202 protein-coding genes, 3 tRNA genes and 6 pseudogenes (1 of these 211 cut by a window edge) are annotated in these 228439 nt (G+C 71.1%); 88 read left to right on the top strand and 123 right to left on the bottom strand.

Annotation, left to right across the window (positions count from 1 at the left end; genetic code table 11):
* The 4 genes in view from nadC to ACFYW3_RS26470 are tightly spaced (at most 44 nt apart) and all read right to left on the bottom strand, a layout consistent with a single transcriptional unit that may run on beyond the window.
* Positions 1-580: the 5' portion of a carboxylating nicotinate-nucleotide diphosphorylase gene (gene nadC, locus ACFYW3_RS26485; protein WP_351749664.1), read on the bottom strand. Its footprint begins 374 nt before the window's first position; the window shows 580 of its 954 coding nt (coding positions 1-580); it begins with the start codon at positions 578-580; its stop codon lies off the left edge, out of view.
* Between the two features lie 44 nt (positions 581-624).
* Complete coding sequence (locus tag ACFYW3_RS26480) at positions 625-2355, bottom strand: L-aspartate oxidase (RefSeq protein ID WP_389387526.1); 1731 nt, start codon at positions 2353-2355, stop codon at positions 625-627.
* Positions 2352-3347 carry a pantoate--beta-alanine ligase gene (gene panC, locus ACFYW3_RS26475; protein ID WP_351749360.1) on the bottom strand — a complete coding sequence of 332 codons (996 nt, stop codon included), beginning with the start codon at positions 3345-3347 and terminating at the stop codon, positions 2352-2354. Before panC ends, ACFYW3_RS26480 begins: the two co-directional genes overlap by 4 nt.
* Positions 3344-4288 carry a DUF2520 domain-containing protein gene (locus ACFYW3_RS26470; RefSeq protein WP_351749362.1) on the bottom strand — a complete coding sequence of 315 codons (945 nt, stop codon included), beginning with the start codon at positions 4286-4288 and terminating at the stop codon, positions 3344-3346. The genes panC and ACFYW3_RS26470 overlap by 4 nt, the downstream gene beginning before the upstream one ends.
* A 97-nt stretch (positions 4289-4385) precedes the next feature.
* Here ACFYW3_RS26470 and ACFYW3_RS26465 point away from each other — a divergent pair, with 97 nt between their 5' ends.
* Entirely contained in the window at positions 4386-5510 is a 1125-nt protein-coding gene (locus ACFYW3_RS26465; RefSeq protein ID WP_389387525.1) for a threonine aldolase family protein, read from the top strand.
* Between the two features lie 189 nt (positions 5511-5699).
* Here ACFYW3_RS26465 and ACFYW3_RS26460 read toward each other — a convergent pair whose 3' ends face one another.
* Positions 5700-5909 (bottom strand): hypothetical protein, encoded by a 210-nt coding sequence (locus ACFYW3_RS26460; RefSeq protein WP_351371825.1) that lies wholly within the window; start codon positions 5907-5909, stop codon positions 5700-5702.
* Positions 5910-6074: 165 nt separating this feature from the next.
* On the opposite strand from ACFYW3_RS26460, the gene ACFYW3_RS26455 reads away from it, so the two are divergent.
* Both ACFYW3_RS26455 and ACFYW3_RS26450 read left to right on the top strand, forming a co-directional pair.
* Positions 6075-7199, top strand: a complete 1125-nt coding sequence (locus ACFYW3_RS26455; protein WP_351749366.1) for a DUF5937 family protein — start codon at positions 6075-6077, stop codon at positions 7197-7199.
* A gap of 186 nt (positions 7200-7385) precedes the next feature.
* On the top strand, positions 7386-8936 hold the full coding sequence (locus tag ACFYW3_RS26450) for a M28 family metallopeptidase (RefSeq protein ID WP_351749368.1): 1551 nt from the start codon (positions 7386-7388) through the stop codon (positions 8934-8936).
* 41 nt (positions 8937-8977) lie between these two features.
* On the opposite strand, the gene ACFYW3_RS26445 is transcribed toward ACFYW3_RS26450, so the two are convergent.
* On the bottom strand, positions 8978-10081 hold the full coding sequence (locus ACFYW3_RS26445; protein ID WP_389387524.1) for an SAM-dependent methyltransferase: 1104 nt from the start codon (positions 10079-10081) through the stop codon (positions 8978-8980).
* A 107-nt stretch (positions 10082-10188) separates the two neighbouring features.
* On the opposite strand from ACFYW3_RS26445, the gene ACFYW3_RS26440 reads away from it, so the two are divergent.
* Complete coding sequence (locus tag ACFYW3_RS26440; protein WP_351749370.1) at positions 10189-11391, top strand: sensor histidine kinase; 1203 nt, start codon at positions 10189-10191, stop codon at positions 11389-11391.
* 17 nt (positions 11392-11408) lie between these two features.
* Positions 11409-12077 carry a response regulator transcription factor gene (locus ACFYW3_RS26435; RefSeq protein WP_351749371.1) on the top strand — a complete coding sequence of 223 codons (669 nt, stop codon included), beginning with the start codon at positions 11409-11411 and terminating at the stop codon, positions 12075-12077.
* Positions 12078-12101: 24 nt separating this feature from the next.
* Here the strand turns inward: ACFYW3_RS26435 and ACFYW3_RS26430 are convergent, their stop codons facing one another.
* Both ACFYW3_RS26430 and ACFYW3_RS26425 read right to left on the bottom strand, forming a co-directional pair.
* Positions 12102-13406 carry a PH domain-containing protein gene (locus tag ACFYW3_RS26430; protein ID WP_351749373.1) on the bottom strand — a complete coding sequence of 435 codons (1305 nt, stop codon included), beginning with the start codon at positions 13404-13406 and terminating at the stop codon, positions 12102-12104.
* Positions 13403-13894: a PH domain-containing protein gene (locus ACFYW3_RS26425; protein WP_351749374.1), complete on the bottom strand. Its 492-nt coding sequence runs from the start codon at positions 13892-13894 to the stop codon at positions 13403-13405. The genes ACFYW3_RS26430 and ACFYW3_RS26425 overlap by 4 nt, the downstream gene beginning before the upstream one ends.
* A 31-nt stretch (positions 13895-13925) precedes the next feature.
* On the opposite strand from ACFYW3_RS26425, the gene ACFYW3_RS26420 reads away from it, so the two are divergent.
* The 4 genes from ACFYW3_RS26420 (at position 13926) to ACFYW3_RS26405 (ending at position 17591) form a co-directional block, all read left to right on the top strand.
* Positions 13926-15068, top strand: coding sequence for an NADH-quinone oxidoreductase subunit D (locus ACFYW3_RS26420; protein WP_351749376.1), 1143 nt, complete (start codon positions 13926-13928; stop codon positions 15066-15068).
* A gap of 46 nt (positions 15069-15114) precedes the next feature.
* Complete coding sequence (locus ACFYW3_RS26415) at positions 15115-15999, top strand: arylamine N-acetyltransferase (protein WP_389387523.1); 885 nt, start codon at positions 15115-15117, stop codon at positions 15997-15999.
* Between the two features lie 42 nt (positions 16000-16041).
* Positions 16042-16257, top strand: a complete 216-nt coding sequence (locus ACFYW3_RS26410; protein ID WP_389387522.1) for a hypothetical protein — start codon at positions 16042-16044, stop codon at positions 16255-16257.
* A gap of 86 nt (positions 16258-16343) precedes the next feature.
* Positions 16344-17591: an alpha/beta hydrolase family protein gene (locus ACFYW3_RS26405; protein ID WP_389387521.1), complete on the top strand. Its 1248-nt coding sequence runs from the start codon at positions 16344-16346 to the stop codon at positions 17589-17591.
* A 19-nt stretch (positions 17592-17610) separates the two neighbouring features.
* Here the strand turns inward: ACFYW3_RS26405 and ACFYW3_RS26400 are convergent, their stop codons facing one another.
* The 4 genes from ACFYW3_RS26400 to ACFYW3_RS26385 form a co-directional block, all read right to left on the bottom strand.
* Positions 17611-18747: a hypothetical protein gene (locus ACFYW3_RS26400; RefSeq protein WP_389387520.1), complete on the bottom strand. Its 1137-nt coding sequence runs from the start codon at positions 18745-18747 to the stop codon at positions 17611-17613.
* Between the two features lie 112 nt (positions 18748-18859).
* Complete coding sequence (locus tag ACFYW3_RS26395; protein WP_389387519.1) at positions 18860-19846, bottom strand: glycine betaine ABC transporter substrate-binding protein; 987 nt, start codon at positions 19844-19846, stop codon at positions 18860-18862.
* A gap of 64 nt (positions 19847-19910) precedes the next feature.
* Positions 19911-20582, bottom strand: a complete 672-nt coding sequence (locus ACFYW3_RS26390) for an ABC transporter permease (protein WP_351749387.1) — start codon at positions 20580-20582, stop codon at positions 19911-19913.
* A gap of 3 nt (positions 20583-20585) precedes the next feature.
* On the bottom strand, positions 20586-21314 hold the full coding sequence (locus ACFYW3_RS26385) for an ABC transporter permease (protein ID WP_351749389.1): 729 nt from the start codon (positions 21312-21314) through the stop codon (positions 20586-20588).
* A gap of 167 nt (positions 21315-21481) precedes the next feature.
* Here ACFYW3_RS26385 and ACFYW3_RS26380 point away from each other — a divergent pair, with 167 nt between their 5' ends.
* Entirely contained in the window at positions 21482-22453 is a 972-nt protein-coding gene (locus ACFYW3_RS26380) for an ABC transporter ATP-binding protein (protein ID WP_389387518.1), read from the top strand.
* 68 nt (positions 22454-22521) lie between these two features.
* Here ACFYW3_RS26380 and ACFYW3_RS26375 read toward each other — a convergent pair whose 3' ends face one another.
* Positions 22522-23631 (bottom strand): alpha/beta hydrolase-fold protein, encoded by a 1110-nt coding sequence (locus tag ACFYW3_RS26375; RefSeq protein WP_351749392.1) that lies wholly within the window; start codon positions 23629-23631, stop codon positions 22522-22524.
* Between the two features lie 152 nt (positions 23632-23783).
* Between ACFYW3_RS26375 and ACFYW3_RS26370 the strand changes: the two genes are divergently transcribed.
* From ACFYW3_RS26370 to ACFYW3_RS26345, 6 genes are all read left to right on the top strand, one after another.
* Positions 23784-25634 carry a phosphatidylglycerol lysyltransferase domain-containing protein gene (locus ACFYW3_RS26370; RefSeq protein WP_351749394.1) on the top strand — a complete coding sequence of 617 codons (1851 nt, stop codon included), beginning with the start codon at positions 23784-23786 and terminating at the stop codon, positions 25632-25634.
* A 223-nt stretch (positions 25635-25857) separates the two neighbouring features.
* Positions 25858-26730 (top strand): dihydropteroate synthase, encoded by an 873-nt coding sequence (gene folP, locus ACFYW3_RS26365; protein ID WP_351371866.1) that lies wholly within the window; start codon positions 25858-25860, stop codon positions 26728-26730.
* Between the two features lie 85 nt (positions 26731-26815).
* Positions 26816-27202 (top strand): nuclear transport factor 2 family protein, encoded by a 387-nt coding sequence (locus tag ACFYW3_RS26360; RefSeq protein ID WP_389387541.1) that lies wholly within the window; start codon positions 26816-26818, stop codon positions 27200-27202.
* A gap of 130 nt (positions 27203-27332) precedes the next feature.
* Complete coding sequence (gene folB, locus ACFYW3_RS26355) at positions 27333-27692, top strand: dihydroneopterin aldolase (protein ID WP_053678462.1); 360 nt, start codon at positions 27333-27335, stop codon at positions 27690-27692.
* Positions 27689-28297, top strand: a complete 609-nt coding sequence (folK, locus tag ACFYW3_RS26350) for a 2-amino-4-hydroxy-6-hydroxymethyldihydropteridine diphosphokinase (RefSeq protein ID WP_351749398.1) — start codon at positions 27689-27691, stop codon at positions 28295-28297. The genes folB and folK overlap by 4 nt, the downstream gene beginning before the upstream one ends.
* A 54-nt stretch (positions 28298-28351) precedes the next feature.
* The gene (locus tag ACFYW3_RS26345; RefSeq protein WP_329444366.1) at positions 28352-28840 is read left to right on the top strand and encodes a DUF3180 domain-containing protein; all 489 of its coding nucleotides are present in this window, start codon (positions 28352-28354) and stop codon (positions 28838-28840) included.
* Between the two features lie 115 nt (positions 28841-28955).
* Here ACFYW3_RS26345 and folE read toward each other — a convergent pair whose 3' ends face one another.
* The 6 genes from folE to dacB form a co-directional block, all read right to left on the bottom strand.
* Positions 28956-29564, bottom strand: coding sequence for a GTP cyclohydrolase I FolE (gene folE / locus ACFYW3_RS26340; RefSeq protein ID WP_053678468.1), 609 nt, complete (start codon positions 29562-29564; stop codon positions 28956-28958).
* A 94-nt stretch (positions 29565-29658) separates the two neighbouring features.
* Positions 29659-31689 carry an ATP-dependent zinc metalloprotease FtsH gene (gene ftsH / locus ACFYW3_RS26335; protein WP_351749399.1) on the bottom strand — a complete coding sequence of 677 codons (2031 nt, stop codon included), beginning with the start codon at positions 31687-31689 and terminating at the stop codon, positions 29659-29661.
* Between the two features lie 248 nt (positions 31690-31937).
* On the bottom strand, positions 31938-32498 hold the full coding sequence (gene hpt / locus ACFYW3_RS26330) for a hypoxanthine phosphoribosyltransferase (protein WP_053678471.1): 561 nt from the start codon (positions 32496-32498) through the stop codon (positions 31938-31940).
* A 68-nt stretch (positions 32499-32566) separates the two neighbouring features.
* The gene (gene tilS / locus ACFYW3_RS26325; RefSeq protein WP_351749401.1) at positions 32567-33625 is read right to left on the bottom strand and encodes a tRNA lysidine(34) synthetase TilS; all 1059 of its coding nucleotides are present in this window, start codon (positions 33623-33625) and stop codon (positions 32567-32569) included.
* A gap of 350 nt (positions 33626-33975) precedes the next feature.
* Positions 33976-35121 carry a zinc-dependent metalloprotease gene (locus tag ACFYW3_RS26320; protein WP_351749403.1) on the bottom strand — a complete coding sequence of 382 codons (1146 nt, stop codon included), beginning with the start codon at positions 35119-35121 and terminating at the stop codon, positions 33976-33978.
* A 52-nt stretch (positions 35122-35173) separates the two neighbouring features.
* Positions 35174-36598 carry a D-alanyl-D-alanine carboxypeptidase/D-alanyl-D-alanine-endopeptidase gene (gene dacB, locus ACFYW3_RS26315; protein ID WP_351749405.1) on the bottom strand — a complete coding sequence of 475 codons (1425 nt, stop codon included), beginning with the start codon at positions 36596-36598 and terminating at the stop codon, positions 35174-35176.
* Positions 36599-36760: 162 nt separating this feature from the next.
* Between dacB and ACFYW3_RS26310 the strand changes: the two genes are divergently transcribed.
* Together ACFYW3_RS26310 and ACFYW3_RS26305 are read left to right on the top strand one after the other, a co-directional pair.
* The gene (locus ACFYW3_RS26310; RefSeq protein WP_008742522.1) at positions 36761-37255 is read left to right on the top strand and encodes an inorganic diphosphatase; all 495 of its coding nucleotides are present in this window, start codon (positions 36761-36763) and stop codon (positions 37253-37255) included.
* Positions 37256-37555: 300 nt separating this feature from the next.
* Positions 37556-39202, top strand: a complete 1647-nt coding sequence (locus tag ACFYW3_RS26305; RefSeq protein WP_351749407.1) for a threonine/serine exporter family protein — start codon at positions 37556-37558, stop codon at positions 39200-39202.
* A gap of 179 nt (positions 39203-39381) precedes the next feature.
* Here ACFYW3_RS26305 and ACFYW3_RS26300 read toward each other — a convergent pair whose 3' ends face one another.
* The 6 genes and pseudogenes from ACFYW3_RS26300 to ACFYW3_RS26275 all read right to left on the bottom strand — a co-directional run bounded on the left by ACFYW3_RS26300 (position 39382) and on the right by ACFYW3_RS26275 (position 46353).
* Positions 39382-40086, bottom strand: coding sequence for a DedA family protein (locus ACFYW3_RS26300; RefSeq protein WP_389387517.1), 705 nt, complete (start codon positions 40084-40086; stop codon positions 39382-39384).
* A gap of 141 nt (positions 40087-40227) precedes the next feature.
* Positions 40228-40986, bottom strand: a complete 759-nt coding sequence (locus ACFYW3_RS26295; protein ID WP_351749409.1) for a MerR family transcriptional regulator — start codon at positions 40984-40986, stop codon at positions 40228-40230.
* Between the two features lie 77 nt (positions 40987-41063).
* Entirely contained in the window at positions 41064-41618 is a 555-nt protein-coding gene (locus ACFYW3_RS26290; RefSeq protein ID WP_351749411.1) for a DinB family protein, read from the bottom strand.
* A gap of 176 nt (positions 41619-41794) precedes the next feature.
* Positions 41795-43861: pseudogene (gene mrdA / locus ACFYW3_RS26285) on the bottom strand (penicillin-binding protein 2); the annotation flags it as partial.
* A 63-nt stretch (positions 43862-43924) separates the two neighbouring features.
* Positions 43925-45382, bottom strand: coding sequence for an aldehyde dehydrogenase family protein (locus ACFYW3_RS26280; protein ID WP_389387516.1), 1458 nt, complete (start codon positions 45380-45382; stop codon positions 43925-43927).
* A gap of 92 nt (positions 45383-45474) precedes the next feature.
* Positions 45475-46353, bottom strand: a complete 879-nt coding sequence (locus ACFYW3_RS26275) for a helix-turn-helix transcriptional regulator (protein WP_351371891.1) — start codon at positions 46351-46353, stop codon at positions 45475-45477.
* A gap of 351 nt (positions 46354-46704) precedes the next feature.
* Here ACFYW3_RS26275 and ACFYW3_RS26270 point away from each other — a divergent pair, with 351 nt between their 5' ends.
* Positions 46705-47223, top strand: a complete 519-nt coding sequence (locus tag ACFYW3_RS26270) for an ATP-binding protein (protein WP_389387515.1) — start codon at positions 46705-46707, stop codon at positions 47221-47223.
* Between the two features lie 123 nt (positions 47224-47346).
* Here ACFYW3_RS26270 and ACFYW3_RS26265 read toward each other — a convergent pair whose 3' ends face one another.
* Together ACFYW3_RS26265 and ACFYW3_RS26260 are read right to left on the bottom strand one after the other, a co-directional pair.
* The gene (locus tag ACFYW3_RS26265) at positions 47347-47592 is read right to left on the bottom strand and encodes a DUF397 domain-containing protein (RefSeq protein ID WP_053678492.1); all 246 of its coding nucleotides are present in this window, start codon (positions 47590-47592) and stop codon (positions 47347-47349) included.
* Positions 47593-47986: 394 nt separating this feature from the next.
* On the bottom strand, positions 47987-50047 hold the full coding sequence (locus tag ACFYW3_RS26260; RefSeq protein WP_389387514.1) for an FUSC family protein: 2061 nt from the start codon (positions 50045-50047) through the stop codon (positions 47987-47989).
* A gap of 212 nt (positions 50048-50259) precedes the next feature.
* On the opposite strand from ACFYW3_RS26260, the gene tatA reads away from it, so the two are divergent.
* Positions 50260-50454, top strand: a complete 195-nt coding sequence (gene tatA / locus ACFYW3_RS26255) for a Sec-independent protein translocase subunit TatA (protein ID WP_389387513.1) — start codon at positions 50260-50262, stop codon at positions 50452-50454.
* A gap of 51 nt (positions 50455-50505) precedes the next feature.
* Here tatA and ACFYW3_RS26250 read toward each other — a convergent pair whose 3' ends face one another.
* Positions 50506-51675, bottom strand: coding sequence for a DUF2786 domain-containing protein (locus tag ACFYW3_RS26250; RefSeq protein WP_389387512.1), 1170 nt, complete (start codon positions 51673-51675; stop codon positions 50506-50508).
* A 94-nt stretch (positions 51676-51769) separates the two neighbouring features.
* On the opposite strand from ACFYW3_RS26250, the gene ACFYW3_RS26245 reads away from it, so the two are divergent.
* The gene (locus tag ACFYW3_RS26245) at positions 51770-53545 is read left to right on the top strand and encodes a bifunctional 3'-5' exonuclease/DNA polymerase (protein ID WP_389387511.1); all 1776 of its coding nucleotides are present in this window, start codon (positions 51770-51772) and stop codon (positions 53543-53545) included.
* Between the two features lie 158 nt (positions 53546-53703).
* Here the strand turns inward: ACFYW3_RS26245 and ACFYW3_RS26240 are convergent, their stop codons facing one another.
* From ACFYW3_RS26240 to bldG, 12 genes are all read right to left on the bottom strand, one after another.
* The gene (locus ACFYW3_RS26240) at positions 53704-54204 is read right to left on the bottom strand and encodes a GNAT family N-acetyltransferase (RefSeq protein ID WP_389387510.1); all 501 of its coding nucleotides are present in this window, start codon (positions 54202-54204) and stop codon (positions 53704-53706) included.
* 627 nt (positions 54205-54831) lie between these two features.
* Positions 54832-54905, bottom strand: a tRNA-Thr gene (locus tag ACFYW3_RS26235).
* A gap of 170 nt (positions 54906-55075) precedes the next feature.
* On the bottom strand, positions 55076-56662 hold the full coding sequence (locus ACFYW3_RS26230) for an alpha/beta hydrolase (RefSeq protein ID WP_351749438.1): 1587 nt from the start codon (positions 56660-56662) through the stop codon (positions 55076-55078).
* A gap of 209 nt (positions 56663-56871) precedes the next feature.
* On the bottom strand, positions 56872-58083 hold the full coding sequence (locus tag ACFYW3_RS26225) for a DNA polymerase III subunit delta' (RefSeq protein ID WP_351749440.1): 1212 nt from the start codon (positions 58081-58083) through the stop codon (positions 56872-56874).
* Positions 58084-58230: 147 nt separating this feature from the next.
* On the bottom strand, positions 58231-61458 hold the full coding sequence (gene tmk / locus ACFYW3_RS26220; protein WP_389387509.1) for a dTMP kinase: 3228 nt from the start codon (positions 61456-61458) through the stop codon (positions 58231-58233).
* A gap of 246 nt (positions 61459-61704) precedes the next feature.
* Positions 61705-64530 (bottom strand): type I DNA topoisomerase, encoded by a 2826-nt coding sequence (gene topA / locus ACFYW3_RS26215; protein WP_351749443.1) that lies wholly within the window; start codon positions 64528-64530, stop codon positions 61705-61707.
* Between the two features lie 278 nt (positions 64531-64808).
* A complete protein-coding gene (locus ACFYW3_RS26210) occupies positions 64809-65006 on the bottom strand; it encodes a hypothetical protein (RefSeq protein WP_267799876.1) in 198 nt (65 codons plus the stop codon).
* A gap of 168 nt (positions 65007-65174) precedes the next feature.
* Positions 65175-66689: a methyltransferase gene (locus ACFYW3_RS26205; protein ID WP_351749445.1), complete on the bottom strand. Its 1515-nt coding sequence runs from the start codon at positions 66687-66689 to the stop codon at positions 65175-65177.
* A gap of 114 nt (positions 66690-66803) precedes the next feature.
* Positions 66804-67367 carry a small secreted protein gene (locus ACFYW3_RS26200; RefSeq protein WP_351749447.1) on the bottom strand — a complete coding sequence of 188 codons (564 nt, stop codon included), beginning with the start codon at positions 67365-67367 and terminating at the stop codon, positions 66804-66806.
* A gap of 197 nt (positions 67368-67564) precedes the next feature.
* A complete protein-coding gene (locus tag ACFYW3_RS26195) occupies positions 67565-69967 on the bottom strand; it encodes a sodium-translocating pyrophosphatase (protein ID WP_389387508.1) in 2403 nt (800 codons plus the stop codon).
* 586 nt (positions 69968-70553) lie between these two features.
* Positions 70554-70994, bottom strand: coding sequence for an ATP-binding protein (locus tag ACFYW3_RS26190; protein WP_389387507.1), 441 nt, complete (start codon positions 70992-70994; stop codon positions 70554-70556).
* A gap of 125 nt (positions 70995-71119) precedes the next feature.
* Positions 71120-71461, bottom strand: a complete 342-nt coding sequence (gene bldG / locus ACFYW3_RS26185; RefSeq protein WP_008743037.1) for an anti-sigma factor antagonist BldG — start codon at positions 71459-71461, stop codon at positions 71120-71122.
* A gap of 81 nt (positions 71462-71542) precedes the next feature.
* On the opposite strand from bldG, the gene ACFYW3_RS26180 reads away from it, so the two are divergent.
* A complete protein-coding gene (locus ACFYW3_RS26180) occupies positions 71543-73996 on the top strand; it encodes a DEAD/DEAH box helicase (protein ID WP_389387506.1) in 2454 nt (817 codons plus the stop codon).
* Between the two features lie 159 nt (positions 73997-74155).
* On the opposite strand, the gene ACFYW3_RS26175 is transcribed toward ACFYW3_RS26180, so the two are convergent.
* The 8 genes from ACFYW3_RS26175 to ssd form a co-directional block, all read right to left on the bottom strand.
* Positions 74156-74377, bottom strand: coding sequence for a hypothetical protein (locus tag ACFYW3_RS26175; protein WP_389387505.1), 222 nt, complete (start codon positions 74375-74377; stop codon positions 74156-74158).
* A gap of 241 nt (positions 74378-74618) precedes the next feature.
* Complete coding sequence (locus tag ACFYW3_RS26170; protein ID WP_389387504.1) at positions 74619-75041, bottom strand: Rv3654c family TadE-like protein; 423 nt, start codon at positions 75039-75041, stop codon at positions 74619-74621.
* Positions 75038-75415 (bottom strand): TadE family type IV pilus minor pilin, encoded by a 378-nt coding sequence (locus tag ACFYW3_RS26165; protein WP_389387503.1) that lies wholly within the window; start codon positions 75413-75415, stop codon positions 75038-75040. Before ACFYW3_RS26165 ends, ACFYW3_RS26170 begins: the two co-directional genes overlap by 4 nt.
* Complete coding sequence (locus ACFYW3_RS26160; protein WP_053676892.1) at positions 75402-75599, bottom strand: DUF4244 domain-containing protein; 198 nt, start codon at positions 75597-75599, stop codon at positions 75402-75404. Before ACFYW3_RS26160 ends, ACFYW3_RS26165 begins: the two co-directional genes overlap by 14 nt.
* 49 nt (positions 75600-75648) lie before the next feature.
* Positions 75649-76425, bottom strand: a complete 777-nt coding sequence (locus ACFYW3_RS26155) for a type II secretion system F family protein (RefSeq protein WP_389387502.1) — start codon at positions 76423-76425, stop codon at positions 75649-75651.
* Positions 76425-77318 carry a type II secretion system F family protein gene (locus tag ACFYW3_RS26150; RefSeq protein WP_389387501.1) on the bottom strand — a complete coding sequence of 298 codons (894 nt, stop codon included), beginning with the start codon at positions 77316-77318 and terminating at the stop codon, positions 76425-76427. The genes ACFYW3_RS26155 and ACFYW3_RS26150 overlap by 1 nt, the downstream gene beginning before the upstream one ends.
* A complete protein-coding gene (locus tag ACFYW3_RS26145) occupies positions 77315-78463 on the bottom strand; it encodes a TadA family conjugal transfer-associated ATPase (protein WP_351749460.1) in 1149 nt (382 codons plus the stop codon). Before ACFYW3_RS26145 ends, ACFYW3_RS26150 begins: the two co-directional genes overlap by 4 nt.
* Positions 78460-79638 (bottom strand): septum site-determining protein Ssd, encoded by a 1179-nt coding sequence (gene ssd, locus ACFYW3_RS26140; RefSeq protein WP_389387540.1) that lies wholly within the window; start codon positions 79636-79638, stop codon positions 78460-78462. The genes ACFYW3_RS26145 and ssd overlap by 4 nt, the downstream gene beginning before the upstream one ends.
* 491 nt (positions 79639-80129) lie before the next feature.
* Here ssd and ACFYW3_RS26135 point away from each other — a divergent pair, with 491 nt between their 5' ends.
* Positions 80130-80990, top strand: a complete 861-nt coding sequence (locus ACFYW3_RS26135) for an HAD-IB family hydrolase (RefSeq protein WP_351749462.1) — start codon at positions 80130-80132, stop codon at positions 80988-80990.
* A gap of 397 nt (positions 80991-81387) precedes the next feature.
* On the opposite strand, the gene ACFYW3_RS26130 is transcribed toward ACFYW3_RS26135, so the two are convergent.
* Positions 81388-82242, bottom strand: coding sequence for an oxidoreductase (locus ACFYW3_RS26130; RefSeq protein WP_389387500.1), 855 nt, complete (start codon positions 82240-82242; stop codon positions 81388-81390).
* A 109-nt stretch (positions 82243-82351) separates the two neighbouring features.
* On the opposite strand from ACFYW3_RS26130, the gene ACFYW3_RS26125 reads away from it, so the two are divergent.
* The gene (locus ACFYW3_RS26125) at positions 82352-83377 is read left to right on the top strand and encodes an ATP-binding protein (RefSeq protein ID WP_351749465.1); all 1026 of its coding nucleotides are present in this window, start codon (positions 82352-82354) and stop codon (positions 83375-83377) included.
* Here ACFYW3_RS26125 and ACFYW3_RS26120 read toward each other — a convergent pair.
* Positions 83331-84644, bottom strand: coding sequence for a hypothetical protein (locus tag ACFYW3_RS26120; RefSeq protein ID WP_351749467.1), 1314 nt, complete (start codon positions 84642-84644; stop codon positions 83331-83333). The two genes, ACFYW3_RS26125 and ACFYW3_RS26120, sit on opposite strands and share 47 nt — an antisense overlap.
* 234 nt (positions 84645-84878) lie before the next feature.
* Between ACFYW3_RS26120 and ACFYW3_RS26115 the strand changes: the two genes are divergently transcribed.
* The 5 genes from ACFYW3_RS26115 to ACFYW3_RS26095 all read left to right on the top strand — a co-directional run bounded on the left by ACFYW3_RS26115 (position 84879) and on the right by ACFYW3_RS26095 (position 92630).
* The gene (locus tag ACFYW3_RS26115) at positions 84879-87299 is read left to right on the top strand and encodes a SulP family inorganic anion transporter (protein WP_389387499.1); all 2421 of its coding nucleotides are present in this window, start codon (positions 84879-84881) and stop codon (positions 87297-87299) included.
* 189 nt (positions 87300-87488) lie between these two features.
* Entirely contained in the window at positions 87489-89486 is a 1998-nt protein-coding gene (gene acs, locus ACFYW3_RS26110) for an acetate--CoA ligase (RefSeq protein ID WP_389387498.1), read from the top strand.
* Between the two features lie 220 nt (positions 89487-89706).
* Positions 89707-91164, top strand: a complete 1458-nt coding sequence (nhaA, locus tag ACFYW3_RS26105) for a Na+/H+ antiporter NhaA (RefSeq protein WP_389387497.1) — start codon at positions 89707-89709, stop codon at positions 91162-91164.
* 51 nt (positions 91165-91215) lie between these two features.
* A complete protein-coding gene (locus tag ACFYW3_RS26100; RefSeq protein ID WP_053676901.1) occupies positions 91216-91674 on the top strand; it encodes a phage holin family protein in 459 nt (152 codons plus the stop codon).
* A complete protein-coding gene (locus tag ACFYW3_RS26095) occupies positions 91671-92630 on the top strand; it encodes an alpha/beta hydrolase (protein WP_351749473.1) in 960 nt (319 codons plus the stop codon). The genes ACFYW3_RS26100 and ACFYW3_RS26095 overlap by 4 nt, the downstream gene beginning before the upstream one ends.
* Positions 92631-93040: 410 nt before the next feature.
* Here the strand turns inward: ACFYW3_RS26095 and ACFYW3_RS26090 are convergent, their stop codons facing one another.
* From ACFYW3_RS26090 to nth, 3 genes are all read right to left on the bottom strand, one after another.
* A complete protein-coding gene (locus ACFYW3_RS26090; RefSeq protein WP_389387496.1) occupies positions 93041-94246 on the bottom strand; it encodes a MarP family serine protease in 1206 nt (401 codons plus the stop codon).
* 13 nt (positions 94247-94259) lie between these two features.
* Positions 94260-95006: a CoA pyrophosphatase gene (locus ACFYW3_RS26085; RefSeq protein WP_078998660.1), complete on the bottom strand. Its 747-nt coding sequence runs from the start codon at positions 95004-95006 to the stop codon at positions 94260-94262.
* 125 nt (positions 95007-95131) lie between these two features.
* On the bottom strand, positions 95132-95995 hold the full coding sequence (nth, locus tag ACFYW3_RS26080) for an endonuclease III (protein WP_389387495.1): 864 nt from the start codon (positions 95993-95995) through the stop codon (positions 95132-95134).
* A 279-nt stretch (positions 95996-96274) separates the two neighbouring features.
* On the opposite strand from nth, the gene ACFYW3_RS26075 reads away from it, so the two are divergent.
* Both ACFYW3_RS26075 and ACFYW3_RS26070 read left to right on the top strand, forming a co-directional pair.
* On the top strand, positions 96275-96949 hold the full coding sequence (locus ACFYW3_RS26075; RefSeq protein WP_003981529.1) for a Crp/Fnr family transcriptional regulator: 675 nt from the start codon (positions 96275-96277) through the stop codon (positions 96947-96949).
* Positions 96950-97086: 137 nt separating this feature from the next.
* Positions 97087-97911 carry a nucleotidyltransferase domain-containing protein gene (locus tag ACFYW3_RS26070; RefSeq protein WP_351749476.1) on the top strand — a complete coding sequence of 275 codons (825 nt, stop codon included), beginning with the start codon at positions 97087-97089 and terminating at the stop codon, positions 97909-97911.
* Positions 97912-97992: 81 nt separating this feature from the next.
* Here the strand turns inward: ACFYW3_RS26070 and ACFYW3_RS26065 are convergent, their stop codons facing one another.
* The 6 genes and pseudogenes from ACFYW3_RS26065 to ACFYW3_RS26040 form a co-directional block, all read right to left on the bottom strand.
* On the bottom strand, positions 97993-98289 hold the full coding sequence (locus ACFYW3_RS26065; protein WP_389387494.1) for a hypothetical protein: 297 nt from the start codon (positions 98287-98289) through the stop codon (positions 97993-97995).
* Positions 98286-99131, bottom strand: coding sequence for an MBL fold metallo-hydrolase (locus ACFYW3_RS26060; RefSeq protein WP_351749480.1), 846 nt, complete (start codon positions 99129-99131; stop codon positions 98286-98288). Before ACFYW3_RS26060 ends, ACFYW3_RS26065 begins: the two co-directional genes overlap by 4 nt.
* Positions 99128-100054, bottom strand: a complete 927-nt coding sequence (locus ACFYW3_RS26055; RefSeq protein WP_389387493.1) for an NUDIX hydrolase — start codon at positions 100052-100054, stop codon at positions 99128-99130. The genes ACFYW3_RS26060 and ACFYW3_RS26055 overlap by 4 nt, the downstream gene beginning before the upstream one ends.
* 114 nt (positions 100055-100168) lie before the next feature.
* The gene (locus ACFYW3_RS26050) at positions 100169-100642 is read right to left on the bottom strand and encodes a RidA family protein (protein ID WP_053676908.1); all 474 of its coding nucleotides are present in this window, start codon (positions 100640-100642) and stop codon (positions 100169-100171) included.
* Positions 100639-100803, bottom strand: a complete 165-nt coding sequence (locus tag ACFYW3_RS26045) for a DUF4177 domain-containing protein (protein ID WP_107089134.1) — start codon at positions 100801-100803, stop codon at positions 100639-100641. Before ACFYW3_RS26045 ends, ACFYW3_RS26050 begins: the two co-directional genes overlap by 4 nt.
* Before the next feature lie 166 nt (positions 100804-100969).
* Positions 100970-101791: pseudogene (locus tag ACFYW3_RS26040) on the bottom strand (IS110 family transposase); the annotation flags it as partial.
* 489 nt (positions 101792-102280) lie between these two features.
* Between ACFYW3_RS26040 and ACFYW3_RS26035 the strand changes: the two are divergent.
* Both ACFYW3_RS26035 and ACFYW3_RS26030 read left to right on the top strand, forming a co-directional pair.
* A complete protein-coding gene (locus ACFYW3_RS26035; protein WP_351749483.1) occupies positions 102281-103267 on the top strand; it encodes an ArsA-related P-loop ATPase in 987 nt (328 codons plus the stop codon).
* An 8-nt stretch (positions 103268-103275) separates the two neighbouring features.
* Complete coding sequence (locus ACFYW3_RS26030; protein ID WP_389387492.1) at positions 103276-104790, top strand: ArsA family ATPase; 1515 nt, start codon at positions 103276-103278, stop codon at positions 104788-104790.
* A gap of 55 nt (positions 104791-104845) precedes the next feature.
* On the opposite strand, the gene ACFYW3_RS26025 is transcribed toward ACFYW3_RS26030, so the two are convergent.
* Entirely contained in the window at positions 104846-105196 is a 351-nt protein-coding gene (locus ACFYW3_RS26025) for a WhiB family transcriptional regulator (RefSeq protein WP_351749486.1), read from the bottom strand.
* Positions 105197-105582: 386 nt separating this feature from the next.
* Here ACFYW3_RS26025 and ACFYW3_RS26020 point away from each other — a divergent pair, with 386 nt between their 5' ends.
* Positions 105583-107889, top strand: coding sequence for a transglycosylase domain-containing protein (locus ACFYW3_RS26020; RefSeq protein WP_389387491.1), 2307 nt, complete (start codon positions 105583-105585; stop codon positions 107887-107889).
* 172 nt (positions 107890-108061) lie between these two features.
* Here the strand turns inward: ACFYW3_RS26020 and ACFYW3_RS26015 are convergent, their stop codons facing one another.
* Positions 108062-108523: a GatB/YqeY domain-containing protein gene (locus ACFYW3_RS26015; protein WP_053676913.1), complete on the bottom strand. Its 462-nt coding sequence runs from the start codon at positions 108521-108523 to the stop codon at positions 108062-108064.
* 80 nt (positions 108524-108603) lie between these two features.
* Here ACFYW3_RS26015 and ACFYW3_RS26010 point away from each other — a divergent pair, with 80 nt between their 5' ends.
* From ACFYW3_RS26010 to ACFYW3_RS26000, 3 genes are all read left to right on the top strand, one after another.
* A complete protein-coding gene (locus ACFYW3_RS26010; RefSeq protein WP_351749490.1) occupies positions 108604-109542 on the top strand; it encodes a metallophosphoesterase in 939 nt (312 codons plus the stop codon).
* 198 nt (positions 109543-109740) lie between these two features.
* Positions 109741-109814: transfer RNA gene (locus ACFYW3_RS26005), tRNA-Pro, on the top strand.
* Positions 109815-110011: 197 nt separating this feature from the next.
* Complete coding sequence (locus tag ACFYW3_RS26000) at positions 110012-111652, top strand: PE-PGRS family protein (RefSeq protein WP_389387490.1); 1641 nt, start codon at positions 110012-110014, stop codon at positions 111650-111652.
* Here ACFYW3_RS26000 and ACFYW3_RS25995 read toward each other — a convergent pair.
* The gene (locus ACFYW3_RS25995; protein WP_389387489.1) at positions 111582-112421 is read right to left on the bottom strand and encodes a PE-PGRS family protein; all 840 of its coding nucleotides are present in this window, start codon (positions 112419-112421) and stop codon (positions 111582-111584) included. The genes ACFYW3_RS26000 and ACFYW3_RS25995 overlap by 71 nt on opposite strands.
* A gap of 62 nt (positions 112422-112483) precedes the next feature.
* Complete coding sequence (locus ACFYW3_RS25990; RefSeq protein ID WP_389387488.1) at positions 112484-113188, bottom strand: restriction endonuclease; 705 nt, start codon at positions 113186-113188, stop codon at positions 112484-112486.
* Positions 113189-113348: 160 nt separating this feature from the next.
* Here ACFYW3_RS25990 and ACFYW3_RS25985 point away from each other — a divergent pair, with 160 nt between their 5' ends.
* Together ACFYW3_RS25985 and ACFYW3_RS25980 are read left to right on the top strand one after the other, a co-directional pair.
* A complete protein-coding gene (locus ACFYW3_RS25985; protein WP_389387487.1) occupies positions 113349-114263 on the top strand; it encodes a hypothetical protein in 915 nt (304 codons plus the stop codon).
* 270 nt (positions 114264-114533) lie between these two features.
* Positions 114534-115277 carry a hypothetical protein gene (locus ACFYW3_RS25980; protein WP_389387486.1) on the top strand — a complete coding sequence of 248 codons (744 nt, stop codon included), beginning with the start codon at positions 114534-114536 and terminating at the stop codon, positions 115275-115277.
* Between the two features lie 280 nt (positions 115278-115557).
* Here ACFYW3_RS25980 and ACFYW3_RS25975 read toward each other — a convergent pair.
* The 3 genes and pseudogenes from ACFYW3_RS25975 to ACFYW3_RS25965 form a co-directional block, all read right to left on the bottom strand.
* Positions 115558-116793, bottom strand: a pseudogene (locus tag ACFYW3_RS25975) (LacI family DNA-binding transcriptional regulator).
* A gap of 15 nt (positions 116794-116808) precedes the next feature.
* Complete coding sequence (locus ACFYW3_RS25970; protein ID WP_389387485.1) at positions 116809-117033, bottom strand: hypothetical protein; 225 nt, start codon at positions 117031-117033, stop codon at positions 116809-116811.
* A gap of 677 nt (positions 117034-117710) precedes the next feature.
* On the bottom strand, positions 117711-118436 hold the full coding sequence (locus ACFYW3_RS25965) for a hypothetical protein (RefSeq protein ID WP_389387484.1): 726 nt from the start codon (positions 118434-118436) through the stop codon (positions 117711-117713).
* A 140-nt stretch (positions 118437-118576) separates the two neighbouring features.
* Between ACFYW3_RS25965 and ACFYW3_RS25960 the strand changes: the two genes are divergently transcribed.
* Positions 118577-118699 (top strand): hypothetical protein, encoded by a 123-nt coding sequence (locus ACFYW3_RS25960; protein ID WP_389387483.1) that lies wholly within the window; start codon positions 118577-118579, stop codon positions 118697-118699.
* A 634-nt stretch (positions 118700-119333) separates the two neighbouring features.
* On the opposite strand, the gene ACFYW3_RS25955 is transcribed toward ACFYW3_RS25960, so the two are convergent.
* Positions 119334-121199, bottom strand: coding sequence for an ATP-dependent endonuclease (locus ACFYW3_RS25955; RefSeq protein ID WP_389387482.1), 1866 nt, complete (start codon positions 121197-121199; stop codon positions 119334-119336).
* Positions 121200-121781: 582 nt separating this feature from the next.
* Here ACFYW3_RS25955 and ACFYW3_RS25950 point away from each other — a divergent pair.
* The gene (locus tag ACFYW3_RS25950; protein WP_389387481.1) at positions 121782-124859 is read left to right on the top strand and encodes an N-6 DNA methylase; all 3078 of its coding nucleotides are present in this window, start codon (positions 121782-121784) and stop codon (positions 124857-124859) included.
* Positions 124860-125629: 770 nt separating this feature from the next.
* Here the strand turns inward: ACFYW3_RS25950 and ACFYW3_RS25945 are convergent.
* From ACFYW3_RS25945 to ACFYW3_RS25915, 7 genes are all read right to left on the bottom strand, one after another.
* Positions 125630-127381 carry an ABC transporter ATP-binding protein gene (locus tag ACFYW3_RS25945; protein ID WP_389387480.1) on the bottom strand — a complete coding sequence of 584 codons (1752 nt, stop codon included), beginning with the start codon at positions 127379-127381 and terminating at the stop codon, positions 125630-125632.
* Position 127382: 1 nt separating this feature from the next.
* Positions 127383-127691 carry a hypothetical protein gene (locus ACFYW3_RS25940; protein ID WP_351749493.1) on the bottom strand — a complete coding sequence of 103 codons (309 nt, stop codon included), beginning with the start codon at positions 127689-127691 and terminating at the stop codon, positions 127383-127385.
* A 74-nt stretch (positions 127692-127765) separates the two neighbouring features.
* Entirely contained in the window at positions 127766-128749 is a 984-nt protein-coding gene (locus ACFYW3_RS25935) for a hypothetical protein (RefSeq protein ID WP_389387479.1), read from the bottom strand.
* Entirely contained in the window at positions 128746-129405 is a 660-nt protein-coding gene (locus ACFYW3_RS25930; RefSeq protein WP_351749496.1) for a flavoprotein, read from the bottom strand. The genes ACFYW3_RS25935 and ACFYW3_RS25930 overlap by 4 nt, the downstream gene beginning before the upstream one ends.
* On the bottom strand, positions 129398-130381 hold the full coding sequence (locus ACFYW3_RS25925; protein ID WP_389387478.1) for an LLM class flavin-dependent oxidoreductase: 984 nt from the start codon (positions 130379-130381) through the stop codon (positions 129398-129400). The genes ACFYW3_RS25930 and ACFYW3_RS25925 overlap by 8 nt, the downstream gene beginning before the upstream one ends.
* Positions 130378-131697 carry a M16 family metallopeptidase gene (locus tag ACFYW3_RS25920; protein WP_389387477.1) on the bottom strand — a complete coding sequence of 440 codons (1320 nt, stop codon included), beginning with the start codon at positions 131695-131697 and terminating at the stop codon, positions 130378-130380. The genes ACFYW3_RS25925 and ACFYW3_RS25920 overlap by 4 nt, the downstream gene beginning before the upstream one ends.
* Positions 131694-132980 carry a M16 family metallopeptidase gene (locus tag ACFYW3_RS25915; protein ID WP_389387476.1) on the bottom strand — a complete coding sequence of 429 codons (1287 nt, stop codon included), beginning with the start codon at positions 132978-132980 and terminating at the stop codon, positions 131694-131696. Before ACFYW3_RS25915 ends, ACFYW3_RS25920 begins: the two co-directional genes overlap by 4 nt.
* A gap of 192 nt (positions 132981-133172) precedes the next feature.
* Here ACFYW3_RS25915 and lxmK point away from each other — a divergent pair, with 192 nt between their 5' ends.
* The 5 genes from lxmK to ACFYW3_RS25890 all read left to right on the top strand — a co-directional run bounded on the left by lxmK (position 133173) and on the right by ACFYW3_RS25890 (position 136294).
* Positions 133173-134324, top strand: coding sequence for a class V lanthionine synthetase subunit LxmK (gene lxmK / locus ACFYW3_RS25910; RefSeq protein ID WP_351749504.1), 1152 nt, complete (start codon positions 133173-133175; stop codon positions 134322-134324).
* Positions 134325-134329: 5 nt separating this feature from the next.
* Positions 134330-135304 carry a T3SS effector HopA1 family protein gene (locus ACFYW3_RS25905; RefSeq protein ID WP_351749505.1) on the top strand — a complete coding sequence of 325 codons (975 nt, stop codon included), beginning with the start codon at positions 134330-134332 and terminating at the stop codon, positions 135302-135304.
* Positions 135305-135453: 149 nt separating this feature from the next.
* Positions 135454-135612, top strand: a complete 159-nt coding sequence (locus tag ACFYW3_RS25900; RefSeq protein WP_351749507.1) for a hypothetical protein — start codon at positions 135454-135456, stop codon at positions 135610-135612.
* Between the two features lie 248 nt (positions 135613-135860).
* A complete protein-coding gene (locus ACFYW3_RS25895; RefSeq protein ID WP_351749509.1) occupies positions 135861-136058 on the top strand; it encodes an LxmA leader domain family RiPP in 198 nt (65 codons plus the stop codon).
* Between the two features lie 35 nt (positions 136059-136093).
* The gene (locus tag ACFYW3_RS25890) at positions 136094-136294 is read left to right on the top strand and encodes an LxmA leader domain family RiPP (RefSeq protein WP_329202929.1); all 201 of its coding nucleotides are present in this window, start codon (positions 136094-136096) and stop codon (positions 136292-136294) included.
* A 166-nt stretch (positions 136295-136460) separates the two neighbouring features.
* Here the strand turns inward: ACFYW3_RS25890 and ACFYW3_RS25885 are convergent, their stop codons facing one another.
* Positions 136461-136787, bottom strand: coding sequence for a winged helix-turn-helix domain-containing protein (locus ACFYW3_RS25885; protein ID WP_389387475.1), 327 nt, complete (start codon positions 136785-136787; stop codon positions 136461-136463).
* A complete protein-coding gene (locus ACFYW3_RS25880) occupies positions 136784-137140 on the bottom strand; it encodes a hypothetical protein (RefSeq protein ID WP_389387474.1) in 357 nt (118 codons plus the stop codon). The genes ACFYW3_RS25885 and ACFYW3_RS25880 overlap by 4 nt, the downstream gene beginning before the upstream one ends.
* Positions 137141-137628: 488 nt before the next feature.
* Between ACFYW3_RS25880 and ACFYW3_RS25875 the strand changes: the two genes are divergently transcribed.
* The 4 genes from ACFYW3_RS25875 to ACFYW3_RS25860 all read left to right on the top strand — a co-directional run bounded on the left by ACFYW3_RS25875 (position 137629) and on the right by ACFYW3_RS25860 (position 141824).
* Positions 137629-138213 (top strand): transposase, encoded by a 585-nt coding sequence (locus tag ACFYW3_RS25875; RefSeq protein WP_389387539.1) that lies wholly within the window; start codon positions 137629-137631, stop codon positions 138211-138213.
* Between the two features lie 151 nt (positions 138214-138364).
* Complete coding sequence (locus tag ACFYW3_RS25870; protein WP_351749517.1) at positions 138365-139219, top strand: ATP-binding cassette domain-containing protein; 855 nt, start codon at positions 138365-138367, stop codon at positions 139217-139219.
* Positions 139216-140424, top strand: coding sequence for an ABC transporter permease (locus ACFYW3_RS25865; protein ID WP_389387473.1), 1209 nt, complete (start codon positions 139216-139218; stop codon positions 140422-140424). The genes ACFYW3_RS25870 and ACFYW3_RS25865 overlap by 4 nt, the downstream gene beginning before the upstream one ends.
* 290 nt (positions 140425-140714) lie before the next feature.
* Positions 140715-141824 carry a sulfite oxidase gene (locus ACFYW3_RS25860; RefSeq protein WP_389387472.1) on the top strand — a complete coding sequence of 370 codons (1110 nt, stop codon included), beginning with the start codon at positions 140715-140717 and terminating at the stop codon, positions 141822-141824.
* 31 nt (positions 141825-141855) lie between these two features.
* Here ACFYW3_RS25860 and ACFYW3_RS25855 read toward each other — a convergent pair whose 3' ends face one another.
* Positions 141856-142410 carry a DUF5956 family protein gene (locus tag ACFYW3_RS25855; RefSeq protein WP_389387471.1) on the bottom strand — a complete coding sequence of 185 codons (555 nt, stop codon included), beginning with the start codon at positions 142408-142410 and terminating at the stop codon, positions 141856-141858.
* Positions 142411-142525: 115 nt separating this feature from the next.
* On the opposite strand from ACFYW3_RS25855, the gene ACFYW3_RS25850 reads away from it, so the two are divergent.
* Entirely contained in the window at positions 142526-143173 is a 648-nt protein-coding gene (locus ACFYW3_RS25850; protein ID WP_351749524.1) for a TetR/AcrR family transcriptional regulator, read from the top strand.
* A gap of 132 nt (positions 143174-143305) precedes the next feature.
* On the opposite strand, the gene codA is transcribed toward ACFYW3_RS25850, so the two are convergent.
* The 3 genes from codA to ACFYW3_RS25835 form a co-directional block, all read right to left on the bottom strand.
* Positions 143306-144661 carry a cytosine deaminase gene (gene codA / locus ACFYW3_RS25845; RefSeq protein ID WP_351749526.1) on the bottom strand — a complete coding sequence of 452 codons (1356 nt, stop codon included), beginning with the start codon at positions 144659-144661 and terminating at the stop codon, positions 143306-143308.
* 228 nt (positions 144662-144889) lie between these two features.
* Entirely contained in the window at positions 144890-145057 is a 168-nt protein-coding gene (locus tag ACFYW3_RS25840; protein WP_267802646.1) for a hypothetical protein, read from the bottom strand.
* Between the two features lie 98 nt (positions 145058-145155).
* Positions 145156-145356 (bottom strand): hypothetical protein, encoded by a 201-nt coding sequence (locus ACFYW3_RS25835; RefSeq protein WP_053676933.1) that lies wholly within the window; start codon positions 145354-145356, stop codon positions 145156-145158.
* Between the two features lie 92 nt (positions 145357-145448).
* On the opposite strand from ACFYW3_RS25835, the gene ACFYW3_RS25830 reads away from it, so the two are divergent.
* Together ACFYW3_RS25830 and ACFYW3_RS25825 are read left to right on the top strand one after the other, a co-directional pair.
* On the top strand, positions 145449-147269 hold the full coding sequence (locus ACFYW3_RS25830) for a prolyl oligopeptidase family serine peptidase (RefSeq protein ID WP_351749528.1): 1821 nt from the start codon (positions 145449-145451) through the stop codon (positions 147267-147269).
* A 42-nt stretch (positions 147270-147311) separates the two neighbouring features.
* A complete protein-coding gene (locus ACFYW3_RS25825) occupies positions 147312-148124 on the top strand; it encodes an SURF1 family protein (protein ID WP_389387470.1) in 813 nt (270 codons plus the stop codon).
* Here ACFYW3_RS25825 and ACFYW3_RS25820 read toward each other — a convergent pair.
* The 7 genes from ACFYW3_RS25820 to ACFYW3_RS25790 form a co-directional block, all read right to left on the bottom strand.
* The gene (locus ACFYW3_RS25820; protein ID WP_389387469.1) at positions 148096-149193 is read right to left on the bottom strand and encodes a hypothetical protein; all 1098 of its coding nucleotides are present in this window, start codon (positions 149191-149193) and stop codon (positions 148096-148098) included. The two genes, ACFYW3_RS25825 and ACFYW3_RS25820, sit on opposite strands and share 29 nt — an antisense overlap.
* Positions 149190-149978, bottom strand: coding sequence for a SigE family RNA polymerase sigma factor (locus ACFYW3_RS25815; protein ID WP_389387538.1), 789 nt, complete (start codon positions 149976-149978; stop codon positions 149190-149192). The genes ACFYW3_RS25820 and ACFYW3_RS25815 overlap by 4 nt, the downstream gene beginning before the upstream one ends.
* A gap of 217 nt (positions 149979-150195) precedes the next feature.
* Positions 150196-151272: an aspartate-semialdehyde dehydrogenase gene (locus ACFYW3_RS25810; protein WP_389387468.1), complete on the bottom strand. Its 1077-nt coding sequence runs from the start codon at positions 151270-151272 to the stop codon at positions 150196-150198.
* Positions 151269-152543, bottom strand: coding sequence for an aspartate kinase (locus tag ACFYW3_RS25805; RefSeq protein WP_351749537.1), 1275 nt, complete (start codon positions 152541-152543; stop codon positions 151269-151271). Before ACFYW3_RS25805 ends, ACFYW3_RS25810 begins: the two co-directional genes overlap by 4 nt.
* Before the next feature lie 92 nt (positions 152544-152635).
* Positions 152636-153322, bottom strand: coding sequence for a DUF5063 domain-containing protein (locus tag ACFYW3_RS25800; RefSeq protein WP_351372006.1), 687 nt, complete (start codon positions 153320-153322; stop codon positions 152636-152638).
* Complete coding sequence (gene recR, locus ACFYW3_RS25795) at positions 153315-153914, bottom strand: recombination mediator RecR (protein ID WP_031138625.1); 600 nt, start codon at positions 153912-153914, stop codon at positions 153315-153317. Before recR ends, ACFYW3_RS25800 begins: the two co-directional genes overlap by 8 nt.
* A gap of 58 nt (positions 153915-153972) precedes the next feature.
* Positions 153973-154317, bottom strand: a complete 345-nt coding sequence (locus tag ACFYW3_RS25790) for a YbaB/EbfC family nucleoid-associated protein (protein WP_078998671.1) — start codon at positions 154315-154317, stop codon at positions 153973-153975.
* Positions 154318-154572: 255 nt separating this feature from the next.
* Here ACFYW3_RS25790 and ACFYW3_RS25785 point away from each other — a divergent pair, with 255 nt between their 5' ends.
* On the top strand, positions 154573-155298 hold the full coding sequence (locus ACFYW3_RS25785) for an SLATT domain-containing protein (RefSeq protein WP_351372009.1): 726 nt from the start codon (positions 154573-154575) through the stop codon (positions 155296-155298).
* A 110-nt stretch (positions 155299-155408) separates the two neighbouring features.
* Here the strand turns inward: ACFYW3_RS25785 and ACFYW3_RS25780 are convergent, their stop codons facing one another.
* From ACFYW3_RS25780 to ACFYW3_RS25770, 3 genes are all read right to left on the bottom strand, one after another.
* Positions 155409-156059: a hypothetical protein gene (locus ACFYW3_RS25780; RefSeq protein ID WP_053676943.1), complete on the bottom strand. Its 651-nt coding sequence runs from the start codon at positions 156057-156059 to the stop codon at positions 155409-155411.
* Between the two features lie 156 nt (positions 156060-156215).
* The gene (locus tag ACFYW3_RS25775; protein WP_351749539.1) at positions 156216-156881 is read right to left on the bottom strand and encodes a GntR family transcriptional regulator; all 666 of its coding nucleotides are present in this window, start codon (positions 156879-156881) and stop codon (positions 156216-156218) included.
* A gap of 123 nt (positions 156882-157004) precedes the next feature.
* On the bottom strand, positions 157005-158357 hold the full coding sequence (locus ACFYW3_RS25770; protein ID WP_389387467.1) for an aspartate aminotransferase family protein: 1353 nt from the start codon (positions 158355-158357) through the stop codon (positions 157005-157007).
* Positions 158358-158687: 330 nt separating this feature from the next.
* Between ACFYW3_RS25770 and ACFYW3_RS25765 the strand changes: the two genes are divergently transcribed.
* The 4 genes and pseudogenes from ACFYW3_RS25765 to ACFYW3_RS25750 all read left to right on the top strand — a co-directional run bounded on the left by ACFYW3_RS25765 (position 158688) and on the right by ACFYW3_RS25750 (position 162575).
* A complete protein-coding gene (locus ACFYW3_RS25765; RefSeq protein WP_351749543.1) occupies positions 158688-159317 on the top strand; it encodes a DJ-1/PfpI family protein in 630 nt (209 codons plus the stop codon).
* Positions 159310-159894: pseudogene (locus ACFYW3_RS25760) on the top strand (MarR family winged helix-turn-helix transcriptional regulator); the annotation flags it as partial. The gene ACFYW3_RS25765 and the pseudogene ACFYW3_RS25760, both read left to right, overlap by 8 nt.
* Positions 159895-160151: 257 nt before the next feature.
* On the top strand, positions 160152-162104 hold the full coding sequence (locus ACFYW3_RS25755) for a serine/threonine protein kinase (protein WP_389387466.1): 1953 nt from the start codon (positions 160152-160154) through the stop codon (positions 162102-162104).
* 81 nt (positions 162105-162185) lie between these two features.
* On the top strand, positions 162186-162575 hold the full coding sequence (locus ACFYW3_RS25750) for a nuclear transport factor 2 family protein (RefSeq protein WP_351749547.1): 390 nt from the start codon (positions 162186-162188) through the stop codon (positions 162573-162575).
* A gap of 185 nt (positions 162576-162760) precedes the next feature.
* Here the strand turns inward: ACFYW3_RS25750 and ACFYW3_RS25745 are convergent, their stop codons facing one another.
* Positions 162761-163273, bottom strand: a complete 513-nt coding sequence (locus tag ACFYW3_RS25745) for an HIT family protein (protein ID WP_389387465.1) — start codon at positions 163271-163273, stop codon at positions 162761-162763.
* Positions 163274-163502: 229 nt separating this feature from the next.
* Between ACFYW3_RS25745 and ACFYW3_RS25740 the strand changes: the two genes are divergently transcribed.
* The 9 genes and pseudogenes from ACFYW3_RS25740 to ACFYW3_RS25700 all read left to right on the top strand — a co-directional run bounded on the left by ACFYW3_RS25740 (position 163503) and on the right by ACFYW3_RS25700 (position 172774).
* Positions 163503-164504, top strand: a complete 1002-nt coding sequence (locus tag ACFYW3_RS25740; RefSeq protein ID WP_351749551.1) for an alpha/beta hydrolase — start codon at positions 163503-163505, stop codon at positions 164502-164504.
* Entirely contained in the window at positions 164497-165699 is a 1203-nt protein-coding gene (locus ACFYW3_RS25735) for an acyltransferase (RefSeq protein WP_351749553.1), read from the top strand. The genes ACFYW3_RS25740 and ACFYW3_RS25735 overlap by 8 nt, the downstream gene beginning before the upstream one ends.
* Before the next feature lie 118 nt (positions 165700-165817).
* Entirely contained in the window at positions 165818-167032 is a 1215-nt protein-coding gene (locus ACFYW3_RS25730) for a sensor histidine kinase (protein ID WP_389387464.1), read from the top strand.
* Positions 167032-167727 carry a response regulator transcription factor gene (locus ACFYW3_RS25725; RefSeq protein WP_351749557.1) on the top strand — a complete coding sequence of 232 codons (696 nt, stop codon included), beginning with the start codon at positions 167032-167034 and terminating at the stop codon, positions 167725-167727. Before ACFYW3_RS25730 ends, ACFYW3_RS25725 begins: the two co-directional genes overlap by 1 nt.
* An 88-nt stretch (positions 167728-167815) precedes the next feature.
* Entirely contained in the window at positions 167816-169144 is a 1329-nt protein-coding gene (locus ACFYW3_RS25720) for a sensor histidine kinase (RefSeq protein ID WP_389387463.1), read from the top strand.
* Complete coding sequence (locus ACFYW3_RS25715) at positions 169141-169800, top strand: response regulator (RefSeq protein WP_389387462.1); 660 nt, start codon at positions 169141-169143, stop codon at positions 169798-169800. Before ACFYW3_RS25720 ends, ACFYW3_RS25715 begins: the two co-directional genes overlap by 4 nt.
* Positions 169801-170257: 457 nt before the next feature.
* The gene (locus tag ACFYW3_RS25710; protein WP_351749561.1) at positions 170258-171106 is read left to right on the top strand and encodes a putative RNA methyltransferase; all 849 of its coding nucleotides are present in this window, start codon (positions 170258-170260) and stop codon (positions 171104-171106) included.
* Positions 171103-171525: pseudogene (locus tag ACFYW3_RS25705) on the top strand (transposase); the annotation flags it as partial. The gene ACFYW3_RS25710 and the pseudogene ACFYW3_RS25705, both read left to right, overlap by 4 nt.
* 46 nt (positions 171526-171571) lie before the next feature.
* Complete coding sequence (locus ACFYW3_RS25700; RefSeq protein WP_351749563.1) at positions 171572-172774, top strand: cytochrome P450; 1203 nt, start codon at positions 171572-171574, stop codon at positions 172772-172774.
* A 45-nt stretch (positions 172775-172819) separates the two neighbouring features.
* Here ACFYW3_RS25700 and ACFYW3_RS25695 read toward each other — a convergent pair whose 3' ends face one another.
* Entirely contained in the window at positions 172820-174328 is a 1509-nt protein-coding gene (locus ACFYW3_RS25695) for an ABC transporter permease (protein ID WP_389387537.1), read from the bottom strand.
* A 278-nt stretch (positions 174329-174606) separates the two neighbouring features.
* Entirely contained in the window at positions 174607-175512 is a 906-nt protein-coding gene (locus tag ACFYW3_RS25690; protein WP_389387461.1) for an ATP-binding cassette domain-containing protein, read from the bottom strand.
* A gap of 72 nt (positions 175513-175584) precedes the next feature.
* Between ACFYW3_RS25690 and ACFYW3_RS25685 the strand changes: the two genes are divergently transcribed.
* Complete coding sequence (locus tag ACFYW3_RS25685) at positions 175585-176067, top strand: GbsR/MarR family transcriptional regulator (protein WP_389387460.1); 483 nt, start codon at positions 175585-175587, stop codon at positions 176065-176067.
* A gap of 321 nt (positions 176068-176388) precedes the next feature.
* Positions 176389-177081 (top strand): alpha/beta hydrolase, encoded by a 693-nt coding sequence (locus ACFYW3_RS25680; RefSeq protein WP_389387459.1) that lies wholly within the window; start codon positions 176389-176391, stop codon positions 177079-177081.
* 90 nt (positions 177082-177171) lie between these two features.
* On the opposite strand, the gene ACFYW3_RS25675 is transcribed toward ACFYW3_RS25680, so the two are convergent.
* The gene (locus ACFYW3_RS25675; RefSeq protein WP_351749674.1) at positions 177172-177975 is read right to left on the bottom strand and encodes a diacylglycerol kinase; all 804 of its coding nucleotides are present in this window, start codon (positions 177973-177975) and stop codon (positions 177172-177174) included.
* A 184-nt stretch (positions 177976-178159) separates the two neighbouring features.
* On the opposite strand from ACFYW3_RS25675, the gene ACFYW3_RS25670 reads away from it, so the two are divergent.
* Positions 178160-179443 carry an adenylosuccinate synthase gene (locus tag ACFYW3_RS25670; protein ID WP_053676960.1) on the top strand — a complete coding sequence of 428 codons (1284 nt, stop codon included), beginning with the start codon at positions 178160-178162 and terminating at the stop codon, positions 179441-179443.
* A gap of 413 nt (positions 179444-179856) precedes the next feature.
* Here the strand turns inward: ACFYW3_RS25670 and ACFYW3_RS25665 are convergent, their stop codons facing one another.
* From ACFYW3_RS25665 to ACFYW3_RS25645, 5 genes are all read right to left on the bottom strand, one after another.
* The gene (locus ACFYW3_RS25665) at positions 179857-180423 is read right to left on the bottom strand and encodes a DinB family protein (protein ID WP_389387458.1); all 567 of its coding nucleotides are present in this window, start codon (positions 180421-180423) and stop codon (positions 179857-179859) included.
* A 100-nt stretch (positions 180424-180523) separates the two neighbouring features.
* A complete protein-coding gene (locus ACFYW3_RS25660) occupies positions 180524-181405 on the bottom strand; it encodes an alpha/beta hydrolase (protein ID WP_389387457.1) in 882 nt (293 codons plus the stop codon).
* A 196-nt stretch (positions 181406-181601) separates the two neighbouring features.
* On the bottom strand, positions 181602-182906 hold the full coding sequence (gene kynU, locus ACFYW3_RS25655) for a kynureninase (protein ID WP_389387536.1): 1305 nt from the start codon (positions 182904-182906) through the stop codon (positions 181602-181604).
* Positions 182907-182910: 4 nt separating this feature from the next.
* Complete coding sequence (locus ACFYW3_RS25650; protein ID WP_351749578.1) at positions 182911-183756, bottom strand: tryptophan 2,3-dioxygenase family protein; 846 nt, start codon at positions 183754-183756, stop codon at positions 182911-182913.
* A 128-nt stretch (positions 183757-183884) separates the two neighbouring features.
* A complete protein-coding gene (locus ACFYW3_RS25645; protein WP_053676967.1) occupies positions 183885-184298 on the bottom strand; it encodes a DUF3151 domain-containing protein in 414 nt (137 codons plus the stop codon).
* Positions 184299-184443: 145 nt separating this feature from the next.
* Between ACFYW3_RS25645 and ACFYW3_RS25640 the strand changes: the two genes are divergently transcribed.
* Positions 184444-185622: a transposase gene (locus tag ACFYW3_RS25640; RefSeq protein ID WP_389387456.1), complete on the top strand. Its 1179-nt coding sequence runs from the start codon at positions 184444-184446 to the stop codon at positions 185620-185622.
* Between the two features lie 272 nt (positions 185623-185894).
* Here the strand turns inward: ACFYW3_RS25640 and ACFYW3_RS25635 are convergent, their stop codons facing one another.
* From ACFYW3_RS25635 to ACFYW3_RS25590, 10 genes are all read right to left on the bottom strand, one after another.
* Positions 185895-187817: a helix-turn-helix domain-containing protein gene (locus ACFYW3_RS25635; RefSeq protein WP_389387455.1), complete on the bottom strand. Its 1923-nt coding sequence runs from the start codon at positions 187815-187817 to the stop codon at positions 185895-185897.
* Positions 187818-187903: 86 nt separating this feature from the next.
* A complete protein-coding gene (locus tag ACFYW3_RS25630) occupies positions 187904-188593 on the bottom strand; it encodes a BTAD domain-containing putative transcriptional regulator (protein WP_389387454.1) in 690 nt (229 codons plus the stop codon).
* 275 nt (positions 188594-188868) lie between these two features.
* Complete coding sequence (locus tag ACFYW3_RS25625) at positions 188869-189618, bottom strand: ScbR family autoregulator-binding transcription factor (protein WP_389387453.1); 750 nt, start codon at positions 189616-189618, stop codon at positions 188869-188871.
* A 195-nt stretch (positions 189619-189813) separates the two neighbouring features.
* Positions 189814-190836 (bottom strand): class II fructose-bisphosphate aldolase, encoded by a 1023-nt coding sequence (fbaA, locus tag ACFYW3_RS25620; protein ID WP_351749587.1) that lies wholly within the window; start codon positions 190834-190836, stop codon positions 189814-189816.
* Positions 190837-191191: 355 nt separating this feature from the next.
* Positions 191192-191731, bottom strand: a complete 540-nt coding sequence (gene pyrE, locus ACFYW3_RS25615; RefSeq protein ID WP_267797289.1) for an orotate phosphoribosyltransferase — start codon at positions 191729-191731, stop codon at positions 191192-191194.
* A 21-nt stretch (positions 191732-191752) separates the two neighbouring features.
* On the bottom strand, positions 191753-192541 hold the full coding sequence (locus tag ACFYW3_RS25610; protein WP_389387452.1) for an aldose 1-epimerase: 789 nt from the start codon (positions 192539-192541) through the stop codon (positions 191753-191755).
* A 78-nt stretch (positions 192542-192619) separates the two neighbouring features.
* Positions 192620-193540 (bottom strand): SRPBCC family protein, encoded by a 921-nt coding sequence (locus tag ACFYW3_RS25605; RefSeq protein WP_389387451.1) that lies wholly within the window; start codon positions 193538-193540, stop codon positions 192620-192622.
* Between the two features lie 168 nt (positions 193541-193708).
* Entirely contained in the window at positions 193709-195349 is a 1641-nt protein-coding gene (locus ACFYW3_RS25600; protein WP_389387450.1) for a polyamine aminopropyltransferase, read from the bottom strand.
* Positions 195350-195599: 250 nt separating this feature from the next.
* The gene (locus tag ACFYW3_RS25595; protein ID WP_389387449.1) at positions 195600-196151 is read right to left on the bottom strand and encodes a DUF2617 family protein; all 552 of its coding nucleotides are present in this window, start codon (positions 196149-196151) and stop codon (positions 195600-195602) included.
* Positions 196152-196449: 298 nt separating this feature from the next.
* Positions 196450-196578 (bottom strand): hypothetical protein, encoded by a 129-nt coding sequence (locus tag ACFYW3_RS25590; RefSeq protein WP_351749597.1) that lies wholly within the window; start codon positions 196576-196578, stop codon positions 196450-196452.
* A gap of 269 nt (positions 196579-196847) precedes the next feature.
* Here ACFYW3_RS25590 and ACFYW3_RS25585 point away from each other — a divergent pair, with 269 nt between their 5' ends.
* Entirely contained in the window at positions 196848-198032 is a 1185-nt protein-coding gene (locus tag ACFYW3_RS25585) for a pyridoxal phosphate-dependent aminotransferase (RefSeq protein ID WP_351749599.1), read from the top strand.
* Positions 198033-198173: 141 nt separating this feature from the next.
* Here the strand turns inward: ACFYW3_RS25585 and ACFYW3_RS25580 are convergent, their stop codons facing one another.
* Both ACFYW3_RS25580 and clpB read right to left on the bottom strand, forming a co-directional pair.
* A complete protein-coding gene (locus ACFYW3_RS25580; RefSeq protein ID WP_351749600.1) occupies positions 198174-198716 on the bottom strand; it encodes a YbjN domain-containing protein in 543 nt (180 codons plus the stop codon).
* Positions 198717-198961: 245 nt separating this feature from the next.
* Complete coding sequence (clpB, locus tag ACFYW3_RS25575; protein ID WP_389387448.1) at positions 198962-201562, bottom strand: ATP-dependent chaperone ClpB; 2601 nt, start codon at positions 201560-201562, stop codon at positions 198962-198964.
* 113 nt (positions 201563-201675) lie between these two features.
* Here clpB and ACFYW3_RS25570 point away from each other — a divergent pair, with 113 nt between their 5' ends.
* The gene (locus ACFYW3_RS25570) at positions 201676-202095 is read left to right on the top strand and encodes a pyridoxamine 5'-phosphate oxidase family protein (RefSeq protein ID WP_053684352.1); all 420 of its coding nucleotides are present in this window, start codon (positions 201676-201678) and stop codon (positions 202093-202095) included.
* 252 nt (positions 202096-202347) lie between these two features.
* On the opposite strand, the gene ACFYW3_RS25565 is transcribed toward ACFYW3_RS25570, so the two are convergent.
* Complete coding sequence (locus ACFYW3_RS25565) at positions 202348-202662, bottom strand: (2Fe-2S)-binding protein (RefSeq protein ID WP_053684354.1); 315 nt, start codon at positions 202660-202662, stop codon at positions 202348-202350.
* The gene (locus tag ACFYW3_RS25560) at positions 202662-203012 is read right to left on the bottom strand and encodes a hypothetical protein (protein ID WP_351749604.1); all 351 of its coding nucleotides are present in this window, start codon (positions 203010-203012) and stop codon (positions 202662-202664) included. Before ACFYW3_RS25560 ends, ACFYW3_RS25565 begins: the two co-directional genes overlap by 1 nt.
* Before the next feature lie 237 nt (positions 203013-203249).
* On the opposite strand from ACFYW3_RS25560, the gene ACFYW3_RS25555 reads away from it, so the two are divergent.
* Complete coding sequence (locus ACFYW3_RS25555) at positions 203250-204311, top strand: helix-turn-helix transcriptional regulator (protein ID WP_389387447.1); 1062 nt, start codon at positions 203250-203252, stop codon at positions 204309-204311.
* Between the two features lie 82 nt (positions 204312-204393).
* On the opposite strand, the gene ACFYW3_RS25550 is transcribed toward ACFYW3_RS25555, so the two are convergent.
* Genes ACFYW3_RS25550 through dnaK form a run of 4 tightly spaced genes read right to left on the bottom strand, consistent with a single transcriptional unit; the run spans position 204394 to position 208608 of the window.
* On the bottom strand, positions 204394-204855 hold the full coding sequence (locus ACFYW3_RS25550; protein WP_053684360.1) for a heat shock protein transcriptional repressor HspR: 462 nt from the start codon (positions 204853-204855) through the stop codon (positions 204394-204396).
* 1 nt (position 204856) lies between these two features.
* On the bottom strand, positions 204857-206047 hold the full coding sequence (gene dnaJ, locus ACFYW3_RS25545; protein ID WP_053684362.1) for a molecular chaperone DnaJ: 1191 nt from the start codon (positions 206045-206047) through the stop codon (positions 204857-204859).
* Between the two features lie 39 nt (positions 206048-206086).
* Positions 206087-206770: a nucleotide exchange factor GrpE gene (gene grpE, locus ACFYW3_RS25540; protein ID WP_351372099.1), complete on the bottom strand. Its 684-nt coding sequence runs from the start codon at positions 206768-206770 to the stop codon at positions 206087-206089.
* Positions 206770-208608: a molecular chaperone DnaK gene (gene dnaK, locus ACFYW3_RS25535; protein WP_351749608.1), complete on the bottom strand. Its 1839-nt coding sequence runs from the start codon at positions 208606-208608 to the stop codon at positions 206770-206772. Before dnaK ends, grpE begins: the two co-directional genes overlap by 1 nt.
* A 235-nt stretch (positions 208609-208843) precedes the next feature.
* Between dnaK and ACFYW3_RS25530 the strand changes: the two genes are divergently transcribed.
* Positions 208844-209488 (top strand): sugar transferase, encoded by a 645-nt coding sequence (locus ACFYW3_RS25530; RefSeq protein WP_389387446.1) that lies wholly within the window; start codon positions 208844-208846, stop codon positions 209486-209488.
* Positions 209489-209598: 110 nt separating this feature from the next.
* Positions 209599-211821, top strand: a pseudogene (locus ACFYW3_RS25525) (heterodisulfide reductase-related iron-sulfur binding cluster); the annotation flags it as partial.
* Positions 211822-212449: 628 nt separating this feature from the next.
* Here the strand turns inward: ACFYW3_RS25525 and ACFYW3_RS25520 are convergent.
* A complete protein-coding gene (locus tag ACFYW3_RS25520; protein WP_389387445.1) occupies positions 212450-213202 on the bottom strand; it encodes a hypothetical protein in 753 nt (250 codons plus the stop codon).
* Between the two features lie 276 nt (positions 213203-213478).
* On the opposite strand from ACFYW3_RS25520, the gene ACFYW3_RS25515 reads away from it, so the two are divergent.
* A complete protein-coding gene (locus tag ACFYW3_RS25515; RefSeq protein ID WP_351749614.1) occupies positions 213479-214390 on the top strand; it encodes a Yip1 family protein in 912 nt (303 codons plus the stop codon).
* A 112-nt stretch (positions 214391-214502) separates the two neighbouring features.
* Here the strand turns inward: ACFYW3_RS25515 and ACFYW3_RS25510 are convergent, their stop codons facing one another.
* From ACFYW3_RS25510 to dcd, 3 genes are all read right to left on the bottom strand, one after another.
* Entirely contained in the window at positions 214503-215108 is a 606-nt protein-coding gene (locus ACFYW3_RS25510) for a hypothetical protein (RefSeq protein ID WP_389387444.1), read from the bottom strand.
* 117 nt (positions 215109-215225) lie between these two features.
* The gene (locus ACFYW3_RS25505; protein ID WP_267797316.1) at positions 215226-215723 is read right to left on the bottom strand and encodes a phosphoribosyltransferase; all 498 of its coding nucleotides are present in this window, start codon (positions 215721-215723) and stop codon (positions 215226-215228) included.
* Positions 215720-216307: a dCTP deaminase gene (gene dcd / locus ACFYW3_RS25500; protein WP_351372113.1), complete on the bottom strand. Its 588-nt coding sequence runs from the start codon at positions 216305-216307 to the stop codon at positions 215720-215722. The genes ACFYW3_RS25505 and dcd overlap by 4 nt, the downstream gene beginning before the upstream one ends.
* Positions 216308-216817: 510 nt before the next feature.
* On the opposite strand from dcd, the gene ACFYW3_RS25495 reads away from it, so the two are divergent.
* Positions 216818-216891: transfer RNA gene (locus ACFYW3_RS25495), tRNA-Gly, on the top strand.
* A gap of 60 nt (positions 216892-216951) precedes the next feature.
* On the opposite strand, the gene ACFYW3_RS25490 is transcribed toward ACFYW3_RS25495, so the two are convergent.
* Together ACFYW3_RS25490 and ACFYW3_RS25485 are read right to left on the bottom strand one after the other, a co-directional pair.
* Complete coding sequence (locus ACFYW3_RS25490) at positions 216952-217278, bottom strand: hypothetical protein (protein WP_389387443.1); 327 nt, start codon at positions 217276-217278, stop codon at positions 216952-216954.
* The gene (locus ACFYW3_RS25485; protein ID WP_389387442.1) at positions 217275-218492 is read right to left on the bottom strand and encodes a Shedu anti-phage system protein SduA domain-containing protein; all 1218 of its coding nucleotides are present in this window, start codon (positions 218490-218492) and stop codon (positions 217275-217277) included. The genes ACFYW3_RS25490 and ACFYW3_RS25485 overlap by 4 nt, the downstream gene beginning before the upstream one ends.
* A gap of 843 nt (positions 218493-219335) precedes the next feature.
* On the opposite strand from ACFYW3_RS25485, the gene ACFYW3_RS25480 reads away from it, so the two are divergent.
* From ACFYW3_RS25480 to ACFYW3_RS25435, 10 genes are all read left to right on the top strand, one after another.
* On the top strand, positions 219336-219521 hold the full coding sequence (locus ACFYW3_RS25480) for a hypothetical protein (protein WP_389387441.1): 186 nt from the start codon (positions 219336-219338) through the stop codon (positions 219519-219521).
* Between the two features lie 33 nt (positions 219522-219554).
* Entirely contained in the window at positions 219555-220259 is a 705-nt protein-coding gene (locus ACFYW3_RS25475) for an ABC transporter ATP-binding protein (protein WP_389387440.1), read from the top strand.
* On the top strand, positions 220256-221209 hold the full coding sequence (locus tag ACFYW3_RS25470; protein ID WP_389387439.1) for a hypothetical protein: 954 nt from the start codon (positions 220256-220258) through the stop codon (positions 221207-221209). Before ACFYW3_RS25475 ends, ACFYW3_RS25470 begins: the two co-directional genes overlap by 4 nt.
* A complete protein-coding gene (locus ACFYW3_RS25465) occupies positions 221209-222108 on the top strand; it encodes a hypothetical protein (RefSeq protein ID WP_389387438.1) in 900 nt (299 codons plus the stop codon). The genes ACFYW3_RS25470 and ACFYW3_RS25465 overlap by 1 nt, the downstream gene beginning before the upstream one ends.
* Positions 222109-222227: 119 nt before the next feature.
* Complete coding sequence (locus ACFYW3_RS25460; RefSeq protein ID WP_389387437.1) at positions 222228-222443, top strand: hypothetical protein; 216 nt, start codon at positions 222228-222230, stop codon at positions 222441-222443.
* 187 nt (positions 222444-222630) lie between these two features.
* Positions 222631-222774: a hypothetical protein gene (locus ACFYW3_RS25455; protein WP_389387436.1), complete on the top strand. Its 144-nt coding sequence runs from the start codon at positions 222631-222633 to the stop codon at positions 222772-222774.
* Between the two features lie 507 nt (positions 222775-223281).
* Positions 223282-224799 (top strand): FG-GAP-like repeat-containing protein, encoded by a 1518-nt coding sequence (locus ACFYW3_RS25450; RefSeq protein WP_389387435.1) that lies wholly within the window; start codon positions 223282-223284, stop codon positions 224797-224799.
* Between the two features lie 693 nt (positions 224800-225492).
* Positions 225493-225816, top strand: coding sequence for a type VII secretion target (locus ACFYW3_RS25445; RefSeq protein WP_351749658.1), 324 nt, complete (start codon positions 225493-225495; stop codon positions 225814-225816).
* A gap of 3 nt (positions 225817-225819) precedes the next feature.
* Entirely contained in the window at positions 225820-227115 is a 1296-nt protein-coding gene (locus ACFYW3_RS25440; RefSeq protein WP_389387434.1) for an amidase domain-containing protein, read from the top strand.
* The gene (locus ACFYW3_RS25435; RefSeq protein WP_351749662.1) at positions 227115-227552 is read left to right on the top strand and encodes a hypothetical protein; all 438 of its coding nucleotides are present in this window, start codon (positions 227115-227117) and stop codon (positions 227550-227552) included. Before ACFYW3_RS25440 ends, ACFYW3_RS25435 begins: the two co-directional genes overlap by 1 nt.
* The last annotated feature ends 887 nt before the right edge of the window (positions 227553-228439 follow it).

Here is a 228439-nt window from a genome sequence, read left to right as displayed (position 1 = left end):
TGCGGTGGTTGACGCCGCCGCCGCAGCGGACCGCGTACTTCTCCAGCGCGCGCAGGCCCGGAGTGGTCTTGCGGGTGTCGCGGACCTTCGCGGACGTGCCGTCCAGGACGTCGGCCCAGCGGCGGGTGGCGGTCGCGATGCCCGACAGCCGGCACAGGATGTTCAGGGCGCTGCGCTCGGCCGTGAGCAGGTCGCGGGTACGGGCGCGGACGGACAGCAGCACTTCGCCCGCCTTGACGGTGTCCCCGTCCTCGGCGTGCCGCTCGACCTCGAACGCCTCGGTGCAGACCACCGAGAACACGGCCTCGGCGATCCGCAGGCCGGCCACGACGCCGTCCTCGCGGGCGATGAAGTCCGCGACGGCCTCGGCCTCTTCGGGCACGGTGGCGACGGTGGTGACGTCGACCCCGCCGTCGAGGTCCTCGGACAGCGCCATGTGCGCGATGTCCTCGACCTCGATCGGGTCCAGGCCGGCGTCCGCGAGGAGCTCGGCGAGCGCCGGGTCCAGGCCGGACTCCTCGCCGTCACCGCAGGCGCAGTCGTCGCCGCAGCCGCCCTCGGCCTGCCCCAGGAGGGGCAGTTCGTCGTGCGCGGTGCGGTCGGTGTCTTCGTGCTGGTGCGTGCTCACGCTTGCTGCTCCTGGCTGAGGGGGTGGGAAACGGGCGGGAAGTCCGCCGAGTCGGTGGGGGTGACGACCAGCGCCCGCTTCTCGGTCGCGGACAGTCGCACGACCAGGTGGCGGCGCCAGTGGGCGTCGTCCCGGTCGGGGTGGTCCTCGCGCCAGTGGCAGCCGCGGGTCTCCTCGCGGCGCCGGCCGGCGGCGACCAGGACCCGGGCCACGCACAGGAGGTTCGTGGCCTCCCAGGTGTCCACGCCCGGTTCGGCTGTCTTGCCGTGCGCTTCGAGGTTGTTCAGGGCCGCCGCGTACAGGTCCTCGAGGGCGGCGGCGGCCGTGGCCAGGGACTCCGCGGAGCGCAGCACGCCCGCGCCGTCCGTCATGATGCGCTGGATCTCGTACCGGGCCTCGGCGGGCTGGAGCGGGCCGGTGGCAGGCACGGGGATGCCGGGGCCGTAGCCGGCGAGCGGCCGGCGGGCGATGTCGTCCGCGATCCGCTCGGCGAAGACCAGGCCCTCCAGAAGGGAGTTGGACGCCAGCCGGTTCGCGCCGTGCACGCCGGTACAGGCGACCTCGCCGCAGGCGTACAGGCCGGGCACCGTGGTGCGGCCGTGCAGGTCGGTGCGTACGCCGCCCGACGCGTAGTGGGCGGCGGGCGCGACCGGGATGGGCTCGGTGACCGGGTCGATGCCGTGGGAGCGGCAGGCGGCGAGGATGGTGGGGAAGCGCTGCTCCCACATCTCGGCGCCGAAGTGCCGGGCGTCCAGGTACATGTGCCGGGTGCCCTGTTCCTGCATGCGGCGCATGATGCCCTTGGCGACGATGTCGCGGGGGGCGAGCTCGGCCAGTTCGTGCTGTCCGACCATGAAGCGCACGCCGTCCGCGTCGACGAGGTGGGCGCCCTCGCCGCGGACGGCCTCGGAGACCAGCGGCTGCTGGCCCTCGGCGTCGGCGCCGAGGAACAGCACCGTCGGGTGGAACTGGACGAATTCGAGGTCGGAGACCTCGGCGCCGGCGCGCAGCGCGAGGGCCACCCCGTCGCCCGTGGAGACGGGCGGGTTGGTGGTGGCCGAGAAGACCTGCCCCATGCCGCCGGTCGCGAGGATCACGGCGGGGGCGTGGACGGCGCCCACGCCGTCGTGCTGGCCCTCGCCCATGACGTGCAGGGTGACGCCGGCGGTGCGGCCCTCGGCGTCCTGGAGCAGGTCCAGTACGAGCGCGTTCTCGACGGTCTCGATGCCCGCGTCCTGGACGGCCTCGACGAGGGCCCGGGAGATCTCGGCTCCGGTGGCGTCGCCGCCGGCGTGCGCGATCCGGCGGCGGTGGTGGCCGCCCTCCCGCGTCAGCTCTATCTCCCCGGTCTCGGCCGAGGTGTCGAAGACGGCGCCGGTCGAGATGAGGCGACGTACGGCGCCCGGCCCCTCGGTGACCAGCAGCCGGACGGCGGCCTCGTCACACAGGCCCGCGCCCGCCACCAGCGTGTCGTCCAGGTGCTGCTCGGGGGTGTCCCCGTCGCCGAGGGCGGCGGCGATGCCGCCCTGGGCCCAGCGGGTGGATCCGTCGTCGAGCCGGGCCTTGGTGACCACGACCGTGCGGCGGCCGGCGGCGGCGCAGCGCAGCGCCACCGTCAGGCCCGCCACGCCCGAGCCGACGACGACGACGTCCGCGTCGAGGGACCAGCCGGGGGCGGGGGCGTGCAGCCGTATGCCGGTGCCGGCGGCACTTCTGCCAGTGCTCACGAGTGTGCTCCGAACTCCAATGGGATGTTGTCGATCAGCCGGGTCGCGCCCACCTTCGCGGCGACGGCCAGCACGGCCCGTCCCGTGAACCCGGGGCCGATGTCGGTGAAGTCCTGGGGGTCGACCAGCGCCAGGTAGTCGAGGGCCAGCGGCGGATCGTGCCGGCCCGCGTCCTCCAGGACGTGCCGGGCGGCGGACCGTACGGCGTCGGGCAGGCCGCAGCCGGCCGCGGAGACGGCGTGCGCGTCGGCGGAGGCGCGGATCTCGCCGAGCCGGGCCAGGGCGGTGGCGCGTTCGTCGCTCGCCGGGGAGGCCTCGGCGCGGGCGCGCAGCGCGGCCTGGGCGGCGAGGCGGTCGCGGCCCGCGAACAGAGCGCGGGACAGGGCGAGGGCCGTGCGGCGCTCGGCCGGGGAGAGGTAGCGGTTGCGGGAGGACAGCGCGAGGCCGTCGTCCTCGCGGGCGGTGGGTACGCCGACCACCTCGACGGGGAAGTTCAGGTCGGTCACCATGCGCCGGATCAGGGCCAGTTGCTGGGCGTCCTTCTGGCCGAAGAGGGCCAGGTCGGGGCGGGTGAGGTGGAGCAGTTTCGCGACGACGGTCAGCATGCCGTCGAAGTGGCCGGGGCGGGTGGCGCCTTCGAGGCGGCCGCCCATGGGGCCGGCGGTGATCCGGACCTGGGGGTCGCCGCCCGGGTAGACCTCGTCCGCGGCCGGGGCGAACACCGCGTCGGCGCCGGCGTCGGCGGCGATGCGCAGGTCGGCGTCGAGGGTGCGGGGGTAGCGGTCGAGGTCCTCGTTCGCCCCGAACTGGAGCGGGTTCACGAAGACGGTGACGACGACCTGGCCGTCGGCGCCGGCGAGGTCGCGGGCCGTGCGGATCAGGGAGGCGTGGCCGTCGTGCAGGGCGCCCATGGTCATGACGACGGCGCGGCGGCCGGGGCGGGCGAGGCCGTGCAGTTCCCCGGCGGTGTTCAGGAGCAGGGGGCCGGTCATCGGCGTTCGCCCTCCGGGCCGAAGCCGGCGCCGCCGTCGGCGAGGACGCCCAGCAGGTCCTCGGCGAGTTCGGGCTTGAGCAGGCCGTGCGCGAGGGCCCGGTCGGCGGTGGTGCGGGCCATCGCCAGGTAGCCGGCGACGGCGGCGGGGGCGTGCCTGCGCAGTTCGAGGACGTGGGCGGCGACGGTGCCCGCGTCGCCGCGGGCCACGGGGCCCGTGAGGGCCGCGTCGCCGGAGCGCAGGGCGTTGTCGAGGGCGGCGCCGAGGAGCGGGCCGAGCATCCGGTCGGGGTGTTCGACGCCGGCCGTGCGCAGCAGTTCCATGGCCTGGGCGACCAGGGTGACCAGGTGGTTCGCGCCGAGGGCGAGGGCCGCGTGGTAGAGCGGACGGCTCTCCTCCGCGATCCACTCGGGTTCGCCGCCCATCTCGATGACCAGGGCCTCGGCGGCGAGCCGCAGCTCGTCGGGGGCGGTGACGCCGAAGGAGCAGCCGGCGAGGCGCTGCACGTCGACCTCGGTACCGGTGAACGTCATCACGGGGTGCAGGGCCAGCGGCAGGGCGCCGGCGCGGCGGGCGGGGTCCAGCACGGCGGTCCCGTACCGCCCGGAGGTGTGGACGAGGAGCCGGCCGGGGCGGATCGCACCGGTCTCGACGAGGCCCTCGACCAGGGAGGGCAGCGCGTCGTCGGGGACGGTGAGCAGGACCAGCTCGGCCCGCTCCAGCACCTCGGCGGGCGGTACGACGGGCACGTCGGGCAGCAGTCGGGCGGCCCGCCGGCGGGAGGCCTCGGACACGCCGGAGACGGCGACGGGGCGGTGTCCGGCCTGCTGGAGGGCGCGGGCCAGCGCGGGGCCGACCCGGCCGGCTCCGACGACGCCGACGGTGAGCCGTGCGGGACGGTCCGACGGATCCCTGGGCTCCGTCTGAAGGGGTGCGTTCACGCGGGGAAAGCCTTCCGTTCCAGTCCGCGGGGGGTACCGGACGATACGCCGCCATGCTAGCCCCTGGGCGTGTCGGCCGGTCGGCGATGATCGGGGCATGACTGCTGATGAAGACCGGACGAAGCGGCTGGTCGCGGCGTGGCGCGGAGCGGGGCGGACCCTATCGCGGAGCCTGCTGGAACCGACGGTGGGCGAGCTGCTCGCGGCCCTGCCGCAGGCGGCGGCCGCCGACCCGGACGAGCCCGCCGACGTGTACGGCGACGGGGTGGTGGCCAGGCTGGAGCAGCGGGTCGCCGACCTGCTGGGGACGGCGGACGCGGCGTTCTTCCCGTCGGGGACGATGGCGCAGCAGATCGCGCTGCGGTGCTGGGCGGGACGTACCGGCAACCCGGTGGTGGCGCTGCACCCGATGGGGCATCCGGAGCTGTGGGAGGGCGGGGCGCTGTCGGTGGTCTCGGGCTTGCGGACGGTGTACCCGACGCGGGACCCGAGGCAGCCGACGCCGCAGGAGGTCGCGGAGGTCGCCGAGCCCTTCGGCACGCTGATGCTGGAGTTGCCGCTGCGGGACGCGGGGTTCCTCCTGCCGACGTGGGAGGAGCTGACGGCGTTGGTGGACGCGGCCCGGGCGCGGGACGCGGTGGTGCACTTCGACGGGGCGCGGCTGTGGGAGTCCACGACGCACTTCGGGCGCCCGTTGTCGGAGATCGCGGGGCTCGCGGACTCCGTGTACGTGTCGTTCTACAAGTCGCTGGGCGGGCTGAGCGGCGCCGCGCTGGCGGGTTCCGCGGAGCTGGTCGCGGAGGCACGCGTGTGGCGGCACCGGTACGGGGGCCAGATCTTCCGGCAGTTCCCGCAGGCGCTGTCCGCGCTGGCGGGGCTGGAGCGGGAGCTGCCGCGGCTGCCGTCGTACGTGGAGCGGGCGCGGACGGTCGCCGGGGCCCTGCGGGAGGGCTTCACGGCGGCCGGGGTGCCGTGGTTCCGGGTGCATCCGGAGGAACCGCACACGCACCAGTTCCAGGTGTGGCTGCCGTACGAGGCGGAGCGGCTGACGGAGGCGGGCCTGCGGCAGGCGGAGGAGACGGGGACGGTGCTGTTCCGCCGCTGGTCGGCGGAGGGACCGCCGGGGTTGTCCATGACGGAACTGGAGGTCACGGAGCCGGGTCTGGAGTGGACCGGGGCCGATGTCAGGGCGGCGGTGGCGGACTTCGTGGCCCGTTTGTAGCGGGCGGGACGGGCGGGGCGGGCGGGGCGGCGGAACCGGGCGCGGGTCCGTGGGGGTCCGGGGGGGGGGCCGGGGGGTCCGTGGGGCAGCCCGCCCGTCGCCCCCGGGGCCGGGCCCTGCCCGGCCCCCGACCCCCTGCCCGGCCTGCGGCCCCGCCCCCGGCCTGCCCCGCCCCCGGCCCCGCCCCCGTCAGCAGGATCGGGGCCGGGAGAAGAGCCGGCGCACGGCCCAGGTCAGCCGGTGGTGGGCGGGGTGGCCGGCGAGGACCGCGCGGAAGCGGGCCCGGTCGCGGGCCTCCCGGACGACGGCCACGTCGTCGCGGCCGGGCGGCGGCGGCATCGGCGTCCCGTGCTGGGACGCCCGGTAGGTGTCGAGGAGGTACTGCTCGATCGCGCTCATGGGATCCACCCTCACCCCCTCGGCCGCACCCGTCCCGTCGATTGACGGTCCTCGTCAATCGAACCGCATTTCGCCTGGTGGGCGGCTTGCGGGACGGCTTCCCGGTCACCGGCTCGGCACCCCCCGGCGAACGCCCGCCCGACCCGCGCCGGACAGAATGGGGCGATGAGCGTCACCATCGACATCGCCGGGCTCCCCGCGGAGCGGATCGCGTTCGCGCCCTCCCCGCTCGCCGAGCTGTGCATGGCCCTGCACGCGCTCTCCCAGCCCGCCCACCACCCCGGGCTCCAGTCCTGGGCGAACGCCACGCGGGCCGGGCTCGACCCCTCCCTCGCCGATCGGCTGCTGGAGGCCGACTTCATGTGGCGGAGTTCGTTCTCGGACGTCTTCATGCCCTTCGCCGGGGTGCCCGGCGGCTCGGGCCTGCCCGCCGGGACGCTGGCCGAGGAACTCGACGTACTCGACCGGTTGGACGACGAGCGGTTCGTGATCGCCGCCCTGGAGCACTGCTGGCTGGCCCTCTACAACGAGGGCGGGGTGGCCTCCCCGCTCCACGACGCGGCCTCGCGCGCCAAGGCGTTGGACACGGCCGCCGCGCGCGGCCCCCGCCAGTTGCAGTTCTCGCTCCGCCTGTTGGACGACACCGCCGGCGTGCGGGTGTGGATGCGCCGGTTGTTGGAGGACTGCCACGAGGCCTTCTTCGGCGAGGTCTGGCGGCGGATCGGCCCGCAGCAGGCCGCCGACGCCCGGCACAAGGCGGAGGTGCTGCGCCACAAGGGGCTGCCGGCCGCACTGCGGGAGGTGTCGTCGGCGTTGAGCGTGGACCGGGCCGGGACCACCATCACCGCCGACAAGATGGTCAACGGTTCGGCGACCGCCACCGATCCCCGGGTGGGTCGGGGGCTGGTCTTCATACCGACCCACTTCGGCTGGCCGCACCTGCTGGTCCTGCACGCCCCGGGGTGGCGTCCGGTGGTCCACTATCCGCTCGGATCACCGGAGTTGGCCTCCGCGCCCGGTTCGGTGGAGCTGCTCCGACGGCGCATGGAGGCCCTGGCGCACCCGATGCGGATGATGCTGTGCCGAAGCCTGGCCCGCGGCCCGTACACGACCAGCGAGTTGGCCACGGTCTACGGCATATCCGCCCCCGAGGTGTCCCGCCACCTGTCGGTGCTCAAGAAGGCCGGGCTGCTGCACACGCAGCGTCAGGGTCGTTACGCGCAGCACCAGTTGGACGTGACGGCGGTGGCGCGCCTCGGGTCGGACTTCATGGAAGGCATCCTCCGGTAGGTCGAAACCGGCGGACAGTGGCCGATTAACACCGGCGCAGTTTCACCGATATACGGAATTCATAAACCGGAATCAGTGAAAACTCTGGCCAGAGTGGCCCGTTGCTGTTTAACGTGCGACCACCACTCCCCCTCGCGCACCGTGCGACACCACACGTATGCCTGCACCTGTCGTGAAAGGACCTTCATGCCCTCACGCCGTATAGCCGCAGCCACCGCCGCCCTGGCCGCCGTGGCTCTCGTCTCCCCACTGCTCCTCGCCGGTCCCGCCGGTGCCACCGGCCCCCAGAGCGACGCCGCCAAGGGCGACGCGTTGGCCAAGAAGCTGGTCAAGGAGGCGACCGGCAAGGGCGCCAACAACCACCTGAAGGTCTTCCAGTCGCTCGCCGACTACAACAAGGGCACCCGGGTGGCCGGTTCCAAGGGCCACGTGCAATCCGCCCAGTACGTCGAAGCCGTGCTGCGCGCGGCGGGATACAAGGTCACGAAGAACGAGTTCGACTTCGTGTATGTCGAGACCATCGCGGAAAAGCTCACCGTGAACGGCGACGCCGAACGCGAAGTCCCGATCAACCTGATGACGTACACCGCGAGCGGCCCCGAGGAGGGCATCACGGCGCAGCTCGCCGTCGCCCCCGTGGACGCCGACGGCACGAACGGCTGCGAGCCCACCGACTTCGCCTCCGGCACCTTCACCGGAAAGATCGCCCTGGTGAAGCGCGGCGGCTGCACCTTCGCGGTGAAGCAGGCCAACGCGGCGACGGCCGGCGCGATCGGCGCGGTCATCTACAACAACACCGAGGGCGCGTTGAACGGCACCCTGGGCGCCGCCGACGCGGGCAAGGTCCCGACGGGCGGCGTCACCCAGGCGGAGGGCGAGAAGCTCGCCGCCGAGGCGGCCGCCGGTCCGGTCTCGATCACCCTGGACATCCGCGAGTTGCGCGAGAACCGCAAGACCTACAACGTCATCGCCGAGACGCGGGGCGGCGACGAGAACAACACCGTCTTCCTGGGCGCGCACCTGGACTCGGTCTCGGAGGGGCCCGGCATCAACGACAACGGGTCCGGCTCGGCCGGCATCCTCCAGGTCGCGCAGCGCCTCGCGAGCAGCCAGACGAAGATCAAGAACAAGGTCAAGTTCGCCTGGTGGTCGGCGGAGGAGTTCGGCCTGCTCGGCTCCGAGGCGTACGTGGCCGGTCTGACGGACGCGCAGAAGAAGCAGATCAAGCTCTACCTGAACTTCGACATGATCGCCTCGCCGAACGCCGCCTACTTCGTCTACGACGGCGACGACTCGGACAAGGTCGGCTCGGGCCCCGGTCCCGAGGGCTCCGCGCAGTTGGAGAAGGGCATCACCGACTTCCTCGACGCGCAGCGCATCCCGCACGAGGGCTCGGACTTCACCGGCCGCTCGGACTACGGCCCGTTCATCGAGGCCGGCATCCCGTCCGGCGGTACGGACACGGGCGCCGAGGGCATCAAGACCGCCGAGCAGGCCGCGAAGTTCGGCGGCCAGGCCGGGGTCGCCTACGACGTGAACTACCACGGCAAGGGCGACGACATCAACAACATCGACCAGAAGGCGCTCGACATCAACGTCGACGTCATCGCGAACGCGGTCGGCCACTACGCCTACGACCTGGCGCCGCTGTCGCAGCCGGTCGTCGCGAAGCCGAGCACGGGTTCGGGCAACGGCGGGGGCCTGCGCCCCGGGCACGACCACCACACGGAGCGGTAACAAGCGGACGAAGTGAGGAAGTGAGAGGGGTCGGGATCCCGTCAGGGGGTCCCGACCCCTTCGTCGTGCCCCGCCGCTCCCCCGTGCCCGACGCCTTCGCCGTGCCCGGCGCCTTCGCCGTGCCCCGCCGCTCCCCCGTGCCCGGCGCCTTCCCCGTGCCCCGCCGTTTCGTGCCCCGCCGGCCAGGGGGCGATGCCGACCGGCTGGACCAGCCAGCCGAAGTCGCCCAGACCTCCGCGCGCGGTGAGTTCCGCCGCCTCGCCCGCCGCCGACAGGGCGCGGACGTACGCCACCGGGTCCGTCGAGGCCAGGGTCAGGGACGGCCGGCCGGCCGAGACCCCGAGGAGCGCCAGGGCCCGGCGCTGTGTGAGCAGGGTCGCGCCCGGTCCCGCGCAGGAGTCCAGTGCCACGTGGGCGGTGACGTCGCAGCCGCCGTCCGGGACCGGGGGGACCTCCCGGCCCGCGCGGAAGCCGGTGAGGGTGCCGAACGGGGGCCGGGCCTCCCGGGTGTGGGCGTAGTCCACCGCCACCGCCAGGCCCCGTTCCAGGGTCGCGGTGGCCTGCGCCCAGGCCTCGTCGCGGGAGCGGCCGATCTCGGCCCGGCCCGGGGTCGGCCACCACCGCTCCAGCCAGGCCCGGTCCGCCTCCTCCAGGGGCCCGCCGGGGCTTTCCGTGCCGTCGGGCGCGACCGTGACGTAGTGCCCGTCCTCGGCGATCTCCAGCGGCACGTTGTCCAGCCACTCGTTGGCGAACAGCAGCCCCGTCGTCCGTTCGGGCGGTACGGGAACCCAGTGGATCCGGGGGTCGAGCTCCTCGGGCCGGGCCGCGCGCTCGACGGCGTACGGACGCACCCGTGCGGCCGTCCGCGCGGGCAGGGCGGCCAGCACCCCGACGAGCAGTTCACCGCGCCCGGCCCCGACGTCGACCAGGTCCAGCCCCCGGGGGCGCCCGAGGGCCTCGTCCACCGTGAGGAGGAGTCGGGCGACGGCGCCCGCGTACAGCCGCGAGGCGTGCACGGAGGTCCGGAAGTGCCCTGCGGGACCCGGGCCGCCGGGGCGTGTGTAGAAGCCGTCGGGGCCGTACAGCGCGGCCTCCATCGCGGACCGCCAACGAACCGGAACCGCGCGTTCGCCCTGAGTGCTCATCGACCCAAGGCTAAGCTCAACCTCCACCTTCGGGAGTACTTCATCCCTCAACGGATCGCCCCTCTGGTTGACTCCAGCACCTGTCCGCTTTGCCTACTCTGGGTTACGTGCAGCGTCTCTACGACTTCCTCCGCAGACACCCGACGGGTGTCGACAGCTTCTGGGCTGCCCTGCTCTTCGGGGTCTCCCTGCTGGAAGTCACGAACAGCGGTCTGAGCAGCACCGCGACCCGTCTGATCGCCGTCCCCTCGGTGCTCGCGATGAGCGCGGTGGTGGCCATGCGCCGCAAGTGGACCGTGCCCATGTTCTGGCTGGCCGTCGGCACCGGCGTCTACCAGTTGCTGACCCGCACCGATCCGCACATCGGCGACTTCGGGATGCTGATCATCCTCTACACGGTCGCGGCCTCCGCGACCGTCTCGCGCCGACTGTCCCGGGCGGCGTTCGCCATCGGGCTGACCGCGTCCCCCCTGTACTTCCTGCGCTTCCACGTGGACCGGGGCGCGATCGGCGACAACGTCGTCGGCGCCCTCTTCGCCATCGTGCCCTTCGCCCTCGCCTGGGTCCTCGGCGACTCCGTGCGTACCCGCCGGGCCTACTACGCCCAGCTCGTCGAACGCAACCAGCGCCTGGAGAAGGAACGCGAGGCCCAGGCCAAGGCGGCCGTCACCACCGAACGCGCCCGGATCGCCCGCGAGCTGCACGACGTCGTCGCGCACAACGTGTCGGTGATGGTGGTGCAGGCCGACGGCGCCGCGTACGTCATGGACGTGGCACCGGAACAGGCCAAGGAGGCCCTCCAGACCATCTCCGGCACCGGCCGGCAGGCCCTGGCCGAGATGCGGCGGCTGTTGGGCGTGCTGCGCACCGGCGAACCGCAGGAGTCCGAGGACTACGTGCCGCAGCCGGACGTGGAACAGATCGAGGTCCTGGTCGAGCAGGTGCGGGCCGCGGGCCTCACGGTGGACTTCCAGGTCGAGGGCGCCCCCCGCCGGCTGCCGAGCGGGGTCGAACTGACCGCGTACCGGATCGTGCAGGAGGCGCTGACCAACACGCGCAAGCACGGGGGCCCCGAGGCGAGCGCCAGCGTCCGGCTGGTCTACTTCGACGACGGGCTGGGCCTGCTCGTGGAGGACGACGGCCGGGGCGCGGCCCACGAACTGTACGAGGACGGCGGCGCCGACGGCGCCGGACACGGGCTGATCGGCATGCGGGAACGCATCGGTATGGTCGGAGGCACCCTGGACGCGGGCCCGCGTCCCGGCGGCGGCTTCCGGATCAGCGCACTGCTCCCGCTCAAGAAGAGATGACGAGGACGAGGTAACCGATGTCCATCCGAGTGATGCTGGTCGACGATCAGGTGCTGCTGCGCACCGGCTTCCGAATGGTGCTTGCCGCCCAACCGGACATGGACGTGGTCGCCGAGGCCGGGGACGGCCTGGAGGCGCTGGAGGTGCTGCGGGCCACGAAGGTGGACGTGGTGCTGATGGACGTCCGCATGCCGCGGCTCGACGGGGTCGAGGCGACCCGGCGCATCTGCGAACCCGAGGAACACCCCAAGGTCATCATCCTGACCACCTTCGACCTGGACGAGTACGCGTTCTCCGGGCTGAAGGCCGGCGCGAGCGGCTTCATGCTCAAGGACGTCCCGCCGGCGGAACTCCTGGCCGCGATCCGCTCGGTGCACAGCGGCGACGCCGTCGTCGCCCCGTCCACGACCCGGCGCCTGCTGGACCGCTTCGCGCCGATGCTGCCGACCACGACGGCGGAACCGCGCAACAAGGACGTGGAGCGGCTGACCGAGCGCGAGCGGGAGGTCATGCTGCTGGTGGCGCAGGGCCTGTCGAACGGCGAGATCGCGGCGCGGCTGGTCCTCTCGGAGGCCACCGTCAAGACGCACGTGGGCCGCATCCTGACCAAGCTGAGCCTGCGCGACCGGGTACAGGTCGTGGTCCTGGCGTACGAGACGGGGCTGGTCCGCGCCGGCGGTCTCTAGTTCCGTGGCCGGTCGGGGCCCCGGTCAGGTCATCCAGCGGTCGGGGCGGGCCGCGGCGCGCGAGGTGCGGGAGCGGGCGGCCTGCGCGGGCAGCAGCGCGGCGGCCTCCGCCGACGGCCGCAGCCGCGCGGTGACGGTGGCGTTCGCGCCGGTGTCCACGTGCAGGTCGGCCACGCCGCGGGCGCGTTCCCAGGGCCCCTGGGTCAGGCGCACGCTCTGCACCTTGGCGTGCGGGACGATCTCCGTGCGGCGGCACAGGCGCCCCTTGCGCGCGGCGAACACGTCCTCGGTCACGGCCAGGCCGTAGCCCTTCCACCACACCGGGACCACCCACCGCGAGCCGGCCCTCGGGGCGGGGCTGAAGGACAGGGCCGCGAGGTCCACGCCGGGCAGGACCCGCGCGATGACCTCGTACGCGGCGGCCCGCGAGGCCACCGGGACCAGGACGTCGTTCTTCGAGCCGGCCACCGCCAGCTCCACCCGGACCCAGTCGCGCCGGCGCCACAGCAGCGGCTCGACGATCCGTACGGTCTGCACCCGCCCCGGCGGCACCGTCTCGTGAGCCCGGTCCAGCAGCCCGTGGTCGATCCGGAGCCCGTCGGGGGATTCGGCGACCGTCCAGTCGTACTCGGTGAGGAACCGTCCCGCCGTGCCGGCCCAGACCCCGCCGAGGAACGGCAGCAGAGTGGCCGCCGTGGCCCAGACGCTGCCGCTGAACCACCACACCACGACCGGCACGACCAGCCCGGCGAGCAGGGCGGCCCAGACGGCGAGGGTCAGCACCAACGAGACCACCAGGTCCCTCGGCCGGACCCGCAGCAGTTCGCGTTCCGGGGCCTCGCCGAGCGTCACGGCCTCCGCGGGGGCGAAGCCGGCCGCCCGGGCCAGGAGTTCGGCGCGCAGCGCGACGGCGTCCCCCTCCGCGAGGTAGGCCAACTCGTCCTTGTCCGCGGTGCCGATGACGTCGAGCCGCAGCTTCGCGACCCCGGCGACGCGGGCCAGCAGCGGCCGGGTGACGTCCACGGCCTGGAGCCGGTCGAGGCGGATGTGCGCGGTGCGCCGGAAGATCAGGCCGCTGCGGATGCGCAGTTCGGCGTCGGTGACGGCGTAGTGGGTGAACCACCAGCTCAGGAAGCCGTACGCGCCGAAGACGAGGACCAGCCCGGCCAGGACCAGGAGCCGCAGCAGCCCGGACAGGTCCGCGATCCACTCCCCGGCCCGCTCGCCCTGCTGGGCGATGACACCGATGGTGGCCGCGATCGGCACCCACGCCCGCAGCAGTGGGGTCAGGAAGTGCAGCCGGCGTTCCGGCGCGGCGGTGTCGCTCACAGCCCGGCCGACTTCGCCTCGCCGAGGGCGGACAGCCGGTCGCGGAGCCGTTCGGCCTCGGCCGGGACCAGTCCGGGGATCTTGGCGTCGGTGGCGGCGGCCGCCGTGTGCAGTTGTACGGAGGCCAGCCCGAAGCGGCGTTCCAGCGGACCCGAGGTCACCTCGACCAGTTGCATCCGCCCGTACGGCACCACGGTCTGCTCCCGCCACAGGACGCCCCTGCTGATCAGCAGGTCGTCGGCGCGCTCGGCGTACCGCCAGGACCGCCAGTTGCGGCCGAGCAGCACCCAGCCCCAGACCAGCACGCCGAGCCACACCGCCCCGAGGGCGGCCCACGCCGGTCCGGCGGTGAGGCCCAGTACGACCGCCGTGAGCGCCGTGAGCACCGTCATCCAGATCACCAGCAGCATGCGCCGGAGCGTGAGGAGCCCGCCCGGCAGCCCCACCCACTCGGGTCCGCTCGTCCCACCCGTTGTCCCGGTTCCCATGCGTACACCCTAGGGCTGAGACAATGCCGCCATGACGGAGACCACGGTCGGTATCGGCGGCGCGGCGGAGAGCACCGACATGGTGCTCAACATCGGGCCGCAGCACCCCTCCACGCACGGCGTGCTGCGCCTGCGCCTCGTCCTGGACGGGGAGCGCATCGTCAGCGCCGAGCCGGTGGTCGGCTACATGCACCGGGGCGCCGAGAAGCTCTTCGAGGCCCGTGACTACCGCCAGATCGTGATGCTCGCGAACCGCCACGACTGGTTGTCCGCGTTCTCCAACGAGCTGGGCGTGGTCATGGCCGTCGAGCGGATGCTGGGGATGGAGGTCCCCGAGCGGGCCGTGTGGATGCGGACGCTGCTGGCCGAGCTGAACCGGGTGCTGAACCACCTGATGTTCCTCGGCTCGTACCCGCTGGAGCTGGGCGGGATCACGCCGATCTTCCACGCGTTCCGTGAGCGCGAGGAACTCCAGGCCGTCATGGAGGAGATCTCCGGCGGCCGCATGCACTACATGTTCAACCGGGTCGGCGGTCTCAAGGAGGACCTCCCCGCCGGCTGGTCGGGCCGGGCCCGCGCCGCCGTCGCGGACGTCCGCACCCGCATGGACGTCTACGACAAACTGGTCCACGGCAACGAGATCTTCCGCGGCCGCACCCGCGGCGTGGGCGTGCTGTCGGCGGAAGCCGTGCACGCCTACGGGGTCTCCGGCCCGATCGCCCGCGCCTCCGGCGTCGATTTCGACCTGCGCCGCGACGAGCCCTACCTGGCGTACGGCGAGCTCCAGGACGTGCTGAAGGTGGTCACCCGGACCGAGGGCGACTGCCTGGCCCGCTTCGAGGTGCTGCTCGACCAGACGCACAACGCCCTCGACCTGGCCGTCGCCTGCCTGGACCGGATGGCGGAGCTGGCGCCGGGCCCGATCAACCAGCGGCTGCCCAAGGTGCTGAAGGCGCCCGAGGGGAGCACGTACGCCTGGACGGAGAACCCGCTGGGCGTCAACGGCTACTACCTGGTGTCCAAGGGCGAGAAGACCCCGTACCGGCTGAAGCTGCGCTCGGCGTCCTTCAACAACATCCAGGCGCTGGCCGTGTTGCTGCCCGGACAGTTGGTCGCGGACATGGTGGCGATCCTGGGTTCGCTGTTCTTCGTCGTCGGAGACATCGACAAGTAGTCCTGAAGGCGACGGTCCCCGGGCGGGTCGTGTCTAGGGTGACCACATGATCTCCGACATGTGCGTGGACTACCTGCGCCGGCTCGGCGTCGAGCCGGCGGCGCCCTCCGTCGAGGGGCTGTTCGCCCTCCAGCGGGCCCACCTGGAGCGCGTGCCGTACGAGAACATCGACATCCAGTTGGGCCGGCCGCCCGGGATCGACCCCGCGCTGTCGACGCGCCGGCTCGCGGCGGGTCTGGGCGGGTACTGCTTCCACCTCAACGGCGCCTTCTCCACGCTCCTCGAAGCACTGGGCTACGACGTGACCCGCCATGTCGGCGGGGTGTACAAGGAGCCCGACGCGCGGGGCGTCAACGGAGACCACCTGGCGCTGATCGTGCGGGTGGAAGGGGCCGCGTTCTTCGTGGACGCCGGGTTGGGCGACGGACCCCACGAGCCGCTGCCGCTGCGCGCGGGCACCTTCGAACGGGGCCACTTCCGGTACGCGTTGGAGCCGCTCGTCCCGCTCGACGGGGAGGCGCCGGGCTGGACGTACCGGAACCCGGGCGGCCCCTTCCCCGTGATGAACTTCCGCTCGGCCCCCGCCACGATGGCCGACTTCGAGGCCGAGCACCTGCGGCTGTCCACCGCGCGGGACTCCGGTTTCGTCCGCACCTTCGCGATGCTGCGGCGCGACGCGCAGGGCATCGACGCCCTGCGCGGGCGCGTCCTGAGCCGGATCGACCCCCTCAAGGGGACGACCGACCGGGAACTGCGCACGCCCGAGGAGTTCTTCGGCGTGCTGACCGGGGTCTTCGGTCGGTCGCTCGACGAGCTGAGCGCGGGGGACCGGGCGGCCCTGTGGGAGCGGGTGGACCGCGCGCACGAGACGTGGCGGGAGACGCGGGAGGAGCCGCCGGCGCGGGCCGGGGCGGCGTCGCGGGTGGGCTGACACCGGGCCCGCGCTGTCGGTGCGAGGGTGCAGACTTGGGGCATGTCCCACTCCCCCCGTCGGGCCTGCCCCACCTGCGGCCGCGACTGCGCCGTCACCGCCGGCCGGATCGCCCGCCACGACCCGCCCGCCGGCCGGGTCCGCGGCGATCTGGTGTCCTGCCCCGGCTCCCGCGCCCGCGTCATGCTCGGCGCGTCGGCGCCGACCCTGGACGGCTTCGCCCTGGGCCCGCACCCGGGGCAGCTCCCGCTGTTCTGAGACGCCCCTGTCGGGGGATATCCCCCCTCAACTGCCGGGGGAACACGGGATGTCGGGGTGCGTGACCGGGTCCTAGCGTTCAGGACATGACGACGACCTCGCACCTGAACGAGCGCCGGCTGCGGCGCGCAGCCGCGGCGGTGGCCCTCGCGGCCGTCCTCGGCGCGGCGGCCGCCCCGGCGGCCCTCGCCTCACCCACCGCCGCACCCGCCGCCGTCCGGGCACCGGCCGCCCGGGGCGCCCTGATCTCCGTCACCCAGGTCGACCGCCTCGACCGCGCAGGCGTCACCGCCGAGCTCGGCGGCCTCGGCGTCGACACCGCGGGCGTCCGGTACGGCGTCCTCGCGTACCGCGTCGCCTACGCCACCGTCGACCCCGAGGGCCGCCCCACCACGGCCACCGGGTTGTTGGTCCTGCCGCGCGGCGGCCCGGCCCGGCCCGACCTGGTGTCCGACACCCACGGCACCGTCGCCCACCGCGACAGCGCGCCGAGCGGGGGCAAGGGCTACAACCGGCTCACCCCGTACCTGCACGCCTCGGCCGGCCGCGCCGTCGCGGCGCCGGACTACCTCGGCCTCGGCGGCGGCACCGGCCCCCACCCCTACATGGACACCCGCTCCGCCGTCACCGCCACCGTCGACATGCTCAAGGCCTCCCGCACCGCCGCCGACCGGCTGGGCCGCCCCGTGACCCGGGACGTGTACGCCACCGGCTTCTCCCAGGGCGGCCAGGTGGCCATGGCGGTCGGCCGCGCGCTCTCCGCGGGCCGCGACGGACTGCGGTTGCGCGCCCTGGCCCCGATGGCCGGCCCCTACGACCTGTCGGGGTCCGAGATCCCCGGGATCGCCGACGGCCGGGTCGCGCCGCGCACCGCCGTCTTCTACCTCTCGTACTTCCTGACGGCCCAGAACAGGCTCCACCCGCTCTACAAGGACCCCGCCGAGGTGTTCCGCCCGCCCTACGCGCGGATGGTGGAGGGCCTGTTCGACGGGACGCACCCGGAGGAGGAGATCGTCGCCGCGCTGCCCGCGACCCCCGAGGAACTGCTCACCCCGGCCTGGGCCGAGAACGTCCGTGCCCCGCGCGGGGCCCTGCGCGCCGCCCTGCGGGCCAACGACGGCGCATGCGACTGGAAGCCGGACGTACCGGTACGGCTCTACGCGGGCGGCGCCGACACGGACGTGCCGATCGCCAACTCCCGTGCCTGCGCCGCCGACCTGGGCCGCCGCGGGGTCCGGGCGAAGGTCGTCGACCAGGGCCCGGACGCGGACCACTTCACGACGGCCCTCAGGTCGGCCCCCCAGGTGGTGCGCTGGTTCGACGCGCTGTCGTAGGCGCCCCGGGGGTCAGGGCCTACGAGATCGCGGTGCGGAGCCGGACCACGTCGATCGGCTCGGTCTCGTCGTGCTCCGTCAGGTCGATGACCTGGCCCACCGCGCGGTGCTCGGGGGTCACCGGCTTGAACTCCGGGTCGCCGGCCGCACGCACGGTCTCCGCCTTGTGCACGGCGAGGACCTCGGCGCCGACCACGTCGGCGAGGTCCTCGTTCTGCACGGCCTCGATCGCGGCCCGGGCCTGCGCGGCGTTCTTGGTGCCGAAGAAGTCGAAGCCGCCCTCGACCCGGGAGGCGGACCGCCTCGGGGCCGTGTACGGGGCCACGGTCGCCGCCGGCCGCCGCGCCGGAACGGCGGACGCCCGGTCACCGGCCGCCGTACGGCCGTGTGCCTCGGCGGTACGGGCCGCACCGGACGTCGTGGCCGGGGCGCCGGCGGCCGAGGCGCCCGTGGCCGGGGCGCCCGTGGGCGAGGAGACGGAGGTGGAGGTGCCGGGGGGGATCGGGGTTCCGGGGGTCGTGTCGGCGCCGGACGCCAGGGCCTTGGGTCGCCCCTCGGCCCGCTCCCGGCCCTTGCGCGCCAACGCCGCCATGGCCGCGTTGGCGCGGGCGTAGCCGATCGCGGTCGGCGCCCCGGCGACGGTGCGCTCCTGTGACGGGGCCGGGAGTTCCTTGGGCGTGCCCGGGCCCGAGGCGGCCTCGATGGCCAGCAGCCGGCGTCCTTCGAGGGCGGTGGCCCGCTCCGTCTCGGCGGTGGCGTACCGGCGCAGCAGCGCGGCGTGCTCGCCGCGCAGGCCCGCGAGTTCGACCCGCTTGGCGCGCAGCTTCGTGTCGAGCCTGGCGCGCAGCGTGCGGGCTTCTTCGAGGTCGGATTCGAGCTCGGCTATCCGCTCTTCCGTCTTCCACTCGTCCTTGACCCGTTCTCGGGTCAGTTCGGCCACCCGGCGGCCGGCCGAGCGGTCCCAGGAGCGCATGACGACGGCGCCGGCCACGCCCGAGGCGGCCGTGAGCGCCACGAGGAGGCGCCACACGGCGCCGCCTTCGGGTGCCGCGAGCAGCCAGGCCGCGCCGGCGCCGGCCACGGAGACACCGGCGACGAGCGTCGGCGTGAGCAGTCGGTGCAGAGGTTCTGGATTGCGGTGGCGTCCACGGGGCATGGCCTGAAATTTACAGGGAGTAGGTGGGGTGTGGGGAAGCCGCCCGACAATCTCTTGCCGGGCAGTTACCCGTCATTTCCGCATCAATCGCGTAACTGATCTTGCTGTGGGGCTACTTCTTCAGCAGACCCTTGGATTCCAGGTACGCCTTGGCCACATCGGCGGGCTTCGCGCGCTCCGCGTCCACCTTGCGGTTGAGGTCGACGAGGTCCGCCGTCGTCAGTGCCTTGGTGAGCTTGTCGAGCGCGGCGGCGACCTCCGGGGCGCCCGCGTCCTTGGCGTTGACCACCGGCAGGACGTTGTCGGCGTTCTGGAGCTTCTTGTCGTCCTCCAGCAGGACCAGGCCGAAGGAGTCGAGCGTGGCGTCGGTGGTCGTGGTCAGCACCAGCTGGTCCACACCGTCCTTGACGGCCTGCTTGGACTGGGGGGTGCCGACGCCCTTGGGGTCGATGCCGGCCACGGAGATGCCGTACGTCTTCTCCAGCCCGGGCGCGCAGAAGGGACGGACGGCGCATTCGTCGCCCGCCGCGATCTTCACCTTCAGACCCGACTTGCCCAGGTCCGAGAGGGTCTTGAGCTTGTTCTTCTCGGCGAACTCCTTGGTCACGGCGAAGGCGTTCTGGTCGACCGCCTCACCCGCCGGGAGCGCCTTGATGCCGAGCGGCGTCGCGAGCTTCTCCAGCGCCGCCACCGTCGCCGCCGCGTCGCTGGAGGCGACCGGCTTGTCCTTCGGCGCGTCCTTGCCGTTGACCTTGGCGTTGAGGAACTCGGCGAGGGTCGCCGCGTACTCCGGGACGACGTCGATCTCGCCCTTCTCCAGCGAGGGCTCGTACAGCTCACGGTTGTTGACCGTGGTGATCGAGGTGGAGTAGCCGGCGTCCTTCAGGACCTGTGCGTACAGCTCCGCCAGCACGTTGGACTCGGTGAAGCCGGCCGCGCCGACCACCAGCTTGCCCTTGGCGCCCCCGCCCGAGGAGGCCGGGGCGGACGAGCCGCCGTCCTTGGCCTTCTCCAGACTGTCGCCACCGCACGCGGCGAGCGAGACGGTCAGGGCCACCGCGCCCAGTGCCGCGCCGAGAACGCGCGTGGACTTGCTCATGGTTGCTCCTCCAGGGAGTGAGTACAGCGGGAAGGAAAAAGGGGGACGGGACCGGCGGCAGGACTCAGCGGGCCACCGACGGGCGCCGCAGCAGGAGCCGGTCGACGGCCACCAGCACGCCCTCCACCAGCAGGGCCAGCAGCGCCACCAGAAGGGCGCCGGCGACCACCTGGGCGGTGTCGAAGGTGTTGAAGCCGGCGGTGATGATCCGGCCCAGACCGCCCTGGCCGACCATGGCCGCGATGGTGGCGGTGGCGATGACCTGGACCGCGCCCGAGCGCAGCCCCGTCATGACCAGTCCGCGCGCGAGCGGCAGTTCCACGCGCAGGAACAGCTGGGTCCCGGACATGCCCATCCCCCTCGCCGCCTCGACCACCGAGCGGTCCACCTCGCGCATACCCACATACGCGTTGGTCAGCAGCGGTGGGATGGCGAACAGGACGAGCGCGACGATGGTGGGCAGGTACCCCGCGCCGCGCAGCGGCGACACCATGAACAGGGCCAGCACCGCGAAGACGGGGATCGCCCGGCCGACATTGGACACGTTCACGGCGAGGGCCCCGCCCTTGCCGAGGTGGCCGAGCCACAGGCCGATCGGCAGCGCCACCGCGCAGGCGACGGCCAGGGCGATCCCGCTGACGTAGACGTGCTCGCCGAGCCGGTGCCAGACACCGTTCTCGCCGGCCCAGTTGGCACCGTCGGCCAGCCAGTCCCAGGCCCCACCCAGTACGCCCATGGCTCAGACCTCCTTGGCGACGGGTGCCGGAGCCCGCTTGAAGATACGTTTCCTCGGAGCGGGCGCGGAGGCCCGGGTCCAGGGGGTGAGCAGTCTCTGGAGCCCGAGCAGCAGCAGATCCGCCACCAGCGCGAGCAGCACGCACAGCACCGAGGCGGTGAGCACCTGGGCCTTGAAGGAGCTGTTCACGGCCGGCGCGATCAGATTGCCGAGACCACCCTTGCCGACGATCGACCCCACGGTCGTCAACGCGACCGTCGACACGGTGGCGATCCGGACCCCCGCGAGCAGCGCGGGCAGCGCCAGCGGCAGTTCGACCTGCCACAGCAGCCGGCCCGAGCCGTACCCCATGCCGCGCGCGGCCTCCCGCACCTCGTCGGGGACGGCTTCCAGACCGGCCAGCACATTGCGTACGAGGATGGTCAGCGAGTACAGCACCAGCCCGGTCACCACCAGCGTGGCCGAGAGCCCGAAGACCGGCAGCAGCAGGGAGAACATGGCGAGCGAGGGAACCGTGTAGAGCAGGGTGGTCAGACCGAGCACGGGCGCCGCCCAGCCACGGCCGCGGCGGGCCAGCAGGGCGAGCGGAACGGACACGACGAGCCCGATGACCACCGACAGACCGGTGATCCATATGTGCTCGACGGTGGCGTCGGTGAGCTCCTGGGAGCGGGAGGTGACGTACTCCCAGCAGATCCAGTCGTTCGCCACCAGGCAGCTCTGCCCGGCCATGCCGCTCACCCCCGCCTCGCTCCGTCAGCCCGTCATCGCACACGTGTCCGACCCGAGGGCCTGGTCAGACCGACCTTAACCCCAGCCGCCGACAATGGCCGGATTCCTTCGCAGTCGGGCAACATGCCCTTCACACATGGCACCCGCGCGTGAGGAAGGATGGTCCGGTGATCCGATTCGAGCAAGTGACCAAGCGCTACCCCGACGGGACGACGGCCGTCCGGGATCTCTCCTTCAAGGTGGCGGAGGGCGAGCTGGTCACCCTGGTCGGCCCGTCCGGCTGCGGCAAGACGACCACGATGAAGATGGTCAACCGACTGATCGAGCCGACGTCGGGCCGGATCCTGGTGAACGGCGAGGACATCGCCGCCGCCGACCCCGTCGAGCTGCGCCGCCGCATCGGCTACGTCATCCAGCAGGTCGGCCTCTTCCCGCACAAGACGGTGCTGGAGAACACGGCGACCGTCCCGCACCTGCTCGGCACCCCGAAGTCCAAGGCCCGCGCCCGCGCGGCGGAACTGCTGGAACTGGTCGGCCTCGACCCGGCCGTGTACGGCGGCCGCTACCCGGAGCAGCTCTCCGGCGGGCAGCGCCAGCGGGTCGGCGTGGCCCGGGCCCTGGCCGCCGACCCGCCGGTCCTGCTGATGGACGAACCGTTCGGCGCGGTGGACCCGGTGGTCCGCGAACGGCTCCAGAACGAGTTCCTGGCCCTGCAGAGGACCGTCCGCAAGACGATCCTGCTGGTCACCCACGACCTGGAGGAGGCCATCCGGCTCGGGGACCGGATCGCCGTCTACGGGGCCGGCACCATCGAGCAGTTCGCGAAGCCCGCCACCGTGCTGGCCGCGCCCGCCACCGACTACGTCGCCTCCTTCGTCGGCTCGGACCGGGGGCTCAAGCGCCTCGCGGTCACCCCGGTCGAGACCACCGACCTCGCGGAACAGGACCCGGAACACGGAAAAGCCCCCGCGGCCACGGTGGCGTTGGGGGCGAGTCTGCGCGAGGCCCTCGCGGCGCTCCTCCAGGAGGACGAGGGCCGCGTCGGGGTCACGGACCCGGACTCCGGCGCGCTCGTCGGCGTACTCACCCCGGAGGGCGTGCACCGGGCGCTGCGCCGGTCCCGACTTCAGGAGGCCTGACCCGAAAGCCCCCGCACGGACCGGAAGCGGTCGGGCGGGGGCGGTGGGACCGAAAGGCGGTGGGGCGGTCAGGCCTGGATACGGCCGCTCATCCACGTCAGCATCGGCGGGATCTCGCGCCGCCAGGTGTTGAAGTTGTGGCCGCCGCTGTCGAGGATGATCGAGGAGACCCGGTCCGGCCCCTTGACCAGCTTGATGAACTTGCGGGTGTCGCCGAGGTTCGGCTCGCCCTTCTCACTGCTGGTGACCAGGAAGGACGTACCGGCCGGCTTCTTGTTCCGCATGCTCTGCAGCACGTCCGCACGCTTCTTCAGCTTGTCGTCGCCGTGGAACAGGTCACCGGTCGTCGGGTCGTCGGGAGCCTCGTAGTACGCGGAGAGGCCGGCGGCGGCGCCGAAGGTCTGCGGGTAGTGCGCGGCGATCTTCAGGGCGCAGTAGCCGCCCGTCGAGTTCCCGATGAAGCCCATGTTCTGCGGCTTCTTGCCGACCCGGAAGGTGCTCTGGATGGCCTGCGGCAGGTCCTGGCCGAAGAAGGTCTCGGTCTGCGGGCCACCGGGTATGTCGACGCACTCGGTGTCACGCGGCGGCGCGATCGTCGGGCGCAGCATGACCAGGATCATCGGCTTCATCTTGCCCGCCTTGGACAGGCTGAAGGCCTTCATGGGGTAGTCGAGGCCTTTGATCAGGTTCTCGGCGGTGCCCGGGTAGCCTGTCAGCACGATCGACGCGGGGAAGTTCTGGTCCTTGTAGCGCGGCTGGAAGTACTCCGGCGGCAGCCACACGTACCCGGGGCTCGTTATCTTCGACTTCTGACCCGTTATGGCGACCTTCAGGATCTGACCACCGACCTGGGGCTTCCCGCCGCCCGGGACGTCCAGCTTCTGCTTGTCGACGACCTTGATGTCCTTGGTGCTCATCGAGTGGTCGACGACCTTGCCGATCGACGTCTCCTGACCGAAGAGGTCGGCCCAGGAACCGTAGAAGAGGAACGACTTGTTGGCTCCGAGCCCCACCGCCGCGAACAGCGCCAACTGCGTGGCGAGCAGGAGACCGACCCGGCCCACGTAAGCGCGCCAGGTGCGGCCCGAGAGCCGAGGCCAGAACCAGAGCGTGAGCGCGAAGAGCACCACGCCGGCGATGATGGCCAGGACCAGAACCGTATTACTGGTGAGACCCATGAGCAGTCAGTCGTCTTTCTGATGGCAGGACGGGAAATTTCCGACGGAAGAGTGAACCTGCTCCCCGTCGATGTCGTCCTAATGGACGCACCACACCCCGAAGGCTGTTGCGGCCTTCGGCCACATGATCTCTCGCGGAGCAACGGGAAGCGATGTCTAGCAGGATAGATGGCGATAAGTCGGGACAGGTTCCGAGCGGGGTGCGCCGAATCCTCCGTGGCCCACGGCCGGAGTCGGTACCCGGCCTGGTAGGTACGGCCGTCATGATCGTCGGCCTTCTGGACATCGCGGCCGGAGTCTTCCCGCGATTCCGACACAGCAGGATCCACGCGGTCACCGAGGTGCTCCCCGGATCCCTCGGCCCGTTCGCCGCCGCCCTCTCCATCAGCGCCGGCGTCCTGCTCCTGCTGCTGGCCCACGGCCTCAAGCGGCACAAGCGGCGCGCCTGGCGCGCCTCCGTCGTCCTGCTCCCCGCCGGTGCGGTGGCGCAGTTCACCTACAGGCACTCCGTCATCGGCGTGATCATCGCGGCGGTGCTTCTCGCCCTGCTCCTGCGCCACCAGAACGAGTTCAAGGCACTCCCCGACCCGCGCAGCCGCTGGAAGGCGCTGGCCAACTTCGTGCTGATGAGCGCCGGCTCCATCGGCCTCGGCCTGGTCATCGTCAACGTCCACCCGGGCAAGGTCGTCGGCCACCCCAGCCTCTCCGAGCAGATCAGCCACGTCGTGTACGGCCTCTTCGGCATCGAGGGCCCCGTCCAGTACGCGGGCCGGGTCTCCTGGACCGTCGGATACTCCCTCGGCGCCCTCGGCATGCTCACCGCGGTCACCACGATCTACCTGGCCTTCCGCCCCGAACACCCGGCCGCGCGACTCACCGCCGACGACGAGACCAAGCTGCGCGAACTGCTCTCCAAGCACGGCGGCCGCGACTCCCTCGGCCACTTCGCGCTCCGCCGCGACAAGGCCGTCGTCTTCTCCCCCAGCGGCAAGGCCGCCGTCACCTACCGCGTCGTCTCCGGCGTGATGCTCGCCTCCGGCGACCCGGTCGGCGACGTCGAGGCCTGGCCCGGCGCGATCGAACGGTTCATGGAGGAGGCCAAGGCCCACTCCTGGACCCCGGCCGTCATGGGCTGCAGCGAGACCGGGGGCGAGGTCTGGACCCGGGAAACCGGTCTGGACGCCCTTGAGCTGGGTGACGAGGCGATTGTCGATGTCAAAGACTTCTCCCTCTCGGGCCGCGCCATGCGCAATGTCCGCCAGATGGTGAAGCGCATCGAGCGCAACGGCTACACCACCAAGGTGCGCCGTGTGAGCGACCTCACCGAACGCGAACTCGAACAGGTCCGCGGCGCCGCCGACGCGTGGCGCGGCACCGACACCGAGCGCGGCTTCTCCATGGCGCTCGGCCGGGTCGGCGACCCGGGCGACGGCGACTGCTTCATCGCCACCGCGCACCGCGAGGAAGAGGGCGACACCAGCCCCTTCGGCGACCTGAAGGCCGTCCTGCACTTCGTCCCCTGGGGCAAGGACGGCATGTCGCTGGAGCTGATGCGCCGCGACCGGGCCGCCGACCCCGGCATGAACGAACTCCTGATCGTGGCTTCCCTGGAGGCCGCCCCCGCGCTGAAGATCGAGAAGGTCTCCCTGAACTTCGCGATGTTCCGCTCGGCCCTCGCCCGCGGCGAGAAGATCGGCGCCGGCCCGGTGCTGCGCGTGTGGCGCGGCCTGCTGGTCTTCCTGTCCCGCTGGTTCCAGATCGAGTCCCTGTACAAGTTCAACGCGAAGTTCCGCCCCCGCTGGGAACCCCGCTTCGTCGTCTTCCGGCACACCCGCGACCTGCCCCGCATCGGCTTCGCCGCGATGCAGGCCGAGGGGTTCGTCACGCTGGCACTGCCCCGGCTGTTCGCCGGCCGCCGCCGGCCCAAGCCGGTCCGCACCTGCGCCCACCACCAGATGGCGAAGGTGCCGCCCCAGGCCGAGCGCGAGGTCCAGGCGGCCTGAGCCCGCCCGGCCCGGACCATGCCCGGCCCCGTCCCGTACGGCCCCGCCCCCACCCGGGCGGGGCCGTCCGCGTTCCACGGGCCCCCGACGCCCCGCAGGCCCCTCGACGTCCCCCAGGCCCCTCGACGCCCCGCAGGCCCCTCGACGTCCCCCAGGCCCCTCGACACAGGGCCGAAACGTCTCGGAGCCCTGTCATATCCAGGTCAGCTCTACTCTTGGACCCATGAACACGAACCACGGGGTCACCGCCAGGGGCCGGGTGACAGGCCTGCCGGAGTGGGATCGCTGCGGGGTCATGGGCGTCGTCAACGTCACCCCCGACTCGTTCTCCGACGGGGGCCGCTGGTTCGACACCACCGCCGCGGTCAAGCGCGGCCTCGACCTCGTCGCGCAGGGCGCCGACCTCGTGGACGTCGGCGGCGAGTCCACCCGCCCCGGCGCCTCCCGCGTCGACGCCGCCGAGGAACTGCGCCGCGTCGTCCCCGTGGTCCGCGGCCTGGCATCCGAGGGAATCGCCGTCTCCGTGGACACCATGCGCGCCGAGGTCGCCGCCCGGGCCGTCGCGGCCGGCGCCGTCCTCGTCAACGACGTCAGCGGCGGACTCGCCGACCCCGGCATGATCCCGGCCGTCGCCGCCGCCGAGGTGCCGTTCGTCGTCATGCACTGGCGCGGGTTCAGCGCCGGCATGAACAACCTGGCCGTGTACGAGGACGTCGTCGCCGAGGTCACCGCCGAACTGCGCGAGCGGATCGACGCGGTCGTCACCGGCGGCATCGCCCCCGAACGGCTCCTCGTCGACCCGGGCCTGGGCTTCGCGAAGAACGCCGAGCACGACCTGGCCCTGGTCGCCCACCTGCGCGAGCTGCGGGCACTGGGCTTCCCGCTCCTGGTCGCCGCCTCGCGGAAGCGTTTCCTCGGCCGGGTCCTGGCGGGCGCGGACGGTGCCGCCCCGCCGCCCGCCCGCGAACGCGACGCCGCCACCGCCGCCGTGTCCGCCATCGCCGCCCACCAGGGCGCCTGGGCGGTACGGGTACACGAGGTACGGGCCACCGCGGACGCGGTTCGGGTGGCCCGTGCGGTGGAAGGGGCACTGTGATCCGTCGTACCGACAAGGAAGGAGCACGGTGAGCCGTACCGACATCGAAGCCGTCGAAGAGGTCAACACGGCCTTCTACGAGGCCATGGAGCAGGGGGACTTCGACGCACTGTCGGCGCTCTGGCTGGAGGACGAGATCTCCTGCGTCCACCCGGGCTGGCCCGTGCTGTCGGGACGGGGCGAGGTGCTGCGCTCCTACGCCCTGATCATGTCCCACACCGAGTACATCCAGTTCTTCCTCACCGACACCAAGGTCACCGTCATAGGCGACACCGCACTCGTCACCTGCACCGAGAACATCCTCAGCGGCGGCCCCGCAGAGGACGGCGGCGAACTGGGTCCCCTGGTCGGTCAGCTGGTCGTCGCCACGAATGTGTTCCGACGCACACCGGAGGGCTGGCGGCTCTGGTCCCACCACGGTTCACCGGTCCTCACGGACTCCGAAGATGAGGACGAAGAGGACTCCGACTGACCCCAAGGGCGGGGGGCGACGTACATCGCAGGTAAATTCGAAGGCGGACGACGCCGACCGCACTCGGCGTAGGCCCATGGCCCCGGGGAGTCCCGGGGCGAATGCACCTACGAAAGTTGGAGTGATTCGCGTGGATCGTGTCGCGCTGCGCGGCCTCAAGGCTCGCGGGCACCACGGCGTCTTCCCCCGGGAACGCGAGGAAGGCCAGACCTTCATCGTGGACCTGGTGCTCCACCTCGACACCCGACCCGCGGCGGCCGGAGACGATCTGGCTAAGACCGTGCACTACGGGGTAGTCGCGGAAGAAGTCGTCGATGTGGTCCAGGGAGAGCCCGTCGACCTGATCGAGACGCTCGCCGAGCGAATCGCCCAGCAGTGCCTGAAGCACGAAGCGGTGGCGCAGGTGGAGGTCATCGTCCACAAGCCGGACGCGCCGATCACCGTCCCCTTCGACGACGTGACCATCACGATCACCCGGAGCCGCGCATGAACAACGGACTGAACGCCCAGAGCGACCCCACCGTCCAGCCGGTGCCCGCCTCCGTAGTCGAGGCGGTCGACGCGGCGGACGTCACCCTGTCCAACCCGAAATGGGCCGTGGTCGCGCTGGGCGCGAACCTCGGCAACCGGCTGGAGACCCTCCAGGGCGCCATCGACGCCCTGGAGGACACCCCGGGCCTGCGGGTCAAGGCCGTCTCCCCCGTCTACGAGACCGAGCCGTGGGGCGTCGAGCCCGGCTCGCAGCCCGCGTACTTCAACGCGGTCATCGCGGTGAAGACCACCCTGCCGCCGTCCTCGCTCCTGGAGCGCGGGCACGCCATCGAAGAGGCCTTCGACCGCGTCCGCGAGGAACGCTGGGGGCCCCGCACCATCGACGTCGACATCGTCGCGTACGCGGACGTGATCTCCGAGGACCCCGTCCTCACCCTCCCGCACCCGCGGGCGCACCAGCGCGCCTTCGTGCTGGCCCCCTGGCACGACATCGACCCGGAGGCCCAGCTCCCGGGCCGCGGCGCGGTCGCCACCCTGCTGGCCGGAATCGGCCTCACCGGGGTCACGCCGCGACCCGACCTGGAACTCCACCTCCCCGACTAGTCGTTAGCCTGTTCACTGCCTGACGAATCGGTGCGGAAAGCGGGGAACGGGTACGTGAAGCAACTGAGGCCGGCGGTCCTGGCGGGCATCTTCCTGATCGCCGGGGTGCTGTCCTGGGCGGGCGCCCGGCTGTGGAACTCCTACGGCACGCTGCCGGGCGTCCCCCTGGCCGCCCCGATCGTGCTCGCGGTCATCGCCGTGGTGCTCTTCGCGACGGCCCTGTCGATGCGCGCCCGGCTCAAGGCCCAGCGCGAACGCCGCCCCGGAGCCAAGGGCGTGGAGCCCCTGATGGCTGCCCGCGCGGTGGTCTTCGGACAGGCCAGCGCCCTGGTCGCGGCGCTCGTGGCGGGCATGTACGGCGGCGTCGGCGTCTTCCTGCTGACGGACGCACTCGACGTGCCCGCCCGCCGCGACCAGGCCTGGTACGCGGGCGGCTCGGTGCTGGCGGGCGCGGCGGTCATCGCCGCCGCCCTGTTCCTGGAACACGTCCTGAAGCTCCCGGAGGACGACGACACCGCCCCCGAGGCCCCGGCCCCGGCCTGAGAGGCCCGGGGCGAGGCCCCGGCTTCTCACGGGTCCCGGCAGACCCATAGACGGCGGTACACGCCTCCCGGACCGCCGGCCCGGTGCCCGAACCTCCCCGGTGCCGTGAGCGGGCTCAGGGAGCCATGATCAGGCTCATCGCCTCGTTGCGCGTCGCCGGGTCACGGAGCTGACCGCGAACGGCGGAGGTGATGGTCTTCGCGCCCGGCTTGCGGACCCCGCGCATGGTCATGCACATGTGCTCGCACTGGATGACCACGATGACCCCCCGCGGATCCAGGATCTCCATGACCGACTCGGCGATCTGGGTGGTCAACCGTTCCTGCACCTGCGGGCGGCGGGCGAACACGTCCACCAGGCGGGCGAGCTTCGACAGTCCGGTGATCTTGCCGTCGGTGGACGGGATGTAGCCGACGTGCGCCACGCCGTGGAAGGGGACCAGATGATGTTCACAGGTACTCATGACCTCGATGTCCTTCACCAGGACCATCTCGTCGTGACCGAGGTCGAAGGTCGTCGTCAGGACGTCCTCCGGGCGCTGCCGCAGACCGGCGAATATCTCCTTGTACGCCCGCGCCACCCTTCCCGGGGTCGCCAGCAGGCCCTCGCGGTCCGGGTCCTCGCCGACCGCGATCAGGAGTTCCCGGACGGCCGCCTCGGCGCGCTTCTCGTCGAACTCGCCGATCGTGCCCTCGCCACCGGTCAGGGTCACTGGGTCGGTCATCTCTTCCTCGTTCCTGTCTACGCACACGCGCACGTGAAAGTGCCGCGCCCCCCAGGCTAGAACCTGGGGGGCGCGGCATCCATTCCGGGACTGATCAGGCCTCGGGACGCTCCTCCGGGGAGGGCTCCGGGTCCTTGTCCACCGACACGGCCGGCGTCGCAGCCGAGGTGCCGTTCGCCGAGTTCGTCAGCTGGAGCTCCTTGGGAGAGAGCACCGGCGGACGGGTGGAGGGGGTGCGGCGGGAGGAACCGGTCCACGCGGGGCGGGCCGGACGCTTCACGATGGTGGAGAAGACCTCGGCGATCTGCTCCTTGTTCAGCGTTTCCTTCTCCAGCAGCGCGAGGACGAGGTTGTCGAGGACGTCGCGGTTCTCGACCAGGATCTCCCAGGCCTCGTTGTGCGCGGTCTCGATGAGCTTCTTGACCTCTTCGTCGACCAGCGCCGCGACCTCTTCCGAGTAGTCCCGCGGGTGCGACATCTCGCGCCCGAGGAACGGCTCGGTGTTGTCGCCGCCGAACTTGATCGCACCGAGACGCTCGGTCATGCCGTACTGCGTGACCATCGCGCGGGCCGTGGCGGTGGCCTTCTCGATGTCGTTCGCCGCACCGGTGGTCGGGTCGTGGAAGACCAGTTCCTCGGCCGCGCGCCCGCCCAGCATGTACGCCAGCTGGTCGAGCATCTCGTTGCGCGTGGTCGAGTACTTGTCCTCGTCGGGCAGGACCATGGTGTAACCCAGGGCCCGACCGCGGGACAAGATCGTGATCTTGTGGACCGGGTCGGAGTTCGGGGAGGCCGCCGCGACCAGGGCGTGTCCGCCCTCGTGGTACGCGGTGATCTTCTTTTCCCGGTCCGACATGATCCGGGTCCGCTTCTGCGGGCCCGCCACGACACGGTCGATCGCCTCGTCCAGGGCGTGGTTGTCGACCAGCTTCTTGTCCGAGCGGGCCGTGAGCAGCGCGGCCTCGTTCAGGACGTTGGAGAGGTCGGCACCCGTGAAGCCGGGCGTGCGACGGGCGACCGCGCCCAGGTCGACGTCCGGGGCGACCGGCTTGCCCTTCTGGTGGACCTTGAGGATCTCCAGACGGCCCTGCATGTCGGGACGGTCGACCGCGATCTGCCGGTCGAAGCGGCCCGGACGCAGCAGCGCGGGGTCGAGGATGTCGGGCCGGTTCGTGGCGGCGATCAGGATGACGCCGCCCTTCACGTCGAAGCCGTCCATCTCGACGAGCAGCTGGTTGAGGGTCTGCTCACGCTCGTCGTGACCGCCGCCGAGACCCGCACCGCGGTGCCGGCCGACTGCGTCGATCTCGTCGACGAACACGATCGCCGGAGCGTTGGCCTTGGCCTGTTCGAACAGGTCGCGGACACGCGAGGCACCGACACCGACGAACATCTCGACGAAGTCGGAACCGGAGATCGAGTAGAAGGGAACACCGGCCTCGCCCGCGACGGCACGCGCGAGCAGGGTCTTGCCGGTGCCGGGCGGGCCGTAGAGCAGCACGCCCTTGGGGATCTTGGCGCCGACCGCCTGGAACTTCGCCGGCTCCTGGAGGAACTCCTTGATCTCGTGGAGTTCCTCGACGGCCTCGTCCGCGCCCGCGACATCGGCGAACGTCGTCTTCGGGGTGTCCTTGGTGATCAGCTTGGCCTTGGACTTCCCGAAGTTCATCACCCGGGAGCCACCGCCCTGCATCTGATTCATCAGGAACAGGAAGACGACCACGATGAGGACGAAGGGCAGCAGCGAGAGCAGCACGCTGAGGAACGGGCTGGTCTTGTCCGGCGAGACGGTGTAACCGTCCGGGATCTGACCGGCTTCGTACTTGGTCTGGAGGTTCTGGGCGAGTTGGACGCCCTGGTCCCCGATGTAGTTGGCCTGGAACTTGGTGCCGTCGTTGTCGCCGAGCTTCTGGTTCTTCTTCAGCTCGATCTTGATCATCTGGCTGTCACCGGTGGTGAGCTTGGCGCTCTCCACCTGGCCACTGTTGATCGCCTTGATGACCTCGCTGGTCTCCACCGACTTGTAGCCGCCGCCGGAGCCGACGACGTTCATCAACACGACCACGGCGAGGACGGCCAGCACGATCCACATGACCGGCCCACGGAAGTATCGCTTCACGTCCATCCATACGGGGCGCTAGGCACCCCGTCCCTCCTGCCCGTAGGTAAATGCTGCTGTGAGTAAAGACTGTTCTTCGGAATGTACCCCTGAATTGTCACCCGCTGCCTCGTGGGACGGCTGACAGACCCACCTTCCCCTGCTCCAACGGCGGGAATCGCCTCCAGGTTCCCCAGGTTTCCCTGTCGGTTCCCCGGAGGCCACGGGGTGTGCCGCGCCCGGCGTCGGGACGCGGCCGCGTGCGGCCGTCGGAGTCAGCCGCCGTACACGTGCGGGGCGAGCGTGCCGACGAACGGCAGGTTGCGGTACTTCTCCGCGTAGTCCAGGCCGTATCCGACGACGAACTCGTTCGGGATGTCGAAGCCGACCCACTTCACGTCGATCGCGACCTTGGCGGCCTCGGGCTTGCGCAGCAGCGTGACGACCTGCAGCGACGCCGGCTCGCGCGAGCCCAGGTTCGACAGCAGCCAGGACAGCGTCAGGCCCGAGTCGATGATGTCCTCGACGATCAGGACGTGCTTGCCCTTGATGTCGGTGTCGAGGTCCTTGAGGATCCGGACCACGCCCGAGGACTGGGTCCCGGCGCCGTAGGAGGACACCGCCATCCAGTCCATGGTGAGGGGGGTGGACAAGGCGCGTGCCAGGTCCGCCATCACCATCACCGCGCCCTTGAGCACACCGACGATGAGCAGGTCCTTGCCCGCGTACTCCGCGTCGATCTTCGCTGCCAGCTCGGCGAGCTTCGCGTCGATCTCTTCCTTGGTGATGAGCACCGACTCGAGGTCGGAACCCATGTCCTTCTCGTCCACCCGCATCACTTTCGTTGTCGGCCGCGACTCCGGAGGTGGGTGCCTCCGGAGGCTCAGCCGCGTTTCAGCACCGATCAGCCCTGCCGAATGACAAGTCTGCCACCCTGCCGCTGGGCCTCGACCCGGCCGGGCAGGTTGATGGCGCCCTGACCGCGCCATCCGGTGATGAGCCGGTCCACTTCCTCGATGTGACGGGCGAAGAGCGAGCCTGCGGGGGAGCCGGCGGCGACCACGGCCCTGCGCAGTACGCGGCGACGGACGGCGGGGGGCAGCGCGTACAGCTTCGCGCACTCCAGGCGGCCGTCCGCGTCGCGGACGCCGGCGTCCGCGTCGGCGGCCCAGGCGTCGAGGGCGTCGGCGTCGTCCCGGGAGAGCTGGGCGGTGCGGGCGAGCGCCTCCACGACCCCCTTGCCCAGCGCCTTTTCCAGGGCGGGCAGTCCCTCGTGGCGCAGCCGGGAGCGCGTGTAGGCCGGGTCGATGTTGTGCGGGTCGTCCCAGACGGGGAGCGACTGGACCATGCAGGCCTTGCGGGCGGTCTGCCGGTCGATCCCCAGGAAGGGGCGGCGGTAGCGGTTGGTGCGGCCGGGTCCGCCGGACTTCTCCGCCATGCCGGAGAGGGAGCGGGTGCCGGAGCCGCGGGCGAGGCCCAGCAGGACGGTTTCGGCTTGATCGTCCCGGGTGTGGCCGAGCAGGACGGCGGCGGCTCCGAGCCGGTCGGCGGTCGCGTCCAGGGCTCCGTAGCGGGCGTCGCGGGCGGCGGCCTCGGGCCCGCCGTCACGGCCGACGCGCACGGCGACGGACTCCACCGGGTCGAGGCGGAGGGCGGTCATGCGGCTGACGACTTCGGCGGCGCGCAGGTCGGAGCCGGCCTGGAGGCCGTGGTCGACGGTGACGCCACCGGCGCGGATGCCGAGTTTGGGGGCCTCGAAGGCGAGGGCGGAGGCGAGGGCCATGGAGTCGGCGCCGCCGGAGCAGGCGACGAGGACGAGCGGCGGGGTGCCGGGCGCGGTGCGACGGTCGGCGGGACGGCCGGTCGGGTGTGGTTCGATCGGATCGGTGAGGTCGGTGAGGACGTCGTGGAGTACGCGGCGGACCGCCAGGCGTATCGCCGCGACCGCAGGATGGGGACCCATGTCCGGTGCCCTTCGTGGAGTTCGGATGCCTCGGAGGCGTTGGGGTGGTGCGCAGGGGTGTTCGGTGGTGCCGGTGATCGGCGGGGTTCTCCGCGAGGAGCCTCCGGCGAGTACCGGTTGTCACTCAGAGTGCGTCGATGGTGACAGAACCGAGCCGTTCCCCGAGCATCGCACGCCCTTCCACGGCCCACGGTCCCTCGGACGGGTGACGCTGTTTCCCCCAACGGGACAATTTCAAGCCTGCCGGGCGGGTGAGTCGGGGCACAGGAGCCCCCGGCGGGGCGCCGGGCCGCGCGCGCGGCGCGCCCGTCGGGCACCCCGCGTGCGCGGTATGCCCGGGGCGCGCGGGCTCACTCCGCTCCGCCGTCCTCGCTCCCCTTGCCGTGCACCCGGGCCACCCAGTCGGCGGGCCTGGCGATCTCCGCCTTGGTCGGCAGCGTGTTCGGGGAGGTCCAGACCCGGTTGAAGCCGTCCATGCCGACCTGGCCGACGACCGCGCGGACGAAGCGTTCGCCGTCGCGGTACTGGCGGAGCTTGGCGTCCAGGCCCAGCAGTTTGCGCAGGGTGGCGTCGAGCCGGCCGGCGCCGCTGGCCCGGCGCTGCTGGAACTTCTCCCGGATCTCGGCGACCGAGGGCACCACGTCGGGTCCGACGCCGTCCATGACGAAGTCGGCGTGGCCTTCGAGCAGGGACATGACGGCGGTGAGCCGGCCCAGCACCTCCCGCTGTTCGGGGGTCTGTACCAGCTCGACCAGCGAGCGGCCCTCGTCGCCGCCTTCGGCGTCGGGGCGGGCGCCCGCGAAGGACTGGGCGGCTTCGCGGAGCCGCTCCAGGACGGTCATGGGGTCCATCTCGGTGGCGCCGAGAAACGTCTGGATTTCGCCCTCGAGGTGGGCGCGGAGCCACGGGACGGCCGTGAACTGCGTACGGTGCGTCTCCTCGTGGAGGCAGACCCACAGGCGGAAGTCGTGCGGGTCGACGTCCAGCTCGCGTTCCACGTGCACGATGTTCGGCGCGACGAGCAGCAGTCGGCCGCCGCCGGCGGCGGAGCCCGGCAGGTCGAGGCCCGCCGGCGCGAAGGTCTCGTACTGGCCGAGCACCCGGGAGGCCAGGAAGCTGAGCAGCATGCCCAGCTCGACGCCGGTGACCTTGCCGCCGAACGCGCCGAGCACGGAGCCGCCGGGGGTTCCCGCGCGGCGCTCCTGCATCTTGCCGAGCAGGGGTCCCAGCAGTTCGCGGAAGCCGGCCACGTTGGCCTTGACCCAGCCGGCCCGGTCGACGACCAGGACGGGGGTGTCGTGCACCTCGGCGCCGTCGGGCAGCATCCGGGTGAAGTCGCGCACGTGCCGTTCCGAGGTCTTGGCGTGCCGGCGGAGTTCCGCCACCACCGCCCGGGCCTCGTCGCGGCTGACCTCCGGACCCGGCCGGACCAGCCGGGTCGCGGTCGCCACCGCGAGGTTCCAGTCGACCATCTCCACACCACCGATGCTCGTCATGCGTCAACCGTACGTGGACCGGCGCCGCGGCGGATCCCCCCGAAGGGCGCGGTCACGGCCCGGTTGTGCCCGCCACGGTGGCGGCCAGCTTGTCGAGGCCCTTCTCGGCAGCGGCGGGGTCGGGGCTGTTCGCCGTCAGGAACGCGAAGGCGAGCAACCGCCCGGACGGGTCCACGACGGTGCCGGCGAGGGCGTTGACCCCGCTCAGGGTGCCGGTCTTGGCGCGGACGAGACCGGCGGCCGGGGAGTTCCCGGCGTTGCGGGCGCGCAGGGTTCCGGAGAACCCGGCGACGGGCAGGCCGGTGAGGACCGGTCGCAGTTCGGGTCGCTCGGGGTCGGCGGACTTGGCGAGGAGGGAGGTGAGCAGGGCGGTGGTGACCCGGTCGGCGCGGGCGAGGCCGCTGCCGTCGGCGAACCGGGCGCCCGCGACGTCGACGCCGAGGGCGGCGAGTCGGGCGGCCACGGCCTTCTCCCCGCCCTCGAAGCTCGCGGGTTGTCCGGAGGCGATGGCGGTCTGGCGGGCCAGGGCCTCCGCGATGTCGTTGTCGCTGTTGGTGAGCATCCGCTCGACGAGGCCGCCCAGGGGGGTGGACAGGGTGGTGGCGAGCGGCTTGGCCCCGGTGGGGGCCTTGGCCTCGGTGGGGTCGCCGGTGACCTTGATGCCGCGTTCCGCGAGCAGGGCGGCGAAGGCGCGCGCGGTGTCGCCGGTGGGGTCCTCGGTGCGGTCGACGGGGCCGGAGACGGAGTCGTCGGGGCGGCCCTCGTCGGCCATGAGGGCGGTGACGGGGGCGATGTTGTCGTTGACGCCGATGGGGTGGCGGGTGGGGCCGCTGTAGAGCGAGTCGTCGTGGCCGAGGGCGATGGAGGTCGTCCCGGCGGCCTTGAGGGCGCGGGCCGTGTCGGCGGCGAGGGCGACGAGGCTGCCGCCGGAGCCGGCCGGTGCCTTCTTCTTGGCGGTGAGGGAGGGGTCGCCGCCGCCGACGAGCACGATCTGCCCGGGTCCGGTGCCGGGGACGACGGTGGTGCGGATCCGGTGTTCGGGGCCGAGGGCGGCCAGCGCGGCGGCGGCCGTGGCGATCTTGACCGTGGAGGCGGGGGTCATGGCCTCGCGCGCGCGGGATTCGAAGAGGACCTGGCCGGTGGCGGTGTCCACCACGGCGGCCGACCGGAGGTCGCCGAGCCCGCGGTCGGCCAGCAGCGGTTCCAGTGCCTCGGGCAGTCCGGGGCCGCCCGCGGTCACCTGTCGGGGCGTCCGGCCGATCCCGGCCAGTACCCCGGGTGCGCTCGGAGCCGCCTGCGGGAGGCCGCCGGCGGCGTGATCTGCGCCACCCGTACGGCTCCAGGAGGCGGCCCTGTCCCGCTCGGCCTTACGCTGGCCGGAGTCCCACGGACCGGCGGCGGCCACCGTCGCCAGCGAGAGGGCGAGGCCGGCCACGGCCGACCCCGCGATGAGCTGCCACGTCTTGTCCAATGGCACCTCGGACCAGCCCCTTTCGCGATCACACTTATGCGTGAGGGACACTTAACCACTGCGTCTTGCCGCGAGCATGGCACCCCACCCGGCAGGGCTGGATCGGACGCGCACGCAGGTGATCGACGCAGTCCCGAAGCAATGAAGCTGATCATGGAGGAGCAGGACGTGGAGTTCGACGTCACCATCGAGATCCCCAAGGGTTCGCGGAACAAGTACGAGGTGGACCACGAGACCGGCCGGATCCGTCTGGACCGTCGCCTCTTCACCTCGACCAGCTACCCGGCCGACTACGGCTTCGTCGAGAACACCCTGGGCGAGGACGGCGACCCGCTGGACGCGCTGGTCATCCTCGACGAGCCGACCTTCCCGGGCTGCCTGATCAAGTGCCGCGCGATCGGCATGTTCCGCATGACGGACGAGGCCGGCGGCGACGACAAGCTGCTGTGCGTCCCCGCCTCGGACCCGCGTGTCGAGCACCTGCGCGACATCCACCACGTGTCCGAGTTCGACCGCCTGGAGATCCAGCACTTCTTCGAGGTCTACAAGGACCTGGAGCCCGGCAAGTCCGTCGAGGGCGCCAACTGGGTCGGTCGCACCGAGGCCGAGGCCGAGATCGAGGCCTCGTACAAGCGCCTTGAGGCCCAGGGCGGCCACCACTGAGCTTCGGCTCGGTGACGGGTGGGCGGGACGGCCCGCCACCCCGATGACATCGCGGGCGGCATCCCCTTGCGAGAGGGGGTGCCGCCCGTTGTCGTTCCCGCGCGGCGCCCGCCACGCCCGCCCGCACCCGCCACGCCCGCCCGCACCCGCCCGCGCCCGCCACGCGTCCGCGCCGGGTGCGGGCGGGAAAGTCGGGCAGGCGGGAGTCGGGGCGCGGCTTCCGCTTTCGCCGTGGACGGGCGCGTTCCGCATACTGATGATCAGGCCGGCGGACGGACCGGCCGGTGAACTGGAGGACGGGTGGCGGAGGGCGAAGGCGTCGGTTCCGAGGACCGGAAGCCGAAATCCGACGAGGCGCGCAGTGCGTTCACGGCACCCGCCGGGATACACGCGGAGGCGCCGGAGGACGATCAACCGACCTCGGAGTTCGCCGTTCCGGACGGCTTGGCGTCGGTGGTCGCGGAGCCCGAGGGGTCGGCGTTCGCCACGCCGCACACCTACACGGCCGCGCAGTCCCCGCCGGCGTACACGCCCGGCCAGGGCTTCCCCGTGGTGCGGATGAAGGAGTCCCCCTGGCAGGACCGGATGCGCACGATGCTGCGCATGCCGGTGGACGTGCGGCCCGTGCCGGAGGCCGTGCAGCGGGTGAGCGAGTCCGGGCCCGCCGTGGGCCGCGTGCTCGACCTCACGCTGCGCATCGGCGAGCTGCTGCTGGCCGGTGGCGAGGGCGCGGAGGACGTGGAGGCGGCGATGTTCGCCGTGGCCCGCAGCTACGGCCTGGACCGCTGCGAGCCCACCGTCACCTTCACCATGTTGTCCGTCACGCACCAGCCCTCGCTGGTGGACGATCCGGTCTCGGCGAACCGGACGGTGCGCCGTCGCGGTACCGACTACAACCGGCTGGCGGCCGTCTTCCGGCTGGTGGACGACATCAGCGCCCACGAGATGGACGTCTCGTTGGAGGAGGCCTACCGTCGCCTCGCCGAGATCCGCCGCAACCGGCACCCCTACCCCGGGTGGATGCTCACCGCGTCCGCCGGGCTGCTCGCCGGGGCGGCCTCCACGCTGGTCGGCGGTGGGGTGCTGGTCTTCCTGGCCGCCGCGATCGGTGCGGTCCTGGGCGACCGGCTGGCGTGGTTGTGCGCGGGGCGCGGGCTGCCGGAGTTCTACCAGTTCGTGGTCGCCGCGATGCCGCCCGCCGCGATAGGGGTGGCGCTGAAGCTGGCCGACATCGACGTCAAGGCCTCGGCGGTGATCACCGGTGGGCTGTTCGCGCTGCTGCCGGGGCGGGCCCTGGTCGCGGCCGTGCAGGACGGCCTGACCGGCTACTACATCACCGCGTCGGCCCGACTGCTGGAGGTCATGTACCTCTTCATCGGCATCATCATGGGCGTGCTGGTCGTGCTGTACATCGGGCTCCAGCTCGACGCCCAGCCGAACCCCGACGAGGTCCTCCAGATCACCCAGCGGCCGCTGATCCAGATCGCCGCGTCGATGGTGCTGGTGTTCACCTTCGCGGTCCTGCTCCAGCAGGAACGTTCCACGGTGCTGATCGTGACGCTGAACGGTGCCGTCGCCTGGATCACCTACGGGGCCCTGCACTACGCGGGCGAGATCCCGCCCGTGCCGTCCACGGCCATCGCGGCCGGGCTGGTCGGCCTGTTCGGGCAGCTCTTCTCCCGCTACCGCTTCGCCTCCGCCCTGCCCTACACGACGGCGGCGATCGGCCCGCTGCTGCCGGGCTCGGCCACGTACTACGGACTGCTGCTGATCGCCGAGAACCGGTTCAACGAGGGACTCGGGTCGCTGGTGAACGCCGCGGCCATCGCCCTGGCCATCGCGATCGGCGTCAACCTCGGGTCGGAGGCCTCGCGGCTCTTCATGCGCATCCCGGGGGCCGCGAGCGCCGCCAACCGCCGGGCCGCGAAGCGCACCCGCGGGTTCTAGAGCCCTCCAGGCCCCCGTCTCGTACGACCGGGGCCTTGCAGGGCCCTCCGGTACGACGAACGCCCCGCGGACCGGAAGGTCGGGCGGGGCGTTCATCGTACGAGGGGCCGTGCGCGGCCCTGTGAGGCCGTGTGCGGGCCGGGGGGACGTGTGCGGGCCGGGGGGCCCACACGAGGGGGCTAGCGCTTCGCGTGCCGGCCGCGGCCACCGGGGGGCTGCGGGTCGTCCTGGGCACCGTCGCCGGGCCGGGCGGCGCCTTCGCCCGCCTTCGCCTTGTTCTTGCGCGCCTTGAGCACTTCGAAGATCACCGGGATGACGGAGATCAGCACGATCCCGATGAAGATCGTCTCGACGTTGTCCTTGATGACGTCGAACTGGCCGAGCTGGTAGCCGAGGCAGGTGACGCCCGCACCCCAGGCGATGCCGCCGATGACGTTGTAGGTCAGGAAGGTGCGGTACTTCATCTTGCCGGCGCCCGCGACCATCGGCGCGAAGGTGCGGATGATCGGCACGAAGCGGGCCAGCACGATCGCCTTGGGGCCGTGCTTCTCCATGAAGTCGTGCGCGGCGTCGAGATTCTCCCGCTTGAACACCTTGCTGTTCGGGCGGTTGAAGAGCTTCGGACCGAAGTACTTGCCGATCAGGTAGCCCACCTGGTCACCGATGATCGCGGCGGCCACGATCAGCGTGCACACGAGCCACAGCGGCTGGCTGATGTCGCCGCTCGCGACGAACAGGCCCGCGGTGAAGAGCAGGGAGTCGCCGGGCAGGAACGCGAAGAGGCCGGATTCCGCGAAGACGATGACCAGGATGCCGATCAGGCCGAAATGCCCGATCAGGTACTCCGGGGACAGCCACTCAGGGGCGAGCGCAAGCGTGTACACGAGTTCCGGGATCTCCTGGATCGGGGGGTGTGTGCGGGGACACGAGGCAGGACGGGTGGTTCCAATTATGAACGCACACGGTCCCCGCCAGGTTCCAGGTACCTGCGGGGACCGGGCGGGGAACTTCTGCCCGCGCCCCGGCTACACCTTCCGGATGGCGTTGGCGGTGATCGCGTCCCGCAGGTGCTCGGCGAGACCCGTCCGCATCGAGTCGTAGAACTCCTTGAACCGCTCGTCGGAGACGTACATCTCGCCGAGGCAGGTGTGCAGCTCGTACCCGCAGTCGTAGAACCACGTGCCGATGTGCTGCCGGTGCTCCTCGGCCATGTCCATGGCGCGCTCGCCGTCGGCCGGCTCCCCGGCGTCCATCAGGGCCGAGTAGCGCACGCCCCAGTCCGCCACCTGGTCCTGCATCAGCTTCCAGTCGTCCTTCGTGTACGTGGCGGCCCGGCGCTGCGATTCCGCGTAGGTCTCGGTGTCCCCCCAGCGCTCGCGCGCCTCCTGCTCGTACCGCTCGGGATCCTTGTCCCCGAACACCTCGAACCGTTCCTCGGGCGTGAGGTCGATGCCCATCTTCTTCGCCTCCATGGCGTGCTCGACGGCCTTGGCCATCTGCTGGAGCCGGGCGATCCGGTCGGTCAGGAGGGCGTGCTGCCGGCGCAGGTGCTCCCTCGGGTCCGATTCCGGATCGTCCAGCAATACGGCGACCTCGTCGAGCGGGAAGCCGAGCTCCCGGTAGAACAGGATGCGCTGCAACCGGTCGAGGTCGGCGTCGTCGTACCGCCGGTGCCCCGCGTGGTTGCGGCCGCTCGGGGAGAGCAGCCCGATCTCGTCGTAGTGGTGCAGGGTGCGCACCGTGACTCCGGCGAACCCGGCGACCTGGCCCACGGAATGGCCCATCGTTCCCGCTCCTCTGGTCGAGTACGCCCCTCACTGTGGTCCCTCACGCGGCGTGAGGTGCAAGCCCGCGCACCGCGTCAGTCGCGGTCGAGGGTCTGGCCGTTCTCCATGGCCACCAGCTCGAAGGCGGTCCTGCCGTCGAGGGACTCGCGGACGATGTCGGCGTGGCCCGCGTGCCGGGCGTGCTCCTCCACGAGGTGCATCAGCAACCAGCGCATCGAGACCCGGCCCTCCTTGGGGAACCAGGGTGCCTCGGGCAGCGGGAAGGTGTCGTCCAGGCTCGGCACCGCGCGGACGAACTCCTCCAGTTCGGCGGCGACACCCTCCCAGAAGGCCGACAGCGCGGGGACGGACTCGCCCTCGACGAGGCGGAAGCCGTCGCCCCAGGTCTGCTCGGTGCGCTGCTTCTCGTTCGGCTTCTGCTGGGCCATCCGCAGCCAGTTCAGTTCCGTTTCCGCGACGTGCTTGAGCAGCCCCGACAGGGACAGCTCGCTCGCGCTGGGACGGCTCGCGGCCTGTTCCTCGGTCAGTCCGAGGAGGGAGCGGCGCAGGGCGCCGCGCTGGGCCTCCACGAAGGAGAGGAGCGCGCCGCGCTCGTCGCCGTGGGCCTCTGCGGGGACGTGGGTGACCATGGGAACCGACCGCCTTCGTTCGTGCGCTCCTGCTGACGAGAGACACGTTACGAAGGCTTGCGGACAGGTTCTGTCCGCATTGGGCGAGCGTCGGGCACCGGTTCCTCCAGATGCCCGATGCCCGAACCCGTGCCGCCGTGCCCCCGTGCCGCCGTGCCCCGTGCCGCCTAGCGGGCTTCCGGCTTGATCGCCGGGAGTGCCGTGCGGGGCTTGGGCAGGAGGGCCTTGGAGAGGTCCTGCTTGCCGGCGTCGTCGAGGCCGTACATGGCCTCGTAGATGTTGCGGACCGCCGGGCCCGAGGCCCCGGAGCCGGTGCCGCCCTGCGAGATCGTCATCACGATCGAGTAGTCGGCGGTGTACGAGGCGAACCACGAGGTGGTCTGCTTGCCCTGGACCTCGGCGGTACCGGTCTTCGCGTGCATCGGGATCTGCTTCTGCGGCCAGCCGCCGAAGCGCCAGGCGGCGCTGCCGTCGGTGACCACGGAGGCCAGGGCCTGGTCGATGTTGTCCCGGAGCTTGCGGTCCATGGGGAGGCGGCCCAGTTCCTTGGGGGCGATCTCCCGGGCCGAGGTGCCGTCGGGGCTGATGACGGCCTTGCCGACGGCGGGCTGGTGCAGGGTCCCGCCGTTGGCGATGGCCGCGTAGACGGAGGCCATCTGGAGCGGGGTGACGAGGGTGTCGCCCTGGCCGATGGAGTAGTTGATCGCGTCGCCCTCGCGGAGCTGGTTGCCCTGGCGGCAGTTCTCGTAGGCGATCCGCTCGCCGTAGGTGCCGTCCTTCTTGCCGTCCCGGCACCAGGCGGCCTTGCTCGCCTCGAAGAAGTCCTTCTTCCACTGCCGGTCGGGGACCCGGCCGGGCACCTCGCTGGGCAGGTCGATGCCGGTGCGCTTGCCCAGGCCGAACTCGTGGGCCGTCTTGAAGAACCAGTCCTCGGGGTTCTTCTTGGGCTTGATGCCGCCGTCCTTCTTCCACTCGCGGTCCGCGATGCCGTAGTAGACGGTGTCGCAGGAGACTTCGAGGGCCTTGCCGATGGTGATGTCCCCGTAGCCCTGGGACTCGAAGTTGGTGAAGGTCTGGTTGCCCACCGAGTAGGAGCTGGGGCAGGGGTAGCGGCCGTTGAACGGGTAGCCGGCGTTCACGGCGGCCGTGGAGGTGACCACCTTGAAGATGGAGCCGGGGGCCGCCTGGCCCTGGATGGCCCGGTTCAGCAGCGGGTAGTTGGAGCCCTTCTCGGTGAGGGCCTTGTAGTCCTTGGCCGAGATCCCGCCGACCCAGGCGTTGGGGTCGTAGGTCGGGTTGGAGGCCATGGCGACGATCCGGCCGGTCTTGGACTCCATGACGACGACGGCGCCGGAGTCGGCCTCGTAGTTGCGGTGCGTGTTCTTGTCGTAGCCCTTGCGGGCCTCGATCATCGCGCCGTTCAGTTCCCGCTCGGCGACGGCCTGCACACGCGAGTCGATCGAGGTGACGACGTTCGATCCGGGCTGCGGCTTCACGCTCTCGGCCTGCCCGATGACCCGGCCGAGGTTGTCCACCTCGTAGTGGGTCACGCCGGCCTTGCCCCGGAGCTCCTTGTCGTACGTGCGCTCCAGGCCGGAGCGGCCCACCTGGTCGGAGCGCAGGTAGGGGGAGTCCGAGTTCTTGGCCTTGGTGATCTCCTCGTCGGTGACCGGCGAGAGGTAGCCCAGCACCTGTGAGGTGTTGGCCTGGTCCGGGGCGGCGTAGCGGCGCAGGGCGGTCGGTTCGGCGGTGATGCCGGGGAACTGCTCGGCGTGCTCGCGTATCTCCAGGACCTGCTCGGTGGTCGCCTCGTCGGTGATGGGGATCGGCTGGTACGGGGAACCGTTCCAGCAGGGCTTGGGGGTCTTGGCGTCACACAGCCGGACGCTGTCGGTGACCTCGGTGGCGTCGAGCCCGAGGACCCCGGCGAGCCGGGTCAGGACCTCCTTGCCGCGGTCCTTCATCTTCGACAGGTCGGTGCGGCTCGCGGAGACCACCATGCGGGTCTCGTTGTCGGCCAGCGGGACCCCTCGGGAGTCGAGGATGGAACCGCGCACGGCGGGCTGGACCACCTGCTGGGTGTGGTTGTTCTTCGCCTCGTCCGTGTATTCCTGGCCGTTGCGGATCTGGAGGTACCAGAGGCGCCCGCCGAGCGTGAGCAGCAGCGAGAAGACCACTATCTGGATGATCACGAGGCGGTTCTGGACCCGCTGGGTCCGCCCGGTCTCCGGAATGTTGGTCAACTCGGCTCTCCCCGGGACGTGCGCGCCTGCAGCTTGCCCGGCCGAGTCTAAGAGGAGCCCCGGCTAGAACGGGAACTGCGTCCGTCCGTGCTGCACCGAGATCCACTTCTGGGTGGTGAAGGCCTCCACCGTGGCATCGCCGTTCAGCCGACCCAGGCCCGAGGCCTTCTCGCCTCCGAAGGCCGCCAGCGGCTCGTCGCCGATGGTGGAGTCGTTGACGTGGATCATCCCGGTCTCGATCCGCTGCGCGAAGCGGACCCCGCGTTCCACGTCGCGCGTGTGCACCGCTCCGCTGAGTCCGTACGGGGTCGCGTTCGTGAGCCGGACCGCGTCGTCCTCTCCGTCGAAGACCATCAGCAGCGCGACGGGGCCGAAGATCTCCTGGGCCAGCAGCGGGGAGTCCTCGGGGAGGCCGGACAGCACGGTCGGTTCGACGAGGTTGCCGCGCGTAGACCCTCGTACGAGCGCCTGGGCGCCGGACTCGACGGCGCGGTCCACGAGGGCGGTGAGGGCGTCGGCCTGGAAGGAGTTGATCAGGGGGCCGATGTGGGTGTCGGCCTCGCGCGGGTCACCGGTCTTCAGGCCGCGCACCCGCGCGGTGAACTTCGCGGTGAACTCCTCGGCGACCGAGGCGTCGACGAGGATGCGGTTGGCGGCCATGCAGACCTGGCCCTGGTACACGAACCGGCTGAAGACGGCCGCGTCCACCGCGTAGTCGAGATCGGCGTCGTCGAGGACGACCAGCGCGCTGTTGCCGCTGAGTTCCAGGACGGTCCGCTTGAAGTGGCGGGCGGCGACCGCGCCGACGTGGCGTCCGACCCGGTCCGAACCGGCGAAGGAGATCACCTTCGGGACGGGGTGGGTGAGGATCGCGTCGCCTATCTCGGCGATGTCGGTGACCAGGACGTTGAGGAGGCCGGCCGGGAGGCCCGCGTCCTCGAAGATCTTGGCGATGACCCCGCCGCCGATCACGGGCGCGTTCTGGTTCGGCTTGATCAGGACGGCGTTGCCGAGGGCCAGGGCCGGGGCGACGGACTTGAGCGTGACCAGGAAGGGGAAGTTGAAGGGGCTGATGACCGCGACGACGCCGACGGGGAGCCGCTGGACGCGGTTCTCCTTGCCCGCGACCAGCGAGGGCAGGACGCGGCCCTCGGGGCGGACGGCGAGTTGGATCGCCTCGCGGATGAACTCCATCGCGAGGTCGACCTCGTACTCGGCCTTGGGGCGGGTCCCGCCGAGCTCGTCGATCATCGCCTCGACGATTTCCTTGCGGCGCTCCTCGGTGATCCGCAGGGCCCGCTCCAGGACGGCGCGTCTCGCGTAGGGGCTGGTGGTGGCCCATTCCCTCTGGGCGCGCTCGGCGGCGCGGTAGGCCTGGTCCACCTGCTCGACGGTGGCCACGGTGATGGCCGCGAGCTTCTCCCCGTTGTACGGGTTGACGTCGATGATGTCCCACGAACCGGTGCCGGCCAGCCATTCGCCGTCGATGTACTGGTGAGCCAGGTCGTCGAATATGGACATGCCATCCCTTACTGCGAGCGCGCACCCGTGCGCTGCACCGGAGACCGATCGGTCATCGCCATGCACTGATCAGACGTCATAGTACGTGCGGATCAAGACAGTTGGAGCAGTCCGCGCAGGAGATCGCGGGTCCGGTCCGCGTCGGGGCAGTCCTCCTGGAGCCGCTCCATGGCTCGCGTGTACTGACCCACTTCCTCTTCTTTGTCCAGGTAGAGGGCACTGGTGAGCTGTTCCAGATACACGATGTCCTGGAGATCGGACTCCGGGAACCGCAGCAGTGTGAAGGCTCCGCTCTCGCCCGCGTGCCCGCCGAAGGAGAAGGGCATGACCTGAAGTTGCACGTTGGGCCGCTGCGAGACCTCGATGAGGTGTTCCAACTGCCCGCGCATCACGTCGCGGTCGCCGTACGGGCGACGCAGCGCGGCCTCGTCGAGGACGGCGTGGAAGACCGGGGCGCTCTCCGACACGAGGACCTTCTGGCGCTCCAGGCGCAGGGCGACGCGGCGGTCGATCTCGCCGGGCGTGGCTCCGGGCATGCCGCGCTTGACGACGGCGTGCGCGTAGGCCTCGGTCTGCAGCAGTCCATGGACGAACTGGACCTCGTAGATGCGGATGAGCGAGGCGGCGCCCTCCAGTCCGACGTACGTCTGGAACCACCCGGGCAGCACGTCGCCGTAGCTGTGCCACCAGCCCGCGGCGTTGGCCTCGCGGACCAGTCCCAGGAGGGACTCCCGCTCCGCGCCGTCGGTCACTCCGTAGAGCGTCAGGAGGTCCTCGACGTCTCTTGCCTTGAAGCTCACCCTTCCCAACTCCAAGCGGCTGATCTTCGATTCGGATGCGCGGATCGAGTAGCCGGCCGCCTCACGGGTGATGCCGCGGGATTCTCGGAGTCGCCTGAGTTGTGAGCCCAGGAGGATGCGGCGCACCACGGAACCGCCGGCGTCTGCGGTCACTAGTCCTGCCCTCCCCATCGCAATGGTGTGCGCGTGGTCTGCGCGGTGTGTCGCGTCCCGGGGCCCCCGAACCCCAGGGCCCGCAGTCTGCCACCAAAACGCTATGACCCGTACTCGTTCTGTAACGGAATCCGGCGTCCCGGAAAAGAAGTCCGTAAGTATGCGTAGGAAGAAATGAGCAAGAACCGTCACGGGAGGGGACAGGTCCGGCGCGTGCACGTGCATCTGCCCTTGCATCCGGCTTCGGCATTCGGAACGATGGTCCCGCGCACCTGCGTTCTTCTTCGCGCAGGAGCCGGACCGACCCACCCCGCAGTTCTTTCTGGACGACAGCCGCCGCTCCGTCCGCGAATCCCGGGAGTGCCTCGCATGGGGACGAATGGATCGACCATGCTCGAGCCGTTACGGCAGGGGCTGCCCCCGGTCGACCCCACGGCTGTCTCCGGGTCCGCCTCCTGTGCCCTGCCCGCCCGCTTCGAGGCCGTGCGCGGGGCCCGTTCGTTCACCCGGTCGACGCTCTCGCAGTGGGGTCTCGACGACCGGTTCGACGATGTCTCCCTCGTCGTCTCCGAGCTCGTCACCAACGCGCTGCGCCATGCCCTGCCCGACGAGGACAGGGTGGGACGCCCGGGTTCGGACGTGCCGGAGCCGCCGGTTCGGCTGCACCTGATGCGGTGGAGCACCCGGTTGGTCTGCGCGGTGCGGGATCCCAGCGAGGACCGGCCGGGCGGGGCGTTCTCGCCGGAGCGGGCCGAGGAGAACTTCGACCTGGAGTCCGGGCGGGGGCTGTTCCTGGTGGACTCCTACAGCGACAGCTGGGGTTGGCACCCGCTCACCGGGCGGCTGACCGGCAAGGTCGTCTGGGCGCTCTTCATGCTCCAGGACTGACCTCCGGTCACCCGGGTTTCCACGCGGGACATTTCAGCGCATGAACGGCAACCGGCCGGGATTGATCCTTTCGATCAGTCCCGGCCAGTGCACGTGCATGGCTTGATCATTGCGCCGTTCCGGTCAGGCGATCAGATGGTCGAACTCGCCGTCCTTGACGCCCAGGAGCAGCGCCTCTATCTCCGCCGGCGTGTAGACCAGAGCCGGACCGTCCGGGAATCGAGAATTGCGCATGGCGACGTCGCCGCCCGGCAGTCTCGCGAACTCGACACAGGAACCTTGCGAGTTGCTGTGTCTGCTCTTCTGCCAGGTCAGCCCGTACAAGGAAGCGAGTTCTGCAGCTGCCATCCCGTTGTACGCGTGGTCCACAGGAAGCCCCCGATAGTGCAGATGTCAACTGCACCGGATCATAGCTGTGTTCATAAGCAGCTGCATGGGCAGATGCACGTGCACGGAGGGTGCTGTGGTCGTCACCGGACCCCCCGTCACATTCGTCACAGAGGCAACCCCCGCATTCGCCGCGGGAGCGACCCCCGCATTCTCCCGGGAGGGCCCGGCGCATTCGCGCGGGGGGCCTCCCTCACGGTCTCGGTGAACGGGCAGGTCGGTGAGCGGGAACGGGAAGGTGGCGCCGGTGACCCGCCTCGGTGAACGGGGAGGCGCCGCGGGTGGGCCGTGTCGGTGAGCGGGGAGGCGCCGCGGGTGGGCCGCCTCGGTGAACGGCAAGGCGGCGCCGGTGGCCCGTGCCCTCAGGTCCGCAGCCTCAGGTCCGCAGCGCCTCGGACACCTCGTCCAGCGCGTCCAGGAGCTGTACGCCTGCCGAGCGCAGGACACCCGGGTCCCGGGCGCCCCACACCGGCGCGCCCTCCTCCGTCACCAGCGCGCGCACGCGCTCCCAGCCCGGCACGCCCCGCTCCCGTACCTCCTTCGCCCCCGCCTCGGTGTCGGCGCGCACCGCCTCGGCCAGGGCCGCCGCACCGGGCACCGGTGCCTGGGAGCGGTCCGGCAGGTGGGCCTCCAACAGCATCGCGTTGCGCCCGAAGGCGGCCACCGCCTCGCCCGCGCCGTCGGCCGCCGCACGGGACAGCCCCCGGTGGCGCACCGGTTCCCCGGCCGCCCGGTCCACGGCGTCCTGCCAGTCGATCCGGGCGTCCCGGGCGGCCAACAGCGCGGTGCGCACGTCGGCCCGCCGGGCGTCGGCCGGGGCCGCGTAGTGCCCCAGCACGGCCGCCGCGTACCGTCCGTCGGCCGCGATCCAGTCGGCGAGGCGGGTCCGCAGCCTCGGGGTCTCCCAGGCCGGGTAGAGGGCGTAGGCGAGCATCGCGAGGAGTCCGCCGACCAGGGTGAGCGCGACCCGGTCGGGCACGGTCTGGTCCCAGCGGACACCGCCCATGCCGAGCAGGAACACCACGTACGCGGAGACGCAGACCTGCGAGACGGCGTAGCCGGTGCGCATCAGGACGTACATGAGGCCCGCGCTGACCACCGCGAGGAACCCGGACAGGTACATCCCCGGCTGCGCGAGCTGCACGATGCCGGTGGCGACGGCGACCCCGACGAGGGTTCCGGTGAAGCGGGCCACGGCCCGCGCGTACGTCTGGCTGAAGTCCGGCCGCATGATCATGACGGAGGCCATCGGGGCCCAGTAGCCGTGCCCGAACGGCAGGGCCTGCCCGATGAGGTAGCCGGCGCAGGCCACGGCGGTGACCCGCACGGCGTGCCGCAGGATCGGCGAGTCGGGGTGCAGTTCGGCCCGTACGGACCTCAGGACCGTCGGCACCAGCGCGGTGAGGGTGGGCCGCAGCATCGACTCGTCGGGGGCGACGAGCCGGCCGGAGCGGGGCTCGGCGGTCTCCAGCACGTCGTCCAGCAGCGCGGCGAGCCGACGCGCGGCCCGCTGCGGCGCGCCGGTGAGGAGGTCCGCCGTGTCGGGGGACTTCAGCACGGCCAGGGCCGGCGCGGGCAGGCGTACCGGGTCCCCGTGCCGGATCGCCCGCGCGGCGGCGTCCAGCACCGTGCCGGCGGCGTCCAGCAGTTCCCGTACCCGGTCCCGCGCCGGGCCCTCGGCCGGCGCCCCGACGGCCGGGTCGGCGAGGGAGGCCAGGACGGGCCGGACCCGTTCGGCGAGCCCCCGCGCCCCGTGCAGTTCGGCGGGCCGGCGACGGGCCTGACGCGCGGTCACGGTGGCGGCGTCCCGGGCCCGCATCAGGGGTTGCGGGTCGAAGGCGCAGACGGGGTCGTGGCGCAGCCGGCGGGCGTAGTCGGCCTCGGCGGCGAGGGCGTCGGCCAGGGCGTCGCGCTGGGCGCCCCAGCGGCGGATCGGGAACAGCACGATCAGCAGGGCCTGCACCACCCCGCCGGCGGCGATCATCGCGGCGTGCCCGGCGGCCTGCGCGACGGAGGTCGGCAGGGTCACGGTGACGAGCATGACCGCGACGTTGCCGGAGGCGATGATCCCGGCGGTGGGACCGGCCGCCCAGAGCAGGCCCGCCGCGAAGGTCCAGACGGCGAGCAGGGCGAGGAACAGTCCGGTGTGCGAGGAGCCGACGAGGTAACCGACGAAAGTGGAGACGGCCAGGGTCAGCCCGGAGGCGAGCGCGAGGACGGGACGCGGGCGCCAGCTCTTCTGGAAGGTGGCGATGGCGGCCATGAAGGCGCCGAACGCGGAGCTGGCGGCCGCTCCGGGGCCCAGGAAGGCGAGCCCGAAGCCGATCACGATCGCGAGGCCGACGGCGGCGCGGAGGGCGACGAGCGGTTCGAGGCGGGTGCGTTCGACCTTCATGCCGGTCCGGGCGGTGTGCTTCAGCGCCCGGAGCCAGCTCATGGGGTCGAGCCTAAAGCCCTTTCAGGACTTCTTCAGATTTGTACAGGTATGGCACATGGCTGTTCCATAAGGCGGATCATCACAACCGTCACGACCATCTCGACCGCCACGACCCTCACGACCCTCACGACCCTCACGACCGTCACGACCGGCACGACCGGCACGACCGTCACGACCCTCACATCCGCGATCGTCCGAAAGGTGGGTACTCCATGCTCCGCAACGCCCTTGAGCCCTGGCACCTGATCGTGCTGCTCGTCGTCTGCCTGCTGGTGTTCGGATCGAAGAAGCTGCCCGACATGGCCCGCTCGCTGGGCCGGTCCATGCGGATCCTGAAGTCGGAGACGCGGGCGTTGCGCGCGGAGGACTCCCCCGCGCCGGGCCCGACGCCCCCGACGGGGCTCTGAGGCGGGGCGGGGCTGCGGGGGGGCAGGGCAAATCGGGCAGGGCGGCGAGGCTCACCCCCGCAGGGAGCGGCGCTTGCCCCCGCCCACCCTCGCCCGGTCGGCGGCCGCCGTGCCGTCCTCCCATCCCGCCAGGTCGGTGGCGCCGCGCAGCCGGGTCGTGGTCGTACGGGGGAACATCTCCTCGGCCCGGGAGCTGACCGCCACGTCGCGGGCCACCAGGGCGGGCAGGTTGTCGGGGGCCTCGGAGGCGGTGTGCTCGGCCGTCTCGGCCAGCCGCTGACCCAGCCGGCTCGCGTAGGCCAACAGGAACGACTGCCGGAACGTCTTGGTTCGCTTGCGGCCGCCGGAGCGCTGCGCCGCCTCCGCCCGGGTCATCGCCGCCGTCCCCTGCACCAGCAGCGAGGTGTAGAGCAGTTCCACCGCCTCCAGGTCGCTCTCGAAGCCGACCACCGTGGAGAACTCGAAGCCGCTGTTCCACACCGCACGACAGCGGTTCGCGGTGGAGACCGCGTCCAGCAGCACCGCCTTGGCCTCTTCGTACGGGGGCTCCACCCCGATCCGGCAGGCGCCGGGCCGCCGGTCGGGCCCGGCGCCGCGCGCGGCCAGCAGGGCCTCGTCCACCGTGTGCCGGGCCATCAGCTCCTGGGCCTTCGCGCTGAGCGCCTCGGCTTCCTCGGGGAAGTTCGTCGCCTCGGCCTTCGCCAGCAGCGCGCGGATCCGCCCCAGCATGCGGGGTTCGATGTGGGTGTGCTCCAGGGCGTCCGTCGGGTCGCCGGGAAGCGGCCCGACGGGCTCGATGGAGGGCAGCCGGATCAGCAGCCGGAACACCTCCAGGACGGAGGTCGCCAGGGAGAACCGGTCCGTACGCTCCCGCGCCGCGAGGGCGTCGCCGTACCCGGTGTCGTCCCCCCACCACACCTCGGCGTCGGTCCACCGCTCGGGCAGGCGCGCGTACCGCCGCGCCTCGGCGGCGACCAGGTCCCCCGTGATCCGCACGTGCGCCTCGTCGAGGTCCCGGCGCACCAGTCGCACCACGTCGGCCGGCTGCCAGCCCCGCTCCCAGGCCTGCCGTACGTACCCCTCCCCGCGCGCCAGCAGTTCCCGCGCGGCCCCGCTCCAGCGGGCCGTGTCGGCGGCGAGCAGCGAGGCCCCGGTGTCCAGGCCACTGTCGCCGTCGGCGTACAGGGCGGCTTCACAGGCACGGTCGACGATGTCTCTCACCGCTCCAGCTTGGCACGACCCACCGGGGCCACCGCCGCGCAGGTCGGACAGGGGTGCGGGACCCCTGTCACACCCCGGTGGGACACTCGCGGACATGACCGACCGCACCCCCCGCTGGGCCCTCGCCGAGGACGGAGACGGCTGGTGGCACGCCACGCCCATCGAGCCCGGCGGGACGGGCGGGCGCGGCGGAGCCGGCGAGTCGGGTGGGCTCGATGGGGGTGGCGGGTCGGGTCGGCTCGATGGGGGCGCAACGGCGACGGCCGGGGTGCCGCCGGTGCGCACGCGGCAGGTCGCCGAGGCCGTACGGGCGGCGCCGGACGGCACCCGGTGGGTATGGCGGTCCACCGCCGCCGTGTATCCGCGCCTGCTCGCCGCCGGGGTACGCGTCGAGCGGTGCTACGACATCGAGAACGCCGAACTGCTGCTGCTCCGCCACGAGGGCCGCTTCGGCGAGCCCCGCTCGGCCGCCGCCGCCTGGGCCCGGCTGGAGGGCAGGCCCGCTCCGCCGGATCCCCCGCAGCGGGCCGCCGAACCCGGTGCCCAGGACTCCCTCTTCGACCCGCAGCCCGCCCCGGTCCCCCTGGACGCCCTGCTCGCCGTCCACGCCGACCAGGTGCGACGGCACGACGCCACCGCCCACCCCGACCGGATGCGGCTGCTCACCACGGCCGAGTCGGCCGCGTTCCTGGTGGCCGCGGAGATGCACCGCTCGGGACTTCCCTGGCGAGCCGACACGCACCGCGCCCTGCTCACCGAGTTGCTCGGCGAACGGTACGCGGGCAGCGGGCAGCCCCGCCGGCTCGCCGAGCTGGCCGACGAGGTGTCGGCCGCGTTCGGTCGCCGGGTGCGCCCCGATCTGCCCGCCGACGTCATCAAGGCCTTCGCCGAAACCGGGATCAAGCTCAAGTCCACCCGACGCTGGGAGATCCAGGAGCTGGACCACCCGGCCGTGAAGCCGCTGGTCGAGTTCAAGAAGCTGTACCGGATCCACACCGCCCACGGCTGGTCCTGGCTCGCGGACTGGGTCCACGACGGCCGCTTCCGCCCCGAGTTCATCCCCGGAGGCACCCTGACCGGCCGCTGGGTCACCAACGGCGGCGGGGCCCTGCAGATCCCCAAGGTGATCCGGCGGGCCGTCGTCGCGGACCCCGGCTGGCGGCTCGTCGTCGCGGACGCCGACCAGATGGAGCCCCGGGTGCTGGCCGCGATCTCCCGCGATCCGGCGTTCATGGAGGTCGCGGGTCGTCCCGAGGATTTGTACACGTCCATCTCCCGACAGGGCTTCTCCGGGGACCGGGACATGGCCAAGCTGGCCGTCCTCGGCGCGGTGTACGGGCAGACCTCGGGCGACGGCCTCAAGAACCTGGCCGCGCTCCGACGCCGCTTCCCCCGGGCCGTGGCGTACGTCGACGACGCCGCCCGGGCCGGCGAGGAGGGGCGACTCGTACGGACCTGGCTCGGCCGGACCTGCCCGCCTCCGGTCTCCTCCGCCGACACGGACCCGGACGGCGAGGCCGGCGTGCCGCAGGACCGGGACGACGGCTGGACCCCGAGCTACGCCTCGACCAACACCCGCGCGCGCGGCCGGTTCACCCGTAACTTCGTCGTCCAGGGCAGCGCGGCGGACTGGGCGCTGCTGCTGCTCGCGGCGCTGCGGCAGTCCATCGCCGCCGCTGGAATGTGGGCCGAGCTGGTGTTCTTCCAGCACGACGAGGTCATCGTGCACTGCCCGGCGGAGGAGGCCGAGGCCGTCGCGGAGGCCATCCGAGCGGCCGGCGACCGGGCCGGGCGGATCGCCTTCGGCGACACCCCGGTCCGGTTCCCGTTCACCACGGCGGTCGTGGAGTGCTACGCCGACGCGAAGTGACCGCCCCGGCGCGGCGACAGCGTGACGGGGGTGGCCACGGCCACACCAGAACGTTTCACGTGAAACACCGCCGGCACGAAGGGCGTTCGGGGCGCTGGACGTTCGGGCCTTGACGCTCGGGGAGCGGGGACGGGAGCGGTTGCGGGGGCGGGAGCGGGTCAGTCGAGGCTGTGGAAGTAGACGTGGAACGCGTCGCGTTCGAAGCCCTCGGACTCGTACAGCCCCTGGGCGATGTGGTTGTCGTAGGCGGTCTCAAGCTGCACACCTGCGACCCCGGCCTCGGCCGCGCGGCGCAGGACCTCGCGCAGCAGTGCCCGGCCCGCGCCGGTACGCCGGCCGGCCGGGGCGACGTAGAGGTCGTACAGGATCCAGATGGGCCGCATGGCGAGTGAGGAGAAGGTCCGGTAGACCTGGGCGAAGCCGACCGTCCCGATCTCCGGGACATCGGCGAGGAGGACGAGCGACTCGTCCTTGCGGATGCGTTCGGCAAGAAATGCGCGCGGCTGGTCGGGGTCCTCGACGGTCACCTCGTAGAAGTCCAGATAGCCGCGGAACAGCTCGGCGGCGATCGGGACGTCCGCCTCGCCCGCGACGCGCAGGACGACCCCGGCGCCTTCCTGCGGGGACCGGTTGGCGTGCTCCGCCGGCTGACCGTGCATGTCTGTTCTCCCTCGTCCGTTCCTCGCGGACGACCCTAATCCGCGGGCGCCACAGGCCGCATCGCCCTGCCCACCTGAAGTTTTCCAGGGAGGACCACGTGGGGAGCAGGGTGGGCGAGAGCGGCAGCACGATGGCCGCCCCCACGCCTTGGACGACCCGCGCGACGATCAGCGCGCCGCCCCCGGGTGCGACGGCCGTCGCGGCCGAGACCCCGATGGAGAACGGCAACCCGACGGCGAAGTCCCGGAGCCGGGCGGCACGTTCGCCGAGCGCCACGCCGACATCATCAGCACCGCGAAGCAAGGATGGAGGTGTTGATCGCCCAAAAAGCCGGCCAGGCCGGTGACCAGGAGGGCGGCCTCCGGAGGTGGCCGAAACGCTCCACGCGGCGCGGAGCACCGCGTGGGAGCTCGTCGAGCAACCAGGTTCGACGCCGAGAAGACCACCGAGACCGCACGGCGACAGCTACGGGGCCGGGGCGCCACCGATGTGGCCACAGCGACAGGGAAGCCGAACGGCGATGCGAAAGCCGCACAGGTCGCGAGTCCCACCGACCCATGCGCCGACCGGCCCCGGAAAAAGCAAAAGCCCCAGGTCACGGCGAGTGAGTCCTGAGGCTTCTACAGAGCCGCCTTCGGGATTCGAACCCGAGACCTACGCATTACGAGTGCGTTGCTCTGGCCAACTGAGCTAAGGCGGCACCGCTGGGAGACAAGAATTCCCCCGAAGGGACGCTCTCATCAGCAGCGGCGCCAAGTCTACAGGGTTAAACCGGGTGCCCTGAACCGGGTTGCCCGGGGTTCAAAAAATGGCCACAAAGCCGGACGGAATGGCCGCTCGCGCAGGGCCGATGTGCCGCGCGCGGGCCCGTCAGCACGTGGTGCCGTCCTTCGGCGCCTTGCCCTCCAGCAGGTACGTGTTGATCGCCGTGTCGATGCAGTCGCTGCCGCGTCCGTACGCCGTGTGCCCGTCGCCGTCGTACGTCAGGAGCGTGCCCGAGTCGAGCTGCCCCGCCAGGGACTGCGCCCACTTGTACGGGGTCGCCGGGTCCCGGGTGGTGCCCACCACCACGATCGGCGCGGCGCCCTTGGCCTCCAGCGCCCGCGCCGACCCGGTCGCCTTCACCGGCCAGTACGTGCAGTTCAGCGAGGCCCAGGCCAGCCCCGCGCCGAAGACCGGCGAGGCCTTCTCGAAGGAGGGCAGCGCCGCCTGGACCGCCTCCGGCCCGGAGAAGGCCGGCGGCTGGTCGAGGCAGTTCACGGCGGCGTTGGCGAACATCAGGTTCGCGTACGTGCCGTCCGCCTCGCGTTCGTAGTAGCTGTCGGCGAGCGCCAGCAGTCCGGCCCCGTCGCCGTTCATCGCGGAGGTGAGCGCCTCGCGCAGTTGCGGCCACGCGCTTTCGTCGTACAGCGCGGCGATCACCCCGGTCGTCGCCAACGACTCCCCGAGGGGGCGGGCCGGGTCGCCCGAGGGCACCGGCTGTGCGTCCACCTTGCGGAAGAACTCCTTCAGCCGCTGCGCCACCGCGTCCGGGTCGCCCGAGCCGAGCGGGCACTCCGGCTGCTTCGCGCAGTCCTTGGCGAAGGACCGGAAAGCCGTCTCGAATCCCGCCGTCTGGTCCCGGTTGAGTTCGAGGGCGGGCCTGGACGGGTCCATGGCCCCGTCCAGGACCAGCCGACCGACCCGGCCCGGGAAGAGGTCCGCGTACGTCGCGCCCAGGAACGTGCCGTACGAGGCCCCGACGTACGACAGCTTCTCGTCGCCCAGCGCCGCTCTGAGGATGTCCATGTCGCGTGCGGCGTCGACGGTGGAGACGTGCGGCAGGACCCGCTGCGAGCGCGTCTTGCAGCCCTCCGCGAACTTCTTGAACGCCGCCACCAACTGGGCCTGCTCGGCCTTGTCGTCCGGCGTCTGGTCCACCTGGGTGAACCGGTCCATCTCCGGTCCGGACAGGCACTCGACGGGGCTGCTGCGCTCCACCCCGCGCGGGTCGAAGGACACCATGTCGTACCGGGCGCGCACGGCTGCCGGGTAGCCGATGCCCGCGTACGCCTGGAGGTACCCGATGCCCGACCCGCCGGGGCCGCCCGGATTGACGACGAGCGAGCCGAGCCGCTTGCCCGGGCCGGTGGCCACGCGGCGGGCCACCGCGATGTCGATGGACTGCGCCGAACCGGGGGTGCCGGGGTTCGCGTAGTCCAGCGGTGCCTTCATGGTGGAGCACTGGAAACCGGGGACACCGCAGTCGCGCCAGCTCAGCTTCTGCTCGTAGTAGGGACGCAGCGCGGCCGGGACGACGGCCGGCGCGGCCGTACCGGTGGACTTCGGCGCGGAACTCCCGGACGAGGACGCGGCGGCGCGGGTCCCCCCGGATCCCTCCGAGGTGCACCCGGCAAGCAGCAGCCCGGCGGCTGCGATCACGGTTCCGGTGGTGCGCAGCAGGCGACTGGTGTCCATGCGGCGAGCCTAAGGCCTGCCGGAGCACCCGGCCGGGTGCCGTGGGACCGGGCCGGCCGACCGCAGCGCCGGGCACGGGCCGCCGCCCGGCGCGGGCCGGGAGTGTCCGGCCGCCGCGCCGGAACGCTCGTACGGGTGAACAGGTCAACGGACTCGGGGCGACGAACGGCGGTCGACGAACACCCGCCGGCGCCGTCCGGCCGCACGGTTCAGCCCGCGCGCAGCGCCATCGTCATGGCCTCGACGGCGAGCAGCGGGGCCACGTTCCGGTCGAGGGCCTCCCGGCAGCCGATGATCGCCTCGATGCGCCGCAGCGTGCGCTCCGGGCCCGAGTCCCGGGCGATCCGGTCCAGGTCGGCCCGCATCTCCTCATTGGCGATGGCGAGGCCCGAACCGAGCTGCAGGGCCAGCACGTCCCGGTAGAAGCCGGTGAGGTCGGTGAGCGCCAGGTCGAGGCTGTCGCGCTGGGTACGGGTGCGGCGGCGCTTCTGCCGGTCCTCCAGCTCCTTCATGACACCCGCGGTGCCCCTGGGCATCCTGCTGCCCGCGCCCGCTCCGGCCCCGAGCGCGGCCCGCAGTTCCTCGGTCTCCTTGGTGTCGACCTCTTCCGCGAGGTACTTGGCGTCCTCGGCGGCGGCGTCGACGAGCTCCTGGGCGGCCTTGAGGCAGTCGCCCACGTCGTTCACCCGGAGCGGCAGTCTGAGCACGGCGTTGCGCCGTGATCGGGCGGCTTCGTCGGTGGCCAGTCGGCGGGCCCGGCCGATGTGACCCTGCGTCGCGCGGGCGGCCGCGGCGGCGAGGGCGGGCTCGATGCCGTCACGGCGCATCAGCACTTCGGCGACGGCGGCCACGGGTGGAGTGCGCAGGGTCAGGTGCCGGCAGCGGGAGCGGATGGTGGGCAGCACGTCCTCCAGGGAGGGCGCGCACAGCAGCCACACCGTCCGCGGAGCCGGTTCCTCCACGGCTTTGAGCAGGACGTTGCCGGCGCCTTCGGTGAGTCGGTCGGCGTCCTCCAGGACGATGACCTGCCACCGCCCGACGGCCGGCGACAGCTGAGCCCGGCGGACCAGCGCCCGGGTCTCCTTCACACCGATGGACAGCAGATCGGTACGGACGATCTCCACATCGGCGTGCGTCCCGATCACGGTGGTGTGGCAGCCGTCGCAGAAGCCGCAGCCCGGCTCCCCGCCGAGGGCGCGGTCGGGGCTGGTGCACTGGAGGGCCGCCGCGAAGGCGCGCGCGGCGGTGGCCCGCCCCGATCCCGGCGGGCCGGTGAACAGCCAGGCGTGGGTCATCCGGGACCCGGGGGGCAGCGGCGTCCCGTCCGACGTGGCCGTGACCTGGGCGTCGGCGTCACGGGCGGCGGCAGCGAGCTGCGTCTGCACGCGCTCCTGACCCACCAGGTCGTCCCATACGGGCATCCCGCCCACCACCTTTCACTGTCCGTGCGTACCTGTGCACATTCTGACGGACGGCACTGACACCGACGGCGCCCGCACCACCCGCGTCTCGCGCCCCACCAGCACCCACTCAGGCCGGGGGCCGAGGGCCGAGGAGCCGAGACCCGCTCAGCGGCGGCGACCCCGGCGGTCCTCGTCGTCCTCGTCATCGTCCTTGCGCGTGCCCAGCAGTTCGTCAGCCAGGGTCGGAAGGTCGTCCATCGGGGTCGCCTCGGCCCAGTCCGACGGCGCCCGACGCGGCCGCCCCTCGTCGTCGACGACGGGAAGCTCGCGGGTCACGTCGTCCTCGCGGTCCGCGTTCGCACCCCGACCCCGCTGCCCCGGCTCCCGGAAGATGTCCGAGGGCACCCGGTCGGCGGGGTTCTCCTGGGGGCGGCGGGCCGTCGGCCGGGAGGCGGACGGGGCCTGACCGGAGGACGCCGACGCCGATCGAGCGGGACCCTCGGCCGGGCCCGCGTCACGAACCGGCGGCAGCACCGAGGTCTCCGCGGCCGGGTCGACCTTCGGCACGGGCACCGTCTGGGTGACGTCGTCGGGCTGCACGAACCGCTTGACCACCGGGGTCTCCACCGTGATGGCGTCGTCCGGGTGCGGGTTCTTGCGCATGCCGACCTTCGGCGCGGGAGCCTGCTCCGGGGCGTCGGCGGGCGCGGGTGCCGGGGCGGGCGGCGCAGCGGCGGCCTGGGCAGCCGCCCGAGCCGCCGAGGCGGCGGCCGAGGCCTCCGCCAACCGGCGTGCCTCTTCAGCCCTGAGCAGGGCCTCCTCGGCGCGACGCTGCTTCTCCAGCCTCCGGTCCTCGGCCTCGGCGCGCAGCCTGGCCTCTTCCTCCGCCTGGGCGCGCAGCCGCTCGGCCTCCGCCGCGCGGGCCTTCTCCTCGGCTTCCGCGCGCAGTCGCTCGATCTCGGCCCGTGCCCGGGCTTCCTCGGCGACGCGCCGCCGTTCCTCTTCCGCCTTGCGGGCGGCCTCGGCCTCGGCGAGCCGCCGTGCCTCCGCCGCCTCGGCCTCGGCCTTGACGCGGGCCTCCTCGGCCTCGCGGGCCTTGCGAGCCTCCGTCTCGACGCGCAAGCGCTCTTCCTCGGCCTTGCGCGCCGCCTCTTCCTCGGCCTTGCGCTTCGCCTCGGCCTCGGCGAGCCGCCGGGCTTCGAGCTGCGCGGCGATCTCCTGCTCGGAGAGCGGCAGCATCCGGTCCAGGCGGTGTCGGACGACGGTGGTCACCGAGCCCGGGTCCTGGCCCGCGTCCACCACCAGATAGCGCCCGGGGTCGGCCGCGGCCAGCGTCAGGAACCCGGAGCGCACGCGCCGGTGGAACTCCGCGGGCTCCGACTCCAGCCGGTCCGGTGCCTCGGTGAACCGTTCCCGAGCCGTCTCCGGCGACACGTCGAGCAGCACGGTCAGGTTCGGTACGAGCCCACCCGTGGCCCACCGGGAGATACGGGCGATCTCGGTCGGGGACAGGTCGCGGCCGGCGCCCTGGTAGGCCACCGAGGAGTCGATGTAGCGGTCGGAGATGACCACGGCGCCCCGCTCCAGGGCGGGCCGGACCACGGTGTCCACGTGCTCGGCACGGTCGGCGGCGTACAGCAGCGCCTCGGCGCGGTTCGACAGCCCGGCCGAGGACACGTCGAGCAGGATCGAGCGCAGCCGCTTGCCGACCGGGGTGGCTCCCGGCTCGCGCGTGACGACGACCTCGTGGCCCTTGCCCCGGATCCAGTCGGCAAGAGCCTCCACCTGGGTGGACTTGCCGGCGCCGTCACCGCCTTCCAGGGCGATGAAGAAGCCGGTGGTGAAGGGGGCCTGGAGCGGTTCCCCGCCGCGCAGCGCCTCGCGCAGGTCGCGGCGCAGCGGTACTCCGCTGCGGTCGTCGGCCTTGGTCAGCACGACCACGGCGACGGGCAGCAGCAGGGCGCCGACCAGCATCAGGGTGAAGGCGGCGCCGCCGTGGGAGAAGACGACCTCGCCGCCGGTCAGCCGGTGCGGGCCGATCGCGGCGGCCAGCAGCGGGGCGACCACCGCCCCGACGGCAACGGCCACCCGCACGACGGCCTGGAGGTGCTCGGTGAGCCGGGCCCGACGGAATTCCTCGGTCTCCTGGTCCAGCAGGGTGTGCGCGGTGTTGGCGGCGGTACCGGCGGCGGTGCCCGCGAGCAGGGCCAGGAACAGCCCGGTCGCCATGTCCGGGACCAGCCCGACCAGCAGCAGCGCGAGCCCGGTCACCGCTATGGCGAGGGCGAGCAGCCGGCGCCGTGACAGGGCGGGCAGGATCTTGCCGGCCTGGGTCGCGCGGATGCCGAGGCCGGTGCCGCCGACCAGCGCGAGGACCAGCAGGGCGTACGAGGCGGGTCCGCCGCCCAGGTCGAAGCCGTGCAGTACGGACACGGAAGCGGCGGAGGCCACCGCTCCGGCGACGGCGGCGCAGGCCAGGACGAGCAGTGGGACGGCGCCCGTACGGCCCTTGTCGGGACGGTCGCCGGCCTTGGGGGCGCGCAGTCCCTCCAGCGGGGAGCGCGGGCGCGGGGTCTTCGTACCGGGCAGCACCAGGGGAAGCAGCAGTGACACGGACGCGGCGAAGAGACCGGCCGCCACGTAGGAGCCCAGGGCGGCCTGGTTCGCGGCGAACCACTCGACGCCGAGGCCCAGCGCACGGCCGACCAGCGTCGAGGCGAGCAGTGCGGCGGCCGCGACGGGCAGCGCCGCGAAGGCGGTGCGCAGGGTCAGGCGCCGCAGCGTGTCGAGGTGGTCCGGGAGCGGCCGTACGGTCGCCCCCTCCGGCGGCGGCGGGGGCAGCAGGGCCGGAGCCGCGCTGTCCTTGGCCAGCGTCCACAGCCGTTCGGCGGCCCCCGACACGAAGACGGTGGCCAGCAGCGCGGTCATGGCGTGCGCCGGGATCCAGTCCAGCCAGAGCGGGGCGACGACGAACAGTGCGATCCGGACCCCGTCGGCGCCGACCATCGTCCAGCGGCGGTCGAGCTTGCCCCCGGGGGCGGTCAGCTTGGCGAGCGGCCCGAGGAGCACGGCCCCGAAGAGCACGGTGGCCACGACCCGGGCCCCGAACACGGCGGCGACGGCCAGGGCCGCTCCGCGGTACCCGTCCCCGAAGGTTCCCTGGGAGACCGCCGCCTGATAGGCCAGCAACACCAGGACCAACAGGGCGAGGGCATCGCCGATGCCGCTCACCAACTGGGCACTCCACAAACGCCGCAGTCTGGGGGTGCGCAGCAGGGCTCGCACCGCGCGCTCGCGGGAGTCCGCGGCCAGGGCTTCGTCGTAGGTGGCGTTCTCGTCGGCGGTCTCGGTGTCGGTGTCGGTCACGACCGTCGGCTGCTCGGCTCGCGTCATCCGCCCAGCCTATCCGCTGTGCTTCGTGGCTGCGGAGGCCTGTGGACAACCCCGGGTGTGACCCCGCACCCACCCCTCCGGCCGGCCCCGACACCGGCCCTTCCCGGGAAAACCGAAGGGCCCCCGCGCAGTATGCGCGGGGGCCCTTCACGGCTCGGCTCGGCTCGGCTCGGTTCACGTCGCTCGACCGCTCGACCGCTCGACCGCTCGACCGCTCGACCGCTCGACCGCTCGACCGACCGGAGGCTAGTCGTCCGACGCCGCCGGAGCGGTCGTCGCCTTCTTGGCGACCGTCTTCTTCGCGGCCGTCTTCTTGGTCGCCGTGGCCTTCTTCGCCGTCGTCGTCTTCTTGGCCGCCGTCTTCTTGGCGGTCGTCGTGGCCTTCTTGGCGGGCGCCTTCTTCGCCGGGGCCTTCTTGGCCGTCTTCTTCGCCGGCCCCTTCGCCCGCTTCTCCGCGAGCAGTTCGTAGCCGCGCTCCGGCGTGATCGTCTCGACGTCGTCGTCCCGCCGCAGCGTCGCGTTCGTCTCGCCGTCCGTCACGTACGGACCGAAGCGGCCGTCCTTGACCACCACCGGCTTCTCGCTCACCGGGTCGGTGCCCAGTTCCTTGAGCGGGGGCTTGGCCGCGGCCCGTCCGCGCTGCTTCGGCTGCGCGTAGATGGCGAGCGCCTCGTCCAGCGTGATCGAGAACAGCTGGTCCTCGGTCTCCAGGGACCGCGAGTCCGTGCCCTTCTTCAGGTACGGGCCGTAGCGGCCGTTCTGGGCCGTGATCTCCACGCCCTCCGCGTCGGCTCCGACGACCCTGGGCAGGGACATCAGCTTGAGCGCCTCGTCCAGGGTGACCGTGTCCAGGCTCATCGACTGGAACAGCGAGGCCGTCCGCGGCTTGACCGCGTTCTTGCCGGTCTTCGGCGTGCCCTCGGGCAGGATCTCCGTGACGTACGGCCCGTAGCGACCGTCCTTCGCGACGATCTGGTTCCCGCTGACGGGGTCGGTGCCCAGCTCGAACTCGCCGCTCGGCTTCGCGAAGAGTTCCTCGGCGTACTCGACCGTCAGCTCGTCGGGAGCCATGTCGTCCGGGACGTCGGCCCGCTGGTGGCCTTCCGCGTCCTTCTCGCCGCGCTCCACGTACGGCCCGTAGCGGCCGACGCGCAGCACGATTCCCTCGCCGACGGGGAAGGAGGAGATCTCCCGGGCGTCGATGGCGCCGAGGTCGGTGACGAGTTCCTTGAGTCCACCGAGGTGGTCCCCGTCGGCCGGTACGACCTCGGACGCGTCCTCGGCGCCGAAGTAGAACCGCTTCAGCCACGGCACGGACTGGGCCTCGCCCCGCGCGATGCGGTCGAGGTCGTCCTCCATCTTCGCCGTGAAGTCGTAGTCGACGAGCCGGCCGAAGTGCGTCTCCAGCAGGTTGACCACGGCGAACGACAGGAAGGACGGCACGAGGGCCGTGCCCTTCTTGAAGACGTAGCCGCGGTCGAGGATGGTGCCGATGATCGACGCGTAGGTCGAGGGGCGGCCGATCTCGCGCTCTTCCAGCTCCTTGACCAGCGAGGCCTCGGTGTACCGGGCCGGCGGCTTGGTCGAGTGGCCGTCCACCGTGATCTCCTCGGCCGACAGCGCGTCGCCCTCGGCGACCTGCGGCAGCCGCTTCTCACGGTCGTCGAGCTCGGCGTTCGGGTCGTCCGCGCCCTCGACGTAGGCCTTCATGAAGCCGTGGAAGGTGATCGTCTTGCCGGACGCGCTGAACTCGGCGTCACGGCCGTCGGCGGCACGCCCACCGATCTTCACGGTCACGGAGTTTCCGACCGCGTCCTTCATCTGGGAGGCGACGGTCCGCTTCCAGATGAGTTCGTACAGACGGAACTGGTCGCCGGTCAGGCCGGTCTCGGCCGGAGTGCGGAAACGGTCACCCGAGGGGCGGATCGCCTCGTGCGCCTCCTGCGCGTTCTTGACCTTGCCGGCGTACACGCGCGGCTTCTCCGGCAGGTAGTCGGCTCCGTAGAGCTGGGTGACCTGCGCTCGCGCCGCGTTCACCGCGGTGTCGGAGAGCGTCGTGGAGTCGGTACGCATATAGGTGATGAAGCCGTTCTCGTACAGCTTCTGCGCCACCTGCATCGTCGCCTTCGCACCGAAGCCGAGCTTGCGCGAGGCCTCCTGCTGGAGCGTCGTCGTGCGGAACGGGGCGTACGGGGAGCGGCGGTACGGCTTCGACTCGACCGAGCGGACGGCGAACGAGGCGCTCTCCAGCGCGGCGGCGAGCGCCCGCGCGCCGGCCTCGTCGAGGTGCAGGACCTCGCTCTTGAGCTTGCCGTTCGAACCGAAGTCGCGGCCCTGGGCGACGCGCTTGCCGTCCACCGTGTTCAGGCGGGCGACCAGCGTCGAGGGGTCGGAGGCGTCACCGGCGCGGCCGGTGCCGAAGGTGCCGGTCAGGTCCCAGTACTCGGCGGAACGGAAGGCGATGCGCTCGCGCTCCCGCTCGACGACGAGGCGGGTGGCCACCGACTGGACGCGGCCCGCCGACAGCTTCGGCATGACCTTCTTCCACAGGACCGGCGAGACCTCGTAGCCGTAGAGGCGGTCGAGGATGCGTCGGGTCTCCTGGGCGTCGACCATGCGCTGGTTGAGCTCGCGCGGGTTGGCGACGGCGTCGCGGATCGCGTCCTTGGTGATCTCGTGGAAGACCATCCGGTGGACGGGGACCTTGGGCTTGAGGACTTCCTGCAGGTGCCACGCGATGGCTTCGCCCTCGCGGTCCTCATCGGTGGCGAGGAAGAGTTCGTCGGACTCGGCCAGCAGCTCCTTGAGCTTCCTGACCTGGGCCTTCTTGTCCGCGTTGACGACGTAGATCGGCGCGAAGTCGTGTTCGACGTCCACGCCGAGGCGACGGACCTCGCCGGTGTACTTGTCGGGAACCTCGGCCGCGCCACTGGGGAGGTCGCGGATGTGCCCGACGCTCGCCTCGACGACGTATCCCGGGCCGAGGTAGCCCTTGATCGTCTTCGCCTTGGCAGGGGACTCGACGATGACGAGTCGGCGGCCGCCCTTTGCGGTCTCGCTAGTCGGGGACAACTTGGCTCTTCTCTCCGGTCGGCACTCGGTCGCGGTACGGCGACGCTGCGGAGTGTGACGGTACAACCCGCACCCGTGTCAAACGGCACAAGCCCGCAACGGCCACTCGAACGGTAACCCGACAAGTGCCGTTTCTGCCGCCCGGATGCCACGGCGGACCCCTCGCGGTCACCGGGCAGAGTGGCCCGGGGGCCGTCTGGCCCCCGCCCGCGCACCGCCTCCGGGCCCTTCCGACGTCGGGTTTCCCACTCGGAGGAACAGCATCGGGTACGGCCGCCTCAGAACCGCTGGAGGCACCAGACGCCGAGGGCCAGCGAGCCGGATCCGGACAGGAGCGCGAGGGGCACGGCGACGGCGGGGCGTACGCCCTCGGCCACCGGCGCACGGTGCAGGGCACGCGCCCCCGTCCAGCCGAGCAGAGCGGCTCCGAACAGCAGGAACACGAGCGCGGAGAAGATCGCCGGACCGCGTTCCATGCCGTTCCCCCCTTGCGTTCGGGCCGCTTCGGGATCCCCCCGGATCCCGCTTCCCGGGAGCCTGCCGGCCGAGGGGGTACGGCAGGCGAACCCCGGGTTACATCACGGCTTCGACATCGGCGCCCGCCGCCCGGCCCCGCCCGCCGTCCCGGTCGTGCCGTCCCGGACCTACGGCGCGGGATCGCGCACGGGATCCAGGAAGCCCTGCTCCACCAGCATCCGGATCGCCTCCGGGGTCCGGTCCCGGAGCACCACCGGGTCCTCCTGCATCAGCTGCGCGATGGCGTCCAGGATCCGGCCCGCGCTGAGTGAGCCGTCACACACTCCGGCGAACCCGGCCCCGACGGTGTCCACCTTCGTGGCCCGGCGCATTCCGCGGTTCTGCCGGAGCACGACGTGCTCGGGGTCCTCCGCCCCGGGCGCGCCGACCTGCTCCTGAACGATCTCCTCGGCCAGGACGAAGTACCCCGACAGCAGCGCCGCGTCGTCGTGTTCGCGCAGGTAGTCCTGGCGTGCGAAATGCGCCAGGACGGCCTCGCCCAGCGGCTGCTCCACCGAGTGCGGCCATTCCTCGACCACGATCGACGGCTCGGCCGCGTCCGTACGGCGCAGAGTGATCCAGCCGAAGCCGACCGCCTTGGTCTTGCGGGCCTCGAACTCGTCCAGCCAGTCCGCGTAGCGGCGCTCGTACTCGGCGGGATCGCCGCGGTGGTCGCCCGCGTCCCTCAGCCACAGTTCCGCGTACTGCGTCACGTCCTGCACATCGCGCTGCACGATCCACGCGTCGCAGCCGCGGGGCACCCAGGAGCGGAGCCGATCGTGCCAGTCCTCGCCCTCGACGTGCTGCCAGTTGCCGAGGAACTGCGCGTACCCGCCCGGGTTCAGGTGCTCAGCGGCCTGCTGGACCAGGGTCCGGCACAGGTCGTCGCCGCCCATGCCGCCGTCGCGGTAGGTGAGGCGGGCGCCGGGGGAGATCACGAAGGGCGGGTTCGACACGATCAGGTCGTAGGTGGTGTCGCCGACCGGCTCGAAGAGGGAACCGGCGAGCAGTTCGGCCTCGGCCTCCCCGGACAACGCCAATGTCAAACGGGTGAACTCCAGGGCCCTCGGGTTGACGTCGGTGGCCGTGACCCGTGTCGCGTGCCGGGCCGCGTGCAGGGCCTGGATGCCCGATCCGGTGCCGACGTCGAGCGCCGAGCCCACGGGGACGCGGACGGTGATTCCGGCCAATGTCGTGGAGGCGCCGCCGACTCCCAGGACCACGCCTTCTTCACGACGGCCGATGCCGCCGGCCCCGCCCACGGCGCAACCGAGGTCGGAGACGATGAACCAGTCCTCGCCGTCCGGGCCGCCGTACGGGCGCACGTCGACGGTGGCGTACACCTCGTCGCCCTCCCGCCGCAGCCAGCCGTCCTCCAGCGCCGCGTCGACGGGAAGCGCCGCGCGGGCGTGTCCGTACGACACGGGCTGCCGGAGCAGGAACAGCCGGACCAGGCTCGCGAGCGGGTCGTCCGCGCGGCCTCGGGTGGCACGCAGGGCGGGGACCGTCTCGCTGCGGGCCAACGCGGCGTAGGCGGGGGCGCCGAGCAGATCGAGCAGCCCGTCGGCGGTGAAGCCGGCGGCCAGCAGGGCGGAGCGGAGCGCGGCGGCACGGTCGGGCGAGGGAAGGCTGGTGGTACTCACGCGTCCATTGTGGCCGCTGCCTCCCGCAATCGGGGCGGCCCACCCCGGGCATTCGGTGCGTCCGTGCGCGCGACGGCGGCGGAGCCGGGGTCCACCGGCCCCGCCGCGACGGCGCTAACCGGCCGTCGTCGTCTGGACCTGGCAGCCCGGCTGACCGTTCATCGCCTTGTCCAAGCCTCCCGTCTTCAGCTTGTTCAAGGCTTCCTTGCCGCCCTGGGTCGCCGCCTCCAGTCCGCCGGCCACCTCCTTGAGGCCCTCGGCGAACTTCGTCTGGTCCTTGACGTCGAGGGCGTCCATCTTGACCTTGAGGTCGGCGTAGCCCTTGGAGGTCGCCGCGAAGCCCTGGACGGCGGCGCTCTGCGTCTGCTCGCCGCCCTTGACCGGCGGAACTCCCGCCCCGGTCAGGGCGGTGCCCATCGACTTGTAGGCGTCGGACATGACCTGGAACGCCGCCGAGTCGGTCTGCTGGACCTCCTCCGGCTTGCTGCTCTCCGTGGCCACGCGCTTGATGTCGACGTTGGAGCTTTCGATCTTCTTGAGTTGGGGTCCCCACGCGTCACAGACCTTCTTGGCCCACGCGTCGGTCTTCTTCTGCCCGTCGTCCTCGCCGCCGCATCCGGACAGCACGAGCATCAGCACCGCACCGCCGGACACTGCGGCCGCAAACTTCTTGTTCACCGGATTGGTCCCTTCGAAGACTCTCGGCCCGGAAGATACACGCCCACCCTGGGCGGACACGGAAAGGCGGACGGGCGACGCGTCAGTCCGCGCCGCCCGTCCGCCGTTCGGGCGTACCCTCGAACCCCGTGCGGCACAGGGCCGCAGGCCGTTCGGGGCACCGGCCGGGAGCCGTTCGGAGCCCGTCTCGGAGTGGGTCAGGAAACCACCGCGGGATCTGTGGGCTGCGCCACTCGCTCGGCCGTGCCGTCCTCGCCCTCGTCGCCCACCGCGATGCCGCGCCGCTTGGACACGTACACCGCGCCGATGATGACGGCGATGGCCAGGACCGCGACGACCGCCCGCACGGTCGGGCTGGTGTCGTCGCCGTAGCTGAACTGCACGATGGCCGGGGCGATCAGCAGGGCCACCAGGTTCATCACCTTGAGCAGCGGGTTGATGGCCGGGCCGGCGGTGTCCTTGAACGGGTCGCCGACGGTGTCGCCGATGACGACCGCGGCGTGGGCCTCGCTGCCCTTGCCTCCGTGGTGACCGTCCTCGACGAGCTTCTTCGCGTTGTCCCACGCGCCGCCGGAGTTGGCGAGGAAGACTGCCATCAGGGTGCCGGTGCCGATGGCGCCCGCGAGGAACGAGCCGAGCGCGCCGACACCGAGCGAGAAGCCCACCGCGATCGGGGTGAGCACGGCGAGCAGGCCGGGCGTGGCGAGCTCGCGCAGCGCGTCCTTGGTGCAGATGTCCACGACGCGCCCGTACTCGGGCTTCTCGGTGTAGTCCATGATCCCGGGGTGCTCGCGGAACTGCCGGCGCACCTCGTAGACGACGGCGCCCGCGGAGCGGGAGACGGCGTTGATGGCGAGTCCGGAGAACAGGAACACGACGGCCGCGCCCAGGATCAGCCCGACCAGGTTGTTGGGCTGCGCGATGTCGAGGCTGAGGTTCATCTCCCCGGCCTTGGCACCGACTTGCTTGACCGCGGTGGCGATGGCGTCGTTGTACGAGCCGAAGAGCGCGGCGGCGGCGAGCACGGCGGTGGCGATCGCGATGCCCTTGGTGATGGCCTTGGTGGTGTTGCCGACGGCGTCCAGGTCGGTCAGGACCTGTGCGCCGGCGCCTTCGACGTCGCCGGACATCTCGGCGATGCCCTGCGCGTTGTCCGACACCGGTCCGAAGGTGTCCATGGCGACGATGACGCCGACGGTGGTCAGCAGGCCGGTGCCGGCCAGGGCCACCGCGAAGAGCGCCAGCATGATCGAGGTGCCGCCGAGCAGGAAGGCCCCGTACACGCCGAGGCCGATCAGCAGCGCGGTGTAGACGGCGGACTCCAGGCCGACCGAGATGCCGGCGAGGACGACGGTGGCCGCGCCGGTCAGCGAGGACTTGCCGATGTCCCGTACGGGGCGCCGGCTGGTCTCGGTGAAGTAGCCGGTCAGTTGCTGGATCAGGGCGGCGAGCACGATGCCGATGGCGACGGCGACGACGGCAAGGATCCGCGGGTCTCCGGAGTGGTTGAGGATCGCCGGGTCCTCGACGCCGACGAGCTCCTTGTAGGTGGACGGCAGGTACGCGTAGACGGCGATCCCGACGAGCACCAGGGAGATCGCGGCGGAGATGAAGAAGCCGCGGTTGATGGCGGTCATCCCGCTGCGGTCGGACCGACGCGGGGACACCGCGAAGATGCCGATCATGGCGGTGACGACGCCGATGGCGGGGACGATCAGCGGGAACGCCAGGCCCAGGTCGCCGAAGGCGGCCTTGCCGAGGATCAGCGCGGCCACGAGGGTGACGGCGTAGGACTCGAAGAGGTCGGCCGCCATGCCGGCGCAGTCGCCGACGTTGTCGCCCACGTTGTCGGCGATGGTCGCGGCATTGCGGGGGTCGTCCTCCGGAATGCCCTGCTCGACCTTGCCGACCAGGTCGGCGCCGACGTCGGCGGCCTTGGTGAAGATGCCGCCTCCGACACGCATGAACATGGCGATCAGCGCGGCGCCGAGCCCGAAGCCCTCCAGGACCTTGGGGGCGTCTGCGGCGTAGACGAGCACGACGCAGGAGGCGCCGAGCAGGCCGAGGCCGACGGTGAACATGCCGACGACGCCACCGGTGCGGAAGGCGATCCTCATGGCCTTGTGGGCCACTTCGGTCAGGTCCTTGGCGGGTTCGCCCTCGGCGGGGGTCGCCTCCCGTGCGGCGGCGGCCACGCGGACGTTCGCGCGGACCGCGAGGCGCATGCCGATGTAGCCGGTGGCGGCCGAGAAGAGCGCGCCGACGAGGAAGAAGGCGGAGCGGCCCGCCCGCTGCGACCAGTCGTCGGCGGGGAGCAGGAAGAGCAGGAAGAACACCACGACGGCGAAGACGCCGAGGGTGCGCAATTGCCGTCCGAGGTAGGCGTTGGCGCCTTCCTGAACGGCGGCGGCGATCTCCTTCATGCCGGTGGTGCCCTCGTCGGCGGCGAGTACCTGGCGGACCAGGATCTGCGCGACGACGAGTGCGAGAAGTGCGACCGCTGCAATCACGATCACGATGAGCCGATTGTCATCGGTGAGTACTGCGGCGGCCAGATCGGAGTTGCCGATCGGCGCGTTGGGGGTGAAGAGCCCCGTCATTCGTCCTCCTTGACGTGATGAGCTCAAGATGTGGACGGATTGTAGGGAGCGCGACCTGATCAAAACAGTGGGCGGGAAACGTAATTGGCCTGCTCTTGCTCCTCAGCAATGGATCACGTCACTCCATTACCCTCGAAAGTAGTAATGGGGCAAAGGCATTGACGCGTGGTCATCGTTCCGGGAATTCATGCCCGGGCAGCGGAAAAGGCCCTGCGGAGCAGGGCCTTCGAAGATCGGACGATGTGAAAGTAGTCCCCGTCCGGAGAGGGTCCATCCGGCACGCGACGCGGTACGAACCCATTCGTCGGACGCGACACGACGGGAAGCGGAGAGCGGGGAGACGTGCGTGATCCGGCGCCCGGCAGGTCCGGCGCCCCCGGCAGGCCCGGCGTACGGGCGGATGTGACGTCAGACGGGCGGATGTGACGTCAGATGGGTGGGTGTGGCGTCAGACGGGCGGGTGTGACGCAGAGCGGATCGGGCACCAGGGCGGATCCGGCACCAGGACACCGGAAAGATCCGATGCGCCGGCCGAAAATCGACCCTCAAGGGGCCGTTCCAGTGACACAGGGCCCGACAAGGGCCCCTAAGGGAGTGCGGAGACCTTCGCCACGGGCCAGCTCATCCTGATGGTGCCGCCCCCTTCCCCGCTGGTCACCTCGACGTCGTCGACGAGCCCACTGATCACGGCGAGGCCCATCTCGTCCTCGCCCTCGTTGTCCGGGTCCAAGGCGGCGGCGATGCCCGACACGGCCTCCGCGGAACCGCCTGCCGGACCGGGCACGTCGTCGCCGACCTCGATGGAGAAAACCTTCTCCTCCTCGGTCAGGACGACCCGGACGGGCCCGGTCAGACCGTTGTTGCGGTGCAGCCCGACGGCGCGCGAGCAGGCCTCACCCACGGCGAGGCGAACCTCGTCGAGGACGGCTTCCTCCACCCCGGCCCGGCGCGCCACGGCGGCCGCGACCAGGCGGGCCGTCCGGACGTGTTCGGGCTGGGCGCTGAAGCGCAGTTCAACGGTGGCCATGCGCGTCCCCCTCGGACTCTGGGCGCGGACCAACGGGCGCGCCTTGACAGGGGCCCGGACCGACCGTGGTCCGGTACCCCCCGCTCGTCGTCGGCTTCTGACGGCGTTTCGGCCGCCGGAAACCGTCAGTCGGTGGCGTTGACGGCGTCTTCCACGGTCGTGTGGATCGGGAACACCTTGGTCAGACCGGTGATACGGAAGATTTTCAGGATGCGCTCCTGGTTGCAGACCAGACGCAGCGAGCCCTCGTGCGCACGAACACGCTTGAGGCCTCCCACGAGCACACCGAGGCCGGTGGAGTCGAGGAAGTCCACTCGCTCCATGTCGACAACCAAGTGGTAGCTGCCGTCGTTCACCAACTCCACCAACTGCTCGCGCAGCTTGGGCGCGGTATACACATCAATCTCGCCACCGACCTCTACGACCGTGCGGTCGCCGACAGTGCGAGTCGACAGGGACAGGTCCACGGATCCTCCAGCACCTTGCTATCGAGCGGCGCCCCCCAGGGGCCTCCCCATCCGAAGGTAGGAGAGGGATCGGCTGCCGCGATGGCATTCAATCACTTACCGGCAGGCGCGCACGACGCCTTGGGTCCATTGTCCCGCACGCCGGTGACACACTCGGTTCCAATGGCCAATACTCACCGTCCCGGTCGGCCCACGGCACCCGCGGACTCTCGACCCACCCCGAGCACGGTCCTGGACCGGCTGGCACGGGGGCCTTCTCGAGCTGCGCGCATCACCCATACGGAGCACTTGCCCCCTCGGGCGGGTCGTCATGCGGTCTGGCCCGACCGCATCCGAACTGATGTCGTGGCGGCCATTCAGGCCGCCGGAATCGAACATCCGTGGGAACACCAGGCCGCGGCGGCCGAGCACGCCCTGGACGGCACGTCCGTGGTCGTGGCGACGGGGACCGCCTCGGGCAAGTCGCTCGCCTACCTGGCCCCCGTCCTCTCCGCCCTCGCGGACGGCGCCGAGGCCCTCAACGGCCGGGGCGCGACCGCCCTGTACCTGGCCCCCACCAAGGCCCTGGCGGCCGATCAGCGGCGGGCCGTACGGGAACTGGCGAGCCCGCTGGGCAACGCGATCCGGCCCGCCGTCTACGACGGGGACACGCCCGTCGAGGAACGCGAGTGGGTGCGCCAGTACGCGAACTACGTGCTCACCAATCCCGACATGCTGCACCGCGGGATCCTTCCCGCCCATCCGCGCTGGTCCTCGTTCCTGAAGGCGCTGCGCTACGTGGTGATCGACGAGTGCCACAGCTACCGGGGGGTGTTCGGCTCCCACGTGGCCCAGGTCCTGCGCCGGCTGCGGCGACTGTGTGCCCGCTACGGCTCGGAACCCGTCTTCCTGCTGGCCTCCGCGACCTCCAGCGACCCGGCGACCTCCGCGTCCCGGCTGACCGGCCTGAAGGTCGTGGAGGTCGCCGACGACGCCTCCCCGCGCGGCGAGGTGGTCTTCGCCCTGTGGGAGCCGCCGCTGACCGACATGAAGGGCGAGAAGGGCGCTCCCGTGCGCCGTACGGCCACCGCCGAGACCGCCGACCTGCTGACCGACCTGGTGGTGCAGGGGGTGCGCACGGTGGCCTTCGTGCGATCACGGCGCGGCGCCGAGCTGATCGCCGTGATCGCCCAGGAGCGGCTCGCCGAGGTGGACCGGTCCTTGCCGCGGCGGGTGGCCGCGTACCGGGGCGGATACCTGCCCGAGGAGCGGCGCGCCCTGGAGCGGGCCCTGCACTCCGGGCAACTGCTGGGGCTGGCCGCCACCACCGCCCTGGAACTCGGCGTGGACGTCTCCGGCCTGGACGCGGTGCTGATCACCGGCTACCCGGGCACGCGGGCCTCGCTGTGGCAGCAGGCCGGGCGGGCCGGCCGCTCGGGGCAGGGCGCCCTGGCCGTCCTGGTGGCCCGTGACGACCCGCTGGACACCTACCTGGTCCACCACCCCGAGGCGCTGTTCCGGCAGCCCGTGGAGGCCACCGTGCTGGATCCGGACAACCCGTACGTGCTTGCCCCTCACCTGTGCGCGGCAGCCGCCGAGCTCCCGCTGACCGAGGCGGACCTGGAACTCTTCGGACCGGCGGCCGTCGGGCTCCTCCCGCAACTGGAGGCGGCGAAGCTGCTGCGCCGCCGGGCCACGGCCTGGCACTGGACCCGACGGGAACGCGCCTCGGACCTGACCGACATCCGGGGCGGCGGGGGCCGTCCCGTGCAGATCGTGGAGGCGGCCACCGGCCGGCTGCTCGGCACCGTCGACGAGTCGGCCTCCCACACCGCCGTCCACGACGGGGCCGTCCATCTCCACCAGGGCCGCACCTACCTGGTGAAACACCTCGATCTGGAGGACTCGGTCGCGCTGGTGGAGCAGGCCGATCCGCCGTTCTCCACCACCGCGCGCGACACCACGTCCATCGCGGTGCTGGAGACCGAGAGCGAGATCCCGTGGGGCCAGGGCAGGCTCTGCTTCGGCTCCGTCGAGGTCACCAACCAGGTCGTCTCCTACCTGCGGCGCAAGCTGATCTCCGGCGAGGTGCTCGGCGAGGCCAAGCTGGACCTGCCGCCGCGCACCCTGCGCACCCGGGCCGTCTGGTGGACGGTCACCGAGGACCAGCTCGACGAGGCCCGGATCAACCCGGAGATCCTCGGCGGCGCCCTGCACGCCGCCGAGCACGCCTCCATCGGCCTGCTCCCGCTGTTCGCCACCTGCGACCGCTGGGACATCGGCGGAGTGTCCGTCCCGCTGCATCCCGACACCCTGCTGCCCACGGTGTTCGTCTACGACGGCCACCCCGGCGGCGCCGGATTCGCCGAGCGCGCCTTCCACACGGCCCGCACGTGGCTGACGGCCACCCGCGACGCCATCGCGGCCTGCGAATGCGAGGCGGGCTGCCCCTCCTGCATCCAGTCGCCCAAGTGCGGCAACGGCAACGACCCCCTCCACAAACGCGGCGCCATCCGCCTGCTGACCCGGCTGCTCGCCGACGCCCCGGAGAGCTGAACCGGCACACGCGCCCCGACCCCACGGACCCGCCGGACAAGCCCACCGGAGCGAGACGCCGGCGGGGCGGCCCGGCGGGAGGGCCCGGGCGGGACGGCCCGGGCGGGCTCGCCGGGGTAGAAAGCGGCCTGCCCTGGCCACGGCGGCTCGGGCGGGGGCTCAGGCCACGGCGGGGCTGCTCGGGCGGGGAGCCGCCTGCCCGGGCCTCGGCGGCCCAGCGGACAGCGGGGCGGCCCGGCCGAGGCTGCCCGGGGTGGGCGGCCCGAGCAGGGCGGCCCGGAGCAGGGCGGCCCGGAGCAGGGCGGCCCGGAGCAGGGCGGCCCGAGCGAGAACGGAGGCGACGCGTCGGCCCCGTCCGGGCCGCTCCGCGCGCCCGGCCACGCCGCCCCGGAAATCCGACGGAAGCCGATGGGCCGAACGGGTCGCGCCCAGGTCTGAGCCGCCGCCACCCAGGGCCTACCCCGCCGCCCGCACAACGCCCCGCCGCGAAGGGCCAGGCCCCACGCCGACCCCGGCAGCCACCTGTGTGGTGACCGTGTGGTGACCCGGCCGGACCGCCACATCGCCCGGGGCTCCCGGGCCCGGCAGTCCCGCCCCGAGGCTCATGCGTCCCCGAGCGGGCTCACGGGTCGGCCGATCCCCCGGCCGGGGAAGGCGGGACGGCCGGTCTTGGCACCGGAGAGAGCGCATCGGCCCGTCCTGCGGCCGGGGAGGGCAGGAGCGGCGGACCCGCCCGGGACGCGAGGGCGGGGGCGAAGGGGCCGGTCGGGGCACGGGCCACGACCTCGGCGACCTCGCCCTGAACGTCGCAGGCGGTCAGACTCGCGCCCTGTGCCCGGGCCACCCGCACCGCCGCCGCGCAGGCGGCCTCGGGGCCGTGCGCCCAGGTCGCCGCCGCGGCGAGGGCCGCCAGGTCGGCGGCCGCCGCCGCCCTGTGCCGCGCCACCACGGCCTGACCGAGCAGCAGGACACCCCCGAACACCGCCCCCAGCACCGTCGTCACCAACGCCGCCCACACAGTGGCGGAGCCCCGGTCCCGGCTCACGGCGGCGGCCCCACGCTGTCCTCCGCCAAGGCCACCGCTTGGGCGCCGAGCCGTACCGGCAACCCGCCCGGCCCGGGCGCCGGCGCCGCCACCCGAACCCTCCACAGATCCCCCACCCGCTCCAACCGCACCTCCGCGCCCCGCGGGGCGGCGGCCCCGGCCGCCGCCACCACTGCCTCCGCCGGCTCCGAGCGGGCCGCGGCCCGAGCCCCCGCCCGGGCCGCGTCCACGCAACGGATCTGCGCGGCCGCCGCCATCAGCGCCCACACCAGCAGCGCCGCGAACAACACCAGCGCCGGGATCACCAGGGCCGCCTCCGCCGTCACATATCCTCGGTCGTCCTTTCCAGCCGGGCTTTCCTCAGAAGGGCACATCGAGCGCCTTCCCGATGGTCGACTGAAGGGCCGTCGACACCACATCGCTCGTGACCACCTTGTACAGAACGGCAGCGAACGCACACGCCGCGATCGTGCCCATGGCGTATTCCGAAGTGGACATCCCGGCATCGCGACCGCGGCCACTGAGCGCGGACCGCACTCGAAACCAGATGATCCTCATGACAACCTCCTGTTTGATTTCACTCTTGATGTGATTTCAGGTTTTGATTTCAAGTGCCCGAGAGGAGACCGGAAGCCATCCCAATCACCACTGGAGCCACTCCCACCACAAGAAATGCGGGGAGGAAACACAGCCCCACGGGTGCGGTGACGAGTACGGCGGCCCGCTGTGCCCGGGCCATGGCCTGTCGGGCCCGGTCCGCCCTGAGGGCCGACGCCAGGCGGGAGACCGGCTCGGCGGCCGGGGCCCCCGTACGAGCGGCCCGCTCCAGGCACTCCGCCAGTTCCCGGGCGCCCGGTATCTCCGCCAACCTCCCCCACCCCACACCCGGTTCGCCGCCGAGCCGCAGCTCCGCCCCGGCCAGCGCCAGCCGCTCCCCCACGGGGCCGCCCAGCGACTCCCCGACCACCTCGGCCGCCTCCACCGGACCGGCCCCGGCCGCCAGGCAGGCCGCCAACAGGTCTGCGGCGAAGGGCAACTGGCGCTCCACCTCACGGGGGTCCGCTCCGACCGGCGGCGCGGCCCTCGCTCGCAGGCGCCGCACCGCGTAGGCCGCCCCGCACCCGACCAGGACACCCGTGACGCCGCCGACCAGCACCCATCCCGCCACCAGAGCGCCGGCCGGCCACGCCCACGTGACGACCCGCTCCCGTGCCCGGGGCCCGACCAGCGGCCCGCGCCGAACCACTCGCACCCTCAGCAGTGCCCCGATCCGCCGCCGGGTCTTCCGCCGCCGTATCCCGGACGCGGCTGCCGATCCCATGCACAACACCGCCACCGCGAGGCACGACGCCATCCCCAGCCTGTGGACCCACACCTCACCCATCACCGCTCCCCCGCACGTACGATCCGCCGGCACCACAACATCCCGAGCGCCTCCAGCACCGCGCCCGCCGCCAGGCAGCCCCACCCCATCGGGGTGTGCAGCAGGACCGCGAGCGGGTCCGCCCCGAGGCCGGTACCGATCACCAGCCCCACCAGGGGCAACAACGCCAGCACCACCACCGTCGAGCGGGCTCCGGCCAACTGGGCCCGCAGTGACTCCTCCCGGTCCCGTTCCGCTCGCAGCGCCCCTTCCAGTCGGTCCAGGCCGGCTGCCAGGCCGGCGCCCCCGTCCACGGAGACCCGCCAGCAGGCCGCCATCCCGGCCAGCCCCTCCGCGCCCGGCTCCCGAGACGCCTCGCGCAGCGCCACGGCCACATCGCCCCCGAACGCCGCGGCGGCCAGCACCCCGGCCTCCACCGCTCCCAGACCACCGGCGCCCGACGCGGTACGTCTCAGGGCCGTGCCCAGGGCCTGGCCGGGCTGCGCACCCGCTCTCAGTTCCCCCACGGTGACCCCGCACAACGCCATCACGTCGGCGGCCCGCGCACCCCTGGCTCGCTCCCGGTCCCGGCCCCTCGACCACCTCCGCACCAGCGGCACCGAGACCGCCCCCAGCGCCAGCGGAAGCACGGAACCGCCGAGCAACGCCACCAACACCCCGACCCCGACGCCGGCCCACTCCCGCCATCGCGCGGCCCGCACCCGCACCGCGATCAGCAGCCGCTCCCGACGCGCCGGTCCGACCGGCACCACCGGGGCGCCACCGACCGGCAACAACCGGGCACGCCGGGAAACCTGATCTCCTCCGGCCGACATCCAGGCCGCGGCGCCGGCGCACAGCACCCCGGCGAGCACCGGCACCGAGCCCGCCGCCCCGACCGTTCCGGCGCTCATCGGGAAACCTCCAGCAGCGGACCGAGCCGGGCCCAGCCCCTTTCCCGTACGAACCCCCGCGCGGACCAGAGCAACGCGGGCACCGTCACCACCAGCCCGGCCGGGTCCCGTTCGAGGACGTGCACCTCGGCCACCCGGCGCCGCCCGGCCCGGTCCCGGACCAGGTGAACCACCAGAGTCAGCGCGGCCGCCAACTGGCTGTGCAGAGCGGCGCGATCGAGCCCCGCGGCCGTGCCGAGCGCCTCCAACCGCGCCGGGACATGGGCCGCCGCGTTGGCGTGCACGGTGCCGCAGCCCCCTTCGTGACCCGTATTGAGGGCGGCCAGCAGGTCCGCCACCTCCGGGCCCCGCACTTCCCCGACCACCAGCCGGTCGGGGCGCATCCTCAACGCCTGTCGGACCAGATCCGCCAGGGTGACGAGGCCTGCCCCCTCCTGATTGGCGGGCCGGGTCTCCAGCCGCACCACATGTGGATGGTCGGGGCGCAGCTCGGCCGAGTCCTCGGCCAGCACGATCCGCTCACCCGGCCCGACCAGGCCCAACAGGGCACTCAGCAGGGTGGTCTTGCCCGTCCCGGTACCTCCGGAGACGAGGAAGGAGAGCCGGGCCTCGACCATCGCCCGGAGCAGTTCGTGCCCGCCCGGTGGCAGGGTCCCCGCGGTCACCAACTCGTCCAACGTGAACGCCTTCGGCCGCACGACACGCAGCGACAGGCAGGCGGATCCGACGGCCACCGGTGGCAGTACGGCATGCAGTCGGGTGCCGTCCGGCATCCGGGCGTCCACCCAGGGCCGGGCGTCGTCGAGGCGCCGCCCCGCGACGGCGGCCAACCGTTGCGCGAGCCTGCGCACCGCAGCGGCGTCGGCGAAGGTCACCGCGGTGAGTTCCAGCCCGCCGCCGCGGTCCACCCACACCCGGTCGGGCGCGGCCACCAGCACGTCGGTGACCTCGGGGTCCGCGAGGAGCGCCTCCAGCGGGCCGGCGCCGACCAGTTCCGACCGTAACTCGGCTGCCGCACCGAGCACTTCCGCGTCACCGAGCAGCCGACCCTGGGCCCGCAGTGCCGCCGCGACCCTGGCCGGGGTCGGCTCCGCACCGCTCTCCGCGAGCCGTTGCCGCACCGCGTCCAGGAGCAGCGCGCTCATGCCGGGACCCCCTGTCCGGATCCGAGGACCCGCCGCCAGAAGCCGTCACAGAAGCGGGCCAGCGCGCCCCTCCCCCGGGACCCCGGCGGTTCCCCCTCGGCCACCCGTCCCGGCAGCCCCACCTCCACCGGCACCTCGCCGGCCAACGGGGCCCCCAACAGCCGGGCCACGGCTTCGGCGTCGAGCCCCTCGGGGCAGCGTCCCCGTACGACCACGCGGACGTCCCGGGCGACCATCCGCACCCCTGCCGCCACCCGCCCGGCTGCGGCCACGGCCCTCAACTCCCCGGGCACCACCATCAGTACGAGATCCAACTGAGCCAGCACCTCGGCCGCCGCCTCGTCCACCCGTCGGGGCAGATCGACGACGACCACGCCCCCGCGGCGGCGGGCTGCGGCGACTACCGAGCGCATCGCGGCGGGCGGCACCACGACCCGGTCCCCTCGGTCCCAGCTGAGCACCCGAAGCGCGTGCAGTTCCGGCAGGGACTCCTCCAACGCCCCGGCCCCGACCCGGCCCCGCGAGGCCGCGAAGTCCGGCCAGCGCAGCCCTTCGGCGCCCTCACCCCCGAGCAGGACGTCCATGCCCCCGCCGAGGGGGTCCCCGTCGATGAGGATGGTGCGTTCGCCGGCGCGCGCGGCCCGTACGGCGAGCGCGCAGGCCAGCGTCGACGCGCCGGCGCCGCCGCTGCCTCCGATCACGCCGACCGCGAGGGCGGGTCGCCCGGCCCCTTCCACCACGTCGGCGATGCGGTCGACGAGTCGGTTCTCCGCGTCGGGGAGCCTCAGCACCTCCTCGGCGCCGATCTCCAACGCCCGCTGCCACACCAGCGGGTCGTCCAGATCCCGGCCGACGAGAAGGACCGAGTCCCGGCGGGGCGCGCCGCGAACCCGACGAGCCGCGTCGTCCCCGACGAGCACGAGCGGGGCGGAGTCCCAACCGACGCCGCCGAGTGTCGATGCACGGAGATCGACGTTCTCTCCGTCGCCCCCTCCCGGGGCCCCGACTCCGCCCGGTTCGGGCACCGCGTGGTGCACGTGCGGTTCGGCGCCGGCGGCGGCGCACAGCCGCAGCAGGTCGTCGAGCAGCAGGGGGTCCTCGGTGATGATCAGCGGTCGGCCGCCACCGGGCACGACCTCTTCCGCCCGCTTCGACGGCCTTCCTCCACCGGACAGCTCGGACTCCGGTGCTTCACACGACTTCGATCCAGCCACGATCTCCGCCCCCTTCTCACTGCGAATCCACACGCCGCGGACTTCGCGGCTGGAATCACCGTGCAGGGATCCGAAAAATTAAGTGGATCTTGCTTGAAATCTGTGGACAAGAAGACCTCTGTGAATAACTCCGTCACTCCATCGCGTGAGTTCAGAGCGCGGCGGAACCACTACGGACAGTCACCAGTTCAGAGAAGTGAGGGCCTTCGCGACGCAAGGCCACCGAAGAGGAAGGGCCGGGGGAATGGTCACCACGGGCCGAAGGCAAGGGACGCAAACCGCGTCCGGACATGCGACGACCCCCGCCGGGGGGGAGAGCGGGGGTCGTCCCCACGGTCCGACTCGGGGGGGGAGGAGCCAGACCGGGTTAGCACGGTCGCGAACGATCCGTGACTTCCATGGTGTACCCGAGAGCCCTCTCAGGCAAACCCACGCGCCACACCTTACGCCGAATGGTGGGCGCATATGCTCGGGGCGTGGAAAATCAGCCCTTGCCGCACTCCTCGCCTCGGACCGCTGCCTTCTTCGACCTGGACAAGACGGTCATTGCGAAGTCGAGCACTCTGACGTTCAGCAAGTCCTTCTACCAGGGTGGCCTGATCAACCGGCGGGCCGTGCTGCGCACCGCGTACACCCAGTTCTTCTTCCTGGTCGGCGGCGCCGACCACGATCAGATGGAGCGGATGCGGGAGTACCTGTCCGCCCTCTGCAAGGGGTGGAACGTCCAGCAGGTGCGCGAGATCGTCGCCGAAGCGCTGCACGACCTCATCGACCCGATCATCTACGACGAGGCCGCGTCCCTCATCGAGGCCCACCACACGGCCGGCCGTGACGTGGTGATCGTGTCGACCTCCGGCGCCGAAGTGGTCGAGCCGATCGGCGAGATGCTCGGCGCGGACCGCGTCGTGGCCACCCGGATGGTGGTCGGCGACGACGGCTGTTTCACGGGCGAGATCGAGTACTACGCCTACGGGCCGACGAAGGCGGAGGCCGTGCGCGAGCTCGCCGAGTCGGAGGGGTACGACCTCGCGCGATGCTACGCGTACAGCGACTCGATCACCGACGTGCCGATGTTGGAGGCGGTGGGACATCCCCACGCCGTCAATCCCGACCGGGCGTTGCGCCGCGAGGCGGTCGCCCGGGAGTGGCCGGTGCTGGTGTTCAACAGGCCCGTGCGGCTGAAGCAGCGACTGCCGGGGTCCATGACCTCCCGGCCGGCCCTGGTGGCCGCCGCGGCGGTCGGCGCGGCGGCCGCCACGGCCGGGCTCGTCTGGTACGCGAGCCGACGTCGGGCGGGCGCCTCCGCCGGTTGATCCGTGCGCACGTGAGGTCGCCTGCGTGACGTCGGACGAGCTCGCCGAACTCCTGCCACCCGCGGATACCGAATGTCTGGATCGTCCAGGCTCGCCCGGGAAAGTAAAGAAGTGGAGCCAGGGGTTTCGCTTGTCTCCGAAGCGGAGTACAAAGGAGTCAACGGCCCGCGAGACCAAAGAACATCCGAGAGGATCATCTTTAAAACGCAGTAAGGCCCACGGACCGAAGCATGAACGCCGAGCACCCACGCGACGTCGACCCGTCGATTACGGGCCAGCCGCACCAGGTGACGGGCAAAGTTCCCGACCTGATGGGCATACATTCGAGGACGCTTGGTAACTGGGCGCGAGTGCCAGCGGCGACACCAAGGCAAGACGGTGTCGCCGCAACCCGTGTTCAGGCGGCGCCGCGCTGGAGCGCCTCGCAGACCGCCGTCGATTCGCGGGAACCCAGCTCGATCGCCCGACCGCAGTGCGCGATCCAGGCGGCCATTCCCTCCGCGGTTCCCGACACGTACCCCTCGAAGGCCGCGACGTAGGCCTGCGCACCCTGCTCCGCGTGGCCGACCTCGGCCGGGCAGATGGCCTTCGGGTCGAGCCCACTGTTGATCAGCACGATCCGTTCGGCCGCCCGTGCGACCAGACCGTTGTAGGTCCCGAAGGGCCGCAGGGCCAGCAGTTCGCCGTGCACCACCGATGCCGTGATCAGGGCCGGGGCGGAACCTCCCGCGATGATCAGCCGCGACAGCCCGTCCAGCCGGCCGGCGACCTCCTCGGCGCTCGGGAGCGGCAGGTCGATCAGCGGCTCGTCCACCGGCTCACCCGCCAGGCGCGGCCGTCCCACCGTGTCGCCCTCGATCACCGAGGGCGCGAAGGCGTCCGGAGCCGCGGGCGTGGAACCCGACGCGACCAGGTGCAGGCGTGCGAGGACACGCATCGGGGACTGCCGCCAGATGCTCAGGAGCTGCCCGGCCTCGGCCGTCAGGCGCAGGGCGGCACCCACCGCCCGCGCCTGCGCCTCCGAGCCGAAGTCGGTTCGGCGACGAACCTCCTCCAGGGCCCAGTCGGCGCCGGACAGCGCCGCGCTCCCGCGCGCACCGCGCAGCGCCGCCTCCGAGGCGATCTCCCCACTGCGGCGACGCATCACCCGGTGCCCGTAGACCCGGTCCACGGCCTTGCGTACGGAATCCACGGAATCGGAGACACCCGGCAGCCCGGCCAGTGGGGCCAGCGGGTCAGCAGCGCTACTCATAAGTAGGGAGCCTACGCACTGCGCACGCGTAGCACCGACCCCTCCTTGGAGTGGTCTTCTTCACTCAGGCAGACCACTTAGTGCGATCAACCCGCTACGCTTGGTGAACATGAAGATCGCTTTCGTGGGAAAGGGCGGCAGCGGCAAAACCACGCTGTCGTCCCTCTTCATCCGCCACCTTGCCGCAAATGAAGCCCCCGTCGTCGCGGTGGACGCCGACATCAACCAGCATCTCGGCGCGGCCCTCGGGCTCGGCGAGGACGAGGCCGCCGAGTTGCCCGCCCTGGGCGCGCACCTGCCCCTCATCAAGGACTACCTGCGCGGATCGAACCCGCGCATCGCCTCCGCCGACGCCATGATCAAGACGACCCCGCCCGGGACCGGCTCGCGCCTGTTGCGGGTCACCGAGGACAACCCGGTGTACGAGGCGTGCGCGCGCACGCTGATGCTCGACGGCGAGCCCGTCCGACTGATGGCCACCGGACCGTTCACCGAGGCGGACCTGGGCGTGGCCTGCTACCACTCCAAGGTCGGGGCGGTCGAACTCTGTCTCAACCATCTGGTCGACGGTCCGGACGAGTACGTGGTCGTCGACATGACCGCCGGTTCGGACTCCTTCGCGTCGGGCATGTTCACCCGCTTCGACATGACCTTCCTGGTGGCCGAACCGACTCGCAAGGGCGTCTCCGTCTACCGCCAGTACAAGGAGTACGCCCGGGACTTCGGGATCTCCCTCAAGGTGATCGGCAACAAGGTGCAGGGTCCGGAGGACATCGAGTTCCTCCAGGACGAGGTCGGCGACGACCTGCTGGTCACCGTCGGGCATTCGGACTGGGTGCGGTCGATGGAGAAGGGGCGCCCGACCCGGTTCGAGCTGCTGGAGGCGACCAACCGGCTCGCGCTGCAGGCGCTCCAGGACGCCGCCGAGGACTCGTACGCCGACCGCGACTGGGCCCGGTACACGCAGCAGATGGTCCACTTCCACCTGCGGAACGCCGAGAGCTGGGGGAACGCCAAGACCGGGGTCGACCTGGCGGAGCAGGTCGACCCCGATTTCGTCCTCCGCGAGACCCCGAGCGCGGAGGTGGTCAGCCCTCGCCCGACCCTGACTCGGCAGACTCCGCAGCCGGCTTGACCCCGGCCGGGGAACCGGGGGCGGCCGGCGCTGCCGGCGGCCCCGCGGTGAGGAACTTGTTCCAGCCGTCCTTCGGCGTCTCACCGACGTCGAGGCCGCGCATCCACGTCAGCGCCTTCGGGTCCTGGGCGTCCAGCCAGTCGGCCAACTCGCGGAACGGCACGCAGCGGACCTCCTTCTGGGTGCACATGGACTTGATGGAGTCCTCGACGGCCTTCATGTAGGTGCCGCCGTTCCAGGACTCGAAGTGGTTGCCGATGATCAGTGGCGCCCGGTTGCCCTGGTAGACCCGGTCGAAGGCCTTCTGCAGGCCGTCGCGCATCTGCTCCCCCCAGTACGCGTGCTGCGAGGGGTCTCCCTGGGTGGTCGTCCCGGACTGGTTGACCATGTAGTTGTAGTCCATGCTCAGGGTGTCGAAGGCGCGCCCCGGCATGGGCACCAGTTGCAGTGGGAGGTCCCAGAGCCCGTCGGTCTTCTTGGGCCAGATCTGCTTGCTGATGCCGCTGGAGTCGTAGCGGAAGCCCATGTCCTTGGCCGCCAGCATGAAGTTCTTCTGGCCTTCGAGGCAGGGGGTGCGGGCGCCGATCAACTCCTTGTCGTAGTCGAACGGGAGCGGCTCCAGACCCTTCAGCGCCGGGGTGTTCGTCTTCCAGTTCTTGACGAACGACTTGGCCTGGTTGATCTCGCTCTTCCACTCCTCGACGGACCACGTGCCGACACCACCCTCGGGGCCGCAGAAGTGGCCGTTGAAGTGGGTGCCGATCTCGTTGCCCTCCTGCCAGGCCGCGCGGACCTGGGTGGCGGTGTCCTTGATGCCCTGGAGGTCGCCGAAGCCGATGTCGGAACGTCCCGGGGAGTGCTGCGGCGCGGTGTAGAGCGAGGCCTTCTCCTCCGGCAGCATGTACACGCCGCTGAGGAAGTAGGTCATCCGGGCGTTGTACTCCTTGCCGACCTCACGGAAGTGCGAGAAGAGTTTTTGGCTGTCCTCACCGGCGCCGTCCCACGAGAAGACGACGAACTGCGGGGGCTTCTCACCGGGCTTCATCCGCTGTGGCTTCACGACGTTCGGCTGGAGGCCGGTGTACGCGGTCGAGCCGTCCCCGATGAGCCGCTTCACACTGCCCGGGGCCTCCGGAGCGGCGGCGCCCTTCCTGGCGTTCTGGCCGCCGGGCGCGGGCTTGGCGGGTTCCGAGGAGCACCCGGCAGCTCCCAGGACCAGGGCCGAGGCGACCAGGCCGCCGGCGATCTTCTTCGTGGCGGCGATCATCCGCACACCTCTCCCTCGCAGTTCCATCGCAGGACTTCCGCGCCGCAACGTCCCATGCGGTCAGGTTTTAGGAAGGTGTGACAAGCCGGACAAAATGTTTAATCACTCCTGGGAGCTAATTCCTAGGCCATTTACTCCCATTTCCCACCACCTCTCTTTACTCTCCATTACCGTTCATTTACCGAGTGTTGAGACTCCCGCCGCTTCATCCCTCCCCAGAGGAGACGGGAACCCATGACAGCCACCACCGAAGGCGCCGCCGAAGACTCCACGGGCACCGCCCTCTCACCCCCAGCGCCCACCCCACCTCCCGCACCTCCCGTTTCCATCAAGAGCTTCCCGGCGGACCTCTCCGCCTCCATCGCCGTCTTCCTGATCGCCCTCCCCCTCTCCCTGGGCATCGCCCTGGCCACGGGCGCCCCCCTACAGGCGGGGCTGGTGGCCGCGGCCGTCGGCGGGATCGTCGCCGCACGGCTCGGGGGCGCGCCGCTCCAGGTCAGCGGCCCCGCCGCCGGCCTCACGGTGGTCACCGCCGAACTGATCCAGCGCTACGGGTGGCGCACCACCTGTGCCATCACCGTGCTCGCCGGCTGTTGCCAACTCGGGCTCGCCTTCCTGCGTACGGCCCGGTCGGCGCTGATGGTGAGCCCGGCGATCGTGCACGGCATGCTCGCCGGCATCGGCGTGACCATCGCTCTGGCACAACTGCACATCGTCCTCGGCGGCACCCCGCAGAGCTCCGCCGTGGCCAACGTCCAGGGTTTGCCGAGCCAGTTGGCCGACCTCCATCCGGTCGCTCTGGGCATCAGCGCGCTCACCCTGGTCGTCCTGCTCGGTTGGCCGCGGCTGCCGGGCCGGATCGGCCGGAACCTGCGCAAGGTTCCCGCCGCGCTCGCGGCCGTCGCCACGGCCACCGCGTTCGCCGCCCTGGCCGGACTCAGCCTGCCCCGGGTGGACCTGCCGTCCTGGCGCAGCCACGCGCTGCCCGAACTGCCCGAGGGCCCGGTCCTCGGACTCATCGCCGCGGTACTGACCATCACGCTGGTCGGCAGCGTGGAGTCCCTGCTGTCCGCCGTCGCCACCGACAAGCTGATCGCCTCCGAGCGGGGCGCGGACAACCGTCCGCCGCGCGTCGACCTCAACCGTGAACTGCGCGGGCAGGGCGCGGCGAACATGGTCTCCGGAGCGCTGGGCGGGCTGCCCGTCACGGGCGTGGCCGTCCGTAGCGTCGCCAACGTCAAGTCCGGTGCCACCAGCCGCAATTCCTCGATGATGCACGGCCTCTGGGTGCTGATCGCGGCCGCGCTGCTCGTCCCGGTCCTCGATCTGATCCCGCTCGCCGCGCTGGCCGCCCTGGTGATGGCGGTGGGCGTGCAGATGGTCAGCATCACGCATCTGCGGACCGTCACCCGGCACCGTGAAGCGCTGGTCTACGCGACGACGATCGTGGCCGTGGTGCTCGGTGGGGTGCTGGAGGGGGTCGCCGTCGGCGTGGCGGTGGCCGTCGGCCTGGCCCTGCACCGTCTCGCGCGGACCCGGATCACGGTGGAGGTGATCGACGGCGTCCACCGCGTGTGGGCACGCGGCCAGTTGACCTTCCTCGCGGTGCCCCGGTTGAGTCGGGTGTTGAACCAGATCCCCCACGACCGGCGCGCGGTGATCGAGCTGGACGGCTCGTTCATGGATCACGCGGCCTACGAGACCCTGCACGACTGGCAGGACTCCCACCGGGCGCACGGTGGTTCGGTGGAGATCACCGGCCGCTCCGACAACCGGACCCCCGAGACCGACCGGAGCATGGCGGACCGGGGCAAGGGCCCCGGCTCGGGCCAGCGCGGGACCCATCAGTGCTGCCGCCCCTGGACCCCCTGGCAGAACCACTGCGACCACCGAGCCGACGTCGGCTCGGGCGACTCCGCCGGCGCGCAGGAGCGTACGAGTCCCGGCGCCGCCAAGTCCGGTTCAGCGGTTGAGCCCCGACGGCGTGGAGCGGGCCGGCTGGCCAACGGCATCAGCGCGTTCCAGCGGGACACCGCCCCCCACGTCCGTGATGAACTGGCCCGACTGGCGCGCGAGGGGCAGCGCCCCTCGCAGCTCTTCCTCACCTGCGCGGACTCCCGGCTGGTGACCAGCATGATCACGGCCAGCGGCCCCGGAGACCTGTTCACCGTGCGCAACGTCGGCAACCTGGTGCCGTTGCCGGGCGCCGAGTCCACGGACGATTCGGTCGCCGCGGCGATCGAGTACGCCGTGGACGTGCTCCAGGTGGACAGCATCACGGTGTGCGGCCACTCGGGCTGCGGGGCCATGCAAGCCCTGCTGAACTCCCACCCCGGGGCCCCCATGACCCCGCTGCGCCGCTGGTTGCGGCACGGCCTGCCCAGCCTGGAGCGGATGGCCAGCCGTCATCACGCGTGGGCCCGGATCGCGGGCCGACTCCCGGCCGACGCCGTGGAACAGCTGTGCCTGACCAATGTGGTGCAGCAGTTGGAGCACCTGCGGGCGCACGAATCGGTCGCCCGCCGGCTCGCCGAGGGCACGCTGGAGCTGCACGGGATGTACTTCCACGTGGGCGAGGCACAGGCGTACCTCCTCTCGGAGGGCGAGGACTTCTTCGACTGCCGCGTCTTCGACAGCGTCGGCCAGCACGCCTGAACCCCCCGCGCACCCCGCCCCGGATCATGTATCCGGCTGAACCGATACCCTCCGATATCCGTGCCACGGAGTGGCCCCTTCTCGCACCCTGAGGCGAGAAGGGGCCACTTGCACGTGGGTCCGGCCGTGATATAGGTCTAAACCAATTTCCGGCTACCCCTTGTCACCCGGGCCGCCGACTGATGAGCTATGCCCGGGGACACAACGGACACCCTGGGAAAGGGAGATGTCGTGAGCAATGAAAGCCTGGCCAATCTGCTCAAAGAGGAGCGGCGGTTCGCACCGCCCGCCGATCTGGCCGCCGCCGCCAATGTGACCGAGGCTGCGTATGCACAGGCCGATGCGGACCGGCTGGGCTTCTGGGCCGAGCAGGCCCGGCGGCTGACCTGGGACACCGAGCCGACCGAGACGCTCGACTGGAGCAACCCGCCCTTCGCCAAGTGGTTCGCGGACGGCAAGCTGAACGTCGCGTACAACTGCGTGGACCGACACGTCGAGGCCGGCAACGGCGACCGCGTCGCCCTCCACTTCGAGGGTGAGCCCGGCGACAGCCGGTCGATCACCTACGCGCAGCTCAAGGACGAGGTCTCCAAGGCCGCCAACGCCCTGACCGAGCTGGGTGTCGTCGCCGGCGACCGTGTCGCCGTCTACCTCCCGATGATCCCCGAGGCCGTCGTCGCGATGCTGGCGTGCGCCCGCGTCGGCGCGGCGCACTCGGTGGTCTTCGGCGGTTTCTCCGCCGACGCCGTCGCCTCCCGCATCCAGGACGCCGACGCCAAGTTGGTCATCACCGCCGACGGCGGCTACCGCCGTGGCAAGCCCAGCGCCCTCAAGCCCGCCATCGACGAGGCCGTCGGTAAGTGTCCGCAGGTCAAGCACGTTCTCGTGGTGCGGCGCACCGGCCAGGACACCGCCTTCACCGAGGGTCGCGACGTCTGGTGGCACGAGATCGTCGGGCGCCAGTCCGCCGAGCACACCCCGCAGGCCTTCGACGCCGAGCACCCGCTGTTCATCCTCTACACCTCGGGGACCACGGGTAAGCCGAAGGGCATCCTGCACACCTCGGGCGGCTACCTGACGCAGGCCGCGTACACCCACCACGCGGTGTTCGACCTGAAGCCGGAGAGCGACGTCTTCTGGTGCACCGCCGACATCGGCTGGGTCACCGGGCACTCGTACATCGTCTACGGGCCGCTCGCCAACGGTGCCACCCAGGTCATGTACGAGGGCACCCCGGACACCCCGCACCAGGGCCGCTTCTGGGAGGTCGTGCAGAAGTACGGCGTCACCATCCTCTACACGGCGCCCACGGCGATCCGCACGTTCATGAAGTGGGGCGACGACATCCCCGCGAAGTTCGACCTGTCGAGCCTGCGGGTACTGGGCTCGGTCGGCGAGCCGATCAACCCCGAGGCCTGGATCTGGTACCGCAAGCACATCGGCGGCGACCGCTGCCCGATCGTGGACACCTGGTGGCAGACCGAGACCGGCGCGATGATGATCTCGCCGCTGCCGGGCGTCACCTCGACCAAGCCCGGTTCGGCCCAGCGCGCGCTGCCCGGCATCTCCGCCACCGTCGTGGACGACGAGGCGAACGAGGTCCCGAACGGCGGGGGCGGCTACCTGGTGCTCACCGAGCCGTGGCCGTCGATGCTGCGCACCATCTGGGGTGACGACCAGCGCTTCATCGACACGTACTGGTCGCGCTTCGCGGGCAAGTACTTCGCGGGTGACGGAGCCAAGAAGGACGACGACGGCGACATCTGGCTGCTCGGCCGGGTGGACGACGTGATGCTGGTGTCCGGCCACAACATCTCGACGACCGAGGTCGAGTCCGCGCTGGTCTCGCACCCGTCCGTGGCCGAGGCGGCGGTCGTCGGCGCGAACGACGAGACCACCGGCCAGGCCATCGTGGCCTTCGTCATCCTGCGCGGGAGCGCCTCGGAGACGGAGACCCTGGTCGCCGAGCTGCGCAACCACGTGGGCGCCACGCTCGGCCCGATCGCCAAGCCGAAGCGGATCCTGCCGGTGCAGGAACTGCCGAAGACCCGCTCAGGCAAGATCATGCGACGGCTGCTGCGCGACGTGGCGGAGAACCGGGCGGTCGGTGACGTCACCACGCTCGCGGATTCCTCGGTCATGGACCTGATCCAGAACAAGCTGCCCGCCGCGGGCAGCGAGGACTGAGTCGGCCGCACGACACGGCGGGAAGGGGCATTCGGCGCGCCGCGCCGGATGCCCCTTTCGCACTTAAAGTGATGATCACCCGACGATCACCGGATATGACCTTGCGTACCGCCTGTAAAGTACGAGAAACGTAAACAAGTACTCCACAGGGTGCGCCGGGAAGTCTGGTCGGCAATGTGCTTCGCCATGCCGTCCAACCCACCCCGGAGGTGTCCTTCACGTGGCCGCGCCCCGCCCCACCGACGACAAGAGCCGCAAGCTGCTCGGCCGACTCTCACTGCCCGAGCGCCGCTTCGTCGCCGATGCCCTGCGCACGGAGACCGTCGGCGGTGTACTGCTCCTGCTGGCCGCGATCGTCGCGCTCGTGTGGGCGAACATCCCGGCCATCTCCAACAGCTACGACAGCGTCCGGTCCTTCCACCTCGGCCCCGCCTCCCTGGGACTGGACCTCTCGATCCAGCACTGGGCGGCCGACGGCTTGCTGGCCGTCTTCTTCTTCGTCGCGGGCATCGAGCTCAAACGCGAACTCGTCGCGGGCGACCTGCGCGACGCCAAGGCCGCCGCCCTCCCGGTGATCGCCGCCCTCTGCGGCATGGCCGTGCCCGCGCTGGTCTACGTACTCGTCAATGTCCTGGGCGACGGCTCGATCAGCGGCTGGGCCGTCCCGACCGCCACCGACATCGCCTTCGCCCTCGCCGTCCTCGCGGTCATCGGCACCTCGCTGCCGTCCGCCCTGCGCGCGTTCCTGCTGACCCTCGCGGTCGTGGACGACCTGTTCGCCATCCTGATCATCGCGGTGTTCTTCACCAGCGACATCGACTTCCTGGCGCTCGGCGGCGCCCTCGTGGGCCTGGTCCTCTTCTGGTTCCTGCTCCGCAAGCGCGTCCGCGGCTGGTACGTGTACGTCCCGCTCGCCCTGGTCATCTGGGGTCTGATGTACAACAGCGGGGTCCACTCCACCATCGCCGGCGTCGCCATGGGCCTGATGCTCCGCTGCCACCGCGAGGAAGGCGAGGAGCAGTCCCCCGGCGAACACATCGAGCACCTCGTCCGCCCGCTCTCCGCGGCGCTGGCCGTCCCCCTCTTCGCCTTGTTCTCCGCGGGCGTGTCCCTCTCCGACGAGGCCATCGCGCAGGTCTTCACCCGACCCGAGACCCTCGGTGTGGTCCTCGGCCTGGTCGTCGGCAAGACGGTGGGCATCTTCGGCGGCACCTGGCTGGCCGCGCGCTTCACCAAGGCGGAGCTCAACGAGGACCTGGCCTGGCCGGACGTGCTCGCCGTGGCCTCGCTCGCCGGCATCGGTTTCACGGTCTCCCTGCTGATCGGCGAACTCGCCTTCGCCGACGACGCCACCCTCATGGACGAGGTCAAGGCCGCCGTCCTGATCGGCTCGCTGATCGCCGCGATCATCGCGAGCGTGATGCTGAAGATGCGCGACCGCAGGTACCGGGCGCTCGCCGAGGCGGAGGATCGTGACGAGGACCTCGACGGAATCCCCGACATCTACGAGCAGGACGACCCCGGGTACCACCTGCGCATGGCTCGGATCCACGAGGAGAAGGCCGCGGAACACCGCCGCAGGGCCGAGGCCGCGGCTACCCCGGGAACGGCGTCCGCCACGACCGGCGCAACGGAAGCGGACACCGGGGGCCGCACCGACGGCGACCGTCCGGCATGATCTGAGTGACGGAGGACAGCCGTCGCCGAAGGACGACTTAGGGAGAGAGCGATGAGCGCAGTGGACCAAGGGCCGCAAGGAGCCGAGCGCACGCTGGGTCAGCTGGTCGCGTCGGCCACCGCCGAGATGTCCGCCCTGGTGCACGACGAGATCGCCCTCGCGAAGGCGGAGCTGCGCCAGGACGTCAAGCGCGCGGGTGTCGGCAGCGCCGCCATTTCGATCGCGGGAGTGTTCGCGCTCTTCTCGCTGCCGGTGCTGAGCTTCGCCGCCGCGTACGGGATCCACAACCTCGGGCTCGGTCTCGCATGGTCCTTCCTCATCGTCGGCGTCGCGTTCCTGCTGCTCGCGGGCCTGCTCGCGCTGCTGGCCGTGTCGAAGTTCAAGAAGGTCAAGCCGCCGGAGAAGTCGATCGCCTCCGTCAAGCAGACCGCGGCGGTCGTCGCGACCGTCAAGCCCCACCCGCGCGCGGTGAGTGACAACGCTGTGGGTGTGGCACGCTCGTCCTCATGACCGCCCCCTCGCCCGACTTCTCCGCCCCGCCCACCGCCGCCTCCGCGGCACGGATCGACATCCCGGGCGGGAGGACGGTCACGCACCGGGACGTCGCGGCCAATGGTGCGCGGTTCCACGTGGCCGAACTCGGTGACGGTCCCCTGGTGCTGCTCCTGCACGGCTTCCCGCAGTTCTGGTGGACGTGGCGACACCAGATGACCGCGCTCGCCGACGCCGGTTACCGCGCCGTCGCGATGGATTTGCGCGGGGTGGGCGGCAGCGACCGCACCCCGCGCGGTTACGACCCGGCGAACCTGGCGCTCGACGTCACCGGGGTCATCCGATCCCTGGGGGAGCCGGACGCCGCGCTCGTCGGGCACGACCTGGGCGGCTACCTCGCCTGGACGGCGGCCGTGATGCGGCCCAAGCTGGTGCGCCGACTGGTGGTCTCGTCGATGCCGCATCCGAGGCGCTGGCGCTCCGCGATGCTCGCCGACTTCGGGCAGACCCGCGCGAGCTCCCACATCTGGGGATTCCAGAGGCCGTTCATCCCCGAGCGGCAGCTCGTCGCGGACGACGGGGCGCTCGTGGGACAACTGATCCGGGACTGGTCGGGGCCCGTGCCGCCCGCGGAGGAGGAACTGGCCGTGTACCGGCGGGCGATGTGCATCCCGTCCACCGCGCACTGCTCGATCGAGCCGTACCGCTGGATGATGCGTTCCATGGCCCGGCCCGACGGGCTCCAGTTCAACCGGCGCATGAAGCGACCGGTGCGGGTGCCGACGCTGCACATGCACGGCTCGCTCGACCCGGTGATGCGTACGCGCAGCGCGGCGGGTTCCGGGGAGTACGTCGAAGCCCCGTACCGGTGGCGGCTGTTCGACGGACTCGGGCACTTCCCCCACGAGGAGGATCCGGCGGCGTTCACGACCGAGCTGGTGAACTGGCTGAAGGACCCCGAGCCGGACCGCTGAGCGGCACCTGACCGCCCGACACCCCGGCCGTACGCTTGTATGACGAACTTTCAATTGCCGCGCGCATAGGCCAATTGGCCGCTCCGGACGGGATTACCGACCTTGGGGCCCGGGCACAGCTCGAAGTATGAGCTGGACGCACGACTACGGTGACACCGCACACGAACGCCGCTCGGCCGATGAGCCGGGCACCCACGAGAGGGCGGGCCGGGACGGCCACGACCCCCGACTCGGTATTCCGCGCATCCTGCGTCGCCGCGCCCGCTGGGTGTCGGCACGCCTGCGGCATCCTCGGATGTAGGAGCCCCGAAGTGCGGGGATGACGTACGGGCCCGTGCATCCGGGCCCCGGCGCACGAGTGCCCGTACCCCCGGAATGGGACGTACGGGCACCCTCGCCGTCGGTTCGACTCAGAGGGCGCAGCCCTGGCTGTCGACCGGTCGCACGGAGTTCCTGCCGATCCTGACGTCGTCGCGGACCTCGTCCGCGGTCAGGGCGTAGCCGGTGTTGGGGTCGTCCAGCGACTTCGCGAAGACGACCCCGTACACCCGGCCGTCGGGCGTCAGCAGCGGGCCGCCGGAGTTGCCCTGGCGGACGGTCGCGTACAGCGAGTAGACATCGCGTCGCACGGTGCCCCGGTGGTAGATGTCCGGGCCGTTGGCGTTGATGCGGCCGCGGACGCGCGCGGGACGGACGTCGTAGGCGCCGTTCTCCGGGAAGCCGGCGACGATCGCGTCACTGCCGCTCGTCGCGTCCTTCTCGATGAACTCCAACGCCGGCGCCTTCAGTTTGGGCACGTCGAGCACGGCGATGTCGCGTTCCCAGTCGTAGAGCACGACCTTGCCGTCGTAGAGCTTGCCCTCGCCACCGATCTGCACGGTGGGCTCGCGGACGCCGCCGACGACGTGCGCGTTGGTCATCACCTTGCCCGGCGCGAAGACGAAGCCGGTGCCTTCCAGCACCTTGCTGCAACTGGGCGCGGTCCCGACGACCTTCACTATCGAACGCTTGGCCCGCGCGGGGACCACGCTGTTGGACAGCGCCGGATCGGGCGGCTTCACCTCGGTGATGGGTTCGTTGGAGAACGGGCTGAACACCTGCGGGAAGCCGTTGCGGGCCAGGGTGGACCTGAAGTCCGAGAACAGGGTGTTCGCCTGCGCGGGCAGCACCTCCGACACCCCGATGAGCACCCTGGAGTTGCGGACCTCCTTGCCCACCGTGGTGGGCAACGCGGCCTGGACGATCAAGGATCCGATCAACCAGGCCACCAGCAGCATCGCGACGACGTTGACCAGCGCGCCGCCCGTCGCGTCGAGCGCGCGGGCCGGCGACCACGTGATGTGGCGTCTCAGCTTGTTGCCCAGATGGGTGGTGAAGGCCTGCCCGATCGAGGCGAAGACGATGATGACGACGACGGCGACGACCACGACGGTGGTGGACGCCTGGCTGCCGCTGTCGGTCACCTGGTCCCAGACCAGGGGCAACAGGGACACGGCGATGAGACCGCCGCCGAGGAAGCCGATCACCGACAGGATGCCGACGACGAAGCCTTGGCGGTAGCCGACGATCGCGAACCACACGGCGGCGACCAACAACAGGATGTCCAGCACGTTCACGTGGGTCACCGTCTCACGCGCGCCAGTCGAGCGGGACCTGACGTGAGCGGTCCCACGGACGCTCCCACCCCGCGAAATGCAGGATCCGGTCGATCACTCCGGCGGTAAAACCCCAGACCAGAGCCGATTCGACGGTGAAAGCGGGGCCTTTGAAGCCGCGGGCGTGGACCACGGTCACCCGGTGCTCGGGGTCCGTGAGATCCGCCACGGGAACCGTGAACACCCGAGCCGTCTCCGCCGGGTCGACCACGCGGATCGGGCTGGGATCGCGCCACCAGCCCAGCACCGGGGAGACCACGAACTGGCTGACGGGGATGTAGAGGCGAGGCAGCACGCCGAAGAGCTGGACCCCCGCGGGATCCAGCCCGGTCTCCTCCTCGGCCTCGCGCAGGGCCGCGCGCAATGGTCCGGTGGTGTGCGGATCGCCGTCCTCGGGGTCGAGGGCGCCGCCCGGGAAGGACGGCTGTCCCGCGTGCGAGCGGAGGCTGCTCGCACGCTCCTGGAGCAGCAGTTCCGGGCCGCGCGGCCCCTCGCCGAAGAGGATCAGGACGGCCGACTGGCGTCCTCGCCCGTCCTCGGGGGGCAGGAAGCGGCTCAACTGCTCGGGTCGGACCGTGCGCACGGCCTCGACGACCGGGTCCAGCCACCCGGGCAGGCCCCGGGTGCTGACGGTGACGTCGCCGCGCGGGTCGGCGTACGGCTCCACGGGCCCGGCCGGGGGCGCGCCCGTCACGCTCTCGTCCTTCGTACCCCGCGTCATAGGCGACCCTGCTCCCTGCCGTTGCCGGCACCGGCGACACTCGACACAACGCGCCCCGAGGCCGGATTGGTTCCACCGCGGGCCGCCGTGCGGGGCCCGGGCCCTACTGCCGCACTGCCGTGCTCTCAGGGCGCGGCGACGCCCAGGGGAGGCGCCGGGAGACCCGGGTAGTCCGGCGGCGGGCTCAGCCGCTGCCCCGGTTGGCCGCCCTTCTCGTACTTCAGCAGCTTCTTCGCCTTCTCGGGGTCCGTTTCGCCCTCTCCGTACGCCGGGCAGAGGGGCGCGATGGGGCAGGCCCCGCAGGCGGGCTTGCGGGAGTGGCAGATCCGGCGCCCGTGGAAGACGACGCGGTGGGACAGCATCGTCCACTCGCTCTTGGGGAAGATCGCGCAGATCTCCGCCTCGACCTTCTCCGGGTCTTCCTGTTCGGTCCACTTCCAGCGGCGGACGAGCCGGCCGAAGTGGGTGTCGACGGTGATCCCGGGGACGCCGAAGACGTTGCCGAGGACCACGTTGGCCGTCTTGCGGCCCACGCCGGGCAGCGTCACGAGGTCCTCGATCCGGGACGGGACCTCGCCGCCGAAGTTGTCGCGCAGGGCCTGCGAGAGGCCGAGGAGCGAGCGTGACTTCGCCCGGAAGAACCCGGTCGGCCTGATCAGCTCCTCCAGGTCCTCGGGGGCCGCCGCGGCCATGTCCTCGGGGGTCGGGTAGGCGGCGAAGAGGGCCGGGGTCGTCTGGTTCACCCGCAGGTCGGTGGTCTGCGCCGACAGGACGGTGGCGACCAGCAGCTCGAACGGGTCGCGGAAGTCGAGCTCCGGGTGGGCGTACGGGTAGACCTCGGCCAGTTCCCGGTTGATGCGCCGGGCCCGGCGGACCATGGCGAGGTGCGATTCCGGTCGCGGAGCCTTCGGCGGCTTCTTCGGGGCTTCCGGTTTCTTGGCCGAAGCTTTGCCCTGGGGGCGCGGCGGGGCCTTCGGGGACACCTTCATGGGGGCATGTTCGCCCACGGCTGAATTCTGGGTCTCGGTCACTGCCGCGGACCCCTTGGCCTGTGCTCTCACCGGCTTATTGGACACCCGGCCAGCCTAAGGCCGGCCGCCGACACCCGTCCGGACCTCAGGTAACACCACCCTGATTGGTCTCTCGCCGCACAGCACACCCGTACGTCCGGCATCCTTGTGAGGAACGTGATTGATCGCACTGTTTGAGCCGTCCGGCAAAATGGGGGAAGACGGTCCCCTGAGCCGGTCGACATAGGAGAGAGACTCGTGGACGACGTACTGCGGCGTGCCCCGCTCTTCGCGGCGCTCGATGACGAGCAGGCCGCGGAGCTCCGCGCCTCCATGGGCGAGGTGACCCTCGCGCGCGGTGACGCCCTGTTCCACGAGGGCGACCCCGGTGACCGGCTCTATGTCGTCACCGAGGGCAAGGTGAAGCTGCACCGCACCTCCCCCGACGGCCGCGAGAACATGCTGGCCGTCCTCGGCCCCGGTGAGCTGATCGGCGAGCTGTCGCTGTTCGACCCGGGCCCGCGCACCGCCACGGCCACCGCCCTGACCGAGGTCAAGCTGCTTGGCCTGGGGCACGGTGACCTCCAGCCGTGGCTGAACGCCCGGCCCGAGGTGGCCACGGCACTGCTGCGCGCCGTCGCCCGGCGCCTGCGCAAGACCAACGACCAGATGTCCGACCTGGTCTTCTCCGATGTGCCGGGGCGTGTCGCCCGGGCGCTCCTCGACCTGTCGCGCCGCTTCGGCGTGCAGTCCGAAGAGGGCATCCACGTCGTGCACGACCTCACGCAGGAGGAGCTGGCACAGCTCGTCGGCGCGTCGCGCGAGACCGTGAACAAGGCTCTGGCCGACTTCGCGGGACGCGGCTGGCTGCGCCTGGAGGCACGCGCGGTGATCCTGCTCGACGTCGAGCGACTGGCCAAGCGCTCGCGCTGACGCACGAGGTTTCCTCGGTGGAGGGGTCCTGCCCGGTCGGGCGGGGCCCCTCCACGCCGTTGCGCCGCCCGTACCCGGGCCGCTGACGGCGGGGCCGGTGTCGACCCGCCGGCCGGGGGTCCGGCAGAGTGGATCACATGGAGCACGGAGGCGGGGAACACAAGGGGCTCGACACGTACGGCTGTTTCGTGCGCGAGGGATCGCTCAGCCGGGTCCGGGCGGAGTTCGCGCCGGTCGTCGCGGCCGCGCGCGAGCGGATCCCCGAGGCGTACGGCCCGCGGCTGCACAGCGCCTACCTGTACGGGTCCGTGCCGCGCGGGACGGCCCGGCCCGGGCGCTCCGACCTCGACCTGCTGCTCGCCCTGCACCGGGAACCCGGCGACGAGGACCGCGACACCGCCGAGGTGCTCGGCCGGGGGCTCGACGAGGACTTCCCGCAGATCGACGGGGTCGGTGTCCTGCTGTACGGCAAGGACACCCTGCTGAGCGAGCCGGAACGGTACGACCTGGGCTGGTTCCTCGCCTGCCTGTGCACCCCGCTGCTCGGCGCCGACCTGGCCGAGCACCTGCCCCGCTACCGGCCGGACGGGGTCATCGCCCGGGAGACCAACGGCGGGCTGGCGGGCCTGCTCCCCGGCTGGCGGTCCAGGATCCGGGAGGCCTCGACCCCGGAGGAGTACCGGCGGCTGAGCCGCTCCTTCGCCCGCCATCTGGTGCGGACCGGCCTCATGCTGGTCATGCCCCGCTGGGGTGGCTGGACCAGCGACCTCACGGAGTCCGCGGAGATCTTCGGCCGCTACTACCCGGGGCGCGCGGCGCAGATGCGGGCCGCGGCGGCGGTGGCGCTGGAACCGGTCGGCGAACCGGGGGTCCTGTGGACCTACGTCGACGACCTGGGACCGTGGCTCGCGGACGAGTACACCGCCCGGCACGGGACGAGGACACCGCGTCCCACCGGCTGATCGGTGGGCGTCGGCGGGCGGGCGGCAGGGCGATCGGTGCGCGTCAGGCCGGCGGGCGGGCGGCAGGCTGATCGGTGCGCGTCAGGCCGGCTGATCGGAGAGGGCCTCGACCGCCTGCTTGGCCTCCAGCAGACCGGAGCCGGTGACGCGCCGGTGGACGCGGATCGCCTCGACCTGCCGGCCCTCGCGCACCAGGGCCCGTACCTCGTCCAGTCCGGCCGGCTCCGGCTCCTCGATCCCGAAGTGGTCCAGGACCAGGCCCAGACGGCGCTCCAAGCCGTCGGCCCGACGTTCGAGGGCCTTCATCCGCAGCGTGACCGTCGAGATGACCCACCCGGCCGCGGCGATCAGGGCGAGCGACAGGAACAGCGGGTTCATTCGGATCCCCCAAAGATCAGTCCGTGTTCCCGAAGGTACTCCAGCTGCGCTCGAACGGACCATTCCGCGGCGGGCCACAGGGACCGGTCCACGTCCGCGTAGACCCGGGCCACGACCGCCTCGGGAGTGCGGAAACCGTTCTCCACGGCCGTCTCGACCTGCGCGAGGCGGTGCGCCCGGTGCGCCAGGTAGAACTCCACCGCGCCCTGCGCGTCGTCCAGCACCGGACCGTGGCCGGGGAGCACGGTGTGGACCCCGTCGTCGACGGTGAGCGAGCGCAGCCGGCGCAGGGAGTCCAGGTAGTCGCCGAGCCGGCCGTCGGGGTGCGCGACGACGGTCGTGCCCCGGCCCAGGACGGTGTCGCCGGTCAGGACGGCACGGTCGGCGGGCAGGTGGAAGCAGAGCGAGTCCGAGGTGTGGCCCGGGGTCGGGACCACGCGCAGTTCCAGGCCACCGACCCGGATCACGTCCCCGGCGGCGAGCCCCTCGTCGCCCAGGCGCAGCGCGGGGTCGAGCGCCCGCACCTTCGTGCCGGTCAGCTCCGCGAACCGGCCCGCGCCCTCGGCGTGGTCGGGGTGGCCGTGGGTGAGCAGGGTCAGCGCGACCCGCTTGCCGGCCTGCTCGGCGACGGCGACGACGGCCTTCAGGTGCGCCTCGTCCAGCGGCCCGGGGTCGACGACGACGGCGAGGTCGGAGTCCGGTTCGCAGACGAGCCAGGTGTTGGTGCCGTCCAGGGTCATGGCGGACGGGTTGGGGGCCAGGATGTTGACCGCCCGGGCGGTCGCGGGGCCGGAGACGACCATTCCGCGGGGCTGGCCGGGCAGTGCGGCGGCGTCGGTCATGCGGTGGCTCCTCCGGGGTTTCCGGGTCGGACGCGCTTGGTGAACTCGTCGTGGCCGGGCCAGCTGAGCACCAGCTCGCCGTTCTCCAGGGTGGCCTGCGCGAGCACCGGGGTCAGGTCCTGGCCCGCGGCGGCCGCGAGGGCGTGCGCGGGGCTGTCGTACGGCTCCAGGGAGCGCAGGGTGGAGATCGTCGGCGGCATCATGAGCAGCTCGCCCTCGTCGTAGCCGGCGGCGGCGTCGACGGGCCGGATCCAGACGGTCCGGTCGGCCTCGGTCGAGGCGTTGCGGGTGCGCTGGCCCTCGGGGAGCGCGGCGACGAAGAACCAGGTGTCGTAGCGGCGGGGCTCGAACTCCGGGGTGATCCAGCGGGCCCACGCGCCGAGCAGGTCGGACCGCAGGAGAAGGCCCCTGCGGTCGAGGAACTCGGCGAAGGACAGCTCGCGGGCCACCAGGGCCAGCCGGTCGGCCTCCCAGTCGTCGGCCGTGGTGTCGCCGACGACGCTGTCCGGGGTCTCGCCCGCCAGCAGGACGCCGGCCTCCTCGAACGTCTCCCGTACCGCGCCGCAGACGATCGCCTGGGCGGTACGGGGGTCCGTGCCCAGCCGCGCCGACCAGTCCGCGAGGCTCGGCCCGGCCCAGCCGACGAGGTGCTCCTCGTCGCGGGGGTCGACCCCGCCTCCGGGGTAGGCGTACGCGCCGCCCGCGAAGGCCATCGAGGTGCGGCGGCGGAGCATGTGCACGGCGGGGCCGCCGTCGGTGTCCCGCAGCAGCATGACCGTGGCCGCGCGTTTGGGCGCCACGGGCGTGAGGGCGCCGTCCGCGAGCGCGCGGATGCGGTCGGGCCACTCGGGCGGGTACCACTGGCCTCCGGCGGGGGCGGGGCCGGTGGGGGTGGTCTGCTGTCCGTGCTCACCGTTCGGCATGGCGGGATGCTACGGGGATCCGGCCCGATGTTCGAGAGCCGCCCGTGCCCGCGGCCTCGGGGTCGGCAGGCGGGTGGGCGGGGCTCCATCGCGGAACCCCGCCACCCGGAGGGATCAGGCGTCGGGGGTGAGCTCGACCTGGATCTCGACCTCGACCGGCGCGTCCAGCGGCAGGACCGCCACACCGACGGCGCTGCGGGCGTGCACGCCCTTGTCGCCGAGGACGGCGCCCAGCAGCTCGCTCGCACCGTTCAGCACGCCCGGCTGGGCGGTGAAGTCGGGCGCCGAGGCGATGAAACCGACGACCTTCACGACGCGCGCGATCTTGTCGAGGTCGCCGACCACCGACTTGACCGCGGCCAGGGCGTTCAGCGCGCACGTGGCGGCCAGTTCCTTGGCCTGCTCCGCCGAGACCTCGGCGCCGACCTTGCCGGTGACCGGCAGGCTGCCCTTGACCATCGGGAGCTGGCCCGCTGTGTACACGTACACACCCGATCGGACGGCCGGCTGGTACGTGGCCAGCGGCGGAACGACCTCGGGCAGGATCAGGCCGAGCTCGGCCAGCCTCGCGTCGACGATCCCGCTCATGCCGACTTCTCCCGCTTCAGGTAGGCCACGAGCTGCTCGGGGTTGTTCGGCCCGGGCACGACCTGGACGAGCTCCCAGCCGTCCTCGCCCCAGGTGTCCAGGATCTGCTTGGTGGCGTGGACCAGCAGCGGGACGGTCGCGTATTCGAACTTCTTGGTCATGGGAGCGAGGGTAGTGCCTGTCGCGCGGGGCTCACGCGCGCCCCGGAACGCGCGTGGTCCCACCCCCCTCGCCCGTCCGTCGCGACTACCGGCCGGCCGGCCGGGGCACGGGCGCCGACGTCCCTGGCGCCACACCCGCCCCGCCCGCCCCGTCGGGGGCGTCCGGAGCGTCCGCCTGCAGGGCGACGGCCTTGGCCAGGGCCTGGGCGAGGTCGTCGGCGGCCGTGCACGCGGCCGCCAACTGGAGCAGGAGGGCGAGCGTCTGGCGGCCGAGGGCCTCCTCGACCAGCGGCGGCTGCTGGGCCCACGGGGCGCGGAAGACGGCGCGGAGCCGCTCCACCTCGGCTTCGATCCCCCGCCTGCGACCGGCTCGTTTGAGGGCCGCGGTGATCTGGGTCCGGGTCAGCCGGGCGGCCCTGGCCGGGGTCGGGGCCGCCTTGAGGAGTTCGCGCGCCTCGGGCCGGAAGATGCCGTTCGGGCCGTGCGCGGCCGCGGCCAGGGCGGCGGGGTAGTACTCGCGCAGCAGGGACCGGAGCTGGTGGGAGATCTGCTGGCGGTGCCAGGTCGCGTCCTGCTGTGCGCGGGCGAGGACGGTGACGGCGCGGGCCGACTCGGAGTCCGTCGGCAGCGGTTCGAGGGTGTGCATGTCGGTGCGCAGGATGTGCGCCAGCACCAGGGCGTCGCCGTGGTCTGACTTCTCGTGGGCGACCGTGTGTCGGGTGCGGTGACGGGCGGCTGCCGCCGGATCGATGGTGAACACCTGCCGCGCGCCGGTCCGCAGAACGGCGACGAGCAGGCCCCGGGAGGTCTCGATGGCGACCGGGATCGGGGCGTCCCGGGTGTCCCCGTACTCGGCGAGCAGGTGGAGCAGGCGCTGGTAACCGGCCACGTCGTCGGTGATGCGGCGTGCGGCCAGGAACCGGCCGTCGGCATCGACGAGGGCGATGTCGTGGGTCCTGTCCGCCCAGTCGATTCCGCAGTAGATCAAGGTGTTCCCTCCCCGGGATCGCAGGTGTTCGCGCTGGTCACGAGCAGGTGCGGGCCGCGCGGCACGCTCACTCCGGACGTCGGTGCACGGAACCCGGAGGGCTCGGGCGCATCGAGGGACCACCGTGCGGGCGGGCTCGCGCCACCACTCCAACGAGTGATCAAGGTGTGTGGTGGTGACGTCCAGGAGGACGCCCGGGACGACCGGTCCGTTGCGATGCCCGACCGGGAACTCCGGGTCCCGCGCCCGGCTCCCGTCGAGCCGGTGCCATCGGGGTCGAACGCGCCGGCCCGCGCGGCCCCGCCGCGGGCCCCGCGAGCCCTGCGGGCCCGGCTCGGCGCCCGGTTCGGGGCCGGGCTCGGCACCCGGCTCGCACCCGGTTCGGCGCTCGGCTCGGGGCCCGGCCGTAACGGACCTCACGGCGCGAACGCGTCCACGAGGCCACCCGGCACCCCCGCCCGCGGGCCGGAGGAATTAGGCTCGGACGCTGTGAGCAGGCTCCAGGTGGTCAGCGGCAAGGGCGGCACCGGCAAGACCACGGTCGCCGCGGCACTCGCGCTCGCCCTCGCACGCGAGGGCAGGCGGACTCTTCTCGTGGAGGTCGAGGGCAGGCAAGGCATCGCGCAGCTCTTCGGCGCGGAGGCGCTCCCGTACGAGGAGCGGAAGATCGCGGTCGCACCCGGCAGGGGCGGTGGCGAGGTGTACGCGCTCGCCATCGACGCCGAACGCGCGCTGCTGGACTACCTCCAGATGTTCTACAAGCTCGGTTCTGCCGGCCGCGCCCTGAAGAAGCTGGGCGCGATCGACTTCGCGACGACCATCGCGCCGGGCCTGCGGGACGTCCTGCTGACGGGCAAGGCCTGCGAAGCGGTCCGGCGCAAGGACAAGGCCGGACGGTTCGTCTACGACCACGTGATCATGGACGCCCCGCCGACCGGGCGCATCACCCGCTTCCTGAACGTCAACGACGAGGTGGCGGGTCTGGCCCGGTTCGGGCCGATCCACAACCAGGCGCAGGCCGTCATGAAGGTGCTCAAGTCATCCGACACGGCGGTCCACCTGGTCACCCTCCTGGAGGAGATGCCCGTCCAGGAGACCGCGGACGGCATCGCCGAACTGGTCGCGGCGGGCCTCCCCGTCGGCCGGGTCGTCGTGAACATGGTCCGGCCGCACCACCTGGACGAGGACACCCTGCGCGCGGCGGCCGGCGAGCACCGGGCCGACGTGGCGAAGGCCTTGTCCCGGGCCGGCCTGGGCGGCGCGAGGCGCGGCGGACTGGCCGAGCGACTGGTGGACCCGCTGCTCGCACAGGCCGCCGAGCACGCGAGCCGGGTGGAGCTGGAGCGCGAGCAGCGCACCGTGCTGGAGGGGCTGCCCGTGCCGACGTACGAACTCCCCCTGCTCGGCGGGGGGATGGACCTGGCTGGGCTCTACGAGCTGGCGACGGAGCTGCGGAAGCAGGCGGGCGACGAATGAGCGAGGCCATGGGCGCGAGCACGGGCATGAACACGCCGCCGCGACTGGCGGTCGACGCGCTGCTGGACGATCCGAAGACCCGGATCATCGTGTGCTGCGGCGCGGGCGGGGTCGGCAAGACCACCACGGCCGCGGCGCTGGGCGTGCGGGCGGCGGAGCGCGGCCGGAAGGTCGTCGTGCTCACCATCGACCCGGCGCGCAGGCTGGCCCAGTCGATGGGCATCGACTCGCTGGACAACACCCCGCGCCGCGTCAAGGGCGTGGGCGCCGGCGACGACGGTGGTGACGGGGACGGCGGCGAACTGCACGCCATGATGCTGGACATGAAGCGGACCTTCGACGAGATCGTCGAGTCGCACGCGGACGGCGAGCGGGCCCAAGCCATCCTGGCGAACCCCTTCTACCAGTCCCTGTCGGCCGGGTTCGCCGGCACGCAGGAGTACATGGCGATGGAGAAGTTGGGCCAACTGCGGGCCAAGGACGACTGGGACCTGATCGTCGTCGACACCCCGCCGAGCCGGTCCGCGCTGGACTTCCTGGACGCGCCGAAGCGCCTGGGGTCCTTCCTGGACGGGAAGTTCATTCGGGTGCTGATGGCTCCGGCGAAGGTCGGCGGCCGGGCCGGGATGAAGTTCTTGAATGTCGGCATGTCGATGATGACGGGCACGCTGAGCAAGCTGATGGGTGCCTCGCTCCTCAAGGACGTACAGACCTTCGTGGCCGCGATGGACACGATGTTCGGCGGTTTCCGCACCCGCGCGGACGCCACCTTCCGGCTCCTCCAAGCCCCCGGTACGGCCTTCCTCGTGGTCGCCGCGCCCGAACCCGACGCCCTGCGCGAGGCCGCGTACTTCGTGGAACGGCTGGCGGCGGACCGCATGCCGCTGGCCGGCCTGGTACTGAACCGGGTGCACGTGAGCGGCGCCGACCGGCTGTCCGCGGAGCGGGCGTTGGCCGCCGCGGAGAATCTTGAAGACGGTGGCATTGTCGATCAGGAGTCCGGGAAAGCTGGACTTCGTGAAGCGGCCGCGGAGGCCGCGGCCCCCGGCTCGGGGGCTCCCGAAACCGGCTCCCCCAGCGCCGGCACGACCGAGCACGGCACGACCGGGCACGATCAGCGCACGACCGACGAGCACGGCACGGACCGACCCACGACGCACCAGGACGGCACGGACCGGGACGATTCGCACCCGCACGATTCGAACCGGCACGGCTCGAACCGGCACGGCATCGACAGGGACGCCGCCGTCACACCCGACAACGCCGTCACGCCCGACAACCATGACGACGTCAACGACGATGACGACGCCGACGTGGACGCGATCGCCGCAGGGCTGCTGCGCCTGCACGCCGAACGGATGCAGGTGATCGCGCGCGAACGACGCACGCACGATCGTTTCACCTCGCTGCACCCCGAGGTGGCGGTGGCCGAAGTGGCCGCCCTGCCCGGCGATGTACACGACCTCGCCGGGCTGCGGGCCATCGGAGAGCGGCTCGCGGCCGGGGTTCCGGCCGGAGCATAGGCGTTTCGTACGCGACTCCCCGAGGGGAGTCCGTACGCGGGACCGCCCGGGTGATCTACCCGGCAGCCGCGTACGTCTCGTACGGAACGTCGATCTCCGCGTCGACATCCCCGGTGAGGATGCCCGTACTGCGCTCGTATTCCATACGGGCGGTTTCGAGCAACCGTCGCCACGAGGTGACGGTGGGACGTCGGCGCAACAGTGCGCGTCGTTCCCGCTCGGTCATTCCACCCCATACTCCGAACTCGACACGATTGTCGAGCGCGTCGGCCAGGCACTCGGTCCGCACCGGACATCCGGTGCACACCGCCTTGGCCCTGTTCTGTGCCGCTCCTTGAACGAACAGTTCATCCGGATCGGTAGTGCGGCAGGCTGCCTGCGCACTCCAGTCGGTAACCCAGCCCATCCCGGCGCCGTCCTCTCCCGAATCGAGGCTCCCCCACGGCGGTAGCGGCATATTCACCGCTGCCAGTTGAGGACGTTACGGAAGGTGGACACAGTGCAACACCCCCGTCGGGCCCAATCTTGAATGGTCCGAACGGACTATGGGTAAGCGGCAGATCACCCGACGGAGTGATCGCACGACATGCCCGACCATTCCGGCGATCTGGGTGAAATCGGCGGCAGACCATCAGAGCGAACGGCGGGATTCGGACATCTGTCCACCCCATTCGGGAAGGGTGAAATTCAAGCCGAAGGGTTGATGTCACGCCGCACTGCTGTGACAGTTGGGGACAGCTTAGGCCAAGGCATTCGCGCGTGTCCGGCGAATGAGAACGTAGGCTGCCCTCCATGGGAAAGAAGCGCTCGGGCGGCGGGCTCACGGGGCCACAGCAGGCCGCCAAGTTCCTCGGTGTGTCTGTCCTCTCCGGAGTCGTACTGGCCGGAATCGCGATCCCGGGCGCCGGCGCCCTGGGTCTCGCGGCCAAGGGAACGGTCGAGGGTTTCGATGAGATCCCGGCCAATCTCAAGACACCTCCGTTGAGCCAGCGCACCACGATTTTGGACGCTGAGGGTGGCCTGATCGCCACCGTCTATTCACGCGACCGTCAGGTGGTACCCCTGACGGTCGTCTCGCCGTACATGCAGAAGGCGATCGTCGCGATCGAGGACTCGCGTTTCTACGAACACGGCGCGGTCGACCTCAAGGGCATCCTGCGCGCGGTCAACCGCAACGCACAGGAAGGCGGCGCCGCACAGGGCGCCTCCACCCTTACCCAGCAGTACGTGAAGAACGTGTTCGTCGAGGAGGCCGGCGACGACGAGACGAAGGTGCGCGAGGCCCAGGAGAAGAGCCTCGGGCGCAAGATCCGCGAGCTGAAGTACGCGATTCAGGTCGAAGAGGAACTCGGCAAGAAGAAGATCCTCGAGAACTACCTGAACATCACGTACTTCGGGCAGCAGGCCTACGGAATCGAGTCGGCCGCCCAGCGGTACTTCAGCAAGCCGGCCAAGGACCTCACCCTGGAGCAGTCCGCGCTGCTGGCCGGCGTCGTGCAGTCGCCGACCCGGTTCGACCCGGTGAACGACTCGACGGAGGCGATGAAGCGCCGCAACGTCGTCCTCCAGCGGATGGCCGACATGAAGGACGTCTCACAGGCGGAGGCGGACCAGGCGAAGCTGAAGCCCGTCACCCTGAAGGTGACCCGGCCCAAGAACGGCTGCATCACCGCCGTCAAGGGCGCGGGCTTCTTCTGTGACTACGTCCGCAACAGCTTCCTGACCGACCCGGTCTTCGGCAAGACGCGCGCGGAGCGGGCGAAGGTCTGGAACCAGGGCGGCCTGACGGTCCGTACGACGCTGGACCCGCAGTCACAGGACTCGGTCAACGAGTCGATCAAGGACCACGTCGACCAGGAGGACAAGGTCGCGACGGCCGTGACGCTCGTCCAGCCCGGCACCGGTCGGGTCCTCGGCATGGGCCAGTCGAAGCCGTACGGCTTCGGCAAGAACGAGACCCAGATCAACTTCTCGGTCGACAAGCGGCTGGGCGGCTCCAACTTCGGCTTCCCGACCGGCTCGACGTTCAAGCCGTTCGTGGCGGCGGCGGCCATCGAGGGCGGCGTCCCGCCGACCAAGATGTACGCCTCGCCCTACGAGATGGAGTACCCGAGCCCGGTGCAGACCTGTGGCGACAAGCCCTGGGTCAACACCGACAAGTCCAAGGTGGAGAACGAGTCGGAGAGCGAGGTCGGCCCCTACGGCATGAAGGAGGCGATGGCCAAGTCCATCAACACCTACTTCGTGGAGATGATCTCCGAGGCCGGGCTCTGCCCGATCACCGAGATGACTGGCAAGCTCGGCGTGAAGCCGGCCGACGGCACCAAGCTTCCCGAGGTCCCGGCCATCGCGCTCGGCACCGAGGGCATGTCGCCGCTGACCATGGCCAACGCGTACGCGACCTTCGCCAACCGCGGCGTCCACTGCACCTCGGTCGCCATCGAGTCGATCACCGACTCGCACGGCAAGGCACTCGCCGTGCCGAAGTCGAAGTGCGAGCGCGTGATGTCGGAGAAGACCGCCGACACCATCAACACGCTGCTGCTCGGCGTGGTCGACACCGGCGGTACCGGTGCCGCCGCGGGTCTCACCGACCGGCAGAGCGCGGGCAAGACCGGTACCACCGAGAACCGCTGGAACGCCTGGTTCGTCGGCTACACCCCCAACATGTCCGGCGCGACCTGGGTCGGATCGGGCGGGGCCAAGCAGGTACAGATGGAGAACATCTCCATCGGCGGCGAGTACTACGACAAGGTCTACGGCGGTGGCCTGCCCGGCCCGATCTGGAAGCAGGCGGTCTCCGGCGCCCTCTCGGGCCGCGAGTCGCTGAGCTTCTCCACGGTCTCCATCCCGGAGACCGCCTCCCCGGCCGGCGGCCCGCGCGGCAACAAGCCGAACCCGCCCGCCACGCCGAACCGACCCGGCAAGCCGAACCGGCCCGGCGGTGACAACAAGCCCGGCGACGGTCGGCCCGGCGGCCAGACGGCCGCCGGCGCCACCGGCGGCAACCCGGGCGGCACGAACGGGGGCGCCAACGGCGGCAGGACCGGCGGGTTCAGCTTTCCCCCCGGTCTGATCGGCGGACCCGAACCCCGCTGACCGCCCGCGCGGGAACTGTAGAGAAAAGGGGAGGGCCCCCGGCCGGATGCGGCCGGGGGCCCTCCCTCTTGTCGTCCGTGTACCGCGGGGCCGTGTACCGGTCGTCCGTGTACCGGTCGTCCGTGTACCGGTCGTCCGTGTACCGGTCGTCCGTGTACCGGTCGTCCGTGTACTAGGAGAGGAGCTTCTTCACGGTGGCGGCGACGCGGCCGCCCTCCGCCAGGCCCGCGACCTTCGGGTTCACGATCTTCATGACCGCGCCCATGGCCCGCGGCCCCTCGGCGCCCGCCGCCTTGGCCTCCTCGACCGCCTGCGACACGATCGCGGTCAGCTCGTCGTCGGAGAGCTGCTTGGGCAGGTACTTGTCGAGGAACTCGCCCTCCAGCGTCTCCCGCGCGGCCGACTCGGCACGGCCGCCTGCGGCGAACGCCTCCGCGGCCTCACGGCGCTTCTTCGCCTCCTTGGCGATCACCTTGAGGACCTCGTCGTCGGAGAGCACGCGTGCTTCCTTGCCCGCGACCTCCGCGTTGGTGATGGCGGAGAGGGTCAGGCGCAGCGTGGACGACGCGAGTTCGTCGCGCGCCCTGATGGCTGCGGTGAGGTCTTCCTGGAGCTTGGCCTTGAGGGTGGTCATGCACACGAGTCTGCCAGGTGTGGGGGCGTCGGCGCCCGCCGGTTTTCCTCGGGAGCCGTCGAGGGTGCGACGATGGGGGCATGCACGCGCGTTACGGAGTACCACTGAAGGTCACGGCCGCGGTCGCGGCCGTGGGGGCCGCGGGTGTGGCCTATGCCGCCGGCTTCGAGGCGAGGTCGTTCCGCCTGCGTCGGGTGACCGTCCCCGTCCTGCCCCGCGGGATGCGCCCCCTGCGCGTCCTACAGGTGTCGGACATCCACATGGTCGGCGGGCAGCGCAAGAAGCGCGCCTGGTTGCAGTCCCTGGCCGGGCTGCGCCCCGACTTCGTCGTGAACACCGGCGACAACCTCTCCGACACGGAGGGCATCCCCGAGGTGCTGGACGCGCTCGGCCCGCTGATGGACTTCCCCGGCGTGTACGTCTTCGGGTCGAACGACTACTACGGGCCCCGACTGCGCAACCCCGGGCTCTACCTGATCGAGAAACTCCAGGGCCGGCACGGACTGAACGGCAACAAGCCGGTCGTCGGCGCCGTCCACAACCCGTGGGAGGAGTTGCGGGACGCCTTCGACGCCGCGGGTTGGCAGAACCTCACCAACACGCGGGCCCGGCTGAAGCTGGACGGCCTGGAACTCGCCTTCACCGGACTCGACGACCCGCACATCAAGCGGGACAGGTACGAGATGGTCGCGGGCGGACCGGAGGCGGACGCGGACTTCTCGATGGCCGTGGTGCACGCCCCGTACCTGCGCACCCTGGAGTCCTTCACGGCCGACGGCTACCCGCTGATCCTGGCCGGTCACACGCACGGCGGGCAGTTGTGCGTCCCCTTCTACGGGGCGCTGGTCACCAACTGTGACCTCGACACGAAGCGGGTGAAGGGCCTGTCCACTCACGAGACCGGCGGGAATCGCGCCTACCTGCACGTCTCGGCGGGCTGCGGAACCAACAAGTTCACGCCCGTGCGCTTCGCCTGCCCGCCCGAGGCCACCTTGTTGACACTCACCCCCAAGGCCTGAATCGCGCCGCACCCGGCGTCCTCGCCGCCGTCGCGTTCCGCGCCCCGATCGTGGCCGCGATGGTGGGGGACCTGGTGGCGGCGTACCGCTCCGGACCTCCGCCCGGGCCGGACCTCCCGCGAAACCGGATTTCGTCTCCGGCCGACGGTCCGCTAAAGTAATCGATGTCGCCAGGCAGCAAGCCTGCAAGGCGGCGATCGGGGTGTAGCGCAGCTTGGCAGCGCGCTTCGTTCGGGACGAAGAGGTCGTGGGTTCAAATCCCGCCACCCCGACAGAGTAAGACCAGGTCAGGGGCCTGATCCGCATCGCGGATCAGGCCCTTCCTGCGTTTACGGACCTGTCTTGTGGAGCCATCGGGGAGCCGACCTCGAAATCCGGCTCCCACGGGGAGCCGGGCCGAGCGTCCGCCCGCCGGGGAAGCTCACCGTACGGCTTGTGCCGGCACGAGCCCCGACGGTACGACGATCACATGCACCGTTGGTCACCCCTCAACGATCGCCAGCTCGCCCTCCTGACCCGGATCGGGGAGGGCATCGAACCTGTCACGTCGGAGACCCCCGAACTCGCCCTCACAGCCCGAGCCCTGAAGGAACGGGGCCACATCGCCATGCCCAAGGAGGGCGGGAGATGGCAGGCAGAGATCACCGAGGTCGGGCGCTTCTACCTCCAGCACGGCCATCACCCCGACCGGCCTGACCCGGCACAACGGAAGACCCGCCCGGCGACGACGCCCAGACCCAAGAAGCTGGAATCCGACCCCGCCACCGAGCAGAAGGCCGCTGCCGAGCAGAAGCCCCCGGCACAACGCGTCGCTAGAACTCCACGGCCCTCTCCGGCCGACATCGGGCGGGCCCTGATCACCGAGGTACAACAGGCCGGCCGCTTCCTCCGAGTCCCCAACCCGGACGAGGCCACGCGGGCCCACTACCGGAGGGCATTCGACGCGGCTCGCCAGTGTGCGCCGGCCGGGTACCACCTGAAGTACAGCGGACGGACCAAGGGCGACTTCTTCCTGGGGCTGCTCCGGGTGACCGGCGAGGACGACACGGAGTGGAACCGGATCCGCCTGGCTCGCAGTCGTGTGATCACCGACGTGGACGACGTCCTCGCTGCCGTGACCGCGGACCACAGCGCCTTCGAGATCTCCGAGGGAGTCCTTCCTCGCGTGTTGTCCCTGCTCCGCCTCATCGCCGAGCAGGCCCTCCCCCTGCACGGGGAGATCGCCGTGTCCAAGAAGCGCAGGCAGGCGAGGCCACTGCTCACGATCCATGGCCGGACGTACGAGATCACTTTCAAGGAACGGCAGAAGCAGGTCCGGTACGTGCCAAGGCCTGAGGGCCGCCGCCGCACATACGACTGGCAGCGGGTCGTGCCGGCACAGCGGTTCGAGCCGTCCGGGGAACTGGAGATGGTCCTCGCCCAGCAACAGGGCTACCAGTACAGCTGGAAGAAGGAGTGGGCCGACACCGAGAAGAAGCCGCTTGAGGACCAGGTCGGTTCGGTACTCCGGGCGCTGAGAACCCGGGCTGATGAGCAGGAGCGGGCCCGGCTGGAGCGGGAGGCCGAACAGCGTCGCCAGCAGGACGAGCGGGAACGGCAGGCAGCTGAGAACCGCCGGCTGGAGGCCGAGCGGCAGGAACGCGCCCAGCGGGAGTGGGAGGCCGCAATCGGCGTGGCTTCGATCAAGGCGGTGGACGCCGCTCGGGCCGAGCATTTCGGCACGGCGCTTGAACAGTGGCGCGCCGCAGGGGAGATCCGGACCTTCTGCAACGCGCTGGACGAGGCCGCCGCCCAGACGCAGGACCCCTTCGAGGCCGAGCGGCTCCGGGAGTGGTCAGCGTGGGGCAGGGCGGAGGGCGACAGGCTGGACCCCACCCTGAACGGGAAGGGTCTCGGTGTCCGCAACTTCCACGCCGAGCCGACGGGGGACGAGTTGCGGCCGTTCCTCGACGGCTGGCACCCACACCGCCCAGAGAAGGTGAAGCCACCGGTGGAGCCCACACCGCCCAAGCCGGAGCCCGAACGGTGGCGTGACGGCTTCAGCGACGTACGTCGGGACCAAGGCTGGACATATGGACCCCAAGGCCGCGCTCAATGGTGGAGGCGATGACGCCGTGTCCACGGTCACGGAGCGCCTTCACGGCCTGCTCGACCAGTTCGCCAAGTCGCAGCACCTCGGCACGTAGGGCGACGAGTTCGTCGTAGCGCTCGGCCTTCTCCTCCCCGCACCACTCCCGAACCGTGCGCAGGGCGGCCGCCTCTGCATCCAGCTTCCGGTCGTCCCGGCGGTGGTACGAGTGCCAGGAGGGCCGGGCGCGCTCCTCGTCCACGGCCTGCTGCCGCCGGTCCACCTCCGGCAGGACCTCCTCGGCCAGCTGCTTGGCCACCTGTCGTGCAATCCGCTCGGCGACTGGCCAGCCGACCAGACAAAGGCCGTTGCGGTCCTCGTGGACCATGGCGTCGCCGCGAAGCTCGGCGGGGTCCATGCCGACCAGCGGCGCCGTCTCGTCGATGTGGCCGAGCTCCAGCACACCCGCGTCTGCCACCGCCTTGCGCAGACGCAGCCGCCCCTTGGGGCGGACGAAGCCCAGGATCATCCGGGCCGCCTCGAACTCGGCGCTCCCCCGTACCTCCCTCGACGCCTCGACCAAGGCGAGCTCCGCCGTGTCATCCGCACGGAAGGCGTCTACATCAGCCCAGAGCGCGACCAGACAGCCCGCGCTGACCCACTCCTGCAGTCCGGCCTCATCACCGTCCAGGAACCGCACGTGGATCCCTGACCTGCCGGAGGCGCCCACCCGGACGATCTCCACCTGGCGCAGGGCGCCGCCCAGTTCCTTCGGCTTGGCCCGATAGGCCCAGCACTCCCCGATCTCCATGCCTCCATTGAGCCAGGTCGACGACGCCGCCGGATGCCCATCAACAAGATCTCGCCGTTCCGCTACTCGTACGTCTCCTTCCAGCGGGCTCGGTGTTGACGATCTCCCTGGCCGGAGCCGTTGACCTCTCCCAGGGATGGGAGTGCGGCTCCGTTGTTCCAGAGGCCGAGGTGGTCACGGTGAACGGCGAGGACACCGTTCTGGACGGCGCAGCGCTCGGCGGGACCGCTGAAGTATGTAGTGGTCACGAAGATGGCGACATCGGCGCCGAAGTGGACTTGGGAGCCCAGGAGGTTGCGGACCTCGCTATTGGAGATCTTCCGCTTCGGCGTGTACCGCTTGCACTGGATGACCATGGTCCGGCCATCGGGCAGTCGTCCTCGTACATCGGCCCCGTCGTCGTGGCTGCGGCCGACCCGGCGGACGTCCGTGCAGCCGTCCCGCCGGCACAGGTCAGCCACGAAGTCCTCGAACTGCGGGCCTTCCATGGCATCGACCTCTGCGAGCGTCCGGTGGCCCGCCATGACCGCGTTCTGATGGCGCCACCGCCGGTCGTTGCCCCGGATGAGCCGGTCCGTCTTCCACAGCCACCAGCCGCCACCGGCCATCGCGCCGAAGACCACGACCCCGACGACGTAGGGCCAGATCACCGACCAGAACAGCAGGAGCAGCGCCACCACGGCGAGACCGGCCGTCGCTCCCGCCTTGAGCCGAGCCTCTCGGCGCTTGCGCGCGGCAGACCGTCGCCGCTTCTTACGAGCTGCCACCCCGTGCCCTCCCCCCTGTTTCTGGGCACCAGTCTGGGCAGGCAGACGCATGTCAGTAAGAGCGCCCGTTGGCCATGGCTCGTTCCCGGCCCAGCACTCGCCCGCTACTTCGGAAATTCAGCTGCGGAGCATCCGTAACGCAGAGGAACATCGTTCCCCTATGAATGAGATCCGAGTCGACGCCGTCTACCAGGCGTCCAGCGAGCGGACCATCGGCCGCATGTGCGACATCGATCCCGCCCTTGCGGCTGGGCCTCTGACGACTACGGTGGGCGATTTCGATGTCGTGCTCGCATTCCCAAAGTTCGAAGGCCGACTCCCCGCCCAGGGGTACCCCGGTTGGTCGGGCGACGACAGTGCGCCGGTGGCGCTGAGCCCGACGTACTTCACTGCACACACCGTGTTCGCGCTTACCCCCGGCCTTGATGAGCCAGTCGTCCAGACACAGCTGAAGGCCGCGATAGCAGCCATCAGATTCGCTGCTGCACGCCTGTCTGACGCTCTACGGGTCGAACAGCCGAGCGTGGGCATGGTGGGCCATATCCCGAAGGTTCTTTCACTCACAGCGACGGACGTCACTCAGGGTCTCAAACTGACGGTGCCTGAACCGCTCAATCCCGCATACCCCATGGTCGTGGGCCTACCCGTGCTCACCCTCGATGCGGCCACGAACGCACTGCGCAACGGTGTCTCACCGCCACGAGCACTGCTCTCGCAGGCGCGATACCTGACGCAGTCGACCAACAGCCCACAGCCAGGCACGGCGATCCTGCTGGCCGCAGTAGCGGCCGAGACCTACGCCAAAGAGTCACTCAAGTCTTGCCGGCCGCCCGGCTCCACACCCAGCCTGCGGTCACTCCAACAGAAACACGGCAGTGCCATCGATCTCTATGGCCCGATCGCGAAAGAAGTGATCGGCCGGTCCCTCGAACACGACGATCCCACGCTCTGGTCGGACCTCGGCAAGCTCTTCAGCACGCGAAACAAGATGGCTCATCGGCTTACGACGCCGACACATCCCGATGCAAGAAATCTGGTCGTCGCTGCCATGCAAGCCATGGACTGGCTTGGCTAAGGTCCCCGACTGGCCATCGAGACTCCGCCGCCCATGCGCGACAAGCGCGCCCGCCGTCATGACTGGGGGTGGAGGTCAGTAGAAAAACAAACAGGGAATCCGACGACATACATCGGAGGATAAGTGGACTTCAGCTGGGCGAACCTCCTGCCAATCGCCTCACCAGCAATCGCTTTAACATCAGTTTTCTTCGTGCGACGCTCCAGTCAGACTGCGCGGAGGGCCCTCAACCTCGCGCATAGGACGGGACAGACCTCGTACGAGTCCGCCATGGCTGATCGCATGCCACCAGTCAGCCTGTTCTTGACTGAGATCGAATATCGAAGAGCCACCGCCCGTGACCTGGGGGGCCTCATCGGCGCGGAAGCGCGCAGATGGGCTGCCGACCAGGAAGCAGATAGCCTCGAAGTCGTAGTCCAGGGTCGACTGGTGAATAATCTTCCCCACGAGATGCTCGTCACCTGCCGTGACCATTCCAATTCCGGCAGGTCTGTATGGTATGCGTATCGCAATCAGTCGGCCTTTATCGTCAACGACACCGAAGTAGAGCTAGGCCAATTGGTGCTATCTGCGGAGCAAGAAACCACGTTCACATGGATCGATCGCAGACCTAAGAGCGACTGGATCAGCATCTACAAGCTGCACACGCTGAATCGTCTCAACGATCCAGAACTTGGAATCCCTCGCCTGTCATTGCTTGATACCGTCCAGACCCTATTCCGCCGCGCACCTCGCGACTGGGTGAGGCGAAACAAGATCAAGCGTTCTGGGTTCCAAATCATCTGCGAGCCTCGAACCGCGCAGCGGATCGCCACCGTATGGGAAGCCGAGGTCATCAAGGCGCCGGTCGAGATAGCCGGGCGTGACGAGATTGACCGACTCATCTTTGATGACTGGATCGGAATGATCTCAGGCCCCCTCGATGACCGAGTCCTCCACTATCGTGTCAGGTTCGATCCCACCCTGGCATTGATCAACATGCCCAAGCATCGCCGACTGGCAGGCCGCTTCTAAATCCGCTGTGGACTATCCGTGGACGAGTGGCATCCAGCCGACCTCCGAAGGGGCCCTGGGCTGCGCCGCCAATTGGGAGCGAAGGGGACCCCGGAGCCATGTGTCGGCAGCACCGGAACCCGTGTTCAGGGCAGGCCTGAGCCGTCTCTGGACCTTCGGAGGGGCCGGTGGTCGCCAGCCAACGACCAACGATGGCCCCTCGGATGCTCGTTCAGATGGAGGCCGTTGAGGGGCCGTCTGGTGGGACGTAGGGGTCGCGACTTCCACTTCCCTGGGACAGCTACCGGGCTGCCTCACGTGCGCGAAGTAGCCCGTCGAGCACTCGCACCGGAGAGCGAGGGCTCCTCCCCAGACGGGCGGCGAGCGCTGCCTCCCACTGCCGGGTGAGGCCAGCGAGCAGGCGCTGGCGCATGCCTGGAGTCACGTGGGCGTAGCGGGCGGAGACCGAGCCGTCGATGTGGCCCATGCGCTCGTCCATGAGGACCTTCTCCGTGCCGAGGTCCTCCATGTGGGTGCGGTGGGAATGGCGTAGGCCGTGCGGGGTGAGGCCCCTGGCGATAGCCGTCCAGCAGGCGTCGGCGCGACCCTGGGCGTTGCGACCCCTGACCGGTATGCCCGGGAACGGGTCGCCGAGGAGCGGAACGGGACGGGGCTCCTGCGGCGCCTTCTTCGGGTACCAGCCCGTCGTCGCCGGGTGGAAGAGCCAGGTGGCGAATCCGTTGCGGCGCCAGTGGGCGGCGTGTTCCGAGGGCGCACCGCCGCGTACGAAGCCCAGCTCGGCGATGGCGAGTTCGACGCGGGTACGGGTGGCCTCGCGCACGCGGTCGGGGTGGTTCAGGACGTTGGACACCGTGCCCGTGGAGACGCCGGCGCGGCGGGCTACGTCGACCAGCTTCGCGCCCTGGTGGCCTCCGGTGCGGGCGGTGCCCTGGCCTTGGAAGACGTACGTCCTGCCATGGCACGGGCACGGCTTGGGCTTGGTACGGGCGACGTGGTCGGCCACGAGAGCCGAGAGCCAGTCGGGGGCGTCGATGGTGCGGTAGCTGTCGTCCTTGGGCGGGCAGCGGACCATCGCACCCGAGTCGAGCTCGTACAGCTGCCACTCGACTCGGACCGAGCCCCGGCGGGCGAACTCGGTTTCCAGGTCAACGATTTCGCCCCAACGCATGCCGGTGTACGCCTTGAGGATCACCGCGACGAACTCGTCGTCCCGGGCCGGACAGCAGGGCAGCCCGCTCGGCGATCAGGAGGGCGCCGAGCGCGTCCGTGACGACCTTCTCACGATCGGCGGAGCGGCCGGCCCGCTTGCCCCTCCCCCGGCGCTTGGCGGCAGGGTTCGCGTCGATGAGCCCTCGTCCACGGCGTCGGCGAGGATGAGGTGGAGCGTGGCCCGCCAGGTCTTGGCGCTGGAGGCGGCGTGGGAGGCACGTTCCTTCTTCTCCCACAGCGCGACGTCGGTACGGAGGATGCCAGCGAGGGCCTTGTCCTCGAAGTCGGGGAGCAAGTGTTCCTCGATGTGGCGCCGGTAGTTCTACATGGTGGACGCTGCCAGGTCCTGGGCGTCATACCAGCGGCTCGCGTACTCGCCGAACGTCTCCTGGCCCAGTGACGGGTCACGTACATCGCCGCGCCGGAAGCCGATCTCCGCCTCGTCGGCGGCCCGCTTGGCCTCTCGCTTGGTGGCGAACTTGATTGTCGCTCCCCCCTGATCGTCGCCGTACGCCCGGGCGACATTTGGATAGCGTGTTGAGGGCAACCAACCCCTCACGAGTCTGAATCTCGCATCTCCCACACGCGCCCGCCAGAGCAAGACGTAGGACCAGGCCACATCGCCGGTCGGGTCCTTCACCGTTCCGTATTTGCAGTTGCCCTCCGCTGTGGCTTCGAAGCTAGCGGCCGTTGAGGACGACGCGGCACACGCCACAGAACATGGCAGCGTCTCGCCCGTACCTGCGCATTAGCTGGCCGCACTCGGCGCATGGTCCGAGCTCCCAAGGTGGGCAGCCCAGCGCGGCAGAGGCAGCGGTCCGTTCGACGGCAGTGATCAGCATCGGGTTCCCGGACCGCTGCGCTGGCATTCGGGGGAGGGTGAAGCCGCCGGTGGGCTGGCCGAGATCCCGGATGGGCCGGGCGTCGCTGACGAACCAGCCCTCCTCGCCAGCCCGACATGTCCGGCCGCAGCACTGGCTCCTGCTCAGCGAAGGTGATCTCGTCGTCGCCCTCCTGCACGGGGCATCAGAGAGAGGCTCCTTCTCACCGATCAGCTCCCGCCACCGCTCACAATCAGCCGACGGCACCCACATGTGCCGTCCAGCCCGGCCGCTGCCGCGGTTGGGGACGTACACCGGCACGCTCTCCCCCCATGGCACTCTCCAGCACGAGGTCTTCGAGGTGGACCGCCTTCTTCTCCGGCTCGCACAACGCAGGCACGAACTAGTCGGAGTGAACCGCGCCACAATGACTGGCGCCGTTGGGCAGCAGGCAGTGCCGGTCGCTGCTGGGCACGCACTTCCACACCCGGAGATAGCGGTACCCGCCGCGGATCACCATCTCCTTGCCTCCGGCTATCTCCTTCCACGGCATGTCGTCTACGCGGGCCCAGGGCGCGCGGTCGATCAAGGAGGCTGTGCGGTCCCTGGCCACCCACAGGGGCGTGATGTCGTGCTGCACGGCGTTGACCGAGCGGCAGTGCACGCTGCTGGGGCTGAGGTGGTGGTACCGGATCTCCCAGCCGACCCGTATGCCACCAGGGCCGGTGACGAGGGCGTCGGAGATGCTCCGCCGGTTTGCCGTTGGCACCTCCGCTTCGGCGCCCAGGCCGCAGCGCGAGGCGGTCTCGACGACACGCCCCTTCGTGGCCTTGTGCTGCTCACTCTCCGCCGGTGTCGCCTTGTGCGTGATCGGCAGGTGCGAGGCGACGAGTGGCCGCAGGCCTCCGACGCGGCCTCGGCGGATGAACATCCACGGAGACTTGCCGCCCGTCTCCGACAGGCATTCGCGCCCGTCGTGATGAGCGAGGCATTCGAGCAGGTGCGGACTACGGTCTGCGACGCTCGAGGTGATCTCCCGCAACAGATCGGGACGCCCCGGATGACCGAGGTCGGGTAGGGACAGATTGATCTCTATGCCATATCCGGTGTGCCACACGCCATTGGCCATCCGTCCACGATAGGAGCGACCACTGACACTCCAACAGATTGCGTCTTCAAGGTCGTTGACTTAACTGGAGCCGAGCCGGCGCCCAGGCCATCCTGCTGAAAGCCGAATAGGTCACGGCCGAACAGGTCTGCCACCACTACGTGAGCCGAGAGCCGGTCATAGGCTGGATACGAGGCACCAGAGGCCAGCCGGGCGACAAGGTCCTCTATCTCTTCGACGGCGGGCGCCTGGACGCAGCCCAGCGCCAACAGATCGCGCTGTAAGCGGATGAGCTCCATGGCTACGACCTCCACGGCGACGAAAGGTCCCAGGCCTCACCATCCCCCGCCTCGCGCGCGAATCGCCGCAGGCACCTCTCGCGCGATTGAGGGTGCGCAGGTCTGATCCGGCAGGCTCCAGCCAGGAGCAGCTGGAAGGACCAGCACCAGGAGGCCAGCGCCTCCGGCAGTCCTGGGCTCCTATGGGTGCAGGCCGAGGGACGTGCAAAACAGAGCCAAGATGCTCCGACAGCGACGCACGCCTCCCCACACGCCACGCAGGCTGTAGCGATGCGGCATCCATCAGACCGGACGCCGAGCTCAGGAGTGGCCATGGCATTTCTTCCGGTTTAGCGTGAAATAAACCACCTGGAATTAGGGGTGATGTCAGTGCCATAGGGAAGAATCTCTTTACGGGGAGGGAGACTCATGACTGACGAGCAAAATGCCGTTGACCAGCGCATTCCTGCTCCGGGCGGCTGCCGCTGGTGCGGGATAGAGGCACGGGAGCACGCGCAGCGGTGGAAGCCACCAGTGGGGTGGCATAAGTGGGAGCCTCCGACATTGGAGCAGCGAAAGGACCGCATGCTCGCACGGCGGCTACGCAAGATCGGCGAGGCCAGGGCGGCGCTACGCGCTGTTAACCTGAGGCCAGCTTTCTGACCTCACTAAAGATCTCCCGCAACTGTGCAGGGACCTGATCCGGGCAGGTCAGCGTACTCACCAGCCCGAACATCATGTCGGGCTTGCCGCTGGGCCCATTGGGACTGCCCTGCCGAAGCATGTTCAGCACCTCCTTGCTGAACTTCTTGCCGGGACGTTGCGCGGCGAAGTCACTCGCTGCCCATGCCTCGTGCTTCGGCCAAAGGTCATTGGCGGCTGCGGCCCACAGGTCGTCTGCGAACAGCTCTTCGAGTTCGTTGAACGAATCCGGTTCACCCACAAAGCGGACCATGTCGTCGACGGCACTGCCGAAGAACTGTTGGAGGCGGGCGTCCTTGAAGAGCCCCTTCGGCAGGGTTCGACTGTCAGCGTCCACCATGAGCATCACGGATCGACTGTGGTCGACCAGATAGCGGGCCAGATGCAGCGCCCCCTCATTGTTGAAGCACGCCCACAGGGCAACGCCGGCCGACTGCAAGGACTGGCCCTCGGACAACCAGAACAACGCGGGTACCACTCGTTGCTCAGTTTCGCCCTCGACGGCCAGGAAGCAGCGTTCGTGCAGGAGTACGGAGTTGCGCAGGCCCACTGCCGCTGCGATGCGCCCGAGGTGGCCGTCGATCTCGTCGTGGGCGTCGGCCCCCAACCGCTCTATCAGCGTCCGCCCGTCTTCCAGCCGCAAGTGAACGACATCAGCGATGTCCACGCCATCGATCAGGTTCATAGAGTGGGTTGCCACGATGACATTCACATGAGGCAGTGCACTCTGGTCCCGGATTAGCTGCATGATCTTGCGCTGGTGGCCATAGTCGAGGTGAGTGTCTGGCTCGTCATAGATCACGATCGTCTGCACCGGCGGTGGGGCATCCTCGGCAGAGGCAGGCTCGGAGGTGTGATCGACATCGCCGAGCTCTTCACGCGCGAGCAGCTGGCTGTTCCACTCCCAAATCGCGAGAGAGATGCGGCGCCCGCTACCCAGGCCAGAACGGTCCAGACCGACAGCTTGCCCCTTGGTGCGAGCAATGCGCAGCGGAGTGCCTCGGAGGCTGTGGGAGAAGGAGACCTCGGGCTCAACATACACCTCGGCCAGGTCGTCGCAGCGGCTCTGGATGTGCTCGCACAGGGATTTGGCGTCGCCCTGGAGGCGCTCTTTGATTCCGTCCTCGATGGACTGCAGGCTCCCCTGCAGCGTGGGGTCTGCTATGTGGGCCTGAAAGCGCCCCATCAGTGCCGTCTTGACGGCGCCATCAGGATCGGCCGTCTTCCCATCGAACGGCATCAGCCGAGGCAGCCTGCGATCCATGCTCTTTGGGGCAGGCACCCACGCCGCCGTGGAGGCGTGGGCCATGCCGTACTTACGCAGCGCTGGCTCGATGTCTCCGCGCTTGATTGAAGTCAGTTCGGGAAGAAGTTCCTTGGCTAGCGCCCTGACCTCGGCAAGGGACAGCTGGGAAGTGTCGCGCAGCCGCTCATCGTCCGCGAGTGGCGCCCAGCACTCCAGTACAGGGGCCTCGTCAACCGCAGCCCGCCGCCGTACACGCAGCTCCTCAGGGAGACCGAACTTCTCCTGCTCCCAAGAGTCGAGGGCGAACAGCCCTTCCACCCACGTAGTCGAACACCGCGACAGAGATGCAGCATCCTCGGCCTCAGCACAAGGAGCCTGCTCGTACGTGCGGTCGTCGTCGGTCAACTGTTCGTTGCCTACAAGGAACGCGAGCGCGGAGAGCACGGCGCTCTTACCACCGTCATTCTGGCCGGCGAGGATGGTCGGCGTGCTCACCGGGATGTCGCGTACGTCCTTTAGGGACCGGAATCCACACACGGTGAAGCTGTGCATGTGCACTGTTCTCAGCCGCCCCGTTCCGTTGCGCCGAGGGCAGCCACAAGCTGCCGTAGCGTCTCACCACAGCCATTTACCTGGGGAGCAGATTTCCCCGACGCATCATCTTATGTCCTACGGAGATGGCTCGTTGAAGTCGCGATGGATCTGACTGGATCAGACCGATCCAGGTGGGCGCGAGCCTGCAGAGTCACCCTGCGGAACCTGTGCACGCGAGGTCCAGCAGCGCAGCCCATGCCCTGGCCAGATCGACGCCCGGCGGGGCGGCACATCCAGGTCAATGGCTCTGACACCCGAGTGCCGGAAGGCCACCCGACCGGGAAGTCAGCCGGGGCCTTCTCCGTAGCGTGGTCTCAGTTACCGTCTGCTGCGCTCCGGTACCGACAGGCGGAACTCACACCGCGTCGAACAGCTGATCATTTTGGGCGGCTGCGGCAGAATGTAGCCAGTTTCCGGGTTCCCCGCCGCGTCCCACCCTAGACGTCTGCGGTCTCGGCACAGGGAAGGAGTAACGCGCCCCCTGACTGGCCCTGAGCATCGACGCTCCTACGACACCGAGAAGAGTCGATGCCCTAACGGGCAAGCATGGCGCGTCCACCGCAGATGACCACACCTCCGCAGACCAACCTTGAGAAGGTGCTGGCGCGGCTCATCGACCGCAAGCCGATGCGCTCCGAGGCGACGCTCCAAGCCGATGTTCGTCAGTTGCTGCTCGATGGCGGGCTCAATCTCGAAGAGAACGACCTGAGCGTCGACCTGGAGGCCCAGGTCGGCGATGGCCGGCGCATTGATGTCGAGATCGGCTTCACGGCCATCGAGACGAAGAAGGACCTGCGGAGCGCCGCGATCCTCAAGGACGCCGTAAAGCAGCTCGGCGGATACGTCCGCACCCGTACGGAACAGGTCGGCCAGCGGTACGTCGGCATCCTTACGGACGGGACCGACTGGCGCGCCTACAGCCTGTCCGGCCAGGAGCTGGTCCAGGTCAGCCGCTTCGAGGTGAAGCAGAAGACTCCCCCGAATGACCTGCTGAGGTGGCTGGAGGACGTACTCGCCACGTCAGAGGGCATCCGCCCGACGCCCGACGCGATCGAGAGCCGTCTGGGCGCGGAGAGTGTGTCGCACAAACTCGACCGGGCCTCCCTGACCGCCCTCTACGCGGAGCACAAGGACCTGCCCACGGTGAAGCTCAAGCGTGAGCTGTGGGCCAGCCTTCTGCACAGTGCGCTGGGTGCCCAATTCGATGACAGCGACGATCTTTTTATCGAGCACACGCTGCTGGTGAACAGCGCCGAGATCATTGCGCACCTCGTGCTTGGCATCGACGTCACCGATATCCAGCCCGCCACACTCATGCTTGGACAGCGCTTCGAGCAAGCGCAGATCTACGGTGTCGTCGAGTCCGACTTCTTCGGTTGGGTCATGGAGGTACCCGGTGGCGAGGGGTTCGTGCGCACGGTTGCCCGCCGACTCACCCGCTTCGACTGGGGCAAGGTCGAGCACGACGTCCTCAAGGTGCTGTACGAGTCGGTCATCTCTGCAGAGACACGGAAGCAGCAGGGTGAGTACTACACTCCAGACTGGCTCGCCGAGAAGGTCGTCGCCGACACGGTGACGGACCCGCTGAACCAGCGGGTCCTGGATCCCTCGTGTGGATCCGGCACGTTCCTGTTCCATTCCGCGCGCCGGTACCTGGAAGCAGCCGAGGCCGCGGGGCGGCCCCTCCGCGAGACGCTGATCGACATCACAGATCACGTGGCGGGCATCGACCTTCACCCTGTCGCCGTTGCCCTCGCCCGCGTGACGTACTTGCTGGCCATCGGTCGAGACAGGCTGATGTCGGACAAGCGGGGCCCCATAAGGGTTCCCGTCTATCTCGGCGACAGTGTCCAGTGGGAGCAACGCACGGACCTGCTGGACCACGGCCATCTGGTGATCCGAACCGGCACTGGCGGCCAGCTGTTTGAAAATGAGCTCCGCTTCTCTGAGGACCTCCTCAAAGACGCCGGCCGGTTCGACACCATCGTCAACGAGCTGGCTGACAAGGCAGTACGCCGTGCCCCGGGAAGCACGCCCTCCTTGGCCACCCTCTTCAACAGACTGGCCATCTCCGCGAAGGACGACCAGGACGAGCTCACCGCGAACTTCAAGCTGCTCTGCCAGCTAGTAGACGAGGGCCGCAACCACATCTGGTCGTACTACGTACGCAACCTCGCACGCCCGATGTGGCTCGCGCGGGTGGAGAACCGAGTCGACGTACTCATCGGAAACCCGCCGTGGCTGTCCTACCGCCACATGCCAAGCGAGATGCAGGACCGCTTCAAGGCGATGTCTCAGTCGCGCGGCCTGTGGCGCGGTGATGAAGTGGCAACGCATCAGGACCTGTCGGGCTTGTTCATCGCCCGCGCCATGCAGCAGTACCTCGCTGAGGGCGGCAAATTCGCGTTCGTGGTGCCCAACCCCGTCCTGGACCGCCCGTACTGGACGGGGTTCCGAGCCGGCGACTACCCGGATCCAAACGGCTCTGTGAAGGTCGCGTTCTCTGGCTCGTGGGACCTGCGTCGGCTGCGCCCCCATTTCTTCCCGCGGGGGAGTGCAGTCATCTTCGGGACTCGTATGAAGGTGGGCATCGGTGCAGCGGCCATCGACAACGACCCCATCCCGCTGCCCAAGAACACCGAGCGTTGGACGGGAAAGCTACCCGGAGCAGGGGTGACCTGGGAGGTCGCCGAGAAGTGGATCACTCGAGAGCCTGCGGAAGTCCATTACGTACGCGAGGGGCTGATCTCCTCGCCGTACAAGGATCGATTCTGGCAGGGCGCCACGATCGTGCCGCGTGTGCTCTATTTCGTGGAAACGCAGCAGACCGGCCCACTGGGCCTTGGCGGTGGCCGCGTTGCAGTCCGGTCTGAGCGCAGCAGTACCGAGAAGAAGCCGTGGAGGGACCTCCCTGATCAGGAAGGGGTCGTGGAGACCGAATTCGTTCGCCCTGTCCTCCTGGGAGAGAGCGTCCTTCCATACCGACTGCTGGCGCCGAGGAAGGCCGTACTGCCCATCGAAGGAGCCAAAACCCTTCTCCATGGCGAGCACCCTCGCCTGGACCTGTACCCGGATCTGGCGAACTGGTGGCGTGCCGCAGAGGAACAGTGGATGGCTCACCGCAGTAGCGAGCGGCTGACACTCATTGAACGCCTGGCATTTCACCGGGGCATGTCAATGCAGCTTCCCGCCACCCCCCTGCGCGTTGTCTACGGCAAGTCCGGCATGCATGTCTCCGCAGCGCTGGTGGATGACCCGAACGCGGTCATCGACCATGTTCTGTACTGGGGCACGGTCGCCAGTCGCGAGGAGGGCATGTATCTATGCGCCATCCTCAACACTCCGGCCCTGACTGAGGTTGTCCGTCCGCTCATGTCCTACGGCAAGGACGAGCGTCACATCGACAAGGCTGTATGGCAGCTCCCCATCCCAGAGTTCGACCCGCTCAACGCGATACACAACCGCCTGGTGGCCCTCGGAGCAGCACAGGCCGAACACATCGCGGAACTGGTCCTCGATGAGTCCAAGGGCTACGTGAAGCTTCGCCAGGTCATCCGCTCCGTTCTTGCCGATTCTCCGGAGGCGGAAGAGCTCGACCAGCTGGTCCGCCTTCTGCTGGAATAGCAGGTGCTCTGGTCGGCCCAGGCCTCGAGAACGGCCCGGACCAGAGAGCGGTCGCCAGTCGTCGGTGTCACGCACCTTCCCGGGTTCTGCGTTCTGCCCAGAGCCTGTGCACACGCCTCGGCGAAGCGGACGCGAACGATCACGAGTCGGCTGGCATCGGCTACTGGGAGCCGACTGGGAGCCCATTTGCTCCCCGAGGCCCCTTGAGACTGCCCCAGACCATCCGAGGCCAGGGGGCTGACCAGGGGAAACTTCGCTCGTGCCGGTGGGGATCTTGGGTGGACCTCGTTCGGGACGAAGAGGTCGTGGGTTCAAATCCCGCCACCCCGACAGCTGAAACACCAGGTGAGAGCCGGTGCAGGGAAACCTGCACCGGCTCTTTCTGCGTCTGAGTGACTAACTGAGTGACTACGGGTTCGGCGCGGCCCTGAAGATCTCGTCCATGGCCGTGGCCCCCGGCCTGGATCACGGGCCGCTCCGTCCCCGGCGCGGAGGAGAAGACAGACCCTTTCTCAGCCCACGGATCGCCGGCGGCGAGCCGGTGCCGCCCCTGCTCGGGGTACGCCGCTCTGGTCGCGGCGGCCGGGCACGTCCCGGTCGTGCTCAGGTGCCCTTCCGGAGCCCGGCGCGGACGAGGTCGTCCTCGCGTCGGAGACCCACGACGTCGCCACCGACAGCGTCGACTCCGAGAACCTCGTCCGTGGCGACCACTGGAAACAGTGGCTCACCACCGACTGAGCATCCGAAGGCTGCCCCCACTGCCCCACTGCCTACGAGGCGGAGGCCAGGGACTGGCTGGTGACCAGCTCCCGGTAGGGGGCGCACTCGTCCATGAGGGCGCCGTGAGTCCCCGCATCCACCGCCGCTCCGGCGGCGAGCATGATGACGTGGTCGGCGTTCTGCACGGTCGAGAGACGATGGGTGACGACCAGGACGGCCCGGGTCGCGGCGATGTCGTCCACGACCTGGCGGAAGCGCTCCTCGTTGATGCTGTCCATCTGGGAAGTGGGCTCGTCCATCAGGACGATCTCGGCGTCGGTGAGCAGGACGCGGGCGAGGGCCAAGCGCTGCCGCTGCCCGCCGGAAAGGTCGTTCCCCCGGCCCAGCACGGTGTCCAGGCCGTCCGGCAGCGCCTCGATGTCCTCCCGCAGGCCCACGGCGGCCAAGGCCTCGGCCAGTTCGGGGTCGGAGGCCGGACGACCGCACCCGAGCTGAAGGTTGTCGCGGACCGAGCCCTCCAGCAGGGTGAACTGCTGGTCCACGTACGCGACGCGGCGGCGCAGATCGTCGAGGGGCCAGTCCCCCACGGGGTGTCCGAGGACGGATATCCGGCCCGCGTCCGCGTGCACAAAGCGGTCGATGAGGTTGAGGGCTGTCGTCTTTCCCGCTCCGGAGGGCCCCACGAAGGCTGTCAGGCCGGTGCGCGGCGCGCTGAATCCGAGCCCGTCGAGGGTCGTCGTACCGGCGTAGGAGAACGACACCGAGTCGAAGACGACTGCCGGTGCACCTGGTACCGGCTCGGGGCGGGGCGTTCCCGGGGACCTGTCGTCCGATTCCTGTGGCAGGGAGAGCAACTCCTCGAAGCGCACCCGGGCGGCGAGCCCGGCCTGCAGGCGGCCGATCCCGGTGGCGACCACCGTGACCGGCCCGACCAGCTGCAGGAGGTAGAGCAGGAACGCCGCGAAGTCCGGGGCGGACAGCTTGCCGTCGGCCATCCGGGCGCCGCCGCCGATGATCACCGAGACCAGGGCGACCTGCTGCCCCAGCCCCATGACGGGAGAGATGAACGACTGGAGCCGGGCTCCGACCATGGAGGTCGAGGTGAGCTGCCGGGCGTCCTCACCCAACCGGTCGGCTGCACCCCGCTCGAAGCGGTAGGCCTTGATGGTGGTGAGCGCCGACAGGTAGGTGGTGAAGCGCTGGGCGAGTTCGCCCATGGCGCCCTGCTGTTCGACGACGTTGCGCTTGACGCGCACCAGGACGAACCCGATGGCAATGCCGGCGACGGCGAAAGACGCGATGCTGATGAGCACCAGCGCCCAGTCCAGGAACGCCATGACCACCAGGGTGGCGACGACCGTCAGAACGGCGAGGGGCAACTGTACGACTCCCACGTCGATGACTGCCCGCAGCAGGATGGCGTCCGAGGTGATCCGGGCCACGAGGTTGCCGATGCCCTGGACCCGGAGGGTGGCCATGGGGAGCCGCAGCGCGTGCGCCATGACACGGCGGCGCAGTCGCAGGATCATGTGCTCACCGACCCTGGCCAGGAGATAGCCCGAGACCGACAGCGTCACCGCTGCGGCGAGCGCCGCACCCGCCATCCACAGAATGGGGCGGACGATGGGTTCGTCCTGGGCGAACGCGTCGAAGACCTCCTTGACGATCAGCGGCACGGCCAGGGTGCCGGCCGTCGAGGCCAGGGCCAGCAGCAACGCCACGGCGAGCATGCCCCGGCCCGAGGCGAGGATGTCGGCACCGATGCGGATGTGTGCCCGAGGCCGGTTCCTGGACCGCGGCACCTCAGCGCTCCGCCGCGAGCGTGACCAGAGCGACCGCCTCGCCGAGGCCAAGACTCGGAACGGCCTGGCGAAGCTTCTTGATGGTGCGGGCGCTGGTGTCGCCGGCAGGGACGCCGGCTTCGTCGAGGTACCGGCGTGCCCAGCGGATCTTGATGTCGGTGTCGCTGTGTCGGTACTCGTCCAGCAGGGACAGGGCGCGGCGCAGCCCGGGGGCTTCGGACGCGTCCGCGGTGGAGGCGGCCTGCTCGATGGCAGCCCGCACAGGGTCGAGGTCGTGGAGGACGACAAGGTTGATGCCATGGGTTTTCACAGGAGGTTCCTTCGGGAGGTGGGTGACGAGGACAGGGGGCAGCGGGTGGGGTGACGTGTGGGCCGGCCGCCGGCTCAGACGCCACCGTCGAGTGCGGCCAGCCCGTCGGTGTCGATGTAGCGGATCGCGGTCCGCGCGTAGAGTTCCAGCTCCGGGTGCCAGCCCACGTATGAGGCGAAGTCGTGGGCGTGGGTGAGCATGCGCAGAGTCGCCGCCCGCCCCGCGACGAGCGGGTCGACGGGGGCGCCGTAGCCGGCGAGCAGCGCCTTCGGCAGCTCGGAGAGGATCGGCCGTGGCACGAGGCGATGGACGGCGGTCATCCGCAGTTCCAGCAACTCGCCGAGCAACCAGCCGAGATCGAACCCGGCCGGACCGAGGGCCAGTTCCTCCCCGATGAGCAGGGCGCCGGCGGTCGGAGGCGGGGCGCCCCCGTCGGTGAGTCCCTCCTCGTCCGCGGAGTGCCGGGCCGGCCCCGCCGGGAGCACGAGGGACCCGGTGCTCGGCGCACCGTGCAGGAGCATCGCGTCCGGACCGGGACGGGCGAGGTCGCTGCACCAGTTGCGGACCGCGGCCCAGCGTGTCGCGCCGACGCCGTCACGCAGCAGGCCGTGCATCCGGGCGGCGGCGCGGGGGCCGTGCCCGCCGTCCATCCAGGCGGCCAAGCGGGCCGGTCCGACAGGGCCTGCGGTGGCACTGCCGGGAGGTGCGGGGTGGGAGTGCAGCAGCCTGAGCACCTTGCCAACGGACCGGAAGACCTCGGCCAGGCGCACGCTGTCGGCCGGTGAGGGCTCCGACCACAGCACCTTCGCTGCCGTGGTCGAGCCCGGGACCGCGTAGCGCAGTTCGTTCCCGGACACGGTCGGCAGGTTGAGGGTGAGGAGGCCCGGGCGGGCCAGGGACGCCACATGGCTCCGGGCCGCGGCGGACGGCGCGGTGAGGGGCGTCGGCCGGTCCAGGCCGGCGCCGCGCGTCCACAGGAACGTGCCCTCGCCGAGCCTGTGGATCGTCGTGCGCTGGAATCCGGTCGCGAACATGTCGACGAGGACGGGCTCTGTCACGGGTTCGGCTCCGTCCGCTCGCTCCGTGCCGTGCCTTCCGTGGCGACCCCGGTGTCCGTGGCCCCGCCCGTGGCGGCGGCCCGCAGCCGCTCCGCGGCCAGCAGGACCTCGGGAAGCGGCGCGGCGGTCGCCGCATCGGGCTTGCCGGTGGTGATGCTCACCCCGGGGTGGGGCGGGACGACGTGGACGTTGGCTCGCCGTTCGAGGGCCGCCATGTGGGACTCCCACGCGGCCGAGGCCAGGGCTCCGGGCGGCAGGGCCGGAGCCAGCACGATGGGGGCGCGCGTGCACTGCAGCGCGAGCAGTACCGGGGTGTCCGCCACTCCGAGCGCCAGGCGGCTGGTGAAGTGGAACGTGGCGGGATGCACGATGACGGTGTCCGCCCACTCGGCCATCTCGACGTGGGCCGCGGACTCCACGGGTTCCTCGGTCCAGGAGTCGAGCTGCGGAGTGTGCCCGGCGAACACCGAGAGCGCGGTCGGCGTGACGAACTTGGTCGCGGAACGGGTGATGACGGTGCGTACGGCCAGTTCGGGGTAGGCGGCGCGGAGCCAGTGCACCCACATGGGCATGAACATCACCCCGAGGGAGCCCGTACCCACGTAGAGCAGCCGGCGGGCGGTGAACGGCGGTGCCGCGGTGGGGTTCTCACGCATGGCGGCCGTCCACCGCGGCGAGGATCTGCTGCATGTCCGTCATGGCCGCTCCCATGCCGAGGGCGGTGTAGACGCCGCAGACATTGAGGATGACCTCGCCCACACCCGCCGCCCGGTACCGGTCGAGGCCGTCCGCGATCTCGTCGGGGGTGCCGGCGACGAACGTGCCGGAGGAGACGAGGAGCGCCGCGCCGCCCTTGGTGTCCGCCGGGTCGGCCGGGACGCCCGCCTGGCGCAGCATGTCGGTGTAGTGCGGGCTGCCCAGGTGGGCGTAGGCCGCGGAGTGGGCTATGGCCTCGATGTCGCGGCCGGGGCGCCGGACCGCCACGTGGACAACGGTCGCCACACGGGGAACGGGGCGCTCGGCCTGCGCCGCCCCCTGTTCCAGCGCGGGGACGAGTGCCTCCTCGATGAACCGTGGTGGAGTCAGCCAGGTGACGGCGACATCGGCGACCCGGCCCGCCGCGCGGGCCATGGCCGGGCGCAGGACCCCGAGCCCCAGCTCGACCGGAGGCGTGTCCATGACCGGCAGTGCTCCGTGCGTGCTGTGCTCCAGCCCGTCGCTGTCGGCCCCGCTTCGGCTCTCGATCAGTTCCCGCATCGTGGTGAGGTACTGGCCGCTGACGGTGACGGGCTTCGGCATGGGGGCGGTACGGACCATGCGCTGGAACGCCTCCCCGCCCGGGCCGATGCCCGCCACGAACGGCAGCCCGGACAGTTGGGCGACGGAACGGGCCTGCACCGCCGCGTCGTACGGATGACGGAGACCCGCCAGGGCTACCGAGGTACCGAAGGGGATGCGCATTCCCGCTCCCGCGAGCGCGGCGAAGACGTGGTGCGTCTCGACGCCCAGGGACTGCCCCAGCCACAGACGTCCCGAGCCGCGTCGCTGGAGCAGTTGGGCAAAGGGGATGACCTGTGCGACCTGAGTGGGCTGGACGGGAAAGACGATGCTCGTGGTGTGCGGGGAGATCACAGGAAGCTCTCCGTCTCGAAGGGGGTGGGGGAATCTCCGATGACGACCCCGTGGAAGTCGTCGGGATCGAAGAAGCGGCCGGCCGCGGCGGCCACGTCGGCCTCGGTCACCGCGGTGAAGTCGTCCAGGATGCGGCTGATGCGCTCGGGTTCCTGCCCGGTGGCCAGGGCGAGCATCAGGCTGCTCGCCCAGCCCTGTTGGGAGGAGGCCGCCAGCGCGGTCATCCCGGTGACGTACCGGCGGGCCGCCTCGATCTCGGCCGAGGTCGGCGGTTGCGTGCGCATGCGCCGCAGTTGCGCCCGCAGGTGGTCGAGGGTCCTGTCACCGTGCTCCGTGGCGGTGTCGGCCTCCACCGCCAGGACCAGTTGGTCGAGGTGGTCCCGGAAGACCGACTCGCACCGGTAGGCCAGCCCGTGCCGTTCGCGGACCTCCGCGACCAGGCGCGAGGAGAAGTACCCGCCGAAGACGATGTTGGCCAACGTCAGGGCCGCGAAGCCGGGGTCGGTGCGGGCGAGTCCCGGGCGGACCAGGCGGATCTGGGTCTGTGCCGCCCCCGGTCGGGGCACCCGGGCGATGGTGCGGGCGCGCGGCTGCGGCAGCAGAGGACCTCCCGTCGTCTCCCACGTCGTCGTGCCGGCCGCCTTCCACTCCGCGAAGGCCCGGATCACCTGCTCCACGGCCGGGTCGGGATCGAAATCGCCCACCAGGATCAGCACCGCCCGGTCGGGCCGTACGCACTGGCGGTGGGCCAGGCGTACCTGTTCGTGGCCGACCGCGGCGAGGTCGGCCTCGCGCGGCACGTCCTGCATCTGCGGCAGCGGCCCGTAGAGGTGTTCCACCAGCGCCTCGGAGGCGATGAGTTGGGGCTGCGCACGCGTGGCGGCGAGTTGCCCTCGGGCGCGCACCGTGACCGCGCGGACCACGTCGTCGGTGAAACGGGGGCGCACCAGGGATCGTGCCAGGACGTCCAGTTGCAGAGGAAGGAGCGAGCTGGGGCCGGAGCCGGCGACGCCGAGCCACCGCGCGGAGCGGGTGGCTGTCAGGAGGCTTCCGGATGCGGCCGGACGGTCGTCGGCCGGGCCCTGCTCCCCGGCCGCGGTGTGCCCCAGCAGCGATGCGGCCAACACTTCCTGGACGGCCACATCGGCGAACGACTCCACGTGGAGCGGGATCGCCAGTCGCAGCTCCGTCATGGGGGTGGAGGCATGGCGGGCGGCGATGACGCGCAGGCCGTTCTCCAGGCGTACGTCGGCCAGCGGGGGCAGGACGACCGGGACGGGGGGACCGATCGGGGGGAGCACGCTGTTGCGGTTCACCGGTGGACTCCCGTGGGCGTGATGAGGGACAGCACGGCGCGCCTGCCTCTCGCGAGGTGCGCCGCGGCGGAGCGGATGTCGTCGGCGCTGACGGCCGCGAGTCGTGGGGCCAGGGTGTCGACGAGTTCCGGGGCTCCGAAGAGCAGCTCGAAGGTGCCGAGCGCGCGGGTCCGTACGCCGAGGTTGTCGAACCCTCGCCACGTTCCGGCGGAGGCCAGTGCCCTGCCCTCCTCGAGTTCCGGCCCGGTGGGGCCGTTCGCCGCCAGCTCGGCGATCTCGGTGTCGAGGACGTCGAGGACCGTGTCGACGGGTGTGGTGCGCGGGTGCATGGCCAGGACCACCAGGGTCTCGGGGGACCGGGCGCGCAGCGGGCCGAACAGTCCGCAACTGCTGCTGACGTCCGTCATGAGCCCGCTCCGGTGGGCCGTGTGCCGTTTGAGGCGGGCGGAGTCCCGTCCGGTGAGCATCTGGGTCAGCACCATGTGACTCAGGTACCGGGGCAGCGAAGTCGCCGGATCGGGCAGGCGGTAGCCGAGAGCAGTGGCGGCGAGCACGGCGTGCGGGTCACGGTGTTCGCCCCGCACCTCCCCGGCCGGCTCAGGCTCGTCGAGGAACGGAGGCGCGGGGCGGGGGCGGGCCGGGATGCCGCCGAAGTGACGGTCCGCGAGGTCCAGGGCCTGCCGCGGATCGACGTTCCCGCAGATGGTCAGGACCGCGTTGGCCGGGGTGTAGTACGTCTCGTGGAACGCCTGACACTCCTCCAGCGAGGCGGCCTCCAGGTCGCCGAACGAGCCGTAGCCGTTGTGGGCGTTGCGGAACTCCCGATAGAGGACCCCGGGCAGCACGGTCCACGGGAATCCGCCGTAGGGCTTGTCCGTGACCGACTGCCGGATCTCCTCCTTGACCACGGCGATCTGGGTGCGCAGCGTCTCCTCGGTGAGGCGCAGAGCCCTCATCCGGTCGGCTTCCAGGAACAGCAGCCGGTCCAGCGCCGATGCGGGCAGCACCTGGTAGAAATCGGTGTAGTCCTGGTGGGTGGAGCCGTTGGCGGTCCCGCCCGAGGCTTGGACGTGGCGGAAGTGATCGGCCGGTCCGACGTGTTCGCTGCCCTGGAACATCACGTGCTCGAAGAGGTGCGCGAATCCGCTCCGGCCCGGAAGTTCGGACCGGAATCCGACGTCGTAGTGGACGGCGACGCCTACTGACGGCAGGCCGGGCAACGGCTGCACCACGAGGCGCAGGCCGTTGGACAGTGTTGAGCGGATCACTGGGGCGCGGGACATGTCGGCACTCTAGGAATGCGCGGCGGGGGCAAAGTAATGTCATCCGGCGCATTACTTTGCCCTGGAGAAGGACACATGGCCGACCGCGGTGCGGTGGGCGAATTGCCGTACGGACATGGCGCCTTCACGGGAAAGTTATTCCGATACTTTGCCCTTGCCGAGATCCGTTCGAAGTACCTACCGTGCCGCCGCGTGACAAGAATCCAAGGAGCTCCCACCAAGGAATCCGCGCCGACCCGGTCCCGGTACGCCCCCGCCGATCTCGCCGGAGTCCCGGAGGTCGCGGCGTTGCTCGGCGCGCTCGGCCTGGGCGCGTTCGACCCGGACGACGTGACGTCCCGGGTGGGCCGCAACGACAACTGGGCCGGTACGACGACCACGGGCGCACGCGTCTTCGTCAAGCGGCTGAGGGGCCCGGAGCCGGCCGAGGCCCGCAGCCGATACGACCGCATCCTGGCCTTCGAGGCACTGGCGGCCCGCCACCCGGGATCGGCCCTCATCGGTCCGTCTCTGCTCGGCTCCGACACCGACGCGATGCTCGTCGTCTTCGAACTCTTGGAGGACGCCCGTTCCGGGTCCGAGCTCAACGCCGACGATGCGTTCGACGAGGAGTTGAGCCACCAGGCCGGACGGCTCACGGGAGAGTTGCACTCCCTGCCCGCGGACGCGGGCCTGCTGGACACGACGCCACATCCGATGCCCCCGCTCCATCCGCACAACGCCGTGTCCCTGAGGGGCCTGGTCTCCTCGACGTTCGGCGAACTGGAGACCTGGAGGCTGATCCAGTCCGACCGCAAGGTCGTCGACGCCCTGCACCGGCTGCGCGCCGCCGAGGCCGCGGTGCAGGACCGCAGGCCGATCCACGGAGACCTGAGACTCGACCAGTTCCTCCTGACCCCGCACAGGCTGCTTCTGACGGACTGGGAGGAGTTCCGTCTCGGGGACCCCGCCCGGGACCTCGGTGCCGTCATCGGCGAGTGGCTCTACACCGCCATCCACGGCATTCCCCGCTCCATCGGGGACACTCCCGGGTTCACCTTCGACCAGCAGACCTCCCACGAGGAGATCCTCGAACACGGGGTACGGGAACTCGACCGGCTACGGCCCCGGATGCGTGCCTTCTGGGCCGGATACCGCTCCGTGCGCGGCGCGGCCGCGGACGACGGGCTGCGTATCCGCGCCGCCTCGTACGCCGGGTGGCACATGTTCGACCGCATGCTCGCCACCGCGATGGTCGGTGGACGCGTGATCGCCGCCGATCGGGCCGGCGCGGGCATCGGGCGAAGCATCCTGCTGGCGCCCGAGAGCAGCACCGACATCCTGGGACTGGGAGACGCACTGTGATACCGATGACCACCGACGTCCTCGCTCCCGCCCTCGTTCGGACCGCCCGGGACATCTCCGTCGCCTCCGACGGACTGAGCGCGACGGTCGGATCGGAGTTCCTGGAGGCGGACGCGCCGGGCAAGCTGGCGGGGAAGCTGTCGCAGACCCTGTATCAGCTGGCGCACACGGGCAAGGACAGGGCGGAGACCACCCGTCCACGGAGCCTGCGCGATCCGGAGTTCGACCGCCTGCTGACCGAGGCCATGCCGCACTCCCACACGCTCGCCGACGCGGTCGTCCGCGAACGCACCGATGACGGCATGCTCGTGGCGGAACTGGGCGGACTGCGCGTCCTCCTGCCCGCGGACACGCTCGTGGGCGAACCCCCCGCGAAGCTGCCGAGCGCCGCGGCGATACGACTGCCCGCGGCCCGGCCGGCCCTGTCCACCGGGTTCTTCCTGACCGACGGCTCGGCGGGCACGGGTGTCGGCAGGGGGGCGCAGACCCTTCGTGTGTACGTCCACGTCACCTCGGCGGAGGCGGCACCGCGGGTGTGGAACACGGTGCTGACGTACCTGGAGGAAAGGCGGCTGGTGTACCGGGCGAAGATCACCTCCAGTCCCCGGTTGTTCCCGCGACGCGACGCCCTCGTCGTCTACCTGCCCCCACGGAGTTGGTCGGCCGTTCGGGGGATCGGGGCGTGCGTGTCCGGTCTCGACGGGCTGGGGCCGGACACCTCGCCGTTCGCCCACCAGGTGGTGCCCGGCGTCGCCGTCGCATGGGAGCCTCAGGACTCCCGTCCCGGGATGCAGGGCCTGAGTTTCGGTGAACACCGCAGCGGTGCGCTGGCCCAGGCCATGGTCAAGCACCGGGTGCGGCCCGACGGCGTCGGTCTGGAAGACACGATGCGGGAGGTGTTCTGGGACGCCGGGATCGACCCGTCGGCGCCGGCCCGCAACCTGGCCTCGCCGCCGCTGCCCGACCTCGGGCTGCTGTAGGCCGCCGCGTGCTGCGCTGTCCGACCGCGTCGACAGCCCTGCGGATCCGCGCGGTCATGAGCCTGCTGTCCCGTACGGAGCCGCGCGATGCGCTCTGCAGGCGGTTGGGCGTGTGCTCCCCGTGTCTGGATGAGTGGGCCGATGCGTTCTTGACCCATGCCCTCCAGGGCCTGACGTCTCCGGGCGCTCCCGTGGACCGGTACGAGGTGCTTGCCAAGGAGGCGGACGCCCTGGCCCGAGGGCTCGACGAGACGCGGACGGAACTCGCGGTGTGGGAAGGCCTGGTTCGCCGCGCGACGAGCAACTGAGGACAACGGCGGATATCGAAGAAAGGGACCCGTGGGCACGGGTCCCTTTCTCGTGTCCGGAATGCCGGTGCCGGCGGGTGCATCGAAAGTCGTGCCGGACGTAATTTGTTGTGACGTCTCGAAGAGTGTGCAGCTCAGGGCTTTGCGGAGAGAACCAAGCCATAAGTTTCCGGCTTCTTCGGGCGGGGCTCACATGGTCAACTGATTCCGCAAAGCACATTCCGATGCACATACGAGAGAGGCCAGACGTGAACGCCAGTCAGATGATCGCCGGTTACACCGCTTACACCACCGCCGAGGAGTTCGGCGCCACCGCACAGGGCGACGCCCCGGCGACCACGCCGTCGATCCTCAGCTTCATCGACATCTCGAGCGCCGCGTGCGGTGCCGCCGTCAGCGCCGTCAGCGCCGCCTCCGTGGGCGCCACCGCCCACGCCGGCTGCTGACCACCCACCCCCGCTCACACCTCAGGAGAACTTTCATGAACGCCAGTCAGCTGATCGCCGGTTACACCGCTTACACCACCGCCGAGGAGTTCGGCGCCACCGCGCAGGGGGACGCTCCGGCGACCACGCCGCTGACGGTCACCACGGTCTCCTCGCCCGAGTGCACCGCGTTCTCCGTCAGCGCCGCGAGCGGCGTCCTGACCAGCGTGTCCATCACGCACGCGGCGGGCTGCTGATCCACTGGGAACAAGGTGGAGCCGCCGAGGGGCATTCGGCGGCTCCACCCGTCGGTCCCGGACCGTGTTCTCCGAAGCCGTCGTACTTTCCCCGCGAGAGGATCGCGTGGAGAGTGCGACGGCTTCGGCGTGTCCGGCCCGCGGTACCGGGTCCGAGGCGCCCGGCTCAGCCCAGGCCGGCGCCACGGCCCCGGGCCTGATCGGCGATCTGCTGCAGGGCCGAGAGATGGCCCGCGAGACTGCTTCGGCCGGTATCGGTCAGCGTCAGCCAGGTGCGGGGGCGTTTGCCCACGTACCCCTTGCGCACCGCGACGTACCCGGCGCCCTCCAGGGCCGTCACGATCTTGCTCAGGGCGGAGTCGGACAGGTCCAGCGCGTCGCGCACCGCCTTGAACTCGGCCTCCGTGCAACCGGAGAGGAAGGCGACGACCGCGAGTCTGCTGGGGTGTTGGACGACCGCGTCCAACTGCGGCAGCGGATCCGGTCCGGTCATGCCGGACTGCCGTTCCTCAAGCGCACCAGCTGGAACCAGGCAAGCACCCCCAGACCGATCCCGGCGACCGCCAGGCAGCCGACGACGCCGGCGAACAGCGCCCCGAGGCCGCCGGCGACGAACGGCAGCAGTGCGGGGAGCTGACGCAGCGTCCGCTCCCGGGTGGTGCCCGCGGGAGCGGGCACCACTCCACCGGCACGGACCGTGGAAGCGATGGCGAGAAGGCAGAGAACAAGACAGATGGCAGCTACAACGAGGAAGGCCGGTTCATCACGATATTTGTACGCGAGGCCGAAATTGACGAACCCTCCGGCGAGCAGCAGGCCGGCCGCCGGGGGAAGCCAGGAGGGCATCGGGCGGGGGCCGCGAGCGGCACGACTCGCCGAACCGGCCACGGTGAGAGCTGAGTTCGCCTCATCTGGAGTGGGGAGGTTTTCCATGCTTCCACCCTCGCACTTACTTTCCCGCCAGGCAAGTACTTTCTCGGACGCGGGGTTTGTCAGCCGGAACGGGCGCTCCCTAGGCTCGACCTGATCGACAAGGGCGACGACCACCCGCGCACCGGGCACGTCCCGACGCGGGCGCCCGGAACTGCGCGATGGGGGATCTTTCATGAACGGGGACTAGACCCCCCTCGGGGAACCCGCAGGCGAGCAACCCGCGCCGGCACGGGCCGCGCAAGACCACCCGCCCTCCGGAACGACGGCCGTTCCCGCACGGAGGACCCGACGGGCCGTTCCCGTACGGAGGGCCCGACGGGCCGTTCCCGTACGGAGGGCCCGACGGGGGCTTCGACCGAACCTGAAACGCGGTGACACCAGCTCGCGATGCCCTCTTTTCGATGGGGCGGGACGGGCTGTTCACGCTGCCTGAAATCAGATACTCGCACCGCGGGGCCCCTCTGAATTGTTCCTCAGATCTTCCTCAACGAGCTTGCAGGCGCAGGGGGAACATAAACAAGATGTGTCGTACACGCCTCGTTGTCGGGTCCGCGGCGACCACCAGCGGACAACGTTTACGACAACGTGGCACAGACCGGGGGAGAGATTTCGACGTGCCCAGACCACCCGTAATACCTCCAGAAGAGAAGGCGAAGCTCGTCCTGACCGTTCTGTCCGGAGACCTGTCCGTGTCGCAGGCAGCCAGCAGTGTCGGGGTCTCGGAACAGGCGGTCGGCAACTGGAAGCGCCAGTTCATCAGCTCCGGAACCCAGGGACTCGAAGGCGGAGTCAGTCAGAGCAGCGAGCGGGAACGCCGCCTGCTCGCCCAGATCACGGAGCTGAAGACCGCGCTCGGCGAGGTGTACATCCAGCTCAGGGCCAGGCGGAACGCAGTGGACCACCATGCGGTCCCTTCCCGGACCTCGACGCCGTACGGAGCGAATGCGGGCTCAGCGTTTCGAGGTTCTGCCAGATCATCGGCATAGCCCGCAGTACCTATACACAAAGGCGTCTGACTCACGCCAACAGCACATCAGAACGAAAGTTCTCCACGGGGGACATGTGAAATCTGATCAGGCAGTACTTGAAATAGCAGGAATCTCGAAGCGTTACGGCAGCCACGTTGCTCTCGATGCAATGGAATTCAGCGTCGGAGCCGGAGAAGTATTCGGCTTCGTCGGCGGCAACGGCGCCGGCAAGACCACGACCATGCGCATCATCATCGGGGTACTGGAAAAGGACGCCGGAGCCGTCCGATGGAGTGGACGCCCCATCGATGCGAAGACCCGGACCTCATTCGGCTACATGCCGGAGGAACGCGGTCTCTATCCCAGGATGACCGTCGGCAACCACCTCGAATACCTCGCACGGCTGCACGGCATGGACCGGCACGCCGCCCGCACGGCCATGCACACCTGGACCGAACGGCTCGACATCGGGCAGCACCGCGACCGCGCGGTCGACTCCCTCAGTCTCGGAAACCAGCAGCGCGTGCAGCTGGCCGCCGCCCTGGTGCACGACCCTCGGTTCCTGCTCCTCGACGAACCGTTCTCCGGCCTCGACCCACTGGCCGTCGACACCATGAGCAGCGTCCTGCGGAGCAAGGCGGATGAGGGGGTCCCCGTGCTCTTCTCCAGCCATCAGCTCGACCTTGTCGAGCGGCTCTGCGACCGCGTCGGCATCGCCGGCAAGGGGACGATGGTGGCCTGCGGCACAGTGGAGGAACTCCGCGCCGGCGCAGACAACAGCGTCTACATCGAGGTCGACGACGCCCCCGGCGACTGGCCCGCGTCCCTTCCGGGCGCCGAAGGCCTCACCGCCCGCCGACAGGAAGCGGGAATCGTCCTCGGTCTGCCGAACGGCTTCGACGAGAACCGACTCCTGCACCACGCGATGACGCTGGGACGTGTCGTGGCCTTCCACCGCCAACGACCCTCCCTCACCGAGCTCTTCCGCTCCGCCGTCACCGACGAACCGCAGGAGGCGGCATGAGCCCGGCACAGAACACGGCGGGCGCGGCATCCGCGCGCACCGCGGTGTGGCTGGTCACCTGGCGGGAGATCCACGCCCGCGTCGGCACCCGCTCCTTCGTGGTGGGAACCCTGGTGAACATCGGAGTCATCCTCGGGCTCCTCTTCGCCTTCGGCTCCCCGGACAGCGAAGACCAGCCCGTCGTCGTGGTCGCGGGCACGCCGGTGGCGGCCTTCGCAACGGGCACACCGGGTAGGGAAGCACGGTGGGAAAGCGCCGCGGACGCCGCCGACGCCCGCCGGAAGGTCACGGACAAGGACGCGGACGCCGCCCTCGTCACCGACGGCGATCGAACTCGGCTGATCCTCCGGCACAACAGCCCGTCCGCAGCCCGCGAAGCAGCGGCTGCGGCTGCGGAACGCTGGGCCACATCCCGCGCACTCCAGCAGCAGAACGTCGACGAGGAACGGATGCGCGGTCTCGTGGCCGAGGCCCTGCCGGCCCCCGAACTCGTCGGCGACCCGGTGCCGGGCGGAGCAGGGCTCGGCGCGGCCCTCGGCGTCGTGACCATCCTGTTCTTCCAGCTCTTCGGCTACGGGATGACGGTCGCTCAGGGCGTGGTCGAGGAGAAGTCGACCCGCGTCGTCGAGGTCCTGCTCGCAACGCTCACCCCTTTCCGCCTCATGACGGGCAAGGTGCTCGGCATCGGCGCGGCGGCACTCCTCCAGACCGCGCTGTTCGGGGCGTCGGTGGTCCTCGCGGTCCGCTTCGGGCACGTCCTGCCCGCCACGTTCCCCGCCACGGTGACAATGGCCGCCGCCGTGGCCTGGTTCGTGCTGGGGTTCGCCTTCTTCGCCTTCCTCTTCGCCGCCGCCGGCTCCCTGGTCTCGCGTGCGGAGGAGGTCTCGGGAGCCGTGATGCCGGTCCTGATGGCGACGCTGGTGCCCTACGGTGTCGCGGTCGCCGCGGCGATGGACCTGACGGCCCCGTGGGTGGGCGTTGTCCGGTACATACCGCCGTTCTCCATGCTGATCATGCCGTTGCAGGTGAGCGCGCACACCGCGGGGTGGACGGAGAACCTGGCCGCAGCGGCCTTGATGGCCGTTGCGGCGGCCGGCCTGGCGGTCGGCGCGGCCCGCGTCTACGAGCGGTCGATCCTGAGGATGGGATCGGCCATCCGCTGGAGCGTCGCCCTGCGCGGCCACCGGGAGCCCGTCGCCGACTGACGCGGTGCCGTACTGCCTCGGGCCGCCGGCCCGAGGCAGTACGGCGTCCCCGCTCGCGCGGGAGACAGGTGACCGTCGGCGCCACCCCGCACGTCGCCCGCAGATCCCGCCCTCTCAGCCATCGAACAGGTCGGCGTTGGCGCGCCGGCAAGCAGATCCGCGGCCTCGGGCCCCACCAGACCACCGTGTAGCAGCCGTCCCCCCGCGTGTGGACCGTGCCCCTCCCCGTTTGCGGAGGGGCGGCATTCGGTGGGCGGGCCCGTGGGGTGGTTTCGGGGGAGCATGGAGGGATGGAGACGGCATCCCCGGGGGGTGTCGGTGGGCCGGGTCGGGTGGCCGCGGTCGGGGAGGGGATCGGGGCGGACGAGCTGGCGCTGGCCGCCCGCAACCACGGTCTGCCCTTGGAGGCGCTGCGCTACGAGGTGACGCCGGCCGGGCTGCACTACGTACTGGTGCACTACGACATCCCCGCGGCCGACACGGATCGGTGGCGGTTGCGGATCGGTGGGCGGGTGCGGAACGCCGTGGAGTGGGGGTTGGACGAGCTGCGGGCCCGGCCGGCGGTCACGCGGCGGGTGACGATGGAGTGTGCCGGGAACGGGCGGGCACGGTTGTCGCCGCGGCCGGTGAGCCAGCCCTGGCTGGTGGTGGCGGTGGGGACGGCCGACTGGACGGGGGTGGCGCTGGGCGGGCTGCTCGCCGAGGCGGGGGTGGAGCCGGACGCGGTGGAGGCGGTGTTCACGGGCGCCGACCACGGGTTCGAGCGCGGGGTTGAGCAGGACTACCGGCGGAGCCTGCCGCTGCCGATCGACGCGGACGTGTTGGTCGCGTACGAGATGAACGGGCGGCCGCTGCCGCCGCAGCACGGGTGTCCGCTGCGGTTGGTGGTGCCCGGCTGGTACGGGATGGCCCATGTGAAGTGGCTGACGGACATCACGCTGGTCGACGTGCCGTTCACCGGCTTCCAGCAGTCCGTGGCCTACCGGTTGCGGCAGTCGCCCGAGGAGGCCGGGGAGCCCGTGACCCTGATCGAGCCGCGTGCCCTGATGGCGCCGCCGGGTTTCCCCGACTTCATGTCCCGCATCCGTGTCGTGCGGCCCGGGCCGGTGCCGCTGGCGGGCCGGGCCTGGTCGGGGTACGGGCCGGTGGTGCGGGTGGAGTTCAGTGCCGACGCGGGCCTGACCTGGGTCGACGTGGAGGTGGCGGCGCCGGCCGGCGGGCGCTGCGCCTGGCAGGCCTGGCACGGGGTGTGGGAGGCGAGGCCGGGCGAGCACACCCTGGTCGTACGGGCCACGGACGCGAAGGGGCGGCGACAGCCGCTCGAACAGGCCTGGAACCGGGGCGGCTTCGGCAACAACGCGGTCCAACGGGTGGCGGTCGTGTGCGCCCCGAAGGGGTGACCCCCTCGGCCCCCGGTGGGTGTGAGGGGATTCAGCGCTCCCGGTCCGGGTGGGCGTTCGGGGCGTACGGATCCGGGTGGGCGTTCGGGTCCGGGTAGGCGTCGAGTTCCGTGCGGACCAGGGCGACGAACTCCCGGGTCCGGGTGTCGACCGACCGGTCCTCGGCCAGCCGGTGGAGGTGGTCGAGGACGGCTCCGACCGTGTCGAAGGGGCCGACGGGGCGCAGCAGCCACAGGCGGCCCCGGGGGCGGGGCGGCAGGCCGAGGTCGGCGAGGCCGGCCACCGATTCGGCGTCGAGGAGGTCCAGGTCCTCGGCCGGGAGCGGGGCGCACTCCACGCGCGTGAGGTGACCGTGGCCGTCCAGTTCGCTCTCGACGGCCCAGCGGGTGCCGCGGTCCGGGATCCAGGTGCGGGCACCCGGGGGCCAGACGTAGGGGAGGAAGACCCACGTCGCGGTCTCGGGTGCGGGCTCCCAGCCGAGCGTCTCCAGTTCCCGGATCTCGGGCAGTCGGTCCGGTTCCTGTTCGCTGCGTCCGGTGCGGCGCAGTGCGAGCGGGTGGGGTGATCCGGTCTCGTCCCAGGACATGCGGGCACGCTATCCGACGGGGTGGCGGATGTGCGTGACCCTGTGGGGTCCCGGCGGCTCCGGGCGTAGGGTGGGCCGTAAGTAGACGCTGTCCACATCTGGAATCGACGGTCCCATGCCCGCACCGGCCACCGAACCGCCGCGCAAGCGCACCACCTACCGCCACGGCGACCTCCGCAACGCCCTGCTCGACGCGGCTCTGGAACTGGCCCGCGAGGGCGGGCCCGACACGGTCTCGCTGCGGGAGGTCACCCGGCGGGCCGGGGTCTCGCCCAACGCCGCGTACCGGCACTTCGCCGACCGGGGAGCGCTGGTGCACGCGGTCTCGCAGGCCGCGATGGCGCACGTCGCGCGGGCGATGGAGGCCGAGATCGACGCCCTCCCCGCGGCCGGCGATCCCTCGGCGGGGGCGCGGGCGCGCTTCCGGGCGGTGGGGACGGGCTACATCCGCTTCGCCGTCACCGAGCCGGGCTGGTTCCGGACGGCGTTCCACGTCCCGCCGGACATGGTCCACGCCGCGGACACCACGGCCGCCGGCGAGGGCGGGCTCACCCCCTTCGAACTGCTCGGGGCCGCCCTGGACGGGCTCGTGGACTGCGGGGTGCTGGCCGCCGAACGTCGCCCGGGCGCGGAGTTCCTCGCCTGGTCGGCGGTGCACGGACTGGCGGCGCTGGTGATCGACGGACCGCTGCGCGGGGTCGCCCCGGAGCAGGTCCACGACGCGGGCCAGGACGTGATCACGATGGTGGAGCGGGGGCTCTGAGACGGCTCGGACCAGGGGCGCGGCGGTTCGGCGGCCGTACTCGGCGGCCGTACTCGCGCCGCCCGCCGCCGCGCTCGGGCCACGCCCGCCGCCGTACTCGGGCCACGCCCGCCGCCGCGCTCGGGCGGCGGCTCACCGGCGCCTGAAGTCCACTTCCGACGGGCCCGGTTCGCCGGGCCAGGACAGCAGGCGGCTCGGGGCGGGCGGGTTCTCGGCGAGGACGGTGCCGCGCGAGACGACGTACCGGGGTCGGACCTGGCGGCGGATCGCCTCGGTGGGCGACTCGGCCGGCAGCAGGACGAAGGAGGCCGGGGCGCCCGGGGTGATGCCGTACTCGGCCGTGGACAGGCCGAGCACCCGCGCGGCGCGTTCCGTGACCATCTCGAAGGCGCGGGGGATCTCGTCGGCCCCGGTGAGTTGGGCGGCGTACACGCCGACGAGCGCGGTCTGGAGCGGGTTGCCGGTGCCCAGCGCGTTCCAGGGGTCCATCACGTCGTCGTGGCCGAAGGCCACGTTCACCCCGGCCGCCAGCATCTCCTTGACCTGGGTGAGGCCGCGCCGCTTGGGGTAGGCGTCGAAGCGGCCCTGGAGGTTGAGGTTCGCGAACGGGTTGGAGACGAGGTTGATCCCGGCGCGGGACAGCAGCCGTTGGAGTTTGAAGCTGTACGCGCCGCCGTAGGAACCCATGGCCGTCGTGTGGGAGGCCGTCGCGCGCTCGCGCAGCCCCGTGCGCAGCGCGAGGGTGGCCAGGACCTCCACGAACCGGGACTGCTCGTCGTCGATCTCGTCGCAGTGCGCGTCGACGCGCAGGCCCCGTTCCTCGGCGAGCGCGAAGGCGATGCCGAGGGAGGCCACCCCGTCCTCGCGGGTGTCCTCGAAGTGCGGGATCGCGCCGACCACGTCCGCGCCGCGCCGTACCGCCTCGCGCAGCAGCGCCTCGCCGTCCGGGAAGGAGACGATGCCTTCCTGCGGGAAGGCGACGATCTGCAGGGTGATGACGTCCCGTACCCGGTCCCGGACCTCCAGCAGCGCGTCGAGGGCGGTGAGCCCGGGGTCGGTGGTGTCGCAGTGGGTGCGTACGTGCAGCACCCCTTGTGCCGCCTGCCAGCGCAGCACCTCGGTGGCGCGGGCGATGACGTCCTCGCGGGTCAGGGTCCGTTTGCGTTCGCTCCAGCGGGCGATGCCCTCCCAGAGGGTGCCGGAGGCGTTCGGGCGCGGTTCGCCGGCCGTCAGGGCAGTGTCGAGGTGGATGTGCGGCTCGACGAAGGGGGCGGTGAGCAGGTCGCCGTGCGCCTCGATCAGGACGCCGGTGGCGGGTGGCTCCTTCTGGTCGTCGTGCGGGAGGACCCGGGCGATCCGGCCGTCCTCCGCGACCTCCACGTCGCTGAGGCCGTCGCCGCCGGCGGGGTGGCCGGCGGTGTGGCGGTCGGTGTGATGGTCGGTGTGGTGGTCGGTCAACAGCCGGGCGCCCCGGACGATCATCCGCATGGCGCCAGCGTACGACCGGGGGTGGACCGGCGGGTCGCAGGCGGGTCCGGGGCGGCGGGACCCGGGCGGGGCGCCGCTCCACCACCACTCCACGCCCGCTCCATCACCCCCGGTCCACCACCGCCGCCCGTACGCCGACGGCCCGCGGTCTCCCGTGGGAAACCGCGGGCCGGTGACGGGGTGGCGGCGGTGATGGAGCGACGCCGTGACACGTCGCCGAGTGGTCGGTCAGCCGCGCTTCGCCTGGGCCTTCTGCTGCATGCCCCGGGTCTTCGCGGAGATCGACTGCACATCTCTGACCGCGGCCTTGGCACGGGCCTCGGCCGCCGTGTTCTTCGCCAACGCACGCTCGGAATCCTGGTGGCCGTGATGTTCGCCGCGAGCCTTCCTGGCCATGACCACTCCTCCTCGGAGCACGGAAAGACGTACGTACTCCACTGTCCCTCCGTTCCGGCCGGCCGGCATCCGGAGGGCCCGTCACCCGTTCGGCGGGCTCAGCCGCCGCGCTGCGATCCGGACGACGGGGGCTTCATTCCCCGCGATCGGCGCGCGTCCTCGTCCATCGCCCGGGCCTGGGCCTCGGCGATGTCCTCGATCCTGCCCTTGCTCTGCTGGTCCGAGCTCTTCGACATCCGCGAACGCGAGGAGCCGCTGTCGCCCGACATGTCGGACTGCTCCTTGGGCTGCTTCGCCATGATCGTTCCTCCTTGAGGACGGCGGGTGGGATCCCCGCCCACGCTGCCGCCTTCCGGGCGCCGGGACCATCCGACAGCGCCGATCGGGTTACATGGGGGGCATGACTGACGCAGACGCCTTCGCAGACACGCCCGCCATGCCCGACTGGGAGAAGCGCTTCCGGGCCCCGCGCGTCGGGCTGCCCGAGTGGGCCGAGGACGCGCCGGACCGTTCCCTGTTCGTCTCCAACGCGACCGGGACCTACGAGCTGTACGCCTGGGACCGCGCCACCGGCGCCCAACGTCAGGCCACGGACCGTCCGAACGGCACCACCGACGGCACCCTCTCCCCCGACGGCGAGTGGATCTGGTGGTTCTCCGACACCGACGGCGACGAGTTCGGCACCTGGGTCCGCCAGCCGTTCGCGGGCGGCCCCGACACGCCGGCCACGCCGGGTCTGGAGCCCTCGTACCCTGCCGGACTCGCCATCGGGCGGGACGGCACCGCGGTCGTCGGCCGGTCCACCGACGAGGAGGGCACCACCGTCCACGTCGTACGGCCCGACGGCGGCGCGCCGGCCGTGATCTACCGACACCACGAGTCCGCCGGCGTGGGCGACCTGTCCCGCGACGGGACCCTGCTGGTCATCGAGCACACCGAGCACGGCGACGCGATGCACTCGGCGCTGCGCGTCGTCACCCTGGACGGGTCCGCGGTCGCGGAGCTGGACGACTCCAAGGGCGGCACGGTGGAGCTGGGGCTGGGCGTGCTCGGCTTCGCCCCCGTCGCCGGCGACACCCGGCTGCTCGTGGCCCACCAGCGGCGCGGCCGCTGGGAGCCGATGATCTGGGACGTGGCCACGGGCACCGAGACCGAGCTGGGGATCGAGCTGCCGGGCGACGTGGGCGCCGAGTGGTACCCGGACGCTTCGGCCCTGCTGGTCTCGCACGAGTTCGAGGCGCGCGGCGAGCTGTGGCGGTACGACCTGGCCTCGCGGTCCCTCGTCGCGGTGGAGACTCCCCCGGGCTCGGTGTCCGGTGCGACGGCCCGCCCGGACGGGTCGGTGGAGTACCAGTGGTCCTCGGCGGCCGAGCCGGCGGCGGTGCGATCCACGGCGGGCGGCGTCGTGCTGGACCCGCCCGGTTTCCGGCCGCCGGGCTCGGTGCCGGTGGAGGACGTGTGGGTGGAGGGTCCGGGCGGCCGGATCCACGCGCTCGCGCAGCGGCCGACGGGCCGCGGGGACGGGCCCTTCCCGACGATCTTCGAGATCCACGGCGGGCCGACCCACCACGACAGCGACTCCTTCCTGGCGACCCCGGCGGCCTGGCTCGACCACGGCTTCGCGGTGGTCCGGGTCAACTACCGCGGGTCGACGGGCTACGGGCGCGAGTGGACCGACGCGCTCAAGCACCGGGTCGGCCTGATCGAGCTGGAGGACGTCGCGGCCGTCCGGGAGTGGGCCGTGGAGTCCGGTCTCGCGGATCCGGCGCGGCTGGTGCTGTCCGGCGGCTCGTGGGGCGGGTACCTGACGCTGCTGGGCCTGGGGACCCAGCCGGACGCCTGGGCCGTGGGGCTGGCCGCGGTGCCGGTCGCGGACTACGTGACGGCGTACCACGACGAGATGGAGGCGTTGAAGTCCCTGGACCGCACCCTCTTCGGCGGCACTCCGGAGGAGGTCCCGGACCGTTTCGAGGCGTCCTCCCCGCTGACGTACGTGGACTCGGTGAAGGCGCCCGTGCACATCGCGGCGGGTCTCAACGACCCGCGCTGCCCGATCCGGCAGATCGAGAACTACGTGGACCGCCTCGCGGCGCGCGGGGCGGTGCACGAGGTGTACCGGTACGACGCCGGGCACGGTTCGCTGGTCGTGGAGGAGCGGATCAAGCAGGTGCGGATGGATCTGGAGTTCGCGCTGAAGCACCTTCCGGCCTGACCCGGCAGCCGATGACCGGTGCACCCCCCGTACCGTGGTGGGGTGCACCGGTTTCTCCTGACCCCGCGCTGGTGGGGGATCAACGTCTTCGTCGCGCTCGGCGTCCCCTTCTGCCTGTTCATGGGGACCTGGCAGCTCGGCCGGTTCGAGGACCGCGTCGACACCCACCGGGAGGCGTCCTCCGCACGGCCCGCCGACCGGGCGGCCGCGCCGCTGGACTCGCTGCTGCCGGTGGACACCGAGACCTCCGGGCGGCCGGCTTCGGCGTCCGGTGTGTACGGGCGGCAGTTGCTCGTCCCGGAACGACAGCTCGACGGGAAGTCCGGCTTCTACGTCCTGACCCTGCTGAAGACCGACTCCGGCAAGGCCGTCCCGGTGGTCCGGGGCTGGCTCCCGGGCGTCGCGGACCCGGCGAAGGCGCCGGCCGCGCCGGGCGGGCGGGTCGAGGTGACCGGGGCGCTCCAGGCGTCGGAGAACTCCGGGACCAAGGGCGTGTACTCCCAGGGCGGTCTGCCGGCCGGTCAGCTCGGGGTGATCGGTGCCGCGACGCTGGTCAACATGGTGCAGGAGCCGCTGTACGACGCCTGGCTGACGGTGCAGACCCCGTCGGACGGGATGGTTCCGGTGCCCGCGAAGGCGCCGACCAACACCGGCCTGGACCTCAAGGCCTTCCAGAACCTCGGCTACACCGGCGAGTGGTTCGTCTTCGCCGCGTTCGTGCTCTTCATGTGGTTCCGGCTCTACCGGCGCGAGGTGGAGACCCTGCGCGACACGGAGGCGGGCCTGCTGCCGGCGGAACCGGTCGCGGCAAAACCCGCCCCCGCCGTTACCGCTTCGACTCCCCCAGCGCGATAGCGCCCGTCCGGTAGACCGTCCCGCCGCAGGCGTCGGGGATCGTCGTCTGCGTGGTCGGCGCCCCCGCCTCGGGGGTGTGGGACACGGCCACGCCGGTCGGGTCCGGGCTCGCGCCGCCGTTCACCGGGTCCGAGGCCGCCGCCGCGTCGGCGCCGGCTCCCTGGGTACCGGTCGGAGGCTCGCCCGTACCGCCTGCCGGGGGCCTGCCCGTGGGTCCGGCGGACGCCGCCGGACAGGGCTGCGCCGAGGGCACCCAGGCGAACCGCACCTCGTACGCGGCGTTCGGTTCGAGGACCACCGAGGCGGACTCGACGGCCGGATCGGGCAGCAGTCCGCTCGCCGGGTCCCCGGCGGTGTGGCTGAGCACGGTGACCCCGGAGCCCTGCGCGGGCGGGGCCGACCTCGCCACGGAGGCGGCGGTGACGGTGTCCGGGCCGGTGACCTTGCAGTCCCGGCCGGAGACGTTGGTGACCTTGAAACTGCCGTACACCTTGCCGTCGGCCCGGGGGGCGCGGGCGCTGCCCAGCACCCCCAGTTGGTCGGCGGAGCAGCCGGGCACCGCGCCGGCCGCCCCCACCGGGGGCCGCGGGGTGGCGTCCGAACCGCTCGCGGCGCCGGCGGAGGCCGTACCGGACGGGCCCGCGACGGCACTGTCGGAGGGGGAGCCGCTCGGCTGCGGGGACGGCGTGCCGCCGGCGCTCTGGCCGGTCCCCGGATGGAAGGTGGGTCGGGCGGCGGACTTGCCCGAGCCGTTCTGGTGGGGGTCGGAGGTGCCCCCGTTGCCGCCGTCCTGCTGCTGCCCGTGTCCGGCCATGGTGGAGTGGTCGGTGGCGGAGCCCTGGCCGCCGGTCAGGTGCAGGGCGGTCGGGACGGCCGCCCCGGCCAGTACGGCCGCCGCCGCCGCGCAGACGAGGACCTGCCGTTTGCGGACCCGGCGCGCGGGGACGGCGTACCGCAGTCGCTCCAGCGCTCCCTCGGACGGCTCCAGGCCCTGGACGGCTCCGCTCAGCAGGCTCCGCAGCGCCTGTTCGTCGGCGCCTTCGGCGTCGTTCTTCCGGTCGTCCATCATGACTGCGCAGCCTCCATCGCCACCCGCAGCGCGGCAATGCCCCGCGATCCGTACGCCTTCACCGAGCCGAGCGATATGCCGAGCGTCTCGGCGACCTGAACCTCCGTCATGTCCGCGAAGTAGCGCAGCACGAGCACCTCGCGCTGGCGTCGTTGGAGTCCCCGCATGGACTTGATCAGGTCGTCCCGTTCCAGTTGGTCGTAGGCGCCCTCTTCCGCGCTGGCCATGTCCGGCATCGGCTTGGACAGCAGCTTCAGGCCGAGGATGCGGCGGCGCAGCGCGGAACGCGAGAGGTTGACGACGGTCTGGCGCAGGTAGGCCAGGGTCTTGTCGCGGTCCCGGACCCGGTTGCGGGCCGAGTGGACGCGGATGAAGGCCTCTTGGACCACGTCCTCGCAGGAGGCGGTGTCGTCGAGGAGCAGGGCGGCCAGGCCCAGGAGGGAGCGGTAGTGGGCCTGGTAGGTCTCGGTGAGGTGGTCGACCGTGGTGCCGGCCACGACGACCTTCTCGGTGTCCGCGCCGGCCGTGTTCGCGCCCGCCGTGTCCGGGTCCGCCGGGCCGGTCCGCGCCCTGTCCGGCTCGACCGCGTTCGGGGCGGCATCGTTCGGGGCGGCCTCGTTCGCGGTGTCGTCGGCGGTGTCGCTCCCGGGGGCGGCGGCGCTATCCCGGGGTGAGGGCACGCGGCCGCCCCGGGTCGGCACGACGGACGGCGTGGACGTCGGCGGGACGGGCACGATCACAGGAGGGCCGCCGGGCACGTTCGATCGCCGGCGCGGGGGAATGATCCCGGTACGCACCGGCATGACGATGAAGTCGAGCAATGCCTCTGCCACGCCTGTTGGACACGCGTCCCCCCGTCAGGGTTGTACGCGCGAGCCAGAGTTTCCGGCAATATCCCCATTGCGCTCATGCGTACCCGCTCTTCCCGGTTGCCCCATTTATCCAGGCGGCAGTCGGGCCATCACCTTGATCAAGGGATCGACACCGATCCTACAAAGCGAATTACGCAGATTCACCCGCGATCAGTTCCGAGATCTGCGTCGCATTCAGGGCCGCGCCTTTGCGGAGGTTGTCCGCGCAAACGAAGAACTCCAGGCCCCGCCGGTCGTCGAGCGATGCCCTCACCCGCCCCACCCAGGCCGGATCCGTGCCGGCCGCGTCCACGGGAGTGGGGAACTCCCCCGCGGCGGGCTCGTCCACCAGGACCACCCCGGGCGCCGCCTCCAGGATCTCCCGCGCGTGCGCGGCGTCCACCTCGCGCTCGAACCGGGCCCGTACCGAGAGGGAGTGCCCGGTCAGCACCGGGACCTGTACGCAGGTCACCGCGATCGGCAGGTCGGCGAGGTCGAGGATCCGCCGGGTCTCCGCCCGTACGGCCAGTTCGTGCGAGGACCAGCCGTCCTCGCGCAGCTCACCGGACCAGGGCACCACGTTCAGGGCGAGCGGGGCCGCGAAGGGGCCGGTGTCCTCGCCCACGGCACGGCGCACGTCCCCGGGCTGTTCCCCGAGGGAGGTCCCCGCCACCAGCGACACCTGGCGGCGCAACGCCTCGGATCCGCCCCGGCCCGCGGCGCTCGCGGCCTGGTACGAGGAGACGACCAGGTCGGCCAACCCGTACTCGGCGTGCAGCGCGCCCAGCGCGGCGATCATCGAGGCGGTCACGCAGTCCGGGCCCGCGACGATGCCGCGCGGCCGCATCCGTACGGCGTGGCCGTTCACCTCGGGCACCACCAGCGGCACCTCGGGGTCGTCCCGGAAGGCGGGCGACTGGTCCACGGCCACGGCACCGCGCGTGGTGACGACGGGCGCCCAGCGCGCGGAGACGTCGGCCGGGGTCAGGAAGATCACGACGTCGCCGGATCCGAGGCCGTCGAAGGCGTCCTCGGTGAGGGCAAGCACCTCGATCTCCTCCCCGCGCACGGCCAGCACACGGCCGGCCGAGCGGTGGGAGGCGATCAGGCGGATGTCGCCCCAGACGTCGGCCCGCTGGGACAGGATCCCGAGCAGGACCGAACCGACCGCTCCGGTCGCCCCGACCACGGCGAGTGCCGGTGCCGGGGTCGACCGGGTCTGCGTCATCGTCCGGTGCCCCCGTAGATGACGGCCTCGTCGCTGTCGGAGTCGAGACCGAAGGCCGTGTGCACGGCGCGGACGGCCTCGTTGACGTCGTCCTGGCGGGTGACGACCGAGATGCGGATCTCCGAGGTGGAGATCAGCTCGATGTTCACGCCCGCGTCGGACAGGGCCTGGAAGAACGAGGCGGTGACGCCCGGGTTGGTCTTCATGCCCGCGCCGACCAGGGAGATCTTGCCGATCTGGTCGTCGTAGCGCAGGGACTCGAAGCCGATCGAGCCCTTCGCCTTCTCCAGGGCGTCGATGGCCTTGTGGCCCTCGGTCTTGGGGAGGGTGAAGGAGATGTCCGTCAGGCCCGTGGAGGCGGCGGACACGTTCTGCACGATCATGTCGATGTTGATCTCGGCGTCCGCGATGGCGCGGAAGATGGCCGCGGCCTCGCCCGGCTTGTCCGGAACGCCTACGACCGTGATCTTGGCTTCGGAGACGTCATGAGCGACTCCGGAGATGATGGCGTGCTCCACCGGCTCGTCCCCTTGCGGATTCTCGTTGCTGACCCAGGTGCCCGGCAGTCCGGAGAAGGACGACCGGACGTGGATCGGGATGTCGTAGCGGCGTGCGTACTCGACGCAGCGGTGCAGCAGCACCTTGGACCCGGAGGCCGCCAGCTCCAGCATGTCCTCGGAGGAGATCCAGTCGATCTTCCTGGCCTTCTTCACGACGCGGGGGTCCGCGGTGAAGACGCCGTCGACATCGGTGTAGATCTCGCAGACCTCGGCGTCGAGCGCCGCGGCGAGCGCCACGGCGGTCGTGTCCGAGCCGCCCCGTCCGAGGGTGGTGATGTCCTTGCTGTCCGCCGACACGCCCTGGAATCCGGCGACGATGGCGATGTTGCCCTCGTCCAGCGCGGTGCGGATACGACCCGGCGTGACATCGATGATGCGTGCTTTGTTGTGCACCGAGTCGGTGATGACACCTGCCTGGCTGCCCGTGAACGACTGGGCCTCGTGGCCCAGGTTTTTGATCGCCATGGCCAGCAGGGCCATGGAGATCCGCTCTCCGGCGGTCAGCAGCATGTCGAATTCGCGGCCGGCAGGCATCGGGGACACCTGCTCGGCGAGATCGATCAGCTCGTCCGTCGTGTCGCCCATCGCGGATACCACGACGACCACCTGGTGGCCGTTCTTCTTGGCATCCACGATTCGCTTGGCGACACGCTTGATGCCTTCGGCATCCGCTACGGAGGAACCTCCGTACTTCTGCACGACAAGGCCCACGTGCGCTCCTCGCTCAGTCCGTCTCATTGCTGGTGCAGTCTAACGAGCGGCCGCGATCCGACCGCTTCGTACCACATCATGAGACTAAACGATCAAAGAATGGGTTCGCTCGCGCCGCGGGTCCGCTTGCCGCCCAGACCCAGCGGACCTGCGATTTCCTCGACCATCACACGCCCCGCCTGCTCCGCGAGATCGTCCTCGGTCAGGTCCTCGTCGGTGTCCAGGCCGTCGAGCTCCTCCAGCGGCTGGTCCAGCCGTACGTGGGCCACGAGCGACTGGAGCGCGCGCAGGGTCGCCGAGGCCGTCGAGCCCCAGTTGGAGAAGTACGAGAACTGCCACCACCACAGCGCCTCGGTCGTCCGGCCCGCCCGGTAGTGCGCCAACCCGTGCCGCAGGTCGGCGACCACGTCCGCCAGGTCGTCGGAGATCCGGTGCGCGACCGGGGCCTTGCGCGGCTCGTAAGGGTCGAAGACCTCGGAGTACACGTCGACCGGGTCCAACATGTACGCAAACCGCTCGCGCAGCTCGTCCACGTCCGGCTCCGGCCCGAGGTCCGGCTCGTAGCGCTCGTCGGGCAGGACGTCCTGGTACGCGCCCAGCCGGCCGCCCGCCAGCAGCAACTGCGAGACCTCCAGGAGGAGGAAGGGCACGGCGCTGTCCGGGTCCTCGCCCTTGGCCACCTCGGTGACCGCGACGATGAAGGACTCGATCTGGTCCGCGATCTGGACGGCGAAGTCGTCCGGGTCCTGACCCAGGGCGTGCAGCGTTGCGTCAGACATCGAGAAGTCGCCTTCCTTCAAAGGCCCGCCCCAGCGTGACCTCGTCCGCGTACTCCAGATCTCCCCCGACGGGGAGCCCGCTGGCCAGGCGGGTGACCTTCAGGCCCATGGGCTTGATCATGCGGGCGAGGTAGGTGGCGGTCGCCTCGCCCTCCAGGTTCGGGTCCGTGGCCAGGATCAGCTCGGTCACGGTGCCGTCCGCCAGGCGCGTCAGCAGCTCACGGATCCGCAGGTCGTCCGGGCCGACGCCCTCGATCGGGCTGATCGCCCCGCCGAGGACGTGGTACTTGCCCCGGAACTCGCGGGTCCGCTCGATCGCGACGACGTCCTTGGGCTCCTCCACGACACAGATGACCGTCGTGTCGCGGCGGGGGTCACGGCAGATCCCGCACCGCTCCTCCTGCGCCACGTTCCCGCACACCGCGCAGAAGCGGACCTTGTCCTTCACTTCGAGCAGCGCGTGCGCGAGGCGACGGACGTCGGTGGGTTCCGCCTGCAGGATGTGGAAGGCGATCCGCTGCGCGCTCTTGGGCCCGACGCCGGGCAGCCTGCCCAGTTCGTCGATCAGGTCCTGGACCACGCCTTCGTACAACGGACTGCCTTCTTTCGCTGTGGGGTATCACGGTCCGGCCGCGAGGGCCGGAGGGGGTCTAGAACGGCAGGCCCGGAATACCGCTGCCGCCGCCCAGACCCGCGGTCAGGGGGCCCAGTTTCTCCTGCTGGAGCGCCTGGGCGTTCTCGTTGGCCGCCTGGACCGCCGCGACCACCAGGTCGGCGAGGGTCTCGGTGTCCGAGGGGTCCACGGCCTTCGGGTCGATCACGAGCGCGCGCAGCTCACCGGAACCGTTGACGGTGGCCTTCACCAGGCCACCGCCCGCCTGTCCCTCGACCTCGGCCTCGGCCAGCGCCTCCTGGGCCGCGGCGAGGTCCTGCTGCATCTTCTGGGCCTGCTGGAGCAGCTGCTGCATGTCGGGCTGGCCACCACCGGAAATCACAGGGCACTCACTCCACACCTTGGGAACGCTTGGTCAATCCGAGCCTACGTGCTCCCCGCGCGGCGCGCCCTACGCCGTGAGGACCAACTCTTTCGAGTGAGAGACGGGGGGCGCGCGTACCTGATGAAGACCTCCTTGCGAGCGGAAAACCCGGGATTCGTCGTCCATCGCGTGTCATTCGAAGGTAGGAAGAGCATGCGCACCATTGCGCACACGCGCACCACGACACGTCAGCGCAGGCAGAGGGAGTGCCCGGTGAGTCAGCCGGAGATGCAGCCCGAGGGGCCACCCCGGGATCCCGCAGAGGACGGCGACCTGACCGGGCGACCGTTCCCTCTCGGGGACTGGGGCGAGCCCGCCGAGCGGCTCGACGAGCTCTACCGACGGGTCGAGGCCGATGCGCTGCGCACCGCCGAGTGGTATCTGGCCGACCGGGCGTGGAAGCGGCGGGGTGCCCGTGCCCTGCGGGTCGGCGCCGCGGCGGGAGCCGTGACGGGGGCCGCCATGCCGCTGCTGGAGCTGACGGGCTCGGCGCCGGGCGCGTCCTCGTACGGGTATCTGTGCCTGCTGCTGGCCGCCGCCTGCCTGGCCTGCGACCGGTTCTTCGGTCTGACCTCCGGGTGGATGCGGGACGTCGCCACGGCCCAGGCTGTGCAGCGGCGACTCCAGGCGTTGCAGTTCGACTGGGCCTCGGAGAACGTGCGGGAGGTGCTGGGCCCCACGGAGGGCACGGCGAGCGAGGCGGCGGAGCGGTGCCTGACGGTGCTGCGGCGCTTCTCGGAGGACGTCACGGACCTGGTCCGCTCGGAGACGGCGGACTGGATGGTGGAGTTCCGGGCCGGACCGGCGCCGCTGGTCATGCAGTCCCTGACCACGTCCCCGGCCCGCACCGACCCGGGCGTCCCGGCCGCCCGGTTCCCGCTCCCGCCCGGCACCCGGCCGAACATGCCCCGCCAGCGCCCGCCGGAGCAGCCCCGCTGAGAACGGGGCCCGCCCCGGCGGACGGGGCGGGTCGGCCGCCGGCCGGTTCGGGTCGGTCGCAGGTCGCGGCGCGGCGTGGTGGTCGCCGGTCGCCGGTCGCCGGTCGCCGGTCAACTGAAGATGATCATCGAACCCTGGCCCAGGCTGCGCGTCGCCGCCGCGTGCAACCCCAACCACACGTGTCGCTCCCGCGCGAACGGACTGTCGTCGTACGGGATCGGCCCGGCGGGCTCCTCCAGGGACGTCGGCCGCCCCGGCGGAGCGGGCGCCGCCGGCGGGTTCCCCGGGTCTATCCCGATCGCGGGAGCGACCAGGGCCAGTTCCCGCAGCAGCCCCTGGGCGGATCCCAGCGGGCCGCCCCCGGCCAGCAGCTCCTCGTTGGCCAGCGGAGCCGCGAAGTCCACGGGCACGTACGCGCCCGCGTGGTCGTAGTGCCACACCAGGTGCGACTGCTGCGCCGTCGACTCGAACATCTCCAGGAGCTGCTCGTAGTCCCCGCCCAGCTCGTCCACCGGGGTCACCGGCAGTCCGCAGATCTGGAGCAGGTACGCCCTCCGCAGGAAGTGCAGGGCGTCGTAGTCGAAACCGGCCACCGGGGCGACGTCGCCGGAGAGCCCCGGCATGTACGCGAACACGGGCACGGACGGAAGCCCCGCCGCGCCCAACGCCTTGTCGTACGAGGCGATCTCTTCCGCGAAGGGGTTGTCGGGGCTGTGGCACAGCACGTCGACAAGGGGGACCAGCCACAGGTCACAGGCCACTCGGGCTCCGATCAGTCGTTGCCGCCGATTCCGCCAGCGTAGTGCGCCGGACACGCTCAGCGAAGAGGTCCGCAGAACCTGCGGCGTCCGCCGACCCTCGACGGGGCACCGGCACGGGCCCGTCCACCCGGCGCGGCCACGGTCCGGCGGGGGCGACTACAGTCCCGCCGCCCAGTCCAACCCGTGTTGGTTGTACGCGTGCACGAGCCGGCGCACCTCCGTGGCGTCCGCCCGCGTGACCGCCTCCACCAGTTCGCGGTGGCCGTCCCACAGGGCGCCGCGCATGTCCGACGCGCCCTGCAGGTGGGGGACGGAGAAGACCCAGCACTGCACGCGGATCCGGTGCAGGAACTCGGATATGTAGGTGTTGCCGACCAGCCCGCTCAACTCCCGCCAGAAGCGCAGGTCGTAGCCGATCAGCACTTCGAGCGAACCGCTCTGCGCGGCCCGTCGCGCCTCCTCGCCCCGACGTCGCACGGAGACGAGCATCTCGCCCGCACCGGGCCCGGCGCCGCGTTCGACGAGCCGGCGGAATATCCCGTCCACGATCAGCATCCGGGCCTCGATCATGCCCCGGAAGTCGTCGACGGAGTAGGTCCGGACCCGGAACCCCCGGTGTTGCACGGACTCCAACAACCCCTGCGCCGAGAGGTCGACGAGCGCCTCGCGCACCGGGGTCGCGGAGACCTCGTACTGCTCGGCGATCTGCTTGACCGTGAACTCGGTCCCCGGGGGCAGGCGTCCCGCCAGCACCTCGTCACGCAGCGCGTCCGCGATCTGCCGGCGAAGTGTGTTGCGGGTGACAGCGCCGCTGCCTGGCATAGGGGTCCGTCTCCTCCGTAGAACTTCGGACACCTTAGGCCAGGCAGCGCGGCCGAAACCGAACGGTTTGTGGCCGGTATACGGATATGACGCCCGATATCCGGACGACCGCCATCCGGATCCCTACGCGTCGACCGTGTGCCGGTCGGCCACCTCCAGTGCCGCGTCCAGCAGGGCAAGCCCCTCCTTGGCCTCGGTTTCCGTGATCGTGCACGGGGGCACGACATGTGTCCGGTTCATGTTGACAAAGGGCCACAGACCGGACGCCTTGCAGGCGGCCGCGAACTCGCCCATCGGCGCGTTGCCCGCGCCGGCCGCGTTGTACGGAACCAGCGGCTCCCGCGTCGACTTGTCCCGTACGAGCTCCAGCGCCCAGAACGCGCCCAGCCCCCGGACCTCCCCGACCGAGGGGTGCCGCTCGGCCATCTCGGCGAGCGCGGGTCCGATCACCCGCTCCCCGATCCGGGCGGCGTTCCCGACGACGTCCTCCTCCTCCATCGCGTTGATCGTCGCGACGGCGGCGGCGCAGGCGAGGGGGTGACCGGAGTACGTCAGACCGCCCGGGTAGGGGCGTGTGGCGAAGGTCTCCGCGATCGCGGCGGAGATGGCCACGCCACCGAGCGGCACGTAGCCGCTGTTCACGCCCTTGGCGAAGGTGATCAGGTCCGGGGTGACGTCCCAGTGGTCGGCGGCGAACCACTTGCCGGTGCGACCGAAGCCCGACATGACCTCGTCGAGGATGAACACGATGCCGTGGCGGTCGCAGAGCTCACGGACGCCTGCCAGGTAACCGGGCGGCGGGGTCATGATCCCGGCGGTGCCGGGGACGCTCTCCAGGATGATCGCGGCGATGGTCGCCGGGCCCTCGAAGGCGATGGTGTCGGCGAGGTGGGTCAGGGCCCGGGCGCACTCCTCGGCCTCGGTGGTCGCGTGGAAGGGCGAGCGGTAGAGGAACGGGCCCCAGAAGTGCACGACGCCGGCCGCGGCGGTGTCCGAGGGCCAGCGGCGCGGGTCGCCGGTGAGGTTGATCGCGGCGGCCGTGGCCCCGTGGTAGGAGCGGTAGGTGGACAGCACCTTCTGGCGGCCGGTGTGCAGCCGGGCCATCCGTACGGCGTTCTCCACGGCCTCGGCGCCGCCGTTGGTGAAGAAGATCTTGTCGAGGTCGCCGGGGGTCCGCTCGGCGATGAGGCGTGCGGCCTCGGAGCGGACGTCGACGGCGAAGCCGGGCGCGAGGGTGCAGAGCCGGGCGGCCTGCTCCTGTATCGCGGCGACGACCTTGGGGTGCTGGTGGCCGATGTTGGTGTTCACCAGTTGGGAGGAGAAGTCGAGGAAGCGGTTGCCGTCGTAGTCCCAGAAGTACGACCCCTCGGCCCCGGCAATGGCGAGCGGGTCGATCAGGGCCTGGGCGGACCAGGAGTGGAAGACGTGGGCGCGGTCGGCGGCCTTGACGGAGGCGCCGGTGACATGAGGGGTCATGCGGTCACGCTAAAAGTGCGCAGGTGGGGAGGGATATCGGCGGACTGTATGGGGGTGGGGGCCACCCCTCGGCAGTCTGTCTGCACCGGGCCGGGCCGGACCGAGGCTCATTGACAGCATGCTGTCGCCATGACAGGATTCTGTCGTGTCGAGGGGGTGACGGTCGAAAGGCGACCACCCGTCCCCGGGTGACTGACCACCCATCTCGGGTGACTGACCACCCATCTCGGGTGACTGACCACCCACCTCGGGTGACTGACCACCGCCTCGCACCGCAGGACAACGAGCACCTCGTACAGGCACGCACACCCACACACGGAGGCGAGCACCATGAGCGAGACCCCGCGCAAGCCCGTCCACCTCGCGGTCTACGACACGTACGCGGACTGGGAGACCGGCCACACCACCGCGCACCTCACCCAGCGCGGCCACGAGGTCCGCACGGTCGGCGCCACCGCCGGAACGCCGGTCACCACCATGGGCGGCCTCCGCGTCCTGCCCGATCAGGCCCTCGCGGACCTGCGCCCCGAGGACTCCTCCCTGCTGATCCTCACGGGCGCGGCGCTCTGGGACACCGGGGACGAGCTGGCGCCGTTCGCGGCGAAGGCCCGCGAGTTCCTGGCGGCCGGGGTCCCGGTCGCGGCGATCTGCGGAGCCACCGCGGGCCTCGCCCGGGCCGGCCTGCTGGACGGACGCCCGCACACCAGCGGGGCCGCCGAGTACCTGGGAGCGCAGCCCGGGTACGGGGGCGGTGCGGACTACGTCGAGGCCGACGCGGTCACGGACGGCGACCTGATCACGGCGGGCCCGACCGAGCCGGTGGCCTTCGCACGCGAGGTGTTCGCCCGGCTGGACGTGTACAAGCCCGATGTACTGGACGCCTGGTACCGGCTCTTCCACGACTCGGACGCGAGCGCGTTCCCGGTCCTGATGGCGGCCGCGGAAGCCGGCGATGCCTGAGTCGGCGAGCGGGCGGAAGCCGGCGCCCGAGCCGGCGCCCGAGTCGGTGGCCGAGTCGGTGGCCGGGCGGGAGGAAGCGGGGACGGCGGGCGAGGCGGGGGCGGGCGAGGGGCTTTCCGGGCGCGCCCGACAAGACCTGCTGAGCCGCACGGCGCTCGGGGTGTTCCGGCTGAACGGCCAGTTCCTCGCCGTCTCGGAGGAACTGGCCCGACCCGCCGGTCTGACCGCGGCCCGCTGGCAGGTCCTGGGCGCCGTGCTCCGGGAGCCGCTGCCCGTCGCGGGCATCGCCCGCACCATGGGCATCACCCGCCAGAGCGTCCAGCGCGTCGCGGACCTGCTGGCGGCGGGCGGCCTCGCGGAGTACGTCCCCAACCCGGCCCACCGGCGGGCGAAGTTGCTGCGTCCGACGGAGGTCGGTCGGGCCGCCATCGCGCGCATCGCCCCGGGCCACGCCACCCTGGCCGCCCGGCTCGCCGCCGAACTGGGCGAGTCGGCCTTCGCGGAGACGGCCCGCGTCCTGGAACGCCTGGCGGCGGCCCTGGACACCCTCGGGGACCCTGCGGGCGGGGATCCTGCGGTCGGGGAGGCCGCAGAGGGGGATGTCGTGGTCGGGGATGTCGTGGTCGGGGATGTCGCGCCGGGGGGTGCCGCCGGCCCGTCCTGACCGTGCCCGGCGGCGGAGCCGCACGCCGCGGCCACGTAAACGGAATCCCGGGCCCGGGAACCGCGGAACGCCGCAACCACGGCCCGCCCGGACGCCGTCCCTCCCCACGCGGAGCCCACCGCGCCACGCTCGGCCCGTCCGGCCACCCCCCGTGGGAGGGACCACCCGGCATGGAACCACTCGACCCCGCCGACCCCCACCGCATCGGCCCCTACCGTCTGCTCTCCCGACTCGGCGCCGGCGGAACGGGCCAGGTCTACCTCGCCCGTTCCGACCGCGGACGCACCGTCGCGGTCACGCTCGTCCGTCCCGACCTCGCCCTCCGCGAGGAGTTCCGCGTCAGGTTCCGGCAGGAGGTCGCAGCCGCCCGCCGTGTCGGCGGCGACTGGACCGCTCCGGTCCTCGACGCCGACACGGAGGCCGAGGTGCCCTGGTTCGCCACCGGCCACGTCGCCGGGCCCAGCCTGCGCCAGGCCGTGGCCCGGGACTTCGGGCCGCTGCCACCGCGCACCGTACGGGTCCTCGCGACCGGCCTCACCCACGCTCTCCGGGACATCCACCGCGTCGGGCTGATCCACCGCGACCTGAAGCCCTCCAACGTGCTGCTCACGCTCGACGGCCCCCGTGTCATCGGCTTCGGCATCGCCGGGGCGCCGCACGGCCCGCACGGCCCGGACAGTCCGGACGGCCCGGACGGCCCGGACGGCCCGGACGGCCCGGACGGCCCGGACGGCCCGGACGGCCCGGACGGCACCGATCAAGGTTCCGCCCGGCCCGGGATGCTCGTCGGCTCCCTCGGTTTCACGGCCCCCGAACAGGCGCGCGGCGAGCCGATCACGCCGGCCTGCGACGTGTTCCACCTGGGTGCGGTCCTGGCGTACGCGGCCACCGGCCGAATGCCCTTCGGGGACGCGGAACAGCCCGGCGGCGCGGCCGGGTTACTCCTGCGCGTCGTCGAAGCGGAAGCCGACCTGACCGGCGTACCCGCCGATCTGCTCGACCTCGTACGGGCCTGCCTGCTCAAGGATCCGGCCGCGCGGCCGACGTCCGCGGAGGTATGGGCCCGGTTCGGTGCCGGGGACACCGCGGCCGACGGCAGGGCCCTGGAGCCGTGGTTGCCGATGCCCTTGGTGGCCCTGCTCGGCAGGCGGACGGTGGCGCTCCTCGACCGCGAGGACGCCGGCCCGGACCGACCGCCACCCCCGAGGCCCGCACACCCGCCGACGTACGGGGCGGGGCATGGGGCGGGCGATGGGACGGGCGGCGATGGGGCGGGCACCGGGGCAGCGGGACGCGGGTCGGCTCACGGGGCCACGTACGTGCCCACGCCCACGCCCACGCCACTGCTGACGCCCGCTCCGGCGCACGGGGCGGCACACGGGTCGGTGTGCGGGCCCGTTCACGAGCAGCCTCCGGCGCCGCCGCCCAGGCCGCACCGCGCGCCGGTGGCCCGCCCGCGCCGCGCCCCGACGGCCTTCCTGGCGGCGGTGGCCGCGGTCGTCGCCGTCGCGGCGGGGGCCACGGTTCACACGGTGCTGAGTGCGGGCTCCGAGGTGGCTCCGCCCATCGCCCGCCCGGTGGCGAACGGCGCCGACACCGCGCCGCCCGCGGCCGTGCCCCCCAGGACCGGCACCCCCAAGTCCGGGGACCCCAAGTCCGGGGACCCCAAGTCCGGGGACCCGACGACCGGGGACCCGAAGACCGGCGACGCGAATACCGGCACCGCGGACACCGGACCCGCCCCGGACACCGGCACCACGGACACCGGGCCCACCGGCGCTGCCGCGGCCGGACCCGTGAAGGCAGCGCTGCCCGATTCCTACGCCGGTGCCTGGCGGGCGAGATCCGGGACCGCCACCTGGCACCTCACGCTGACTCCCGGCACGGTCGGCGACCCCGTCATGGACCTTCGGGTCGAGGACCCGGGCTACTCCTGCACCTGGCGGGCCACCCTTCTCGGGGATGGCGACGGGGTGGAACTGGCCGCCTCGACCGTCATCTCCGGAGCCCCCGCGACCTGCACCGCAGGCGGTGTCAGCCGGCTCCGGTTGCTGCCTGACGGAAGCCTCCGGCGCGAGCTGACGGGGTCCGCGATTCCCCCTCTCACGTATGACAGGGAGTAGGCGCGGGTCGTTTGTGTCGAAGTCAATAATCCTGCAGGCAGCGCTTGTTGCGCGCGTCAACACCATCGCAAACTGCCGCACATGGAGCCGTTGAGCGTAGTGGCACGACTATGGGAGCGGATCGAGGCACGCGACTGGGACGGCGTCGCCGAGTTGATCGCCGAGGACGCGGTCATCGAATGGCCGGTCAGCAGCGAGCGCATCGTGGGTCGGGCCAACTTCATCGCCGTCCTGAGCGACGACGCCGACACCGACGAAGGGTCCGTGGAGGTCCTTCGCATCCTCGCCGACGGAGACCTCGTCGTCACCGAGGTGGAGATACCTCAGGACCACGTCGTCTACCGGGCCGTCTCCCTGTGGACGGTCCGGGACGGTGCGATCGTGGGCGCCAGGGAGTACTGGACCAGCCCCGGGCAGGATCCCGCACCCCGTTGGCGGGCGGGCTACGTGGAACCCCTGGTGGCGGACTGAACCGCGGGTCCTCGCCGCCCGCGTGGCCGCCCCGCCTCCACACCCGACTCCCGAAACCCGAACACCGACTCCGGACTCCCGACTCCCGGCCGACCTCGCCGCCCGCCTCGTCCCCGCTCCCCGCTGACCGCCCTCTCGTCCACTCGTCCACGGGCACGGGCACGGGCACGGGCGGTTCGTCCCGGTCAGGCCGGTTCGGACGCCCCGGGATGACCGGTCCGACCGAGCAGGCGGTCCAACTCCTCGCCGATCGCGACCCGCAGCGCGTCGTGGCGGGGCGCCAGGGCGTGGCGGTCGCCGCGCCAGAACTCCTCGTCCTCGTAGCGCCAGACGGGCAGTCGGACGATGTCGGCGGCTTCCCAGTCGTAGCGGGGCCAGATGTGGGCGTGGAGGTACGGGTCGGTGTTGCCCAGGATCTCGATGTTGACCCGGCGGAAGGCCGGATCGAGGCGCGCGCAGGCACGTTCGACAGCCTCGGCGAACCGCTCCAGGTCGGTGAGGTAGGCGATCCGGCGCGCCGGGGGCAGGTCCGAGAGCCGGGTCACGGCCGGATCGTCGGTCAGCAGGACCGCGTATCCCGGCAGGAATTGCCGGTCCCCGATGACCGCGAAGCCTGATTCGAGGCGGCGAAGCACCGTGGGGTTCTCGCCCCGGTGCGCGCTGCCGATGCGGTCCTTGCGCCAATCGTCGTTGTTCATCCCAGGACCCTAATGAACGTGTCCGGTGGGCGGTTTGTCGCGAGGGCATGCCATCGGATCGGAGGGTGGGCGGGGCCGGATCCATGGCTCGTAGGTAGCCCCTGTCATACCTGAGAGCCACTCACCAAGGGGGCTCCGCAGCGTGACGCCGACCACGAGGCCCGATTCCTAACTTCGGAACCAGAAGAAGGCACCCCTCTCTGGACCCCGGACCGAAGGAACGCACGCCATGAGCATCGGCAGCCGTACGACCCGCACCCTGCTGGCCGGCCTGATCGTCGCGGCCGTGGTGTTCCCGCTGTCGGCGGCCACCCCACCCGCCGTGCCCGCCCCCGATCCGGTGTCCTTCTCCGCGGACACCGCCCCGCGGATCCGATACGCCGCCAACCTGGGCAACCTCGCGGAGGCGGCCCGGATGGCACAGGACGCGGGGCGCGGCGGCCGGGCGGCGAAGCTCCGGGCCATGGGCGCGCCGTCGGGCGGGGCTCGGTTCCTGAGCTTCGACGGGCGGGGGAAGGGGCGCGCCGTCGAGGTGTTCGGCGATGTGGAGACCGCGGACCGGGTGGCCGTGCTGGTGCCCGGTTCCGACACCACCCTGGACACCTACCAGAGGTTCCGTGCCGGGGCCGTCGCCCTTCAGCAGCGCCTCCAAGCCGAGCATCCGCGCTCAGCCGTGGTCGCCTGGCTCGGGTACGACACCCCCGGCACGGTCAGCACCACCGTCCTGACCACCGGTCGCGCCGACGAGGGCGCCGCCGAACTGGGCCGCTTCCTGGACGGGTTGCGGGACTCCACCCGGCCCGCCGCCCGGATATCGCTCCTGTGCCACTCCTACGGATCGGTGGTCTGCGCCCGCACCGCGACCGGCCCCGAGGTCACCGACACCGTTCTGTTCGGCAGTCCGGGCACGGGGGCCGCGTCGGTCGCCGAGCTGGCGACCACCGCCCGCGTCTGGGTCGGGCGCGGAGGCGACGACTGGGTGGCCCACATTCCCCATGTGCGGCTCGGCTCCATGGGATTCGGCACCGACCCGATGGATCCCGCCTTCGGCGCCCTGGCCTTCGAGACGGGTGACGCCGGGCACAGCGACTACCTGCGGCCGGGCACCGCGTCCCTCGACAGCCTGGCCCGCATCGTCATCGGCTCCACCGCCGCCGCCCCTGTCGTCACCACTGCAGCCGCTTCCGGTGTCCTCGTGCGGCCGAACTCCTCGGAGGCCTCCCATGCGTAAGCGTCCCGCCCGCTGGTCCGACCTCGCGGACCGCGTACACGCCGCCACCCCCGCCTCACGGGATCGCTCCGTGGACGCGCTGCGCGCCTTCGCCATCCTCGGCGTGGTGCTGGGCCACTGGCTGGTCACCGCCATGACCACCGCCAACGGCGGGCTGAGCACGACAAGTCCGCTGGCCCACATGAGCGTGCTGGCCCCGGTCTCCTGGGTGTTCCAGACCCTGGCCGTCTTCTTCCTGGTCGGCGGTCATGTCGCGGCCCAGGGGTACGCGTCGGCCCGGGCGCGCGGAGTCTCGTACGGAGTGTGGATCGGCCGGCGGCTGCGCAGGCTGTTCCGACCGGTGGCGGCGGTCGTCACCGTGTGGGCGATCACGTCGGGCGGAATGTTGCTCGGCGGGGTGGATTTCGACACCGTCAGGTCGCTGGTGAAGCTGGTCCTGTCACCACTCTGGTTCCTGTTGGTGTTCGCCGCGCTCACCGCCGCGACCCCGCTCGTGGCCCGACTGGGCCCGTGGTGGCCGGCCGCGGTGGTGGCGGGTGTGGATGTCTGGCGTTTCGGCTTCGATGGTCCCGAGTGGATCGGCTGGGTCAATGTCGCCGCCGGCTGGCTCGTCCCGTACACGCTGGGGGCCGCCTGGTCCCGGGGAGCCTTCGCCCGACGGACCCCGGCCCTCCTCATGCTGGTGGGCGGCGCGCTCGCCACCACCGCACTGATCCTCTGGGGCGGGTACCCGGCGTCCATGGTGGGTGTCCCCGGCGCCGAGATCTCGAACCTCAACCCTCCGACCATCGCGGCCGTCGCGTTCGGTGTGGCCCAGTGCGGGTTGGCCCTCCTGGTCCGCGACCGGCTCGCCCGAGCCATGCGGCGGCCCCGGGCGTGGGCGAAGGTGGCGCTGGTGAACCTGTCCGCGATGACCGTCTTCCTCTGGCACCAGACCGCGATGATGGCCGTCACCGCCCTCGGCCTCCTGGTCGCCGCCGATGTGCCGGGTCTGCACACCGTTCCCGACTCCCCCGTCTGGATAGCGGCTCGTCTGCTGTGGCTGCCGGTGTTCGGGGCCGCCCTGATGGTGTGCTGGGCCGCGTTCCGGACGTACGAACAGGGAAAGCCCGCTCGTGGTGGTCGCGTCGTCCGCGTCGGCTCCGCCTCCCGGGATCGGCGGCCGGCATCCGAGAGGGAGACTGCCCATGCCTAGGGTGGGCGACGTGGAAGAGCTGAGAGAACACCCGGATCCGCCCTCGGTGCGAACCCGCGCTTTTTTGAGGGGACTTGCGCGGGACCTCCTGACCCTGCGGCGGGACCCGCTGCCCCGGATGTCACGACCCCGTTGGCTGGCTCGGCTGCCGCACGTGGTGTTGGTCTACGCCGCGGTGTTCTTCGGCTTCCTCCACGGCAGTCAGCTCTTCAACCACTACGGCCTGGCGGGCAGTACCCCCGTGGCGCTGTCGGTCATGACCGGCGCGGCCATCGCCATCGCGATGTCCCGGCCCATCGCCGCCTGGTGGCTCGGCTTGATCGCCGCGGGCATGTCCGCCTGGGAAATCCACGATCACGTGGGGCAGGGCCAGATGTGGCCCTGGATGCCCGGCGGTCTCTTCGCCTTCGCCCCGGTGATCCTCCTGGTCGCCTTGCGCGTACCGGCCCGTGTGACCATCGCGACCATCGCGGTCCCGGTCGTCTGCACCGGACTGGCCGAAGCCCTCTGCCGGCCGGACGGCGGCCAGTCCAGCACCCTCGTGGCCCTGGTCGTCTTCGGTTTCGCCGGTCTCCTCGGGTACGCGCTGCGCGCCTCGCGGCTGGCCCGCGGCAAGCTCGTGGAGCAGGAGACCCTGACCGAGGCGGAGCGGGCGCAGCGGACGCTGCTGGAGGAGCGCAGCCGCATCGCCCGCGAACTGCACGATGTCGTCGCCCACCACATGTCTGTGATCTCCATCCAGGCTCAGGTGGCCCCGCACCTCGTCGAGAACCCGTCCGAGGAGCTCAAGGAGAACCTCGCGGGCATCCGGGAGAACGCCCTGGAGGCCCTGACGGAGCTGCGCCGGGTGTTGGGCGTGCTGCGTTCGGAGAGTCCTGACGATTCGGCGGACTCCCATCATCCTCAGCCCACGTTGGCCGAGTTGGGCAGCCTCGTGGACAACGTCCGGGGGGCCGGTCTGGAGGTCACGACCGCGGTCGCGGGCATCCGTCGGACGTTGACCCCGGGTGTCGAGCTGACCGCGTACCGGATCGTGCAGGAGGCTCTGAGCAACTGCCTTCGTCACGCACCGGGTTCACGGGTCGAGGTCGGCATAGCGTACGGACCGCGCGTACTTCACCTGTGCGTCGCCAACAGCGCGCCGACCAGGCCCGTCCCACCGTCCCCGGGCGCCGGGCACGGGCTGCTCGGCATGCGGGAGCGGGCGGGCATGCTGGGCGGGGAACTGGCCGCAGGACCAAGCCCCGACGGCGGGTACGAGGTGAGCGCCGTCCTCCCCATGGATCCTCCCGGAAGCCTCGCCGCCGGGCCGAACAAGACGAAGAAGGCCTGATGACCGTGACCGTCCTGAACAACCCGGTCGGACCGATCAAGGTGATGATCGCCGACGACCAGATGATGGTCCGCCAAGGGTTCACGGTGCTCCTCAACGCCCAGCCCGACATAGAGGTCGTGGGGCAGGCGGTGGACGGCGCGGAGGCGGTGGCGAAGGTCTCCGAGCTGGGCCCGGACGTGGTGCTGATGGACATCCGGATGCCCGGCATGGGCGGTATCGAAGCGACCTCGATCATCACCGGTGATCCGGCGGCCACGGTGAAGGTACTGGTGCTGACCACGTTCGACCTCGACGAGTACGTGTACGAGGCGCTGCGCGCCGGGGCCTCCGGGTTCCTCCTCAAGGACGCGTCCGCCGATCAGCTCGCGGAGGCGGTGCGGGTCGTGGCGGCCGGCGAAGCCCTGCTGTCCCCGAACATCACGAAGCGGCTGATCACGGAGTTCTCGCGGATGGGCGCGCCGCGAGGTCCCTCGCGGGCGCGGATCGACGAGCTGACGGAGCGGGAGACGGAGGTGCTGTCGTTGATCGCGCAGGGCCTGTCCAACGCGGAGATCGCGGGGCATCTGGTGCTGGCCGAGCAGACGGTGAAGACGCACGTGAGCCGGATCCTGGTGAAGCTGGGGCTGCGGGACCGGACCCAGGCGGCGGTGTTCGCGTACGAGACGGGCCTGATCCGCCCGACGGGCTACTGACATGTCGGCGTAGTACTTGAGGGGGACCCTGAGATATCCCCATCAGCGGCGACGCGGGTGAGGGGTGTACGGACCTACGGTTCTGCATGTGACCGAGACGACCACCCGGGGGACAGCCCGGACACCGGAATTCAGGATGGCTTCGGGCCTGCTCCAGACCCTGCGCCATGACCTCATCACCGATGCCTTCGCGTACCGGCCGTTGCCGGCGAAGACGACCGAGGGATGGTTCGTCCGCAGGCTTCCGGCGTCGATACGCCAGTACAACGGGTGGATCCGCCACATGCAGGTGGGTGCGCTGGCCTTCTTCGTCCTGTTCTTCACGTTCGTGACTCAATACACCTATCTCGGTACGACGGGCAGGCTGGGCAGCGGCGTCCTCGCGGCGGTGCCGGTGCTGATGACGCTGGTCCGACCGATCGTCGCGTGGTGGGCGGCGGTCGCGATGACCCTGCTGCTCGCCGCGCTGACCGGCCCCTCGATGACATGGCCCTGGACCCCGGGCAGTTTCGTGGCCTACATCGCGGTCATGGTCCTGGTGACCTTCCGCCGGGGGCCGCGAGTGGCGGCCTGGATGTGGGCGCTGACGTTGGCCCTGAGCATGGGCATCCAGGTGCTGTTCGAGGGCCGGTACGGCATGAACTCGATGCACATGATCGTCACCTCGGCCTTCGCCCTGCTCGTCGCGAGCAGCATCCAGATACGCCGGCATGCCAAGGCGGAGGTCACGGCGCAGCAGGAGGTCACGGCGGTGGAGCGGGACCGGCGGACGCTGCTGGAGGAGCGGACGACCATCGCGCGGGAGCTTCATGACGTGGTCGCGCACCACATGTCGGTGGTGGCGATCCAGGCGGAGGCGGCCCCGTACCGGGTGAAGAATCCGCCGCCGGAGCTGGAGGCGGCCTTCGTCACCATCCGGGAGAACGCCGTTGCGGCGCTGACGGAGCTGCGCCGGGTGCTGGGCGTGGTGCGGTCCGCGGACTACGAGGCGCCCGATGCGCCGCAGCCGACGCTGGCCATGCTCGACGGGCTCCTGGCCAATGTGCGCGACGCCGGGCTCACCGTGGAGAAGACCGTCACCGGTGCGGTGCGGGAGCTGCCGCAGGGCGTGGAGCTGTCGGCGTACCGGATCATCCAGGAGGCCCTGAGCAACACCCTGCGCCACGCTCCGGGGGCGGTGGCGGGGGTCGAGGTCTCGTACGTGTTGGGCGGCCTGGGGATACGCGTCGTCAACGGCCCGGGCACCGCGGATGTGGCCCCGTCGCCGGGGGCCGGGCACGGCATCACCGGCATGCGGGAGCGGGTGGCGATGTTGGAGGGGGAGATGACGGCACAGGAGACGGCGGCGGGTGGGTTCGAGGTGGCGGTGTTCATACCGGTGCGCAGCCGTCCCGAGCCGGAAGCCGAGTCGGCATGACGATCAAGGTGTTGATCGTCGACGACCAGATGATGGTCCGGGAGGGTTTCTCCGTCCTGTTGAACGCGATGGAGGGCATCGAGGTGGTCGGGGAGGCCGTGGACGGCCGCCAGGCCATCGCCCAGGTGGCGGCCCTGAGGCCGGACGTGGTCCTGATGGACATCCGGATGCCGGAGATGAACGGGTTGGAGGCGACCCGGCGGATCGTGGCCGCCGACACGGACGCGAAGGTGCTGGTCCTGACGACCTTCGACCTCGACGAGTACGTGTACCAGGCCCTGCGGGCGGGGGCGTCCGGGTTCCTGCTGAAGGATGCCTCGGCTCGTCAACTGGCGGACGGTGTGAGGGTGGTGGCGGCCGGCGAGGCGTTGCTGGCGCCTTCGGTGACCAAGCGGCTGATCGTGGAGTTCTCGAAACTCGCGGAGTCACCCCGCCTTTCGGATCCGGCGGGGGTCGCGCAGCTGACGGAGCGGGAGACGGAGGTGCTGGTGCTGATCGCGCATGGGCTGACGAATGCCGAGATTGCGGACCGTCTGGTCGTCGCGGAGTCCACGATCAAGACGCATGTGAGCCGGATCCTGGTGAAGTTGGGCCTGCGGGACCGGACCCAGGCGGCGGTGTTCGCGTACGAGACACGACTGGTCACGCCGGCCTAGGTCCGGCCGCCGGGGCGTCGGGGCGGGTCGCCGGGGCGTCGCGGCGGGTCGCCGGGGCGTCGGGGTGGGTCACGGCGGGGCCGGGGCGTCGCGGCGGGTCGCCGGCGGTCACGGGCCGTTCCGGGGGATTTCGTGGAAGTGGTCCAGAACTTCCGCCGGGAGGCTCGGCCCTCCCCTAGGGCTGTGTCTCTTAACTGCGGGCACATGCGGGGGCTTCGACCGCGCCTTGTAGGATCGTGGTGTGGCATTCATGAGCACTCCGCACTGCTGCTTCCACTGATCGGGAGGCGGTGAGGGCGATGCCGGACGGCATCGCCCTCCTCGGTATGCCTGCCGCGTGACCCGCGTTTCGGCGCTGCCCGCACCGAGGGCCGCCGATCCGTCCTCCTTGGACGGCCATCTTCCGAGCGCGCGTGCAGGCACGGTTCCTTCCCCTCACCGTTGCCAGGAGTGTCTTGTGCCTGTTTTGCTTCCCCCTGCCCTCGAATCGTTCCTCGATCTCCTGCGCTGTCCGACGTGCGGCGCTTGTCTCCACCCCAGCAGCGGCGCGCTGCGCTGCCCGGCGAGCCACACCTTCGACATCTCCCGTCATGGCTATGTCAGTCTCCTGACGGGCACCCGTGCCACCAGCGGCGACGACGCGGCCATGGCCCGAGCCCGGGACCGGTTTCTGGCCACCGGCAGGTACGGGCCGATCCGCCGGATCGTGGCTCACCTGGCGGCCGACGCCGTGCCCGGGCCGAGCACCGTGGTGGACGTGGGGTGCGGCACTGGCTACTACCTGGCCGGCGTCCTCGAGCAGTTGCCCAGTGCCCGCGGTCTGGGTCTGGACACCTCGGTGCACGCCCTGCGCGCGACGGCCCGTGCCCATGAGCGAGCAGCCGCTGCGGCCTGGGACGTTTTCCGCCCCCTTCCACTGGCTGACGGGATGGCCGATGTCGTGCTGAACGTGTTCGCACCGCGCAACCCATCCGAGTTTCACCGGGTGTTGCGCCCGGGTGGTCGGTTGGTCGTGGTACGTCCGACCGGTCGACACCTGCTCGAATTGCGCAGCCAGGTGCCCGGAATGGTTGCGATCGACCCGGACAAGGAACGTCGTCTGCACAAGGTGCTGAACCCCTTCTTCGAGGCCGCGGATACCAAGCTGGTGGAGTACGTCACGTCCTTGACCCGACCGGAGGCCCTTGATCTGGTGGGGATGACGCCGAGCGCACGCCATCTGAACGGTTCGGACCTGGGCGATTGCGGTTTCGTGCCCGACCAGGTCACCGTGTCCGTGCTGGCCACTGCCTACCGGGCTCGGTGACCACAAGCGGGCGCACGCGCCCACTGACGGACGAACAGTGGGCACGCCTGGCGCCCGACCTTCCCCGTGACACGGGGAAGGTCGGGCGCCCGTTCGCCGACCACCGCCGCGTCATCGAGGGAATCATCTACCGGTACCGCACCGGGATGCCCTGGCGAGACCTGCCCCACGAGGTGTTCGGACCCTGGCAGACGGTGTGGAAGCGACATCGCGGGTGGGCCGCTGACGGCACGTGGGACTCGGTTCCGGCGCGACTGACCTTCCAGGAAGACTCGATCGGCGAGATCGGCGAGATCGGCTGGACGGTCTCAGTGGACTCGACGATCAACCGGGGCTCCAACCATGGCGGGGCCTGGCCACCCGCTACGACAGGCTCGCGATCTTCCACCGTTCCGCAGCAGGCGAAGTGCCGTGCCGGGCGCCGTGACACGGTGAACTGTCCGGTCACAGCACTAGGGTGCGGGGATGGGCTTTGATCCGTGGGATGCCGCCTTCGTCGCCGATCCGTACCCCGCATACCGGGAGCTGCGGGAGCAGGGGCGCGCGGTGTGGTCGGAGGCGACCGGGCAGTGGCTGGTGCCGCACTACGCCGATGTGAGCGCGCTGCTGCGGGACAGACGGTTGGGTCGGACGTATCTGCACCGGTTCTCGCACGAGGAGTTCGGGCGGCAGGCGCCGCCGCCGGAGCACGAGCCGTTTCACGTCCTGAACGGCAACGGGCTGTTGGACCTGGAGGATCCCGCGCACGCGCGGGTGCGGCGGCTGGTGGCCAAGGCGTTCACCCCGCGCACCGTGGAGCGGCTGGCGCCGGCGGTGGAACGACTGGCCGGCGAGTTGGCGGGCGGCCTGCTGGCCGAGGGCGGCGGGGACTTGCTGACGTCGGTCGCCGAGCCGCTGCCGGTGGCGGTGATCGCGGAGCTGTTGGGGATCCCGGAAGCGGACAGGAAGCTGTTGCGGCCCTGGTCGGCGGACATCTGCGGAATGTTCGAGTTGCGGCCTGACGAGGCGACGGCCCGACGGGCCGTCACGGCGAGTGTGGAGTTCGGGGATTACCTGCGGGCGCTGATCGGCGAGCGGCGCAAGCGGCCCGGCCCGGATTTGATCTCCGGGCTGATCGCCGCTCACGATGAGGGCGGCCGACTCAGCGAGCAGGAGATGGTCTCCACCTGCGTCCTTCTGCTGAACGCGGGACACGAGGCGACCGTCAACACGACCGTCAACGGGTGGTGGGCGCTGTTCCGCCATCCCGACCGGCTCGCGGACCTTCGCGCGCATCCCGAAAAGTTGTCCACAGCTGTGGATGAACTGATGCGATTCGATACACCCCTACAAATGTTCGAACGCTGGGTGCTCGACGAGATCCGGGTCGGGGACACCGTCATTCCGCGCGGAGCCGAGGTGGCGCTGCTCTTCGGGTCCGCGAACCGGGACCCCGCGCGCTTCGAGGACCCCGACACCCTGGACCTCGCACGGACCGACAACCCCCACCTGACCTTCGGGGCGGGGATCCACTACTGCCTGGGGGCGCCGCTGGCGCGACTGGAGCTGACGGCCTCGTTCGGGGCGCTGCTGGCGCAGACGATCCCGCCACTGCGGCTCGTCCGCGAACCGCAGTGGCGGGAGGGGTATGTCATCAGGGGGCTAAGGGAGTTGGTCGTGGAGTTCTGACCCGACCTTCCCGCGCCGCGCCGTTCCTCCGCCCCCGTTCGGTCCTCACGTCGTCATGTCCCTGCGGCGCAGTGCGGTCAGGCCGGCGGCCGTCAGCGCCGCCGCCAGGGCGGTGAGGGTGAGGAGCGGCGCCCAGGCGATCGGCTCCGGGCCGGGGAGTTTCGGCAGGTGGGCGAAGGGCGAGAGGTTCATGACTGCCTGCGGGAGGTTCAGGGCCGGCCCGACCCAGCCCAGGGCCAGCGCCGTTCCGGCCACCGCCCAGGCGGCGACCGCGTACCGGGGGACGGCGCCGTGCAGCAGGACGGCGAGCGAGCCGATCATCCAGACCGCCGGCAGCCGTGCCGCGCAGGCGCCCACCGCCCCGGCGATGTCCGAACCGTGCCCGATGCCCAGACCGAGTCCGGCGAGCAGCAGGATCAGGGTCGAGCCGCCGAAGGCGACGGCGAGGTGACCGGCGACCCAGCGCAGCCTGCCGACGGCGTTCGCCAGCAGCGGTTCGGCCCGTTGCCCCGACTCCTCGCCGGCCGACCGCAGCACCGCCGAGACGATGTGGAGGGCGGCGACCATGCCGAGCATCCCGGCCATCGTCGCGAGGAACGCGTCGGTGAGCGCGCCCGTACCACCCATCCGCTCGATGATCTCGCGGGTCCTGGCGTTGTCCCCGACCAGTTCGGCCGCTCCGTCCGCCATCCCCCCGAAGACCACGCCCACCGCCAGGAACCCGAGGCTCCATCCGGCCAGGGCGCCGCGTTGGAGCCGCCAGGCCAGCGCCCCGGCGCTGCCGATCCGACCTTCCGCCGGACCCGGCCGGGCCGGCAGGAAGCTCATGCCGAGGTCCCGGCGGTCGGCGAGCACGTACGCCACCGTGATCTGCGCGCCCGTGGCCGCGACGAACAGGGCGAGCACCCACCAGCGTTCGACGGCGAAGGCCCGTACCAGTTCCAGCCAGCCCAGCGGCGAGGCCCAGGTCAGACCCGACGACCCGCCGGCGGTTCCGGCGTCGCCCGCCGCGCGCAGCACGAAGGCGGCGCCGATCAGAGCGCCCGTGAGCCCCTTCGCGAGCCGTGCGCTCTCGGTGAGTTGGGCGGCGACGGCGGCGGACGCCGCGAAGAGCATCCCGGTCGAACCGAGGGCGAGTCCGAGGGCGAGCGCACCGCCCGCCCCGCGCCCGGCGAGGCCGACGGCGACGAGCACGGCGACGAGTCCGTTGGCCACGAGGGCGGCGAGCAGGGCCGCCGTGAGCGGGGCCCGACGCCCGACCATGGTTGCCGACAGGAGCTCCTGACACCCCGTCTCCTCCGCCTCGCGGGTGTGGCGCACCACGACGACCAGGCTCATCACCCCGGCGAGCAGTCCCGCGAAGATCCCGCCCTTCCAGGCGGTCAGGGCGCCGACCGAGTCGCCGAAGACGGGCCCGTACAGGGCACGGAGCGAGGCGTTGCCGTTCATGGTGACGAGCAGGTCGGCTCGTTCGGCTGAGGTGGCGTACACCGAGTCGAGCGAGGCGGGCATGCTCAGCACCATCAGCGCGACGACCGTGATCCAGACGGGCATCAGCACCCGGTCGCGGCGCAGGGCGAGCCGCAGGAGCCCGCCCGTCCCTGCGAACCGGCCCTTCGGCACGACACGACCGCCCGTCACGCGACCGCCCGGCACGCGGCCACCCCTCAGGCGCTCGTCGATCACGCGGCCACCCTTCACCCGGCCACCCGGCCCACGGCTCGCCGTCCGATCCGTGGCGTGGCCCGCCGCTCGGCCCGTCACCCGATCCATCGGCCGATCCGTCGCCTGGTCCGTCGTCTGGTCCGTCGTCTGGCCCGTCGTCTGGTCCGTCATGACCGTGCGCCCGCCTTGACGTCGTCGCTGTAGTGGCGGAGGAACAGCTCTTCGAGCGTCGGGGGAGTCGCGGTCAGCGACCTCACCCCGGACGCTGTGAGGGAGCGCAGTACGGCGTCCAACGTGTCCGTGTCCGCCTGCAACCGGATGGCGAGGCCCCGGACCTCCACGTCGTGTACGCCCGGCAGGTCGGCGATGCCGTGCGGCGGTGTGGCCAGTTCGGCGCTGATGGACGTGCGCGTGAGGTGTCGGAGTTCGGCCAGGGTGCCGGTCTCGACCGTCCGCCCCTTGCGGATGATGCTGATGCGGTCGCAGAGGGCCTCCACCTCGCTGAGGAGGTGTGAACTCAACAGGATGGTGCGCCCGGCGGCGCGGGCCTCGGTGACACAGCTCTGGAAGACCTCCTCCATGAGGGGGTCGAGGCCGGATGTGGGTTCGTCGAGGATGAACAGTTCGGCGTCGGACGCGAAGGCGGCGACGAGGGCGACCTTCTGCCGGTTGCCCTTGGAGTAGGTACGGCCCTTCTTGGTCGGGTCGAGTTCGAAGCGGTCGATCAGTTCGGCGCGACGGGCGCGGTCGAGGCCTCCCCGGAGCCGGCCGTGGAGGTCGATGACCTCGCCGCCGGAGAGGTTGCGCCACAGGGTGACGTCGCCGGGGACGTAGGCGACGCGGCGGTGGAGAGCGACGGCGTCGGCCCACGGGTCGCCGCCGAGCAGCGTGGCGGTCCCGGAGTCGGCCCGCAGCAGGCCCAGCAGGACCCGGATGGTGGTGGACTTGCCGGCGCCGTTGGGGCCGAGGAAGCCGTGTACCTCGCCGGCGGTGACGTCGAGGTCGAGTCCGTCCAGTGCGTGGGTGCGACCGAACGCCTTGTGGAGCCCGGCGACGCTGATTGCCTTCGTCATGCTTCCGAACGTACGCTATTTTCACAAAATTGTGAAGATAGCGAATCGCGTAAAGTCGGAAGAGTGGCGGACATGAGCGTGCAAAGGGACGAGGAAGCGGTATCCCGCTTCGTGGAGCGGTTCGCCGCGCAGTTGACCGAGGCGGGTATGCAGCGCATGGCCTCCCGCGTCTTCGCGCAGTTGCTGGCGAGTGACGGCGGGGCGATGACCTCGGCGGAACTGGGAGAGGCCCTCCGGATCAGCCCGGCGGCGGTGTCCGGCGCGGTCTCGTACCTGACGCAGGTCAACATGGTCAGCCGCGAGCGCGAGCCGGGCTCCCGGCGCGACCGGTACGTGCTGCACAACGAGCTCTGGTACGAGACCTTCACCCGTCGGGACCAGGCGTTGACCCTGTTCGAGAAGACCCTCCGGGAGGGCGCGGCGGGCCTGGGCGCGGACTCTCCGGCGGGGGCGCGGGTCGCCGAGACGGCGGCGTTCTTCGAGTTTCTCCAGCACGAGATGCACGGCTTGATGGACCGCTGGCGCGACCACCGCGCGACGCTCGACCTGCCGTAGCCCACGCGCCTCGACCGACGCGCCTCAGCCCACGCGCCGTAGCCCGCACCCCGGGCCGATCCCTCGGCGCCCCGCCCCCACACGCACCGAAGGTGACTCCGCGCGACCAGGGGCGAACGCTGCGGTGGCGGGGTCCCCAGGGGCTGCCTAGCGTGGGCACCACCCGGCACCCTTCGGCGGACCGGCATCCGTCGGCGGACCGACCGGCACCCTTCGGGCGGCCGCCCGCCCGCCCGGGAATCGTGGGGGTGGCAGCGGATCCCGGGGCTTCGGGGATTCACAGCGCGCCCCCCGGGCGTCACCGAGAACCGAGAGGAACCCATGGCTGACAAGCCCGCCATCGTCCTGGTCCACGGCTTCTGGGGCGGCGCCGCCCACTGGGCCAAGGTCATCACCGAATTCGACCGCCGCGGCTTCCGCTCCGTCCACGCCGTGGAGAATCCCCTGACCTCGCTCGCCGACGACGCCGAGCGCACCCGCAAGATGATCCGGCAGATCTCCGGGCCGGTGGTGCTGGTGGGCCACTCGTACGGCGGCGCGGTGATCACCGAGGCCGGCGACCTGCCGAACGTGGCCGCACTGGTGTACGTCGCCGCGTTCGCCCCGGACTCCGGGGAGAGCCCCGGATCCCTCAGCCAGGAGAACCCGCCCGAGGCGTTCGCGAACATCGCCCCGGACTCGGACGGCTATCTGTGGATCAAGCGGCGCAAGTTCCGCGAGAGCTTCGCGCAGGACCTGTCGGCGGAGGAGGCCCTGGTCATGGCGGTCACGCAGAAGGCACCGCTCGCGTCGACCTTCGGGGACGTCGTCTCGGCGCCCGCCTGGCGGGTGAAGCCGTCCTGGTACCAGGTGTCCACCGCCGACCGCATGATCCACCCGGACAACGAGCGCCGGATGGCCGCCCGCATGAACCCCCGCAAGACCATCGAGCTGGACGCGAGCCACGCCTCGTTGGCCTCGCAGCCGGGCCCCGTGACGGACCTGATCGAAACCGCGGCCCAGGAGGTCGGCTGACCCCCGCCCCTCCGCGAAGGCTCCCTCCGCGAAGGGGCCCCTCCGAGGTGGGAGCCCGCGGGCCCGAGGGCGGGCCCGGATGCCCTCCCCTCACCTGGGGAGGGTCAGCGCCCACGCTCCCGGACGGAGCGTCCACGTCCGTCGGCGTACGGGGCCGGTGACGCCCGTGTGATCGGCCCGGTAGCGGAAGTCCGCCCCGGAGACCGTGACCGCCGTGGCCCGTCGCGTCCGGGTCGGGCAGCCGGCCAGCCGCACCACGACCTCCGCGGGCCCGCCCGGCTCCCGCGTGATCACCGAGACCTCCTCCACGGGGTGGTCCACATCGGCCAGCACCACGCCGTCCACCTCCACGCGCAGCCGGTGCACCTGCCCCGCCGGGGTCTGCGAGGGCGGCAGCAGGAGGCGCAGCAGCGACCGGTACTTGCGTACGGCCGGCGCCGAGGCCCGCGGGGGCGGCGTGATCCGCAGGCCTCCGAGCACCACCCCGTCGCTGTCGTCCACGAGCAGGTCCCGGTCGCACACGATGCCGTCGAGGGCCGCGCGCGCGGCCATCACCGCCGACAGCGGGACACCCAGGGAGCGGGCGAGCCCGAGGGAGCCGACGGGCCCGACCGGAATCAGTGACAGGGGTTCGCCGACGAGGTCACGCGAACGGTGCATCAGCGTCACCGCGCGTACCAGTGCCCGGTCGTCGCCGACGATCACGGGGCGCCGATGACCCCGGCGGGCCAGTGCCCGCGCGAACTCCTCCGGAGAGTCGGGGAGAGAAACTTTCGCGTGCGCCGCGGCACACAACACATCCTTCGCGATCCGCACAGACTCGCCGTCGAGACGGCGGGCGACCGGGTCGACGAGCACCAGCAGGCCGCCTACCGGCGCGCCCGCATGGCTCATGGTGGGCTCTGGAGCCGACACCTCGGTCCTTCCTCGGGTAGCATCTTTGTGCAAGAGGCCCTTGCGCTATTGCGCCAGGGCCTTCGTCTATTCCGGGGTACCGGTCCGACGGCTCAGCCTGCGGTGTACATCGTCGTACGCCCCCTGACCTTGGACATGCCCCATCCGGAAGAGGTGTACGCCTGTGCCCGCTCTTGTGCTGCTCGGAGCTCAGTGGGGTGACGAGGGCAAGGGAAAGGCCACCGACCTGCTCGGTGGATCCGTTGACTATGTAGTGCGCTATCAGGGTGGCAACAACGCCGGCCACACGGTCGTCGTCGGCGACCAGAAGTATGCACTGCACCTTCTCCCTTCCGGAATCCTCTCCCCCGGATGCACCCCGGTCATCGGCAACGGTGTCGTGGTCGACCCCGCCGTACTCCTCTCCGAGCTGCGTGGGCTCAACGAGCGCGGCATCGACACCTCCAAGCTGCTCCTCAGCGGCAACGCCCACCTGATCACGCCGTACAACGTCACCCTCGACAAGGTCGGCGAGCGTTTCCTGGGCAAGCGGAAGATCGGTACGACCGGCCGCGGCATCGGACCGACCTACGCGGACAAGATCAACCGGATCGGCATCCGCGTCCAGGACCTGTACGACGAGTCCATCCTGACGCAGAAGGTCGAAGCGGCGCTGGAGGGCAAGAACCAGCTCCTCGCGAAGCTGTACAACCGCCGCGCGATCGACCCGGCGCAGATCGTCGAGGAGATGCTCCAGTACGCGGAGCAGATCAAGCCGTACGTCGCCGACACGACCCTCATCATCAACAAGGCGCTCGACGAGGAGAAGGTCGTCCTCTTCGAGGGCGGCCAGGGCACGCTCCTCGACGTCGACCACGGCACGTACCCCTTCGTCACCTCCTCGAACCCGACGGCCGGTGGCGCCTGCACCGGTGCGGGTGTCGGCCCGACGAAGATCAGCCGTGTCATCGGCATCCTGAAGGCGTACACGACCCGTGTCGGCGCCGGCCCGTTCCCGACGGAGCTGTTCGACGAGGACGGCGAGGCCCTGCGCCGCATCGGTGGCGAGCGCGGTGTGACCACCGGCCGTGACCGCCGCTGCGGTTGGTTCGACGCCCCGATCGCCCGCTACGCGACCCGCGTGAACGGCCTGACGGACTTCTTCCTCACCAAGCTCGACGTGCTCACCGGCTGGGAGCAGATCCCGGTCTGCGTCGCGTACGAGATCGACGGCAAGCGCGTCGAGGAGCTGCCGTACTCGCAGACGGACTTCCACCACGCGAAGCCGATCTACGAAAACCTCCCCGGCTGGTCCGAGGACATCACCAAGGCCCAGACGTTCTCCGACCTTCCGAAGAACGCCCAGGCGTACGTGAAGGCCCTGGAGGAGATGTCGGGCGCCCCGATCTCGGCGATCGGCGTCGGCCCCGGCCGCACCGAGACGATCCAGATCAACTCGTTCCTGTAGGAACACGCGCATCGGCAGGTCCGATCGGAGGGCGGGACGCGTCACGCGTCCCGCCCTCCGGCGTACCGGCGACCAACGGTCCACCCGGTCATCCGTCCCGCCTTCCGTCGCACCCACGGTGATCGGAGCCGGCCCCCGTCACCCGAGGCCGGTCCCCCTGACATCACGTCGCTCGCGGGCGGTTCGTTCAAGACCGGGCGGAACCTTGCGGCCCACACTCCCCGCAGGACCTTCGCTGCGGCCCGCAGTGTGCGCGCAGCCGGTCGGCGACGGCGGCGGTCAGCGCGCCGGGGAGGGCGGCGGGGAGGGCGATCTTCATGCCCCGACCCTGGCGCGCGGCGGGCCCGGACCGGGCGACGGCGCGTCGGGCAGAGCAGTGGTGGCGGCCGGCCGCTCCGGGCGGCCGGCCCGCGTCATTGGCCCACTCGCCCGTCGACGCACTCGCGCAGCAGGTCGGCGTGCCCGCAGTGCCGGGCGTACTCCTCGATCCGGTGCACCATCAGCTCGCGCACCGCGATCCGGTCCCTGCCCACCCGCGCGCCCAGGTCGGGGTGCACGGCCAGTGCGGCGTCGGTCTCGGCCTGCTCCCGCTCCAGGTCCACGAACGCGGCGTCGACCACGGCCCGCTCCGCGACGGCTCCGTCGAAGTCCGCGTCCTTCTCGCCGTAGAGCTTCGGCACCGGGTCGCCGTCCGTGATCCAGCCGCGCCAGTCCCGTTCCACTTCCACGAGGTGGCGGACCAGGCCGAGCAGCGACATCGTCGAGGGCGGAACGGACCGCCGGGCCAGTTGCTCCGGATCCAGGCCCTCGCACTTCATCCGCAGGGTGATGCGGTAGTTGGCCAGGAAGTCCAGCAGCGTCGCGAGTTCGCCGTCCGGGCTGCCCTCGTTGTCGCGCGGGTCGTCGTCCGGATCGGCCCACATGTCGGGGTGCACGGTCGCCTGGGTCCATCGTTCGGGCTGATCGCTCATGCCTCGCATGGTGATCCGCGGAGCCCCGATCCGCCACCGAGTTCTCCTGCCGAGGTGACGAGGGGCGGGACACCCCGCCCCGGATCCACTCGTGCCGCGCGGCGGGCCGCTACCAGGCCAGTTGCGCGATCTCCTCGGAGACGACCGCGCAGGCGTCGGCCGCCGGGTCGATGAGCGGGAAGTGGCCGACGCCGTCGAGGAGGGTCAGTCCGACGAGTTCCCCCGCCTGAGCGGCGGCCGCCACGTAGGCCTCGGCGACCGCCTCCGGCACCACGATGTCGTCGCGGCCCTGGACCAGCGCGGTGGCGATCGAGGTCGGAAGGAGCGCGGCCGGGTCGGCGTGCGGAAGTCGGACCTCCCAGAACTCACTTGTACCGCCCAGCAGTTGGGCGGAGGCTCCACCACAGACGCCGAGTTCCTCCGCGACCGTGAAGTCCGCGATGGGGGCCAGTGCCACCACGCCGCGCAGGTGCGGCGCGGAAGGCAGCCTCCACGGGCTCCCGACCGGCAGGACGTGGCGGGCGGCGGCCCACAGGGCGAGGTGGCCGCCGGCGGAGTGGCCCGTCACGACGATCCTGCGGACGTCGGCCTGCGGGAGCGCCTCGCCCGCCAGCCCGGGCAGCGCGTCCATGGCCGCCGCGACGTCGTCGAAGGTCTCGGGCCAGCGGCCCGCGACGGGCCCTTCGGATCCCTGGTGCGGCAGTGAACTTCCGCGCCGGTACTCGACGTTGGCGACGGCGAAGCCCTGGCGGGCGAGGAAGTCGGCGAGGGGGGTGACGTGTATCCGGTCGTACGGGGCGCGCCAGGCACCGCCGTGCAGGAGGACGACGAGGGGGGCCGAGCCGGCTGCCGCGTCCGCGCGCGGGGCGTAGAAGTCGACGACCTGGTCGGGGTGTTCTCCGTAGGCGGCGGTGGCGTCCGGCTCGACCGGGGGGTGGGAGAAGGCCGAGTCGGCCTCGGCGGCGTCCCGTTCGACTGCGGGGTCCGTCATCGGCTCAACCTCTCGGTAACGCGTGTGACAGCGGGGACAGATGTTCCGGTGTTACGGCAGAGCGGGACCGTATCAGGCTGGAACGCGCCGTTCCGTGGCGGGGCGAGAACAGAAGGGCGCGGGCGGAGCCTCGGCTCCGCCCGCGCCTGTGACGCCCCCTGAGAGGTGACGTTTCGCCGCCACCTCCCCCGACACGTCACCCGAAAATGTGACCCAGTGTCCGGGCCGCGCGCTCGGCGTCGGCGAAACCGACGTAGAGCGGGGTGAAGCCGAAGCGCAGGACGTCCGGGGCCCGGAAGTCCCCGACCACGCCGCGGGAGATCAGTTCGGTCATGACCGCGCGGGCGTTCCCGGTGCGCAGGGAGACCTGGCTGCCGCGCCGGGCGTGCTCGGTCGGGGTGACGGATTCGACCGTGCCCTCGGGAACGTACGCGGCGACGCATTCGAGGAAGAAGTCCGTCAGGGCCAGGGACTTGGCGCGGACGGCTTCGACCGGCACCCCGTCCCAGGCGTCGAGGGCCGCTTCCAGGGCCAGCATGGACAGGATGTCCGGGGTCCCGACCCGGGCACGGGACGCGCCCGGCGCCGGGGTGTAGTCCGGGGTCATCGCGAAGGGGTCCGCGTGGCCGTTCCAGCCGGGCAGGGGGGAGTCGAAGGACTCCTGGTGGCGCTCGGCGATGTACAGGTAGGCCGGGGCGCCGGGGCCGCCGTTGAGGTACTTGTACGTACAGCCGACCGCGAGGTCGACGGCGTGCGCGTCGAGGTCCACCGGCAGCGCGCCGGCGGAGTGGCACAGGTCCCATACGGTGATCGCCCCGACGGCGTGGGCCGCCGCGGTGAGGGCGGGCAGGTCGTGGAGCCGGCCGGTGCGGTAGTCGACGTGGTTGAGCAGGACGACGGCGGTGGCCGGGCCCATCGCGGCGGCGGCCTCCCCCGGCTCGACCGGGACGACCGTGAGGCCGGTCATCCGGGCGGCCGAGGCGGCGATGTAGCCGTCGGTGGGGAAGGTCGCGGCGTCGACCAGCAGCTCCGTGCGGCCGGGCGCCGCCAGGCGGGCGGCTCCGACCAGGGCCTTGAAGAGGTTCACGCTGGTGGAGTCGCCGACGGTGACCTGGCCGGGGGCCGCGCCGACGAGCGGGGCGATCTTGTCGCCGATCCGCTCGGGGGCGGTCCACCAGCCGGACTCGTCCCAGGAGCGGATGAGCAGTTCGCCCCACTGGCGGCGGACCACGTCCGCGGTGGTGTCCGCCACGGTGGCCGGGAGCGCGCCGAGGCTGTTCCCGTCGAGGTAGACGACCCCGTCGGGGAGCGTGAAGCGCTCGCGGAGCTTGGCGAGCTCGTCGGCGGCGTCGAGCGCGGCGGCCCGCTCCCGCAGGTCGACGGCCAGGTCGACGGTCTGGTCGACGGTCTGGTCGACGGGCGGCTCGGCAGGCAGGTCGACGGTCAGGTCGACGGGCGGCTCGGCAGGCAGGCCGGCGGGCGACTCGGCGGTCGCGGGCATCGGCTCAGACATGGCTGCGCGCCGTCCACAGCTCGGGGAACACGTTCTTCTGGGCGCGCTTCTCCAGCCAGGTCACTCCGGCGGAGCCGCCCGTGCCGGTCTTCGCGCCCATCGCGCGGCGGGTCGCCACCAGGTGGTCGTTGCGCCAGCGCCAGACGAGTTCCGCGACGTCGGTCAGGACCTCGCCGAGCCGGTGCAGGTCGTGGTGGGCGTCCGGGTCGGCGTACAGGGCCGTCCAGACGGCCTCGACCTCGGGCGACGGCTCGTAGCGCTTCGACAGGTCGCGGGTGAGGACCGAGTCGGGGATGGCGAAGCCGCGGCGGGCGAGGAGGCGCAGCGCCTCGTCGTACAGGCCGGGCTCGTGGAGGGCCTTCTCCAGTTCGCCGTGGACGCGCGGCGCGCCCCGGTGCGGAACCAGCATCGACGCGGCCTTGTCGCCGAGCAGGAACTCCATGCGGCGGTACATCGCGGACTGGAAACCGGAACCCTCGCCGAGGGCCGCGCGGTAGGCGTTGAACTGTCCGGGGGTGAGCTGCGCCAGCGGGCGCCAGGAGGAGTTCAGGGCCTCCAGCTCGCGGAGGGATCGTTTCAGCGCGTCCATCGCGACGGGGATCCGGTCCTCGCGGAGCGCCTTCGCGGCGGTCTCCCACTCGTGGACGATGACCGTGAACCACAGCTCCATGACCTGGGTCGTCACCAGGAAGACCATCTCGCCGGGGTCGTCCGAGCGGAGGTGCTGGAGGTGGGTGAGGACGTCCGCCTGGACGTAGTCCTCGTAGGGGGTGGTGCCGGCGAAGTCGAGGTTCGGGGTGTCCGAACCGGCTCCGGAGGCATCAAGGGCTTGCGACATTTCTGTCTCCTCGACACGTGCTTCCGGGTAGCGGTCCGCTCCTTCCGTTTGGGTGAGTGGAGCCCCGGTCCCCTGCTCGCATCATAAGCAGGAGATCCGGAACCCCTCTAGGGCAGTCCGCCCGGCTGTTACGCGAGCGTGTCCGCCGCCGTCGGCGAGGAGTCGCGCAGGAAGGTCGAGCAGCGCTCCCACTCGGCCTTCTCGTCGATCGCGCCGGCCGCGCGGGCCAGGGCGTTCAGGGCGCGCAGGAAGCCCCGGTTCGGCTCGTGCTCCCACGGCACCGGGCCGTGGCCCTTCCAGCCGGCGCGGCGCAGCGCGTCGAGGCCGCGGTGGTAGCCCGTCCGGGCGTACGCGTACGACTCGATGGTGTTGCCGGCGGCGAAGGCGTCGTCGGCCAGGGTGGCCCAGGCCAGCGAGGACGTCGGGTGGGCGGCGGCCACCTCGGCGGCGGGCGTGCCGGCGGCGAGGGCCTCGCGGGGCGCGGGCTCGTCGGGCAGGTGGGTGGGGGCGGGGCCCCCGAGCAGGTTCTGGTGAATCGACATGGGCCCAGTCTGGGGCATCGGCCCCGCCCGCGGGGGTGGTGGTGGGGTGCCCACCATGCCGGGGCGAAGGGGTGTGCCCGGCGCACCTCCCCGCGAAGGGGGTCTCGGGCGGACGGTAGGGGGGCATCGACGAAGGGGGAATGTCGTGGACATCGGCATCGGCACCGACGCGGGCTCCGGCGGCGCTCGGCACGGTCGGCTGGACGAGGCCGTCGAGGAGCTGTGCGGCGCGGTGTTCCCGTCGCTCCGGCGGCGGGACCAGCGGGAGCGGGGACGTCAGTACGTACGGGGGCTGATCACGGTCGAGGGCCGCAAGTCGATCCGCAACATGGCGCACCAGACCGGGGGCGGCGGGCCCGCCGAGGAGCAGGCCCTGCACCACTTCATCGCCGGCTCCACCTGGGAGTGGGAGCCGATCCGCGCCGCGCTGACGCGGTACCTGACCCGGACCTCGCCGCTGAACGCGTGGGTGGTGCAGCCGATGGCGATCCCGCGGGGCGGGGAGCACTCGGTGGGCGTGGGGAACCGTTTCGACCCGTACCAGGGGCAGATGTTCCAGGGGCAGCAGGCCTTCGGGACGTGGTTCACCTCGGGGGGCGTGGCCACCCCGGTGGAATGGCGGATGCACCGGCAGGACGACGCCGACGAGTCGTACGAGACCTGCGCGCTCGCGGGGGTGACGGAGACCGCGCGGAGTGCGGAAGGGGGCGTACGGCCGGTGGTCCTCGACGTGCCCGACATCGCGACCCGCGCCACGGTGGGCCGGTTCGCGCAGGCCCGTGTGCCGCTGGTGGCACGGGTCGAAGCGGGGGCGCTGATGGTCCCGGCGGACGCGCGGCGGGCGGGCTCCGGGGCGGTGCCGATGGCCGCGCGGGACGTCCTGCAGAGCGTGCGGGGGCTGCGCGCGCCGGTGGAGTGGGCGGACCCGGACCGGCCGGGGGCGCGGCGGAGTTCCCTGGTCGCGGGCGTACGGGTGCTGTTCGCCGGGCGGGAGATGGTGCTGTTCGGGGAGTGGACGGACGCGCGGCGGCAGCCGGTGCAGACGTGGTTGACGGACCTGACGCGGGCCGCGCCGGCGGCGCTGTTGCGGATGACGAAGGAGACGGGGCGGGTCTCCCGGGCCGTCGGCACCACTCTGGGGCGGGTGGGTTTGCGGGACTTCACCGGGCGTTCCCCGGCGGGCTGGCACCGGCACGTGACGCTGGCCTCGGTCGCGCACGCGGCGCTGTGGCAAGCAGGCGGCCTGACCCCGCCACGAGCCACCCTGCAGGCCACCCCCGCAACCAGACTGACCCCCCGCTCCCGCTGCCCAACCCCCTGCTGACCCACCCCAATCCAGCCGTGCCGCCCGCCCAACCCCACCGACGCTTGAGACCCGGAGTCCGGCCCATCCAACCCCACCAACGCTCGAGGCACGGAGTCCGGCCCATCCAGCCCCACCGACGCTTGAGACCCGGAGTCCGGCCCATCCAGCCTCGCCGGCGTTTGAGGCGCGGGGTCCGGGGCGGAGCCCCGAAAGCCCGGCGCAGCCGGGGCCGCCCCGCGCAACGGCCCCGCACACCACCCGACCCCGGCCTCGGAGCAACCGGCGGAGCCCTACGCGTCCGCCCGGCCACTCGACCGCCGAGCGTCAAGCACCGCCCGCGCCTTGCGCAACCGCAGCGCCATCTGGATCTCCAGGGCCTGCGCCGGCTTCTGCCATCCCTCGCCGAGGAGTTCCGCGATGCGCTCCAGGCGGCGCGACACCGTGTTCGGGTGCACGTGGAGTTCCTCCGCCGCGTGTGTCGGGCTGCCGCCCGAGGCGAAGTACGCGTCCAGCGTGCGGGTCAGGTCGGTGAGGCGGTCGGTGTCGTATTCCAGGACCGGCCCGATGGTCGAGGCGATGAACGCCTCCACGTCGTGGTCGGCGGACAACAGCAGTCCGAGGAAGCCCAGTTCACGCAGCGAGGCCGTGCCCCCGGCCCCGTCCAGCGCGGTCAGCGCGTCCAGGCAGCGCACCGCCTCCGCGTACACCCGGGCCACTTCCCCCGGCCCGGCCGCGGGTCCGGCGGCGCCGGTGGACACGGCATGGCCGAGCAGTGGGGACAGTTCGCCGGACGCCCGGTGCGCGGCGGCGGAGGCGTCCGTGCCCGGGAGGACCAGCACGATGCAGCCCCGGCGGACCCCCTTGAGCCCGCCCATCCGGTACGCGTACGAGGACGCCCAGGCGACGGCCCTGCCCAGTTCCCCGCCTTCCGGCCGGGCCACCACGACCACGTGCGGCCGGTCCAGGTCGAGGCCGAGGCGGCGGGTGCGGTCCGGCAGGTGCAGGCCGACGGAGTGGGGCCGTTCCAGCAGGTCGGCCAGGAGTTCCTCGTGCACGGGCCCCTCGGCGGCGGCCGTACCGCGCTGGATGAGCATCAGGGAGGCCACCGACTGGGCGGCGAGCTGCAACAGCCGTACGTCCTCTTCCGCCAGCGGTGCGGACGCGCTGAGCAGCAGCACCCCGAGGTCCTCGGCGCCCGCCAGCACGGGCGCCAACCACACGTCGCCGGGCAGGCCCACGGGGCGCCGGTCGGTCAGCGCCTGGAGCGCGGCCTTGGTGACCGCCGCCTCGTCCAGGTCGGGGAGTTCGCCGGTGACGGTCAACGGCCGCCCGCCCGGGTCACGCACCTGGAGCACGCCGTCCAGCGCGTCGGCGGTGGCCCGCGCCAGGGTGGGCAGTCCGGCGCCGTCCAGGACCAGTCCGGCCAGCCGGGCGTGGCACTCCCAGAGGTAACGGACCCGGGTGAGCGCGGTGTTGGTGCGGGAGCCGAAGACCTCCAGTTCGTGCACCTCGTCCCGGGTCTGCTCCAGCAGCCGGGCCTTCTCGATGGCGACGGCCGCCAGGTCGGCGAGGGAGAGCAGCATGCCGATCTCGTCGGGCCCGAACCGCCGTACGGCCCGGTCGGCTCCGTAGAGCGCGCCCAGGGTGGAGTCCCCGCGGCGGAGCGGGACCGCGATGATCGCGTGCAGCCCTTCGGCCCGGACCACGGCGTCGATGCCGGGGGCATGCGCGATGGCGTCGTCGTTCAGGTAGTCGGCGCTCCAGACCGCGGAGCGGCGGTCCTGGGCGATGCTGCCCAGGCCGCGGCCGGTACCGAGTTCGAGGCCGACGTTCAGGGCGGTGGTCTCGCCCTCGGAGGTCCGTACGTAGGCGGAGCCGTCGGAGCGGCTCAGCGACAGCCAGGCCATGTCGAAGCCGAGGAGCTGGCGGGCCCGGCGGGTGATCAGCCGCAGCAGGCCGTCGATGTCGTAGGGCGAGGTCAGGTCGTGCGCGGTGTCGACCAGGGCGGTGAGGGCGGCCTCCCGCTGCTCGCGGCGCCGCGCGCTCCTGCGCACCGAGCGGGACAGGTCCACGGCGCGGGCGAGTCGGGCGAGTTCATCGCCGTCGGCGCCGGCCTCGCGGGCTTCGGAGAGCAGGGCGTCGTAGGCGCTCTGCGGGGCCTCCGCGACGAGCAGTTCCAGTACGGCCAGCGAGCCGCCCCCGTCTCCACGCATCCTGCCCCTCCCCCGCCCGACCAGCGTCTCTCTGTCCGGAACTCGAACCTAGGTTCCGGGTGACGGGGGGTCAAGCGGCGGCCGGTTCAGGCGAGGCTGAGCCGCGGGGTCGGGCGGGACGCGCGCAGCGCCTCGACGCGTTGCTCGGCGCGGCGCAGGTCGGCCAGGTAGGCGCCGCCGGACCGTTCGTGTCCGCCGCGCAGTCCGGCGAGTTCCAGTCGCAGTTCCCGGTTCCGTCCGAGGAACAGTTCGGCCTCGACCCACTGTCCGAGCACGGCGCGCCGGTCGGCGTCCAAGGCGGCGACGCGGCCGGCCAGCCAGGGGCCCACGTCGATGCCGGCGAGGGCGGGGCCGGTCCAGAGGTCGAGGGCGCGGCGCAGCCTGCGGGCCGCCTGTTCGAAGTCGCCCCGGCTCATGGCGCGGTAGCCGGCGCCCGCCTCCCGTTCGAACTCCTGGGTGTCGGATCGACCGCCGCCGGTGTCGAGAACATACCCGCCGCACCGCGCCGACAGCACCGTCCGCGCATCGCGCACCGATCCGATCGCCTGGGCTTGGGTGAACCGCTCGCGCAGCAGGCGCACGGCGGTGAGGAGGACTGACCGGGCGTTCGCGGTGGGGGTGTGGTGGGCCAACTCGTCGGCGAGCACCCGGATCGGCACGACCCGGTCGGGGCAGGTGGCGAGGGCGGCCAACAGGTGACGGGACTCCGGCGTGGGCGCCGTGACGGGCACCCCGTTCTCGCTGACGCGCAGCTTTCCGAGCAGCTCGATGTCCACGTATCCCCCCGGGTCCGAAGAAAAATAATACCCGGGAGCATTTTCTTGGGAAGAGGCCGGTGGGGAGAGCGTGTGAAGGGTGTCAGGTGGTGAGGGAGTGCCGAGTGAGGGGGCGGGGCGCCGGTCCGCGGGGTGCCGAGTGAGGGGCGGGGCGCCGGTCCGCGGGGTGCCGAGTGAGGGGCGGGGTGCCGGTCCGAGGGGTGGCAAGTGAGGTGGCAAGTGAGGGGGCGGGGGTGGCAAGTGAGGTGGCGGGGGTGCCGAGTGAGGGGGCGGCGTCAGGCCGTCACCGGCTCCTCCCGCCCCTCGCTCGCGACCATCTCACTCGCGACCACCTCGGGCGGGACGCCGGTCGGGCAGTCGGCCAGGCACTCGTGCCGGCCGTGCGGACCGTACAGCGCGCGGGCGCCCCGCCCCGGAGCGGTGTCCAGCCGGATCGCCAGGGGCGGGACCACCACGCTCGGGAGGATGTGGCTGTACATCTCCGAGGCCTGGGGGTCCAGATCCAGACCGAGCGTCCAGGCCATCCTGTTCAGTCCGGCGAACGAGCCCACGACCAGCCGCGAGGGAACCACCGGATCCACGTCCGGCAGGAGTTCGCCCCGCCGTTTCGCCTCCGTCAACACCTCCGTGTGCAGCTCGATCCACGCCGTGTACGGCGCCGCCTGGTCGAGTTCACGGCCGGCCCAGTCCAGGGTGAGTCGTGCGCTGGCCCGCATCAGCACGTCGTGCCGAAGCTGGTGGGCGAAGATCATCCCCATGTCGATGAACTCCTGCACCTTGTGGCTCTGGGGGAGGGCCTGCGGCTGACCCTGGTTCTGCGCGTCCACGACGGCCTGCGCCAGGTCGTCCTTCGAGTCGAAGTGGAAGTAGAGGGCACCCTTGGTGACCTTGGCGATGTTGACGATGTCGGAGAGCTTCGCCGCCTCGTAGCCGTGCTCCTCGAACACCGTCGCCGCCGCCTGCAGGATGGCCTGGCGGGTACGGACCGCCCGCTCCTGCTTGACCTGGGGTCGTCCCGTCCTCACGCCTGCCGCCTCTCCTGCCCCACCGCCATTACGTAACCGCGGGTACGTTTCTGTGAGTAGATTCCACACCATGGCCCGGGCGGCAGTCCACCGGCGTATGTCACCTCAGCCGGTGCCCGGCGCGCCGGGCAACGCGAAAGGGGCCCGCCGGTCCCCATGGGACCGACGAACCCCTCTACCGGGTACGGGACCGGACTACTTCAGCCGGGTACCGGTGGAACGCAGGTTGGTGCACGCTTCGGCGACGCGCGTGGCCATGCCCGCCTCGGCGGCCTTGCCCCAGGTGCGGGGGTCGTACTTGGACTTCGTGCCGACCTCGCCGTCGACCTTGAGCACCGCGTCGTAGTTGCGGAACATGTGGTCCACGACGGGGCGGGTGAAGGCGTACTGGGTGTCGGTGTCGAGGTTCATCTTCACGACGCCGTTCTCCAGCGCGGTGGCGATCTCCTCGGCGGTGGAGCCCGAACCACCGTGGAAGACGAAGTCGAACGGCGAGGACTTGCCGTACTTCTCGCCGACGCCGGCCTGGAGGTCCTTGAGCAGCTCGGGGCGCAGGACCACGTTGCCCGGCTTGTACACGCCGTGCACGTTGCCGAAGGAGGCGGCCAGCAGGTAGCGGCCCTTCTCGCCCAGGCCCAGGGCCTCGGCGGTACGGATCGCGTCGTCGACGGTGGTGTACAGCTCGTCGTTGATCTCGTGGCTGACGCCGTCCTCCTCGCCGCCGGTCGGGGTGATCTCGACCTCAAGGATGATCTTCGCGGCGACGGCCTTGGCGAGCAGCTCCTGGCCGATGGCCAGGTTGTCGGCCAGGGTCTCGGCGGAGCCGTCCCACATGTGCGACTGAAAGAGCGGGTTCAGGCCTCGGGCCACGCGCTCGGCGGAGATGTCGAGCAGCGGGCGGACGTAGCCGTCCAGCTTGTCCTTGGGGCAGTGGTCGGTGTGCAGCGCGACCGTGATGTCGTACTTGGCGGCGACGATGTGCGCGAACTCGGCCAGGGCGACCGCGCCGGTGACCATGTCCTTGTTGTGCTGGCCACCCAGGAACTCCGCACCACCGGTGGAGATCTGGATGATGCCGTCGCTCTCGGCCTCCGCGAAGCCGCGCAGGGCAGCGTGCAGGGTCTGGGACGAGGTCACGTTGATGGCCGGGTAGGCGAATTTCCCTGCCTTCGCCCGGTCGAGCATCTCGTTGTAGACCTCGGGGGTTGCGATGGGCATCTGTCCGCTCCTTGGATGTGCGGGGAGTGTGCTTATTGCGGGCCCTGACCTGGGGGCGACGTCATCGTCGACCCCATCCTTCCAGACTCCGCGCGACACTCCACCCCGCCGTCCACGCCACATGCGAAAACCGGGTGGGACGTTTCACGTGAAACATTCCACCCGGCCTCGAAAGAGCAGGTCAGAGCCCGACCAGGGGCCGTCGGGGACCTTCGCCCCCACTCGGTCGGGCCGGCCGGAAGCCGGTCTCGCCCGACCGTCGGGCCACCTGGTGAGACGGCGACGACCGACCCGGGTCCCCGGAGGGAACCGAAAGGGACGGTCTGAGGGCTGTCCCGCAAATCCGGAGCAGCCCTTAGGAGAGGCCGAGGTCCTCGAGGCGGTATCCGGTGAGGTAGGGCAGCCCCGCCTCGGCGATGGCGTCGGCCGCGCCCCGGTCCACGATGGTGGCGACGGCGACGACCTCGCCGCCGGCCTCGCGGACCGCCTCCACGGCGGTCAGCGGGGAACCACCGGTGGTCGAGGTGTCCTCGACGACCAGGCAGCGCTTGCCCTTGACGTCGGTGCCCTCGATGCGGCGCTGCATGCCGTGAGCCTTCTGCGCCTTGCGCACGACGAAGGCGTCCAGGCACCCGCCGCGCGCGGCGGAGGCGTGCAGCATCGAGGTCGCGACCGGGTCGGCGCCCAGCGTGAGGCCGCCGACGCAGTCGAAGACGAGGTCGGCGGTGAGGTCGAGCATGACCTGACCAACCAGCGGGGCGGCCTCGCCGTCGAGGGTGATCCGGCGGAGGTCGATGTAGTAGTCGGCTTCCCGCCCGGAGGAGAGGGTCACCTTGCCGTGCACGACGGCCTTGTCCTTGATCTGCTGCAGAAGCGCATCCCGTACGTCACTCATGGCGTCGAGCTTAATTGCGCGCTACCCGAGCCGCCGCCACGTCCACGTCGTGGAGATCTCCAGCGGGTCCACGAGCGTGACCAGCCGCGGGAGGGTGTTCAGCCCGTTCGGGGGGCCGGACTGCGGCTCGACGCAGACGGCCTCGGCCTGCTCGTCGTAGACGACCACCCACTCGTCCCGGCTGGTGATCCTCAGCTCCAGCGCGTCGGGCCAGGTGAGGGTGACGTCCACGCCGTCCGGCATCCCGAAGCAGTCGTCCCAGGGACCGGGCTTCGGGTCGACGCGCCGTCCGGTGGGCAGGTGGTCGGCGCCGCGCTCCTCCTGCCAGGCCGCCTCGAAGCCGATCCGGACCTCCGGCCCGTCGGCGGCCAGGGTGCGGTTGAACCACGGGTGCCAGCCCGCCTGGGCCGGGAAGGAGTCCTCGTGCGTCTCCACGCCCAGGGTGAGGGTCAGCGCGTCCTCGCCCAGTTCGAAGATCTGGGTGACCTTGCCGCTGTGCGGCCACGGGTCGCGCAGGTCGTACGCGAAGGCGGCTCGGGTGGCGTCGACGCCTGCCGGCCGCCACGCCGCGTCCCGGCCGAAGCCGTGGATGGCGTGCGGCGGCTGGTTCTGCGGCATCTGGTGGACGGCGCCACCGTCACGGAACCGCCCGTCCTCGATGCGCCCGCACCACGGGACCATCGGGAAGGACCCGTACCGGGGGCCCTGTCGCAGAAGCTCGGTCCCGTCGACGCGCAGACTGCTGATCCGGCAGCCGTTCTCCTGGTCGATCGTCAGCTCGGCGCCGCCGGCGCTCAGTCGCGTACTCATACGGCCGACCCTACGGGTGCCGGACGCCCCACGTGTCCCGGGGCATGCCCCACGTCACACCGCACGCCTCGACGGAATTCAACGGCGGCGGCGCAGCACCCTGCCGACGACCACGGCGGAGGCCACGGCGAGGGCGGCGGCGGGGGCCAACCAGCGCAGGTTCGCCCCGGCCGCGCCGGCGGCGGGGGCCGGGACGGGGGCGTAGCGGCCGCGCGGCGGCGCGTGGTCCACTTCCTCGGCGCTGCGGCCGATCATCGTGCGGCGGGCGTGGGCGGCCTCGGCCGGGGGCCGTGCGGGGCCGCCGACCTCGCCGAACTCGCCTTCCAGGAAGGGATCGAGGGACGGGGGCGGCACATCGGTGTCGAAGACGGACGCGGTGACCCCGCCGTCCTCGGTGGCCTCGGCGCCCTCCGCGTCGTCGGTGGCCTCGGCGCCCTCGGTGTCCGCCTCGAACCCGGCCTCGTCGGCCACGGGATCCGCCTCCTCCGCGTCGGCCGAAGGATCCGTCGGGTCCGTGTCGGCCACCGGAACGGCCCCGGAAGCGGCGTCGGCCACCGGCTCCACGGCGGCGCCGGCCGTGGCGGCGAGCTGCGCGGCGGTGCGGTCCAGCAGCCGCTGTACGGCGGTGGCGGTGGCCTCGGGGGCGAACCCGGCGGCCCGGCCGTCGACGGTCGCCCCGCCGGTGAACTCCAGTCGGGTCCCGTCCCCCTGGGGGGTGAGTCGCAGCAGGAGGGAGAGCTTGACGGTGCCGCTGCCCCGGGCCTCGGTGCCCTCGCCCTCGACGGCGAACCGGTCGGGGTCCCGTTCGGTGACGGTCAGGGAGCCCCGGTAGGTCACGGTGTGTCCGCCGATCCGCGCCTTCAGCCGGCCCGACAGCGGCCCGGTGTCGGTGTCGGCGTCCTGTTGGAACCCGGGTACGCAACGGGCCGTGCGGGCGGGATCACGCAGCACGGCCCGGAGGTCGTCTGCGGGTACCGGAACGAACACCTGATGCTCCATGCGGTCGAGCCTACCGACGAGACCCGCCCGCGCGCCCGATCCGGCGCCAAGTGCCCGATCCCGCGCCAAGTGCCCGGGCCGGTGCCCCGTTCCCGATCCGGCCGGTGGCCCCGAGGCCCGCGGCCGTGTGCCCGGGCCGTGCGCGACCGTACGGAGCCGGCCACAGCACTAGGAATACCTCGGGTGCGGGAGGGTGGAGGGCGGCAGCCCGTCCAGGCGGGTGCGCTCGGCGTCCCGGGTCGCGTCCTGGAGCGCGCGGGTGGACAGCGAGCGCAGCCCCGGCGTGTCACGGTCGACCCGCAGCTCGGGGACGGCGGCGCGGGCGGCGAGGACGAAACCCCAGTCCTGCGGGGGCCCGGCTCCGCCGCCGAGGGTCCGGTCGGGTCCGGCGGCGAAGCCGGTGAGGCGGCCGCCCGCGCTGTAGGGGGCGGTCCGCAGGCCGGCGGCGCGCAGGGTGGTCTCGACGGTCCAGTAGGTGCGTGGCCGACCGGCGAGCGGCCCCGCGTGCACGGCGATCCTGCCGCCGGGGCGCAGGGCCCGCACCGCCAGCCCGTAGAACTCCTGCGAGTACAGCTTCGTGCTGGGGGTGATGCCGGGGTCGGGGAGGTCGGAGACGATCACGTCGAAGCGGTCCCGGCCGCCCCGACCGCGCAGCCAGCGGAACGCGTCCTGCGTGACGACGCCGAGCCGGGGGTCCGCGTACGCCCGCGCGTTGAGCCGCGAGAGCATCGGGTCGGTGCGGGCGAGCCGGACCACTCCCGGGTCGAGTTCGACGACGGTGACGGAGGCGACGTCCGGGTAGCGCAGGACCTCGCGGGCGGCGAGCCCGTCGCCACCGCCGAGGACGAGGACCCGGGTGTGCGGGCCGGTCATCGCGGGGTGCACGAGTGCCTCGTGGTAGCGGTACTCGTCGTAGCCGCTGACCCGCAGCCGCCCGTCGAGGTACAGGTCGAGGGAGCGCGGGGATCCGGTGCGCGGCCCGGTGAGCACGAGTTCCTGCACCCCCGTCTGGACGGCGACCCGCACTTCTCCGCCGTAGACGGCGCGCCGCGCGACCCGCTCGAAGTCGTCGGCGAGGACGGTCGCGGAGGCGAGGACGGCCACGACGGTCACGTTCGCGCCGATCAGCAGCCAGCGGGAGCGTCGGCTGAGGTCGTGGCGGAACAGCCACAGCACGAGTCCGCCGCCGGCGAGCGTGTTGACGGTGCCGGTGAGCAGGGCGCCGGTGAGCTGGCCGAGCAGCGGCAGCAGCAGGAACGGGAAGGCGAGCCCGCCGACCAGGGCGCCCACGTAGTCGGCGGCGAACAGGTCGGCGACGGCGCCGCCCGCGTCCTGTCTGCGGATGCGCTGGATCAGGACCATGAGCAGCGGGATCTCCGCGCCGATGAGCACCCCGATGGTGAAGGAGAACGCGACGAGCGCGGGTCTGGACTCGCCCAGCCAGGCGAAGCTCGCGTACAGGGCCATGGCGGAGAGCCCGCCGATCAGCGCGAGCGCGGCTTCGATGGCGCCGAAGCCGAAGGCGGGCCGGCGCCTGAGCCGTTTGGCGAGGAGCGAGCCGACGCCCATGGCGAAGACCATGACGGACAGCACGATCGACGCCTGGGTGACGGAGTCGCCGATCAGGTAGGAGCCGAGGGCGAGCAGCTCCAGTTCGTACACGAGCCCGCAGGCGGCGCATACGAACACGGTGGCCAGGACGAGGAGCCGGCCGGTCCGGGGCCGTACGGGCAGGGCGGCCGGACGGGTCGCCACGCCCCGTGACTCCGGAGCCGGCAACACCCGGCGCGGGACGGAACGGTCGATCATGAAGCGAACCGTACGTCACCGCCCACTCGCACCCTGTCACCCACATGGGTGCAAGTGGCTTACCGATCCCCCCAGTTGGCGTAACCCGGGCGCAACCACCGGCGCCACAAGGGCCGGTGGGTCGCGGGCCACGAACGCCCTCGACCGACAGGACCCGACAGGAACCGGCAGGACCGACAGACCCCGCAGACCCGGCAGGACGACGGACCCGGCAGGACGACGGACCTCGACGGAGCCCGACCGGGACGACCTACAGCAGCGCGGCCGTCGCCTCGGGGGCGCTCCCGGTCGGCGACCCGGCCCGCATGCCCACCCGGGTACGCGTGGCCACCAACTGCCCTTCCTGCGGGTACGCGTGCCAGGTCCGCCAGCGGACCTGGCCCTCGTGCCGCTGTGCGAGCAGGGCGGTGAACGCGTGCGGGCTTCCCGGGAAGGTTCCGGCGAGTCCGTTCGGGTGATCCGCGACCAGTGCGAGCAGTTCCTGCGCCCGCCCGGCGAACGAGCCGCGCGACAGGGTCTCCACGCGGGCGGCGAACTCGTACTCCCAGTCGCCGACCCGCTTGGCCACGCCGAGCGGCAACGGTGTGCTGCTGCCGGGCATGCAGGCGACGGTCTCCGAACAGAGCACCTCGCCCTCCTCCAAGAGGACCTGGTGGGAGGCCCCGAGCAGGCGCAACTCCACGTTCGCCCCGTCGAGCCGGAGGTTCAGTACGGCCAAGGCGGGCAGCCGCTCCCGACCCAGGGCCCAGGCGAGATCGGCGGCACGCGTGTCGGTATAGGTGGTCTGGAGGGTCGTGAGCATGAGTCGGCTCCGCAAACGCGCGAGGGAGAGGTGGCCGGGGCCCGCCAGCGGTGGTCAACGGGTGGGGGGACACCGGCACGGGTCCACAGGAAGTCCAGGGAGGTCCGAGGACTGGTCTACTCAACCGAGGGAATCATGAAAGGCACGGCACTCACAGCGTTTTTACCCAACTTGACGGGGTTTACATCCCCCCGGGGGCTACACAGTTCACGTGTTCAACAACGTGCCCCCCGTACGCCGTAACAAGCGACCGAACAAGGAGACGCCCGAGGGAAGTTGTCCCCGCTGGGCGTCTCTTTTACTCGGGTCCGGCTCCGGCCGTGTTCGTCAACTGGACCCGCAGCCCCCGCCCCCGCAGGACGAACCGCAGGAAGAGGAGGACGAGCCGCAGGAGGACGACGAACCACAGGAGGATCCGGTCGAACACCCACCAGAGGATCCTCCCCCGGCCCAGTGGCTTCCGCCACTTCGGCGGCGGGCCGAGCCGCCCGCCTTGACGACCGCCCTGACGATCCCCACGACCACGAGCGTGAACACGCCCACTGCGACGAGCACTGTGATCAGCACCATCTCCGGCCCCTCTCTGACACCCCGGTCCCCCGGGGTCCGGGATCCCCGCGTCCTGTGTGCCGGGGAGATTCCCTCAGGCCATCGGCGCCAAAGCACACTTGAGCAACTCCAGAGGTTGCCCGCAGGATGGCCGTCATGAGCGCACCCGCGGCCGGCAGCCGCCCCTTCCTCAACCGCAACCTGGCGGTCTTCGGCACCACGATCTTCGCGGAGATGTCGGCGCTGGCCGCCCGCACCGGATCGATCAACCTCGGTCAGGGCTTTCCCGACACCGACGGTCCCGCCGAGATCGCCGAGGCGGCCGTGCGCGCGATCCGGGACGGCAAGGGGAACCAGTACCCGCCCGGCCCCGGTGTCCCGGAGCTGCGCACCGCCATCGCCCACCACCAGGAGCGGTTCCACGGACTCGCGTTCGACCCCGACACGGAGGTTCTCGTGACGGCGGGCGCGACGGAGGCCATCGCGGCCTCCCTGCTGGCGCTGTTGGAGCCGGGAGACGAGGTCATCGCCCTGGAGCCGTACTACGACTCCTACGCCGCCTGCATCGCCATGGCGGGGGCGGTCCGCGTACCGCTGACCCTGCGCGCGCCGTACTTCCGTCTCGACGTGGACGCACTGCGGGCCGCCGTCACCCCGCGCACGCGCCTGCTGCTGCTGAACACCCCGCACAACCCGACGGGCACGGTGCTGACCCCGGGGGAACTGGCGGCCGTCGCGGAACTCGCGATCGAGCGGGACCTGCTCGTCGTCACCGACGAGGTCTACGAGCACCTGGTGTTCGAGGGCGCCCACGTGCCGCTGGCCTCGCTGCCCGGCATGCGCGAGCGCACGGTGACCATCTCGTCGGCCGGCAAGACGTTCTCGTTCACCGGTTGGAAGGTCGGCTGGGTCACCGCCCCGCCCGCCCTGACGGCGGCGGTCCGCTCCGCGAAGCAGTTCCTGACGTACGTCGCCTCAGGCCCGTTCCAGTACGCGATCGCGGAGGCCCTGGCGCTTCCGGACTCCTACTACGACACGTTCCGCGCGGACCTCGCCGCCAAGCGCGACATCCTCGCGGACGGCCTGACGGCGGCCGGCTTCGAGGTCTACCGGCCCCAGGGCACCTACTTCATCACAACCGACATCAGCCCCCTCGGGGAGAAGGACGGGCTCGCCTTCTGCCGCGCCCTGCCCGAGCGCTGCGGTGTGGTCGCCATCCCCAACCAGGTCTTCTACGACGACCGCGCCGCCGGTGCCACCCAGGTCCGCTGGGCGTTCTGCAAGCGGGAGGACGTCCTGCGCGACGCCGTCGACCGCCTCGGGCGCCTGTAGGACCCCCGTCGCGGCCCTCCCCGGGGGAACGCGAGAGCCCGGGCGCGCCGGGGTCGTGGGGACCTCCGGTGTCGTCCGGGCTCTCGTGCGGCCTCGGGGCGTACCTGCTCCCCGGGGCGCGCGTGGCGCTGTGCGAGGCGACTAGTTGCTGTCGTCGCCCTTGTCTTCCCCACCCTCGGCGGAGTCGACGTCCTTCTCGAGGCCGAGCTGCTCGACGAGCCACTTGTCGAACTCGATCGAGGCGCGGACCCAGCTGACCGTGGAGGACACGAAGTGCTCCAGGCTGACGCCGGTGCCGATCAGCATCTGCGCCTCACCGATCAGGCGGACCGAGCCGTCGTCGTGCGTGTGGCTGTAGACCTTGGGCCACAGGGTGCGACGGTTCCAGTCGTCGATCGTCTCCAGGAGCTGCGGCTTGTCCTCGATGTCGTGCGGGCGGTCGTAGAAGGTCCGCACCGAGAAGACCTGCTGCTCGTCCTCGCCGCGGAACATGAAGTACGTGCGGAACTCCTCCCACGGCGCCGCGAGGTCACCCTCGTCGTCGACGACGTACTTGAGCTCCATCTGTTCCAGCAGCTGCTTGACCAGATCCTGGTCGGGGACGACGGGGCCCGCCGGTCCTGTGGCCTGCGGATCGGGCTGCTGCCCTCCGAAGTTCGGAATCGAGGCCGGGTCGATGCTCACCGTGTACTTCCCTTCGTGCGGATGAACCACATCCTCCACCATCGGTCCCACCCCGTGTCCAGCCCCGCACGCCCGATCCGCTCCGGGCGGACACGAGTAGGACTCAGGTAAGGGGGACGCGTCCCCACACGACCCGGCGCGAGGCCGTTCGTGGTGGGGGCGGCGGGGGCACGGGGCCTTCGGCCCCCACCGCCCAGGGTACGACCGGCGGGGCCGCCTGGGCGGGTGGGCTCGAAGGAGACGGCCTAGAGGACCTTGCCGACCAGCAGGTCTTCCCCGGCCACGGCCACCCGTACGGTGTCGCCGTCCCTGACCTCGCCGGACAGGATCTCCTTCGCGAGGCGGTCCCCGATGGCCGTCTGGATCAGCCGGCGCAGGGGTCGGGCGCCGTACGCCGGGTCGTTGCCCTTGTCCGCCAGCCAGGCCAGCGCCTCGGGGGTGACGTCCAGGGTGAGGCGGCGGGCGGCGAGCCGCTTGGCGAGGCGGTCGATCTGGAGCTGCGCGATGTGGGCCAGCTCGTCCCTGCTCAGGGCCGAGAAGACCACCAGGTCGTCGAGACGGTTGAGGAACTCCGGCTTGAAGGAGGCCCGGACCACGTCCAGGACCCGCGCCTTCTTGTCCTCCTCGGAGGTCGCCGGGTCGACCAGGAACTGGCTGCCCAGGTTGGACGTCAGGACCAGGATCGCGTTGCGGAAGTCCACGGTGCGGCCCTGGCCGTCCGTGAGGCGGCCGTCGTCGAGGACCTGGAGCAGGACGTCGAAGACCTCGGGGTGCGCCTTCTCCACCTCGTCGAGCAGGACGACGCTGTACGGGCGGCGCCGGACGGCCTCGGTGAGCTGGCCGCCCTCCTCGTACCCGACGTAGCCGGGTGGGGCGCCGACCAGACGGGCCACGCTGTGCTTCTCGCCGTACTCCGACATGTCGATGCGGACCATGGCCCGCTCGTCGTCGAAGAGGAAGTCCGCGAGCGCCTTGGCCAGCTCCGTCTTGCCGACGCCCGTCGGGCCCAGGAAGAGGAACGAGCCGGTCGGGCGGTCGGGGTCGGCGATGCCGGCGCGGGTGCGGCGCACCGCGTCGGAGACGGCCCGTACGGCCTCGGACTGGCCGATCAGGCGGCGGCCCAGTTCCTCCTCCATGCGCAGGAGCTTCTGGGTCTCGCCCTCCAGGAGCCGGCCGGCGGGGATGCCGGTCCAGGCGCCCACCACGTCCGCGATGTCGTCGGGGCCGACCTCGTCCTTGACCATGCTGTCCTTGGAGGTCCCCGCCTTGGTGGCCTCTTCCTCGGCCTCGGTGGCCTCCGCCAGCTCGCGCTCCAGCGTCGGGATCTCCCCGTAGAGCAACTGGGAGGCGGTGTCGAAGTCGCCGTCGCGCTGGGCGCGCTCGGCCTGCCCGCGCAGGTCGTCGAGGCGTTCCTTGAGTTCGCCGACGCGGTTGAGGGACTGCTTCTCCTTCTCCCAGCGGGCGGTGAGGCCCCGCAGGTCCTCCTCCTTGTCGGCGAGGTCCTTGCGGATCTTCTCCAGCCGTTCGAGGGAGGCCGGGTCGGACTCGTTCTTCAGTGCCAGTTCCTCCATGCGCAGCCGGTCCACGGAGCGCTGGAGCTCGTCGATCTCCAGCGGGGAGGAGTCGATCTCCATGCGGAGCCGGGACGCGGCCTCGTCGACGAGGTCGATGGCCTTGTCGGGCAGGAAGCGGGAGGTGATGTACCGGTCGGAGAGGGTGGCCGCCGCGACCAGGGCGCTGTCGTTGATGACCACCTTGTGGTGGGCCTCGTAGCGGCCCTTGAGCCCGCGCAGGATCGCGATGGTGTCCTCGACGGTCGGCTCCGCCACCAGCACCTGCTGGAAGCGGCGCTCCAGCGCCGGGTCCTTCTCGATCCGCTCGCGGTACTCGTCGAGGGTGGTCGCGCCGACCATGCGCAGCTCGCCGCGGGCCAGCATGGGCTTGAGCATGTTGCCCGCGTCCATGGCGGAGTCCCCGCCGGCGCCCGCGCCGACGACGGTGTGGAGCTCGTCGATGAAGGTGATGATCTGGCCGTCGCTGGACTTGATCTCCGCGAGGACCGTCTTCAGCCGCTCCTCGAACTCGCCGCGGTACTTGGCGCCCGCGACCATCGCGCCGAGGTCGAGGGAGACCAGCCGCTTGTTCTTCAGCGATTCGGGGACGTCGCCCTTGACGATGCGCTGGGCGAGGCCCTCGACGACGGCGGTCTTGCCGACGCCGGGCTCGCCGATGAGGACCGGGTTGTTCTTGGTGCGGCGCGACAGGACCTGGACGACCCGCCGGATCTCCTGGTCGCGGCCGATGACCGGGTCGAGCTTGCCCTCGCGGGCCGCCGCCGTGAAATCGGTGCCGAACTTCTCCAGGGCCTTGTACTGGCCCTCGGGGTCGGGGCTGGTCACCCGGCGTCCTCCTCGTGCTTCCTCGAATGCGGCCAACAGCTTCCTGGCCGTCGCGCCCTGGGTGGAAAGGAGCTCGCCGGCCGCGCCGCCCTTGGCGGCGAGGGCGATGAGCAGGTGTTCGGTGGAAAGGTAGTCGTCTCCGAGCTTCCCGGCCGTCTCGTCGGCGTCGGCGAGTACGGCGAGCAGCTCGCGGGTGGGCTGCGGGGGTGCGACGGTGGAACCCGTGACCCTGGGCAGGGCGGCCAGCAGGCGTTCCGCGCCGGCGCGGACCTCGACCTGGTCGGCGTCGGCCGCGGCGAGCAGGTCGGTGACGTTCTCGTTGTCCTCGCCGGCGAGCAGGGCCAGCAGCAGGTGCGCGGGGGTCAGATCCGGGTGGCCGTCCTTGACGGCCCTGTGGGTGGCGGCGTTCAGCGCGTCCCGGCTCTTGTTGGTCAGCTCGGCTTCCACTGCGGCTACTCCTCTCCGTCGCGATACAGGGGCATGACACGTATAGCGTGCATAAAGTTGAGTCTATTCCACTCAAGGCCGTGTGTGGCGCGGCATCTCGTACTCTTCGGGCCATGCCTGGTTCGAAGACACCCCAAGACGTACTCAACCCGACGCCGGAGTACCTCGCCTTCTGGCGGGAGCGGCACGTCTGCACCCTGACCACCCCGCGGCCCGACGGCAGCCCGCACGTGGTACCGGTCGGCGTGACGTACGACCCCGAGGCGGGGCTGGCCCGGGTGATCAGCAACCGGCACAGCAAGAAGATCCGCAACGTCCTGGCGGCCCCGGACGCGACGGCGCGGGTCGCGGTCTGCCAGATGGAGGGCCGGCGCTGGGCCACCCTGGAGGGCCGCGCGGTGATCCGCACGGACGAGGCCTCGGTGGCGGAGGCGGTGGCGCGCTACGCGGAGCGCTACGGGCGGACGCCCTCGCCGAACCCGGACCGGGTGGTCATGGAGATCACCCTGGACCGCGCGATGGGGCGCGGCTGACGCCCGGGCCGACACGGGCGCGGGCGCGGCCGGGCACCGGCGCGTGCGCGGCGGCTGGCGTGAGGTCGGACGCGGCGGCTGACGTCGCGTGCGCGGCGGCTGACGTGGGGACGGACGCGAAACTGACCGATTTGTTTGTCCGGTTCAACCACTGGACGCGGACAGCACAACGGCGCCATCGTGGTCAGGTCCACGATGGCGCCGTTGTGTGGGGGTAGTGCCTGAGCGATCTGCAACGACGGGGGAATCGCTTCAGGCACTTCGGGGGGTGGCGGCGGTGATGTCGGGTTCGAAGAGTTGGTGGTCCCGCTGGTCGAGATTGACGAAAACCATGCCGTACCGCACTTCGCAGCGGACGGGCTGCGGTGCGCCCCGGGGGCGGCGCAGACAGCGGTAGGCGCGGACGTCTTCGTCCTCCTCGCGCGCGACGACGATCGGCTGGCCGAACAGGGTGACCATCAACGAATCGCCGGCGTGGGGGATCGCGGTGGCGAGGTCGATGAACTGCCACCCGGACCGGTACGCCGAAGCCATCTCGCGTCGGAAGTCTCGGTCGTCGGGGGTCATCAGACGGCCATCGCAGGCAGAGCGGTCCGGCCCGAGTCCGACGCGCCGGAGGGCGCGCTGGTCCAGCCGCTGTCAGACGAGCCCGAGGGGGCACTGGTCCAGCCGGAGTCACCGACCTGGATCCGGGTCCACCCGCTGTCCGCCTTGCCGGACGGACCGTTGGTCCAGCCCGAGTCGACGGCCGGCAGCACGGTCCAGCCAGAGTCCGCCTTGCGGGTCGGGCCGTTGGTCCAGCCGGAGTCACCGGCCGGCAGCACGGTCCAGCCGCTGTCCGCCTTGCCGGTCGGACCGTTGGTCCAGCCGGAGTCACCGGCCGGCAGCACGGTCCAGCCGCTGTCCGCCTTGCCCACCGGCGCGCCGGTCCAACCACTGTTGCCGGTCAGAGCGGTGCCCCCCGCGTCGCTTTCGACGGCACCGACTACCCCAAAGACCGCAACAGCGGAGAAACCAACGGCAAGCGCCGAGCGAAGCATTCTCTTATACATGGTCGGCTTCGTCCTCACTTGATGGAATCCTCTCCCCCGCCACACAGACGATGGCTCATTCAGGCACGTCAATGCCACAGGGACGATGCATCATGTTCTTGCATGTTCAGGACCCTGGGGGGTGGAGATTTGCCCAAAAGTGCGACAAACCCGACTCATCCCCACTCCGTCACGTCCCTGTGCCCCGAGGGAACGCGGCTGTACACGGCTGCGCTCAGCGCCGGCCGGATCGCCCGGAGCGAGGTTCAGCAGGCCCCCTGCCTGCTTGAATTCTCCCTGGTGCAGCCTGACCCGGATGACGCGAACCAGCTCCGCCCGGTTCCCCCGTCCGTCGCACTGGCGCAACGGCTGCATCCGATTGAACGCGAGATCCAGGACAGACGACGTACGGCTGTAGATCTCACCGATGCTTTCGAGCCGTTTCTGACCATCAGTGCGCAGAACCCGGCGAACACCCACGCCATCACCGTCCTGGAGGGTTTCGAGCGGATCAACGCCGCGTTGGACCTGGCGACGGCCGAATGCCACACGGAGATGCTGACCATCCAGCCGGGCGGTGCGCGGCCCTCCCTGGCCCTCACACAGGCCCTGGAACGGGACGCCCCGCTGATCGACCGGGGCATCAGCATCAGGACGCTGTACCAGCACACCGCGCGGCACAGCCAGGGCACGCTGGCGTACGTGGACCGGATCTCCGCGGGGAAGGTGGAGATCCGCACGCTGGAGGAGCTCATCGAGCGACTCATCGTCTTCGACCGCACGGTGGCCTTCATCCCGGTCAGCGACGACCGGAAGGTGGCGCTGGAGCTGCGGCACCCGGGGCTCGTCGACTACCTCATCAAGGTGTTCGAGCAGCTCTGGCGGCGTGCCGTGCCCCTGAGCGAGGAAGTCACCTACACCCACATGCACGACGGCATCACCGGCGTGCAGCGATCCATCGCGCAACTCCTGGTCGAGGGGCACGTGGACGAGGCCATAGCCCGCCGGCTGGGAATGAACGTACGAACCTGCCGTGCGCACATCGCCCGGCTGGCCACGGCCCTGGGCAGCGGCAGCCGGGCGCAGCTCGGCTTCCTGATCGCCCAGTCCGGCATCCTGCACAGCTCGGCCCCGCACCTCCCGGAGGACGAGGCCGACCACGGCGGCCACGCCAACCACCTGTAGCGACGCGGAAGGCCCCGCCCGGAGATCCGGGCGGGGCCTTCGCGCGCTGAACGGCGGTGTCGCGTGCCGGTGTCGGGCGGCGTCAGTCCATCGGGCGCTTGGGGCGCCAGACGACCAGGGCGCTGCCCGGCTGCGGCGGCTGGTACGGGACCAGGTCGCGCCGGTACGAGGCGTGCACCTGGGCCTCGCGGGCCTGGAGCGCGGCGGCCGCGCCGTCCACGGCCGTGGACAGTTCGGCCACGCGCTGTTGGAGGGCGGCGACCTGGTTCTCCAGTTCGATGATCCGCTTGATGCCGGCCAGGTTGATGCCCTCGTCCTGGGACAGCGCCTGCACCGTGCGGAGCAGCTCGATGTCCCTGGCCGAATATCGACGTCCGCGGCCGGCCGTCCGGTCCGGGGAGACCAGACCGAGACGGTCGTACTGACGCAGGGTCTGCGGATGCAGTCCCGAGAGCTGAGCGGCCACCGAAATCACGTAGACCGGGGTCTCATCAGTGAGCTGATAAGCCCCGCCCAACCGGGACTGTCTGCGGCGGCCGTCCATGTCATGCTCCCTTCGCGGACTCGAACAGCGCGGCGCGCGGGTCCTGCGACTCCGTCGCGTCGCGGAACATCTCCAGGGCTTCACGGGCCTTGTCGGACAGCTCCGAGGGCACCTCGACCTCCACCGTCACGAGCAGGTCGCCGCGGGTGCCGTCCTTGCGGACCGCGCCCTTGCCGCGGGCCCGCATCGTACGCCCGTTCGGGGTACCGGGGGGAAGCTTCAGGGTCACCGGGGGGCCGCCCAGGGTCGGGACCTTGATGTCGGCGCCCAGGGCGGCCTCGGCGAACGTCACCGGGACGGTCACCGTGAGGTTGTCGTCCCGCCGGCCGAACACCGGGTGCCCGTCGACGTGGACGACGACGTACAGGTCGCCGCCCGGGCCGCCGCGCTCGCCCGGGGCCCCCTTGCCGCGCAGTCGGATCCGCTGGCCGTCGGAGACGCCCGCCGGGATCCGGACCTGCATGGTCCGGGAACTGCGGGCCCGTCCGCTGCCCTTGCAGATGTCACAGGGGGTCTCGGCGATCAGACCGCGCCCCTTGCAGTCGGCGCAGGGGTCGGTCAGGGAGAAACCGCCACCGCTGCCCCGCGAGACCTGACCGGTGCCGACGCAGGTCGGGCACACCCGAGGGGTGCCGTTCTTGTCGCCGGTACCGGAGCAGGCCTTGCAGGGCGACTGCGAGGACATCCGGAGCGGGACGGTCGCGCCGTCCACGGCCTCCGTGAACGACAGCGTGACCTCGGACTCGATGTCCTGGCCGCGTCGCGGCTGGGTACGGGGTCCCGTACCCGGGCCGGCGCCACCGCGGTTGAACAGGCCGCCGAAGACGTCGCCCAGGCCGCCGCCGAAGCCGCCCGCCGCGCCGCCACCGCCCTGCGGCTGGCCTCCGAAGAGGTCGCCGAGGTCGAAGTTGAACGAGCCGCCGCCCCCGCCCGGACCGGGGCGGAAGCCCCCGTTGCCGAACAGGGCGCGGGCCTCGTCGTACTCCTTGCGCTTCTTGGCGTCACCGAGGATGTCGTTCGCCTCGGAGATCTCCTTGAAGCGCTCCTCGGCCGAGGCGTCGCCCTTGTTGGCGTCCGGGTGGAACTCGCGGGCGAGCTTCCGGTACGCCTTCTTGATCTCGGCCTCGGTGGCGTCCTTCGGGACACCGAGGACCTTGTAGTAGTCCTTCTCGACGAAGTCCTTCGTGCTCATCCCCGGTGGCCCTCCTCTCGTGCGGCTACATGGTGGACGTCAGCCCTTGTCGGGGGCATCCGCGTCCTTGTCAGACGGCGTGTCGCCGTCCGCGGACTCGGACTTGGCGGCCGGGGCCGCCCCGGGCTGGGGCTCGGCCACCGCGACCCGCGCGGGGCGGATCGTGCGCTCGCCGATCCGGTAACCCGGCTGCAGGATCGCCACGCAGGTGTCCTCGGTGACATCCGGCGCGTACGAGTGCATCAGGGCCTCGTGGATCGTCGGGTCGAAGGGCTCGCCCTCCTTGCCGAACTGCTGCAGCCCCATCTTGGCGGCGGCGGTCTCCAGCGATTCGGCCACCGACTTGAAGCCGCCGACCAGTTCGCCATGCTCCCGTGCCCGGCCGATGTCGTCCAGGGTCGGGAGGAGTTCCGTCAGGAGGGACGCGACCGCGATCTCCTTGACGGCGATCCGGTCCCGCTCCACCCGGCGGCGGTAGTTCTGGTACTCGGCCTGGAGCCGCTGGAGGTCCGCGGTGCGCTCACCGAGCGCGGTACGGGCCTGGTCCAGCTGCGCCAGGAGGGCCGTTTCCTGGCCGACGGCCTGAGTGTCCGAGTCCCCGGCCGGGGCCGCCTTCTCCTCCGGGGAGGAGTCGGCGGCCTTCGGCTCGGCGGCGGCGTCGTCCGCGTCGGCGCCGGTGGGGACTTCAGGCTTCTCGTCGAAACCCGGGGTCTCCTCCGACATCAGGCAGCGCCACCCTTCGGCTTCTCGTCGTCCACGATCTCGGCGTCGACGACGTCGTCGTCGGCCTTGGCCTGGTCGGCGTCACCGGTCGGCGCGCCACCGGCCTGCGCGTCGGCGTAGATGGCCTGGCCGAGCTTCTGGCTGACCGCGGCGAGCTTCTCGGTCGCGGTGCGGATCTCCGCGGCGTCCTCGCCCTTGAGCTTTTCCTTCAGCTCGGTGACGGAGGCCTCGACCTCGGCCTTGACGTCGGCCGGGACCTTGTCCTCGTTGTCCTTGACGAACTTCTCCGTCTGGTAGACGAGCTGCTCGCCCTGGTTGCGGGACTCGGCCGCCTCCTTGCGACGCAGGTCCTCGTCCGCGTACTGCTCCGCCTCCTGGCGCATGCGGTCGACCTCGTCCTTGCCGAGCGAGGAGCCGCCGGTGACGGTCATCTTCTGCTCCTTGCCCGTGCCAAGGTCCTTGGCCGTGACGTGCATGATGCCGTTCGCGTCGATGTCGAAGGAGACCTCGATCTGCGGGACGCCACGCGGGGCCGGCGGCAGGCCGGTCAGCTCGAACATGCCGAGCTTCTTGTTGTACGCCGCGATCTCGCGCTCGCCCTGGTAGACCTGGATCTGCACGGACGGCTGGTTGTCCTCGGCCGTCGTGAAGATCTCGGACCGCTTGGTCGGGATCGTGGTGTTGCGCTCGATGAGCTTGGTCATGATGCCGCCCTTGGTTTCGATACCGAGGGACAGCGGGGTCACGTCGAGGAGCAGGACGTCCTTGACCTCACCCTTGAGCACGCCCGCCTGGAGGGTCGCGCCGATGGCGACGACCTCGTCCGGGTTGACGCCCTTGTTGGCGTCCTGACCGCCGGTGAGCTCCTTGACGAGCTCGGCGACGGCCGGCATGCGGGTGGAGCCGCCGACCAGGACCACGTGGTCGATCTCGGACAGGTTGATGCCCGCGTCCTTGATGACGTTGTGGAACGGGGTCTTGCAGCGGTCCAGCAGGTCCGCGGTCAGCTGCTGGAACTGCGAGCGCGTGAGCTTCTCGTCCAGGTGCAGCGGGCCCTCGGCGGACGCCGTGATGTACGGCAGGTTGATCGTGGTCTCCGTGGAGGAGGACAGCTCGATCTTCGCCTTCTCGGCGGCCTCGCGCAGACGCTGGAGCGCCATCTTGTCCTTGGACAGGTCGACGCCGTGGCCGTTCTGGAACTGCTTCACCAGGTAGTCGACGACGCGCTGGTCCCAGTCGTCGCCACCGAGGTGGTTGTCACCGTTGGTGGCCTTGACCTCGACGACACCGTCGCCGATCTCGAGGAGCGACACGTCGAAGGTGCCGCCACCGAGGTCGAAGACGAGAATGGTCTGGTCGTCCTTGTCGAGACCGTAGGCCAGGGCGGCGGCCGTCGGCTCGTTGACGATGCGCAGGACGTTCAGACCCGCGATCTCGCCGGCTTCCTTCGTCGCCTGACGCTCGGAGTCGTTGAAGTAGGCCGGGACGGTGATGACCGCGTCCGTGACCTTCTCGCCCAGGTACGCCTCGGCGTCGCGCTTCAGCTTCTGCAGGATGAAGGCGCTCATCTGCTGCGGGTTGAAGTCCTTGCCATCCAGGTTGATCTTCCAGTCAGTGCCCATGTGGCGCTTGACGGAACGGATGGTCCGGTCCACGTTCGTGACCGCCTGGCGCTTGGCCACCTCTCCGACGAGGACCTCACCGTTCTTGGCGAAGGCGACGACGGACGGCGTGGTCCTGGCGCCCTCGGCGTTGGTGATGACGGTGGGCTCGCCGCCTTCCAGAACGCTGACGACGGAGTTAGTGGTGCCCAGGTCGATGCCGACCGCACGTGCCATTTCGATTCCTCCAGCTGACTTGAGTGGAACAGGCTCAACCATGCACCATCGTCCGCGCCGACGTCAACAGAGCTGAGTCGAGGGCGCTCAACTTTTATCCCGCCCTTACGCTCATCAGGGCCGCGACACGCCGCCGGGGCCCGCCCCGTCCGCCACACAGCCGAGCGGGCGACCCTCCGGCCGCCACCCCGCGCGGCATCCGGGGGCCGCCGAACGCGTGGGGCACCGTGCCCCCATGCGCTCGCAACCACCCCCGCCGCGCCCACCCCGGACGTTCCGCCTGCCCACCCTGCCGAAGCCGAACCCGACCGCCCCACCGGACCCGCCGAACCCGACCGCCCCGCCGAACCCGACGGCCCCGCCGAGGCCCCGCCCGACCGCCCTCACCCGCCCCGACCTGTCCGCCAAGCGGGTGCTCGACCTCGTCGGCGCGCTGATCCTGCTCGGGGTGTTCGCCCTGCCGCTGCTCGCCGCCGCGGGGCTGCTGTACGCGGGCCGGCGCGGGGTCCTCGTACGGGAACCCGCGCTCGGGCGGGGCGGTCGGGAGTTTCGGACCTGGCGGCTGCGGACGCGGGACACCGGTCGGCCGGGCGTGGCGGTGGAGCGATGCGGCCTGGACGCACTGCCGCAACTGCTGAACGTGCTGCGGGGCGAGATGTCACTGGTCGGGCCGCGCCCCGAGGCGGGCACCGACCGGCCCGAGCGGCTCTTCGTACGCCCCGGAATGACCGGATTGTGGCAAGTCAGCGCGCGCTCCGACCTCCCCTGGGAGGAGAAGGCCCTGCTGGACCGGCACTATGTGGAGAGCCATTGGCTGGGGATGGATCTCGCGATCCTCGCGCAGACACCTCGGGCTGCCTGCCTACAGAGGCATGCCTGAGCGACACAGATCACCGCTCGCTCACCTACATTGCGGCGCGGGAACTGGGTAACCTCAAGCCTTGACTCAATAAGTTACCGCTTAGTAAGTCCCGCCCGAGGAGCCCTCCCATGCAACTCGCCGCGATCATCGTGTCGCTGGTCCTGACCGTGGTCGGCGTCGCGCTGCTCGCCCGAGCCGTGGCCCAGATCTACCGGTTCGTGAAACTCGGCCAACCCGTGCCGGCGGGCAGCCGCACGGACGACCCGAAAGCACGAACGATCACCCTGGTCAGGGAGTTCCTCGGCCACAGCCGGATGAACCGCTGGGGCATCGTCGGATTCGCCCACTGGTTCGTCGCCATCGGCTTCCTGACGCTGCCTCCGACCCTGGCGCAGGCCTACGGCCAGCTCTTCCAGGCCGACTGGACGCTGCCCATCATCGGCGGCTTCCTGCCGTTCGAGCTGTACATCGAGTTCATCGGCGTGATGACGATCCTCGGCATCCTCGTTCTGATGGGCATCCGCCTGGTCAACCTTCCCTCGCGGGCGGGTCGCAAGTCGCGCTTCACGGGCTCGAAGGCCTGGCAGGCGTACTTCGTCGAGTACATCATCCTGACCATCGGCCTCGCGATCCTGACGCTGCGCGGCCTCGAGGGTGCGATCCACCACGTCGACCACTACGAGCCGGCGTACTTCCTGTCGTACCCGCTGGTGCTGGCCTTCAAGGGCCTCTCGGTCGACACGCTCCAGACGCTCATCTACTTCACCGCGATGATCAAGATCGGCACCTCGCTGATCTGGATGATCGTCGTCTCGCTCAACACCAACATGGGCGTGGCCTGGCACCGCTTCCTCGGCTTCCCGAACATCTGGTTCAAGCGGAACGCCGACGGCGCGGTCGCGCTCGGCGAGCTCAAGCCGATGACGAGCGGCGGCAAGGAGATCGACTTCGAGGACCCGGGCGAGGACGACGTCTTCGGCGTCTCCCAGGTCGAGCAGTTCTCCTGGAAGGGCATCCTCGACTTCTCCACGTGCACCGAGTGCGGTCGCTGCCAGTCGCAGTGCCCCGCCTGGAACACCGGCAAGCCGCTGTCCCCGAAGCTCCTGATCATGTCGCTGCGCGACCACGCGCACGCCAAGGCCCCGTACCTGCTCGCCGGTGGCGGCAAGGACATGGAGGGCAACGAGAAGGCGACGGCGGAGCAGCTCAAGGACGTTCCGGCGGCCGCCATCGCGGAGGCCGAGCGCCCCCTGATCGGCACCGCCGAGGAGAACGGCGTCATCGACCCGGACGTGCTGTGGTCCTGCACCACGTGCGGCGCGTGCGTCGAGCAGTGCCCGGTCGACATCGAGCACATCGACCACATCGTCGACATGCGGCGCTACCAGGTGATGATCGAGAGCGCGTTCCCGTCGGAGGCGGGCACGATGCTCAAGAACCTGGAGAAGAAGGGCAACCCCTGGGGCCTCGCGAAGAAGCAGCGCGTCGAGTGGACCAAGGAGGTGGACTTCGAGGTCCCGATCATCGGCAAGGACGCGGAGGACCTCTCCGAGTACGACTACCTCTACTGGGTCGGCTGCGCCGGCGCCCTGGAGGACCGGGCGAAGAAGACCACCAAGGCCTTCGCCGAGCTGCTGAACATGGCGGGCGTCAAGTTCGCGATCATGGGCGGCGACGAGAAGTGCACCGGTGACTCCCCGCGCCGCCTGGGCAACGAGCCGCTGTTCCAGCAGCTCGCCCAGGAGAACGTGGCCATGCTCAACATGGCCTTCGGCGAGGACGACGAGGACGAGTCCACGAAGAAGCCGAAGTCGGCGAAGCGGATCGTCTCCACCTGCCCGCACTGCTTCAACACCATCGCGAACGAGTACCCGCAGTTGGGCGGCGAGTACGAGGTCATCCACCACACGCAGCTGCTCCAGCACCTGCTCGACGAGGGCCGGCTGACGCCGGTCACGCCGGTGGACGGCCTGATCACCTACCACGACCCCTGCTACCTGGGCCGGCACAACAAGGTCTACACGCCGCCGCGCGAGATCATGTCGGCCGTTCCGGGGCTGCGGCAGCAGGAGATGCACCGCCACAAGGAGCGGGGCTTCTGCTGTGGCGCCGGTGGCGCGCGGATGTGGATGGAGGAGCGCATCGGCAAGCGCATCAACAACGAGCGTGTCGACGAGGCCCTGTCCCTGAACCCGGACATCGTGTCGACGGCGTGCCCGTTCTGCCTGGTGATGCTGACCGACTCGGTGAACGGCAAGAAGAACGACGGCCAGGCGAAGGAATCCGTCCAGGTCGTCGACGTGGCGCAGTTGCTGCTGGAATCGGTGAAGGCACCGGGCCCGACGGCGGAGGAACTCGCGGCGGAGGCGCTGGCCGCGGAGGAGGCGGAAGCCGCCGCGAAGGCCGCCGCCGAGGCGGAGGCGAAGGCGAAGGCCGCCGCGAAGGCCGAGGCGGAGTCCAAGGCGAAGGCCGAGGCCGCCGCAAAGGCCGAGGCGGAGACCAAGGCGAAGGCCGAGGCGGAAGCCGAGGCCAAGGCGAAGGCCGAGGCGGAAGCCGAGGCCAAGGCGAAGGCCGACGAGGCGGAGGCCAAGGCCGCCGGGGAAACGGAGACGGCGGAAGCGGCCGTCGAGGCTGAGCCGAAGCCGGAGGCGTCCGCGCCTGAGGCCGAGGCGAAGCCGGAGGCGTCCGCGCCTGAGGCCGACACCAAGGCCGCGCCCGAGCCCAAGGTCGAGCCCGAGGTCGAGACGAAGCCCGAGGCGCCGGCGGCGTCCGAGGCCGAGGTCGAAGCCGCGCCGAAGGGCGAGACGGACGCCGACGCGAAGGCCGAAGCGGAGCCCGCCGAGAAGGGCGACGCCGAGCCCGCGGCGGAAGAGGCGAAGCCCGAGGCTGCCAAGTAGGCGTAGGTACACCCACAGGAACGGCCGGCCCCCACTCGGGGGACCGGCCGTTCCGTCGTTTCCTGGCGGCGCCGGCGGCGCTCTACTTGCCGGTCGCGACCGTGTACCGCTCGATCAGCCTGCCGCTGTCGAAGTCGTACACCCAGCTGTTGCCACCGCTCCTGACGTCGATGACCACGAACTTCAGGACGTGCCGGCCGTCCCGAACGAGCTTGTACATCCAGCCGTCGTTCAGCGCGTTCGGGTCCTTCAGGTCGATCGTGCCCAGCCGGTGCCCGTTCGCCGTGGACAGGTCCACGCGGTCGCCGTGCGCGCCGTACACCGCCTCCGCGACGTTCCCGTCCGGCATGACGATCCGCGCGGCGCTCTCCTGCACGACCTCGGGCTTCGGCTGCGGCTTCGGCTGCGGCTTCGGCTGCGGCTTCGGCGCGTCCTCGATCCACGAGCTCACGGTGCCGTTGGGGTAGAGGGTGATGTGCAGGCCGTTGTACTGCCCGTACGCGGGCCGTCCGTCCCTGCCGGCCAGCGTGCCCAGCCTGGTGGAGCCGGCGAAGACGTCCGCCTCGACCTGGCCGACGCCGATCTCGTAGATCTTGGCCACCGAGCCGTCCGCCAGCCTGGCGGTGGTGACGTACCCGCGGGCCGGCTTCGAGGACGGCGCGGTGGGCGGGGTGATCGGCCGGTCCGCGGCCGGCCGCTCCACACCGGGCAGCACCCGCGGTTCCGGTACCGCCGGGGAGTCCGCGAAGGCGGCCCCCACCGGGAGCACCAGGACGGCGGTCGTCCCGGCGAGGACGGCGGCGGTACGGAGGGGGGTACGGCGGGGGCTGCGCATGGGGGGACTCTTTCCGTGCTCGTTCTGCGTTCGTGAGGCGTGGTGCGTGGTGCGTGGCGGCGACCCTCACGAAGCTACGGGTCCCATATCTCCGCATTCAGTAGAGAACGTAACGAACCTCCGCAGACTGCCCCTCAGCCACGTAAACCCCACCGACCCCAGGGGTGGGGAGAACCCCCCGGGGTTCCCCTAGGGGATGTCACAGGTCAGCCGCAAAGGCCCGCTGTTCCGGCCGCCCGACCACCAACACCCGCCGGAGCAGGTACTTTCGATCACGTGGCTGGATTCAGGATCGGACGCGGCCGGGACAACAACCGCACCCCGCAACAACCCCCGCAACCCCCGCGGCAGCAGCCGTACGGTCAGCAGCAACCGCAGCAGGCACCGTACGGCCGACAGCCCTACCCGCCTGCCGGCGGGCCGCCACCGCAGCAGCAGTGGCCGCAGCAGGGCGCCAACGGGGATCACGGCGAGCCCGAGTACTTCGACCCGTACGGACAACAGCAGCAGCCGCACCACGGGCAGCAGCAACCGCCGCACGAGTCCTCGTACGCGAACAACCCGGGCTTCACCCAGGCCTTCTCCATCGGCGAGGACCCGTACAACCAGGGCGCGACGTACCACGCGGGCGCGGCGGCCCCGGCGGGTCCGCGGCTGCCCTGGAAGGAGCTCCTGCGCGGCATCGTGATGCGGCCGGGGCCGACGTTCCTCCAGATGCGCGACTACCCCGTATGGGGTCCGGCGCTGATCGTGACCTTCATCTACGGTCTCCTCGCGGTCTTCGGCCTCGACGACACCCGCGAGGACGTCATCAAGGCCACCCTGGCCAACGCCGTCCCGGTCGTCCTCAGCGCCGCCGTGGCGTTCGTGCTCTGCGGCATGATCCTGGGCGCCGTCACGCACACGCTGGCCCGCCAACTGGGCGGCGACGGCGCGTGGCAGCCCACGGTCGGCCTGTCGATGCTGGTCATGTCCGTCACCGACGCCCCGCGCCTGCTGTTCGCGATCTTCCTCGGCGGCGACAACATCGTCGTCCAGGTCCTGGGCTGGATCACGTGGCTGGCCGCCGGCGCGCTGTTCACCTCGCTGGTCAGCAAGTCGCACGACCTGCCGTGGCCGAAGGCGCTGGGCGCCTCCGCGATCCAACTGGTCGCCCTGCTGTCCATCATCAAGCTGGGCACGATCTGACAGCCGTCCCCCGGTACGAGCGGAAGGGGCCCGGCGCGCACACCGCGCGCCGGGCCCCTTCGTACGCGGACGGCGCCCCCGAGGACGGCGCCCCAGCGGACGGCGCCCGCCGTCAGTGGGCGCTCTCCCCGTAAAAGCCCAAGGCCCGCGCGAACCCGGCCCTCACGGCGCCGCGCCGGGTGAGGACGGCGCGGTCGACCGCGCCGAAGAGCGCCGCGAGCGTGATGTCGGTGCCGAGGGCCCGACCCGTGACGCTGATCGTCAACCGTCGCCCCTTGCCCATGCCGGACTGCCGGACGCGGACGGTGGCGCCGGGGTCCTCGGAGTCCCGCTCCCTGGTCAGCTCGTACTCCTTGCGGCTGATCGCGGTCAGCCGGTACGAGTCCCCCATGCACCTCAGGCGCAGCGATCGGCCCCGGCGCGTCAGCGCCCACCGGTTCCTCGTCATGTACACCGTGGCGTCGGCGACGGTCAGCCGCGCGCCGTTCAGGCTCGGCCGGGTCATGACCTGCGTGTGGAGCCCGCTCGCCGAGAACCGCGCGGAGGGGATCCGGCCGCCGCGCACCTCGCTCGTGAGGGTGTCGGCGAAGGCGGCCCTCGGGAGGAGCACCGTGATCTCGCCGAACTCCGTCGAGGCGCCGTGCCAGCCCGTGCGGCGCTCGTACCCCTCCCCCTCCTTCCACACCCGCAGCGTGAAGGGGGCCGTGGCGGTGTGCATGTCTCTCCCAGTGGCTGTCGGACGGGAACCGGCCTCGGGACGACGACACGACAACGGGGCCGGGCGCTGTCCGCCCGGCCCCGCGATCACTGCCGTGTCACCTCACGACGCCGGGTGTCAGGCGTCGAGGATCTGACCCTCGCGCTTGACCACGGGCGGCTCGACCGACCACGGGAAGTTGATCCACTCGTCGGTCTTCTTCCACACGTACTCGCACTTCACGAGCGAGTGCGACTTCTCGTAGATGACCGCGGAGCGCACCTCGGCGACATGGCCGAGGCAGAAGTCGTGGACGAGCTTGAGCGTCTTCCCGGTGTCGGCCACGTCATCGGCGATGAGGACCTTCTTGTTCGTGAAGTCGATCGCCTCGGGCACCGGCGCCAGCATGACCGGCATCTCCAGGGTGGTGCCCACGCCCGTGTAGAACTCCACGTTGACGAGGTGGATGTTCTTGCAGTCGAGCGCGTACGCCAGGCCGCCGGCCACGAACACGCCGCCGCGGGCGATGCTCAGGATGATGTCCGGCTCGTAGCCGTCATCGGCGATCGTCTGCGCCAGCTCGCGCACGGCGCGACCGAAACCCTCGTAGTTCAGGTTCTCGCGTACGTCGCTCATGCCTCGTGCCTCACCTGGGTGCGGTGGAAGTTCTGGAAGGAGCGCGAGGCGGTCGGGCCGCGCTGCCCCTGGTAACGGGATCCGTACCGCTCGCTCCCGTACGGGAACTCCGCGGGGGAGCTGAGCCGGAACAGGCACAACTGCCCGATCTTCATGCCGGGCCACAGCTTGATCGGCAGCGTCGCGAGGTTCGACAGCTCCAGGGTCACGTGACCGGAGAACCCGGGGTCGATGAACCCGGCCGTCGAATGCGTCACCAGACCGAGGCGTCCCAGACTGGACTTCCCCTCCAGCCGGGAGGCGATGTCGTCGGGCAGCGAGATGACCTCGTACGTGGAGGCGAGCACGAACTCGCCCGGGTGAAGAATGAACGCCTCGTCGCCGTCCGGCTCGACCATCCGGGTCAGATCCGGCTGCTCGGTGGCGGGGTCGATGTGCGCGTAGCGGTGGTTCTCGAAGACCCGGAAGAACCGGTCGAGACGTACATCGATGCTGGAGGGCTGCACCATCGACTCGTCGAACGGGTCGATGCGAACCCGTCCGCTGTCGATCTCGGCCCGGATGTCTTTGTCAGAGAGAAGCACGCCCCGAGGATACGCAGAGCGCACGGGCCACCCCCAATCGAGAGCGGCCCCCCGCGCGCCTGCCGACGCCCCGCGGACCTCGCGAGGTCCGCGCGAGGCCGACGACCTAGCGACCTCGCGACTATCGCTTCGCGCCGCCGACGGGCACGGCATGCCTCAGCCGCGCGCACCGCGGGCACCGCAGCAGCCGCCCGGGCCCGATCCGTCCGGCACCGAGGTGCTGCAGCGGAAACGAAGCGGTGCTGAATACATGCCCTTCGGCACAACGGACGACGGTGTGCTCCATCGAGTCCCTTTCCCCAACCAGCCATACTGAGACGAATCGCCACATTAAGGGATGACCGGGACCCACTCCAGCCGCCGCTCCGAACCCCCACGGTACGCCCCAACTCCCCCTCGTACGCGCCTCGCTGCACCCCACACACAACGAAGACCCCGCGGCAAATTCACCGGGGGTCGATCATGGGGTAGAGTGTGCCACGATACGGCTCCAGACAAATGGACCACCGTGCGGATGTAGTTTAATGGTAGAACATGAGCTTCCCAAGCTTATAGCGCGGGTTCGATTCCCGTCATCCGCTCCATAACAAAGCCCCAGGTCAGCGACCTGGGGCTTCGTCGTTGCCCATCCTCCGAGCGACGTGTCAGCCGTGCTTCTGACGCAGGTGGCGGGAGGCAGCAAGGCATGAGGACAGCCATGTCGCCTCATTGCGATCGATGATCAGGTCGCTGACGGTGATCACCCCGTCCATCACGCTGCCGACCCGTACTGAGTGGTCGCCGACGCGGAACATCTGCCAGTCGGCGTCGCTGTGCCAGAACCGGGCGGTCTTCTCTCCCTGGCGCTGGGCGAAGACGAGCTCTTCTCCATGCTCGTTGAGGAAGTAGCCGACGTAGTCCTTGCCTGTAATCACGCCACCGCACAAGCGGGCCAGCAGCTGTTCGATCGCAGGCCGGTTGCCTTCGGTCATGCCGTGGGCTCCTCGCTCTGGTCAGGATCCTGCTGCGCCGACGCGAGGGCCAGCATCCGGGCTGCTGACTCCAGCAGGGTTTCGTACGTGATCACTTCAATGCGTACCGCGTGTGTGTTGTAGGTGCGGAGTGTCTCCGCAATGTCCTGGGGGGTGATATCCCCACTGACAAATCGCGGGTGCCCGATCACAACCGTTGCCGAGGCTCTACGGGTATCGACTCCATGGTCCGCGAAGATGGCCTTGCGATTCTCGTCCATGGTGCGTAGGTAGTTCTGCGCCTGCGACACCGCGTGGTGGACCGCGGCACCCAACATGAGGTGGCCGCTGCGGCGAATCACCAGATCCTTGATGTTGGCACGCTTGAGTTCCACCACGTGAAGAGACCCATCACCACGCAGAAGCGGGATATCCAGAATCGTGTCCGCGGTGTACTGCCTACGCGCCAGTTCTGCCACGTAGGCACCGCCGAAGATCCACTCCTGATTCTTCAGACGGGCGTGGAGGGCGCTCTCCGAACTCGTCTCGTCCTCCACCACAGCACGCAGAGCGTCGAGACCCGCTCGCCGGGCCTTTAGCTCCAGCAACTGAGCAAGCAACCCCGCGTCGGTATCCGCGAGGAAGTCGCCCACCATCCGCGCTGCCTCGGTGGAGGCCGGTCGCGGTAGGTTCCTCAGGACCAGCTCCATGTGCCCGTACTGCTGGAGTCGCTTCCTCTCTCGAGTGGGCAGCCGAATCCCACCCTCCCCCGTACCGAGGCCCAAGTGGTCGACGGACAGGGCTATACCGCGAAAGAGGTCCCGCGCATCGGCCACCGTCGCATCGGGATTGTCCTTGGAGAGGGCGTCCAGAACGGCCACCGCTCGATCAGCGCCCATGGCCACCAGCCTGCGTATGCCTTCCTCGCTACGATGCCGAGCACTCTCGTCGTAGTAGTTTTCCAGGATTTCGAGGAACAGTTCGCCGCCGGCGTAGGCGGCGAAGCGCTGGAACCGCTGCGCAAGAGCGAAGTCTCCGAGCAGGAGCGACTCTTGGGCAACATCCTCCAAGGCGTTCACCAACGGCCTGCCCTTGCCGTACCCGGTCCCGCCGAAGGCAGGACCCATGATGCGCAGCACTGCATCGATGCGCTCCAGCACGCTCGGGTGCTCAGTGAGCTCCCGTGCCCCGCTGACCATCTGCCAGAGCGTAGAACCGGAACGGAACGTCGTCATGCGGTGACCTTAGGGGGAGGCACTGACAACGACGCCGGGTTGAGTAGATCGTGGCCAGACCGGCTCGATCAAACGAGTCTCCGCAGGGTGGGGGACCCCCAGCGCTCTGAGCCCCAATCGTGTCCCTGGGAGCGGTCGCCACCGCCCGGTGGGTAGTCGCGGGGTAGGAATGGTTGGTCCGCAGCACGTGCCCCAACCGTGCGCCTCAGGACGGACAACAGCGGTCTACACGGGGCACACGAGCCTGCGGGATGAATGCCACCAGAGCATGTTCCCGCAGGTCAGAGACGGGATGATCCAGTTGGACGGTGGTGATTCCCAAGCTTATAGCGCGGGTTCGATTGCCGTCATCCGCTCTTCCACGAAGCCCCAGGTCAGCGACCTGGGGCTTCGTCGTTGTCTGGACCTGCTCAGGAGTTCCGCACCACTTGCGCACCACTTGACTCCTGAGCGGCCTGCTCGGCGGCCCCCTTCCGGGCGCCCTGCACCATCCCGTCCAGGCCCCCGGCGACCCCCTTCTGCCGCTCGTGGTCCGAGTGTTGGTAGGTCAATGCGGCCTTCTCCGAGGACTGCCCACTTGCGCCCGAACGTCGTACGCGGGAACGGCGCCCCTCCTTCTTCCCGGCACTGCACCCGGACCCCGGACACAGCAGTGACCCAAACCATCGCTGGTGCCGGCCGGCGGGATAGGACGAGCGTCAGGCCGGTACCTCGCCAGGTCAGTTCGACGTGGTCCACACGTCGTCGTCCACACGTCGTGGCACACGGGGGGGGGGCGCGTACGACAAGTTCAATACCTCGCGCCGCATGGCCGGCAAGCCTCCGTGCGCCCCCGCTGCTTGATTGTGGGCGGGAGGACCCCAGCTCCAAGGCCCCCGGGCCCCCGGGGGCGGCGGGAACGTCCACCGTGCCGGAGCGGCGTTCTGGAAGGAGTTCGGCAACGCCCCCGACGGCAAGTACTACAAGTGGGCGAACAACGCAGCGCACTTCGTCCGCTTGTCGGATCGCGTCGTCTACAACTGGAAGTAATCTCAGGCGATGATCGTCCTTTCCTGTCACCAAGTGACCAAGAGCTTCCGGAAGCACTCCGTGCTGGGAGGGGTTCATCTCAGCCTGGAGGCCGGCGAGATCGTCGGCCTCCTCGGGCTCAACGGCGCCGGCAAGACCACCCTGATGCGGGTGATCACCGGGCTGTCCACGCCCGATTCCGGTGAGGTGCTGCTGTTCGGGGAGTCCCTGCCCATGCGGCCGCGGCAGCTCGACCGGCTCGGGGCCGCGCTCGACGCGCCCGCCTTCCACCGGTGGTCCACCGGACGCGCCATGCTGCGCACCCTGCTCGACACCGCCGGGCTTCCCGACGGCGGACGGATCGCCCGTACGCTCGAACGCGTCGGGCTGACCGGCGCCGCCGACCGCCGCCTCGGGACGTACTCGCAGGGCATGCGGCAGCGGCTGGCCATCGCCGCGGCGCTGCTCAAGCAGCCCGATCTGCTGATCCTCGACGAGCCCACCAACGGGCTCGACCCCGAGGGACTGCGCATGGTGCGGCGGATCGTGGCCGAGGAGGCCGCGCGCGGGGCCGCCGTCCTCGTCTCCAGCCACCAACTCGACGAGATCCAGCGGATCTGCCACCGCGTGATCATGCTCGCCCAGGGCCGCGTCGTCGCCGCCGGCACTCTCGACGCGCTCGGCTACGACCCGGAAAGCGGTCCGGCCGCCTTCGAGGACTGGTTCTTCGGGCTCGTCGGGACCGGCGGCCACCAGTGAACCGCCTCGTCCGGGCGGAGACCCGGCGGCTGCTGCGGCACCCGCTCGCCCTCACCCTCGCCACGCTGTTCGTCTTCGGCTCCCTCTACTGCGCCTGGGTGAGCCAGAACATGGCCTCGTACAACATCACGCAGGTGCAGGCCAACCTCGACTACCTCCCCCGCTCGTGTGATTCCGCGCAGAACACCCCGGAGCAGAAGGCCAAGTGCCTCTCCGAAGCGCCCCTGCAGGCCGTCGGGCTGGAGCGGATCCAGGACAGGTTCACCGCTGAAGCAGTCCGGGCCGCGCACGCCCAGCACCCGGTGGGCTCGCTGCTGTGGACCGTACGGCTGCTGACGTCCATTCCCGGGCTCGCGCTCCTCGTCATGCTGGCGGCCTTCTCCGTCGCCGGCGAGTGGAGCCGGGGCAGCATCGTGCCGCTCCTCCTCTACGAGTCCCGCCTCAGCAGGCTGCTCGCCGCCAAGGCCCTGGCCGTCTGGGCGTGGAGTTTGCTGCTGCTGTGCGTGTCGGCCGCCATTACCGCCACGTTCGGCCTGCTCTACGGCCGCAACGCCTACACGCTGCCTTCGCCCGGCGCCCTCGGCACCGTCCTCGCCGACACCGCACTCGGCGTACTGGCCGGGGCGGCCGTGCTGGCCGGGGCCGCAGCCGTCGCGGTCGCCCTCGGCGCACTGCTGCGGCAGCCGATGCGCACCTTCCTCGCCGGGATGCTGCTGCTCGTCCTGGTGGTCCGCACCTCCGCCGTCCCGGGGCTGGGCGCCTGGCTCCCCGGCGGCGCGCTGGCCGACCTTGTCGGCTTCGGTGCGGTGGACGGAGTCTGGGACCACTTCTGGATCTCCACCGACCCCTCCACGGCCCCCGTCCTGCTCCGCGTCCTGCCGACCCTGGCCCTCATCGGCCTGCTCTGGCTCGGGCTGGAACGCCTCAACCGGACCCGGGACCGCGCCTGATGGCCGGTACCCGGCGGCGGCCGACGCGCGGGGAGGGCACCGCCTGGGCCGGCGAGCTGCGAGCCCTGTGGACCGCTCCCGTATCGGGAGCGACCGCGGCTGTGATGCTGCTGACCCTGGCGCTCGTCGGCCGGCTCTGGATGGCGGGAGCCCCGTACGGGGCGCTCGACCCCTCGGTGTCGGCGCTCACCTCGCTCCCGTCGGCGCTGCGAGCCGCGGCATGGCAGTTCGCGACCCTGCTGGGTCTCGTCCTCACGGGAGTGGTCGTCGCCACGGGGCTCGGCCAGACCCTGGAAGGCGGCACCTGGAGCGCCCTGCGCCTGTTCGAGAACCGGGTCGCGGTGCTGTGGGCCCGCAAGGTCGGCGCCGCACTCACCCTGTCACTAGCCAGCCAGATCGTCACCGGCGTGCTGCTGTGGCTGAGCACCTCGGCATACGCCCGGCTGTGGCCGGTGCGGCCCCGCGCAGTGGCCCCCGGGTTCGCCGACAAGGCCGTCCACACGGCACCTCCCCTGCCCGTCGAGTCCGCGACCTGGGGCCAGGCAGCGGGCGCGATCGCCGCCGCCCTCCTCGTCCAACTCCTCTTCATCTCCCTGGCCGCCCTCGCGGCGGCCCTGCTGCGCAGCGTCATCGGGACCCTCGCGCTCGGCATCGGTCCCCTGCTGGTGACCGCGCCACTCGTGCTGCTCCCGGCGGCGCCGTTCCTGCCGCACCGCTGGATCGCCGATCTGCTGAACCTGCCCGCCGAGGCCCAATACCAGCTCTACCTCTGGAATCAGGCCCCGTCCGATCCCGCACCCCTGACCGGCGGCCTCGCCCTCGCCGGGGTCGCGGCCCTGGCCGCCGTGGCCGCCTGGGCGGCGCTGCGTTCCGAGCGCGCGCTACGGCCCGTTGACTGACGCCGCGGCCAAGTGTGGCGCAGCGACTCCCTCTTGACAGAGGCGCACAACGGCGCGGGGGCGCGGGTGACCGCCGGGTCCGGTGCGCGGCCCGCGCGCCCCGACGGGAAGGCGGCGTCATGGCCGAGGGCGTCGCATTCGGCGTCCACGCCGACGTGGTTCCGGGGCCGGCGATCGGTCTCCACGTCCTGGCCGGCCCGTTGCCTCGGGCGGAGACGGACGCCAGGGCCGTGTGCGCACGGCTGCTGAACGGCCACCCGAACTCCGGGGCCGAACCTCGTAAGCACCGAGGTCCCGCTGCCCCCGTCGAGTGGTCGCGGCTGCGGGTGGACTGAAGGGGCCGCTGCCGCTTCCGTCCAGCCTGGAGCCCTTCCACCCGCGCTGACCTGCGGCGAGAGTAGCTCTTGCCAGACGGACACCGGTCTGGAAGGCACTCGGACCGGAAGCGCCACCGCGGGACGCGACCGGTTCGAGGACGCAGGCCGACAACGTGCCGGGAGCCCCCGGGAAGGAAGAACTTTCGTGATTCGCATGCGTATCGCCCAGGCCACCGCGGCCCCCACGCTCGCCTTCATCGCCCCGCCCTGCACCGCCGGAGTGGCAGCCGCGGCGCCCACCGGGTCCGTTGTGCCGGTGGCGGTGCCGGACAGCACGGGCCGGCGGTAGCACCGGCCCGGCCCGGAGCAGGGCACGACCAGGCTCTGCCCACACCGGTCACCTCACCGGTCACCGGTCACCTCACCGTTCACCGGTCACCTCACAGGTCACCGTTCACCGTTCACCGTTCACCGGTCGACTCCGAAGTCCGGGGACTCGTAGGCCCCTGGTCACGGGGCAGGCTCCACAATCGGTCACGCCGGCGGCGCCATGCCGCCCGAACGAGGACTACCAGCAGGCGGCGCCACGGGCCCCATGACCGGCCCGTCGAGACCGCCGCCGCATCCCAGAACACAGACGCCTTCCCGACATCTGCCGTAGACCGCATCCTCAGCAGCGGCCGCGCGACGTTCCGCTGCGCCCTCATCGTCCCGACGGACGACACCTTCCTCGCCGTGAGCTGATCAGGGCTGCCCAGGGCGCCGGCACACGTCCGCACGCCCGCCCGCCCGCACGCCCGCTCAGCCGCCGACTCACCGCCTTCTTCGATCCACCGATGCCTTTCTGGAGTCTTCGATGTCCCGCTCCCTGCTGCGCCGTTCGTCCGCCACCGCCCTGCTTGCCGCGGGCCTCGCCTCAGTCGTTCTGACCGGCACGGTTCCGGCGCAGGCCGCACAGGCCCCTTCGGTGCCGGCTGTCTCGACCACCGCTCAGACCCCCTCGGGCACCATCACGCCGTTCACGCCGACCGTGCCCAACCCGACCACCGCCACGAAGGCGCAGCTCGACGCGGCCGCTGCCAAGGCCACCAAGACCGCGAAGCCCGGCCAACTGTTCCCGGCCCCTCAGGCGCAGGCCGGCGCCGACTCCGGCACCGGCGGTCAGATCAGCCGCGGCGAGGTCATAGCGCGGGCCAGAACCTGGGTGGACGCCGGGGTTCCGTACAGCATGACCAGCTACCGCTCGGACTCCAACGGCCGCTACCGCACCGACTGCTCGGGCTTCGTCTCCATGGCCTGGCACCTCGCGTCCTCCTCGGCCAACAACTGGGGTGAGACGACGGGCACCCTGCTGGACTTCACGTCCTCCATCGGCAAGGAGTCCCTGAAGCCCGGTGACATCTTGCTCAACCCCGACCCGGGTGCCTCCGGCCACGTCGTCATCTTCAACGGCTGGGCCAACGCCGAACACACCCGGTACGACGCCTACGAGCAGGCCGGCAGCACGGGAGCGGTGCACCGCCAGATCCCGTACCCGTACTTCTCCGGGCACGGCACCTTCAGCCCCCGCCGCTACGACAACATCACCGACGCGGGAGGCGGCGACCTGACGGGTGACGGGAAGGCCGACCTGGTGGCTCTCGAGTCGGACGGCTCGATCACCACCGCCGACGGCACGGGCAACGGGTTCACCAACTACCACAGGATCGCGTCCGGTTTCAGCCTGCATGCGAACGCCGACCGGCTGAACTACGTCGACGCGGACGGCGACGGCAAGGCCGACCTGATCGGCCTTGAAACCAACGGAACACTCACCCTCGCCAAGGGAACGGGAAGCGGCTTCACCGACTACCACACCATTTCCAGCGGGTACGGCGAGTACGTCGACAACAGCCGGCTCAAGTTCGGCGACATCACCGGTGACGGGAAGGCCGACGCCCTCGCGGTGGAGAGCGACGGATCACTCACCCTCGCGGTGGGCACGGGCAACGGGTTCACCAACTTCCACAAGGTCGCGTCCGGTTTCGGCGAGTACGTCACCGGCAGCCGGCTCAAGTTGGCCGATGTCACCGGTGACGGCAAAGCGGACCTGATCGCCCTGGAGAACAACGGGTCGCTCACCCTCGCCATGAGCAATGGCGACGGTTTCTCCAACTACCACACGATCTCCAGCGGATACGGCGACTTCGTCGGCAACGACCGCCTCCGCTTCGGCGACGTCACCGGCGACGGCAAGGCCGACATCCTCGCCGTGGAGACCGACGGCAGCCTCACCCTGGGCACCGGCACCGGCGACGGCTTCAAGGACTTCCACAAGGTCGCCACCGGCTTCGGCACCTACGTCAACGACCACCGCCTCCAGCTCGCCGGCTGACACCCACCACGCCGGACACCCCACACATGTCACGGGTCACCATCCGCTGACCCGCCTCAGCCCATCTCACAGGTCCCGCCGCAACCCAACGGCGGGACCTGAGCCGCTCCCCCACTCAGCGGACCCGGGTGGGCCGGCCCACAGACCGGCCTCCGCGGATGGAAGCCTTCCCCGGCAGGGACGGGGCACGTCTTCGAGCGGCATCCGGCTGCGCGAGTCGGGGTCCACGTCTTCGCCCCCAACTGTCAGCACGGGCCGCATCGGGGCCGCACAGGACGCGCACGTGATGTCCATCGGGCCCGTCGCCCAACGGACGCGTGCCCTGTCCGTGCCCTTGGGAGCGGCAGCGACCTGGGGAACGCTTCTTGTCTGGACCTACCGGGGCCCGCGTGCCGTTCACGGGCCACAACTGCCATAACCGAGCGCCGGGTTGCTGCCGAGTCGACTTCCGGGGGTCACCCGCTGTGGGCGAGAAGACCGCCGTGATCGTGGCGCCGGTGGGAAGGCCGGCATCTTCGACGGCACTGGGAAGCGAGTCCGCCGGCAGGCCGCAAAGACCGGACCAGTACCACCGAGTTCCTGATCGCTCGCTGTCACGGCCTCCTCTTGATGCGGCGGTCGGGCCGTCGCGCTGACGATTCCGCACGCCTGATCGAGATTAGGGTGTCCCTCAAACCGCTCATGGGGGATTTCGTGGACGTAGACATCAAGACGCGCTACGTGCGGCAGAGTGCAGGGGGAGCCCGCACGGCCGCCGAAGGGGCACTGGACAACCTTCGCCGGTCGCTCGATTCGAGCGACACGGCAGCCGCCGGCCACCACGGCTGGGCCTCCGCCGCAGCGTTGAAGCGTTGTGCGACGGCCTGGGAGGACCACATGGTCGACCTGGGGAAGCAGATGAACACCATGGCCGACAACCTCCACACCACGGCCAACGCCTACGACACCACGGACGCCCAGGCGAAGGACGCCTTCGCCAGGCTTCAGCACGGCCTTGCCGACTTCGGGAGGAGCTGACCCGTGGTCGCCTATCACGACCTGTACGACTGCCGTGTGGACCAGTGGCAGAAGGCGGCGGACGACTGGGTCGACCTCGCCCGGCGTTCCTCTTCCGCCTGCGAGGACATCCGCGCGCAGGGCAAGAAGCCACTCGACGACCACTGGGCGGACGCCACCGGCAAGCAGGCCGGCCGGCGCCTCGAAGACCTCGCCAACCGTCTGGAGTCCGGCGGCGACATCATGAAGGGTGTGGCCATGGTGGTCGACGCCCTGGCCCATTCCATGGGCTTCGCCCAGCGCACCCTCTTCCACGCGACCGAGCTGGCGCGCGAGCACGGGCTGAGCATCGAGGACGGCCGCGCCGTGGGTGCGTACACGGGAGCCGCCCCCGTCGGCCCGAACGTCCCGCAGGACGTACGCGATGCCCACACCAAGGAACTGGGCCGGATATCCGAGGTCAACGGGCTGATCGAGGAGGCCCTGCGCGAAGCCTCCCAGGCGGACGCGAAAGCCTCCGCCGAACTGGACAAGCTCGCGAGGACCATCAATGTCTCCGACACCTCGAAGGCGCACAACGAGATCCTCGTCGAGGCGTCGCACATCGAATTCGACATCCTCAGGGCGGACATCCCCGTGGGGAAGGATCCGCACCTCGTCCGCACCTGGTGGGACGGCCTGACGCCGCAGCAGCAGAAGGACCTCATGCGGGCCGACCCCGTGACCCTCGCCGACCTCAAGGGTCTGCCGCCCGAGGTCGGGCGCGAACTGCGCGGACCCGACGGCAAGATCGACCGGGTCGAGATGGTGCGGTACGCACTCGACCACTGGGACAAGAAGGACGATCTGAAGTTCGAGAACAACTGCGCCAATTTCACCTCGTCGGCCCTTGAGGCCGGAGGGATGCAGAAGAAGTTCGATTTTTGGGCGGGGCCCCGTGGCGACAACACCTGGGGTCGGGAGAGCGGCGTGGGTTGGGGCTGGGTGGACCAACGGGTCTATCACTCCCGTTCATGGGCACAGGCCAAAGGGTTGAACGAGTTTCTTCTGCGTAACGGCGGCGAGGAAGTCACAAGATCGGACACACGTCCCGGCGACATCATCTTCTACGAGCAGGTGGCTCCCGATCCGGACGAACCCCAGGGCGAGATCTATCACGCTGCCGTGGTCACCTCGGTGACCCCTGACGGCGACATCAAACTGACCCAGCACACCAGCTCGTTCCAGAACGTGAGCCTGGACAGCCGTGAGCACGTCGCCACCAGGAACCACGGCGAGCAGCGCATCCACATCGTCCGACCGCACCCGAATTGGTACTGATGGAAACTCCCCCCTCCACCGCCGCGCTCCACAACACCACGCGGCGGCGTCCGGTCACACCCGGCACCGTCACCACGGCGCTGCTCGTCCCGGTCGTGGCCGCTCTCGGCGTCGTCAGTTCCTACTACGTGCAGGTCATCCACGGGGACTGGGTCGACCGGCAACAGGCAGCATGCCGACACATGCCCTTCCCGAAAATGGAACATGTCGCCGGGTGGGCGGGGCCGGCTCTCGGCCTGTCGGCGGTGATCGTCTGCGTACTGCTCGCCAAGCGGCTCCGCCGACGCCACGATGTCCGGCTCCGGGACACATGGCCGGGGCTCCTGGCCCTCATCAGCGTGTGGCTCAATGTGCCGGCGATCCTGCTGGAGCTGTTCATGCTGTGGGCCATGCACACCCCCGACGGCTCGGGGCCGATCCTGGGCGACTGCGGGTAGGCAAGCACCACGGTCGTTCGAGGACGAATGGGCCCAGACGACAGCCGATGCGTCCTTGGAGATCAACCATGGCATCCGACGGCCTGCGAAGCATGTCCGGACTCCGGCAGACCTGGAGCCCCGGAATGGACCACGCCGGCCCCAGGCCGGCGGGGGCCGGGCTCGTCGGTACGCGGTGACGGTGGCGGTGACGGTGTACGGAGCGTGGCCGCGGGCGCCGATCGCGCGAATTCGGCTCCGCAAAGCGGAGGTGGCGCCCCCACTCGGGGACCTGAGGCGGCGCCACGACGCGTCCTCTCGGTCTCGGCCTCGGTGCGGGTGTGTGCCGGGCGGGAGGAGGGGGTGGCTCGGGGGCTGTCACGATGCCTCTGGGCGGGTCCGGGGATGCGGAGAGGGCCCGTCGGGGCCGGCGGCCCGGGCGTTGGTGTCCGCTCCTGCCGGCCGGCGGGCCATCCCCGGGGCGGAGGGTCGTAACCCGGGACGAAGCCCCTGTACGGGTGCATAGCGCCTGATTCCGACGTCAGCGGAACGTGCCTCACGGACTGGCGTCCCTCGAACTCATGGTGTCACCAGCCCCGAGCGACCCTCCCGACCGGGTCGAGGCGCTCGCCGCGATCCCGAGCGGGACCCGGCCGAGGGTTCGGCCACGTCGCCGGGAGGCCGAAGGCGGGTTGGCCGTGTCGCCGTCCCGGTCGGGTCCCGTCGCTCATCTCCCGTAACCGGAGGGGCCTTTGTCACAACCTCGTGACAAGCTCAGGCGATTCCGCAACAGCTGGGCGGTTGCGCCGCCGATTGGCTTTGCAGTCAGCAATGCGGGGTTGATAGACATGGAACACCAGTGCGGGCTGTGGTTGTTTGAGCGGCCTGCTGTGAGAGGGGTGACGGGG

The sequence above is a fragment of the Streptomyces sp. NPDC002602 genome, assembly GCF_042889445.1.
GTDB lineage: Bacteria > Actinomycetota > Actinomycetes > Streptomycetales > Streptomycetaceae > Streptomyces.
Note: the sequence above shows the minus strand (reverse complement) of the source record. Positions and strands in the feature narration are given on the sequence as shown.

Coding starts and splice junctions, on each gene's coding strand:
- ACFYW3_RS26020 (WP_389387491.1), top strand. CDS start 105,583: ATGGGAAAGAAGCGCTCGGGCGGCGGGCTCACGGGGCCACAGCAGGCC.
- ACFYW3_RS26385 (WP_351749389.1), bottom strand. CDS start 21,314: ATGGCCGGGCAGAGCTGCCTGGTGGCGAACGACTGGATCTGCTGGGAG.
- ACFYW3_RS26425 (WP_351749374.1), bottom strand. CDS start 13,894: ATGGGAACCGGGACAACGGGTGGGACGAGCGGACCCGAGTGGGTGGGG.
- kynU (WP_389387536.1), bottom strand. CDS start 182,906: ATGCCCGCGACCGCCGAGTCGCCCGCCGGCCTGCCTGCCGAGCCGCCC.
- ACFYW3_RS25765 (WP_351749543.1), top strand. CDS start 158,688: ATGAGCGAGACCCCGCGCAAGCCCGTCCACCTCGCGGTCTACGACACG.
- ACFYW3_RS26065 (WP_389387494.1), bottom strand. CDS start 98,289: ATGAACCCGCTGTTCCTGTCGCTCGCCCTGATCGCCGCGGCCGGGTGG.
- ACFYW3_RS25830 (WP_351749528.1), top strand. CDS start 145,449: ATGGGGGGCATGACTGACGCAGACGCCTTCGCAGACACGCCCGCCATG.
- ACFYW3_RS26275 (WP_351371891.1), bottom strand. CDS start 46,353: ATGGGGAGGGCAGGACTAGTGACCGCAGACGCCGGCGGTTCCGTGGTG.
- ACFYW3_RS25595 (WP_389387449.1), bottom strand. CDS start 196,151: ATGCTCACGACCCTCCAGACCACCTATACCGACACGCGTGCCGCCGAT.
- ACFYW3_RS25680 (WP_389387459.1), top strand. CDS start 176,389: ATGGCTGACAAGCCCGCCATCGTCCTGGTCCACGGCTTCTGGGGCGGC.
- ACFYW3_RS25485 (WP_389387442.1), bottom strand. CDS start 218,492: ATGACGACGTTCCGTTCCGGTTCTACGCTCTGGCAGATGGTCAGCGGG.
- nth (WP_389387495.1), bottom strand. CDS start 95,995: ATGAAGGTGTCCCCGAAGGCCCCGCCGCGCCCCCAGGGCAAAGCTTCG.
- ACFYW3_RS25505 (WP_267797316.1), bottom strand. CDS start 215,723: ATGAGCGACGTACGCGAGAACCTGAACTACGAGGGTTTCGGTCGCGCC.
- ACFYW3_RS26400 (WP_389387520.1), bottom strand. CDS start 18,747: ATGCCCCGTGGACGCCACCGCAATCCAGAACCTCTGCACCGACTGCTC.
- ACFYW3_RS25465 (WP_389387438.1), top strand. CDS start 221,209: ATGGCCGGTACCCGGCGGCGGCCGACGCGCGGGGAGGGCACCGCCTGG.
- folP (WP_351371866.1), top strand. CDS start 25,858: ATGAACACGAACCACGGGGTCACCGCCAGGGGCCGGGTGACAGGCCTG.
- ACFYW3_RS25530 (WP_389387446.1), top strand. CDS start 208,844: ATGCGCTCGCAACCACCCCCGCCGCGCCCACCCCGGACGTTCCGCCTG.
- ACFYW3_RS26120 (WP_351749467.1), bottom strand. CDS start 84,644: ATGATCGCCGCCACGAAGAAGATCGCCGGCGGCCTGGTCGCCTCGGCC.
- ACFYW3_RS26280 (WP_389387516.1), bottom strand. CDS start 45,382: ATGTCCATATTCGACGACCTGGCTCACCAGTACATCGACGGCGAATGG.
- ACFYW3_RS25740 (WP_351749551.1), top strand. CDS start 163,503: ATGAGCATCGGCAGCCGTACGACCCGCACCCTGCTGGCCGGCCTGATC.
- ACFYW3_RS25980 (WP_389387486.1), top strand. CDS start 114,534: ATGGCTGATCGCATGCCACCAGTCAGCCTGTTCTTGACTGAGATCGAA.
- ACFYW3_RS25635 (WP_389387455.1), bottom strand. CDS start 187,817: ATGCGTGGAGACGGGGGCGGCTCGCTGGCCGTACTGGAACTGCTCGTC.
- ACFYW3_RS26015 (WP_053676913.1), bottom strand. CDS start 108,523: ATGACCACCCTCAAGGCCAAGCTCCAGGAAGACCTCACCGCAGCCATC.
- ACFYW3_RS25840 (WP_267802646.1), bottom strand. CDS start 145,057: ATGGCCAGGAAGGCTCGCGGCGAACATCACGGCCACCAGGATTCCGAG.
- ACFYW3_RS26085 (WP_078998660.1), bottom strand. CDS start 95,006: ATGACGCGGGGTACGAAGGACGAGAGCGTGACGGGCGCGCCCCCGGCC.
- pyrE (WP_267797289.1), bottom strand. CDS start 191,731: ATGAGTGACGTACGGGATGCGCTTCTGCAGCAGATCAAGGACAAGGCC.
- ACFYW3_RS26465 (WP_389387525.1), top strand. CDS start 4,386: ATGACTGCTGATGAAGACCGGACGAAGCGGCTGGTCGCGGCGTGGCGC.
- ACFYW3_RS26405 (WP_389387521.1), top strand. CDS start 16,344: ATGACGACGACCTCGCACCTGAACGAGCGCCGGCTGCGGCGCGCAGCC.
- ACFYW3_RS25555 (WP_389387447.1), top strand. CDS start 203,250: ATGTTCAGGACCCTGGGGGGTGGAGATTTGCCCAAAAGTGCGACAAAC.
- ACFYW3_RS25775 (WP_351749539.1), bottom strand. CDS start 156,881: ATGCCAGGCAGCGGCGCTGTCACCCGCAACACACTTCGCCGGCAGATC.
- ACFYW3_RS25460 (WP_389387437.1), top strand. CDS start 222,228: ATGGCCGAGGGCGTCGCATTCGGCGTCCACGCCGACGTGGTTCCGGGG.
- ACFYW3_RS26450 (WP_351749368.1), top strand. CDS start 7,386: ATGCCCTCACGCCGTATAGCCGCAGCCACCGCCGCCCTGGCCGCCGTG.
- ACFYW3_RS26195 (WP_389387508.1), bottom strand. CDS start 69,967: ATGACGGGGCTCTTCACCCCCAACGCGCCGATCGGCAACTCCGATCTG.
- ACFYW3_RS26155 (WP_389387502.1), bottom strand. CDS start 76,425: ATGGGTGAGGTGTGGGTCCACAGGCTGGGGATGGCGTCGTGCCTCGCG.
- ACFYW3_RS25755 (WP_389387466.1), top strand. CDS start 160,152: ATGGAACCACTCGACCCCGCCGACCCCCACCGCATCGGCCCCTACCGT.
- ACFYW3_RS26050 (WP_053676908.1), bottom strand. CDS start 100,642: ATGAGCGGGATCGTCGACGCGAGGCTGGCCGAGCTCGGCCTGATCCTG.
- ACFYW3_RS26165 (WP_389387503.1), bottom strand. CDS start 75,415: ATGTGCCCTTCTGAGGAAAGCCCGGCTGGAAAGGACGACCGAGGATAT.
- grpE (WP_351372099.1), bottom strand. CDS start 206,770: ATGTCGGAGGAGACCCCGGGTTTCGACGAGAAGCCTGAAGTCCCCACC.
- ACFYW3_RS26415 (WP_389387523.1), top strand. CDS start 15,115: ATGATCTCCGACATGTGCGTGGACTACCTGCGCCGGCTCGGCGTCGAG.
- ACFYW3_RS25675 (WP_351749674.1), bottom strand. CDS start 177,975: ATGAGCCATGCGGGCGCGCCGGTAGGCGGCCTGCTGGTGCTCGTCGAC.
- ACFYW3_RS25600 (WP_389387450.1), bottom strand. CDS start 195,349: ATGATCGACCGTTCCGTCCCGCGCCGGGTGTTGCCGGCTCCGGAGTCA.
- ACFYW3_RS25695 (WP_389387537.1), bottom strand. CDS start 174,328: ATGCCCGTCTGGATCACGGTCGTCGCGCTGATGGTGCTGAGCATGCCC.
- ACFYW3_RS26025 (WP_351749486.1), bottom strand. CDS start 105,196: ATGGGCTGGGTTACCGACTGGAGTGCGCAGGCAGCCTGCCGCACTACC.
- ACFYW3_RS25870 (WP_351749517.1), top strand. CDS start 138,365: ATGGAATTCAGCGTCGGAGCCGGAGAAGTATTCGGCTTCGTCGGCGGC.
- ACFYW3_RS26270 (WP_389387515.1), top strand. CDS start 46,705: ATGGGGACGAATGGATCGACCATGCTCGAGCCGTTACGGCAGGGGCTG.
- ACFYW3_RS25690 (WP_389387461.1), bottom strand. CDS start 175,512: ATGACGAAGGCAATCAGCGTCGCCGGGCTCCACAAGGCGTTCGGTCGC.
- ACFYW3_RS25810 (WP_389387468.1), bottom strand. CDS start 151,272: ATGACGCAGACCCGGTCGACCCCGGCACCGGCACTCGCCGTGGTCGGG.
- ftsH (WP_351749399.1), bottom strand. CDS start 31,689: ATGGACGTGAAGCGATACTTCCGTGGGCCGGTCATGTGGATCGTGCTG.
- ACFYW3_RS25645 (WP_053676967.1), bottom strand. CDS start 184,298: ATGTCGATTCACCAGAACCTGCTCGGGGGCCCCGCCCCCACCCACCTG.
- ACFYW3_RS25605 (WP_389387451.1), bottom strand. CDS start 193,540: ATGGAGCATCAGGTGTTCGTTCCGGTACCCGCAGACGACCTCCGGGCC.
- ACFYW3_RS25835 (WP_053676933.1), bottom strand. CDS start 145,356: ATGGCGAAGCAGCCCAAGGAGCAGTCCGACATGTCGGGCGACAGCGGC.
- ACFYW3_RS25860 (WP_389387472.1), top strand. CDS start 140,715: ATGGAGACGGCATCCCCGGGGGGTGTCGGTGGGCCGGGTCGGGTGGCC.
- ACFYW3_RS26295 (WP_351749409.1), bottom strand. CDS start 40,986: ATGGGCCATTCCGTGGGCCAGGTCGCCGGGTTCGCCGGAGTCACGGTG.
- ACFYW3_RS25965 (WP_389387484.1), bottom strand. CDS start 118,436: ATGGCCAATGGCGTGTGGCACACCGGATATGGCATAGAGATCAATCTG.
- ACFYW3_RS26360 (WP_389387541.1), top strand. CDS start 26,816: ATGGAGCAGGGGGACTTCGACGCACTGTCGGCGCTCTGGCTGGAGGAC.
- ACFYW3_RS26240 (WP_389387510.1), bottom strand. CDS start 54,204: ATGCACGGTCAGCCGGCGGAGCACGCCAACCGGTCCCCGCAGGAAGGC.
- ACFYW3_RS26125 (WP_351749465.1), top strand. CDS start 82,352: ATGAAGATCGCTTTCGTGGGAAAGGGCGGCAGCGGCAAAACCACGCTG.
- dnaJ (WP_053684362.1), bottom strand. CDS start 206,047: ATGAGCACGAAGGACTTCGTCGAGAAGGACTACTACAAGGTCCTCGGT.
- dnaK (WP_351749608.1), bottom strand. CDS start 208,608: ATGGCACGTGCGGTCGGCATCGACCTGGGCACCACTAACTCCGTCGTC.
- ACFYW3_RS25890 (WP_329202929.1), top strand. CDS start 136,094: ATGAACGCCAGTCAGCTGATCGCCGGTTACACCGCTTACACCACCGCC.
- acs (WP_389387498.1), top strand. CDS start 87,489: ATGCCCGGGGACACAACGGACACCCTGGGAAAGGGAGATGTCGTGAGC.
- ACFYW3_RS25450 (WP_389387435.1), top strand. CDS start 223,282: ATGTCCCGCTCCCTGCTGCGCCGTTCGTCCGCCACCGCCCTGCTTGCC.
- ACFYW3_RS25880 (WP_389387474.1), bottom strand. CDS start 137,140: ATGCCCTCCTGGCTTCCCCCGGCGGCCGGCCTGCTGCTCGCCGGAGGG.
- ACFYW3_RS26230 (WP_351749438.1), bottom strand. CDS start 56,662: ATGGACACCAGTCGCCTGCTGCGCACCACCGGAACCGTGATCGCAGCC.
- ACFYW3_RS25915 (WP_389387476.1), bottom strand. CDS start 132,980: ATGTCCCGCGCCCCAGTGATCCGCTCAACACTGTCCAACGGCCTGCGC.
- ACFYW3_RS25855 (WP_389387471.1), bottom strand. CDS start 142,410: ATGTCCTGGGACGAGACCGGATCACCCCACCCGCTCGCACTGCGCCGC.
- ACFYW3_RS26160 (WP_053676892.1), bottom strand. CDS start 75,599: ATGAGGATCATCTGGTTTCGAGTGCGGTCCGCGCTCAGTGGCCGCGGT.
- ACFYW3_RS25800 (WP_351372006.1), bottom strand. CDS start 153,322: ATGTCTGACGCAACGCTGCACGCCCTGGGTCAGGACCCGGACGACTTC.
- ACFYW3_RS26390 (WP_351749387.1), bottom strand. CDS start 20,582: ATGGGCGTACTGGGTGGGGCCTGGGACTGGCTGGCCGACGGTGCCAAC.
- ACFYW3_RS26030 (WP_389387492.1), top strand. CDS start 103,276: ATGGGCGCGAGCACGGGCATGAACACGCCGCCGCGACTGGCGGTCGAC.
- ACFYW3_RS26150 (WP_389387501.1), bottom strand. CDS start 77,318: ATGAGCGCCGGAACGGTCGGGGCGGCGGGCTCGGTGCCGGTGCTCGCC.
- ACFYW3_RS26145 (WP_351749460.1), bottom strand. CDS start 78,463: ATGAGCGCGCTGCTCCTGGACGCGGTGCGGCAACGGCTCGCGGAGAGC.
- ACFYW3_RS25885 (WP_389387475.1), bottom strand. CDS start 136,787: ATGACCGGACCGGATCCGCTGCCGCAGTTGGACGCGGTCGTCCAACAC.
- ACFYW3_RS26210 (WP_267799876.1), bottom strand. CDS start 65,006: ATGGAACGCGGTCCGGCGATCTTCTCCGCGCTCGTGTTCCTGCTGTTC.
- ACFYW3_RS25435 (WP_351749662.1), top strand. CDS start 227,115: ATGGAAACTCCCCCCTCCACCGCCGCGCTCCACAACACCACGCGGCGG.
- ACFYW3_RS26100 (WP_053676901.1), top strand. CDS start 91,216: ATGAGCGCAGTGGACCAAGGGCCGCAAGGAGCCGAGCGCACGCTGGGT.
- ACFYW3_RS25930 (WP_351749496.1), bottom strand. CDS start 129,405: ATGCGTGAGAACCCCACCGCGGCACCGCCGTTCACCGCCCGCCGGCTG.
- ACFYW3_RS26095 (WP_351749473.1), top strand. CDS start 91,671: ATGACCGCCCCCTCGCCCGACTTCTCCGCCCCGCCCACCGCCGCCTCC.
- ACFYW3_RS25875 (WP_389387539.1), top strand. CDS start 137,629: ATGGGGCGGGACGGGCTGTTCACGCTGCCTGAAATCAGATACTCGCAC.
- ACFYW3_RS25520 (WP_389387445.1), bottom strand. CDS start 213,202: ATGCGCAGCCCCCGCCGTACCCCCCTCCGTACCGCCGCCGTCCTCGCC.
- ACFYW3_RS25510 (WP_389387444.1), bottom strand. CDS start 215,108: ATGCACACCGCCACGGCCCCCTTCACGCTGCGGGTGTGGAAGGAGGGG.
- ACFYW3_RS25820 (WP_389387469.1), bottom strand. CDS start 149,193: ATGATGGACGACCGGAAGAACGACGCCGAAGGCGCCGACGAACAGGCG.
- ACFYW3_RS26410 (WP_389387522.1), top strand. CDS start 16,042: ATGTCCCACTCCCCCCGTCGGGCCTGCCCCACCTGCGGCCGCGACTGC.
- ACFYW3_RS25735 (WP_351749553.1), top strand. CDS start 164,497: ATGCGTAAGCGTCCCGCCCGCTGGTCCGACCTCGCGGACCGCGTACAC.
- ACFYW3_RS26420 (WP_351749376.1), top strand. CDS start 13,926: ATGACGGAGACCACGGTCGGTATCGGCGGCGCGGCGGAGAGCACCGAC.
- ACFYW3_RS25610 (WP_389387452.1), bottom strand. CDS start 192,541: ATGAGTACGCGACTGAGCGCCGGCGGCGCCGAGCTGACGATCGACCAG.
- ACFYW3_RS26010 (WP_351749490.1), top strand. CDS start 108,604: ATGCACGCGCGTTACGGAGTACCACTGAAGGTCACGGCCGCGGTCGCG.
- codA (WP_351749526.1), bottom strand. CDS start 144,661: ATGCGGATGATCGTCCGGGGCGCCCGGCTGTTGACCGACCACCACACC.
- ACFYW3_RS25985 (WP_389387487.1), top strand. CDS start 113,349: ATGAATGAGATCCGAGTCGACGCCGTCTACCAGGCGTCCAGCGAGCGG.
- panC (WP_351749360.1), bottom strand. CDS start 3,347: ATGACCGGCCCCCTGCTCCTGAACACCGCCGGGGAACTGCACGGCCTC.
- ACFYW3_RS26190 (WP_389387507.1), bottom strand. CDS start 70,994: ATGGCCACCGTTGAACTGCGCTTCAGCGCCCAGCCCGAACACGTCCGG.
- ACFYW3_RS25730 (WP_389387464.1), top strand. CDS start 165,818: ATGTCACGACCCCGTTGGCTGGCTCGGCTGCCGCACGTGGTGTTGGTC.
- ACFYW3_RS25565 (WP_053684354.1), bottom strand. CDS start 202,662: ATGACCCCCGACGACCGAGACTTCCGACGCGAGATGGCTTCGGCGTAC.
- ACFYW3_RS26375 (WP_351749392.1), bottom strand. CDS start 23,631: ATGGGTCTCACCAGTAATACGGTTCTGGTCCTGGCCATCATCGCCGGC.
- folE (WP_053678468.1), bottom strand. CDS start 29,564: ATGACCGACCCAGTGACCCTGACCGGTGGCGAGGGCACGATCGGCGAG.
- tilS (WP_351749401.1), bottom strand. CDS start 33,625: ATGGGTCCCCATCCTGCGGTCGCGGCGATACGCCTGGCGGTCCGCCGC.
- ACFYW3_RS26395 (WP_389387519.1), bottom strand. CDS start 19,846: ATGAGCAAGTCCACGCGCGTTCTCGGCGCGGCACTGGGCGCGGTGGCC.
- ACFYW3_RS26460 (WP_351371825.1), bottom strand. CDS start 5,909: ATGAGCGCGATCGAGCAGTACCTCCTCGACACCTACCGGGCGTCCCAG.
- fbaA (WP_351749587.1), bottom strand. CDS start 190,836: ATGCCCATCGCAACCCCCGAGGTCTACAACGAGATGCTCGACCGGGCG.
- ACFYW3_RS26245 (WP_389387511.1), top strand. CDS start 51,770: ATGACCGACCGCACCCCCCGCTGGGCCCTCGCCGAGGACGGAGACGGC.
- ACFYW3_RS25570 (WP_053684352.1), top strand. CDS start 201,676: ATGCCTGGTTCGAAGACACCCCAAGACGTACTCAACCCGACGCCGGAG.
- ACFYW3_RS26370 (WP_351749394.1), top strand. CDS start 23,784: ATGTCTAGCAGGATAGATGGCGATAAGTCGGGACAGGTTCCGAGCGGG.
- tmk (WP_389387509.1), bottom strand. CDS start 61,458: ATGACGCGAGCCGAGCAGCCGACGGTCGTGACCGACACCGACACCGAG.
- ACFYW3_RS25950 (WP_389387481.1), top strand. CDS start 121,782: ATGGCGCGTCCACCGCAGATGACCACACCTCCGCAGACCAACCTTGAG.
- tatA (WP_389387513.1), top strand. CDS start 50,260: ATGCTCCGCAACGCCCTTGAGCCCTGGCACCTGATCGTGCTGCTCGTC.
- ACFYW3_RS26055 (WP_389387493.1), bottom strand. CDS start 100,054: ATGCCGAACGGTGAGCACGGACAGCAGACCACCCCCACCGGCCCCGCC.
- ACFYW3_RS25865 (WP_389387473.1), top strand. CDS start 139,216: ATGAGCCCGGCACAGAACACGGCGGGCGCGGCATCCGCGCGCACCGCG.
- ACFYW3_RS25660 (WP_389387457.1), bottom strand. CDS start 181,405: ATGACGGACCCCGCAGTCGAACGGGACGCCGCCGAGGCCGACTCGGCC.
- ACFYW3_RS26225 (WP_351749440.1), bottom strand. CDS start 58,083: ATGCCCGTATGGGACGACCTGGTGGGTCAGGAGCGCGTGCAGACGCAG.
- ACFYW3_RS25490 (WP_389387443.1), bottom strand. CDS start 217,278: ATGACCGAAGGCAACCGGCCTGCGATCGAACAGCTGCTGGCCCGCTTG.
- ACFYW3_RS26435 (WP_351749371.1), top strand. CDS start 11,409: ATGTCCATCCGAGTGATGCTGGTCGACGATCAGGTGCTGCTGCGCACC.
- hpt (WP_053678471.1), bottom strand. CDS start 32,498: ATGCGGGTGGACGAGAAGGACATGGGTTCCGACCTCGAGTCGGTGCTC.
- ACFYW3_RS25850 (WP_351749524.1), top strand. CDS start 142,526: ATGCCCGCACCGGCCACCGAACCGCCGCGCAAGCGCACCACCTACCGC.
- ACFYW3_RS26455 (WP_351749366.1), top strand. CDS start 6,075: ATGAGCGTCACCATCGACATCGCCGGGCTCCCCGCGGAGCGGATCGCG.
- ACFYW3_RS25745 (WP_389387465.1), bottom strand. CDS start 163,273: ATGAACAACGACGATTGGCGCAAGGACCGCATCGGCAGCGCGCACCGG.
- ACFYW3_RS26260 (WP_389387514.1), bottom strand. CDS start 50,047: ATGAGCTGGCTCCGGGCGCTGAAGCACACCGCCCGGACCGGCATGAAG.
- ACFYW3_RS25750 (WP_351749547.1), top strand. CDS start 162,186: ATGGAGCCGTTGAGCGTAGTGGCACGACTATGGGAGCGGATCGAGGCA.
- ACFYW3_RS25770 (WP_389387467.1), bottom strand. CDS start 158,357: ATGACCCCTCATGTCACCGGCGCCTCCGTCAAGGCCGCCGACCGCGCC.
- ACFYW3_RS26290 (WP_351749411.1), bottom strand. CDS start 41,618: ATGGTCACCCACGTCCCCGCAGAGGCCCACGGCGACGAGCGCGGCGCG.
- ACFYW3_RS25715 (WP_389387462.1), top strand. CDS start 169,141: ATGACGATCAAGGTGTTGATCGTCGACGACCAGATGATGGTCCGGGAG.
- ACFYW3_RS25905 (WP_351749505.1), top strand. CDS start 134,330: ATGACCACCGACGTCCTCGCTCCCGCCCTCGTTCGGACCGCCCGGGAC.
- ACFYW3_RS26320 (WP_351749403.1), bottom strand. CDS start 35,121: ATGACGAGCATCGGTGGTGTGGAGATGGTCGACTGGAACCTCGCGGTG.
- ACFYW3_RS25585 (WP_351749599.1), top strand. CDS start 196,848: ATGGCCGTCATGAGCGCACCCGCGGCCGGCAGCCGCCCCTTCCTCAAC.
- ACFYW3_RS26135 (WP_351749462.1), top strand. CDS start 80,130: ATGGTGGGCGCATATGCTCGGGGCGTGGAAAATCAGCCCTTGCCGCAC.
- ACFYW3_RS25995 (WP_389387489.1), bottom strand. CDS start 112,421: ATGGAGATCGGGGAGTGCTGGGCCTATCGGGCCAAGCCGAAGGAACTG.
- ACFYW3_RS26180 (WP_389387506.1), top strand. CDS start 71,543: ATGGCATTCAATCACTTACCGGCAGGCGCGCACGACGCCTTGGGTCCA.
- ACFYW3_RS26130 (WP_389387500.1), bottom strand. CDS start 82,242: ATGAGTAGCGCTGCTGACCCGCTGGCCCCACTGGCCGGGCTGCCGGGT.
- ACFYW3_RS26070 (WP_351749476.1), top strand. CDS start 97,087: ATGGAGCACGGAGGCGGGGAACACAAGGGGCTCGACACGTACGGCTGT.
- ACFYW3_RS26115 (WP_389387499.1), top strand. CDS start 84,879: ATGACAGCCACCACCGAAGGCGCCGCCGAAGACTCCACGGGCACCGCC.
- ACFYW3_RS25665 (WP_389387458.1), bottom strand. CDS start 180,423: ATGCGAGGCATGAGCGATCAGCCCGAACGATGGACCCAGGCGACCGTG.
- ACFYW3_RS25685 (WP_389387460.1), top strand. CDS start 175,585: ATGAGCGTGCAAAGGGACGAGGAAGCGGTATCCCGCTTCGTGGAGCGG.
- ACFYW3_RS26045 (WP_107089134.1), bottom strand. CDS start 100,803: ATGACCAAGAAGTTCGAATACGCGACCGTCCCGCTGCTGGTCCACGCC.
- ACFYW3_RS25725 (WP_351749557.1), top strand. CDS start 167,032: ATGACCGTGACCGTCCTGAACAACCCGGTCGGACCGATCAAGGTGATG.
- ACFYW3_RS26060 (WP_351749480.1), bottom strand. CDS start 99,131: ATGACCGACGCCGCCGCACTGCCCGGCCAGCCCCGCGGAATGGTCGTC.
- folK (WP_351749398.1), top strand. CDS start 27,689: ATGAACAACGGACTGAACGCCCAGAGCGACCCCACCGTCCAGCCGGTG.
- ACFYW3_RS25550 (WP_053684360.1), bottom strand. CDS start 204,855: ATGGACGGCCGCCGCAGACAGTCCCGGTTGGGCGGGGCTTATCAGCTC.
- ACFYW3_RS26000 (WP_389387490.1), top strand. CDS start 110,012: ATGCACCGTTGGTCACCCCTCAACGATCGCCAGCTCGCCCTCCTGACC.
- ACFYW3_RS25700 (WP_351749563.1), top strand. CDS start 171,572: ATGGGCTTTGATCCGTGGGATGCCGCCTTCGTCGCCGATCCGTACCCC.
- ACFYW3_RS26445 (WP_389387524.1), bottom strand. CDS start 10,081: ATGAGCACTCAGGGCGAACGCGCGGTTCCGGTTCGTTGGCGGTCCGCG.
- ACFYW3_RS25650 (WP_351749578.1), bottom strand. CDS start 183,756: ATGTCGCAAGCCCTTGATGCCTCCGGAGCCGGTTCGGACACCCCGAAC.